Annotated in this window: 167 protein-coding genes (1 of these 167 cut by a window edge); 87 read left to right on the top strand and 80 right to left on the bottom strand. The window is 57.5% G+C overall.

From position 1 onward, the window contains the following. Positions 1 to 944 (top strand): DUF1559 family PulG-like putative transporter (locus tag DSM3645_RS01585; RefSeq protein ID WP_002650230.1); only part of this gene is annotated, 944 nt, incomplete at its 5' end. Positions 945 to 1,059: 115 nt separating this feature from the next. Further along, the gene (locus DSM3645_RS01580) at positions 1,060 to 1,527 is read left to right on the top strand and encodes a carboxypeptidase-like regulatory domain-containing protein (RefSeq protein WP_002650229.1); all 468 of its coding nucleotides are present in this window, start codon (positions 1,060 to 1,062) and stop codon (positions 1,525 to 1,527) included. A gap of 5 nt (positions 1,528 to 1,532) precedes the next feature. Here DSM3645_RS01580 and DSM3645_RS01575 read toward each other — a convergent pair whose 3' ends face one another. Continuing rightward, positions 1,533 to 2,651: a sialidase family protein gene (locus DSM3645_RS01575; protein ID WP_002650228.1), complete on the bottom strand. Its 1,119-nt coding sequence runs from the start codon at positions 2,649 to 2,651 to the stop codon at positions 1,533 to 1,535. Between the two features lie 263 nt (positions 2,652 to 2,914). On the opposite strand from DSM3645_RS01575, the gene DSM3645_RS01570 reads away from it, so the two are divergent. The 11 genes from DSM3645_RS01570 (at position 2,915) to DSM3645_RS01520 (ending at position 15,993) form a co-directional block, all read left to right on the top strand. Next, positions 2,915 to 3,589, top strand: coding sequence for an ABC transporter ATP-binding protein (locus DSM3645_RS01570; protein ID WP_002650227.1), 675 nt, complete (start codon positions 2,915 to 2,917; stop codon positions 3,587 to 3,589). Beyond that, the gene (locus DSM3645_RS01565; protein WP_002650226.1) at positions 3,586 to 5,028 is read left to right on the top strand and encodes an ABC transporter permease; all 1,443 of its coding nucleotides are present in this window, start codon (positions 3,586 to 3,588) and stop codon (positions 5,026 to 5,028) included. The genes DSM3645_RS01570 and DSM3645_RS01565 overlap by 4 nt, the downstream gene beginning before the upstream one ends. 28 nt (positions 5,029 to 5,056) lie before the next feature. Continuing rightward, positions 5,057 to 6,625, top strand: coding sequence for a hypothetical protein (locus tag DSM3645_RS01560; RefSeq protein WP_002650225.1), 1,569 nt, complete (start codon positions 5,057 to 5,059; stop codon positions 6,623 to 6,625). 94 nt (positions 6,626 to 6,719) lie between these two features. Next, positions 6,720 to 7,400, top strand: coding sequence for a DUF3299 domain-containing protein (locus DSM3645_RS27495; RefSeq protein WP_002650224.1), 681 nt, complete (start codon positions 6,720 to 6,722; stop codon positions 7,398 to 7,400). Positions 7,401 to 7,444: 44 nt separating this feature from the next. Next, the gene (locus DSM3645_RS27490) at positions 7,445 to 8,179 is read left to right on the top strand and encodes a DUF3299 domain-containing protein (RefSeq protein ID WP_002650223.1); all 735 of its coding nucleotides are present in this window, start codon (positions 7,445 to 7,447) and stop codon (positions 8,177 to 8,179) included. Positions 8,180 to 8,431: 252 nt separating this feature from the next. Further along, a complete protein-coding gene (locus DSM3645_RS01545; protein ID WP_002650222.1) occupies positions 8,432 to 9,718 on the top strand; it encodes an MFS transporter in 1,287 nt (428 codons plus the stop codon). A 55-nt stretch (positions 9,719 to 9,773) separates the two neighbouring features. Beyond that, the gene (gene eboE / locus DSM3645_RS01540) at positions 9,774 to 10,931 is read left to right on the top strand and encodes a metabolite traffic protein EboE (protein WP_002650221.1); all 1,158 of its coding nucleotides are present in this window, start codon (positions 9,774 to 9,776) and stop codon (positions 10,929 to 10,931) included. A 76-nt stretch (positions 10,932 to 11,007) separates the two neighbouring features. After that, the gene (locus tag DSM3645_RS01535; protein WP_002650220.1) at positions 11,008 to 11,772 is read left to right on the top strand and encodes a carboxylesterase family protein; all 765 of its coding nucleotides are present in this window, start codon (positions 11,008 to 11,010) and stop codon (positions 11,770 to 11,772) included. A gap of 194 nt (positions 11,773 to 11,966) precedes the next feature. Next, the gene (locus DSM3645_RS01530) at positions 11,967 to 12,740 is read left to right on the top strand and encodes a DUF4013 domain-containing protein (RefSeq protein WP_002650219.1); all 774 of its coding nucleotides are present in this window, start codon (positions 11,967 to 11,969) and stop codon (positions 12,738 to 12,740) included. Between the two features lie 82 nt (positions 12,741 to 12,822). Then, entirely contained in the window at positions 12,823 to 13,848 is a 1,026-nt protein-coding gene (gene floA, locus DSM3645_RS01525) for a flotillin-like protein FloA (RefSeq protein ID WP_002650218.1), read from the top strand. A 123-nt stretch (positions 13,849 to 13,971) separates the two neighbouring features. After that, positions 13,972 to 15,993: an alpha/beta hydrolase gene (locus DSM3645_RS01520; protein WP_002650217.1), complete on the top strand. Its 2,022-nt coding sequence runs from the start codon at positions 13,972 to 13,974 to the stop codon at positions 15,991 to 15,993. Between the two features lie 149 nt (positions 15,994 to 16,142). Here the strand turns inward: DSM3645_RS01520 and DSM3645_RS01515 are convergent, their stop codons facing one another. Continuing rightward, positions 16,143 to 17,324: a M20/M25/M40 family metallo-hydrolase gene (locus DSM3645_RS01515; RefSeq protein WP_040351521.1), complete on the bottom strand. Its 1,182-nt coding sequence runs from the start codon at positions 17,322 to 17,324 to the stop codon at positions 16,143 to 16,145. Between the two features lie 117 nt (positions 17,325 to 17,441). Between DSM3645_RS01515 and DSM3645_RS01510 the strand changes: the two genes are divergently transcribed. The 8 genes from DSM3645_RS01510 (at position 17,442) to DSM3645_RS29140 (ending at position 23,120) form a co-directional block, all read left to right on the top strand. After that, on the top strand, positions 17,442 to 17,888 hold the full coding sequence (locus DSM3645_RS01510; RefSeq protein ID WP_002650215.1) for a hypothetical protein: 447 nt from the start codon (positions 17,442 to 17,444) through the stop codon (positions 17,886 to 17,888). A gap of 128 nt (positions 17,889 to 18,016) precedes the next feature. Then, positions 18,017 to 18,856, top strand: coding sequence for an MBL fold metallo-hydrolase (locus tag DSM3645_RS01505; protein ID WP_002650214.1), 840 nt, complete (start codon positions 18,017 to 18,019; stop codon positions 18,854 to 18,856). Next, positions 18,853 to 20,007 (top strand): radical SAM family heme chaperone HemW, encoded by a 1,155-nt coding sequence (hemW, locus tag DSM3645_RS01500; RefSeq protein WP_002650213.1) that lies wholly within the window; start codon positions 18,853 to 18,855, stop codon positions 20,005 to 20,007. Before DSM3645_RS01505 ends, hemW begins: the two co-directional genes overlap by 4 nt. A gap of 203 nt (positions 20,008 to 20,210) precedes the next feature. Beyond that, positions 20,211 to 20,822 (top strand): DUF6677 family protein, encoded by a 612-nt coding sequence (locus tag DSM3645_RS01495; protein ID WP_002650212.1) that lies wholly within the window; start codon positions 20,211 to 20,213, stop codon positions 20,820 to 20,822. Positions 20,823 to 20,843: 21 nt separating this feature from the next. Next, positions 20,844 to 21,065: a hypothetical protein gene (locus tag DSM3645_RS01490; RefSeq protein ID WP_002650211.1), complete on the top strand. Its 222-nt coding sequence runs from the start codon at positions 20,844 to 20,846 to the stop codon at positions 21,063 to 21,065. 413 nt (positions 21,066 to 21,478) lie between these two features. Further along, positions 21,479 to 21,871, top strand: a complete 393-nt coding sequence (locus DSM3645_RS30785; protein WP_002650210.1) for an IS110 family transposase — start codon at positions 21,479 to 21,481, stop codon at positions 21,869 to 21,871. Between the two features lie 72 nt (positions 21,872 to 21,943). Next, positions 21,944 to 22,432: an IS110 family transposase gene (locus DSM3645_RS30780; RefSeq protein WP_050769277.1), complete on the top strand. Its 489-nt coding sequence runs from the start codon at positions 21,944 to 21,946 to the stop codon at positions 22,430 to 22,432. Positions 22,433 to 22,571: 139 nt separating this feature from the next. Continuing rightward, on the top strand, positions 22,572 to 23,120 hold the full coding sequence (locus DSM3645_RS29140) for an REP-associated tyrosine transposase (protein WP_002650207.1): 549 nt from the start codon (positions 22,572 to 22,574) through the stop codon (positions 23,118 to 23,120). Between the two features lie 563 nt (positions 23,121 to 23,683). On the opposite strand, the gene DSM3645_RS01475 is transcribed toward DSM3645_RS29140, so the two are convergent. After that, entirely contained in the window at positions 23,684 to 28,075 is a 4,392-nt protein-coding gene (locus DSM3645_RS01475) for a carboxypeptidase-like regulatory domain-containing protein (protein ID WP_002650205.1), read from the bottom strand. A gap of 17 nt (positions 28,076 to 28,092) precedes the next feature. After that, positions 28,093 to 32,973 carry a hypothetical protein gene (locus tag DSM3645_RS01470; protein ID WP_081444675.1) on the bottom strand — a complete coding sequence of 1,627 codons (4,881 nt, stop codon included), beginning with the start codon at positions 32,971 to 32,973 and terminating at the stop codon, positions 28,093 to 28,095. Between the two features lie 317 nt (positions 32,974 to 33,290). Here DSM3645_RS01470 and DSM3645_RS01465 point away from each other — a divergent pair, with 317 nt between their 5' ends. The 9 genes from DSM3645_RS01465 to DSM3645_RS01425 all read left to right on the top strand — a co-directional run bounded on the left by DSM3645_RS01465 (position 33,291) and on the right by DSM3645_RS01425 (position 40,563). Continuing rightward, positions 33,291 to 34,997, top strand: coding sequence for a type VI secretion system Vgr family protein (locus DSM3645_RS01465; protein ID WP_002650202.1), 1,707 nt, complete (start codon positions 33,291 to 33,293; stop codon positions 34,995 to 34,997). 30 nt (positions 34,998 to 35,027) lie between these two features. Continuing rightward, positions 35,028 to 36,368, top strand: a complete 1,341-nt coding sequence (locus DSM3645_RS30350) for a hypothetical protein (RefSeq protein WP_002650201.1) — start codon at positions 35,028 to 35,030, stop codon at positions 36,366 to 36,368. A 167-nt stretch (positions 36,369 to 36,535) separates the two neighbouring features. Continuing rightward, complete coding sequence (locus DSM3645_RS01455; RefSeq protein WP_002650200.1) at positions 36,536 to 37,108, top strand: hypothetical protein; 573 nt, start codon at positions 36,536 to 36,538, stop codon at positions 37,106 to 37,108. Between the two features lie 14 nt (positions 37,109 to 37,122). After that, positions 37,123 to 37,812 carry a DUF6931 family protein gene (locus DSM3645_RS01450; RefSeq protein ID WP_002650199.1) on the top strand — a complete coding sequence of 230 codons (690 nt, stop codon included), beginning with the start codon at positions 37,123 to 37,125 and terminating at the stop codon, positions 37,810 to 37,812. After that, entirely contained in the window at positions 37,809 to 38,390 is a 582-nt protein-coding gene (locus tag DSM3645_RS01445; RefSeq protein ID WP_002650198.1) for a DUF6931 family protein, read from the top strand. Before DSM3645_RS01450 ends, DSM3645_RS01445 begins: the two co-directional genes overlap by 4 nt. A 7-nt stretch (positions 38,391 to 38,397) precedes the next feature. After that, on the top strand, positions 38,398 to 38,910 hold the full coding sequence (locus DSM3645_RS01440) for a hypothetical protein (protein WP_002650197.1): 513 nt from the start codon (positions 38,398 to 38,400) through the stop codon (positions 38,908 to 38,910). A 4-nt stretch (positions 38,911 to 38,914) separates the two neighbouring features. Further along, complete coding sequence (locus DSM3645_RS01435; RefSeq protein ID WP_002650196.1) at positions 38,915 to 39,208, top strand: PAAR domain-containing protein; 294 nt, start codon at positions 38,915 to 38,917, stop codon at positions 39,206 to 39,208. Between the two features lie 72 nt (positions 39,209 to 39,280). Beyond that, on the top strand, positions 39,281 to 40,075 hold the full coding sequence (locus DSM3645_RS01430; RefSeq protein WP_002650195.1) for a thymidylate synthase: 795 nt from the start codon (positions 39,281 to 39,283) through the stop codon (positions 40,073 to 40,075). Then, complete coding sequence (locus DSM3645_RS01425) at positions 40,072 to 40,563, top strand: dihydrofolate reductase (RefSeq protein ID WP_002650194.1); 492 nt, start codon at positions 40,072 to 40,074, stop codon at positions 40,561 to 40,563. Before DSM3645_RS01430 ends, DSM3645_RS01425 begins: the two co-directional genes overlap by 4 nt. 9 nt (positions 40,564 to 40,572) lie before the next feature. Here the strand turns inward: DSM3645_RS01425 and DSM3645_RS01420 are convergent, their stop codons facing one another. Both DSM3645_RS01420 and DSM3645_RS01415 read right to left on the bottom strand, forming a co-directional pair. Next, entirely contained in the window at positions 40,573 to 41,175 is a 603-nt protein-coding gene (locus DSM3645_RS01420; protein ID WP_002650193.1) for a TPR end-of-group domain-containing protein, read from the bottom strand. A gap of 287 nt (positions 41,176 to 41,462) precedes the next feature. Continuing rightward, positions 41,463 to 42,371 (bottom strand): HDOD domain-containing protein, encoded by a 909-nt coding sequence (locus DSM3645_RS01415; RefSeq protein ID WP_002650192.1) that lies wholly within the window; start codon positions 42,369 to 42,371, stop codon positions 41,463 to 41,465. Between the two features lie 385 nt (positions 42,372 to 42,756). Here DSM3645_RS01415 and DSM3645_RS01405 point away from each other — a divergent pair, with 385 nt between their 5' ends. Further along, entirely contained in the window at positions 42,757 to 43,125 is a 369-nt protein-coding gene (locus tag DSM3645_RS01405) for a hypothetical protein (RefSeq protein ID WP_131282096.1), read from the top strand. A gap of 5 nt (positions 43,126 to 43,130) precedes the next feature. Here the strand turns inward: DSM3645_RS01405 and DSM3645_RS01400 are convergent, their stop codons facing one another. Then, positions 43,131 to 44,588 (bottom strand): DUF1501 domain-containing protein, encoded by a 1,458-nt coding sequence (locus DSM3645_RS01400; protein WP_040351445.1) that lies wholly within the window; start codon positions 44,586 to 44,588, stop codon positions 43,131 to 43,133. A gap of 54 nt (positions 44,589 to 44,642) precedes the next feature. After that, positions 44,643 to 47,504: a DUF1553 domain-containing protein gene (locus tag DSM3645_RS01395; RefSeq protein WP_002650188.1), complete on the bottom strand. Its 2,862-nt coding sequence runs from the start codon at positions 47,502 to 47,504 to the stop codon at positions 44,643 to 44,645. Between the two features lie 333 nt (positions 47,505 to 47,837). Here DSM3645_RS01395 and uvrA point away from each other — a divergent pair, with 333 nt between their 5' ends. Next, a complete protein-coding gene (gene uvrA, locus DSM3645_RS01390; RefSeq protein ID WP_002650187.1) occupies positions 47,838 to 50,717 on the top strand; it encodes an excinuclease ABC subunit UvrA in 2,880 nt (959 codons plus the stop codon). Positions 50,718 to 50,800: 83 nt separating this feature from the next. Here the strand turns inward: uvrA and DSM3645_RS01385 are convergent, their stop codons facing one another. Then, a complete protein-coding gene (locus tag DSM3645_RS01385) occupies positions 50,801 to 52,417 on the bottom strand; it encodes a Kelch repeat-containing protein (protein WP_002650186.1) in 1,617 nt (538 codons plus the stop codon). Positions 52,418 to 52,829: 412 nt separating this feature from the next. On the opposite strand from DSM3645_RS01385, the gene DSM3645_RS01380 reads away from it, so the two are divergent. Together DSM3645_RS01380 and DSM3645_RS01375 are read left to right on the top strand one after the other, a co-directional pair. Then, a complete protein-coding gene (locus DSM3645_RS01380; RefSeq protein ID WP_002650184.1) occupies positions 52,830 to 53,531 on the top strand; it encodes a DUF3386 family protein in 702 nt (233 codons plus the stop codon). A gap of 93 nt (positions 53,532 to 53,624) precedes the next feature. Next, a complete protein-coding gene (locus DSM3645_RS01375; protein ID WP_002650183.1) occupies positions 53,625 to 54,944 on the top strand; it encodes an outer membrane protein assembly factor BamB family protein in 1,320 nt (439 codons plus the stop codon). 318 nt (positions 54,945 to 55,262) lie between these two features. On the opposite strand, the gene DSM3645_RS01370 is transcribed toward DSM3645_RS01375, so the two are convergent. The 11 genes from DSM3645_RS01370 to DSM3645_RS01310 form a co-directional block, all read right to left on the bottom strand. After that, positions 55,263 to 56,168 (bottom strand): LpxI family protein, encoded by a 906-nt coding sequence (locus DSM3645_RS01370; RefSeq protein WP_002650182.1) that lies wholly within the window; start codon positions 56,166 to 56,168, stop codon positions 55,263 to 55,265. Between the two features lie 22 nt (positions 56,169 to 56,190). Then, the gene (gene lpxD, locus DSM3645_RS01365) at positions 56,191 to 57,237 is read right to left on the bottom strand and encodes a UDP-3-O-(3-hydroxymyristoyl)glucosamine N-acyltransferase (protein WP_002650181.1); all 1,047 of its coding nucleotides are present in this window, start codon (positions 57,235 to 57,237) and stop codon (positions 56,191 to 56,193) included. A 407-nt stretch (positions 57,238 to 57,644) separates the two neighbouring features. Further along, positions 57,645 to 59,135, bottom strand: coding sequence for a cation:proton antiporter (locus DSM3645_RS01360; protein ID WP_002650180.1), 1,491 nt, complete (start codon positions 59,133 to 59,135; stop codon positions 57,645 to 57,647). A gap of 971 nt (positions 59,136 to 60,106) precedes the next feature. Further along, the gene (locus DSM3645_RS01355; protein WP_131282094.1) at positions 60,107 to 60,541 is read right to left on the bottom strand and encodes a hypothetical protein; all 435 of its coding nucleotides are present in this window, start codon (positions 60,539 to 60,541) and stop codon (positions 60,107 to 60,109) included. A 98-nt stretch (positions 60,542 to 60,639) separates the two neighbouring features. Next, positions 60,640 to 61,320: a hypothetical protein gene (locus DSM3645_RS01350; RefSeq protein ID WP_002650178.1), complete on the bottom strand. Its 681-nt coding sequence runs from the start codon at positions 61,318 to 61,320 to the stop codon at positions 60,640 to 60,642. Between the two features lie 117 nt (positions 61,321 to 61,437). Then, complete coding sequence (locus DSM3645_RS01345) at positions 61,438 to 61,881, bottom strand: cyclic-phosphate processing receiver domain-containing protein (RefSeq protein ID WP_131282091.1); 444 nt, start codon at positions 61,879 to 61,881, stop codon at positions 61,438 to 61,440. A 112-nt stretch (positions 61,882 to 61,993) separates the two neighbouring features. Continuing rightward, positions 61,994 to 62,530: an SMI1/KNR4 family protein gene (locus DSM3645_RS01340; protein ID WP_081444673.1), complete on the bottom strand. Its 537-nt coding sequence runs from the start codon at positions 62,528 to 62,530 to the stop codon at positions 61,994 to 61,996. 126 nt (positions 62,531 to 62,656) lie between these two features. Next, positions 62,657 to 63,403 (bottom strand): hypothetical protein, encoded by a 747-nt coding sequence (locus DSM3645_RS01335; protein ID WP_002650174.1) that lies wholly within the window; start codon positions 63,401 to 63,403, stop codon positions 62,657 to 62,659. A gap of 97 nt (positions 63,404 to 63,500) precedes the next feature. After that, positions 63,501 to 64,157 carry a hypothetical protein gene (locus tag DSM3645_RS01330; RefSeq protein ID WP_002650173.1) on the bottom strand — a complete coding sequence of 219 codons (657 nt, stop codon included), beginning with the start codon at positions 64,155 to 64,157 and terminating at the stop codon, positions 63,501 to 63,503. Between the two features lie 105 nt (positions 64,158 to 64,262). Beyond that, a complete protein-coding gene (locus tag DSM3645_RS01325) occupies positions 64,263 to 64,757 on the bottom strand; it encodes a hypothetical protein (RefSeq protein ID WP_002650172.1) in 495 nt (164 codons plus the stop codon). A gap of 1,164 nt (positions 64,758 to 65,921) precedes the next feature. Continuing rightward, positions 65,922 to 67,136 carry an integron integrase gene (locus tag DSM3645_RS01310; RefSeq protein ID WP_202594909.1) on the bottom strand — a complete coding sequence of 405 codons (1,215 nt, stop codon included), beginning with the start codon at positions 67,134 to 67,136 and terminating at the stop codon, positions 65,922 to 65,924. 995 nt (positions 67,137 to 68,131) lie between these two features. On the opposite strand from DSM3645_RS01310, the gene DSM3645_RS01300 reads away from it, so the two are divergent. Continuing rightward, a complete protein-coding gene (locus DSM3645_RS01300) occupies positions 68,132 to 69,916 on the top strand; it encodes a GntP family permease (RefSeq protein WP_002650166.1) in 1,785 nt (594 codons plus the stop codon). 90 nt (positions 69,917 to 70,006) lie between these two features. Here the strand turns inward: DSM3645_RS01300 and DSM3645_RS01295 are convergent, their stop codons facing one another. The 6 genes from DSM3645_RS01295 to DSM3645_RS27475 form a co-directional block, all read right to left on the bottom strand. Continuing rightward, a complete protein-coding gene (locus tag DSM3645_RS01295; protein ID WP_002650165.1) occupies positions 70,007 to 70,993 on the bottom strand; it encodes an exonuclease/endonuclease/phosphatase family protein in 987 nt (328 codons plus the stop codon). A gap of 128 nt (positions 70,994 to 71,121) precedes the next feature. Then, on the bottom strand, positions 71,122 to 71,988 hold the full coding sequence (locus tag DSM3645_RS01290) for an ABC transporter ATP-binding protein (protein ID WP_002650164.1): 867 nt from the start codon (positions 71,986 to 71,988) through the stop codon (positions 71,122 to 71,124). Continuing rightward, positions 71,981 to 73,741 (bottom strand): ABC transporter permease, encoded by a 1,761-nt coding sequence (locus DSM3645_RS01285; protein WP_002650163.1) that lies wholly within the window; start codon positions 73,739 to 73,741, stop codon positions 71,981 to 71,983. Before DSM3645_RS01285 ends, DSM3645_RS01290 begins: the two co-directional genes overlap by 8 nt. A gap of 10 nt (positions 73,742 to 73,751) precedes the next feature. Further along, complete coding sequence (gene lysS / locus DSM3645_RS01280) at positions 73,752 to 75,311, bottom strand: lysine--tRNA ligase (RefSeq protein WP_390070738.1); 1,560 nt, start codon at positions 75,309 to 75,311, stop codon at positions 73,752 to 73,754. A gap of 745 nt (positions 75,312 to 76,056) precedes the next feature. Further along, entirely contained in the window at positions 76,057 to 76,917 is an 861-nt protein-coding gene (locus DSM3645_RS01275; RefSeq protein WP_002650161.1) for an AraC family transcriptional regulator, read from the bottom strand. 73 nt (positions 76,918 to 76,990) lie between these two features. Continuing rightward, positions 76,991 to 78,676, bottom strand: a complete 1,686-nt coding sequence (locus DSM3645_RS27475) for a DUF3239 domain-containing protein (protein WP_002650160.1) — start codon at positions 78,674 to 78,676, stop codon at positions 76,991 to 76,993. A 183-nt stretch (positions 78,677 to 78,859) separates the two neighbouring features. Here DSM3645_RS27475 and DSM3645_RS01265 point away from each other — a divergent pair, with 183 nt between their 5' ends. The 5 genes from DSM3645_RS01265 to queC all read left to right on the top strand — a co-directional run bounded on the left by DSM3645_RS01265 (position 78,860) and on the right by queC (position 84,859). After that, positions 78,860 to 79,573, top strand: coding sequence for a DUF1003 domain-containing protein (locus DSM3645_RS01265; RefSeq protein WP_002650159.1), 714 nt, complete (start codon positions 78,860 to 78,862; stop codon positions 79,571 to 79,573). A 33-nt stretch (positions 79,574 to 79,606) separates the two neighbouring features. After that, a complete protein-coding gene (gene mprF, locus DSM3645_RS01260; protein WP_002650158.1) occupies positions 79,607 to 82,168 on the top strand; it encodes a bifunctional lysylphosphatidylglycerol flippase/synthetase MprF in 2,562 nt (853 codons plus the stop codon). A gap of 214 nt (positions 82,169 to 82,382) precedes the next feature. After that, positions 82,383 to 82,871, top strand: a complete 489-nt coding sequence (gene ilvN / locus DSM3645_RS01255) for an acetolactate synthase small subunit (RefSeq protein WP_002650157.1) — start codon at positions 82,383 to 82,385, stop codon at positions 82,869 to 82,871. A gap of 118 nt (positions 82,872 to 82,989) precedes the next feature. Then, the gene (gene ilvC, locus DSM3645_RS01250) at positions 82,990 to 83,994 is read left to right on the top strand and encodes a ketol-acid reductoisomerase (RefSeq protein WP_002650156.1); all 1,005 of its coding nucleotides are present in this window, start codon (positions 82,990 to 82,992) and stop codon (positions 83,992 to 83,994) included. Positions 83,995 to 84,199: 205 nt separating this feature from the next. Next, a complete protein-coding gene (gene queC / locus DSM3645_RS01245; protein ID WP_002650155.1) occupies positions 84,200 to 84,859 on the top strand; it encodes a 7-cyano-7-deazaguanine synthase QueC in 660 nt (219 codons plus the stop codon). Between the two features lie 336 nt (positions 84,860 to 85,195). Here queC and DSM3645_RS01235 read toward each other — a convergent pair whose 3' ends face one another. The 3 genes from DSM3645_RS01235 to DSM3645_RS01225 all read right to left on the bottom strand — a co-directional run bounded on the left by DSM3645_RS01235 (position 85,196) and on the right by DSM3645_RS01225 (position 89,445). Then, complete coding sequence (locus DSM3645_RS01235) at positions 85,196 to 87,517, bottom strand: alkaline phosphatase D family protein (protein ID WP_002650153.1); 2,322 nt, start codon at positions 87,515 to 87,517, stop codon at positions 85,196 to 85,198. A 208-nt stretch (positions 87,518 to 87,725) separates the two neighbouring features. Continuing rightward, complete coding sequence (gene gap, locus DSM3645_RS01230) at positions 87,726 to 88,745, bottom strand: type I glyceraldehyde-3-phosphate dehydrogenase (protein ID WP_040351441.1); 1,020 nt, start codon at positions 88,743 to 88,745, stop codon at positions 87,726 to 87,728. A 406-nt stretch (positions 88,746 to 89,151) separates the two neighbouring features. Then, positions 89,152 to 89,445, bottom strand: a complete 294-nt coding sequence (locus tag DSM3645_RS01225; RefSeq protein ID WP_002650151.1) for a hypothetical protein — start codon at positions 89,443 to 89,445, stop codon at positions 89,152 to 89,154. 275 nt (positions 89,446 to 89,720) lie between these two features. Here DSM3645_RS01225 and DSM3645_RS01220 point away from each other — a divergent pair, with 275 nt between their 5' ends. The 4 genes from DSM3645_RS01220 to DSM3645_RS01205 all read left to right on the top strand — a co-directional run bounded on the left by DSM3645_RS01220 (position 89,721) and on the right by DSM3645_RS01205 (position 92,616). Beyond that, complete coding sequence (locus tag DSM3645_RS01220) at positions 89,721 to 90,179, top strand: hypothetical protein (RefSeq protein WP_002650150.1); 459 nt, start codon at positions 89,721 to 89,723, stop codon at positions 90,177 to 90,179. Positions 90,180 to 90,257: 78 nt separating this feature from the next. Then, the gene (gene bufB / locus DSM3645_RS01215) at positions 90,258 to 91,175 is read left to right on the top strand and encodes an MNIO family bufferin maturase (RefSeq protein ID WP_002650149.1); all 918 of its coding nucleotides are present in this window, start codon (positions 90,258 to 90,260) and stop codon (positions 91,173 to 91,175) included. Continuing rightward, positions 91,172 to 92,044: an HvfC/BufC N-terminal domain-containing protein gene (locus tag DSM3645_RS01210; protein WP_002650148.1), complete on the top strand. Its 873-nt coding sequence runs from the start codon at positions 91,172 to 91,174 to the stop codon at positions 92,042 to 92,044. The genes bufB and DSM3645_RS01210 overlap by 4 nt, the downstream gene beginning before the upstream one ends. Before the next feature lie 137 nt (positions 92,045 to 92,181). After that, positions 92,182 to 92,616, top strand: a complete 435-nt coding sequence (locus tag DSM3645_RS01205; RefSeq protein ID WP_002650147.1) for a peptidylprolyl isomerase — start codon at positions 92,182 to 92,184, stop codon at positions 92,614 to 92,616. Positions 92,617 to 92,703: 87 nt separating this feature from the next. Here DSM3645_RS01205 and DSM3645_RS01200 read toward each other — a convergent pair whose 3' ends face one another. Beyond that, positions 92,704 to 93,594 carry a hypothetical protein gene (locus tag DSM3645_RS01200; protein ID WP_131282087.1) on the bottom strand — a complete coding sequence of 297 codons (891 nt, stop codon included), beginning with the start codon at positions 93,592 to 93,594 and terminating at the stop codon, positions 92,704 to 92,706. A gap of 302 nt (positions 93,595 to 93,896) precedes the next feature. Between DSM3645_RS01200 and DSM3645_RS01195 the strand changes: the two genes are divergently transcribed. The 6 genes from DSM3645_RS01195 to DSM3645_RS01175 all read left to right on the top strand — a co-directional run bounded on the left by DSM3645_RS01195 (position 93,897) and on the right by DSM3645_RS01175 (position 104,810). Continuing rightward, a complete protein-coding gene (locus tag DSM3645_RS01195; protein WP_002650145.1) occupies positions 93,897 to 97,457 on the top strand; it encodes a hypothetical protein in 3,561 nt (1,186 codons plus the stop codon). Positions 97,458 to 98,384: 927 nt separating this feature from the next. Then, a complete protein-coding gene (locus DSM3645_RS30125) occupies positions 98,385 to 98,675 on the top strand; it encodes a hypothetical protein (RefSeq protein WP_131282084.1) in 291 nt (96 codons plus the stop codon). A 65-nt stretch (positions 98,676 to 98,740) separates the two neighbouring features. After that, a complete protein-coding gene (locus tag DSM3645_RS01190; RefSeq protein WP_002650144.1) occupies positions 98,741 to 99,676 on the top strand; it encodes a DUF1559 domain-containing protein in 936 nt (311 codons plus the stop codon). 162 nt (positions 99,677 to 99,838) lie between these two features. After that, a complete protein-coding gene (locus tag DSM3645_RS01185; protein ID WP_002650143.1) occupies positions 99,839 to 103,837 on the top strand; it encodes a cobaltochelatase subunit CobN in 3,999 nt (1,332 codons plus the stop codon). A gap of 297 nt (positions 103,838 to 104,134) precedes the next feature. Beyond that, on the top strand, positions 104,135 to 104,473 hold the full coding sequence (locus DSM3645_RS30580; protein ID WP_002650142.1) for a MotA/TolQ/ExbB proton channel family protein: 339 nt from the start codon (positions 104,135 to 104,137) through the stop codon (positions 104,471 to 104,473). After that, a complete protein-coding gene (locus DSM3645_RS01175) occupies positions 104,466 to 104,810 on the top strand; it encodes a DUF2149 domain-containing protein (RefSeq protein ID WP_002650141.1) in 345 nt (114 codons plus the stop codon). Before DSM3645_RS30580 ends, DSM3645_RS01175 begins: the two co-directional genes overlap by 8 nt. Before the next feature lie 53 nt (positions 104,811 to 104,863). On the opposite strand, the gene DSM3645_RS01170 is transcribed toward DSM3645_RS01175, so the two are convergent. The 3 genes from DSM3645_RS01170 to DSM3645_RS01160 form a co-directional block, all read right to left on the bottom strand. Further along, positions 104,864 to 105,700 carry a class I SAM-dependent methyltransferase gene (locus DSM3645_RS01170; RefSeq protein ID WP_002650140.1) on the bottom strand — a complete coding sequence of 279 codons (837 nt, stop codon included), beginning with the start codon at positions 105,698 to 105,700 and terminating at the stop codon, positions 104,864 to 104,866. Positions 105,701 to 105,716: 16 nt separating this feature from the next. After that, positions 105,717 to 106,229, bottom strand: a complete 513-nt coding sequence (locus DSM3645_RS31090) for a hypothetical protein (RefSeq protein ID WP_002650139.1) — start codon at positions 106,227 to 106,229, stop codon at positions 105,717 to 105,719. 82 nt (positions 106,230 to 106,311) lie between these two features. Further along, positions 106,312 to 107,871: a sigma-70 family RNA polymerase sigma factor gene (locus DSM3645_RS01160; RefSeq protein WP_002650138.1), complete on the bottom strand. Its 1,560-nt coding sequence runs from the start codon at positions 107,869 to 107,871 to the stop codon at positions 106,312 to 106,314. Positions 107,872 to 109,062: 1,191 nt separating this feature from the next. Between DSM3645_RS01160 and DSM3645_RS01155 the strand changes: the two genes are divergently transcribed. Beyond that, positions 109,063 to 109,857, top strand: a complete 795-nt coding sequence (locus DSM3645_RS01155) for an SDR family NAD(P)-dependent oxidoreductase (RefSeq protein ID WP_002650137.1) — start codon at positions 109,063 to 109,065, stop codon at positions 109,855 to 109,857. Positions 109,858 to 109,978: 121 nt separating this feature from the next. Next, positions 109,979 to 110,524: a hypothetical protein gene (locus DSM3645_RS01150; protein WP_002650136.1), complete on the top strand. Its 546-nt coding sequence runs from the start codon at positions 109,979 to 109,981 to the stop codon at positions 110,522 to 110,524. Between the two features lie 3 nt (positions 110,525 to 110,527). Here the strand turns inward: DSM3645_RS01150 and DSM3645_RS01145 are convergent, their stop codons facing one another. Continuing rightward, on the bottom strand, positions 110,528 to 111,811 hold the full coding sequence (locus tag DSM3645_RS01145; RefSeq protein ID WP_002650135.1) for a hypothetical protein: 1,284 nt from the start codon (positions 111,809 to 111,811) through the stop codon (positions 110,528 to 110,530). Positions 111,812 to 112,168: 357 nt separating this feature from the next. Then, positions 112,169 to 113,299 (bottom strand): DNA-processing protein DprA, encoded by a 1,131-nt coding sequence (gene dprA, locus DSM3645_RS01140; RefSeq protein ID WP_116344350.1) that lies wholly within the window; start codon positions 113,297 to 113,299, stop codon positions 112,169 to 112,171. Between the two features lie 226 nt (positions 113,300 to 113,525). Between dprA and DSM3645_RS01135 the strand changes: the two genes are divergently transcribed. Further along, positions 113,526 to 116,738: a PDZ domain-containing protein gene (locus tag DSM3645_RS01135; RefSeq protein WP_002650133.1), complete on the top strand. Its 3,213-nt coding sequence runs from the start codon at positions 113,526 to 113,528 to the stop codon at positions 116,736 to 116,738. Between the two features lie 10 nt (positions 116,739 to 116,748). Here the strand turns inward: DSM3645_RS01135 and DSM3645_RS01130 are convergent, their stop codons facing one another. Then, the gene (locus DSM3645_RS01130) at positions 116,749 to 117,921 is read right to left on the bottom strand and encodes a hypothetical protein (protein WP_002650132.1); all 1,173 of its coding nucleotides are present in this window, start codon (positions 117,919 to 117,921) and stop codon (positions 116,749 to 116,751) included. 270 nt (positions 117,922 to 118,191) lie between these two features. Between DSM3645_RS01130 and DSM3645_RS01125 the strand changes: the two genes are divergently transcribed. Beyond that, positions 118,192 to 118,872, top strand: a complete 681-nt coding sequence (locus DSM3645_RS01125) for a zinc metallopeptidase (protein WP_002650131.1) — start codon at positions 118,192 to 118,194, stop codon at positions 118,870 to 118,872. Positions 118,873 to 118,934: 62 nt separating this feature from the next. On the opposite strand, the gene DSM3645_RS01120 is transcribed toward DSM3645_RS01125, so the two are convergent. The 6 genes from DSM3645_RS01120 to DSM3645_RS01095 form a co-directional block, all read right to left on the bottom strand. Continuing rightward, positions 118,935 to 119,369 (bottom strand): hypothetical protein, encoded by a 435-nt coding sequence (locus DSM3645_RS01120; RefSeq protein ID WP_002650130.1) that lies wholly within the window; start codon positions 119,367 to 119,369, stop codon positions 118,935 to 118,937. Positions 119,370 to 119,483: 114 nt separating this feature from the next. Continuing rightward, positions 119,484 to 120,455 (bottom strand): DUF1559 domain-containing protein, encoded by a 972-nt coding sequence (locus DSM3645_RS01115; protein ID WP_002650129.1) that lies wholly within the window; start codon positions 120,453 to 120,455, stop codon positions 119,484 to 119,486. Positions 120,456 to 120,905: 450 nt separating this feature from the next. Continuing rightward, positions 120,906 to 121,340: a hypothetical protein gene (locus tag DSM3645_RS01110; protein ID WP_002650127.1), complete on the bottom strand. Its 435-nt coding sequence runs from the start codon at positions 121,338 to 121,340 to the stop codon at positions 120,906 to 120,908. 102 nt (positions 121,341 to 121,442) lie between these two features. Next, positions 121,443 to 122,417 (bottom strand): DUF1559 domain-containing protein, encoded by a 975-nt coding sequence (locus DSM3645_RS01105; protein WP_002650126.1) that lies wholly within the window; start codon positions 122,415 to 122,417, stop codon positions 121,443 to 121,445. 420 nt (positions 122,418 to 122,837) lie between these two features. After that, on the bottom strand, positions 122,838 to 123,251 hold the full coding sequence (locus DSM3645_RS27470) for a hypothetical protein (protein ID WP_050769274.1): 414 nt from the start codon (positions 123,249 to 123,251) through the stop codon (positions 122,838 to 122,840). 35 nt (positions 123,252 to 123,286) lie between these two features. Then, on the bottom strand, positions 123,287 to 124,183 hold the full coding sequence (locus DSM3645_RS01095; protein ID WP_002650124.1) for a DUF1559 domain-containing protein: 897 nt from the start codon (positions 124,181 to 124,183) through the stop codon (positions 123,287 to 123,289). A 490-nt stretch (positions 124,184 to 124,673) separates the two neighbouring features. Here DSM3645_RS01095 and DSM3645_RS01090 point away from each other — a divergent pair, with 490 nt between their 5' ends. Together DSM3645_RS01090 and DSM3645_RS01085 are read left to right on the top strand one after the other, a co-directional pair. Further along, positions 124,674 to 125,087, top strand: a complete 414-nt coding sequence (locus tag DSM3645_RS01090; protein ID WP_002650123.1) for a hypothetical protein — start codon at positions 124,674 to 124,676, stop codon at positions 125,085 to 125,087. A gap of 65 nt (positions 125,088 to 125,152) precedes the next feature. After that, on the top strand, positions 125,153 to 125,566 hold the full coding sequence (locus DSM3645_RS01085) for a hypothetical protein (RefSeq protein WP_040351438.1): 414 nt from the start codon (positions 125,153 to 125,155) through the stop codon (positions 125,564 to 125,566). 43 nt (positions 125,567 to 125,609) lie between these two features. Here the strand turns inward: DSM3645_RS01085 and DSM3645_RS01080 are convergent, their stop codons facing one another. Beyond that, the gene (locus DSM3645_RS01080; protein ID WP_002650121.1) at positions 125,610 to 125,876 is read right to left on the bottom strand and encodes a hypothetical protein; all 267 of its coding nucleotides are present in this window, start codon (positions 125,874 to 125,876) and stop codon (positions 125,610 to 125,612) included. A gap of 89 nt (positions 125,877 to 125,965) precedes the next feature. Here DSM3645_RS01080 and bshB1 point away from each other — a divergent pair, with 89 nt between their 5' ends. From bshB1 to DSM3645_RS01035, 9 genes are all read left to right on the top strand, one after another. Beyond that, the gene (bshB1, locus tag DSM3645_RS01075) at positions 125,966 to 126,658 is read left to right on the top strand and encodes a bacillithiol biosynthesis deacetylase BshB1 (protein WP_002650120.1); all 693 of its coding nucleotides are present in this window, start codon (positions 125,966 to 125,968) and stop codon (positions 126,656 to 126,658) included. 211 nt (positions 126,659 to 126,869) lie between these two features. Next, a complete protein-coding gene (locus tag DSM3645_RS01070; protein ID WP_002650119.1) occupies positions 126,870 to 127,814 on the top strand; it encodes a hypothetical protein in 945 nt (314 codons plus the stop codon). Positions 127,815 to 127,860: 46 nt separating this feature from the next. Then, positions 127,861 to 128,160: a hypothetical protein gene (locus DSM3645_RS30775; RefSeq protein ID WP_002650118.1), complete on the top strand. Its 300-nt coding sequence runs from the start codon at positions 127,861 to 127,863 to the stop codon at positions 128,158 to 128,160. Between the two features lie 19 nt (positions 128,161 to 128,179). Beyond that, on the top strand, positions 128,180 to 129,082 hold the full coding sequence (gene xerC / locus DSM3645_RS01060) for a tyrosine recombinase XerC (RefSeq protein WP_002650117.1): 903 nt from the start codon (positions 128,180 to 128,182) through the stop codon (positions 129,080 to 129,082). A gap of 599 nt (positions 129,083 to 129,681) precedes the next feature. After that, positions 129,682 to 130,452, top strand: coding sequence for a hypothetical protein (locus DSM3645_RS01055; protein ID WP_002650115.1), 771 nt, complete (start codon positions 129,682 to 129,684; stop codon positions 130,450 to 130,452). 50 nt (positions 130,453 to 130,502) lie between these two features. Continuing rightward, positions 130,503 to 131,144 (top strand): hypothetical protein, encoded by a 642-nt coding sequence (locus DSM3645_RS01050; protein WP_002650114.1) that lies wholly within the window; start codon positions 130,503 to 130,505, stop codon positions 131,142 to 131,144. 69 nt (positions 131,145 to 131,213) lie between these two features. Then, positions 131,214 to 133,034 carry a protein kinase domain-containing protein gene (locus tag DSM3645_RS01045; protein WP_002650113.1) on the top strand — a complete coding sequence of 607 codons (1,821 nt, stop codon included), beginning with the start codon at positions 131,214 to 131,216 and terminating at the stop codon, positions 133,032 to 133,034. 1,006 nt (positions 133,035 to 134,040) lie between these two features. Continuing rightward, positions 134,041 to 134,361, top strand: coding sequence for a hypothetical protein (locus tag DSM3645_RS01040; protein ID WP_040351437.1), 321 nt, complete (start codon positions 134,041 to 134,043; stop codon positions 134,359 to 134,361). Between the two features lie 164 nt (positions 134,362 to 134,525). Further along, positions 134,526 to 135,170: an ester cyclase gene (locus DSM3645_RS01035; RefSeq protein WP_237564730.1), complete on the top strand. Its 645-nt coding sequence runs from the start codon at positions 134,526 to 134,528 to the stop codon at positions 135,168 to 135,170. An 89-nt stretch (positions 135,171 to 135,259) separates the two neighbouring features. Here DSM3645_RS01035 and DSM3645_RS01030 read toward each other — a convergent pair whose 3' ends face one another. Beyond that, positions 135,260 to 136,453 (bottom strand): hypothetical protein, encoded by a 1,194-nt coding sequence (locus DSM3645_RS01030; RefSeq protein WP_002650110.1) that lies wholly within the window; start codon positions 136,451 to 136,453, stop codon positions 135,260 to 135,262. A gap of 126 nt (positions 136,454 to 136,579) precedes the next feature. Continuing rightward, on the bottom strand, positions 136,580 to 137,518 hold the full coding sequence (locus DSM3645_RS01025) for a M28 family metallopeptidase (protein WP_002650109.1): 939 nt from the start codon (positions 137,516 to 137,518) through the stop codon (positions 136,580 to 136,582). Between the two features lie 183 nt (positions 137,519 to 137,701). On the opposite strand from DSM3645_RS01025, the gene DSM3645_RS01020 reads away from it, so the two are divergent. Beyond that, positions 137,702 to 138,943, top strand: coding sequence for a hypothetical protein (locus tag DSM3645_RS01020; protein WP_002650108.1), 1,242 nt, complete (start codon positions 137,702 to 137,704; stop codon positions 138,941 to 138,943). Here DSM3645_RS01020 and DSM3645_RS01015 read toward each other — a convergent pair. The 4 genes from DSM3645_RS01015 to DSM3645_RS01000 form a co-directional block, all read right to left on the bottom strand. Next, positions 138,940 to 140,568 (bottom strand): arylsulfatase, encoded by a 1,629-nt coding sequence (locus DSM3645_RS01015; RefSeq protein ID WP_002650107.1) that lies wholly within the window; start codon positions 140,566 to 140,568, stop codon positions 138,940 to 138,942. The two genes, DSM3645_RS01020 and DSM3645_RS01015, sit on opposite strands and share 4 nt — an antisense overlap. A gap of 213 nt (positions 140,569 to 140,781) precedes the next feature. After that, on the bottom strand, positions 140,782 to 142,146 hold the full coding sequence (locus tag DSM3645_RS01010; protein WP_131282079.1) for a hypothetical protein: 1,365 nt from the start codon (positions 142,144 to 142,146) through the stop codon (positions 140,782 to 140,784). 64 nt (positions 142,147 to 142,210) lie between these two features. Continuing rightward, positions 142,211 to 142,777, bottom strand: coding sequence for a sugar phosphate isomerase/epimerase family protein (locus tag DSM3645_RS01005; protein WP_002650105.1), 567 nt, complete (start codon positions 142,775 to 142,777; stop codon positions 142,211 to 142,213). A 130-nt stretch (positions 142,778 to 142,907) separates the two neighbouring features. Next, positions 142,908 to 143,216 (bottom strand): Dabb family protein, encoded by a 309-nt coding sequence (locus DSM3645_RS01000; protein WP_002650104.1) that lies wholly within the window; start codon positions 143,214 to 143,216, stop codon positions 142,908 to 142,910. 358 nt (positions 143,217 to 143,574) lie between these two features. Here DSM3645_RS01000 and DSM3645_RS00995 point away from each other — a divergent pair, with 358 nt between their 5' ends. Then, complete coding sequence (locus tag DSM3645_RS00995; RefSeq protein ID WP_002650103.1) at positions 143,575 to 144,858, top strand: hypothetical protein; 1,284 nt, start codon at positions 143,575 to 143,577, stop codon at positions 144,856 to 144,858. Positions 144,859 to 144,924: 66 nt separating this feature from the next. Here DSM3645_RS00995 and DSM3645_RS00990 read toward each other — a convergent pair whose 3' ends face one another. Together DSM3645_RS00990 and DSM3645_RS00985 are read right to left on the bottom strand one after the other, a co-directional pair. Then, a complete protein-coding gene (locus DSM3645_RS00990; protein ID WP_002650102.1) occupies positions 144,925 to 146,415 on the bottom strand; it encodes a DUF1501 domain-containing protein in 1,491 nt (496 codons plus the stop codon). Positions 146,416 to 146,441: 26 nt separating this feature from the next. Beyond that, positions 146,442 to 148,874: a PSD1 and planctomycete cytochrome C domain-containing protein gene (locus DSM3645_RS00985; protein ID WP_002650101.1), complete on the bottom strand. Its 2,433-nt coding sequence runs from the start codon at positions 148,872 to 148,874 to the stop codon at positions 146,442 to 146,444. A gap of 399 nt (positions 148,875 to 149,273) precedes the next feature. On the opposite strand from DSM3645_RS00985, the gene DSM3645_RS00980 reads away from it, so the two are divergent. The 5 genes from DSM3645_RS00980 (at position 149,274) to DSM3645_RS00960 (ending at position 154,544) form a co-directional block, all read left to right on the top strand. After that, entirely contained in the window at positions 149,274 to 150,281 is a 1,008-nt protein-coding gene (locus tag DSM3645_RS00980) for a DUF1559 domain-containing protein (RefSeq protein ID WP_002650100.1), read from the top strand. Between the two features lie 193 nt (positions 150,282 to 150,474). Continuing rightward, the gene (locus tag DSM3645_RS00975) at positions 150,475 to 151,527 is read left to right on the top strand and encodes an alpha/beta hydrolase family protein (RefSeq protein WP_002650099.1); all 1,053 of its coding nucleotides are present in this window, start codon (positions 150,475 to 150,477) and stop codon (positions 151,525 to 151,527) included. A 174-nt stretch (positions 151,528 to 151,701) separates the two neighbouring features. Further along, positions 151,702 to 152,148 (top strand): carboxypeptidase-like regulatory domain-containing protein, encoded by a 447-nt coding sequence (locus DSM3645_RS00970; protein WP_002650098.1) that lies wholly within the window; start codon positions 151,702 to 151,704, stop codon positions 152,146 to 152,148. A gap of 167 nt (positions 152,149 to 152,315) precedes the next feature. Then, positions 152,316 to 152,921, top strand: a complete 606-nt coding sequence (locus DSM3645_RS00965) for a sigma-70 family RNA polymerase sigma factor (RefSeq protein ID WP_002650097.1) — start codon at positions 152,316 to 152,318, stop codon at positions 152,919 to 152,921. Between the two features lie 48 nt (positions 152,922 to 152,969). Further along, the gene (locus DSM3645_RS00960) at positions 152,970 to 154,544 is read left to right on the top strand and encodes a hypothetical protein (RefSeq protein WP_002650096.1); all 1,575 of its coding nucleotides are present in this window, start codon (positions 152,970 to 152,972) and stop codon (positions 154,542 to 154,544) included. 50 nt (positions 154,545 to 154,594) lie between these two features. Here DSM3645_RS00960 and DSM3645_RS00955 read toward each other — a convergent pair whose 3' ends face one another. Next, a complete protein-coding gene (locus tag DSM3645_RS00955; protein WP_002650095.1) occupies positions 154,595 to 156,727 on the bottom strand; it encodes an arylsulfatase in 2,133 nt (710 codons plus the stop codon). 501 nt (positions 156,728 to 157,228) lie between these two features. Here DSM3645_RS00955 and DSM3645_RS00950 point away from each other — a divergent pair. Together DSM3645_RS00950 and DSM3645_RS00945 are read left to right on the top strand one after the other, a co-directional pair. Next, entirely contained in the window at positions 157,229 to 158,299 is a 1,071-nt protein-coding gene (locus DSM3645_RS00950) for a DUF1559 domain-containing protein (RefSeq protein WP_002650094.1), read from the top strand. A gap of 112 nt (positions 158,300 to 158,411) precedes the next feature. Continuing rightward, complete coding sequence (locus DSM3645_RS00945; RefSeq protein ID WP_002650093.1) at positions 158,412 to 158,864, top strand: hypothetical protein; 453 nt, start codon at positions 158,412 to 158,414, stop codon at positions 158,862 to 158,864. A gap of 59 nt (positions 158,865 to 158,923) precedes the next feature. Here the strand turns inward: DSM3645_RS00945 and DSM3645_RS00940 are convergent, their stop codons facing one another. The 3 genes from DSM3645_RS00940 to DSM3645_RS00930 all read right to left on the bottom strand — a co-directional run bounded on the left by DSM3645_RS00940 (position 158,924) and on the right by DSM3645_RS00930 (position 162,400). After that, the gene (locus DSM3645_RS00940; RefSeq protein WP_002650092.1) at positions 158,924 to 159,961 is read right to left on the bottom strand and encodes a zinc-dependent alcohol dehydrogenase; all 1,038 of its coding nucleotides are present in this window, start codon (positions 159,959 to 159,961) and stop codon (positions 158,924 to 158,926) included. A gap of 125 nt (positions 159,962 to 160,086) precedes the next feature. Next, entirely contained in the window at positions 160,087 to 160,728 is a 642-nt protein-coding gene (locus tag DSM3645_RS00935) for a hypothetical protein (protein ID WP_002650091.1), read from the bottom strand. 121 nt (positions 160,729 to 160,849) lie between these two features. Further along, positions 160,850 to 162,400 carry a dicarboxylate/amino acid:cation symporter gene (locus tag DSM3645_RS00930; RefSeq protein WP_116344343.1) on the bottom strand — a complete coding sequence of 517 codons (1,551 nt, stop codon included), beginning with the start codon at positions 162,398 to 162,400 and terminating at the stop codon, positions 160,850 to 160,852. 227 nt (positions 162,401 to 162,627) lie between these two features. On the opposite strand from DSM3645_RS00930, the gene DSM3645_RS00925 reads away from it, so the two are divergent. Continuing rightward, on the top strand, positions 162,628 to 162,852 hold the full coding sequence (locus tag DSM3645_RS00925; protein ID WP_002650089.1) for a hypothetical protein: 225 nt from the start codon (positions 162,628 to 162,630) through the stop codon (positions 162,850 to 162,852). Between the two features lie 162 nt (positions 162,853 to 163,014). Here the strand turns inward: DSM3645_RS00925 and DSM3645_RS00920 are convergent, their stop codons facing one another. Beyond that, entirely contained in the window at positions 163,015 to 164,538 is a 1,524-nt protein-coding gene (locus DSM3645_RS00920) for a serine/threonine-protein kinase (RefSeq protein WP_002650088.1), read from the bottom strand. 247 nt (positions 164,539 to 164,785) lie between these two features. Continuing rightward, complete coding sequence (locus DSM3645_RS00915; protein WP_002650087.1) at positions 164,786 to 165,076, bottom strand: hypothetical protein; 291 nt, start codon at positions 165,074 to 165,076, stop codon at positions 164,786 to 164,788. Positions 165,077 to 165,361: 285 nt separating this feature from the next. On the opposite strand from DSM3645_RS00915, the gene DSM3645_RS00910 reads away from it, so the two are divergent. From DSM3645_RS00910 to DSM3645_RS00895, 4 genes are all read left to right on the top strand, one after another. Next, positions 165,362 to 168,049 carry a hypothetical protein gene (locus tag DSM3645_RS00910; RefSeq protein ID WP_002650086.1) on the top strand — a complete coding sequence of 896 codons (2,688 nt, stop codon included), beginning with the start codon at positions 165,362 to 165,364 and terminating at the stop codon, positions 168,047 to 168,049. Positions 168,050 to 168,130: 81 nt separating this feature from the next. Next, positions 168,131 to 168,763: a hypothetical protein gene (locus DSM3645_RS00905; RefSeq protein ID WP_002650085.1), complete on the top strand. Its 633-nt coding sequence runs from the start codon at positions 168,131 to 168,133 to the stop codon at positions 168,761 to 168,763. A 4-nt stretch (positions 168,764 to 168,767) separates the two neighbouring features. Beyond that, a complete protein-coding gene (locus DSM3645_RS00900; RefSeq protein ID WP_002650084.1) occupies positions 168,768 to 170,147 on the top strand; it encodes a glycerate kinase type-2 family protein in 1,380 nt (459 codons plus the stop codon). Between the two features lie 7 nt (positions 170,148 to 170,154). Further along, on the top strand, positions 170,155 to 170,712 hold the full coding sequence (locus tag DSM3645_RS00895; protein ID WP_002650083.1) for a hypothetical protein: 558 nt from the start codon (positions 170,155 to 170,157) through the stop codon (positions 170,710 to 170,712). Here the strand turns inward: DSM3645_RS00895 and DSM3645_RS00890 are convergent. Continuing rightward, complete coding sequence (locus DSM3645_RS00890; RefSeq protein ID WP_002650082.1) at positions 170,709 to 171,974, bottom strand: beta-ketoacyl-[acyl-carrier-protein] synthase family protein; 1,266 nt, start codon at positions 171,972 to 171,974, stop codon at positions 170,709 to 170,711. The two genes, DSM3645_RS00895 and DSM3645_RS00890, sit on opposite strands and share 4 nt — an antisense overlap. A gap of 352 nt (positions 171,975 to 172,326) precedes the next feature. Here DSM3645_RS00890 and DSM3645_RS00885 point away from each other — a divergent pair, with 352 nt between their 5' ends. After that, entirely contained in the window at positions 172,327 to 173,439 is a 1,113-nt protein-coding gene (locus tag DSM3645_RS00885) for a fatty acid desaturase family protein (protein ID WP_002650081.1), read from the top strand. Between the two features lie 9 nt (positions 173,440 to 173,448). Here the strand turns inward: DSM3645_RS00885 and DSM3645_RS00880 are convergent, their stop codons facing one another. The 3 genes from DSM3645_RS00880 to bioD all read right to left on the bottom strand — a co-directional run bounded on the left by DSM3645_RS00880 (position 173,449) and on the right by bioD (position 176,410). Next, positions 173,449 to 174,333 (bottom strand): response regulator, encoded by an 885-nt coding sequence (locus tag DSM3645_RS00880; RefSeq protein ID WP_002650080.1) that lies wholly within the window; start codon positions 174,331 to 174,333, stop codon positions 173,449 to 173,451. Positions 174,334 to 174,445: 112 nt separating this feature from the next. Further along, positions 174,446 to 175,375 carry a DNA-methyltransferase gene (locus DSM3645_RS00875; RefSeq protein ID WP_002650079.1) on the bottom strand — a complete coding sequence of 310 codons (930 nt, stop codon included), beginning with the start codon at positions 175,373 to 175,375 and terminating at the stop codon, positions 174,446 to 174,448. A gap of 336 nt (positions 175,376 to 175,711) precedes the next feature. Next, positions 175,712 to 176,410 (bottom strand): dethiobiotin synthase, encoded by a 699-nt coding sequence (gene bioD, locus DSM3645_RS00870; protein ID WP_002650078.1) that lies wholly within the window; start codon positions 176,408 to 176,410, stop codon positions 175,712 to 175,714. Between the two features lie 79 nt (positions 176,411 to 176,489). On the opposite strand from bioD, the gene DSM3645_RS00865 reads away from it, so the two are divergent. Beyond that, the gene (locus tag DSM3645_RS00865) at positions 176,490 to 177,275 is read left to right on the top strand and encodes a class I SAM-dependent methyltransferase (protein ID WP_002650077.1); all 786 of its coding nucleotides are present in this window, start codon (positions 176,490 to 176,492) and stop codon (positions 177,273 to 177,275) included. A gap of 22 nt (positions 177,276 to 177,297) precedes the next feature. On the opposite strand, the gene DSM3645_RS00860 is transcribed toward DSM3645_RS00865, so the two are convergent. Then, positions 177,298 to 178,404 carry a cis-3-hydroxy-L-proline dehydratase gene (locus DSM3645_RS00860; RefSeq protein WP_002650076.1) on the bottom strand — a complete coding sequence of 369 codons (1,107 nt, stop codon included), beginning with the start codon at positions 178,402 to 178,404 and terminating at the stop codon, positions 177,298 to 177,300. Between the two features lie 213 nt (positions 178,405 to 178,617). Between DSM3645_RS00860 and DSM3645_RS00855 the strand changes: the two genes are divergently transcribed. Then, a complete protein-coding gene (locus DSM3645_RS00855) occupies positions 178,618 to 179,376 on the top strand; it encodes an SIR2 family NAD-dependent protein deacylase (protein ID WP_002650075.1) in 759 nt (252 codons plus the stop codon). 17 nt (positions 179,377 to 179,393) lie between these two features. Here DSM3645_RS00855 and DSM3645_RS00850 read toward each other — a convergent pair whose 3' ends face one another. From DSM3645_RS00850 to lepB (DSM3645_RS00830), 5 genes are all read right to left on the bottom strand, one after another. After that, a complete protein-coding gene (locus DSM3645_RS00850) occupies positions 179,394 to 179,801 on the bottom strand; it encodes a DUF5362 domain-containing protein (protein WP_002650074.1) in 408 nt (135 codons plus the stop codon). Positions 179,802 to 179,934: 133 nt separating this feature from the next. Then, positions 179,935 to 180,330, bottom strand: a complete 396-nt coding sequence (locus tag DSM3645_RS00845; RefSeq protein WP_002650072.1) for a DUF5362 family protein — start codon at positions 180,328 to 180,330, stop codon at positions 179,935 to 179,937. 74 nt (positions 180,331 to 180,404) lie between these two features. After that, a complete protein-coding gene (gene lptB, locus DSM3645_RS00840) occupies positions 180,405 to 181,160 on the bottom strand; it encodes an LPS export ABC transporter ATP-binding protein (RefSeq protein ID WP_237564729.1) in 756 nt (251 codons plus the stop codon). A 45-nt stretch (positions 181,161 to 181,205) separates the two neighbouring features. Beyond that, complete coding sequence (gene lepB, locus DSM3645_RS31680; protein ID WP_002650070.1) at positions 181,206 to 182,966, bottom strand: signal peptidase I; 1,761 nt, start codon at positions 182,964 to 182,966, stop codon at positions 181,206 to 181,208. Between the two features lie 79 nt (positions 182,967 to 183,045). Next, a complete protein-coding gene (gene lepB / locus DSM3645_RS00830; protein WP_002650069.1) occupies positions 183,046 to 184,197 on the bottom strand; it encodes a signal peptidase I in 1,152 nt (383 codons plus the stop codon). Positions 184,198 to 184,785: 588 nt separating this feature from the next. Between lepB (DSM3645_RS00830) and DSM3645_RS00825 the strand changes: the two genes are divergently transcribed. Continuing rightward, positions 184,786 to 185,205 (top strand): dual specificity protein phosphatase family protein, encoded by a 420-nt coding sequence (locus tag DSM3645_RS00825; RefSeq protein ID WP_002650068.1) that lies wholly within the window; start codon positions 184,786 to 184,788, stop codon positions 185,203 to 185,205. Between the two features lie 121 nt (positions 185,206 to 185,326). On the opposite strand, the gene fba is transcribed toward DSM3645_RS00825, so the two are convergent. Beyond that, positions 185,327 to 186,343, bottom strand: coding sequence for a class II fructose-bisphosphate aldolase (gene fba / locus DSM3645_RS00820; protein WP_002650067.1), 1,017 nt, complete (start codon positions 186,341 to 186,343; stop codon positions 185,327 to 185,329). Positions 186,344 to 186,492: 149 nt separating this feature from the next. Beyond that, the gene (locus tag DSM3645_RS00815; protein ID WP_002650066.1) at positions 186,493 to 187,410 is read right to left on the bottom strand and encodes a hypothetical protein; all 918 of its coding nucleotides are present in this window, start codon (positions 187,408 to 187,410) and stop codon (positions 186,493 to 186,495) included. 371 nt (positions 187,411 to 187,781) lie between these two features. Between DSM3645_RS00815 and DSM3645_RS00810 the strand changes: the two genes are divergently transcribed. Together DSM3645_RS00810 and DSM3645_RS00805 are read left to right on the top strand one after the other, a co-directional pair. After that, on the top strand, positions 187,782 to 188,813 hold the full coding sequence (locus DSM3645_RS00810; protein WP_002650064.1) for a lipid-binding SYLF domain-containing protein: 1,032 nt from the start codon (positions 187,782 to 187,784) through the stop codon (positions 188,811 to 188,813). 125 nt (positions 188,814 to 188,938) lie between these two features. Then, positions 188,939 to 190,915 (top strand): PAS domain-containing protein, encoded by a 1,977-nt coding sequence (locus DSM3645_RS00805; protein ID WP_002650063.1) that lies wholly within the window; start codon positions 188,939 to 188,941, stop codon positions 190,913 to 190,915. Here the strand turns inward: DSM3645_RS00805 and DSM3645_RS29795 are convergent. Continuing rightward, positions 190,912 to 191,436, bottom strand: a complete 525-nt coding sequence (locus DSM3645_RS29795; RefSeq protein ID WP_002650062.1) for a hypothetical protein — start codon at positions 191,434 to 191,436, stop codon at positions 190,912 to 190,914. The two genes, DSM3645_RS00805 and DSM3645_RS29795, sit on opposite strands and share 4 nt — an antisense overlap. A gap of 201 nt (positions 191,437 to 191,637) precedes the next feature. Here DSM3645_RS29795 and DSM3645_RS27455 point away from each other — a divergent pair, with 201 nt between their 5' ends. Continuing rightward, positions 191,638 to 192,351: a basic secretory protein-like protein gene (locus tag DSM3645_RS27455; protein WP_161603266.1), complete on the top strand. Its 714-nt coding sequence runs from the start codon at positions 191,638 to 191,640 to the stop codon at positions 192,349 to 192,351. 107 nt (positions 192,352 to 192,458) lie between these two features. On the opposite strand, the gene DSM3645_RS00790 is transcribed toward DSM3645_RS27455, so the two are convergent. From DSM3645_RS00790 to DSM3645_RS00750, 8 genes are all read right to left on the bottom strand, one after another. After that, positions 192,459 to 193,784, bottom strand: coding sequence for a PhoPQ-activated pathogenicity-related family protein (locus tag DSM3645_RS00790; RefSeq protein WP_002650060.1), 1,326 nt, complete (start codon positions 193,782 to 193,784; stop codon positions 192,459 to 192,461). A gap of 48 nt (positions 193,785 to 193,832) precedes the next feature. Further along, complete coding sequence (locus DSM3645_RS27450; RefSeq protein ID WP_002650059.1) at positions 193,833 to 194,285, bottom strand: hypothetical protein; 453 nt, start codon at positions 194,283 to 194,285, stop codon at positions 193,833 to 193,835. A 60-nt stretch (positions 194,286 to 194,345) separates the two neighbouring features. Continuing rightward, on the bottom strand, positions 194,346 to 195,350 hold the full coding sequence (locus tag DSM3645_RS00780) for a DUF1559 domain-containing protein (protein WP_040351487.1): 1,005 nt from the start codon (positions 195,348 to 195,350) through the stop codon (positions 194,346 to 194,348). A gap of 1,095 nt (positions 195,351 to 196,445) precedes the next feature. After that, entirely contained in the window at positions 196,446 to 196,865 is a 420-nt protein-coding gene (locus tag DSM3645_RS00775; protein WP_002650056.1) for a DoxX family protein, read from the bottom strand. Between the two features lie 437 nt (positions 196,866 to 197,302). Further along, positions 197,303 to 197,716: a hypothetical protein gene (locus tag DSM3645_RS27445; RefSeq protein ID WP_002650054.1), complete on the bottom strand. Its 414-nt coding sequence runs from the start codon at positions 197,714 to 197,716 to the stop codon at positions 197,303 to 197,305. A gap of 55 nt (positions 197,717 to 197,771) precedes the next feature. Continuing rightward, positions 197,772 to 198,686: a DUF1559 domain-containing protein gene (locus DSM3645_RS00760; RefSeq protein WP_002650053.1), complete on the bottom strand. Its 915-nt coding sequence runs from the start codon at positions 198,684 to 198,686 to the stop codon at positions 197,772 to 197,774. Positions 198,687 to 199,189: 503 nt separating this feature from the next. Further along, entirely contained in the window at positions 199,190 to 200,443 is a 1,254-nt protein-coding gene (locus DSM3645_RS00755) for a serine hydroxymethyltransferase (RefSeq protein ID WP_002650052.1), read from the bottom strand. Between the two features lie 220 nt (positions 200,444 to 200,663). Then, positions 200,664 to 202,031, bottom strand: a complete 1,368-nt coding sequence (locus DSM3645_RS00750) for an arylsulfatase B (protein WP_002650051.1) — start codon at positions 202,029 to 202,031, stop codon at positions 200,664 to 200,666. 375 nt (positions 202,032 to 202,406) lie between these two features. Here DSM3645_RS00750 and DSM3645_RS00745 point away from each other — a divergent pair, with 375 nt between their 5' ends. Further along, on the top strand, positions 202,407 to 203,372 hold the full coding sequence (locus DSM3645_RS00745) for a c-type cytochrome domain-containing protein (RefSeq protein ID WP_002650050.1): 966 nt from the start codon (positions 202,407 to 202,409) through the stop codon (positions 203,370 to 203,372). An 88-nt stretch (positions 203,373 to 203,460) separates the two neighbouring features. On the opposite strand, the gene DSM3645_RS00740 is transcribed toward DSM3645_RS00745, so the two are convergent. Beyond that, positions 203,461 to 204,369 carry a DNA-methyltransferase gene (locus tag DSM3645_RS00740; RefSeq protein WP_002650049.1) on the bottom strand — a complete coding sequence of 303 codons (909 nt, stop codon included), beginning with the start codon at positions 204,367 to 204,369 and terminating at the stop codon, positions 203,461 to 203,463. 5 nt (positions 204,370 to 204,374) lie between these two features. Next, positions 204,375 to 204,376, bottom strand: a 2-nt sliver of a protein-coding gene (argS, locus tag DSM3645_RS00735) for an arginine--tRNA ligase (protein ID WP_002650048.1). The gene runs 1,963 nt beyond the window's last position; just 2 of its 1,965 coding nucleotides fall inside the window; its start codon lies beyond the right edge, outside the window — the gene reads right to left on this strand; only part of the stop codon is in view: it crosses the right edge, with 2 bases visible at positions 204,375 to 204,376.

The raw sequence follows: 204,376 nt of genomic DNA, 5'->3' as shown, positions 1-204,376 counted from the left end.
TGGGGCTAGCGACCCACAATTTTCACGATACGTTCGGAAAATTCCCGGGGGGATCGCATCAAGACGCATTTCGCGATTTCACCCGGACCAACCCGGATGAGTATCACCACGATGATCGTGGTCGCTGGAGCTATATCACGGTATTGTTGCCGTATCTTGAGCAACAAGCGATGCACGATCAGTTTGTCAGCACCCATGTGGGGGCGGAATTCCCCTGGAACGGCACGACGTTGTTGCGAACGTCCATTCAAACGTTGCTCTGTCCTTCCGATGGAAATTCGGCGACCAACGCCGGCGAAATGGGGCGTAACAGCTACCACGTCAATCGCGGCGATTATTGGAACCCCTGGGATTGGTGGGAATGCCGCGGCGTCTTTGGCAATCAATATCGCGTTACGAAAAAGTTCAGCAGTTTGACCGATGGATCAAGCAATACGCTGTTTCTGACAGAAATGAAGATCGGCGTCATCGGCAGCCAAAAAATTGGCCAAGGGGTCGCCAATAGCGTGGGTTACAGCAATGGAGACGCTCCTAGCATTTGCTCGGCTCGGCGCGGCCCGAACGGCACTTTGACCGGCGGCGTCTACTCGCGCGGAGACAACGAGTTGCCAGGCTGGCGTTGGGCTGACGCGCACACCGTGTTTACGCAATGGCACGTCGTGCTTCCGCCAAACTCCCCTTCTTGCTCGAACGACTCTGGAGGAACAATGGATAACGAGTTGATGACGGCCAGTAGCTATCATCCCGGCGGGGTCAACGTCGTATTTGGCGATGGATCGGTCAAGTTCATGCCCGATACGATCGACGCCGGCGATCCTAGCCTTCGCGTCGCCGACACGGCAAACCCGCCGAGCGAACCGCAGCGATATACGGGTCCGTCTCTCTACGGCGTTTGGGGCTCCTTAGGGACTGCCAGCGGCGGCGAAGTGACGACTCTCCCGTAGTTTAGCGCCGCTCCTGCGGGGGTGGAAGGTCCATGCAACGCCTCGACGGCTCTGGGGAAGTCGAGGCGAAATCGGTTTTATCTGTTTCGAATCATGTAAGGTGGAGTTTGACGCAATGGCTGCGATTCCCAGGTTTTACCAAGGTATCAGTTTGGCGGTTGTCGCCGCGCTCATGGGTTGCACGGGCAATGCAAACGTACTCCAAACCGAGTACGTGGAAGGGGTTGTGACGCTGGACGGAGTTCCCGTCGAAGGCGCGACCGTCGAGTTTGTTCCGACGGTCGAAGAACAAGGGGCGACCGCCAACGGCTATACCGATTCGAGCGGGATCTATCATTTGACCGTCCTGGCGCCTGGCGACGGAAAAGAGGCCGAATTCGCGAGCGGCACCCTTCCTGGCGAATATCAGATCGCGGTCCGAAAAGCGGTCACCGGACCGACGCCGGCGAGTAGTTCTCGCCAAGTGGCCGCCAAAAAGACCTATCTCGTGCCGAAAAAGTACGACAATCCGCGCAATTCGGGGCTCACCGCAACGGTAGAAGCCGGGAGCAACACGATTCCGCTCGAACTGCAGTCCAAATAGTCGTCCTATTGCGGCCAGGCGCCGTCGACGATCGGTTTGGCCGTCAGCTTGGTCGGATCCACCGTCACGTGGCGAATCTTCTTTCGCCGCCAGGTGTAGGTGATGTGGACCAGACCGTCCGGCGTTTGAATCACGGCCGGATACGAAAACTCGCCGGCGCTCTTTTCAAGCACGAGCGCCGCCTCCCATGTTCGCCCATCTTGGCTGACCGCGACGTTGAGCATATTGCGCCCGCTGGGGAAAGGTCCGCTGCGATGGGTGTGGTTGTAGACCAATAGGGCCCGACCATCGGCCAGCATCACGGCGTCGGTTCCGCTGTTCGGATTGGGCAAGCCGGTCGAAACGAGCGGCGTCCAGGTGATTCCCTGGTCGTCGCTCCAGGTCGACCAAACGTTGCCGTTATTGTTACGATCGCGCGCCAAAATCTGCCAACGGCCGTTGGGATAGACCAGCACGCTCGGCTGAATCGCGCCGATCTTGGTTCCATCATTCAGCGGGCCGACGCGGGTCCACGCGCGGCCTTGATCGGACGTTATTTCCAAGTGCAAACGCCAGCCGTGGTTTTCGCTGCTCGAGGGACAGACCAATCGCCCGTCATGCTCGATCGCTTTGTTTTTGACGGGGCCATCGATTCCTTCCGGCAGCCGCTGGGGCTCGCTCCAAGTTACGCCGCTATCGTCGGAAGTCATTAGCATTCCCCACCAGGTGCTGGGGGTGGGCCCGCATTTATAGAACAGCATCAGCGGGCCCTCTTGCGCTTGATGCAGCACCGGGTTCCAGCAAGGATGGCGATGCTCTTTTCCCGTGGGTGAAACGTACTGCACTCCATTGGCGACTTCGACCGGCGTGATCCACTTGCCGTCTACTTGGCGATTGAAATAGATGCCGACATCCTTGGCGCCTTCGCGCGTGCCGCCAAACCAAGCGGCGACAAAACCAGCCGGAGTATGGGCGATTGTCGAAGCATGACAACTATCGTGCGGAGCGCCGTCAGTGAGATACTCCACCGAAACGACCCCCGGCTGTGAGGTGAGCATATCGGTCGCAACCGTCTCGCTGTCTGATTCAGCACTCGCGAGCGAAGCGATCAGCAGCAACAAGAGCGGGAATCCGTAGCGTTTCATGAGGAGGGTCCGGCGGGGACTGGCAGGGCGGAAAGTTGGCGACATGAGCGAGTTTAACGTGTTGCTACAACCGCTGCGAACCTTTTTGCTAGCGATCCCGTAGTTAAGTTTCTACAAACGATTTGCAAAAAGTAGGCCCGCAGCCCTGGACGATCGGGGCTGACTGAACTTCAATAAACGGTTTCCCGGTTCGGTCGAAAATGCTCTCCTAGGGCGATCGACCATTCCCCTTCCCTTGCTCTAACGTTAGACAGACAAGCAACATGCTGCTGCTGGAAAACGTCAAAAAGTCGTACATTGAGCCCAACGGCCAACCGCTTCCGATCCTTGAAATCCCCCGATTTGAGCTATCTGACGCCGAGCAGATGATTCTGATCGGGCGCAGTGGGTGCGGAAAAACGACCCTGCTGCATGTCATCTCAGGGATCAGTCATGCTGACTCTGGCAGCGTGCAGATTGACGGCATCGATCTCCGCCGCTTGTCTGAGCAAGGCCGGGATCGTTTGCGAGCCGAGAAGATTGGCTACGTCTTTCAAACGTTCAACTTGCTGCCGGCCTTTACGGCGCTGGAGAACGTTTTGCTGGGGATGGCCTTCTCGGGCCGCGGAACCGATCGCGGCCGCGCGATCCAACTGCTGGAACGCGTTGGGCTGGCCGAACGCATGAGTCACAAGCCGAAGACGATGTCGGTCGGCGAACAGCAACGCGTCGCCGTCGCGCGAGCGTTGGCGAATCGACCGCGACTACTGTTGGCGGACGAACCGACCGCCAATGTTGATCCGGGCAATCAGCAATCGATCATCGATTTGATTCGCCAAACCTGCAACGAAGAAAAGATTGCTTTGATGATGGTGACGCATTCGCTGGAAGTAGCCGGTCAGTTTGACCGGGTCGAACGTTTGGACGAGATCAATCAATTGAGCAAGGTGACGTCATGACGCGGTGGGCGATTGCATGGCGCAGCGTCACCCAACGGGCGCTCGCATCTAGTTTGACGGCCTTGTCGATGGCGATGGGGGTCGCGTTGGTGACTGCGGTCTTGTTGACCTACGGCATGGTCTCTGACTCGTTCATGGGCAATTCAAACCTGGGATATGGTTTGATCGCCGGAGCCAAAGGAGGCAAGCTGCAGCTGGTCCTCAATACGACTTACTACTTGAGCGAGCCGGTCGAGAACATCCCCTACACGTTCTATCAAGAGTTCCTTTCCGCCGATCAGCAGAAAAAAGAACTGGAGCTAATGCCCGAGAGCACGCTCAGCGAGCTGAAGGATGGCAAGTACGCGGGCAATACGGACTTCGCGATTCCCGTCTGTCTGGGTGACTACTTCAAACGCTTTCGCGTGATCGGAACGCTCCCCAAATTTTTCGAGCTGTTCCGCGATCAATACAACGCCGAAGAGCCGCGCTATCACTTCGCCCAGGGGCGCAACTTCAAAACCTGGGACCAAGAGCATGGCTACTACGAAGCGGTTGTCGGCTCGATTGTCGCGAAGGAAACCGGATTGAAGCTGGGGGATAAGATCGCCGCAGCGCACGGTTCGGACGAAGGACACGCGCATGACGAGTCTCCGTTCATCGTGGTCGGCATTCTGGAACCCTCAGGCACGCCGAACGATCGGGGGGTCTTCATCAACATGGAAGGCTTCTATTTGATGGAGGGGCACGCCAAACCGGTCGACGACGAGGCGCCGGATTCTTCGCCAGAAACCAAAAAAGAGGCCTCCCTCCGCCGTTCTCCGCTGCCGATTGACCAGCGCGAAGTGACGGCGGTGCTGATTCGGACCAATGACCCATTTTCGCCAATTTTTATTCGCAACGCCGTCAACGAGGGAAATGTCGCCCAAGTGGTGCTGCCGGTCTTAGAAATCTCGAATCTGTTTGAATTGATCGTCTCACCGATCCAGACGCTGCTGCTGGTCATCACCGTGATGATCTGCATTGTTTCTGGAATCTCAATCCTGGTAAGCATTTACAACTCCATGAACGACCGCAAACATGAGATTGCGGTGATGCGTGCGTTGGGCGCGAGTCGCGGCACGGTGATGATGGTTATTTTGCTGGAATCGGTCATTTTGTCGGTCGGCGGCGGCCTGATCGGCTGGTTCGTCGGCCACGCGATGATGGCTTCGGCCAGTCCTATGATTGAAGCGAAAACCGGGGTCTCGATCGGCTTTTTTGACCTAGCGCCCCTGCCGATGACGTTTGAATTGTGGATGGGACCCGCCATAATAAATGTGTTGCCTTCCTATCTGCGGGAGTTGCTCAGCCTAGAGCTGCTGATCATTCCCGGCTTGATCCTATTGGCGGTGCTGGTCGGTTTCATACCGGCGTATACTGCTTATAAAACCGATGTGGCCGAGTCGCTCGGCGACTGATCCTTCCCTCCCTGCCTGCGAGAAGTCGATGCGCTCTCTTCTAACCTGGCTTTTGATTTTGACGGTGTTGGCCACGGCTCCGCTGTCGACGGCGTCTGCTTGTCCGTTTTGTGCGGCCGTTTCGCAAACGTTCTCGGAAGAAATCGAGTCGATGGACGTGGCGCTGATCGCCAAGCTCGAGAAGGTTCCGGCGACGACCCCCGATCCAAGTATCGGCGGCGTCAAAGCGAACTTTATCATTACCCAGGTGATCAAAGGGAAAGAGCATTTGAACGACGCCAAGAGCGTCGAAACGCTTTATTACGGCGAAGGTCGCGAAGGACGCAAGTTTCTGATTATGGGCTCGGACCCGACCAATCTGATGTGGTCGACGCCGACGCTGCTCGAAGATTCGACCGTTGACTATATTCTCGGTTCGATCAAGCAGCCGAAAGACGACTATCACCGCCTGATCTACTTCCAGAAGTATCTGGAAGGAAAAGACGACATGGCGTCGCGCGACGCTTATGACGAGTTCGCCAAAGCGCCCTACGATTGGTTGCACTCGCTGAAGCCTGATATGAATCACGATCAATTGATCGAGTGGCTGAAGAACGACGACCTGCAGGCGAATCATCGCCGGCTCTACTTCACCATGCTGGGCGTCTGCGGCAGCAAAGCCGATCTGCCGTTTTTAGAAACGATGCTCAAGAGCGATGATCGCAAACAAAAAGCGGGACTCGACGCGCTGATCGGTTGCTATTTGACCCTCGGCGGCGCTGATGGGATGCCGCTGATCGAGAAGTTGTTTCTGGAAGACAAAGAAGCGGAATACGCCGACACCTACGCGGCGATCATGGCGATTCGCTTTCACGGAACCGAGACCGACATCATTCCGCGTGAGCGTCTGCTGCAAGGGTTGCATTTGATGCTGGATCGCCCGTCGCTGGCCGACCTGGTGATCGTCGACCTTGCGCGTTGGGAAGACTGGTCGGTGATCGATCGACTGTCGACGTTGTTTAAAGAAGCGAATGACGATTCGAGCTGGGTGCGCGTTCCGGTGATTCGCTACTTGATGGCCTGTCCGAAACCGGAAGCCAAAGAAGCGCTGGCCGAACTGGAGAAAGTCGATCCCGAAGCGATGAAGCGGGCCCAAACCTTCTTCCCGTTCCGCAACTCCGGAGTCACGCCGTCACGCGACGCTGAACAAGCGATCGCGATGGCGGACCAAAAAGTCGGCGTGCAGTTGGTTTCGGCGGAAGCGACGCAGGAGCTGACAGCCGATACGGAAACGACCGAAGTCGAAGTCGGCGTCGACGAAGCTCCCCTCAGCGAAGACCAAGACGCGGCCGTAGAAAACATGAACGAAGCGCCGGTCATTGCGACCGACGAAGCGAAAGAACCGTTGACCGAACCTGCGGCCGCAGCATCGGCTGCGGAACGTTTTGCGACCCGCGGCGATCGCTTGTTGGCCGATGCAATACAGAACCCGCAAGCGGTGGAAGCCCCGTCGGCAAATCGACTCGTTCTGGTAGCGACGCCGCTGGTTGTCGGTTTGCTGCTGGCCTTGGGGATGTGGCTGATCTTGCGAAGTCCTTATCAAGCGCCCAGTGCGTAACGCACAAATCCAATCGGTAGCGAATCGTCAGCGAAGACGATTCTTGGCTCGACGCACGACGCATCCGACTTTTCGAACTTATCCTGAACGACTCATGACTGCGACCTTGGATTCACCCCCAGCTCAAACTCCTGATGGACAGCCCGATTACGATCGTTATCGATCGCTGAGCGGATTGGCGGTTGGTTCGCTGATTGTCGGCTTTTTGAGCTTGTTGTCGATCTTTTCCGTCTCGCTCTTACCGTTGGCGGTAGTCGGCGTTGGCTTTGGCTTGTTCACCATTCGAACTGTCGATCGAAACCGTGATCTGGTGACAGGGCGCAAAGTTGCGATCACCGGGACGGTGCTCAGTGCGCTGGCGCTGGTGCTGAGCCCGAGCCGCTATTACTACGAAGAATACGTGAATATCCCCGAAGGCTACGAAGTGATGGCGTTCGGCTCGCTTCAGCCGGACCTGGGCAACACGGCGGTTGTGCCCGAAAAAGCGTGGAAATATGACGGCAAGCGCGTGTTGATCAACGGCTACGTCTACCCGCATGATCAAAAAGAAGGTCTGAACCGCTTTGTCTTGGTTCCCGACTTTGATACTTGTTGTTTCGGCGGCCAACCGAAGCTGACCGATATGATCGAAGTTCGCCTGCGTGATCCGCTGCGAGTGAATTGGTCTTACAATCGGCGTAAGATTGGGGGTACGCTGACGATCAACAAGCATTTGCACCAGATGAAAGACCTGACCGGGGTCTATTACGAAATCGACGCCGACTACGTAAAGTAAACGCTTTACGCTTGCCGCGACTCTTTCCTCCCAAGCACACGCCTATGTGGATTCGCTGTTCAGCTGTCGCGATATTTTCCAGCTTCGCGATTCTGGTGTTCTACGCCGCCTGTACTCCGGCGACGCCGGAGGGGACTCCCTACTCGTCCAACATGACCGGCCTCGACGGCGTTCTATCGCCCGAGGAAACGCCGACCGCCGCGACCGGAGAGACACCTCCGACAGACGAGCCGAAGCCGAACGAACCGAAGCCGGATGCTGCGCCGCAGGTCGATACGGCGCAGACGGCAGAGACCAAAGACGCGATGCCGGCGGCCAATCCAGACGAACAAACAACGACGCCGACGACCACCGCAGCGACCAAGCCGAGCAAAGCGCTGGCTCCCGACAAAACCTTGCCCCGCAAGCCAGGCGTGCAAGATCTGACGTTTGACGACATCGCGTTTGAGATGGAAAAGGGAGAGCCCTTTACGCGGTCGATGTTGCCTGAGCGGATCGAAGAGTTGGGGAACCAGAAAATTCGGATTCGCGGCTATATCTTGCCTAGTTTTGAATCGCGCGGCATCAAGCAGTTTGTGCTGGTCCGCGATAACATGGAGTGCTGTTTTGGCCCAGGCGCGGCGCTTTACGACTGCATCTTAGTCGAGATGACAGGCCCCGGCGTCGACTTCACCGTACGACCGATTACCGTCGAAGGCGTCTTCGAGGTGAAGGAATACAAAGGGGGCGACGGCAAACACTTGGCGATCTATCGCATGGACGGAGAATCAGCGAAGTAACGCAGCCGCTTTCTCTTCGTAGCCCGAATCGCCGATTATGAGGATGCGCTATTTGCTTGAAGAGAAGGATAGAACACGGTCAGAAACGAGAGCGTAGCGACTCACTCTCATTCGTATTTTATGGGAGATGCTCTTCAGCCGGACCTTCTTCCTGCTCTTCCAGCTTTGCTTTCCTGCCGTGTTCCATTCTTGTTTTCCAGAAATAGCGCAACCTCAAACCTGGCGCATCGAGCTACGAAGAGAAACGACCGCATGCTCGCTGCCGACTCAGTCACCTCCGCCGACCGCCGCCGTGCGATCTCGGCTGCGAGCGCCAACGCTGGCGTCTGGGCGTTTGGTAACGGCGTCATCAGCACGTCGGTAGTCACCTATTTGGCGCTGGAACTTGGCGCAAGCAGCGCGCTGATCGCGTGGATCATCGCGGCGCCGCAACTTGCCGGCGTGCTGCGTTGGTTTGGACCTCGGATTCTGGCCAGCTTCCGCGGCCATCGGCTGCCTTGCTTGCTTTTCTATTTCGCATCGGTCGTATTGCTGCTGCTATTGCCGACGACGGCTTATCCCGGCGTGCTCCCCAGCAAATCGCTCAGCCTGGTGGCGCTGGTGCTCTGTTGGTGTCTCTATCACTTGTGCGAATATCTCGGCACGATCTGTCTGTGGAGCTGGTTTGCTCGGCTCATTCCAGGGCGATTTTATGGACGTTTCTCAGGCCGGCGCGAGTTGTGGCTCAACATCGGCCGACTGGTCGGTTTTGTCACGGTCAGCGCGCTCGATATTTGGTATCGCCAGCAATACGTAGCGGCGCCCCGGCTACCGTTGCTGTTGATCTTGGCGGCCGGCGGAGCGCTGTTGCTGGGCGCGGCGTTGATTCCGTTGCTGGGGATGAGCGATGTTCCGGCCCGTTTTGGAGATCGGAAACCTTTGCCGGCGGGGGAAGCGCTGCTGCATAGTCGACCGCTGCGGCGCTTGTTAATTTACGGCGTTTGCTTTTCGGCGGCCAACGGGGTCTCCAGCGCGCTTGGCTGGAGCTACGTTCATAAGGCGCTGGGGTTGTCGCTTGCGCTGGTGCTGGGGAGCCAGGCGCTGATGCGTCTGGGACAACCGATCCTAGCGCCTTGGTGCGGCCGGATCGTCGATCGGGTTGGTTGCCGCGGGCTGATGATCGCATGTCAGTTGACGGTGGCGCTGGCTCCGCTCCTATATTTGGGAGGCGCATGGGGGTATGTCGCTAGCTATGTGGCGTTGATCGCCTATGTCGGCACGAACGTGGCGCTGGCGGCGATGATGCTGCGGATCGCCGGGCCCAAACAGGCTTCGGCCAACATCAGCGTCTATTTCGGCCTGACCGGCGTGGTTTACGCCGTTTCGGTCTTGATTGATGGGGCGCTGGCCGACAGGTTGATCCCCGCCGCGATTCGGGGCGATGCCGCCGCGTACTTTCCCTATTTTCTCACCGCGTGGATTTTACGCTCAGCGGCGGCGATTCCGCTGCTGTTTTTGCTTGAACCGCCAATCGAGGCGGAGACTCGCAGCAATCGGTGATCCCTGTTACGATCAAGCGGTTTGACGATGCACTTGCCCCCCCTCGGAGAACCGGATGTCGCTGCCTGACTGGATCGGATATTGCACCAATGTTCATGCTGGCGCCAATCTTGCCGAGACCGAAGCGAACCTAGTCAAGCATGCGGTGCGTGTGCGCGAATTGATTTCTCCGCGCGAACCAATGGGGGTAGGACTGTGGCTGTCGGCGGTGACGGCCAAAGAGTTGCGTGACGAAGATCGGCTGGCGCGATTTCGCGGTTTTCTCAACGACAACAAGTTGATGCCGTACACGTTGAACGGATTTCCGTATGGCAACTTCCATCAAGCCGTCGTCAAGCACGCCGTCTACGAACCAACCTGGATGGATCCGCTCCGTCTGCAGTACACGCTTGATCTGGCGAACGTACTAAACCAGTTGTTACCGCCAGGCGAAGAGGGAAGCATCTCGACGTTGCCGATCGCCTGGGGCAATCCGCCGCTTAGCGAAGCAGCGTATGCGGCCGCCGTGGCGAACTTTGTCACGCTGTCCGCTGCATTGGCCAAACTTGAGCAAACGACTGGTCGTTTGATCTACGTTTGCATCGAACCAGAGCCGGGCTGCGCGATCGATACGACCGCCGACATGATCGACTTTTTTCAGAATCGATTGTTCCCTGCTGGCGACGCCGCGCAGCTGGCGCGCCATATCCGCGTCTGTCATGACGTTTGTCACGCGGCGGTGATGTGCGAAGACCAATCCGCCGTCCTGTCACAGTACGCAGCAGCGGGGATCAGCGTCGGGAAAGTGCAAATCTCTTCGGCGATCGAAGTCGATTTTGATTCGCTGTCCGACGAAGACCGACAAGCGGCGCTGCAGCGCTTAGAGCAATTCGCCGAAGATCGCTATCTGCATCAAACGATGGTGCTGTCTCCCGGCGAAGAGCGAAAACTGTACGACGACCTCCCTGCCCTGTTGAATTCGGTCAATGGAGAGCCCGGCGGGGTCTGGCGCATCCATTTTCATATGCCGATCTACTTGGACGCGTTTGGTCCGCTCCGCACGACCCAGGGACAGATTCTGGACTTGCTGCGTCAACGCGAACTGTTGGCTCCGATCAAGCATTTTGAAGTCGAGACCTACGCTTGGACGGTGCTGCCGCCCGAATTGCGTCAGGAAGAACTCGCCGCCGGTATCGCGACCGAGATTGACTGGCTCAAGCAGCAGTTGCGCTAACGTGCGCTAGATTGCAATTGGCGTTAGCCGCTATTAGGCTGTAAGCGAATTCATTCGTTTATGTCGGAGAATCGCCGTGCTTAAATCGTTCGCCTCGATCTGTTTGATGTTTCTTGGGAGTTTCGCCCTGATGGCCGCCGATCAGCCTACTGCCGACAGTCCGGCGCCCGGCAAGCAAGTCGCGCAAGAACTAGCAGTGAAGATCGAAGGCCAAGAGCCCGAGAAATTGGGCTATTGGCTCTATCTCCCGACCGACTACAAGGCCGACGGCGAATCAAAACCGCTGCTCCTCTTTTTGCATGGCGCCGGCGAACGCGGAACCGATTTGAACCAGGTCAAAAAGCATGGCCCGCCCAAATTAGTTCCCGCCAAGGAACTGCCGTTCATCGTCGTTTCGCCGCAGTGCAGCCCCGGAGTTTGGTGGAACGCGAGCGAAAAACTAGAGGCGCTGACCCAACTGCTGAACACCGTCGAAAAAGAATACAACGTTGATCCGACGCGGATCTATTGCACCGGTTTGAGCATGGGCGGCTTTGGAACCTGGTCGCTGGTCGCGAAGCACCCGCACAAGTTCGCCGCAGCGCTGCCGATCTGCGGCGGGGGCGATCCGATGCAAGCCGCGGCGCTGACCTCGACTCCGCTCTGGGTTTTTCATGGCGATAAAGATGGAGCCGTGCCGCTCAAACGCAGCGAAGAAATGGTCGCAGCCGTCAAAGAGGCCGGCGGCGACGTCAAGCTTACGATTTATCCCGGCGTTGGGCATGACAGTTGGACGGCGACCTACGACAATCCAGAAGTCTTCACCTGGCTACTGTCGCATCAGTTGCAGCAGGCCGACTAAGAAACCGTCACACACTAGCCCGCAGCGCAAGCGAGGGAATGCGTTCAGCGATCCCAACTCGGATGGAAGTGGCCCGCCGCATTCCATCGGCTTGCGCCTCTGGCTAATGTTGGATCGCTTCGAAAATCGCAATCTCCACACCTACAAGCAGCCGAAATACAAGATCATCGCATCACTAGATTTGGGGAAACGAGATGTCAAACGATCCGTCGAATCCTTTTCAGTCGCCCAGCGGGGATTCTTATCAAGATTCCTCTAAGACGCCGAACTTGCCGATTCCATCGCGGGATTCGATTGACTATATGTCCGCCTACACCAAATTTTTTGAACATCCAGAATGGGTGAACGGCTTACTACTCTCCTCCTTGGCGACGATAATTCCCATTATCGGCGGTCTCATCCTCGCAGGCTATGAATACGACAATGTCGCCAGAACGTTGACGGGCCGAGGTGAAAGACCGTATTCGCCGTTTACGTTTGACCGGTTTGGCGAATACATAATGCGATCACTCTGGGTGTTCTTGTATGGGCTCTGTTGCTCGATCGTGATCATTCCGATCTTCATCGTGTGCATGATCATCATGGGCGTACTATCGAGTCTGGGGGACGGTGCGTTGGGCGTCATCGGCGGCATTCTTGGTTTCGTTCTTTATGTTGGCACAATCCTGCTGCTCAACTTCGCGATGATTCCTGGAACTTTGCGTGTGGCGCTAACGAACGACATCGCCCAGGGATTTGACTTTGGTTATATCACCGACTTCGTTCGCAAAATGTGGATCGAACAGATTTTAGTGGTGCTTTTCCTGACATTCAGCTCGATAATTGTCTTGAATATCGGGTTGTTAATTTGCTGCATCGGTGTCATTCCCGCGATGGTCATCGCCTGGTTCGCTATGTCGCAATTGATGATGCAGCTCTATCAAGTGTATGTCTCCCGCGGCGGTAAGACGTTTGACATCACCCCGTAAATCTGCTGGCTGGGCATGTCGCCGTGCGGTATCATGCTCGTTGTAGGATCGCTGTCAAAATGGTTCGCCGAGGTTGAGATTTATGCCGAACGTCGCGTCGTGGATGCTGTTGGCCCGGGAAGGCGACAGCGGCTTTATGCTGTACGTCTTGCTCGGGGGGATGTTCGCCCTTTTCGGCTTCGTCTTCTTGATCGTCTTGTTGGCGTACGGGCCGCTGTGGTTCCAAGCCTATATGTCGCAAGCCGGCGTCTCGCTGTTCGAGTTGATCGGCATGAGCTTTCGCCAGGTCAACAGCCGCGTGATCGTCAAAGCGAAGATCATGGCATCGCAATCGGGACTGAGCATCGATCGCAAAGATGGCATCAGCACCAAGCGGCTTGAAGCTCATTATCTGGCCGGCGGCAACGTCATGGCCGTCATGCATGCGATCATCGCCGCGCAGCGCGCGCAAATCGCGCTCGACTTTGATCGCGCGGCGGCGATCGATCTGGCCGGACGCGACGTGGTCGAAGCGGTTCGGACCAGCGTTTCGCCCAAGGTGATCGACTGTCCCGATCCGCGCCGCAGCGGCAAATCAACGCTCAGCGCGATCGCCAAGAACGGCATCGAACTGCGTGTCCGCGCGAAAGTCACCGTCCGGACCGCGCTCGAGCAATTGATCGGCGGCGCCACCGAAGAAACGGTCATCGCCCGCGTGGGCGAGTGCATCATTTCGGCGATCGGCTCCAGCGCCACGCATACGCTGGTGTTGGAGAACCCAGACCTGATCACCCGCGCGGTGCTCGATCGCAATCTGGACGCGCAGACCGCGTATGCGATTGTCTCGATCGACATCGCCGATATCGACGTGGGCGAGAACATCGGCGCCCGTTTGCAAAACGATCAGGCCGAAGCCGATACGCGCGTCGCTCGCGCCAAGGCCGAACAGCGCCGCGCCGAAGCGGTCGCCACCGAACAAGAGAACAAAGCGAAGGTCGTGCTGAATCGAGCGAAACTCGTGCTGGCCGAAGCCGAAGTTCCCAAATCGATGGCCCACGCGTTCCGCTCGGGAAGTCTGCACGCCCAAGGAAACGGGCAAACGCCGGGCGCAACGAAGCCGCCTGAATAGCGCGTCGGCAGGATTTCGCCGATCGTACAGAGTTGACTTGCGGCGAAAAACCGACCAGGATAGAAGTTCACCCCCCATCCCCAACCTCCCGCCTTCCTCCACTCGCCTCGCTGGAAAATCGTTATGAGCCGTAATTGTTTGGCTTTGTCCTTTGCGCTTGCGCTGGTTGCAAGTTTTTCTTACGGTCTCCTGCAATCCGCGCATGCCGAACCGGGCGACGCCGATTTGCGAGAGTACTTTCAGGCCGAGACCACGGCGCTGACCAATCAGCCGATTGCGAGCGTTACCTCGCTGGAAGAATGGAAAATTAAACGACCTGGATATCACGATCTATTAAAGGAGATGCTCGGTCTGCAGCCCTGGCCAGAAAAGACCGATCTGCAAGTGACCACGACCGGCACGCTAGAGAAGGAAGGAGTCGTCGTTGAGAAGATTCACTTCCAGTCGCGTCCCGGTTTGTATGTGACCGGCAATCTTTACCGTCCGGCCGAAGCGAAAGGCCGCTTGCCGGCGGTCCTGTATGTTTGCGGACATGGTCGTGTGGTCGAAGACGGCGTGAGCTTGGGGAACAAGACTTACTATCAGCACCATGGAGCCTGGTTCGCGCGACATGGTTTCGTGTGCCTGATGATCGACACGCTACAGCTGGGTGAGATTCAAGGGCTTCATCACGGCACGCATAACCTGGACATGTGGTGGTGGATCAATCGCGGTTACACGCCGGCCGGCGTCGAAGCTTGGAACTGCGTCCGCGCCATCGATCTGCTGCAAGCTCGCGACGATGTCGATGGCGAAAAGATCGGCGTCACCGGCCGCAGCGGCGGCGGCGCCTATAGTTGGTACATCGCGGCGCTCGACGATCGGATCAAAGCGGCGGTTCCGGTCGCGGGAATCACCGATCTGCAAAATCATATCGTCGACGACTGCATCAACGGCCATTGCGACTGCATGTTTTGGGTGAACACGCCGCGGTTTGATTTCTCGCTGTTGCCGTCGCTGATCGCGCCGCGAGCGCTGATGATCGCCAACACCGACAGCGACCCAATCTTCCCGCTGGATGGAGTAACGCGCACCTTCTTCGCCGCCCGAAATATTTACAACTTGTATGGCGCCGAAAAGAATCTCGGCTACTGCATCGTCTCAGGCGGACATGCCGACACGCAACCGCTCCGCGTCCCGGCGTTCCATTGGCTAAGCAACCATCTCAAAGGAAGCTCGCCGCTGATCGAAGACGCCGCGACGCCGCTGTTCGAGCGGAGCGAGCTGAAAGTCTTCGCCGAACTGCCGGCCGATCAGATCAACACCAAAATTCAAGAGACGTTCGTCCCGGTCGCGGCGCCAGCCGAAGCGCCCGCTTCCGAAGCCGCGTGGAAATCGCAAGCTGCCGAATTGCGAAAAACCTTGCTAGAAAAATCGTTCGGCGGATGGCCGACAACGGACGCCGCGCCGAAGTTGACCAAGGTTGCGTCCGGCAAGCTGGGCGAAACCACGATCATGACCTACGATCTGGAGACGCAGCCCGGCGTTACCTTGCCGCTGATCGTGATCGACAACGGCGGCGATTCGACCACCCTGCAATTGGCCGACCAGTCGATGTGGAGCGCCCTCGAAGAACTAACGTCCGCCGTCAAAACGGGCGAAGCGCCCCAAAGCGACGCGGCGAAACAGCTGCTCGCGCTGCCCGGTCGCCAGGTGATTTTGGTCCAACGCGGAGTTGGTCCGACGCAATGGAGCCAAGATCAAAAGCTGGACAGGCACATCCGCCGTCGCTTTCTGCAACTGGGACAAACGGTCGATGGAATGCGAGTTTGGGACGCGCGCTGTGCGATCCAAGCCTGCAAGCAGCTGGCCCCCGGCAAACTGACGATCTCCGCCGACGGCGTTGACGCGGCGGTCGCCGTTTATGCGACCATTTTTGAACCCGGCGTCGACCGCATCGTCGCGACCCACCTGCCGGCCGATCATCGGCAAGGTCCGATCTTCCTCAACGTTCGCCGCTTTATGAACGTTCCGGAAGCTGTCGCGCTGGCCGCAGAAACTGCCGCGATCGAAGTCGACGCCGAAAGCGCCCCCGCGGTCGCCTACGCCCAAGCCGTCAGCAAGCAACTGAAATGGCCGGCCAAGCAAGTGACCCTGCAAAAGTAACGCGACGGTCGGCCTGGATAGCTCCGCTATCTGGGCCGACGAAGTCGGTAGGAAACAACGGGACGCGGTCGGACTTTCTGCCCGGCATCGCTGCACTGTTTGATATGGCGAAATGTCCCCGAACTGCCAACCGGGAAAATCGCGCAGCTTCAAGTTCCGACCGCGATGTTCAGGCCGATATCGCAGGCCTGGTAGAACGACTCCAGGTGAAGTTGTTCGGTCGCCATATGTTGATTCCGTTGGCCGCAGCCAAAGGTGACGGCTGGCACGCCGTGTCGGAAGAGCCAGTTCGCGTCGAGCCCGCCGTTGGCGATGCTCAGCTCAGATTCCAGGCCGAGCGTCGCCAGCGTTTGCTGCGCGACCTGTACCGACGGTTCGTCTTGGGAGAGCAGGAATGGTTCGTAGTCCAGACGGCCGGTGATCTCGACCGAACCGGAGTTCCCGTCGACGTTTTTTACTTCAGCCGCCGCGTCGCGAAACGCCGCTTCGATCTGGGCGACGATGTCATGCAAGAAGGCGACGTCGTGACTGCGCGCTTCGGCCCGCAGTTGCACCGAATCGCAAACAACGTTCGTCGCAGCGCCGCCGTTGATCACGCCGACGTTGGCGGTTCCCAATTTCTTTTTTTTGGTGATCTTGCCGAGCCAGCCCGATTTGTGCAAGCGTGCGATCGCCAGCGAAGCGATGGTGATGGCGCTGGCGCCGCGCTCGGGGGCGACCCCTGCATGGCTAGCGATTCCGTGCACGTCTAAGAACATGCGGTAGCCGCCGATCGCGCCGATCGTCAGCTTGGTCGGAGAGCCGCCGTCCCAGTTGAACGCGAGCGCCGGCTTTTTCAGCAGCGACGTCTGCAGGTTCTTGGCGCCATGCAGGCCGATTTCTTCTTCGATGGTGAATAGCAGCGTCAGCGGCGGGTGCGGCAGTTTTTTGCGCAAGATCTGGCAAGCGGCGTTTAAGACAACCGCGACGCCGGCGCGATCGTCGGCGCCCAATCCGCGATCGGCTTCCCGCGATTCTAACACGTCCCCCTTGCGGACCGGCGTACAGCCGACGCACAACGGCACCGTATCCATGTGCGCCATCAGCAAACGACGGGGAGCGTCGACCGTGCCGGGAATCGTCACCACCAGATTGCCGACTTCGGCGTCGGCGATGGGGCCCCGCTTGTGCGCTTTGTCGTAACAGAACCAGCTTTTCTCGGCGCCGGCGGCCAGCAGCTCGGCCTCAATAAACTGGGCGACTTGCTGCTCGCGTCCGCTGCCGCCGGGGATGGCCAGCAGTTGTTTCACCAGTTGTAAAGCTTTGGCGCGAGGCGCGGCGATAGTGGCCATCAGCGTGTTCCGATTCAAAGATGCGGCGGTCGACAAACTTCCGCTCGGTATTGTACTTTATGGAAGCGGCGACGGTTGTTTTGGTATTTGTCTTCCATCCAATCCTGGTACGAAGTGATGCGATTTTTTCTCGCGGGAATCATGCAAGGTTCGCACGTCGGCAGTCTGGTGCACCGGCAGGACTATCGTGCGCAACTGAAAGAGATCTTGCTGCGTCATTTTCCGGGCGCCGACATCTACGATCCGTGGGCCGACCATAGCGGGTCGCTCGAGTACGCGGACGATTTGGGCCGCGACGTCTTTTTGAAACACAACGCGATGTGCGGCGAGGTCGACGTGGTGGTCGCCTACATTCCCGAGGCCTCGATGGGGACGGCGATCGAAATCTGGGAGGCGCACCGCGCCGGCAAAGTGGTGCTGATGATCAGTCCGCTCAAGCACAACTGGGCGGTCAAGTTCCTCAGTGACGAGATTTACGCGACCATGGAAGACTTTCTGCGTGAGCTGGAACTGGGTCACGTCGGACGCAAAATCGCCGCCGCCCAGCTCGCAAAACAGAGATAAACTCGGTCAGCGGAGCTGATTTCGGCGCTCGATGCGAACCTGTAAGCGAAAACTGGGTTCTGTTGATCGTCGCCGTAACGCGTTAAACTGAAGAGTTTTCCCGTGATTCCGCAGCCCGGTGCTGTCGCATGCTCGATAACGCTCCCCTCCGCAAACTAGAAGTCAACGACCTGACCATCGAGGGCTACTCGAGGGCGGCGGTGCAGTCGTATTGGCGCATCCCCGAGATGAAGGTCCTGTTCGATCTCGGTTTGCAGCCGTGGGACTTCATGGGCACGCCGACCAGTTTCGTCACGCATGCGCATCTCGATCACGTCGCGGCGCTGCCGGTCTACGTCTCGCGACGGCGGATGATGAAGATGGATCCGCCGACGATCTATCTGCCTGAGACCGCGATTGGTCCGGTGCAGCAAATGCTGTCCGCGTTCCAGCGACTCGATCGCGGCGGAATGCCGTGTGAGCTGATCGGCGTCAAGCCAGGCGACGAGATCGAACTGTCGCGCGAACTGTTGGTGACGGTCGTCCCGACCAAGCATACGATTCCGTCGGTCGGCTACATCGTTTGGCAGCGCCGTCGCAAGTTGAAGCCCGAGTATCAAAATCTGCCCGGCGATCAGATTCGCGACATTCGCCTGTCAGGGGTCGATGTGACCGACGAGCATCGCTTCCCCAAGCTCGCCTATCTGGGCGATAGTCGTCCTGAAGCGATGGACGCGTGTCCTGCTTTCTACGAAGCGGAAACGCTGATCATGGAAATGACCTTTTTGGCGCCCGATCATCGCCGCGAGAAGATTCATAAGATGGGACATATCCATCTTGATGACGTGGTCGACCGCCGCGATCGTTTCCAAAACAAAACGATCATCGCCGGGCACTTCAGCGTGCGCTACAACGATCGCCAGATCAAAAACTATGTGGAAGAGAAGCTCGCCGATATGCTCGACGGGCGACTTCATCTGTGGCTGTGAACCGCAAACTAATATCACCGGTCGATTCGAAGACGCCTCGCAGCGTTTACGTGCATGTGCCGTTCTGTTTGCGGCGCTGCGGCTATTGCAACTTCACGCTGGTCGCCGGACGCGATGACCTGATCGACAGCTATCTGCAAGCGATTGAGCGGGAGATGCGGCAGCTCGAACAGCCGCACGAGGTTGACACTATTTTCTACGGCGGCGGAACGCCGACCCATCTGCCGACGCCGCAGCTCGAAAAACTGCTGCAACTGACGGCCGAACGTTTTCCGCCGGCAGCCGACTACGAGTGGAGCGTCGAAGCGAACCCGGCCGACCTGAGCGACGAGAAGCTAGATCTGTTGGCCGCCGCCGGAGTCAACCGAATCAGTCTCGGCGTGCAGTCGTTTCGTGACGCCAAATTGCAGCTGCTAGAGCGAGATCACCTTGGCGCCGACGCGCAAAGCGCGGCGCAACGCGTGCGGCCGAAGTTCGCCCAACTAGCGATCGATCTCATCTTCGCCGCTCCCGGCGAATCGGTCCCCCAGTGGCGCGACGACGTGCGGCAAGCGATTGAGCTGGGCGCCGATCATGTTTCGACCTATGGATTGACCTTTGAAAAAGGGACGACTTTTTGGAATCGTCTGCTGCATGACGATTTGCAAGAAGTCGATGAAGAGACGCAGCGCGACCAATATCTCAGCGGGATCGAAATGCTGACCACCGCCGGGCTACAGCATTACGAAGTGTCGAACTTCGCGCGGCCCCACCGCCGCTGCGCGCATAACGAAAACTATTGGCTCGGCGGCGGGTACTTCGCTTTCGGCCCCGGCGCCGCTCGCTACGTTGCCGGTCGGCGCGAGACGAATCATCGCAGCACGACGCGGTACATCCAGCGGATGCTCGCCGGCGAGTCGCCGGTCGCCGAGTGGGAAGAACTGACCCCGGAAGAAACGGCCCGCGAGCGGCTGATCTTCGGCCTGCGCCGCTTAGAAGGAATCGATCCAGCCGACTTCGCCGCGGCGACAGGTTTTACGATCGATCAGTTGGCCGGCGAAACGCTGGACCGATTCGAGCGTCAGGGAGCAATTTTACGTCGCGATGATCGAATTTGTCTCAGCCGCGCGGGACTCCTTGTCAGCGATGCGATCTGGCCGGACTTGTTGTAATTCTATCGGCTGTAACACATTGCTATTTCGGAAGTTGCGGCAGATTCTTCTCGAAACCGCCGAGGTTCGGCAAACGGACGCTCGAATGCGAAGGTAAGCAGTGAAAGAGAATCTTAGGTCCGCCTGTTTGCCCTATCTTCAGCCGTCAATTTGGCTAAGATTGTGGGATTGCTCCCCGTTGTCTTCCCCCCATTGGATTAGAAATGGCTGACCAGTCGTCGACTACCGGCGAAGACCGCTTCGCTCCGGTCCAAGTCGATTTGAAGAACCCCGAGCTCGCATTTCTGTTGGCGTGGCTGTTGCCGGGGGCGGGTCATATCTACCAAGGCCGGACGGGCAAAGGGATTTTGTTCATGGTCTGCATCTTGTTCACCTTCTTCGTCGGACTATCGATGGGAGGGGGACGAGTCGTCTATGCACGCTGGGACATCAGCGAAAAACGTCTCCCCTATTTGTGCCAAATCGGCGTCGGGTTGCCGGCCGCGCCGGCGTTGTATCAGGCCTATCGCGTTAAAAATCGAGAACCGGCTCTGCAACTGTTCGGCGTCCCGTTGATGGCGCCGCCGATCAACGACCACGAACTGGGTCAGCTCCATCGCGAATATGGCTTTCGCTTTGAAATGGGGACGCTCTACACGATGATCGCCGGTCTGTTGAACGTGCTGGTCATCTTTGACGCCTACGCCGGCCCGGTCTTTGTCATTCCGGAAAAAGAAAAACGGCGCCGCCAGCGCGACAACAAAGAAGATCCGCCCACATCCGAGGATGAGACGGCCAGCGATACGACCGAAGCGACCACAACTGCCGACAGCTAACTACGTGTGCGGATATCGACCATGTTCTCGCTCTTCACCACGATGACCTTCTTCGCAGCCCTCCCGGCGACGCGCTTGCTGTACGCAGTGCCGTTGATCGTGGTCGTCAGTCTGGTCTACGCCGCAACCCGTCACGAACGCTGGGCGCCGATCTTAGAACATGCCTGGGACACGGCCCTCTGGATCGTCGGCTTCATGGCCGTCGTCTTTGTCATCTTGCTGGCGGTCACTTGGTGGTTTTAAGGCAATCGTAAGCGCGTAGCATCGTAGGGTGGGTGGAGCAAGCGATTTCCGCCCCCCAATCTCAAACAACATGGCCGCTTGCGCAACCCACCAATGCGGTCCGATGGCGCGACGATTCCGGTGGGTTACGCAAACCGGTCACGCCGATTGGTGGTGGTGAAAACAAACGCGGTTTTTGCTGCACCCACCCTTGTATCTTGAATCTAGCTGCAGGTGAGATAGAAAAAGGCTTTGTTCCGTCTTGCGAGCGTAGCGAGCGAGACGGAACAAAGCGGCGGGCGGCAGATCGTCCCACCCTTGGTCGTAAGACCGTAGCGTAGCTGGGTCGCCGTCCGCTTTTTCGTGCTGAAACCCGAACAGTCGCCAGAGCGGCGCAGTAACGCCAGCTCGTATCACAAGGCTGGGCCTCGCACATGTCTGATACTAACAAAATTTGCGTGGGTGTCGACGTTTCGAAATCCAAATGGGACGTCGCCATCACGGGAAGCCGTCAAACTTACACCTTCGAAGCCAATGCGGTCGGCCAGCAACAACTGCTGGATCTGCTCCAGCCGCTTGACGTTGAGATCATCTGTCTCGAAGCGACCGGCTGCTACCATCATGACCTGGTGAAGCTGCTGCAGTGCAGCGGTTATCCGGTCGCCGTCGTCAATCCGCGGCTGCCGCGCGATTTCGCGCGCTCCATGAACCGACTTGCCAAAACCGACAAGATCGACGCTCAGATTCTGGCGCTATTCGCTCAACGTTACGAGCCGCGGCCAATGCCAGAAACCTCGCAAATACTCGAGAATCTGACGGCTTTATAGACTCGACGCTGTCAACTGATCAACATGCGGACGCAGGAGAAGAATCGTCTCGAATCGACTCGCGAGCCGAACATGCGCCGCTCTGTCGAGTCGCACTTGGCTTACATCAATGCTGAAATCGAACAGCTGCAGCAGCAAATGGAACAGTTGATCAACTCGGATCCGCAGTTGCAACAAACAACGGCGCTGCTCGCCTCGACGCCTGGCATCGGCGTGCTAACCGCGTGCCGACTGGCGATCGAACTGCCAGAGCTTGGCCACGTGAATCGCAAGGAGGCGGCGCGGCTGGCCGGTCTCGCTCCGATCAACCGCGACAGCGGCGTTTTCCGTGGCAAACGCACCACCGGCGGAGGGCGATCGCACGTGCGAAACGCGCTCTACATGCCAACGCTGGTAGCGACAAGACGGAACCCAAAGATCAAAGCGTTTTACGACCGCCTGGTCGCCGAAGGCAAACCCAAAATGGTCGCCCTGGTCGCCTGCATGCGGAAGCTGCTTACTATCCTCAATCTCATGGCCAAAGAGGGAAAAGCATGGAATGAGAAATTGAAAACGGCTTGACGATCAAGACAGTCGCTACACGACTTGTTTGGTTTGTAGGAACCCTAGCAGTATAGTAGGGTGGGTGCAGCAAGCCGCGATCGATCGAATCAATTTCAATCGACGTCACCGGTTTGCGTAACCCACCAATCACGTCGCCATGAGCAATTACCGAAGATCACGAATCGGCCACGTTTTCTTCTTCACGGTGGTCACCGACAAGCGTCAGCCGATTCTAACCACCGATCTCGCTCGTCATGGTTTGCGGGAAGCGATTCACGACGTTCGAATCGAACTACCATTTGAGGTGACCGCCTTCGTCTTGCTCCCCGACCATCTCCACACCGTCTGGACTCTCCCGCAGGGAGATCATGATTATTCCACGCGTTGGAAAAAAATCAAAACTCGCTTCACCAAGCAATGGCGCCGTACAGGCGGTACAAGCCAGCCCCGCTCCCAAAGTCGCGTCGACAAGGGAGAACTTGGCGTTTGGCAACGAAGATTTTTTGAGCACACCTGCCGCGATGAGGATGATGTTCGTCGCTGCATAGACTACATCCATGTGAACCCGCTCAAGCATGGGTTAGTGGAGCGGGTGATGGACTGGCCTTGGTCGTCGTTTCATCGATACGTACGGGAAGGGAAATACGATCGCAATTGGGGAAGTGCAAACGTATGGTATGGGGATGAGTTTCGTGATTTTGAATGAATGGTGAAATCGGTGGGTTGCGCAAGCCGGCGATATCGTTTGAAATTGGTTGCCGGGAATCGGCTTTCTGCACCCACCCTACCAGACTTGCGCGGCCTGTTCCGTCTGCGTTTTGTCGATTGACAAAGCGCACGGATGCGTGGTCGATTCGGGGTTGGCGAAATCTTGGGGTGTTTCGCTGAGGCGCATTCGGCGCTTCGACGAGCGGGAGCTTGGCGAACTGGGACGTCGGCGTCCATGCAGCGCGCCGGTCGTTGGCACATCCCCGATCTACTGACGGTCCCTCTTGGCTCGACTTCCAAACTACCCAACTTAACCCTCCAAGCAGGCGTGAGAAGATCGACGAAAAAAATGGAGCGCGGTCCGGTCCAACCTACTGGACTCGGCCCCCAAACCGCGCAGCTTATCACTGAGGCAAGCTGGCGAAGATCGACGAAAAAAATAGGAGCGGTCCTGTCCAGTCCAACCTTTTGGACTCGGCCTCCAGGCTGCGCAGCTTAACGCTCAGGCAAGCTGGAGGAGATCGACGAAAAAAAAGAGAGCGGTCCGGTCCAACCTTCGACTTATTGCAGCGTCAGGTTCAGGTCGACCGTCGAAGTTTGATCGGGCTTGCCGACGGCGGTTGCTTTGGCGTTGCGCGCGGCGGCGGCTTTGACGACCGAGAGTTGATAGGCGCCGGGCTTCAATTGTCCGAAGACATATTCGCCGCTGGGGCTGGTTTCGCTGGTCTTGATCGGCTTGCCATCGGCTCCGGCCAACGTGACCGTCAAACCTGGTTGGGGGCGGCCGGCTTCCAGCACGGTTCCGCGGATGGTGGCCATCGGCGGCGGTAGTTGTTCGAGGACATGCACGGCCGTGGTTTTGAAGGCTTGAATGCCGACGCCGTTGGTCGCAACGACGGTCACAAAGTTGCGGCCGAGATCGTTCAGCGTCAGTTGACCAGCGAAGTTATCGTCAGCGCCTAAGATCATCGGCACAAGCTTGGCGTCTTTGGGCACGGCGTTGTCAAACGGCTCGCCGATAAACATTTGCATTTGGGCGACGCCGGTCTCCCCGTCAAACGCGGTGGCGGCGAACGAAGCTGGCTTTTTGATCTGGGCCAATGTGGGTGAAGTGGTGAAACGCAAACTGCGCGGCGCCGAGTCGTCGACGACGATCGGTTGCCAGGCTTGGTCGATCACATTGCCATCGGCGTCCAACATTTGCAATTGCACGCGCCGCCGTCCGACGATGCCGGTGGTGTCCAATTGCACGTTCCAATCATTCAGCCGAGCGGTCCACTGCAGCGCCCCATGCGGATCGATCGGTGAGAAGCCGATGGTCGACTGCTGTGCGGTGGGACAAGTGGCCGTTCGTTCAGCGAGAAAACCGCCGCTGTTCGGGATTCCTAGCTGACAGACGAGCGACGCGCCTTGCGGCGCGCTTTCGGCGATCAGCCCGGCGGTCAATGTATCGCCGGTTCGCAACATCGCCGGCGCCGTCAGCCGGATCACTGGTTGGTTGTTCGCTTGGGGACTGGAGAGCCCTGAGCTGGTCGGCACGATGCCGTCAAAACGAAACGCTTGGGAAAAGCCGTCGACGGAGATGCGCCATTGGCCGCTTTGACTAGCGGTTGGCGAGAGCAGCAAGTCGGCCGAAAGCTGCACTTGTTCGTCGCCGCTGGCCAGCGTGCTGCTCAAGACGCCGCCGACAACGTTGACCAGGCTCGGAAATTCCTGTGACGTGATTTCCAGCTGTGCGCTCGAGGGAGGTCCGCTGGGGAAGTTGGTCGCCGCAAGCGTCGCCGTGATGCGAGCTCCGCCGGGACGATATTCGCAACGTGCGTCAGTAACCTGGACGTAGCTGCGGGGAGTCAATACGCGCAAGGGGAGTTCCTGCTGCAGCAGCGAGTTTCCGTTGGCGGCGTCGGTCGCTTGAATGGTGATCTTGCCGGAGACGCTTGGCAACGGAGCTGGCGCCGCAATCGGTTTGCCGGCGATGATGACGGGCGCAACGCCGCGCGGGGGGATGTCGAGCTTTTGTTGATAGGTTTGGCCGGCGTCGATCTGCAGTTGAACGCTGAGCGACTTGTCGGTGACGTTGCGGAGGAACCAGTACTGACTTTGTCGACCGGCGATCGGGCGGAGATCGATCTCGGTCAGCGCGGATTGAGGGCCATCCAAGGTGGAAGCGACCAGCAGCTCCAGCTCATGATCAAACATCGGCGGCAGCGAAATCGGTCGATAGACGGTTCCCCACGGCATCTTGAAAGTCATCATTACTCCTTGCACGGCGGCAAGTTGCGAAGGGGTCGCTTCCGGCGTCGCTTTCACCATAATCGTGGCGGAGCGATCCGGGATTTCGGCGTCGATGGTCGCCGTCAAAACGCTTGAAGGAGAAATGACGTTGATTCGCGGCGTCTTGTCGTGCGCGTCGGCCGTCATCACGCGATAGTCGACTTCGATCGACGTGCGGCCGTTGCGGGAAAGAACTTGGCCGATGCTATTGGAGAGTTGAAACGCGGGACAGCTGGCGACGAGCGCCAATCGCCGCTCGACGCTATCGAAAATTCCATCGCTTTGCCCGATACGCATCAATTTCATTTGCTTGAGCCGATAGTCGGCTTGCATCTGAAAGAGCGCTTGCCAGCGGGGAATGGCCGTCGTTTTCTCTCCCATTTCCGGCTGATCGACGCTTTGCGACATTGCGTCGGCAGGCTTTTGCTTGTAATAAAATCCGTGCAGATAGCAGGCCAATTGCGAATTGACATTCGCGTGCGCCTCTAAATCAACTTCGCGATACGAGAGCGGCGTCGCGCTTAATGCGGAAGAAGTCAGTGTGAACGACGCTTTGTGCAATGCGGCGCATAGTTTGGCGCGTTGCTCCACGGCGACCCAAGGAGTTCGCAGCAAGACATCGGCGTGACGGTACGTGCTGAGGCTCGGCTGCGAGCTGGTCAGCTCGGCGATCCATTGGCTGATCTGCGTGTCGGTAGGAGTTTGCGAGAGTTCGTCCAAGGTCTTGCCGAGTTGCACCGAGATTTCGACTCCTTGATCGATCATCGCCGTGCGGTCTTGACTTTTGGAGAAGGGAGCTTGGGATCCTTTCAACGAGTAACTCGTCATCAAAACGTCAATTTGACCCATCGCCGAGCGAACTTTTACCGACGAATCCGGATTGAAGACCGCTTCTTCGGCCAGCAGCCAACTAAGTCGATACCCGCGCCGCGCAACATCGTAGGCCGTCGCGATGCGGGCCGACAGTTGATCCAGACGATCCAACTGGGGCTGCGCCGTGTTGAGTTGTTGCGTATTCCAAGTCGGCGGCAAATAGCCGGGGGACTTCAGCCCGACTTTGGCGGCTTGCAAGTATTGATCGGAGGAGGACATCTGACTCAGAATCCACGGCAACGGCTCTAGCCGCGCCGAGATTTGCTGCTGTTGCGAAATGCAATGGTAAAAGCGAAGCGCGTTGGGATCGTTCGGTTTTAAACGGGAGAGCCAGAGCCAGTACGCTTCTTCGATTTGCCGCGGATGAGGTTCCCACAGCTGCAACAAGTCGGACGCGGCCGAGAATTTTGCGGGCTGAAAAACTTCGAGTTGCTGTAATTGATCATCAATCGCCAGAGCGACTTGCATGCGAGTCGCCGCTTTTAACTTCGCTTGCAACTCGGTTTGCATTTTTTTCATCGCGGCGATTCGCTGCGCATCGGGGAGGGAGACCAGATCATCGAGCGATGCGAAATAGTTGGCGACTTCGGAGGCGACCTCTTTGGGCGCTTGTTGTCCCTCTTGGCGATAGTCCGACAAGGAAACGTTCGGAAACGAATCGCGCACGGCTGCGAATTCGGCAAGTCGCTTGTTCAACAAGTGATTGGCGAGTTGGAAGTCGCGCTGGGTGCGATCCGAGTCGTCACCAAGTCGCCATTCTCGTTCGGACTGCAGCAAGACGCGATCGAGCTGATCGAAAGCGATCGGCGTGAAGCGTTCTTTGCCCGCTTGCAGCTGCGAATTGCGCGTTTTCCAGGCGGCGGTAAGCCATTCGGGATATTTGCGCTGCGTGTCGACAAGGTCGGTCGTCGCGTGTGAATTGACGCTCGACAGCTCCCAATCGCGATCTGTCTTTCCGGTCATGTACGGCGCTTGCAAGATGCCGCTGGTCGCCAGGCTCAGCTCGATCGTGCGAGCGCGCACATACTCGGCCAGTTCGCTGGCGATGATTCGGCCGTCGGCGTAACTTCCCCAACCGTCCGCCGCTCCTTGCAGACCAGTTTCGACAAAGTAGCCGAAGAGGGAGCGGCCCAGCGATTCATTCAATTGCGGCATCTGATCCGATCCGCAGCTGAACAGTACGGCCAAATGAGGATCATCCAGTTGCTCGATAATATTGGCCGCCGCCGTTTGCACGCCGGTCGCTTGATTGTCGGATAATGCAAAGGGAGCGATATCAAACAGCAGCAGTTTTCGCTGAGCGGGACAATCTCGCAGCGCCGACATCAGTTGCGCCAGCGAAGCGCCGCCTTCCGAGAGATTCCAGTCCGAGGGAACCAGGTCGACGTCGCCATCTTCCTGCAAGGTGGCGTAGCTCGAGAGATAGACGATGACCGTATCGTCCTTCGCCGCTTTTCGCAAATTGAGAAAACGTTCGATCAGTTGACCCCGATGCAAGACGCCGCGGGACGCTTTGCCTCCATCGGAGAAGTAACCGGAGGCGATCATCGCTCGCAGGTCGGCGTCGTGCGCCGTCCGATCTTGCACGTCCAACTGACCAAAACGAGTGACGATGCAACTGACGAACTGCGTCCGCGGTTGGGCGCGAAACCAGGCGAGCGTTCCGGCGAAGCCGCCGATCAGCGCCAGCGCAAGCACCAACGCGATCACGGTGCGGTACGAAAAACGTCCGCTGGGCGTGGTCGCTTCGGATCGCGAACGGAGGTCAAATTGTCGCCACAAAGGAGACTCAGGCGATTGATTCATGCGTCATTTTGCCTTGACTAGTTTTTGTCGCCGGTAAGTCGCAGCGCCGGACGGGGAGCAAAGTCGCGAGTCGCGGGGGTCGCGAGTTCGTTAAATTGAACGTATTGGCCGCGCAGTTCGGAGTGTCGCTTGAAGTCTTTCAGCGCCACGACTCGCAAGCCGGCCACGATGTCATCAATGTTCCCGTCGGGAACTGGCCAGAAGTACGAAGTCGCGGCGCCGATATCTCGAAACGCTTTGATCTCGACGCCTGCCGGCTTGTATCCAATCGGTTCGCACCAGACGATTTCGCCGGGGGCGGCTTGGGTGCGAATCACCAAGCGACGGACGAGCGCCTGTTTGCCATCGGCGCCGACGCACTGAGTTTGCTCGACGTTGACGCTCAGGATTTGGAGTTGCCCGGCGTCGGTTTCGACGTTCTGGTTTTGAATCGCTTCTAAGCTGGCGTAGTCATTGGGAGAACGCAGAATGACGCCCAGATTGTCGCCTTCGGCGCTCCACCAGGCGCTGACGGTTGGCGCCGCCACATTGCCGGTGATCGGCCAATCCGTCGCCGCAATACTGTAGGTCGCCATCGGAAATCCATCTTGACGCGTCACGCTGGAAGCGGCGTCATTGCCGTCAGGACGTCCCACGCTAAACCAGACCCGGGCCGGTTTGATTACTGACAACTCGCCCAGTTGCATGCTCTGTTGTTGCAGGCCCATGGTGAGTTCGAGGTTGTCGCCGTTAATGCGATTTTGCAGCAGCGCCGACTTCCAACCAGAGGAAGTCATCGTCGGCCGATCCGGAAAACGTTGGGCCAAGTAGTCGGCCGTTTCCAGCGAAAGTTGATCGCTTTGCGAAGTGAGTTGCAACAACATCAGGTCGCCGCGCTGCAGGAAGATCGTCGGCGCCAGCGCCGGATCGACCGGCGTTTCGATCGCCAAACGTCCCGGCTTGAGCATCGGCGTCAGCCAGATTTGCCCGCCGCCGATATCGCCGATGGGATGTTCCGGACCTGGTTTGCGTTGTCGCGGATCGGCGGTCACAAAGGTCAACCGTCGACTCAGGACGTTGGCCAGGTGCGCCTCGAGCGCTTCGACGCGATCGATCAGATAGAAACCGCCGGGAGGATAAAGTTGTTCGACCAGTTCAAATTGCTTTTGGGCCAGCGCGGCTTCAGCGCTGACCACTTTGAAGCCGACGACTTGAATCGAGATTCCGCTGCCGTCAAAGATGTCGAACAGCGCCTCGGCGACGCTACGTCCGCGCGGATTGACCGTCGAATCGTTGACGAAGCGGTTGTCGGCGCCGTCCGTGATGACCAGCATCGTCTTGGGGCCGTTGACGCCGGTCAGGTCACCCTTGGCCGAGATCATCGCCCGCAAAATCGGCGACTCGTTCCAAGGCTCGACTTGCGGATAGGTGATCGCTTTGACCAACTGTTGGTATTGCGACTTGTCTTTGGAATTCCAGATAATCGGCGCTACCAGACGTTGAATCGTCCGCTCCGCTTCGACGACCGTCTTTTGAGATCCCATTGCCTGACCAAACGTCCAAACGCTCACCTGCGTTCCGTCGGGGATCGTCTCCAGCAATCGATCGAGTGCGCGAACGGCTTCCGCATATTTCGTTTGCGGACCGAAAGGCTGACCAGCCGCGGCGCCCATGCTGCCGGAAGCATCCAGCACGATCGAGATCGCCGCGTCGCCCGAGCCGTACTGCTGATGCAGTTCAGGCGAAGCGACAATCGCCAGATTGGCGGCGTCTGGCGCCGGATTGCTGACCAAATGATTGGAAGGTCGGCGGTGAATCACCACTTTGGTGTCGGCCTTCGAGAGATGCCCGCGAAAGAAGACGGCTCCATCGACGCGCGCATCGATCTCGGCGGCGTCCTTCTCAAGCGTCTTGCTATTGAGATCGGCTTCGACCAACACGTCAATGCTGCGGGTTTTGCCGCCGGTCCATTCGATGCCTCGTCTGGCGTCATCATCCACCGCCAAATGCAACAGGCCGTTGGTGGAGAATCCAAAGCGGGGGATACCGTGGGGCGGGTTCTCTCCGGCGATGTTCAAATCAAAGTGATACGACTCGGTCGATTCCGTCGTCCAGTTTCTCAGCGGAATCGACGTGATCGCAAAGTCGCCCGGTTTTTGCCAGGGCGCCGCTTCCTGGGTCGTTTTCTGCGGATGCAGCGCGAAGCGAACGGCGTCGGCGGTCAACAGTCGAGCGGCGCGTAGGTAGTAGGGAACCTGGCCTTGATCATCCCAATGTTCATTCCAGGCGCGTTGGGCGAACTGCAGCGCCGCTGCGGCCAATGTCGCTTGGCGAGCATCACGAGCGTCGTCGTCGACGGCCAGCACGACGCTAGGAATGATGCGCGACTGCGAAGCGATTCGATCGATCATCACCAGATCCATGTCGTCGCGATCGATGTTGGTGTTCAGCTGGATCAGCTCGCGCCATTTTTGAGCGTAGTCGTCGCCGATCTGGGCGATCGTCTCGCGCCACAGTTGTTCGACGCCAAAGACTTCCAGCCGATGGCTGGTCATCAGATAAGCGTCATCACGCGAGCCGCTCAGTTGGTCGTACCAGGCGTCGCCAAATTTCGCGAGCGCCAGATGTCCGGCGCGAGCTGCATCGATCTTGGCGAACTTCTCTTGCTGCTCGATCGACGGCGCCGGTTGTTGGCCGCGAGAAATCTCGGCGCCGGTCGCGTCGATGCAGGCGATCAACAACTTGCGGCGCGACTCGGCGTCAGCCGCCGGCAACAACATGGCGCGGCTCAAACGTCGCAGCGACTCGCTGGGGTCTGCGACAAAGGCGGCGCTCTGCTCTTGTTCGTTCTGCTTTTTCAATTCCAAACGCTGTTGCTCGACTTTGGTCGTCAAAGCGGCGAGCGCCGACAACATTTCCGGCGTCGCCGAAGTCGCCGCCGCTGCGCTGTTTAACTGGTTATCCAACGCATGGGCCGACTGCCACAGCTGCGTTACTTGAATCTCCAATCCCTCGCCGCCCGATTCAGGCGGAGTCGCGATCGTCCAATGGTTGTAGAAAGGCAGTTCCGCCAAAGCGGAGTTGCGAGCTTCGGTCGCACGGTTCAAAATGGCGACGTCATTCATGATCGACGCGTAGGCCTTGGAGGCCGAATTGATTTGCGCGACCGCTTTCAAGCGAGCCGCCGAGTCGATAAACAAGTAGTCCTGGCCGATACGGCGTTCTAAATCTGCGGCGCCAACGCGTGACGCGAATGCTGCGCTCCAGGTCGCCGCGGCGGAAGCGGCTTGTTCGGCCAGCAGGTTCGTCTTGATGGCGCTGCCGATCACTTCGGCGTCCGCCGGCGATAATGACTTCATGTCAATTTGTTGGCAGAGCAGTTCGACGAAGACCAGTTCGGTCGGTCCCGTCTCGTTGGCCTGACCAATCGAGCGAATCACTTGCCAGTTTTTCGCCAATTGATGAATCGGATCTTCGGCGGCGCGAAGCAACAGTTCGCGACGCAATGCGTCAGAGAACGCCGCTTCGGAAACGCCGTCGGCGATCTGTTGTTGCGCCGCTGTATCGTAGGTCGCGCGAACATCTTGCGGCGCCGTCGACGTTAAGAGCGTCGCCGCCGAAGTAACGGCAGCCGGCGTCGGTTGAAACCAACCGGCGGCGGTTCGCCATGACAGGGACAAGTCCTGTGATTGCAAAGGCATACGTCGCCGACTCGCAAACGCGGAGGCCAACTCCGAGGCCGAACTTCGTAATCGCGACGCGTTGGCGATGTCGCCGGCGATCAGCAACGACTCCATCCGTAACAACGTCTCTTGATAGCGTCGCCAGGCATGCGGCGAATATCGCAGCACCGATGGTTGCGCTTGAGACAACGTCTGTTGCTGTTGCCAGAACTCGTTCATCCATTCCCATTGGCTCGAAGCGATGGGAGTGGGGCTTTTCGACGGCTCGTAGCCGGGACGCAATACGCCCAGATCAAATTCGTCGGCGCGCTTCTTTCCGTCGTCGCCGGTCGGAAGCATTAAAACGCTTTGTCGACGGTTGTGATTGGCGGCGGCGAATTGCATCAATTCGTCGTCGACATAACGGAACAATTCGGCGGCGTCGATCCGGCCGTCATCGTCGTCGTCAATGATCGCGCCGCGCAGCCCTTCAATGACATAATGACCTAGCGCAGTGCGGCGCTGTTGGAAAAAGTTCCAAGCTTGCTGATCGACGTCGGCGGCGACTACGACCGAGAGGTTCGGCACTTTACGAATCTCTTCATCCATGTCGCGTAACGACGCAGAGAAGCTGTTCGTCAACAAACCCAATTGGGGAGCGACGATAGTGCGACAGCTGTCGATGATCAGCAGCTTGTTGGTTTGTGTAGGCAGTTTTTGCAGGTCGGCGATGATGTCGACAATGTTGATCGTTTCGGGACGCTTGGTCAGATCGACTTTTTCTGGCAACAGCGCGGGCCCTTTGTCACCGACAAAACCATGCCCGGTCAGCATCAGCACCACGTTGTTTTCTTCCACCCCTTCTAGGCTGGGACGCCAGCCAATTTGCATGCGCTGCGGCCCGTCGCCGCTACGCAGCAGACGATGTCCCCAATAGCGCTGCGTCTGGGCGTCGTTCGAAACGCTCTGCAGGTCGACCAAGACATTCCAGCCGAGCGCATTTTCCGGCACGGAAAGATTGGTCTCGTATCCGGCGCCTGCCAGGATGAAACGGGTCGGCCGCGGCGGGCGCAACCAACTACTCGCCCACAAGATGACCAGCACGAATCCGCAAAGCAGCGCGATCGCGAGCGGCAATTGCAGTCGCTTCCACTGGTGGCGGCGCGGCGCATCGAGGGCCTGCCAACGCTGTTGTTCGCCCTGTTCTCCGCGGGATGGAGAATTGGAATTCGCTTGGGTATTGCGGCTTCGAGTCATGACGTTGCCGTTTCGCCTCAGTGGATGTTGCAGAAATAAACCATGCAACTCTACATCAACGTTTTCGAGGGGCAAACGACTTCCCGCATTCTTCTCGTAGAAGTTTAAATTGCCGTCATTCGCCGCAATCAAAAGAATCGTTGCAGTCGCAACGGCAGCTACAGTCGCTGCAGCGATCGCGGTTGTCGTATTCGTCGCAGTCTACGCAGGCCGCGAGGTTATTCGTCGCGTTTTCTCCACGTGCGGCGAACATAGCGGGGTCGAAATGCCGAAGCAGAAGACGTGCTAGCAATTGGTTCTTGTTGGGGAATGAGCTCGTGGATCTCGCAGATCTGTTTGACGCATCGAATCGCCCGCTTCGTGTGGAAACCCCGTTGGGGCCGCAAACGCTGGCGATCTCCGCCTTTCATGGCCGGGAGTCGGTCAGTGCGCTCTATGAGTTTCAACTGACATTGTTGGGCGACCCCAACGGCGACATCGATTTTTCCAAGATTCTGGGCAAAGCCGCCGTGGTTTCGTTGGAAGATCCCTTTGGTTTGGGACCGCGTTACTTTCACGGCATCATTACGACGTTTGCCGAAGTGAGTCGCGACGATCAGTTTACGCAGTACGAAGCGACGCTCGCTCCCAAGCATTGGTTGATGGGGCTGACGCGCAACTGCCGGATCTTCCAACGGATGACGGTCCCCGAAGTTCTGCAGGAAGTCTTTACCGGCTACGACGTCGACTTCAATTTGAAATCGAAATATCCCTACCGCGACTATCTGGTGCAGTACGAAGAATCGGATCTCGACTTTGTGCTTCGTTTGATGGAAGAAGAAGGAATTTATTTCCACTTCCAACACGAAAAAGAGAAACACAAGCTGTTCATGTGCGATCAGACAATCAGTCAGATCGCGATCGACGGCATTAGCGCGTTGATCTACGAATCGGTCATCGGCGGCGTCCGCCCCGAGAATCGCATCTATTGGTGGCGCCGCGAACAACAGATCACCTCGAAAAAAGTAGCGCTGCGTGACATCGCCTTTCAAATGACGGGCCAAGATCTCGACGCTTCGGCTGATATCGTGAAGAAGGTCAAATGCGGCACAGCCGAACATGATCTGCATGCGGTCAGCGACTTGCCCGATCCGCAGCGCGAGGTCTACATCTACCCGTCAGGCTACGCCGGTTGGTTTGATGACGTCAACGGCGGCGGCGGCGATCAAAGTGACGAACTTGGCAAAACGCAGGATGCGGGGACGGTTTCGGCCAAGATCGATGCGCAGCGAATTGCGACGACCGCGGTGCGCTGCCAAGGCAAAAGCGACATTCCGCGACTGACGCCGGGCTATTTGTTCTCGCTGATGCGTCACGCCAACGGCGATGACGATTATCAATTGCTAGAAATCGAGCATGACGCCAAGGTCGACGTCAACTATCGCTCGCATGACTCGTCGCTGGGAACCGACCTGCAATACGAAAACCGCTTCGTCTGCCAACCGAAAGCAGTGCAATTTCGCCCGCAGCTGACCGTCCCGAAGCCAAAGATTTACGGCATGCAATCGGCCCGCGTCGTGGGCCCTGAGAAGGAAGAAATCTTTGTCGACAAATATGGTCGCGTGAAGGTCAAGTTTCCGTGGGATCGCAGCGACATTGAGAACGAAGCCGCGTCGTGCTGGATTCGCGTCGGCCAGGTCTGGGCCGGCCCGCGGTGGGGCGCCTTCTTTTGGCCCCGGATCGGTCACGAGGTGATCGTCGCGTTTGAAGAGGGAGATCCCGATCGCCCGATCATCGTCGGCAGCGTCTACAACTCGACGAACATGCCGCCGTTAGAGTTGCCGCTTAACAATCAGTTGGGAGGCCTGAAATCGTGCATCTTCCAGGGCGATCCCCTGAACAATTTCAACGCGATTATGTTTCACGACGTCCCCGACCAGCAGTACGTGCACGTCCACTCCGAACGGCAAGCGGTCGACAATACCGAGAGCTATCGCTACACCTACACGCCCTCCAAGACCTACAAGCTCAACGGGTCTTTGTAACCGTACTGACTACTTTAGAAAGAGATTGCAATGTCTGAACCTACATGGCTCAAAGACGTGCTAACCGTGGTCGGTGGCGGCGCAGGCGAATTCGGTTGCACCATCGGGACGGATGATTCCGGCAAATATGGTCAAACGGCGGATCTCTTCGTCGGAAGCCGTCAAACTACGGTCGTGGATCCGACGTTTTTTCTGAACAAGCTGGGCTCTAGCCTTATCGGCGTTTTGATCAACGGCGAGTTAGGACAGAGCGATATCTATATGGGGCAGAAGTCGGGAGCCAACTATGGCGGCCCCTGTGCGGAATTCACACGCGCCAACGAAATCAAAACAACGGCGCGACCGCTCTTCATTCGGCCGCCGGTTTGGATGTCGGAAGTCGAAGAACGTGCAATCGAAGCAGCCAACGAAGAGGCGCCGCCGACCGCCGATGCGGTAGAAAGCGCTGTGCGAATCCTCAGCGTCGCCGTGGTGGCGGTCAACATGCTGTATCAACTAGGGGTGCATTTCGGATATCCCAAATACAAAGGTACGGAAGACGAAGGCGACGATTCGAGCAGCGAAAGCTCCAGCAGCGAGGGCTCCAGCAGTGAGGGCTCCAGCAGTGAGGGTTCCAGCAGTGAGGGTTCCAGCGGCGAGAGTTCCAGCAGCGAGAGTTCCAGCAGCGAGGGAGATAAAGATCGAGTGCCGCACATTTTGGTGGATGTAGGCGCGGGAATCTCGCAGTTGCTTTACGGAATCATTATGACGCTGGAGAAAAAAAACGCCTTGGCCAATGCCGCCGAGTCAGCAACTCGCAATGCCGCCGAGACCACAACGCGACTCGTGGATCCGTCGACGATCCCCACTGGCTGGGGAATCCTGATTATGGCGAACGGCTCCCAAGAATTGTTGCGAGTTACCGATTTCACCAGCAAAGCGGCGATGAATATAGCGGAAATGGACGGCGATGATGATGATGATGACGATCATTTGCCAGAAGATGGCGACGCGGAAAGCCATTTCGAGCCTGATGATGGCGATGATGATGTAGATGGGGAGGACAAACCGGAAGACAAGCCGGAAGACAAACCGGAGGACAAGCCGGAAGACAAACCGGAAGACAAACCGGAAGACAAACCGGAAGACAAACCGGAAGACAAACCGGAAGACAAACCGGAGGACAAACCGGAGGACAAACCGGAGGACAAATCGGAAGACAAGTCGAAGGACAAGTCGAAGGACAAGTCGGAAGACAAGTCGAAGGACAAGTCGAAAGCTGATAAGCGAGCTCAGAAAGCCGATCAGAAAGGTGCGAGGAAAGAATATCAGCAACGAATGAAGAATTCTACGAATAGGCGAGGCGGGGGAGGCGGCAAGCGCGGCCGCTGAGAAGGTAGCTGAAAATAACACGAAGACTACCCGCCCGAACTTGCCGTTCCGTAACGACGCTTGATGCTGAATTTAGCAATGCTCGACTTTGCCTGCCGCTGGCGTCAAAGTGAAGTCAGCGACGAAGACACATTTTTTTCACGCCGCATGATAAGAAGGTTTGATACATGAACCGCAATGAAACGCTCTGGGGGACTCATACCGTTTGCGCCTACGGCGGCATTTTCCTCGAATCACGGGGATACGGACTTGACCTGGTTGCGTCAGGCACAGAGGGAACTGTGACCATCAATGGTTCGATCAACGTGCAAATGGTGAGCGGTACCGGCGTGATCGCGGTGGCCAGTTCAGAAGATTCGAACACGATCTGCATTTCCGCCGGTGAGGAGGGGATGATCAAACAGGTTGTCGGTTCTCCGATGGTCGGTGCGATGATCTCGATGGAGCCCGAACTAATCACCATCAGCGTCGGCGCCGAAGGGGAAGGATCGAGCATTTCGATGACGCCGGAGTCGATCACCTTTAAGGTGGCTGACGTGACGTTTTCGATGACGCCGGAGGGGATCAATGAAGTGGTCGATGATACGACACGTTCCAATACGCCGGCCGGGCATGTGCTGGAAGCGGCGGATGGCTCTTTCGAGGTGACGCCGGCCGCGATTTCGTTGGAAGCGCCGACGATTGAGATCACAGGCGACGGGATGATCACCATGGAAGGCGCGATCGTCAACGTCAACTAATAAAGCGACTTGCCATGAAAACCAGACCCTTTGCCAAACATGATTGTTGTCACGGCTCGCATGCCCAGCGTGCGGCGGCGCCGTTGCCGGCTGCTGCGCCCCTGTCGCCGCTGCGAGGGGACGCCAGCGCCGTAGAAATTTGCCAGCGATACAAGTTGCAGCTGTCGTATGACGCGCGCCGACTCCTGACGCCGACCCTGGCGCCGATGATCTTTTTTGATCGATTGTTAACCGTTGAGCTGGATGCTGATGCACGTCGGTTTTTGGCCGCCGCATTACCGCTGCGGCGATCACTGTGGTGGGCCGTGTTAACGATTCATGACGCTTTGGGCGACGATAAATCGGGCGATTCTTTCCGTCTTGCACCTGTAGTGCAGTGGATTGCGCGGCCGAGTGAGCCGGGGCTGTTGGCGATTCGCAGCCTCGATAAAAAAGTGAAACGAGGTTCGCTGTGGGGTTGCCTTTATCAGGCAGTCTATTCGGCCGCAGGTCGAGCGACGCCGCCTGATCGCTTGCTGGCTGCCGCTCCGCCGGAGATGCCGCGACGGCTCATCGGCGGCCTGGTTGCGATGGCGGCAGGCCATGCTCCCACACGCGGTTATCGCGCGCGAGTTCGACAATACTTATTGCTGGGACAAACCTTGGCGCAGGGCCAAGCTCCATGGACCTGCCGAAACGTATCTCCCGCAAAGGAAACGCGATGAGCAATCAAGAAGCGGCCGCTCCAGCCGCCTTTTGCGATTTGTCAGAGCCTGCACAAGCGTTGCTGAAACAAGAGCCGCAGGGGCCCCGTTTTTTCAAGTCGCTGATGGACGGCGAGTTGTACGACGATGCGCTGCAGTTTGCTGCAGCTTGCCTGGCGGGCCCCGATCGCATCTGGTGGGGTGTCCTTTGCGTTTGGGAATCACTTCGCCCGGTCGCACATCCGGACGACGAAGAATTGCTGGAAAGGATTGTCACTTACCTCCAAAAGCCGCAAGACGAATTACGCTGGCAGATCCGCCGGCAGTCGCATACTCGCGGAATTAGTCCGACCCTAAAGATGCTGGCCGAGGCGCTGTTTCACTCTGGCGACAGCATCACGCCGCCTGACGGACCGCAGTTGAAGCCGAACCCCTGCGTGCCGGTCGCGTTGGTTTCAACCGCCGCAAAATCGGCCGCAACCATTTGCCGGATGCAGCGCGGGATAGATATGCGGCCAGAATTTCTGCGCTTGGCGATGGAAGTCAGCCAAGGAAAACAATCGCTTCACGTCGAACCTGCCGAAGCTTTAACCAAATAGGGACCCCATGAGCCTGCTCGATCAATTTCCTGCTGCGCTTGATAAGATGGATGGCTTTTTGTCTCAAGCGACGGCCATAAACAACACGCTGACCGATGCGAAACAACGCGAGCTGTACGGCCAAGCGCTGGCGTTGGCGAAAAAAGCTCGGCTGGAGATGGAGACGGCGGTTCCCGCCGCCGCGAAGGCGATTGAAGAAACCAAGCAAAATGCGATCGCCGGCATGACGAAGTCCCGTGCAGGTCTACCGGCGCTGAAGCAGCGGAGCCAAGAGCTGAAGCAGACTGCGACCACTGCCGCCGCCAAAGTGAAGCAAATGCAAGCCAACATGAAAAAGCTTCCGGCCAAACCGAGCGTGAAAGGGATCAAAATGCCGCCGGCCTGGGGCGATCAATTGAAGGACGAGCTGCTCAACAAGTTTGGCAATTTGCCGTCGGCTCCGGTGTCGGCTCCGCGTGACGCCGCGATCTGGGCAGATTGGCAATGGAATAGCGACCGCAATCCCATGGGCGAGGGCTAATCGGATGGGGCAACCGGCCGCGTGCATTACCTACTTGCAAGTCTGTCCGATGGTGACGGTGATTGTGCCGCATGTCGGGGGACCGATTATTGGTCCCGGCGCCGTCACCGTGCTAGTGGGCGAAATGCCGGCCGCGCAGGTTACCAACATGTGTACCTGCGTCGGGCCGCCGTCGACGATTGTGCTTGGTTCAGCGACCGTGCTTTTGGAAGAAATGCCGGCCGCGCGGATGGGGGACGAAACCGATCACGGCGGCGTGATCTCGCTGGGTTTGCCGACCGTTTTGATCGGCGAATAGCGGCCCCCCGCGCGGCGATCCGCAGCGGTCCGCTACTTGCGAAAACCGCGCTTCTCCGGTATCAAGACCTGCATGCGACAATATCTCGATCTCATGCAGCGTATTTTGGACGAAGGGGTCCGCAAGGAAGACCGGACCGGCACCGGTACGCTTAGTATCTTTGGCCATCAGATGCGGTTTCGTCTGGCCGACGGGTTTCCGGCCGTCACGACCAAAAAACTGCATCTGCGGTCGATCATCCACGAGCTGCTCTGGTTTCTGCAGGGAGCGACGAACGTCGCCTACCTGCGCGAGAATAAAGTCTCGATCTGGGATGAGTGGGCCGATGAAGCAGGCGAGCTGGGCCCGGTCTACGGCTATCAGTGGCGATCATGGCCCACGCCGGACGGCGGACATATCGATCAGATCACCAATCTGATCGAACAGATCAAGACCAATCCCGATTCGCGTCGCCTGATCGTCTCGGCGTGGAATGTAGCCGACGTGCCGCGGATGAAGTTGCCGCCGTGCCATTTGCTGTTTCAGTTCTATGTGGCCGAGGGGAAGCTGTCTTGCCAGCTGTATCAGCGCAGCGCGGATGTCTTTTTGGGGGTTCCGTTCAATATCGCGTCGTATGCGTTGTTGACGATGATGGTCGCTCAAGTGACCGGGCTGGAGCCAGGCGACTTTGTCCATACGTTTGGCGACGCGCATCTCTACACGAACCACATGGATCAGACGCAACTGCAGCTATCGCGCGAACCGCGTCCGTTGCCGACCATGCGGATCAACCCCGCGGTGACCGATCTGCTGAAGTTTCGCTTTGAAGACTTCGAACTGATCAACTATGATCCTCATCCGCATATCTCGGCGCCGGTGGCGGTATGACCGTTTCTTTGATCGTCGCGGCGTCACAGAACAACGTCATCGGCCGCGACGGCGATATGCCGTGGCGGTTGTCGGCCGATCTGCAGCGCTTCAAAAAGTTGACGATGGGACACTCGATCGTCATGGGGCGCAAGACGTACGAATCGATCGGACGTCTGCTGCCGGGCCGACAGACGGTGATTGTGACGCGGCAAGCCGACTATGCTGTCGAAGGCGCCGTGATCGCAGCGAACGTAGCGGAGGCGCTGCAGACGCCGTCGACAAGCGGCGAAATCTTTGTGGTCGGCGGCGGAGAGATCTATGCCCAAGCGATCGATCTGGCCGATCAGATCTACTTGACTCGCGTCCAGGCGATGATCGAGGACGGGGACGCTTTTTTTCCGGCGCTCGATCAGGACAAGTGGGACCGCATCGAGACGCGCGAATTTCCAGCGGATGAAAAGAACGACTACCCGACCACGTTTGAGATCTGGCGCCGTTTAGATTGAGATTGCGATTCAGGCGATCAAATTCATCAGCCCGACGAACTCTGGATCGTAGCGGATCGCATCAAAGTCGGACTCCGCATCGACCAGCTCTCGAAAGCTGGCGTTGATCTCGCAGGCCTGCGCCAAATACTCCATCGAGAGCCGCAGGTTCTTGGCCAGAGCCCAATAGCAGGCCAAGTTGTAGTGAATGATCGGCTGGGCAGGATCGTTGCACATCGCTTCTTCCAGCGCCTCAATCGCCAGATCTAAGCGGCCCACTCGCTTGTACGACCAGCCGAGCGCCAGCCATACATGGATATCGGTCGGATCGTCGTCACAGACGTGGCGCAGGCAATCGATCGCCTTTTGATGTTCGTCCAGCGTGCGGTAGGTCTGACCGCGCAGATAGAGCGTGTCGTTGGACGCTCCGTCGATCTCATCAATTTCGTCCAACAGCGCGATCGCGCGCAGAGCGAGCGTCCGTTTGGCGTCGATCGAAGCCGGCAAGTGCGACGATGCCGAAAGGATCAAATCAAGATAGCCTTCCACTTCGCGAATGCGTCGCAGTCGACGCGTTTCCAGCAGGCTGTTCATATCGGGACGTCCCAGGTTGATATTGGATGGCAATCCCATTGTTCGCGGAGCGAGCGCGATGTTCCAGCGCCGTTTTCCAAAAAATTTTATCCCAGAGAGAAATCAAAACCATATCTTCCCGCCGCAGGAACGTCTAAAAGAGAGAACATCGGTTGGAATTTGCAACTTACGTTCGGTTGGCCGATTTTGCGATTCTTTCTGTCGGTCGAATGTCTTGCGCTTCGCTAGCACTTTAGGCGGAAGATTTCATAAAAAAACGCCGCGGACGAATATCGTCCGCAGCGCTTTATTCACTGGGTAGATGTTTGCATTAAACGCGTGCGAGCTTAGGCCTGCGACGGTTCTTTCGGTGACGCGTGGAATGAATCGACCAACGTTTGGGTCGGGGTCGTCAATTTCAAAACCGGTGCAAATTCTTCAAATTCGACGTCGATTTGCGCAAGCAACTCTTCGACGCTGGGACCGGAGCCCCGCAGTTGTTCGTAATATCCGACGAAAGTGTCCCGTTCGGGCCAGGCTTCGTCATTGGACGCCGGCAACAAAGCGGACAAAGCGACGGACACCTTGCCGGGCTCATTGGGTTCGTTGACCAGCTGTTCGATATCGGCGTGCGACTCAATCAGCACGGCGAATTCTTCCGGCAAGCTCCAACCACGAGCGATCACGCCGCCCGCTTCGGCATGGTCCCAGCCGAATTTTTCGCGTTCAAGCTGCGACAGTCGATTTTCGCCGTTGGCTCGACTGACCAATAAGTCCGCGTATTTTTCGGGCAACTCTTTGGCCAACAGCGGCACGGCCATATCTTGCAGCAGCGCGGCGGCGAAGAGATCTTCGGAATCTTTCAGACCCAAATTCTTGCCCATCGCTCGAGCGAATAACCCGCGACGCAGCGAATCTTGCCAGAGATTCTTTAGATCAAACGGCCCACTTTTTGGGTTGGGCATCAGGCTGAAGACGGCGCTCCAAAGAGCGAAGTTTTTGATCGTGCGAATGCCGACCAAGGTGATCGCCAGCTTTACGCTGGAGATCTCACGGGAAAAACCGAAGTACGACGAATTGACGAATCGTAATACTTGTCCCGTGAGACCAGGATCCGATTCGATCGGGACCGAGAACTCGGCGGGTCCGTTTTCCGGATCTTGCGAAAGTTCTAACAAGCGGATCGCGCTTTGCGGCAAGGCCGGAAGTTGGGCTCCCGCCAATAAATCTTTGAGCTGTTTCGATGAGTCTGTCATGGCTTTTTTTAACTCTACCCCGGTGCTGAAAATCCAAACCCAAGCCGCCGGAACGACGCGAATGAGAGTTCCACCCCGAAACGTAGGTCACTTGATGCAGAGACGCAAACCACCGAACTTCGATTGCAAAAGATTCGTAGGGTTCGACAACCAGGCGAAAACGGCCGCGGCGCGTTATAATCGGAACCTGGAGCGTTGCTTTCAGGAAACGCGCATGTTTCCCAAAGGCAACCGCGCCGTGCAGCACGGATGCGAGAAATTTTGCTAAGACGTTGTGCGCCTGGAGGTTAGCGCCAGCCTCATGCATTTGGGCACGGAGATTGCCTTTTCAGTGATCTCGATGTCAGCCCGTTCGCACCCAGTCTGCCTCTCGCGGAAAGCCGCCGTGTTACGAACTCTATTATTTGTCGCAACCTTGCCGGTACTCTTCTGGCTGGCGACATGCGCCGTTATTCCAAACGCCCATTATTCTAACGCCGAGTCGACCGCAGAATTGGCCGAGCCCATCCAGTGGCGTCACACCGTCGATGGTTGGGCGCCGATCGAAGAGCTGCAAATTGAAGAACCGCCGATGGTGGACCAGCCGCCGATTCATCCGTTAACGCTCTTGCCGCTGGTTGTCGCTGTCGCGCTGTCAGCGCTGTTGGCGTTTGAGCCGGAAGCGGATCTGCCGACGGTCGAAGCGGCTGTACCGGTCGCCGCGGATTCTGAAGCGGCGGTGGAGATCGACTTGGCCAACTCGACCAAAGCGTAGCCTGGCTACGCCAAGATGCCGCGCACCAATTCACCGTGCACGTCGGTCAAGCGGAAGTCGCGTCCGGCGAATGGATAGGTCAATTTCAAATGATCCATCCCCATCAGGTGCAAAATCGTCGCTTGCAAATCATGGACGTGCACCTTGTTCTCTGTAATGCGAAAACCGAGTTCATCGGTCGCTCCGTAGGACAGCCCCGGTTTGATTCCGCCGCCGGCCATCATCAGCGTAAAGCAATCGGGATAGTGATCGCGACCGAGATTCTGACCGCCGGCGGTACGGCCTTCGCGGAACGGGGTGCGGCCAAATTCTCCTCCGCAAATCACCAGCGTATCTTCGAGCATGCCGCGTTGTTTCAGATCCTGGATTAGCGCCGTGACCGGTCCGTCGATTCGCTTCGCTTTGGTGCGCAATCCGTCTCCTAGCGATTCGCTGGCGTTGGTGCCGTGGAAGTCCCAGCCCCAGTCAAACAGCTGCACGTAGCGAACGCCCTGCTCGACCAGCCGTCGCGCCAGCAAGCAGTTGGACGCAAAGCTGCCGTCTCCCGGCTGGGCGCCATACTTGGTCAGCGTATCGGCCGTTTCCTGAGAGATGTCCATCGTCTCCGGCGCCGATGCTTGCATCCGATAAGCCAGCTCGTACTGGGCGATGCGCGTCTCTGTTTCTGGGTCGCCGATCACGCTGGCCTGAGCTTGATTCAAATCGCGAATCGCGTCGAGCGACATCCGCCGCACGTCGCGCGGCATCCCTTTGGGGTTCGAGAGATACAAGACCGGATCCCCTTGCGAGCGACACTGCACCCCTTGAAAGACCGAGGGCAAAAAGCCGCTTCCCCAGGCGCTCTTGCCAGAGCTGGGATTGGACCCGCCGGAATTGAGCACGACGAAGCCCGGCAGGTTTTGATTCTCGGAACCGAGCCCATACGTGACCCACGATCCCATCGAAGGACGCCCCAGTCGCGGCGAACCGGTATAGAGGAGCAGTTCGGCCGGAGCATGATTGAATTGATCGGTGTTCATCGACTTGATGAAACAGATATCGTCGACCACATTTTCAAAATCAATCAGCGCGTCTGACAGCCACGCGCCAGACTCGCCGCACTGACGAAACTTGTGCGGAGTGCCAAGCAGCGTCGGCGTGCCTTTGGTGAAGGCGAACTCTTTGCCGGCGAGAAACTCAGCCGGACAATCGGCGCCGGTCCGTTTCACCAGTTCCGGCTTGTAGTCAAACAGATCAAGATTCGGCGGCGAACCCGCCAAATGTAGATAGATGACCGCTTTCGCCTTCGGAGCGTATTGGGCCTTGCGCGGCGACATCGGCTGTGATGGATCGATCGAGATCTCGTCGGCCGGCGACTCGCCTGACAGCAGCGAACCGAGCGCCATCCCGCCGACGCCCAATTGCATCGCACTGAGGAAGTGACGCCGCGTAATCGATTGCAATTGTTCGTGTCGTGGGTTCATCGCAAGTTTCGCCGTGAAAGAGTTCAAGAGACAGCAGCACCGTCCGTGGGTCGACTAACGCGACAAAAACTCGTCCAGATTCATCAGCACGTTTCCGATCAAAGTCCACGCGGCCAATTCGGCGGCGTCGGCATCTTGCGGCAGCGGGCCAATGGGTTCGGTCGCGATTGTTTTCGCTTGTTCTGGTTGCTCACGATATTGGGCCGTCGCTGCTTCCAGCAACTGCACCAAGCGGGTCGTTTCGGCCGGCGTCGGTTGGCGACTTAGGCAAAGCCGAAAGCCGTAGGCGACTCGGTCTTCATTCGCCGATCCACCATCAGCGACGATCCTGCGAGCCAAAGCTTGCGCCGCTTCCACATAGACCGGGTCGTTCAACGTCACGAGCGCCTGAAGCGGCGTGTTCGTCGCGATGCGGCGAATCGTGCAAACTTCGCGGCTCGTCGCGTCAAAGGCCATCATCGAGGGATACGGCGTCGTCCGTCGCCATTTGGTGTAAAGACCGCGACGATACCGATCTTCGCCGGTGCTCGGTTCCCAGTCGGTCGATCCGCCGAACGCCGCACGCATCCCCATCTTCGGTTGCACCGGTCGCACCGACGGGCCATTCATCTTGCGGCTCAACAGTCCGCTGGCGGCCAGCGCCGAGTCGCGCACCATTTCGGCCGACAGCCGAAATCGCGGACCGCGGCTGACCAGTCGATTCGCCGGATCGATCGCCAGCTTCTCCGGCGTTGCGATCGCCGCCTGACGATAGGCGGCCGACTCGACCATCAATTTGATCGTCCGCTTGATGTCCCAGCCATGTTCCATCAGGTCGACCGCTAGATAGTCAAGCAGCGGTTGATTGACCGGCAGTTCTCCTTGCGAACCAAAGTCTTCGCTCGTTTCGACCAACCCCACGCCAAACAGTTGTTCCCACAGCCGATTGACGGCCACGCGAGCCGTCAGCGGATTCTCTCGAGCGACAATCCAGCGCGCAGCGCCCAGGCGATCGGCTTTCGCGTCGGCCGGCAAAGGATGAAACTCGCCCAACACGCCGGGCTCCACTTTGTCGCCGCGTACTTGGTAACTGCCGCGGATTTGAATAAAGGTCTCGCGCTGTTTGTCGGCGGCAAGCTCTTGCATAATCGGCGTTTTTGTCGGACGCACCGCGGCAAGTTGTTTTTCCAGCTTTTCGATTTCTTGCAGCTTGGCGGTGATTTCGGGACGCTCTGTCGCGGCGAATTTGGCCATCGCTTGCTTGGCGGCGTCGTCCAGTTCTTCGCCGGTCTTGGGGATCGCGAACTCGACGAAGGATGCGAAAGGAGCGTCGCTTTGATGGCCCCAGATCGGCTGCCGTTTCTCGTCGAGCAGGATCACGTGATACGGAGCGAGCCGAGTAAAGAGATCGCCATCGGTGCGATTCCAGAGCACGACCTGCTCCAGCGCGATCGCTTCTTGCAAATCAAGCTCCCACCAGGGATCGTTTCGCCGCTCGGTATGGGTCGTGCTTTTGGCGTTGAAATAGTCTCCGTCGGTGATGCCGTCGATCGCCAAATTGGCCGCACCTTCGTAGGCGACGCCGGCTTGGGTCGCAGCGCCGCGTGGGGCGATATTTTCACCACCGGCGATCACTTGCACTTCGGCCAAAGACAAGATCTTCCCTTCGCCGAGATTCTCGATACGCACGTATCGCGCCGTCAGCGGGCCGGTGGGAATCGTCGGAGGCGCGGGAGTCGATTCCTGCAGCGTTTTCAGCGCTTGCTGCGCCGCTTTCAAGCGTTGGGCCAGCGACTCCTTTTTGGCGGTCTGCTGCGCCGTCCAAGACTCATGATTCGGCGATTCATCGCCGCGATCAGCGTCGGCCGATTGATTGAAGATCGCGAAAAAGCGGAAGTACTCTTCATGCGAGATTGGATCGTATTTGTGCGTATGGCACTGGGCGCATTCCATCGTCAGCCCCATCCAGGCCTGCAGCGTGGTGTTGACCCGATCGACGATCGCCGCGTTGCGGAACTCCTCGTCGTTAGTTCCCCCTTCGCTGTTGGTCATCGTGTTGCGATGGAACGCGGTCGCGATCAACTGGTCTTCGGTCGGGTTTGGCAGCATGTCGCCGGCAAGCTGATCGATGGTGAATTGATCGAACGGCTGGTTGGCGTTCAGCGATTGAATGACCCAGTCGCGATACTTCCAGATATTCCGCTCTGGGTCCTGGGCGTAACCGGCCGAGTCTGCGTAGCGCGCGATATCGAGCCAGGGTCGCGCCCAACGCTCTCCATAAGCGGGATCGGCCAACAACCGGTCGACCACTTTCTCGTAGGCGTCGGGATCGGCGTCCGCGACGAACGCGTCGATTTCTTCCAAGGTCGGCGGCAAACCGATCAGCGCCAGCGAAACGCGCCGCAACAATGTCGCGCGATCGGCTTCGACGGCCGGCGTCAAGTTTTGCTGGTGCAGCTTTTGCAAGACGAAGCGGTCGAGCGGATTTTTGGCCCATTCGACGCTCGGCGGTGTGGGAGGTTCGTTTTGGACCGGCGGTTCAAACGACCAATGACGTTGGTACTCGGCGCCCTCGGCGATCCAGCGGCGGAACAGATCGACTTCCGCCGGGGTAAGTTGCTTGCCCGACTCAGGAGGCGGCATGCGAACGAAGTCGTCGCCCGTTAAGCGGGCCAGCAGTTCGCTGTCGTCGGGTTTGCCAGGGACAACCGCAATCGAGCCGCTGTCCAACTCGGCTACGGCTCCGTCTCGCTGATCCAAACGGAGACCCGCTTCACGCGACTCGGGATCGGGGCCGTGGCAATGAAAGCAATTGCCCGACAGCAGAGGACGGATATCGCGGTTGAAGTCGATCGGTTCTTTCGCTCGGCCGACGCCTGCTAGAAGCAGGAGAACGGGAAGCGCCATCATCCCACAAAAACGATCAAATCGCGGCATTCCAATGCACCAGAAAATGAGCAGGCGGGCCTAAGGTAGGAGAGCAACTTGGTGAGGAACTCCATTGTCCCCAATGTTAGCCGCATTCACAACCGAAATTGAAGCCTCTTTTCAGCGAATTTGCGCGAGCCGGAAAGAGCCGAACTGAATTCAGCAAAGAAACGCCAAAGTTGGTCGACGCATTTGTCTCGTGCAGCGATTGCCCCCTCTGTGGGACTGCTTTTCGGTCGCCGCTGATTGTAGGATCGGCCTCGCCGTGTTAGGCTGAAAAGATTCGTAACCGCACTTTAATCGCCGTTAGGGCGGTTCTCGCCTCTCTTCTCGAAAGCTGACGTGGTGCATCGCGAGGAAAATACGCTTCCAGAAACGCCCAGTGATTTCATCCGAATTCGCGGGGCCCGCGTTCATAACCTGAAAAACGTTGATCTCGATATTCCTCGAAATCAGCTCATCGTTTTCACAGGCCCCAGCGGCAGCGGCAAAAGCTCGCTCGCGCTCGATACGCTGTTTGCCGAAGGGCAACGGCAATATATCGAGAGTCTCTCGGTCTATGCGCGACAGTTTCTGGATCAGATGGAACGCCCTGACGTCGATCTGATCGAAGGCCTGCAGCCGACCATCTGCATCGATCAACGCGCCGGTAGTCAAAATCCGCGCAGCACCGTCGCTACGGTGACCGAGATCTACGACTATTTGCGTCTGCTGATGGCGCGACTGGGACAGCCGCACTGTTGGAAGTGCGACGTGCCGATCTCGCAGCAAACGCCGGAACAAATCCAAGATCGCTTATTGTCGCTCCCCGAGCAGACGAAGCTGATGATCTTGGCCCCGATGGTGCGCGGTCGCAAAGGGGCCCATCGCGAAGAGATCGATAAGATCCGCAAAAGCGGCCTGCTGGGAGCTCGCGTCGATGAAGAGGTCTTTGAAATCGACCAGATCCCGGAACTGAATCCGAAGAAGGCGCATTCGATTGACGCCGTCGTCGATCGCATCATCGTGCGCGAAGGCTTACGCGCTCGGATGGGCGAATCGGTCATGATGGCGCTGAAGCTGGGCGAAGGCCGCATGCTGGCCTGCTATCTCGATGACAAAGCGATCGACGCCAAGCATCCGAAGGGAACCTGGCGCGACGAGGTCTACAATACGGAGCTCGCTTGTCCCAATTGCGGCCTCAGCTTTATCGACATCGAGCCGCGCACGTTCAGCTTCAACAGCCCCTACGGCGCGTGTCCGGTTTGCGAAGGTTTGGGCTCGAAAGAAGAGTTCGATATCGAACTGGTCGCGCCGGACATGACTCAGTCGCTGGAGACGGAAGCGATTGTCGTCTGGAAAGCGCTGACCGCCGCGACGCAAAAGAAGCATCACGCGGCCGCCGTCGAATTTCTGCAGAAACACAAGATCGAACCTGCCGCGCCGCTGGCCGAGATTCCGGAAAAGACGCTCCGTCAGCTCTTTCACGGCGACGACAAAAAATTTCTCGGCATCCTGGTGATGCTCGAAAAAGAGTTTGTCACCACCACGCGCAAGGCGCGGCTCGATCAACTGGCCGCCTATCGGGCCGAAGTGATTTGCAGCGCCTGCAAAGGCTCGCGGCTCCGTATGGAAGCGACCGCCGTATTGATCGGCGACAAAGCGGTGCACGAGATCACCGCGATGAACGTCGCCGAGGCCCGCGAGTTTTTTCAACAGCTCGAATTTCCCGAGTACGAGCTGCCGGTGGCCGAGCCGATCGTCCGCGAGATCATCAAGCGGCTCGAGTTTCTCGAGAAAGTTGGCGCCGAGTATCTCACCCTCAATCGCGCCGCCGATACGCTGAGCGGCGGCGAATTGCAACGCGTCCGCCTGGCGACCGGCATTGGATCGGGATTGGTCGGCGTATGTTACATCTTGGATGAACCTTCGATCGGGCTGCATCCCCGCGACAACGAGCGGCTGATCAGTTCGCTGACCGATCTGCGCGATCAAGGCAACTCGGTTCTGGTGGTCGAACATGACGAAGCGATGATGCGCATGGCCGATCGCGTGATCGACATCGGCCCCGGCGCCGGCGGCGACGGAGGTCGCGTCATGGCCGATGGGACGCCGGCCGATGTAGAAGCGAACGAGGAGTCGATCACTGGGCGTTATCTCTCTGGCAAAAGCCGGATCGAACTTCCCGAGAAGCGCCGCCGCATCGCCAAGACGCGTTCGATCACCATCGAAGGAGTGACGACCAACAACCTGAAAGACGTCTCAGTGCTGGTGCCGCTGGGCGCCTTTGTGTGCGTGACCGGCGTCAGCGGATCAGGCAAGAGCTCGCTGATCAACGAAACCTTCGCGCCGGCGCTGCTGAAGCGCTTGAACACGCCGACCGCCAAACCGGGACCGCACAAAAGCTTGCGCGGCGCGAGCAACGTCGACAAGGTGATCCCGATCGATCAATCGCCGATCGGGCGCACTCCGCGCAGCAATCCGGCGACCTATACCGGCGTCTTTGACGAGATTCGCAAGGTCTACGCCGGCACGCGTCAAGCGAAGCAATATGGCTACAAAGCGAGCCGTTTCAGCTTCAACGTGCAAGGAGGACGCTGCGAAGCGTGTCAGGGACAAGGGCTGCAGAAGATCGAGATGAACTTTCTGCCCGACTTGTTTGTGACTTGCGCCACGTGCCGCGGCGCTCGTTTTAATCGCCAGACGCTACGTGTGCGGTACAAAGATAAATCGATCGCCGAAGTCCTCGACATGGCGATCCGCGACGCGGTCAGCTTCTTCGAAAACATCCCGATGATTCATCGGACGCTCGCGAGTCTCGACGACGTGGGGCTCGGCTATTTGTCACTGGGTCAGCCGTCGACGACCCTTAGCGGCGGCGAAGCGCAGCGGATCAAGTTGGCGACCGAACTGGCGCGGGTCGATACCGGCTCGACCCTCTACTTGCTGGACGAACCGACGACCGGTCTCCACTTTGAAGACATTCGTCGTTTGCTCGACGTGTTGAATCGCCTGGTCGACAAGGGCAACACGGTTGTCGTGATCGAGCACAACTTAGACGTCATCAAGTGTGCGGACTGGATCATTGACCTGGGCCCCGAAGGGGGTTCCGGCGGCGGACGCATTATCGCCGCAGGCTCGCCAGAAGATGTCGCGGCCGTCGCCGCCAGCTACACGGGACAGTTTCTCAAACCGCTGCTCAACGGCCGTGTTGCGCTGGCTGAAAGCGAATCGCCATCCTAGAGCATGGCGCCAAGAACCGCATAAAAAAACGCGAGCCCGATCAGGCTCGCGTTTCGCATTTCTTGGCGTTTGTGGGGACTGAATTACTTCAGGTTCACCACATCCACTTCGCTGAACTTACCCACGCTCATGCTGGCGCCGCCGACGAAGATGAGTTGATCGTCGCTAATCGGCAGCATCCGATGGAAGAAGCGCTCGTTGGTCAAGCCGCCGACCGTCTCCCACGACTTGCCGTCAGCGGCCAGGCGAACCAACCGACCGCTCATCGTGCTGGCGTACAGCTTGCCGTCGACGGGAAAGGCCGACGTGCCGAAGCCGTCCATGCCGCCGCCGGGCAGTGAAGGTCCTTCGCTCCAGGTTTTGGTCTGCGGATCATAGACGTCGACGCGCGTCGTCGGTCCGCCTTCTTCTTGCATGCCGCCGATCGCGTAAAGCTTGCCATTTTGCACGCCGACCGACAACGCACGGCGTTGGAACGGCGGTTCCGCGAGTGCGGTCCATTCGGCGTTTTCCTGGCTCAGATCGAGCGAATAGGCCGTTTTGTGCCAAGTCGAGTCGTTGTCCTCGCCGTTCAGCGCCCAGCCGCCGATCACATAGATCGTATTGCCCAGGACCGCGGCGTCGAACGAAGAACGGGGCTCCGGCAGTTTCGGCAGATCGGACCACTCTCCCGTTTTCAGATCGAAGACGGCGGCGTCGGCTTGCGAAACCAGATTGCGACCTTCTTCGTCTTTCTTGTTCATCGCCGTGAAGCCCCCCAAGCGATACAGCTTGTCGCCGTTGGCGACCATCGCCAGACCTTGCAGTTTCGGGCCTTCGGCGACCGTTTCCCACTTGGCTTCTTTCTTCAACGACAAACGCTGCAGCGAGCCGTTTTGCGCTTCGTAGTAGTAATGATGCGCGTCGCCGGTGTGACCGCCGTAGACGTACAGGCTATCGCCGACAACCGCGGCGCCAAAGCTGGTGACCGCTTCGGGCAGATCGGAGAAGGCGCTGACGGACTCGTTGAGTTTAGGCACGACAGGCAACGTTAACGTGGTGTAGTGACGGACCGTATCATACTTGTCGTCGCCCGACTGGCCCGCCTTCTTTTCGATGTAGCGAACGCGAACCGCGTAGACGCCGGCTTTGCCGATGGCGAACTTCGCGACTCCTTGAGCGTCGGTCTCGGCTTCGACTTTTCCTTCCGGACCTTCAACAACCACCTGGGCGGCGGCGGCCGGTTTGCCGGCGAACGTCGCGGTGACGACCGCTTGATCATCCTGGATCGAAGGAACGACGTCGAGCGAAACGTGCTTCGAAGCGTCGAGCTTCCAGGCCGATTTGCCCAGCGTCGGACCGGTCTTGGCATTGTACTGCAGCAGAAACTTTTCGCCGCCGCGATCCATCACGCCCAGCGAGCGGGTCAAAACATAGAGCGAATCGCCGCGCCCTTTCAGCTCGGCGGAGGTCAGCTCGTCATTGGCCAGCGTGAACTTGATCTCTTGCGGCTCTTTGTCGTCGGTCAGACGAAACGCGACGGCATCGGCGACCCGCTTCAAGATCGCCGGCTCATCGGCGTAGGGACCTTCCGAGAAATAGAGATTCAGCTGTTTCGGGCTCTCGCTTTCGACCAACCACAAAAAGTGGGCGCGAGCCGGCGCGACGATCGCCAAGATCAGTAGCGACGCGGTCAGCGCGCTCGTCAGTTTACGCAACATGCAAGGTTTCCTTCGCCAAAAAGGTGTGGGCACGGCGACTAATCCTTATTGGATCAGATCGTAGAATGCAGGGGGAACAGATCGTTGTGAGAAAGAGCGGCCGGGCTGGCGAGAATATATGCTGGCGAGGGCTTATTGAGATCAAATCTCACTCGTCTAGCTTATCAGCTCCCCTGGCGGCGTCAATTGGCTCGATTAAGAAATCAACCCTGAATGGGGTGGTTTTTGAGAGGAATTGAGCGAAATCTGCAACTTCTTGCCGCGGCCGCTTGCTCACTGCGGTTGCCCCAGATAGCCTATCGAGAATCGATCTCACTTTTTCTGCGTTAGCCAGCCCGCCAGCCGAAACCCTCGCCAGCCACGCTTTGACGCCGCGTCTTACCTGCGCGTTTTTCCTGGAAAGGGTCTTCTGATGATTGGCCGTATTAGCTGTTTACTGCTTCTGTTCGCCGCTCCGCTGGCTGCGGCCGAAACGACCGCCACCGAAACTTCCGCCGCTCAAATGCTGGCCGCAGCGCGGGACTCCCGGATTATCTGGAACGGGATTCCCGGCTTCACCGCCGACCTGGTCGTCTCGCTGGATGGAAAGAGAGAGCAAGGCGCGATCGACGTCGCCGCCGATGGCGAAACGAAGATCACCGGCATTTCGCTGACCGAAGATCGCGTCGTCGGCCGAGCGCTCGATTCGCTGATCGCGCATCGTTTTCGGGACGAAACGAACGAATTAACGGAAGAAGCGACTTTTGATCTCAAAGATCCCGGCACCGCGCTCGGTCAGCTGATCTCGCAAAGCGGCGGCGCGATGGCCAGTCAGTCGCGGGTCAAAGACGGCGTGATTCACGAGGTGATTCGCCGCTCTCCCAGCGGATCTTTCACCATCACCGTGGTGAGCGTCTATCGCAATCCAGAAGGTAAGTATCTGCCGCAGGTCTTCACCATCAGCAACTGGGACGCCGACGGTAATCTCACCGCCAGCGGCACGGTTGAGAATCGTTGGAAACGGGTCGGCGATTGGGATTTGCCGGTCAGTCACACCGCGATTCGGACCTCCGATAGCGGAGAACGCAAAGTCGTGCGTGTCGAATTTAACAATCTGCAGCTGAAAACAAAGTAAACTGAATCGTCTGTTGGCTTTCTCCCCAGGCATTTCAAACGTGACGGCGGGCTCCCCCTAAAATCGATTTTCCTTCTATCTGCGAGAGACGATATGCACGCGGCATCTTGCCTGATCCTGCTGACGGCGCTGGCGGCCGGCAGCGACAATTGGCCCGCTTTCCAAGGCGCCGGCGTCCAACCTCCAGCGGCCGAGGCGTTGCCGCTGAAGTGGTCGCCCGAGAGCAACATTGCCTGGACGAGCGACTTGCCCGGGTATGGACAATCGAGTCCGATCGTCTGGAACGGCAAGGTCTACATCACGTCGATCGATGGTCCCAACAAAGAGACGAACATCGTCACCTGCTGGAATCTGGCCGATGGCGCAGCCCTGTGGCGCAAAGACTTCAAGTCATCGTTGCCGATCAAAAGCAGCACCTATGTCAGCCGCGCCGCGCCGACGCCGACGGTCGATCAGCTGGGCGTTTACGCTTTTTTTGAAAGCGGCGACATCATCGCGCTCTCGCACGACGGCGAACAGCTGTGGAGCAAATCGCTGATCGCCGAGTATGGCGAGATGAAATCGAACCACGGGCTCGGCGCTTCTCCCGCTCTGACCGACAACGCAGTCGTGTTGCTAGTCGAAAACGACGGGCCTTCCTACCTGGTCGCGCTCGACAAGAAGACCGGCGAAGCGATTTGGAAAACCGATCGCGAGAGCAAAATCAGCTGGAGTTCGCCCCGCGTTATCAAGACGCCTGGCGGCCCGCAGATTGTTATCAGCAGCAGCGGCACGGTCGATGGATACGACGTCGATAGCGGCAAGCAACTTTGGTCGATCGGCGATCTCGGCGGCAACACCACCAACACGCCGATGCCGTACGGCGACGGGTTGTTTTTGGTGGGCGCATCGGCCGGTCGCGGCGAAGAGAGCGGCGGCGGCGCAAAACGCTCGAACATGGCGGTTCGCGTGCGTGAGTCGGACGCCGGTCCCACGGCCGAAGTCCTGTGGCGCAATGAGAAAGCGTCGTCATCATTCAGCACGCCGATCGTTCACCAAGGGGTCGCTTACTGGGTCAACAAAAGCGGCGTCGTCTTTGGCGTCGATGCCGAGTCGGGCGAAACGCTGTTTACCGAACGTCTGGGACAATCGTGCTGGGCGACTTCGCTAGGCGTCGGCGATCGCGTTTACTTCTTTGGCAAAGAGGGTTTGACGACCGTCGTCAAAGCAGGCCCCAAGTGGGAAGTGCTGGCCGAGAATACGCTGTGGGATGAAGAAGCCGCAGCGCCGGCTCCAGAAGCGGCCGAAGGAGCAGAAGGCGAACGTCGCGGCCCTCCCTCGATGTCGTCAGGCCCCGTGCTCTACGGCTACGCCGCCGTCCCCGGCAAGTTGTTGATCCGCACCGGCCCAAAGCTCTACTGCATCACGCCGTAAGGAGATGTTCTTCGTAGCCCAAAGCGCAAGTTTTGAAGTTGCGCTATTTGACATAAACAACGTTCGGTTAGCCCGGATAGCTCCGCTATCTGGGCCGACGAAGTCGGCAAGATGCAGCGGGCCATAGCTGGCCTTACTGCGGTGGTCACTCCACCGTTTGAAATGGCGAAAATACCACGTACAACCGACGGGGAACAAATTCCTCCGACGGCTGCGCCGCCCCGATAGCGGAGCTATCGCGGCCAACCAGGCAAATAGCGCAACGGCATACGAAGAGAAAATCGCCGCAAACAGTTGGGCGGCAAGAGCAAGATCCTTTTAAGCTGCGGCGGTTTCGTCGTCGCTCAGGACTTCGCCCAATCGATCTCCGGTAGCGGCCAGGATGGTGATGCCCAGCTTGTTGGCCAGCGCGATCACCGCGGGCTCGTCGACAATGATCGTCTTGTCGGCTTCGATCACCAGCGTGACGGCGCCCGACTCGGCCATCGTTTCGATCGTGCCGACGCCGATGGTCGGCACGTCGAACCGCATGTCTTGCTGCGGCTTGGCGACTTTGACGATGGTGAACCCGCCGGAGCGACAAAGCTGCCCGGCGCGGCGAATGCACTCGTCGGTCCCTTCGACCGCTTCGAGCGCCAGCGCCATTTGCGCTTTGATCGCGACGCTTTGGCCGGTGTCGAACAGGCCGATCGCTTTGGCCAGATCCCAGCCGTATTGAACGTCGCTGAGCTGTTTTTTGCTGAGCGGTTTGCCGGCGAGTTGTCCAAACTTTACCAGCAGGTCAGGAGCATAGTCGGTCGCAGGCACAAACTCGATTCCTTTATTTGAAAACGCGCGGCAGATGCCGCTCAGGATGGTGTCGTCTTTGCGATCTTTCTTGCCCAAAATAAAGGGAGCGATAACGCGGGCGCCGTACCAATCGGGGAAATGATTCCAGAGCGCGCCGCGGTCCAAGATCCGCACTTTGTGAACCTTGCCGACCATCGTCGCGGTCGTCACCTGGTGACGATGAAAGAAGCGGACGCACTTGCCGATTTGTCCGAGCCCGACCCACTCGTGCGTAGCGGAGATTTCGGCCAGGATCGGATCGGCGTGCCCTTTGATCAACAGCGCATGCACGGCGTAGCCGTGGCGCTGCAGCGCGGTGGCCATTTCAATTGGCAATTGACCCCAGCCGGCCAGCAGGCCGAACGGCGGTAGGTGGTCTGTTGCGTCTGAATTCATCGCATCCGTGCCCTCGAAGACGTTAAGCCGTTTTTCTCAGCTCGTCTTCCTTCTCTAATTCGGCGACACGCGCGAGCAGCGCCTTGATTTGCTTTCGCATCTCGGGCAACTTGCTAAGCAGCGCAACTTCCAGCTTTTTGTCCTTCGCCGGGATCGCCGGCGAACCGATGACGTTGAGTCCGGCGCCGATATCGGAGGCGACGCCGGCTTTGGCGCCGATAATCGCTCCATCGGCGATGTGGACATGATCTCGCACGCCGACCTGACCCGCCATCACGACGTAATCGCCGGTGGTGCTGCTGCCGGCGACGCCGACCTGCGAGCAGATCAAATTGTGACGACCAATCCGGCAGTTGTGGGCGATCATCACTTGATTGTCGATCTTGGTCCCGTCGCCGATCACCGTCGGGCCATAGGTGCCGCGGTCAATCGTCGTCGCGGCGCCGATCTCGACAAAATCGCCGATCACCACGTTCCCCAGTTGCGAGGAGAGCAAATGCTTGCCGCTCGCAGAGTCATAGCCAAATCCAAAGGCGCCCAGCACGCACGAAGCATGCAAGATGCAGTTGGCGCCGACAATGGTGTTCTCGTACAAGACGACGCCGGGAAACAGAAAAGTACCGGCGCCGATCACGCTGCCGGCGCCGATCTGCGCGCCGCTTTGAATGACGACCCCGGACTGAATGCTGACCCCTTCGCCGATCACGACCAACGGTCCGATCGACGCGTCAGCAGCGATCACCGCGCTGTCGGCGACGACGGCCGAGGGATGCACGCCGGGTTTGTGTTGGGCAAGGTTGGGACGAAATTGCGCGACGATCTTGGCGAACGCGTCATGCACGTTCGCGACCACGATCACCGGCATGTCGGCCGGCGCGAATTCGCCAGACGCGAGGACGGCGGCGGCGCTGCAGCGCGCCAGATCTTTCGCCAGTTTAGGATGATCGGCCAGGGTGATTTCGCCTGGCTGGGAGTCGCGAATAATCGACGCGCCGCTGATTTCTAACTGTGCGTCGCCGTGCAGCGTCCCTTCGACCAGAGATGCCAGTTGGCCGAGTGTGACACCCATTGCGTTGCTTTCTTTCGCGAGAGCTGTGAAGCCAAAGTTGATAGCAGGGTAATGTAACGGATCAAGCCCCAAACTTCCAAGCCCGATCGACGGTGCGTGCTAGCAGCTGCCCAGTGAAGTAGGGGGCCTCAAGACGCACGCAGCCCTGCCAAACCAGGCTGCCAAATAACCAACCGTAGCGACGCAATCGCTGTGATCCCTTGTGTCGCCACGCGGGATAGGTTGGCAGCTGATGGAGCAAGTTCCAGGTGCGTCTTGACGCACCTTACTCAACTTCTGCGGGACGTTTAGCGGGGCAACGTCTTTCAGCTGTTCGTCAGGGAAGGCGAACTCTACCGAGATACGCCTGGCCAGATGCAGGGCTGGCCGTACTTCGGCTTCCATTTAGACGCGTTCGTTATCAGTCGTTAGTGGGCATCTACTTTGGCTTGCCCCGCGAGACCCAGTCGGCGCAGCATCGGTCCCATGGTCAACCCGCCGACGAGGATCGAGAAGGCGACGACGACGTAGGTCATGGTCAGGATGAGTTCGCCGACGTTGTCGTACTGAGATTGCTGGGCGTGGATCTCTTCCTGGAGCGATAGCGCGAGCGCCACACTGATCCCGCCGCGCAGGCCGCCCCAGGTCATGACCTTGATCGAGTGCGGCGTGAATTCTCGGTTGGTCACCTTCTTCAAGGCGGTCACCACGGCGCCGACGGACAGGAACCGCGCCAGCAGCGCAGCCGGGATCGCCAGGGCCCCGGCCAGCAGATACTGCACCTTGAACGAGAGCACCAAGACCTCCAGCCCGATCAGCACAAACAGCACCGCGTTCAGCAGTTCGTCCACCAATTCCCAGAACGTGTCCAGGTGCTCGCGCGTTCTGTCGGACATCGCCAGCGTTCGGCCATGGTTTCCCAGGATCAACCCCGCGACCACCATTGCCAATGGCCCAGACAGGTGCAGCTTCATCGCGAGGGCATACCCGCCGGTCACCACTGCCAGCGAAAGCAAAATCTCCGTCGCGTAGTGATCAATGGATCGCAACAGAAAGAACGCGACCAGCCCCAGCACAAAGCCCAGGGCAAGCCCGCCGCCGGCTTCGAGGGCGAAGAGCTTGGCGACATCCATTGCTGTCGTCTCTGTCTTCTCGATGTGTTCTTGAACATCGTGCGTATGTTCGCGTTCGAGCCGTGCCGCATCCATTGTTGCGTCAAGCATGACGGTGGGTGGATCGCCATCGACGTTGGGTCGTTTGCCGGAATCTTCTTCGTTTAGTTCAACGACGCGATTGAACTCCTCTTTCTTCTCGAAGTCTTCATGCGACTCGCCATGCTCACCCAGCCCCGCGATCCCCATGAGTGCGATAAACACGACCACGCCCACGCCATCGTTAAACAGCGACTCGCCTGCGATCTTGGTCTCCAGCGGCTTGGGTGCGCCAAGGCTCTTGACGATCCCCAAAACCGCGATCGGGTCGGTTGGCGCGACGATTGAGCCAAAGATCAGGCAGTAAATGAAGCGGATCTCGATGCCGAGCCAGCCGGTGATGACGTAGGTGAGCCCGCCGACGATGAACGTCGTGGCGAGGACGCCGATGGTCGCGAGCAGAGCGATGGCCGGAGCTTGTTTTTTGAGGTCGTTGAGGTTGACATGCAACGCCCCGGCAAAGAGCAGGTAGCCGAGCATGCCCTGCATCAGCGTCTGGTCGAAGTCGATCGAGCCGATGAGCGTCGCGGCTGCGGAGAGCGCGCCCGCCTCCGGTACGATCCAATCAATCAGCAGCAGGACGACTGCGTGCACCATGGCTAGCAGCATCAGGCCTACCGTCGTCGGCAGCTTGAGCAGTTTGTGGTTGATGAACGCGAAGGCCGCTGCGAGGGCCACGAGGATGCCGGCGATATTGAAGAAGCTCATGGCCACCTTTATACCGTACTTCGCCCGAGGAATAAAAGGCAGAACACTTTCTGAACGCTTGCCGATACGTCGAACGCGGTCACGCTTCGCGCCGGGGTAGTCAAGCGATCAGAAGGTTGGAGATGGAGCTCGCCGTGGCGTTGGTTGCGGAAACCAGAACCGGAGCCGAAGCTAATATCGCCGTGGCCGACACCGCGTCTGCCGAACGGGATCGAGCGAACGATCCGTCGTCTCCACCGGAACTGGATGCAGTACGACGCTGCACCCAGCATGGGTGTCCGTTGAGGGATGAAGGCTGGGTTGAATCGATCTCGCGACGCGTCAATCTGGAGACCACCATGCGGCCGCGACTCCAAGGTCCCAGCCGAAGAGAAGTCCCAGCCGTTGAGGGCAATCACGAAGGCGAATCAGCGTCCTTATCGAAAGCTCGTGCTACGCCTGCCAGGCTTCAGAGGTGTTTTGATATTAACGCACCCTACGAAACGATTCGAAGTCAAGGCTCGCATCGGTGTTTCGGGCCGCTGCAACTTGGGGGCAAATCGAATGTTTGCTCAGGACATGCGATCCTAAGCAGCGAACGACTAGGTTAACCCGCGTGTGCCGCGGGCGACACGTGGTGAATGCTACCACGGGGACCAGCGGGTTGGGAATGGCTTTTAGGTGCGCGAATGGTGACGCCCGCGGTGCGGAAGGGGAAGCGGACGATGGAGTGCGGCACAGCGGAGACGGTAGTGGTGGGCGCTGCGACCGGCGCGGAGGGCCTGGCTTCGCCACCACACAACCGACGTGTCCTGAGCCACAACCGGAACGGCGCGGCTCAGAGGCGATGAACAGCGGGCGTGGCGTGCAAACGCTCGGAATGGCGCCGCTGGCCTAATGCTCCAATTCATCCGCCGGGGCCGCCGCAACGAGGTGGCGACGCGCGAAACAAGAATGCGGCCCGCGCGTGCAATTCATGGCTCGGCGCGATTTCATGCACGCCCAAATTCTATACTGCGAACGATCTGTTCGCACGTGGCCAATTCCTGCCCAGCATCTTGCCTTTCGCACGTGTAGGTGATGAACGCAAAGTTCCGACCATCCGACACTTGCCATACGCGGAGAAAGTCTTCGTCCCATGCGAACGATCCGGCAGCCAGCACCGGCGGACCCGACTCGGAGACGAGCGCCGTCGCTTTGCCAAGACGCTTCTTCTGGCCAAACTCCTTGACCATATCGAGCAGCTCAGCCGGCGACGGGTCCGGGACGCGACCGGCTGTGTAAAGAGCGAGAGAAAACTGGAGAGCGCCCACTCCATCCTCATGAGCGAGCGTGTACAGCGGATCTTCGGCCTCCACCTCTTCGGTGAAGTCGCTCCAGCCATCAGGCGCCTCCACTGTGAACGTGTCAAAATCCACAAGCGGCATCCCAATTCTCCCTCGCCTAACGCCCACATTCACCGGGTTGCCGCCAGCGACGTTGATTTCAGATTCGGCCCGGACGGCAACTCCGGTGCATTGTCTTGTCATCTGCTCTTTTTTGCGAACCACTTATCAACTTTGTCAATGAATGACGACACAGTCGATTCATCCGGGAACTCGCGATTACCTTCGTACTCGTACCAGTAACCGTATGGCTGGCCGACGGTCATATATCGGGAAGTCAGACACGGACCATATACGAGACCGGCATCAGGATTTGAATAGTACTTGTTGTTGACCGCATCCGGCGCTCGGTTTACGAGACCCTTGACGTAATGAAGACGTGTGAGTTCTCCGGAAGTCTCGCATTGGAGCTCAAAGTAGTCTTTGAATCCGCCGCCAGATCGACTTGCGCAGAAACCAATCGTATACGTCGATGATTCAATCTGGGCAAATACCCGATGCGGGAATAGTTCGGCAATCTGTTTGTTGAGCTCCCCCATCGTGTGATAACTGAGGACGCGGAGAGCTCTGTCGTCGTATGGCGATTTCAGCAATCGATCAAAAGCACGTTCGATTCGTTCGTTAGCGGAGCTTGCGAATTCCTTGAGGTATCCGTCCGTTTGGTTGCTGAGCCACATCGTCTGGTGCATGGCGCCCAAGAGGTCAATCTGCGCATCGACGCTTTCAGGGGCTGCTACGTAACGGGTAAGCGACACATGGAGGCACTGCTCCAGGCAATCCGCGTCATACTTCTTTAGATGCTTCACCGCCCGTTTCGACACGGCAATTCCTTAGCAGATAACGGCGGCGGTAACGGGGCCGCCGCCAAGAAACTATGATTTCAAAACCCGCGTCATCGGCGGCTCCCGTTCACCGCTTGGTTATCCGATATTCTGCGGTCACATCTCGATAGAGTCGCTACTGTCTGTTCCGCGCTCGATCATCTCCAGAGCAACAGGATACCAGTACGATTCAATCCAATCATCTCCAATTGGTGCAATTCGATCAACAGTCCATCCGGCGTCGCGCATCGAAAACATCATTGAGTCAGCGGCATGGGCGTTTGTTGAATGTATTAGTGCAGGACATTTTGCCAACCGTGTAATCAGGAATGCAGAAACGTCGCGGCCATCACCGGGATCTGGATCATCCGGTGAGTCAGTGAATAAGTCGTGATCGAGACAGATCAAGTCAGGCGTGTCGTTTAAAGACCAGTATTCAGTTTTGAAGTCAGGTGCAGTTCGCGCAATCTTCAGGACTGCGTTTGGGTGATGGCGGGCAACAATCGCTCTGAATCGACGGATGCGATCATGGTCATCTTCGAGCATCAAAAGCAGTTTCATCGTCGCGCCAGTTGTGATGCTTCATGATCGGGTAACGTTGGCCGTCACCGGGCCGGAAGGAAAAAGCAGCCATCGACGAAACGGCATCTCCCGGCTCCGGTGCACGGGATAGTTACCCGTCGTCGTCGGGCGGTTCGTATTCGTTGACGAGACGCCAAGCAGCCAATGAAAACGAGGGAGCATACGTTTCTATCAATCCGGCGTATTCGTGCAGATAGACATAAACGGGACCGTTCAAATCGGCAGCGTCAATGAGCAGTTGATCGCCGTCAGCATACATCCAGTAATTTGCAAAGACAATGTGTTTGTGTCCGCGTTTGTGTTGATCGGAAACCCACAGACGTTCGGTGACGTACACACCGTTTGCATCCAGTCCACCAATCTCACAACCATCATCAATTTTGACGTAACGAGCAATCTTCAGGAATTGCCGATACTCGGTAGGAAGTGAAATTCCAAGTTCTCCTTCGAGTGCGACAAGCTCGTCCGCAGTCGCTCCGGTCGCAGATACACATGAGAAGTCGGAGAAGCCCTGGTATCCGTTTCGGGAAACAAGCAAGCGCGCGGTGTCGAGTACAGAGGTGAATCGATCCTCGCACGACATTGCGTTTGCGGAGGTAAAATCAAAGGCAGGAAGTACTTGCTTCATAGAGTCAGTTCAGTCGGCGAACGGTACCCGTCACCGGGCCGGGAAGGTTGATTGTCCATTTGTGAAACCGTGCAAACCCGGCTCCGGTGCACGAGATGGTTCGCCACAATCGAGATCTCGAACGTTCTAGTCGCATTGATTCTCGACGCCGATAGTACGGCAACGACTGCAATAAGTCACAATCAGCTGCGGATTGAAGTCGCCAAACAGATTCATGGACGGTGATTTCTCGTAGAGCACGAGGGGAAGAGTCGCAGTGCCGAAAAATCCACGGTGACAGTTATTGTCGAGCGACGGGCATCTGAACGAAGCATTCTGTCCGAATGGTTCAACCCATTCGAGTCGAAGCATTTTCGATTTAGGTGTGTTTTCCGACCAAGGGATAATCATATAGTCGCTCCAATCATCCCCCCATCGCTTGTCAGCGATCTCAATGGCACGCCGCATCTCAGCACGAGACAGCCCGTCGAGGGAGAAGACGCCGGCCCAGGCCATCGCATCTTCCGCTTTTCTCGGATTGAATGGCGCCCTACTGCCGAAAAGCGGTTGGTGGGTGGCCAATCTGGATTCCGAGTAGTCATAGGTTTCGCCCGATCCAAGAATCGTTACTGTCGAATCTGCGGTAACGCGGTATGCGAAGTGCTCAAAGTCTGGGTCTCGCATCCGATAGAGGATCGGAAGCACTGCGGGCAAGCCCTTTGTCCGCGGGAAGGCAATTTTAGTGTCGATCGTGAAGACAAGGTCGTATGGCGAGTCATGTACTTGGCGTTGCTCCGTTTCAGAGTAGTACGCACCGGTGATGACGTCACCGTCGCCATTCACGGATGCCGTTGTGATTCGCTTTCTTTTATGATCAAACAGTGCAAGCGTCATGCAGTTTCGGTCGGATAACGTCTAAAATCACCCGGTCGCGACGAGAGATTCTTCATTGTCAAAACGCCCGACTTCGCGACTCGGGTGCATTTTTTTGTTATCCGACGTTCTGCTCCAACTGGAAGTGGAACACATCAAACGGCTTGGAGAGTAATGATTGGTCTTCCACCCAATCACGAAAGTATATTTCTTCCGCTTCATCGAAAATGGTGAACCCACATCCGGCAAGCTCCGGATGAATTCCGAGCACCTCAGCAGTGGTTTGTACGATCCCGTTTGCGTTGTGTCTTGTGTCCCAAACAGATCGAAGTGTACTGGGGCCGTCGGGATGCAGTGCGTATGCGGCCCATTTGCCTTCGACTCCACGAAATGAGGCAGCCTCTTCATCTGAATTGAATGGGTAGAACGGGAAATTGCCCGTTCCAAATTTGTCGATGAGTTCGCCAGCATGTCGCAGGTACAGGTGAACGCAAGCGCTATCGGACATATGAATCGCTAAAGTCGGCGCAACGGTGGACAATTTGTGTATGAGCCTATCAAGTGCCGCGGCATCACCGTCCTCGGTCCCACTGCAAGTGTCGCCTACGAAAATCCATCTGTCCGATGGCCCAACGACTACACTTCGATTCGCATCGTTCTCGGGAACGGGCTGCCCAGAAACGAAGTCCGGAAGCTGGGCGATGATGTGCGCACGCGTTCTTGCGGGGGCGTCCGAATCCGCGAACACATGAATGCTGGTGTAGTCGTAGCCCATTGGCAGTTCGAGTTAGTCGGATAACGGTACGCGTCACCGGGGACGGGCGAAAGACTTGCAAGCAGACGAAAAAACGCACCACCCGTCCTCCTGTGCACGCGCTGGTTATGTGGTGTTATCGCGTTCCATGTCAAGGAGTTTCTCGCGTCTCATTTCTCTTTCGATTTCGATTCGATCCCGTTCTAGGTATGTTTCTCGGCGCATCTTCACGTAGTACGTCATAAACATGCTCATTAGCGACATAACCACCCCCATTCCAATCATCGAGTATTGGATTGGGTTTTGGCGGATCGTATCCAGAAGGGGGTACATTATACCTGCGAGTGTGAGCAGAATGCCGATCACGAGGTAAAGTCGAGTAACCAACTCCGTCATCTGCAGTCTAGGCGCCCGTTCGTTGTGAAATCGAAGGCGCATTGAACGCTTAACTTCTTCAATGTCAGAAGCGGTAACCTCAATTACGTCATCGCCCGGAAGGAATTTCCGTTCTCTAATCTCGTCCTCGATTTGTCGCTGAATGAGATCGTTCAACTCAGCAAGACGCTCCTTCCCTGACTCAGTGTATTCGATCTTTTTAGCATTTGATTTGTAGTCTGTCATGCTTCCTTCCCCTTAGTCAGCCTGATTACAACAAGCAGGACAGCTGCCGATATGCCTAAGCCAAAAGTAATAATCCCCCATTGTTCGTCAAGGTGGCCGCCACCAACTCCAGCAGCAGCAGTCGAAAGATATTCGGAGACATGTGCCGCAATTAGCCATTTACTTGGCGCCATCCGCGAATCAGCAGTCGTTAGGGATTGCGCTGATGCCCTAACGTGATCGTGGGTCACCTCAACGGGTAGCCCGTCTGCTTTGTCAACGTTCCCATATTGAAGAGACCGTTCTAGGAGGTGGTCGGTGTAATCATGGACCGTCGACGAGAACTGCTGTTTTCCCGAAAGTGTAAAGCCCTTCGCGTCAAGGACGTCTTGATCCAGGTTGATCAAAGGAGGATCGGGCGGAGGATTGCTTGTTGCCATTTAGGTTCCAAATGGTGTGGTATTCAATGCCACATAACGGTGACGATCAGCCGGTGGCGACGGTTGATCATCCACTTCAAAACGCCCGACTTCGCCACTCGGTTGCATCGTTTGGTTCGCCGCTCACTGTGGTCGTCAGGGATCGCATGAGATGTCAAGTCTGTCGGCAGTAATACAGAGCTCACCTCCCTCAAGCAGAACACACAATTCTATCGCGTCGTTGACTGCGTGCAGCTCCTCGTAAAGCCATACGTCACCAACGCATTCATCCACGCCCTTCGCCGAACGAATGCCATCGAATTTTAGAGTTACGGTCCCAGTCTGGCCCCAAGGATTGTTGCTGGCGTCGACGGAAACGATGATCTGGCCTGAGCCTGCCGCAACGACGTGCGTGATCACACCGCATGTAGTGTAGTGTCTGCAAGGCGTGCAAAACCATCTTGTAATCGCGGCTTTAGTTCATCCAGGGCGGAACGGTATTCAGTCACATTCTGTTCCCACAATGCGATCGCGCGGTCAGCGTTTGGGTCCCCTGGTCCGGTCTGCATGGCGTCGAATAGTTGCTGTGTGAAATATCGCATGTTTATTAGGTCGGCGAACTTGTTTATAGGATGATCAGCGTATCACCTGTAGGCTGCAACTTTGTCAGCCTAACGCGCGGGACGCCAATCGTTGCAAGGCTCTTCATACTCGGTGGTTGCATCTTTTTCAAGACTTTTGCTGCGTGATAGGATGTTTCATCATATCACTCACCGTGACCACGAGTCAGACCGTCAGCCGGGCTGCGGACACCACGTCCGCCTCGGTTCAAGACGTGTGTGTAGATCATTGTCGTGCGAACGTCTTTGTGACCAAGCAGTTCCTGAACAGTACGAATGTCGTAACCATCGGCCAGCAGGTGGGTAGCGAAGGAATGGCGAAAAGTGTGACTGGTGACTCGCTTCGTGAGACCGGCCTGTTTCACCGCTGCCTTCAGTGACCGCGAGAACAGTGATTCGTCGATGTGGTGTCGGCCTTGCTCCCTGGTCCGGGAGTTTCGCCAGCGGCGTTCCTGCGGGAACACGAATTGCCAGCACCACTCCTGATTCGCATTCGGATATTTGCGGGCCAACGCATGCGGCAGCTCGGCGCGACCGTAACCGTCAGCCACATCCTGCTCGTGAACCAACTTGACTCGCTGGAGATGTTCCTGCAGGGAGTGGACGACTGCTCGGGGCATCGTGGTGACGCGGTCTTTATCCCCTTTGCCCTCGCGAATGGTGATTTCGCTGCGCTCGAAGTCCAGGTCTTTGACCCGCATTCGGAGCGCTTCGAGCAATCGCAGGCCACCGCCATAAAGAAGCATCGCGATCAGCCACTTGTCACTGGTCAGATGCACCATGACGCGCGAAACTTCGTCGACCGTCAGCACCACTGGCAGTCGCTTCGGCCGACGGGCGCGAACAACCCCTTCAATCCGGTCGAGCGGTTGCTCCAACACATGCTCGTAGAGAAACAGAATGGCCGAGAGTGCTTGATTCTGCGTGGACGCCGCGACGTGCTCCTTGACGGCCAGATGGGTGAGAAAGCGGTTGAGGTCACTCTCAGCAAGATTGCGGGGATGTTGATGCTGATGGAAATCGATGTACCTGCGAATCGAGTGGAGGTAGGCAGCTTCCGTGCGGAGGCTGTAGCGGCGCACGCGCAGAACTTCGATGATGCGGTCGTACAATCGGGGCGTGGGCTTGTCGGGAAACAAGCCCAAAGGCGAGCGGCGTTGCTGGATGGTTGCGGCCATGGCCTTCATCTCGACAGAAAACCGGAGATCCACCCCCGCATTAGAGCGGCCTTGCGACGCGAAATCAATCAATTGGAAGGAGTGAGGATCATCAATGCCGCAGGACCAATCCTTGCCATTCTCGCAATGAGTTGAGCCCTTGAGCTTTATGCCTACGCAGGACGAACCGACCTTGGTCACCATCGGGCATCCCGCTTTGCGCGCCGTGAGCCGATCGGCCCCTAGAGGCGCAGCGATGCATAGGTCCCTACTTCACTTTTGCGAAGGCGTCTCCACGCAGCTGACGGGGACTTCCCGTGGTGCAGTAAAGTCTTGTTTTAGAATTGCAGTTTACGGAGGAGTTCGTTATACTTTATTCACATCTTTTCAAGCGCAGAGCAACCCGCTTCCATCGGCGGAAACGCCGTGCTGTGGTTTGAATCGCCAACTTCGGGAGAGGTTGGCGGCGTTGTTTGCTGCGCGCACTTGGGAAGCGGATCGCGCGGCGTTTGGGGGAACGATGGGGCTAACTCAAAAAACAGGTGCAGTCCGGTCCAACGTTGGGGGAATGTCGAATGCGGTGATCGTTGGACTCCAAAAAATTCGCAGCGGTCCAGTCCAGTCCCATCTTTCAAACGAGAAAACGCGGTGGTCCAGTCCTGTCCAACCTTTCGTACGAGAAAACGCGGCGATCCAGTCCTGTCCAACCTTGCGGACGAGAAAACGCGGCGGTCCAGTCCTGTCCAACCTTGCGGACGAGAAAACGCGGCGGTCCAGTCCTGTCCAACCTTGCGGACGAGAAAACACGGCGATCCAGTCCTGTCCAACCTTTCGCACGAGAAAACGCGGCGGTCCAGTCCTGTCCAACCTTTCGGACGGGAAAACGCGGCGGTCCAGTCCTGTCCAACCTTTCGGACGGGAAAACGCGGCGGTCCAGTCCTGTCCAACCTTTCGGACGGGAAAACAGGGGTGGATCGGAAGCAGTCGTACGGCATCGCTAACCACGTGGAAGTTGGTGTCACGTCTTGAAGAAGGTTTTCAATGCTACGAGCTTCGCTCTAAGGCAATTCTCGCCCGATTTAGCTCCCTATTTCCCAGCTTAACTCTTGATATTCGGGCCTCGTTGTGGCATTCTCATACTTCCCCGCGCAATAGAAAATTACCCCACTTCTCTGAAATAGCCGCTAGAGACGCCTCCCATGACGCCTGACGAAGTGAATTACGCCCTGCTCTGTTTGGGTGTCGGCATGGCCACGGTGTTGGGTCTGATTATCGTCCTGCGGGCCAACGCGTTTATCGCGATGTTGGTCGCCGCGATGGTGGTCAGCTTGATGGCCGACGGCAGCGTGCAAGACAAGTTCAGTCGCGTCGCTTCCGCTTTTGGCGGCATGGCCGGAGGCGTCGGCATCGTGATCGCGCTGGCCGCGATCATCGGCAAGTGCATGTTGGATAGCGGCGCCGCCGATCGGGTTGTGCGCTGGATGATGAGTATCTGCGGCGAAGAGCGCGCTCCGGCGGCGCTGATGGGCAGCGGTTTTATTTTGGCGGTGCCGGTCTTTTTTGACACCGTCTTTTACCTGCTTGTGCCGTTGGCCCGCTCGTTGTTCCGCCGCACCAAGAAAAACTATCTGCTCTACGTGATGGCGATCGCTACCGGCGGCGCAATCACGCATACGTTGGTTCCACCAACTCCTGGTCCATTGGTGGTCGCCGACCAACTGGGCGTTGATAAGGGAACGATGATCTTGATCGGCGCCTGCGTCGCACTGCCGGGCGCGATCGCCGGGTTGTTGTTCTCGATGCTGATGAACCGTTGGATGCCGCTGCCGATGCGGCCGATCAGCGCCGAGCCGGAACCGGAAGAATTGCCTGACCGTCAACTGCCGAGTCTCTTCGTCTCGCTGCTGCCGGTTTTATTGCCGGTGTTGTTGATCTCGACCAATACCGTGCTGACGACGATCGCCGACGGCCAACGCGCCGCCCAGCTCAAAGCGGAGGAGATCGACTGGCCGGCGTTCCGCGCTCAAGTTCGCACCGAGAGTCAGGCCGACGCCGATTCGCTAGGCAAGCGGATGGTCGCGACGATTAACGAAAGCGAGTTCCAGCAAGAGCGTCGCGCCGAGATCGCCGATCTGCTGCTGCGCGACGCTCCCCTTTCGACCGACGATCAACAGGCGCTGGTCGAGGGACTCAATCAATTTGTGCTGACGCACAAACCGCTGGCGGTTGACTTGCCGGGGGCGCTGCCGCCGGCCGTCGTCAAGAAAGTGAACGGCGACAATACGCGGATGAAGCCGGTCGACGCCGAGCGGATGAATCGCCAGGTATTGGAATCGATCTACGGCGACGACCTGGTCCAACCGCATGTCTGGAACACCGATGCGCGGGTCGCCGCCAATTGGTCGGCGGCTTTCGGCGATGCGAATTTCGCTCTGTTGTTATCGGCGATCGTCGCGATGGCGACGCTGGCCGCGTCACGCAACCTATCGCTGAAAGAGCTGGCTCAATCGGTTGAAGTGGCGCTGATGAGCGGCGGCGTGATTATCTTGATTACCTGCGCCGGCGGCGCGTTTGGCGCGATGCTGGGCGTCGCCAACGTTGGCCCGGCGATTCGCGAGATGTTTAGCGTCGGCGACGGCGGCGGCAGCGCGATCATGATTTTGCTGCTCGGCTTCTCGATCGCGTCGCTGCTGAAGATCGCCCAAGGTTCCAGCACCGTCGCGATGATCACCGGCGCGGCGATGTTGGGCGGATTGGCGACGCCGGAGACGCTCGGCTGTAATCCGGTTTATCTGGCCACCGCGATCGGCAGTGGATCGCTGATGGGATCGTGGATGAACGACAGCGGGTTCTGGGTCTTCGCCAAAATGAGCGGACTGACCGAAGTGGAAGCGCTGAAGTCGTGGACGCTGCTGCTGTTGGTCTTAGGCGGCGTCAGCTTCTTAGCGACCTTGATCTTGGCGACGCTGATGCCGCTGGTGTAGTCGCGAAGTCGTAGGGTCCGCTGCGCGGACCATCGGAAGTGCAGTAGGTTTCCAACGGCAAGGATGGTCCGCACTGCGGACCCTACGCGATTAACGGACGGGCGCGGCGGAACCAGAGGCGATCGCGGATGGGCCCGCTTCGTAGGCGGAAAATTCGCCCCAGACCGGTAAGTGATCAGAGACGTCCATCGCTTGATCTCGCGTCAGTCTAAACTCTTTTTCGGTGTCATAGACCTCGGCGACTCCGGTGAACTCGCGGGTATCGGCGGCGATAAAGACCAGGTTATCGTAGCTCGATTTGCGAAGCGTGTTGGTCGCTTCGTCCGAGACCGTCCAAGTGATGCCGGGAACTTTTCCCAATGCGCCTAGCTTCTTGTAGCTGACGTTCAGGTCGCCGAGCAAAATGACATCGTCTTCCGGACCGCTGTAACGAACCAGTTGATAGACTTCGCCCAGCGCGTCGAGCTCTTCATCCGTTTCATCCGGATCGGTATGAATGTTGATCAAGGTAAAGCGAAAGGGAACGCGCGAGCGATCGGCGCCGATCGCGTGAAACGAAGCGACCAACGGTTCGCGGTGGAGCAAGTCGCTGGGATCGTTGATCGTAAAGACCGAATCGGGTTCGACCGCGATTCGATTTTTATCGTACAAAAAGACGTACTGTTCTTTGCTGCTAGAGCGCCCCAGGCGCGGGCCGACGATCGAGTCATAGTTGCGGCCGGTGCTGTTGATCATTTGCAGAAAGCGGGGAATGACATCCTGCTCGCTGCTGCGCAGCTCTTGGATGGCGACCACATCAAACTTACGAACGATCTCGGTCAGCACTTGCATCACTTCCGGCTTGTTCATCTTCGACTGACCGAAGACTTGAATATTGAACGAAGCGATGCGGATCTTATCGCCGGTCGGCGCCGCGGTGGCGCCGCCGGTTGTCGTTCCGGAGGCGGGCGCTTGCGCCTGCTGGTTTTGTTGCTGAGCAATCTCAGCGGCGACTTTTTCGAGTTGCTCGACGTTGCAGCCCGTAGCGCAGGCCAAACCGAAGATAAATGCCAAGAACGAGAGAATGGCGGCCCGCATCGCAGCCTCCTTGCTGTGCAGAGAGCGAAAATGAATCAAGAGCGCGCGGAGGGTATCAAACGAGCGGCGCCAGCAGCCAGATCAATCGCCCGATTTTGGCGGATTTGTCGCGAGAGTTAACAATCGCATTACTGCTTTTCGACGCGTCCGCCGGTCAGACGAATGATGTCGTGTCCTTGCGCGGCGATCGAGCTGTCATGGGTGACCATGACGATCGTCAGATTTTGCTCACGATTGAGCCGCTTCAAGATCTCCATGATCTCGCCGCCGGTTTTCTCATCCAGATTGCCGGTCGGCTCATCGGCCAGCAAGATGCGCGGCTGCGCGATCAGGGCGCGTGCGATGGCCGTGCGTTGCATTTCGCCGCCAGACAGTTCGCGCGGCTTGTGCGTCGTGCGGTGACTCAGGCCGACCATCTCTAGCAGTTCTTCGGCCCGCTTGCGAAACTGTTTGCGCGCCGACCAATACCGCCACATGCCGTGGGAGATCATGATCGGCGTCAACACGTTCTCCAGCGTCGAGAGTTCTGGCAGCAGATGATAGAACTGAAAGATCATGCCGAACGCGCGGCTGCGCAACGAGTCGCGCTGGCGCGAACTAAGCCGGTCGATCCGCGTGTTGGCGAAGTGGATTTCGCCGTCATCCGGCGTGTCGAGCGTTCCCATCAGGTGCAACAGCGTACTTTTGCCGCTGCCGCTTTGCCCGATGATCGAGGTGATTTTGCCTTCTTCGGCGGCGAAATCGACGCCGCGCAGCACCGGAATGGTCAGCCGACCCTTGCGGTAGCTTTTGTGGAGGGCGCGCGTTTCGAGCAACGGTTTCTTCTTCTTTTCGCTCGGCGTCGGTTTCGCGACGGCGGCGGGCTGGGCGAATTTGGCCGTGTTGATGTGGGGGCCTGTCAGTTCTTTACGGCGGGCTTCGTGATCGGGAAGCACGCTTTCACGCTGCAGACGGATTTCGAGTGCGGACATGCCTTGCGATTCTGCGTTACTCATAGCGAAGTGCCTCTACGGGATGAAGTCGCGCGGCTCGCATCGCCGGCAAAACGCTCGCCAAAACGGCGATCAACATCGCGCCGGCGACAACCCAGGCAATGCTCCACGGTTCGACGATGGTCGGAATCTCGCGGAAGTAATAGACCGTCGGATCGAATACTTCGCGCCCCGTGATCCATTCGATCACCGATGCGATGGCGTTGATGTTGACGACAAACAACAGTCCCAACACCATGCCGACGCCGGAACCGACAATTCCCAACGAAAGCCCATAAGCGACGAAGATGCTCATGATGCCGCCGCCCGACGCGCCCAGCGATTTCAAAATGCCGATGTCTTTGGTCTTCTCGACGACGATCATGTAGAACGTCGCTAAAATGCCGAAGCCGGCGACGCCGATGATCAAAAACAGCAGGATGTTGAGGATCGTCTTTTCCATCTCGACAGCCGAGAGGAGCGGACCTTGCAGATCGCGCCACGACTGAATTCGATAAGGACTGGTCGCCGGCGGAAATGCGGCGCGCAGTTTATCGGTCGCTTCTCGCAGGTTGACGCCCTCTTTCAACTTGATTTGGATCGACGAGATCGCCGTCCCATGTTCGGGATGAATCATGCCGCGCAGACGTTGCAGCTGATCCAACGGCATGAAGGCGAACGCGGCGTCGTATTCGCTCATCTTGCTTTCGTAAAAGTCGGTGACGGTGAACGTCGCGTTCATCGCCTTCGGCGGATTTTCGGCGGTCGGAAAGGTAAGCTTGACGTCATCGCCTGGCAGGACCATGAAGTAGTCCTTCACTTCGCCGGTCGTTTGGTCACGATCTCGAACGCTGCCGATCGCGATGCCCAGGATCAAGCCGGTCGCTTGATGCTGCAGCGGATCGTAGGTCGATTCGGCCGGCAAACCGCGACGCGACGAGAAAGGGTCGGAGCCCTTTTTGTTCGGATCGTACAGTTCGGCGTTGGCCATCTTGTTCAGTTCTTCGGGACGCGTTCCCGGCAGCGGCGGCGCGCCTGGATCGGTCGCGAACGGAGGCAAGATCGCTTTTTCGGCGACTTCTTCTTCGTGATCGACCAGTGCGATCGGCGCCGGTTGGGTGATCCGTTTTTGGCGGAGCAGATCTTGGTCGGGCCAGCGGCCGGTTTCTTCAAACTCGCGGAACTGCGAAAGCTGCATTTCGAGCTCGCGCTCGTACATCACTTTCCCGCGGCGATGTCCCCAGCCGGCGTCTCGCAGGGGAGAACCTTCGTCTCCTTCGTAGCCCGATTCTTTCAGGTCGAAATCGACATGCTCGCGATTGGCCGGGTGCTTGAGATATTGGGTAAAGTCGCTGACTTTGGCGTACGACTCGGGATCGATGCCGACCAGCGTTACGTGACGCGGCATCCATTGATCCCGGATTTTCATGCTGAGCATCGCCGGAACATGCACCGTGACGGTGACGTCCTGAATGTCGTCGCCGGCGACTTCTTTGACTTTGGCGAGTTCATCTTCCCAATGATAGAAGCCGTTCAGACTGTGGCTTTCCATGACGATATCGGAAAGGATGCCATGCAGGCGCGAGTGCATCTCGTGCGCAAAGCCTGACATGACCGAGTTGACGACGATCATGGTCGCCACGCCGAGCGTGACGCTAATGATCGAAGCGAGCGCAATATAGCGCGTTCGCAGATAGCGCAGGCAGAGTATCAGCTTGTACATCGCCAGTCCTTCGGCTTTCTCGACGGCGGCGGCTTCCATGCCGACGCGGATCAATCGGCAAGCTCTATTCGTGCGACGCTTCGTGCCGCAGGAGGGGGAATAGAATGATCTCGCGGATCGTTTGCGTATTAGTAAGTAACATGACTAACCGGTCAATCCCAATTCCTAAACCGCCGGCCGGAGGCATGCCGTTGCGCAGCGCGCGGATAAAGTCGTGATCCATCTTGGCCATCGAGTCTTCATCCGCTTGTCCGTCTAGCTGCGTCCGGAACAGCTTGTCTTGCAGGTCGGGATCGTTCAGCTCGGTATAGGCGTTCGCGACTTCCATCCCGTTGATAAACAGCTCGAAACGCTCGGCGACCGCCGGATTGTCGGTCTTGCGCTTCGTCAACGGACAGATGCTAGCAGGGTAGTCCATCACAAAGATCGGCCCCTTCAACTGGTCTTCGACCTTCTCCTCGAAGATTTCGTTGCGGATGACGTCAGGATGTTTTCCCTCGGTTTCCAAACCAAGATTGATCGCATACCGCTTCACTGCGGCGTCGTCGGTCGGATCGACCCCGGTATTCTCTTGGAACAACTCGGCGTAGGTGCGACGCTCGAACGGCGGCGCAAAGTTGACCATCGTCTCGCCATACGGCAGTTCAAAGCTGGCGCCGATAGCGTTGATAGCGCCGGAAATGACCGCTTCGGTCAGATCCATCATCGAGCGGTAGTCGCCGTAGGCCTGATAGACCTCGAGCATGGTGAACTCAGGATTATGCTTGGGGCTGATCCCTTCGTTGCGGTAGACGCGCCCCAGCTCAAACACGCGCTCCATGCCGCCCACCAGCAGTCGCTTCAGATGCAGCTCGAGCGCGATCCGCATGTAGAGCTCCATGCCGAGCGCGTTGTGGTGCGTGATAAACGGGCGAGCCGCGGCGCCCCCGGCGATCGCGTGCAGCGTCGGGCCTTCGATCTCGATAAAGTTTTGATCCGCCAGGGTTTTGCGGATTGATTTGACGATCTCGGTTCGCTTGACGAAGCGTTCAATCGCTCCGTCGGTGTGCGCCAGGTCGAGATAACGCATCCGCTGACGCAGTTCTGGATCGGTCAGACCCTTGTGCTTTTCAGGCGGCGGATCGAGGGTCTTGGTCAGAAAGTGGAGCTGCTCGACAAAGATCGTCAATTCGCCGGTTTTGGTTTTGCGCAGCTCGCCGTCGACCCCGATGATATCGGCCAGGTCGAGACACTGGGCGATTTGCCAGTTTCGCTCGCCGACCTGATTTTGTCCGATAAAGATCTGAATTCGCCCGGTTCGATCACGCAAATCGGCGAAAACCAGCTTGCCGGTCGGCCGCATCAGCACGATGCGCCCGGCGATGCGAACCTTGGGACCCGCGAAGGAAGTGATTTCCTTGCCCCCTTGGGTTTCGGTCGTTTCGACGATTTCGGCCTCGCGTGCGCGGACATCGGCGATCGCCATTTGGTCATCGAAACGTTGACCCCAGGGATCGATTCCGAGCTCGACCAGCTGTTGCATCTTTTGGCGACGCGCGGCTTCCAACGCCGACAGGTTCGCTTCGTCTTCGGAGACCGTCCAAGGGCGATCCTTGGCGGTCAACATCTTGCCGACAACCCGCATCAGCAGCTCTTTGAAGTCGTCCTGCGGTTCGTACATCTCGACGCGATTCGGTTTTAAACCGCTCGGCAGTCGGAGCAAATCGTACATTTCGCCGGCCAGATCTTCCCGATTGCCGTTGTGGTCATTTCGCATAAACCACACGCACTGGTGCAGTTGCGTCTGCTCGGCGCTCTCCAGCACGATGTCCAGCTCGTGCTGCGCCGTCTCTTTGGTGTAGGGGTTCAGGGACGCTTCGTTGTCGGATCCCAGACCGATCGTCAGCGCAAGCGTTTCTTTGGCTTTTTCCAACAAATCCTTCGACGGAACGGCGCCGGGATGGCCGTGATCGTCGGTGTCAAAGCAATGATCGATGATTTCAAAGGTGACGCCAAACTGCGGTTTGACGACCGTTTTGTTGAACTCTTTGAAGAACTTCCGCACTTCGCGGCATTCCTTGACCGTGTCATTCGACCAAAGCAGGAAGACGTGGTGCTTGGAGGGGCGTTTGGCGGGTGCGGCCATGAAAATTGCCTCAGTTGTGGGGCGAAAATTGCCGCGGAGCATGTCCGAGGCGCTATGGTGAAGAATGTAACCTCAAGAACCCCAACATTTTCCAGAGATTTGGAGGCGGGTCAATGCGGGTGAAGGGGAGGAACGTCAGCGGGCTAGCGTTCCACCGCACTGCAAGTTTTGGGCGCGATGCTCTTGCCGCGAAGATGCGGTAAGAACATCTGCCGAGAATTGTTGCGATACTGACGGGCTCCCTCTACTCCGCCAACGGCACGCAAATATCGGTTAGCCACTGATCTGGCGGCAGTTGGCTGGCGTCGTTCACATAGATTTCGTACGCCGGGAAGTCGCCGGGTTCGTGACCGCTGTCGGGAAGCCAGACCGAGAAGAACCAGCGGTAGGCTTCGTGCAGCGTGTCGTAGTGACCTTGGTGACGGAGCACCGCGCATTTGCCGCTGGGGATGGTTTGCACTTGGATCTCGCCGGTTGGTTGAAACTGGTCATCGACGGTGACGCCGACATCGGCCCGCTGTTTCTCTGGGGCGGTGACGTCGGGATCGTCGTGATAGACGCCGACGCACGCGGTGCAGTCGGTCATCAAGTTGTTTTCGGCGGCGAACTGGAGGATGCGGCCAAACGCCGGATTGAGATTCTCGAAGTCATACTTGCCGACGACGCGGATGTAGGCCAGTCGGCGCGAGGGTTGGGTTTCGAGACGAACGTGGGCGGCGGTGTAGTTGACGGTCGACATGAGCGTTTCCTTGATGGATGCAGGCGGATGCTCCAGCGACTGATAGTCGCTGGGGGTGACGCCAAACGTCCGCACGAAGGCGCGGGTAAACGCTTCGTGCGATCCATATCCAGCGTCGAGCGCAATATCCAGCACCGAGCGACGACGATATCGCAGCGACTGGGCAGCACGCTCCATGCGCAACCGGCGGACGTAGTCATCCGCGCTTTCGCCCACAATCCCGCGAAAGATTCGATGAAAATGGCAAGGCGAATAATCAGCCGCCGCCGCCAAATGCTCGAGCGACAGATCTTCATCCAGGTGATGCTGGATCAAGAGCTGGACGCGGAGAATCTTCGCTTCGTATCGCTGGCGTGTCGCGTTCATACGATCGAATTCTAGTCGCCGGAAAAAGTCGTATCTTGATCGTTCTTGCGAAATCGAAAATCGACGGCACCAGCTAGACGTCGACGTCGTAGTTGCCCGGCGTCAAGGGACGCGGAACCTGCTTTACGCCCGCTTGCAGTTGACGCCAGGCGTTTTGGGAAACCTGAGACATCGCATGCCGAATCGCGGCTGGATCGCCGGTCCCGTACTGAATCGGCAGCGGCTCGAAATCGCCCCAGCGTTTGGGGCCCTCGCGCTCTTCGCCCGAGAAATCGGTCGTATAAAAAGCGGCTGCGACGACCTTCTGCCCCAGCTTGACCGGCACGCCGTCGATCTCGCGCAGGTAGTGCGGCATGATCTTGATCACCATTTGCGGATCGCCAGACCCCGTCGCGTTGACGTCGGTCAACACGGCGAGCAGCGGCGGATCGAGAGAAACAACGACCGCCGCGCAGGTATCGCCGTCCATAAAATGATAGCGAAGGGCGCGAGGTCGCAGCGCGGCGGGAACCAGCAACAGCGCCGCGGGAACCAAGAATCCCCAATGCAGCAGACCGCCGAGCGCTAGAAATAGCAGGAGCGGAATCAGCCACCACAGATATTCAATCGGACGATACGCGTAGTAGCGAAACAAACTCATTCGCACGCCGGCCGGATGCGAAGCGGCCGCGCCATCAGGGTGTTTGCCAGACAACGCGAGCGTCGAGCACGAAACATAGACGGGTTGGCCGCATTTTCGACAAGGGATCGTTTGCCCCGCCTGCTTGGTTTCGACAGCATAGGTCTCTCCGCACGAGCAACGGACGATGATCCCTTGGTGCGCCGCGCGAAGTTGTCCCGACGCTTCCAGCTGATAAAAACTGGGACGCTGCATGTCGATCAATTCGACGGTGCTAAAGCTATCCATCAGCCGATCGGTCGCTTCGTCATACCCTTGTTTCAGCTTGAATTCCATTTCCTCCAGATGGAGCGGCAGCATGTAGAGAAAATGAACCGTGTGGCCGTCATGCTCCATTTCCCAGGCTGCTTCGGCAAACATGATCGGCGGAACGAACATCCAGCACCCCATCGGCGTGCTGGGGTCAAACTCTTCCGGTGGATTGCCGCCGGGGATCGTGTGCGACACGGTGAAGAAGGTCTCGTAGTCGTGCGGAAAGCGGGCCAAGATTTTCATCCAGCGAAGCGGCCAATAGTTCGCTTCCTCTTTGAACGCTTGTTCCGAAAGGGGCCAATTGGCCGGTAGGCATAGAATCAGTTCGGCGTAGGCCAAATCTTCGGCGCCGGGCGGCGTCGTCATGGGACGCTCGGCCATGCCAGAGGTGATCAGCGTGTGGTACGGACGATCTTGCGTCGGCTTGACGTAGAAGATGTCGACATGCACCGTCTCTGAAATGATCTCGTGGAAAACGGATTCGACCGCGCCGATATGCTTTTCGACATGCCGGCTGACCGCTTCGATCAGATCATCGTCGCCGGTCGCGATCTCAAACCCTTGCTTCACCTTGTGCGAATGATTGTACAGCGTACTGCCGCCGCTCGAATTGCCGGCGAGTTGCGCCTCGCCTTGTTCGGGAACGGTGATCGCGGCGCCGCAAGCTTTGCACGTGGTTTTGCGGCCGACGTGCTTGTCGTCCACCTTGAAGCGTTTGCTGCAGACCGGGCAAGCAAATTCGATCGGCATCGAGAGAACTCCGCGCGCAGTAGAAAAGAGATCGCGAGTTGGATCCGAAAGCAGTTCGCCGCCGGGTCGTTTGATCATACCCCCTGCTCTGCGGCGATGCAAAAAATTCAGACGACTTGCGTCAACCGACGAATGGTTGCAGCGGAGCACGGCGTATGGTCTGCTTCGACAACGTCTTCTATCTAGTCGTCTAGACGCCAAATGACGGCGGCGATCGCCCGTCGTGAGCGGCGCATTTTCGAGAGAGCCTGAGAGGTTCATATGGCGAAACGTAAAGTCGAAATTCGTTGCGATATCTGCGGCAAGTCGTTCTCGACCGACGCCGTTCTGCCGGCCGATTTGATCCGTGCGCCGGTGGCTCATTTGATCGAGCAAGCGTGTCCGACGTGGAACGATGCGAGCCACATCTGCATTGCCGATTTGAATCGGTTTCGGGCCGACTATGTCCAACAATCGCTCGAGACCGAGCGCGGCGAACTGTCGGTCTTAGAAGACCAGGTCGTCGAGAGTCTGCGGCAGCACGAGATTTTGGCGGAAAACCCCGACGAAGAATTTGAAGAGAAAAAGTCGCTCGGGCAGCGACTCGCGGATCGCGTCGCTAGTTTCGGCGGCAGTTGGACCTTTATCCTGCTGTTCGGCGCGGTGCTGGTCGTCTGGATCGCGTTGAACTCGATCGCGCTGCTCACGAAGCCGTTTGATCCCTTTCCATTCATTTTGCTGAATCTGGTGCTATCTTGTCTTGCAGCGATTCAGGCGCCGGTCATCATGATGAGTCAGAATCGCCAAGAGGCGAAAGATCGTCTGCGAGCCGAGCATGACTATCGCGTGAATCTGAAAGCGGAACTCGAGATCCGCCATCTGCACTCGAAACTCGACTTGCTGCTCACCCATCAATGGCAACGGTTGTTGGAGATTCAGCAGTTGCAAACCGATCTCTTAGAAGAGATCGCTAGTCGTGGGTCTGGGCGATCATAGCGACACGTCGCGCCGAAAGTTGGAACAACGGGAATGAAACGTCTGCTTTCACGATTAACGCCGTTAGCGGCGGTTTTGATTTTTTGCGGCGCCGCTTGGCTGTTGGCGCATGAGCTGCGAAATTACCATTGGCGCGACGTTCGGCAAGGCCTGAACGCAATCCCGCCGTTGAAGATTGCGCTAAGCGCGGCGCTAATGATTCTCAACTATGCGGTCCTGATCGGCTACGATCTGTTGGCGCTGAAAGCGATCGGCCGTCAGTTGCCGCTGCCGCGGGTCGCATTCGCTTCGTTTACCGGCTTCGCCGCCAGCTACAATTTTGGCGCGACGTTGGGAGGAGTCCCGGTTCGCTATCGGTCGTATTCGGTGCTGGGGCTTTCCTCGGTCGAGATTTTGCAGCTGACGCTGATGCTTGGGGGAACCTTTTGGATCGGCGTGTTCGCGGCCGGAGGGTTGGCGTTTGTCTTCGATCCGTTCGAGATTCCTCCTGACTTGCAGTTGCCGTTCAAAACGGTCGATGGACTCGGTTGGGCGCTGCTGGCGATCGCGGCTAGCTACCTGCTGATGACCTACTTTTGGAAGAAGCCCTTTCAAGTCGCCGGCCAAGAGATTCGCTTGCCGGGGCCTGGGATCGCAGCGGCGCAGCTGGGCGTCGCCGTGGCCGATATCGTGATTGCGGCCGGCTGCTTGTACGTGCTGCTGCCGGCAGACATTGACATGAGCTATCCGCAGTTTTTAGGGGTCTTCTTGTTGGCTTCGATCGCCGTCGTGTTAACGCACGTGCCGGGCGGGATCGGCGTCTTTGAGCTGGTGATACTGACGCTGACCGCGTCGACCGCCAAAGATGATGTCGTGGCGGCGCTGTTGGTTTTTCGCGTGATCTATTATCTGCTGCCGTTGTTCGCTGCGATCGTGTTGTTGGGCGGCCAAGAGTATCGCGCCCATCGCCAGCATGTTGATCCCATGGCGCTGCAAGCCGTGCGAATCGCCGCCGCCGTGTTGCCGACCCTGCTGGCGTTCGCCGCATTTCTAGCTGGCGTAGTCATGTTGCTCTCGGGCAACACGCCGCTCGTGGGGGCGCGCATCACCGAGCTGAAGCATTATCTGCCGCTGCCATTTTTGGAAGCGTCTCACTTCTTAGGCAGCGTGGCCGGCGCCGCGCTGTTGCTGACGGCGCGGGGACTGCAGCTGAAATTGGACTCGGCCTGGTGGGCAGCGACCCTGCTGCTGGCCGCCGGCATCGTCACTTCGCTGCTCAAAGGCTTCGACTACGAAGCGGCGATTTTATTGTCGCTCGTGCTGGCCGCGTTGCTCGCGAGCCGCGGCCGATTCTACCGCAAGGGATCGTTGGTGCAGGAGCGGTTCACGCCGGGGTGGATCGGCATGTTGGCGCTGGCGATCATCAGCGCCCTCTGGCTCGGCTTTTTCAGCTATCGCCATGTCGACTACCAAAACGACCTGTGGTGGGATTTCGCGTTCCACGGCGATGCTCCCCGCTTTCTTCGCGCCAGCGTCGGCATCGCGGCGGTCCTGTTGATCTTCACCGTCTGGAGACTTCTAGCTCGAGCGCCAGGTCCGCGCACGCAGCCGCCGACGCCGGCGGAGATGGAAGCCGTTTATGCGATCGTCGCCCAAGCGCCGCGCGTCACGTCAACCCTGGCGCTGTTGGGGGACAAACGCTTCTTGTTTAGCGAGGACCGCACTGCGTTTATCATGTACGCGGTCGAGAAACGATCGTGGATCGCGATGGGAGATCCGGTGGGGCCGGTCGAGCAATGGCCCGAGTTGATCTGGAAGTATCGTGAACTGTGCGATCACTACAACGGTTGGCCTGTCTTCTATCAGGTTGCGCCAGAGAATCTCTCGATCTATCTCGATCAAGGACTGACGTTGTTGAAACTGGGCGAAGATGGCCGCGTGCCGGTTCGCGACTATTCGATCGCCGGCAATCACTACAAAAATCTGCGCTCGACTCGTAACAAGCTGCAGAAGTCAGGCTACACGTTTGAAATCATCCCTCGCGATCAGACGGCCGACCTGATGCCGCGACTGCGCGAGATCTCTGACGGCTGGCTCGCCGAGAAGCATGCGGCCGAAAAAGGCTTTTCGCTGGCCTACTTTGACGAAGCCTATTTGCGCCATTTCGACATCGCCGTGATTCGCAGCCAAGAGACCATCGTCGCATTCGCCAACATCTTGGCGAATCAACCCAAAGAAGAAGCGTCGATTGACCTGATGCGGTACGACTCGTCGGTCCCTGGGCTGATGGACTTTTTGTTCATCGAGCTGTTGCTCTGGGCGAAGGAGGAGGGATTCGAGTGGTTCAACTTTGGCATGGCGCCGCTGTCAGGAATCGAAGATCGCCATTTGGCGCCGCTGTGGAACAAAGTGGCCGGCCTGGTCTATCGCCACGGCGATCACTTTTACAGCTTTGAAGGGTTACGAGCCTACAAGTCGAAGTTCAAGCCGGTCTGGGCGCCCCGCTATTTGGCGTCGCCCGGCGGTTGGGCGCTGCCGCAAGTGCTGGCCGACGTGACGCGCTTGATTGGGCGACATCGACCGACGAATGATCCTCAGGGAGAAGATTGGGGATGATGGCTCGTAGGGGGCTAAGTTTGGCGATCTGCGAAGGCTGCCTTTAAGGCGGTATTCGTCAACCTTAAATCCTCATGAAATCTAACTTTACGTCCGCGTTAAGTTCTGGCGTTCTTGGGTGAACCTAGGGGACTTTTGGGGGTCTCGTCTACTTGTTCCCGCTTACTGCGGCAGCTATCATGCGGGTTTATTCTGACTCTACTGGGAGAAACTGATGCGACACGTCCTTTCGGCGGTCGTCCAGAACGTGCCCGGGGTGCTTGCGCACATCTCGGGGATGCTGGCTTCGCGTGGCTACAATATCGATTCGCTTGCGGTTGGGGAAACTGACGTACCCAACCTGTCGCGGATGACCTTTGTAGTCGTAGGCGATGATCAGGTGCTCGAACAGGTACGCAAGCAGCTCGAAAAGATCGTCACGGTCGTGCGCGTGCTGGACGTCAGTTCGCAAGACTTTGTCGAACGCGACTTGATGTTGATCAAGGTATCGACCGCCGGCGGCAAACGCAGCGAGATCCGCGAGCTGGCCGACATCTTCCGTGGTCGCATTGTCGACGTCGGCGCCGAAGAAGTCGTGATCGAAATGTCTGGAACCGAAAACAAGATCATCGCGTTTATCGAAAGCGTACGACCGTTCGGCATTATCGAACTGGTTCGCACCGGCCGAATCGCGATTGTTCGTAGCGGTTGCAACCTCGAATAAACCATTTGCCGAGATGCACCGCGCGTCTTGGCTGTTCTTTTGCATGCTCGCAGGGTTCCGGCCTACGGGTCGCTCTGCTTTCCGTATACCCGTTTTGTTGCGTAACAGGAATTTTTCAATGCCCGCCAAGATTTACTACGACAATGATGCCGACCTTTCCGTCTTGAAGGATAAGACGATCGCTATTTTGGGTTATGGGTCGCAAGGACACGCCCAAGCTCAGAACCTGCGCGATAGCGGCTGCAATGTCGTAATCGGGCAACGTCCTGGCAGCGCCAACTACGATCTGGCCAAAGAGCACGGCTTCGAGCCGATGTCGATCGAAGAGGCCGTGAAAAAGGCCCAGGTCATCAACATCCTGCTTCCCGACGAAGTCCAAGGCGACATCTACAAAGCCCACATCCGCGACAACCTGAAGCCAGGCGACGTGCTGATGTGCTCGCACGGCTTCAACATCCACTTCGGCCAGATCGATCCCCCTAAGGGCATCGACGCGTTGCTGGTCGCGCCGAAAGGCCCGGGCCACTTGGTTCGTAGCGAATACGTCGCCGGCGGCGGCGTTCCGTCGTTGATCGCATTGGGCGAAGGCGCCAGCGAAGAAACCCGCAAGATCGGTCTGGCTTACGCCAAAGGAATCGGCGGCACCCGCGGCGGCGTGATCGAAACCACCTTCGCCGAAGAGACCGAAACCGACTTGTTCGGCGAACAGGTCGTGCTGTGCGGCGGCGTTAGCGAACTGGTCAAAGCCGGTTTCGAGACGCTGGTCGAAGCAGGCTACCAAGAAGAGATGGCCTACTTCGAGTGCATGCACGAACTGAAGCTGATCGTCGACCTCCTCTATCAAGGCGGTCTGAACTACATGCGGTACAGCATCTCGAACACCGCTGAGTTCGGCGACTATTCGACCGGCCCGCGGATCATCACCGCCGAAACCAAAGCCGAAATGAAGCGCGTGTTGACCGAAATCCAAGACGGCACCTTCGCCCGCGATTGGATCCTCGAAAACCGCGCCGGCGCCCCCCGCTTCAAAGCGATCCGCCGCCGCGAACAGGGTCATCAGGTCGAACAGGTCGGCAAGCGTCTCCGCAAGCTGATGACCTGGATCGACTCGAAAGAAGTTTAATGCCTGGCTGGGGCGGTTGAATGACCGCTCGAGCAGTGCAGAAGATATAAAGCGCGGCCGTCCCGTTGGGGCGGCCGCGTTTTTTGTTGAAACATCATCGAGTAGGGTCCGCTGTGCGGACCAAGGAAGCTTCAGGCAACTCGCTGCCTTGTAGTATACTGCGAGTCGGCATTCTCGCTTCATTACGCATCGGCAGATTCAACCTATGTCCAAAGTCGTCGCCGTCGTTTCCGGAGGGATGGACTCGGCCACCCTGCTCTATCACCTGATCGACGCTGGTCATGACGTGCGCGCGATCTCGATTAACTATGGTCAGCGGCATGTGAAGGAGCTCGACTACGCGCGTCAGCTGTGTGACAAAGTCGGCGTGCCGCAGATCGTCGCCGATCTCTCGGCGATCAATCCGTTGTTTGGAGCTAACAGCCTAAGCGGCCGCGAGATCGAGATCCCCGAAGGGCACTACGCCGAAGAGAACATGAAGCTGACGGTGGTCCCTAACCGCAACATGATCTTGCTGTCGGTTTCGATCGCCTGGGCGATTAGTCAAGAATGTGTCGCCGTCGCCTATGGCGCTCATAGCGGAGACCACGCAATCTATCCCGACTGCCGCCCCGAGTTCGCCGCGGCGATGGACCAAGCGGCCAAGCTGTGCGACTGGAGCGCCGTCGAACTCTGGCGCCCCTTCGTCGACATTGATAAAGGAGACATCGCCCAGCGCGGCAGCGAACTAGGCGTGCCGTACGAGCTGACCTGGACTTGCTACAAAGGCCTGGCAGAACACTGTGGCAAATGCGGCGCCTGCGTCGAGCGAAAAGAAGCGTTCGCCAAACACGGGCTAGTCGATCCGACCGCCTACATGGCGTAGGGTCCGCTATTGCGGACCAAATGCGTTTAACAATTCCCCATAGCGCCGCGGGCAAAGATCGATCCGAGCACTTTGTCGATTGACATAGCGCACAGATACGTGGTCGATTCGCCATTAGCGAACAGCAGCGCGGGCTTCTCGCCCAGCCAGATCGCTCTGTTGGCATCACTGGCCGGTTGGCACGATCTTTGAAAAATTGCGCAGCGGTCCGGTCCCATCGTCATTGGGGCATTCGGGTTTGATTCGACATTTGAGCTTCGGAATTCGTCATCAACCCCGCGGTCCACTTGCCGCTGGGGCATCGAGCCACCAACAAAGGTGACTGCGAGCAGCGCTTTACCCAATCACGTTTTGTCCGCCGTTTTCCTGCTGCTGGATCGTGATCGGCCAGCCGGGGAATTGGTTTTCCGCTTTGCCGTCAGTCGCGTCGACCAGAAACTTGAACGACTCGAGCTTGTAGGTCTTCGCGGTGGTGTCGATGGTGACGATGCCGAAGCCGCTTCCTTTTTGGTGAGCGCGCTCGTAACGGTTCCGTTTTGTGGCGACCTCTGGATTGCCGACGGCGTAGACGTACGCTTTGTTGCCGAAGCCGTCGATAAACTCGCCGGTGTTCGGCAGGCCATGTTTGGGACGGTTCTGGTGCGGCATGCCAAGTTCGTCAGGGCGCCACCACCGGGGATAGCCGACGGCGATGGCCGGCGTGCAAAACGACCAACAGCTGTCGCGTTGTTTCTCGACGCCGTACTGCACCAAGGTCGTCAGGTGTTGATCGCCGTTGATATGCAGCGGCATCCCTTTGCGGATGATGTCGACGGTCCGATTGCGGGCCGTTTGCGGCCAGCTGCCGCAGTCGAGATCGGCCTTCAAATAGCCGTCGTATCCGCCGTGATGCGTCGCAACGCCGGCAAATACCGTTTGACTGAGCAGGACCTTCAATCCGTGACCGCGCCAATCATCGACCCATTGTTTCAGGAATTCTTCTTGCCGCTCGCCCAACAAGATCAGTCCCGCTTTGTCGAGGATCGACGTGTCGAAATCAGGATCGGGCACATGGTCCGCGCGACCGCTGCCGGTTTCGACGTGATCGGGCCCGCTCTTCCACTGGCGATCGGCGACCACGGCGAAGCTGACGTCGCCGTAGACGACATCGCCGTAGTAAACGCTGATATCCTGCAAGCAGGGAGTCGGATCAAACGGGTCGGGATGATGAGCGACGTTGGTCTTGTGAACAACGTTGACCATACGCGCTGGCTCACGATAACCGCCGGCCGACGACGTATCGCCGTTGATCATCGGCGCGCCCCCTTCGCCCCAAATGTTGCCTTGGAAGACGTCATGGTCATCCGGCAAACAGAGGGTTGGGCGATCGCGCATCGCTGCGCGGAACGACCAGCCGTGTTGATAGAACTTGCGCAAGTAGTTGAGGATCGCCGGTTCAGCCGGCTCGCGGATGATGCCGTAGCCGCCATGGTTTTCGTAAAGCTGATCGCCCGAGAAGTAAAGGATATCGGGATCAAGCGCCAGCAGGTTGTTGCAGACCGGTTCGTAAGGAAACGCGTAATCGTTCTGGCAGGTCAAAGCGCCGACACGCAGCGGTCGACCGACCGGATTCGCCTTCACGGTACCGGTCCACTCCGACTCGCTTTCGCCGCCGTCGCGGAGCGCTTCGCGATAGACCAGCTTGAACGGGGTCGCCGTTTTTTCATCCCAATTCGGAATCCGAAACGTCGCAACCCAGGCATCTTTATCCAAAATGGACCTGCCTAACGAAGTCCACTCTCCTTCTTTTTCGACAAGTAACTCGACTTCCTGGTTGTCGTTCACGCCCAGCGGCCCGGTGAGGGCGCTCAACTTGAGGACAAAGCCTGCGCTGGAGCGCGAGTCGCTCAGCGAGTACATCGACCAGAGGATCGGGCCGAATTTGTGCTCGACCGTTTCGGTCAGCGCGTCGCCGCTGACCTCCCAGTTCCAGAAGCGATAGCGAGCGCCGCGTTTGTTGCCGATCGCTTTGTTGAAGTTGTTCACCAGAGCGACATTGCCCAGAACCGAATTGGCGGGGACCGTCTTGGTGAGCGTCGCCAACGGTTTATTCGAATCAGGCTTCGCCGCCGTGAGGGTCAGTTGATATCCCTGCGCGCTTGGCGCGCCCGAGAGGGCCAAGGTGATGTCTTGGTCGCCCTGCTTTTCGCCCAGCGGTTTTCGCGCATTTCCCAGGACCAGTTCGCCGGCGGCGACGCCGGCGTCGATTCCGTTTTTGGCGAAGCAGTTACTGCGATGTTCGTTGATGTCGCTGCGGACTCCGATCCGAAAACCGGCGCCGCCGTCAGAGTTTTTGACTTCGACCTGACGCAGCTTGACCGACATCTGAAACGCCGCTTGGGCGTTGGTCAGCTGGTGGGTCAGCAGATGGACATTGCGATCGCCGCCGGTGGTTTGACATTCGGCGGCGCCATCGACGATGCGCCAATCCTCCATCGGGTTGGCCCAATATTCTGCTCCCAACCAGACGCGATCATGGCGATTTTCCAACCGACTGACCGACTTCGGCTCTTCGGCTGCGACTGCATCTTTCGCATGGACATCCGAGTTTTGCAGGCTAATCAAAGCGGCGCCGGCCGACATGGCTTGGATCGCGACGCGTCGAGTTGTTTTCGCCATCTGAGTAGGTCTCCCGATTCCGCCTGGGTGGAAGGATAAATGATCCGCCACCGGGGTACTGTGTCTGGGGGCAGGTCTTGCGATCCGCAGTTAGGGGGACCGGCTTGCTTTAGTCACCACCTTAATTTGAACGGGCGCATAAAAAAACCCTCGCCGTGGATTGCGGCGAGGGTCTTCGTAGCTCTTTAAGGCCGGTAATTCAGGAGAATTACATATTGCCCAGCTTGGAGACCAGGTCGGCGGTGCGAGCCGAGTAGCCGGCTTCGTTGTCGTACCACGAGACGATCTTGACCAGCGAACCGTCGATGACTTCGGTCTGCGGAGCGGCGAAGATCGAGCTGTGCGGATCACCGATGATGTCCGACGATACGATCGGGTCTTCGGTGTAGCACAGGATGCCCTTCATCGGGCCATCAGCGGCCGCTTTCATTGCGGCGTTGATTTCTTCCTTGGTGACCGACTTGTCGAGGTTAGCGACCAGGTCGACGACGCTGCCGGTCGGAACCGGAACACGCATCGAGATACCGGTCAGCTTGCCTTTGAGGGCCGGAATCACCAGACCGACCGCTTTGGCGGCGCCGGTCGAGGTCGGAATGATGTTGAGGGCCGCGGCGCGAGCACGGTAAGGATCGGCGTGCGGCAGGTCCAGCACTTGCTGATCGTTCGTGTAAGCGTGAATCGTGGTCATCAAACCATTCTTCAGGCCGAACGAGTCATTCAGGATTTTGGCGACCGGAGCCAAGCAGTTGGTCGTGCAGCTGGCGTTCGACACGGTTTTCATGTCGGCGGTCAGTTCGTGGTCATTCACGCCCAACACGCAGGTCAAGTCAGGAGCGTCTTTGGCCGGAGCGCTTAGCACGACCTTTTTGGCGCCGGCGTCCAAGTGCGAGTCATAGCCCGCTTTGGCGTCGGTCTTGCGCGAGGTGAAAACGCCGGTGCTTTCGACGACGACGTCGACGCCCATGTCGCCCCACGGCAGCGCGGCCGGGTTACGCTCTTCAAACACGCGAATCTTGACGCCGTTGACGGTCAAGCCTTCGGAATCGTATTCGACGGTGCCTGGGAAGCGGCGATGCGTGCTGTCGTATTTCAGCAAGTTCGCCAGCATCTTGTTGTCGGTCAGGTCGTTGATCGCGACCACTTCGAACTCTTTGCCGCGAGCGATGAGATTACGAAAGGTCAAACGACCGATGCGTCCAAAACCATTGATTGCAACACGAACTGCCACTGTCATTTCTCCTTGAACAAGCGCCGCGGTCTGGGGTGCAACGACCACGTGCGACGCGAACTCGTCTAGTGATGTATCAACTCAAGCGGACGTTCGATCGCCGCTTGCGAAAGCTCTGTCATGCGAAACGCTGTCAGCGGGTCCGTCGCTTCATTTGATCCGTTGCTGGCTTCGTCGATCGTGTACGAAACCGGTTGTAGAAGAAGGCGATTATACTGCCCTTAAAACCGCATCACAACGGGCGTAAGGGACAGCCGCAGCAATGGTCCGAAAGGTGGGGCAACTGCCGGTTGCGGGCAACTGTCAACTGGCAAGCGGCAGTTATCGGCGTTCTATCTCACGCACCTAGTTGCAGAGAGAGCAGGAATGCCGGAATAAACCGAACTTCACGAAGAAAAATTCATTTTTAATCATGACGCCCCAGCAGATGCCGCAGCCCGCGGAAGATCATCAGCGAGAACCCGCTGCCGAGTCCGCCCGAGACGATGCCGATCAGGCTGCCGACTAGAATGCCTTGATAGGGGTCTTCGGCGATCAGCAGGCCGTAAACCGCGCCCATGGCGAGGAACGCGGCGACAATAATTCCCTGCAGAAGGTTATCTTTCCAGCGAAAATTCGGTCCGAAGAAGAGATCGGTAAAGAGGTTGTAGACGAACCTGAGCGTCGATCCTCGCGGCGATTGTTGTCGTGTTGGGTTCATCCAATCGGCCCGAAATCAGCGCCGGTTGGCCCGGCGGAGCAAGGAAATCTGTACGATCAACATTAGAAGAAAGTTAGGTTCGTTTTGGCAGTCAAACTGCCGCTCGCGGCGACGGATTCCGGCGATCTTAACCAAAAATTTGTATGTTCATCCACAGTCCCCTCGCGATGACGCTTGCTAGACTTCCAGCAACACCGCCGTTAGGGTGAGTCTCTTGGATTGCCTTCGATCGACGGTTCGTCCTCTTTTTCTAAATCCCATCAGGACCCTTTGACATGACTACAAACGACAAGCGCCACCTTGATCGCCGTGACTTCAACCGTCTTTCCGCCGCCGCGCTGGGCGGAATGTTGGGCGGCGCCGCGCTCGGTTGTGGCGAAACCAAGACCGACGTCGCCGCGTCTGGCGAGCAACCCGCTGGCGAAGATACGAAAGCAGACTGGCACCTCTGCCGCGGGTTGAATGAGTGCAAAGGAAAAGGGAAAGGAGGCGACAACGAGTGCGCCGGCGCCGGAGCCTGTGCGACGTTGGAACCCCATGCCTGCGGCGGCAAAAACGAATGCAAAGGGCAAGGAGGCTGCCACAACAAGGTCGGCACGAACGAGTGCAAAGGCGAAGGGGGCTGTGCGATTCCGTTGATGGAAGGCGCATGGGACGGCGCTCGCGAGAAGTTTGAGGCCCACATGAAAGAAGAAGGCAAAGAGGTCAAACCGGCCCCGGAACCGAAAGCGTAGTTCCCCGTTCTTCCCTGTTGAACATTTTCCGGCGCCGCAGATTGCTGCGCCGGTCTTCGCATCCCGAGAGAGAACGCCATGACCGCGGCGCGGCTCGGCCATCAAAACCTGGGGCTCGGCGTCGGCTTGCGCTCGGTCCACTTCGGCCACATTTTGCAGCATTGGCCGGCGGTCGATTGGTTCGAGATCATCTCAGAGAACTACATCGACACGCAGGGGCGCCCGCGCTATGTGCTGGATCAAATCGCCGAGCGTTACCCGCTCGTCATGCACGGCGTATCGCTTTCGATCGGCAGCACGGATCCGCTTGACTTTGAGTATCTCGCCAAGTTGAAACGTCTGGCCGGCGAGATCGACGCGCGGTGGATCTCGGACCATCTTTGTTGGACCGGCGTCGCCGGTCGCAATTCGCACGACCTGCTGCCGATTCCTTACAACGAAGAGTCGCTGGCGCATGTCGTCGCACGGATCAAAACGGTGCAGGAATTCCTCGAGCGTCCCTTGGTGCTGGAAGACCCTAGTTCGTACGTCACCTTCGCCGCGTCGACGATGACCGAATGGGAGTTTCTCTCAGCGATGGCCAACGAGGCCGATTGCGGACTGCTGTTGGACGTGAACAACGTCTATGTATCCGGCGTCAATCATGATTTTGATCCGGCCGAATATGTGCGCGGCGTGCCGCACGAGCGGATCGTGCAGTTTCATCTGGCCGGTCACACCAACATGGGCGACTACTGCATCGACACGCACGACGCCGCCGTGATTGACCCGGTTTGGCGGCTTTATCAACTTGCGCATGAGTTGACCGGCGGCGCGTCAACGCTATTAGAGTGGGACGCCAACATTCCTCCCTTCGATGTGATGCATGCCGAAGTGCTCAAGGCGCGCGGCCATATCACCGCGCAAGGGGGAGAGTCGCCCGAGCCGATCACCACGAAAAGCGCAGACGCTCCTGCGCCCCATCCGCTTCACTTTGTGACGCCGGAGATCGAATGAGCGACCCGCACCCGCTAATGACGCTGCAGCGCTGGATGCAAAGCGTGATCACCAACCCGCGCGGTATCTCGGCCGGAATTGATAACGCCGCGGCGCGCCAGTGGATTGATGTCGCGAGTGACGACGTCGAACAAGTAATCGGCCGCAGCCAAAAGCGCACGAGCATCGAACGCCTGCAGGTATACGGCAACGCCTACTTCGCCCGATTGGTCGAGTGCATGCGCGAGCAATTTCCGGCGCTGTGCGAAACGTTAGGTCAGGAACTGTTTGACGGATTCGCGCTCGACTATTTGGACAAGCGCCCATCGACCAGCTACACGTTGTCTCGTTTGGCCGATCGATTTGTCCCCCATCTGGAAACAACCCGACCGGCGGCCGAAAGCGCTGCGCCAGGCTGGGCCGACTTTCTGATCGATCTCGCTTCATTCGAATGGAGCGTGGCGCAAACGTTTGATGCCCCCGGTACCGAGCAATCGGGCGTCATCACGCCGGACGATCTGGCGCAAGTTTCGCCGGACGATTGGCCGCAGACGAGACTGATCGCGGCGCCTTGTCTTCGTTTGCATGCCTATCGCTTTCCGGTGAACGCCTACTTTAGCGACTTTCGAGCGGGCCGGCCGCTGAGCATTCCGCCAGCGGCGGCAACCTGGTTGGCCCTTTCTCGGCGCGAGTATATCGTGCGGCGCATCCCGCTCGATGAGAGTGAATTCTTGCTTCTGCAATCGCTCCTCGCCGGTCAGAGCGTCGGCGCAGCGATCGAAGCGGCGGCCGAACAATCGGCCGATTTCGATGCGTTTGCCCGCAATCTGCCCCACTGGTTTCAGCGATTCGCCGGGGAAGGTTTTTTCACCAAATTGGTTAAGCCGTAGAAGCAGAACAGGCCGTGACTGCCGATCGAGTGCTCATCCGTTGATTCGTGCGACCGGTTACGCAGCAATCGTTATGGGGCTAAAATAGGGGATTCTGATATTGCCCCACCGTGTATTTAGCGCAAAGAGGAGACGCGATGAAAGTCGCTTCCATCGAGACCGACAAAGGTACGATCAAAGTTCAGTTGCACGACGACAAGGCGCCGAAAACGGTCGCCAACTTCGAGAAGCTCGCCGCCGACGGGTTCTACGATGGGCTGAAATTCCATCGCGTGATCAACGACTTCATGGTCCAAACAGGTTGCCCCAACGGCACCGGCACCGGCGGTCCCGGCTACAAGTTTGAAGATGAATTTCATCCCGACTTGAAGCATGACGGTCCCGGCGTGTTGTCGATGGCCAACTCGGGCCCGAACACGAACGGCTCGCAGTTTTTCATCACCCATACGAAGACCGACTGGCTCGATGGCAAGCACGCCGTCTTCGGTAAAGTGACCGAAGGCCAAGACGTGGTCGACGCGATCAAGCAGGGTGACAAGATGATCAAGGTCACGGTTGAGGAAGCCCAATAAGGCTTGCTCCCGTCGTCAGAGTCGTTGCGCGATGCGCCAATTTCAGCTTGCCGCTGAAAGAAGTCATCGCGCTGCGGCGCTCGACTTCTAACGATACGGTTTCCACTCAGGAGCCGTCGCGGTGCGCGCGGCCGGAGTCGCCGCTTCTGGCGAATCGGCAGGCGGCGTCAGGTCGACGACCGACGGCACATTGATTCGCGGTGCGTGCGTCATCCGCGGCTGCAGGTCTTGCATCGCAGGCGTCCAGCGAGACGAGATTGTCGCCGGCAATTGAACGCGAATCTCTTTCTTCTGTTCCAGTTTACGTCCGTCCGGAGTTTCGTAACGGACAAACAAAACCAGCGTTTCGTGTTCGGGATACCCGGCGGTCCAAGGCAACTGCAAATGGATCCCCTTCCCCAACAGCGAGCGTTTCATCTTGGCTTGCGCATCGATAGAGTCAAAGTCCCATCGCGCGACATAGGCATCTTTTCCTTCGCGCGCCGGATCCAGCACGACGACCGACAGCTGGCCCGTTTCATCGACATATTGGCCGTTTCGATTGCGCGGTTCGATGACGACCATCACCCCTTCATCGCCGGGCTTCTTGTCAAAGTCATAGCCGCCGCTCAAGCGTGGATTGATTTGAATCGCCGTAACATGGCGATCGATGACCTCGGCCTCATCGGCGTCAAGCGCCATCCCCAGGTCGATGGTGGGAGCTTGAAGTGCGGGCGAGCGCGTCACCGGTCGTAGCCCGGTCGCCATCAGCAACTCCGGCGTGTCGGGCAAGTCGCTTCTCGATTGGAAGTCGTCGTTCAAATCAGGGAGACCGAGACGCTTGCGGAGCGTTTCATTTTCGCGCCGGATTGAATTGATCTGCGAATCTTTCTCTTCAACCACATCCTGCAACGAATAGACCTTGTCCTCGAGGTAGCGCAAATCGCGCTCCAGCAGGGCGACATTGGGATCGCTGCGACAGCCGGAAAGAACCAGCACGCAGACCATTCCAAGGAGCAGGGTTATCAGGCGAGGTCGAATCACTTGTTTACTGGTTCGCATGGAGAACAATTTGCCGGCAGTGCGCCGACGACCTGGAGGTAAATAAAGCAATTGAAAGCGGCTGTCAAACCCAACCCCGCCAACCGAACGCGGAAACTTGAGCGAAAGCCGGCGGCCGCGAGAAAAAACTTCCTGTGCTAGCAGTTTGGCTTGGTCTGGCGTCTTGGGGGGGATTTCGGTAGAAGTTCCAGCGCCTAGATCCCTTTTTATTGATAGCTACCTATCGCAGGACGCAAGTCATGGCGCTGAACCGAAAATCGCGCGAACAAGACTACGATGACGATTACGATCGTTCCCAGAAACCAAAGCGCAAAAGATCCCGCAAAAGTAGCGGCGGAAGCTGGCGCTGGTTGCTGCTAGTCATTGCGCTGGCCGGGCTCTATCTAGCGCCCAGCATCATCGCGATGACTCCGCTGTTAGGAATCGCCGTTTCTAGCGCCGCCGGTGGGATTAACGGCAAAGCGACCGTTGGCGGCGCTTCGCTCGGTTGGATGTCTCCGACCATCGTACGTGACGTCACGCTCGCCGATGTCGAGGGAAATGTTGTCGCAACGGTCGAAGAACTGAAGCTCAGCAAATCGTTCCTCAGTCTAATCTGGAGTCAAAACGATCTAGGCACGATCGAAATCATGCGGCCCAGCGCCGAACTTGTCGTTTCGCCGGGGAGCAGCAATCTGGAAGCGATCCTCTTTCCGCCGGCCGAGTATGAGACCTCGCACGATGTCGCCGTCGCCGACGCCGCGACCACATCCCTGATTCCAAAAATGGATCTGACGGTTCGTGAAGGATCGATTCGAATCCGCGAAACGACCTCCAGCGACACATGGTCGTTGGATGATTGCGCTGTCGATTTCGCTACCACGACGACTGCCGAAGGGGGCGTCGCGCAAAACTTCACGTTGCAGACGGCCGTGAAACAAGGAGAACAAACCGGGCGACTGCAAGCACAAGGAACCTTGGCCGGCGGCGAAGCGACGGTCGATGTGATCGCCGAAAGCGTGCCGCTTGGTTTAGCCCAAGCGCTGGCGACCCGGTTTGAAACCGAATTGCGCACGCAAGGCAAACTCGACGGCAAACTGCGACTGGCGCAATCGAGCGAGGGAAATTCGGTCTCCGGCGATATGCAAGCGATCATCGGCGGCGTGTTCTGGCCGGCGGTGCTGGGCCCCGAACAAGTCGGCGGCGGACAGATCGCATTTCGCGGCAAGATGCTGCATGGCGCGGGACGCCTGCGGGCCGAGCAGGTCGCCGTGATGACCGACTTTGGCGCCAACTTTGTCGCCGACGGCGACGTGCCGATCTCGCAACTGACCGACTTCACCGCGGCGCCGATCGCCGCCAGCAATCAGGCCTGGCGCTTAGGCGGAACCATCGACCTCGAAAAAATGGGCGCCCGCTTTCCGCAACTGATGCGACTGCGTGAAGACGCCGTGATTCAAACCGGACAAGCGGTCTTCAAGCTTGCGCACGATCCGCAGCAACCGGGACTGATTTCGGCGACCGGCAATGTCAGTGATGTCGGTGCGCTCGTGTCGGGTCAACAAGTGACCTGGCCCGATCCGCTCGCGGTCAACTTGACGCTGGTGCAAGGTCCGGCCGGGTTGCAACTGCAGCGGGCCGAAGCGACCGCTAGTTTTTTACAAGCGGATGGAACGGGAGACGCCAGCGGCGCCCAGATTCATGCGACCGTCGATCTGGCGAAATTATCGGCCGAATTGGCGCAGTTTGTGGACCTGGGCGTGGATCTTTCTGGCGTTGCCGACGGATTGGTGCAAATCAATCGGCAAAGCGCCAACAGCGCCAGTTTGGCCGGCTCGTTTCGCGGCGCCAACATGCGGGCCACTCGCGACGGCGTCGACATTTGGAATGACAACGCCGCCGAAATCAAATTCAATTCGACGATTCGCGATAACTCGGTGATTGAAGCGGGATCCTTAAGCTGGATCGCCGGCAACGATCTGCTGGTGCTCGAGCTGGCGGCGCCGATCATGATCGGCGGAGTCGAGCCGAAACAGCTGAAGTTGCAGCTCAACGGCTCGTTGGCTCACTGGCAAGGTCGCCTGGCGGGGCTCATGAATCTCGGCGACTGGCGACTCGATGGAACGACGGCCGCCGCGGCCAACGTCACTTTGACGCCGCAACAGATTGCGATCTCCGGCATTCGCGCTTCGCTTAGCAATCTAGCAATTAGCTCGCCGACGCTGAACTTCTATGAACCGAACGTCGAACTCGATGGCGACTTGGCGTATGGCTTGGAAGATGGTCGCATCTTGGCGCCCAACTTTACATTAGTGGGCACCACGATTTCGGCCCGCGGCAAGCAAGTGAACTACTTGCCGGCGACCGATACTCGCAAAGGTTCGGCCGTCGGCAGCATCGCCTATCGGCTTGATTTGAATCGGACGATGCAGTGGAAACGCTGGGCGTCGCAGCCGGCGTTTCGTCCGTCGGGAGAATTGGCCGGTAGTTTGAACTTTCAGCAAATCGCCGATGGCGTCACCGCCCGAATCGTCGGCGAGATCAAGAACTTCCAGTTGGGCGCTTTATCGCGGGCAGCGACCCCACAGATGCAGCAGGTAAGTACGCGGACCGATGTCACCGCAGGATCGCAGTACGACGTTGTCTGGCGCGAGCCGAGCGTCGCGTTTGAGTTGAACTGCGCCATCGACGCAACCGACACGGCGATCATCGAGAAAATGCAATTGAAGACGACTGCCGTCCAAGTCGCCGCGGCCGGGAACATTCAAGCTTGGTCAACTGCGCCGGTCGCCCACTTGCAAGGCGACGCCAACTACGACTGGGATCAACTCGCGCCGGTGATCGCGGCGTTTGCTGGACAAGAGGTCAAGTTGACCGGCAAGCAGCAATCGCCGTTCCAGATCTCAGGCCCTTTGACTACGCCAGATTCGCAGTCGACCGGCGCCTTCGCATGGCTTTCGCCGCAACTGTCGGCCGCCGGTTCGATTGGTTGGCGGCAAGCGATGTTGTACGGCGTGCCGATTGGCGCCGCCAACGTGAAAGCGAATCTTAACCAGGGCATTGTCTCGTTTGATCCCTTGCGATTTGACATCAGCGGCGGAAAGCTGAACGCCCAACCGCGGATGACGCTGCTCTCGAACCCGCCGCTGTTGCAACTACCGAAAAGCCGAATCGTCGATAATCTGGCGATCACGCCGCAGATGTGCCAAGGCTGGATGAAATTCGCCGCGCCGTTGTTGGCGGATTCGACCCGCGCAGAAGGACGCTTCTCGCTTGACGTACAGCAAGGCGATTTCCCTCTCTTCAACCCGATGGGTGGTGAAGCGTCCGGAACGTTGACCATCCATGGCGCCGAAGTCCGTCCTGGTCCATTGGCCTACCAATACGTCGTCATCGCCAAGCAGATTCAAGCGCTCGCCAAGAAGCAGATTCCCGGCGCTATCAATCCGAACGAGACGGTGCTGATGCGCATGCCGGAGCAGCAAGTGCCGATACAAATGACCGGCGGACGCGTCTATCACCAAAACCTGACGATGCAGATCGACTCAGTGCAAATCGTCAGCAAAGGCTCGGTCGGCGTCGACCATACGATTGAGATGATTGCGACGATCCCAGTACAAGAGTCATGGATTCAAAGCAATCCGACATTGGCCGGACTGCGCGGCAAAAACCTGGACGTGCCGATCGGCGGAACGCTGGAAAGCCCGAAGCTGGACGCCAGAGCGATCGAAAACATCGCCGGCCAGGCGATCGGCGGCGCCGCCCAAGGGCTGATCGAAAAGGGAATCAACAAAGGGCTGAACGAGTTGTTCAATCGATAATTCTAATGTCGAATGAATCATGAAGTCCAAATGACCGGACAACTGGAAAACAGTAAATCGGAGTGGACTGGACTCCGCGCATTTTTTCTGGGCGTACCTTCATCCGACACTTCGACCCCTGCCCCCCCTGTTGTGCGCCGGACAAACGGGCATTCGAAAAATGGAATTCCCGAGCGCCGCGTTTGTTCGGAACTTTGCCCAATCTACCCGGTTGCGAATATGGGCGAACCTCTGTTGCCGGACCAGACAACAGGAAATTGGAGTGGACTGGACCGCACGCATTTTTTTTTGAAGCCGGGATCCCCCCTCAGCATACCCGTGGACTGGACAATCGCAGAACACTTTTCTCTTCACCACCAAACCGGATAGCAGCCAAACGGACGTCGTCTATTCCATTAGCGTACAAGCATTCTGTTGCGCCCGTTATTCCAAATCCCGCGTTTCCGGCAGACCCCCAATCACTCTCCCTATCGAGGAAGCTGCCAGAGGTTGTAAATGCGGAATCGCTGCAATTGTTGTAAAAAAGTCGCAATAGATTGTAACGAAGTATCAAGGATGTTGAAAGGCATAAAGTGGCGTGCAATGGAGTTCACCATGTGCCGCTCTACGTCCTGAACCCACTAATGACTTCGTTGGATGTAAATCCCTGAAACAACCTAATCGGCGCTCCGGTACGTGAGCGAGTTTCGCGATTTCAGTCTCTCAAGATCCTTGCTGCTTGCGAAGTGAAAGCTGCAGGCGTCGGTTTATTCAACAGTCGTGTCGATAGCGGCGACATTTGCGATCGGTCGTCTGAGTAACAGCCCCGGTAGATTCGGTGGTTTAAGTCGAAGTATCCAATGGCCCAGAATGTGCTAGGTAAACTCCTTCTTGAAGAACAGGAAAGTCAAATCGTGGAGGCGACTCATCCGAGTGTGACTCCGTAGCATGAACGAGGACGGTCAGATCGTGATGCGTTTGGATAAATTTTCGGCGAATGTTTTTCTCATCATGGCTTGTGGTGCATTACTCGGTCATGTGGGCTGCGATGGAAGCAGTTCACCTTATCCTGTTCCTCAAGTGACAACCCCGTTGAATCGAGCGGGAACCTGCGAGGCCTGCGGGAGACGTATCGAAAACGTCGCCGAGAATCAATTGATTACTTACCACGGCAATGGCTTCATCGTGTGTGATGAGAAGTGCGCAGCGAAAGTGAGAGCTACGGCGGGACGGCGATAGTAGACGCATCGCGGCGCATATGTTTGACGATATCTAACGAGACTGTTGAGAAGGGCAAGCGAGAAATGCGAAAGAACTACGGATTTACGTTGGTCGAACTATTGGTGGTGATTGCGATCATCGGCGTTCTCATTGGGCTTTTGTTGCCGGCCGTGCAGCAAGCGCGGGAGGCGGCTCGGCGGATGTCATGCACGAATAACTTGAAGCAAATTGGCATCGCGCTGCATACTTATCACGACACCCATGGCGCATTTCCGCCTGCGCATTATGAATCGGGCACAGATGGCCCATCCTATCGCCATCAATTCGGCTTTCTTGTTTTTCTGCTCCCCTTTGTTGAGCAAAACAATATTTATCAATTGGTCGACTATTCCTTGATCGATCTCGACACGAATGCGAATGTGAATACCGCTTTCCAGGCTGCCGGCGGAATTGACGTCGCGAGCTATATTTGCCCTAGCGATCCGGTTGGTCGAAATTCGGACGAATGGGCGCCAACCAACTATTTAGGAAACCAAGGCATTACGTGCGAATGTCGCGAACGCGAATGCACCGGCTTGTTCGGGCACAATACGTTTTTTGGACTGCGAGATACAACGGACGGCACATCGAACACGATCGCAGTTGGTGAAACGCTCAAGGGTGATAACGATGCCGGCAGTCTCCGCGATAATTATATCTTTGAACGAAATGTGACTGACGCCAACGATATTGACGGTTGCCAAGCGACTGCGCCGATCAAATCGGATCGCGCCACACTATGGTTGGGCGGTCCGCCGGAGTTCAACATGTTCGCGACGATTCGTTCTCCTAATGACAAGCGTTTTGACTGCAAGGGTCCCAACAACGGCTGTAACGATTTCTCTGCTCGCAGCGCACATCCCGGCGGGGCCAATCTGACGTTTGCAGATGGTTCGGTCCGCTTCATCGCCGACACGACCGATTCGACAGCCTACCAGGCGATGGGCACAAGAGCCGCCGGGGATATTATCAGCAATTAAGTTCCCGTTGAATATGCTCGCTTAGTCCAATCGAACTTTCGTTCCCAGAGCGTTCAGCAAGTGAAAAACTCGGTAGTGATTACTGCGCGGATCGTGATCTGCATCGTTTCAGCGATAGCTTGGCAAATGTCATCCTCTGCGGCTTATGCTCAAGAGGGAGAGATGGAAGTAACTCAAAAGCGGTTAGCGTTCGTGGGCCTGCACGGAGGCGTCTTTGAGGCGATGCAACCGTTTGCGGCGCCGCTTGGACTGACGTGCGACTATGTCACCGACGAAGCGATCGCCGCTGAAGAAGTTGATTTTGGCGAGTATGACGTCATCTTCCTTCAGCATACGCGTGATGAAAACCGCGCTCAGTACCAGCGGTTGTTAAAAGCTGCCAAGGAGGTAAATCCACAACTTCGCGTCTTTTCGTTATCGGGAATTGCCGAGAAGGATCTTCCCGAACTCGCCAAGTCGGGAATGGTGGAGAGTGACCCCGATCTCAGTCGCTATTATGGATCGACTCCAGAGAATCTGCGGCGAATGCTGATCTATATCTCGACGACTTATCTCGGCAAATCCGGGGCGGTGATCGCACCGGAGGAAGCCGATACGATGGCCGGGCTTTATCATCCGGACCATGATGGAATGTTTTCCAATACCGGCGAGTATCTTCGTTGGGCTCGAGAAAGCGGACGCGACGTTGAAAACTTGCCGAGATTTATTGTTGCCGTTCATGGGACTCATCTGGCGTTCCAACAACCGGCCGTCGTCGCCGCGATCATTCGCGAGCTAGAGCTCCAAGGCGGAATTGCGGTTGCAATGGTGGACTTTGGGAAAGACTACGAACGGAATGTTCGCGAGTTTAAACCGAATGCGTTTATTCATACCTGCCATAGCCGCGAAGCGGTGGATTGGCGCAAGGAGATCGGAGTTCCCCACTTGCATTCGATCTTTATGCGCCAGCAACCGATTGCGGATTGGCAAGTTTCGCTGGAGGGCCTTTCTTCTAGCGAAATGGCGTTTCATATCGTTGGGCAAGAGGTCCTTGGCGCGATCGAACCTCAGGTCGCCGCTGGCACGGAGTACGGCGGCGGCGGTCATGAAGCGTTTTTACCCATCCCTGACCGAGTTCGTCATTTGGCGGCCAGAGCAATTGCCTGGGCGAAATTAGGGGTTCAGTCCGAGAAGGATAAGAAAGTCGCGATCATCTATTACGATCGGGAAATGGGGAAAGCGGAATTGATGCGCGGCAGCGCCACCGGCATGTTTATGAATGCGCCGCGGAGCATGGTCAGAATCTTACATCGATTGCGTGACGAGGGATATCGGCTAAACCGCGTTCCGGCGAATGAGGATGAGTTGATCGCTTTGATGCAAGATCGCGGTCGTCAAATCGGCATTTGGGCGCCCGGCGTTTTAGATCGTCTCGCTCGTAGTGGAAACGCCGTGCTGGTTCCGTTGGAGCAATATCAGACGTGGTTAGAAGAACGAGTGCCGGCGGATCTTCAACAACAGATCGTGGAGAAATGGGGGCCAGCGCCGGGCCGTTTTCTCGTTTGGGAGAATGGAGATCAAAAGTATATTGTGATTCCTCGGATCGATCTGGGAAATGTAATTCTCCTCCCGCAGCCGCTGCGCGGCGAAGCCCACGATACTTCGCTGATCCACGACGTTCGCGTTCCGCCGCCGCACAACTATCTAGCGACTTATTTTTGGCTCGAGAAAGAATTTGGCGCCGACGCAATGATCCATTTCGGTACGCATGGAACGGAGTTTTTGCTTCCCGGTAAGCCGACGGGCCTGTCGGGGCATGATTGGCCCGATATCGCAATGGGCGATACGCCGAACATTAATCCTTGGATTATCAACAATCTCGGGGAGTCTTCACCTGTAAGGCGTCGCGCGTATGCATTGCTAATTGATCATCTTGTCCCTCCGTCGGTCGCCGCCGAGTTGTCGGACGAGATGTTGAACTTGCATAACGACATCGACAAATGGATCACTCTCGAAGAAGGCGCCCTGAAAGAGAAATTTCGAGAAGCAGTGACTCGGCAATACTTGGCGCTTCACCTAGACCAGGATTTGCAGCAGAGTCCCGCAGATGGAAAACTGTTGGCGCCCGAACAAATTCAAAAGCTGCTTGCCTATTTGCATGAGATTCATACGGAAACGACGCCGATCAGTCTGCACGTCTTTGGAGAGCCCCCGACGAATGACTTGTTGATTCCCTGGCTGGCGACATGCTTGCGCAGTCGCTTTCTTGAAACCCTGGGCGAAGTGATCGAAGTTCCGCCGGGCGAAGCGCTGACCGATGGTGATCGAAAAAAGTACCTTCGCGCCAGAGGAGAAGAAATATTGAAGCTAATTGTCGAGCAAGATTTCTCTCCGCTCGACGCGACGCTCGCTGTTGGCGGCGGTGTTCCAAACGACGAATTAAGCGATGAATTGACGGAACAATTTGAGTTGGCGCTTCGTCTGCGTGACGGTTTTGCTCAGACGACGATGGAACTTGATCAACTCGTGAACGCGCTCGACGGAAAATATATTCCACCGGGACCTGGCGCTAGTCCTGATCGTAACTCGGCTGTCTTGCCAACCGGGCGAAATATGTACGTGATGAATCCGGAAGAAGTGCCGACTCGTCCCTCTTGGGAGTTGGGCAAGCAATTGATCGACGACTTCTTGCAGCAACAACGAGATCAGACGGGACGTTATCCCGAGAAGATTGGTTTCACGCTAAATTCTTTTGCGACGTTTCAAGACTATGGCGTCATGGAATCGCAAATCATGTACTTGATCGGCGTCCGTCCGGTCTGGGATGCGCAAAACTTAGTCGTCGATGTCGAATTGATCCCGGCTGCCGAACTGGGGCGCCCGCGGATTGACGTGTTTATCGCGAGTCAAAGCTATTATCGTGATATGTTGCCGACCCGGTTACGTTTGATCGACAAAGCGATTCGGATGGTCGCAGAGCTGAAAGAAGCAAGCAATTTTCTCCATGCAAACAGCCTGCGCGTGGCCGAGGAGTTGCAGGCGAAGGGAGAGACCCCTCAGCGAGCCGAGGTGCTCTCGAAGGCGCGCATTTTCGGATATCCGCAAGGACAAATGGGAAGCGCGGGCTACTACTATCTTGTTGAGCGCTCTGGCGAATGGGATAGCCGCGAAGAATTGATGGAAACCTATCTTTCACATGCACGGCATGTCTATACCGACGAGATGTGGGGCGAAACTGCTCCGGAGGTTTACAACCGACAGATCCAGGGGACCGAGATCGTCATGCGCAGTTGGTCCGATCGGACTCGGAGCCCGCTTTCCAACAAATATGTTTGGTATCACGGGGGTAGTTTGTGTCTAGCCGTCAAACACTTGACGGGTAAAGAGCCGCAGTTCATCTTGACCGATGTGCGTGATCCAGATCAGGCCCGCATGATTTCGGCGGAAGACGCGCTGCGGCGCGATTTCCGCGTTCGTCTCTTCAATCGCAAATGGATTGAAGGGATGATGAAAGAAGGTTATGCCGGCGCCGATCAAGTTTCGGTCCATGTCTCAAATGCAATGGGATGGACCATCATGCGTCCCGGCAGCGTCTCGGACGAGAATTGGGAGGAAATTGTCAACGTCTACATGCGTGACACCAAAAATTTAGCAATTCGCGAATGGTTTGAGGCGGAAAATCCATTCGCTTTTCAGGATATGACCGAAGTGCTGCTGGAAACCATTCGAAAAGGATATTGGAATCCAGACGACGCCACGAAACGAGAAATCGCGCAAGCTTACGCTGAGTCGGTTGCATTGCATGGCGAGGGAGGCGGCTTGCGTGGAGGCGGAAATCACAAGCTGGAAGATTTCGTGCGACTGTTGCTTCAGCCAGGCGCCTCGCAGCCAATGGCTGAGTTATTGGCCGCTTATGAAAGTCGCATCACCGAGTCGACGGTGATCGCTGAAGCCGATGACGCCGCTTCTTCTTCGATGGCTTCACCACGGCCAACCGAAGTCGCTCAGGCGGATAAGCCGTCCGAACAAGTGGAAGGGGCTAAGCTGGAGCCGCAAGCCGAAGAAGTTGTCGACACTCCCAATGACGCTCCTTTTCCTTGGTTAGCCGTTCTGACGCCGCTCGTCTGTCTGATTCTGTTAGGCGCGGGCTATATGATTCGCCGGGGGGCGCCGAGAGAGTAAATGGACGTAATCACAAGCATACTATATCTCGCATCGAGCGCCCTATTGTATCCGGTGATTATTGGATTGCTTGTGCTCGGAGGGACGGCGTTGTTAGAAATCGGGGGCCTGCTTCGCGAGCTGGGTGAGCGCCGAGCCAATGTCAGATCTTGGCGTAATTTCCAAAAGCTGCAAACAGAATCTCTCACGGAGGATCCAGCCTTAACAGGTAGGAATTTTCTCAGCTCCGGCGACTATACGGGACTGCTACGCATTTTCGCACGATGCATCGAAGCTTCAGCGGGAAGTTCTCTGACTTTGGAAAAAGGCCTCACTGATATCGAACTCGAAGCGGCGAGCCGAATCTCGCGGCTAAACTTGTTCGCCCGCATTTCACCTATGTTGGGATTGGCGGGCACGCTGATTCCGTTGGGCCCCGCGCTGCTGGGAATTTCGCACGGCGACCTCGAATCGCTGGCGCAAAATTTGGTCGTGGCGTTTAGTACGACGGTGTTGGGATTGTTCGCAGGCGGAGTTTTCTTCGCAATCGGCGCGATTCGTCGGCAAGTGTACGCCCAGGATATTGCAAACGCCGAGTTCGTATTTCAGTGCCTGACGCAAACGCGAGAAAGCGAACAGGATCCCGCCTATGTCTAAGAAATTGGGCGGTCGGCGAGTTGGCCGACATCGCAAGTTGTTGACCGGGGGCGAAGAAGATCCCCTGGATGGAGTCGCCAACTTGTTTGACGTGGCAATGGTCTTCGCCGTGGCGATGCTTTTAGCGGTTATCGCAAGGTTGCCGTTTGCAGCGTCGACCAGCGGCGCCAACAGTGCTAGCCAGACCAGCAATTCGAAGATGGATTCGATTGAAAATCAGGATGCGAAGCTAGAGCGTTTTGAAATTTCGGATCAGATGCTCGGCGGAGAAGGAGAACGGCTTGGCGCGGCCTACCGGCTCCCTTCGGGCGAAGTTATCTGTGTGCCGGATCGCTAGATTCTTTGAGGTCCCTTTCGGACCCACCCGAATACTGGGCGGTTCACAGTCGACTAGCTGCCCGGCAACCAGAGCGAGCCGCGGCTCTCTTGCTGGGCCGTTTGTCCCACGCGGCGAGCTTTGATCCGCACGTACGGAGCAACATAGCGACAGCGGTCGGCGAAGGAATCGGCTTCGGCTTCTTCTTTGGCGTGCAGCGGTTCGATCAGGTCTTCGATCACGAACCCGGTGCGGCACAAGAGACCGATCAGATCTTCCCAGCGATGCAGGTACTCGAGCGTCCCTTCTTCGCGATGGCGACTGCCGGCGACCGGCGGGAGCGGGCCGCGGCGATAGTAGGGCTCGATCAATTCATAGCCGCCGGGGCTGCGGCGAATGTCGGTTTGCAGACTGGTCGGCGTTTTGTGTTGGCTGATGTAGAGCCCGCCGTTACCTAGCAGCCGCGCTATTTCGGCATAAACCGGACGGAGGTCGGGGACGTAGCAAGTGCTGACCGGATGGATGATCACGTCGAAGTCGGCCGTGCCGAGCATCGAGAGGTCGTCCATCGACGCTTCGACGGTCGTTAGCGCCAATCGCCGCTCGGCGGCGACCTGACGATCGAGCTCGAGCTGAGCGGGGCTGATGTCGACCACCGTTACTACGGCGCCTGCGGCGGCGTACAGCGGACCTTGTCGACCACCGCCGGCGCCCAGACACAGGATGCGCTGACCGACGACGCTGCCGCCGAGCCAACCCCAGCGATCGACCAGCGCTAGCGGATCGCGAAAGTCTTCATCATTCGCGGGTCGCGCAAAGCGATCGCGCTGTTTTACTTTGCGATCCCAAGCGGCTCGATTGTGGTCGAGCGCACTGGAAGACGAGTCATGGGGCGCTTCGTCATTCGACAAAGGGGATTTCCTTGCGTTACCAACGAAAGTCGCACTGACGGCAGCGGACTTCGATTTGCAGAATGTCGAGACCACGCGGGCGATCAGCGCCGCAGCGTGGACAGATGAAACCAAAATAAGCCCGCGCGGCCGATCGGCCAAGCTCCCAATAGAGCAAAGCGCAGAGCAGCGTGTTAACCCCGGCATAGGCGGCGGGCCAAATGTGACCCATCGCCAGAGAGCCTAAAAAGAAGAGTGCCGACGAGACGGTGGCGAAGGCCAGGTAGTAACGAGCCGACGCCCAGACGGCGCGGCCGCCAAACCACAGTCCCACCGCCAAAATCAGCGGCAGATAAGGAAAGAGCATGACGACCTGGGTGCGATCGTGCGCGTTGACGGCCAGGGCGACGGCGACGCAGAGCTGAAAGAGCGTGAGCAGCGCAGAGAAGAGATAAACGAGTGCGACCGACGGCGGAGTCGCTGGGTCGGCTTCGGATGAGCCGCTGTCATCCGGCGAGCGGAATGGATTGGGGGACTCGCCGATCGACATACGCACATTCCATAAAAAAAGCCGACGTCGCCAGAAGCGGCCGTCGGCTTATCGATTGTTATTTCGCGCTAAGCGGGAAAGCTTAGTCGAGGAAACCGACCAGCTCTTGGCTGCGGCTTGGTTGCTGCAGTTTACGAACCGCTTTCGCTTCGATCTGGCGGATACGTTCGCGGGTCACTTTGAAAATGTGTCCCACTTCTTCCAGCGTATAGCTGTAACCATCGCCGAGACCGTAACGGAGCTTGATGATCTCCCGTTCACGATAGCTGAGGGTCTTCAGCACGCGGCTGATGCGCGTCCGCAGCATCTCTTGAGCGGCGCCGATCGCCGGGCTTTCGGCTTCGCCATCGGGCAGCAAATCGCCAAACTGGCTATCTTCGCTGTTGCCGACCGGACGATCCAACGAGATCGGATAGCGGCTCATGGCCAACACGCGACGCGCCTCTTCGACGGTCGTGCCGGCGCGACGGGCCGTTTCTTCCAAAGTAGGTTCGCGTCCCTTTTCCTGCAGCAGTTGGCGAGCGACGTTGCGAACGCGCGACATCGTTTCGACCATGTGGACAGGAATCCGAATCGTGCGGCTTTGGTCGGCCACGGCGCGAGTGATCGCCTGACGAATCCACCAAGTCGCGTACGTGCAGAACTTGAAACCGCGACGGTATTCAAACTTGTCGACGGCTCGCATCAGACCGGCGTTGCCTTCTTGGATCAGGTCCAGGAAGCTGAGGCCGCGGTTGCGATACTTCTTGGCGATCGAGACGACCAGGCGCAGGTTGCCTTCCGACAGCTCGCGTTTGGCTTGCTGGTATTCGGAGTAGATCACCTTCAATTGGTTGACGCGACGACGCAGGCTGGTCGGCGTTTCCTGGGTAGCGACCAGGATGTTGCGATACTCGGCGATCCAGTCGGCTCGTTCCGACTCGTGCCCTTTCGCCTTCTTGTGCTCGTCGATGCGAACCTTCAGCTCATCAATCCGCTTCGAGAAGTCTTCGAGCGTACCGATCTTCGATTCGATGCGTTGCGTACGCAAACCGAGTTCTTCGACCAGCTTGACCGAGCGACGACGACGACGACCGAGACGAACCCAAGCTTCGGCGCGTTGGCTTTCGCTCCGCGATTTGCTGGTGGCGATCCGGTAATCGCGATAGTTGCGTTTCAGCAGCGTATCGAGCGTTTTCAGATTGTGGGGCAAACGGCCGAGGATCTGCTCTTTCTCCAAGCGATCGGTCACCGAGACCTGCACGGTGCGATCGAACGGCAGTTCGCCATCCTGAACGCGACGCAAGACTTTGATCGCGTCTTGAATGACGTAATCGCATTCCAGCAGCATGCCGCGGAACTTGGCGCGAGTCAGCTCGATCTTGCGAGCCAGAAAGATTTCTTCCTGACGGGTCAACAGCGGAATTTCGCCCATCTGCGTCAGGTACATGCGAACCGGGTCATCCGACCAAGTCTCGCCGTCATCGCCGAGAAATTCGTCGGACGAATCATCGACGCTGTTGTCATTGTCAGAATCGACATCGACCAAAGGGGTGTCGTCGCTATCCCCATCTAACACTTCGACCGAAGCGTCAAAATCTCGGGGGCTGCGAACGCGTGCGTCATCGTCTTCAAAATCATCAATCAGGGCGTCGTACAACATTGCACTCCTTCACTCGCCAAAACGTGAGTTGGGATTTTCTTAGTCGAGGAAGCGTCCAAAAAGCATCAATCGTCATTCCACCCAATTTGATCGCTTCCGACGCCGAGGTAACGCGACAAGGCGTTGCGTGCGGATGTTGCGATCCACCTACTGATGAGGCGGCGAAAAGGATCAATTTATCTCAGTGCTTCTCTCGTTGAGTTTCGCGGCGGCTTGGCATCAAACCAAGCAAGTCTACCACCGAACTAGTAACGCATCGCCGTCCGTGGACATTTGGTAAGAGATTAGACATAAACGCGTTACGACCTCGATCCATTTGCCGTAACCACGCCGCTTCCCCAAGACGCCGTATTTTTCCTACGTGCTACGTCCGCCAACTCTTGAGTCTTGCGACGGCATCCTGCCGATCCAATTTGACATGAGAACTTGAACTGCTTGTTCAACTTCGCAAATGCCCAATCAGACTTTGCCTAATCATCCCAAACTTGCCATTCATTGGTTTTGTTCAAAAACCCGCTTGAACGACAAGCTTGTTCCGCTGTTTTCTGCTTCACTGACATCCCCAATACGCAACGCGGATACTAAGGAATCGGTTATGCCGTCTATTCTAATCAAACGTATTGTTCGGTTTCCATGAGTTTTCCTTGCGTCGAACGCGCATTGTCCACCTAATTATGGGGTGATTGACAACGAAAGACAATTCTGCTGCCAATTTGGACCGAATGCGACGACTTAGGAAGACGCAATAAACTGCAGTGAACCGAAAGCGAATCAGCAATTCCCTCCGCTTACCTATTTAACGACCCTTGGTATTCCATCTTCGGATTTGAGCGTCTTCCTCAATCCATCGCCGCAGCGGTAAGATGTCGCTAAGGGAGCGAAATGGGAACTGGTTTGCGCTGGCCTACTTCTTCTGTTCAATTTCGCAGTCTCTAAATTTTAACTAGGGGGACCGCTCGGTCTAGAGTTTAGTTTGGAATTCCTGTTGCGGCAGGTCGCGAATTTTACTTCCGCGAAAATTACCCAGGTTTCCTAGGCGTAGCGGATTCTCATCCAGGCGACAATCGGCAACATTACGGTTGATATTTCGCGCCATCTGCCCCGTTACGTCCCGCTAGTTGTTTGCCGCAATCGAGCTCGATAGCATAAACGCCCCCTTCTTTTTTTCTCGACATTCGGGAGTTGCTACGGATGAACTCGCTCAATCTTGCTGGAAAAGCGGCTCTTGTTACGGGAGCCAGTATCGGAATCGGCCGCGCCGCCGCGATCGCACTCGCCAAACGCGGCGCCCGCATCGCCGTCAATTATCGCTCTCAGCCAGAAAAAGCGGCCGAAGTCGTCGAGACAATTGAGCAACTCGGCGGCCAGGCGATCGCCATCCAGGGGGATGTTTCGGATCTCGAATCGGTGCAGCAGATGGTGGAACAGACCGTCGCGCGGTTCGGCAGTCTCGATGTGGCCGTCAGCAACGCCGCCTATAGCGATCGGCAGCGGTATTTCGAGGCCGACCTCGACGGGTTTCGCCGGACGATCGATGTCACCATGTGGGGCGCTTTTCATCTGCTGCATGCGGCGACTGAGCAAATGCTTAAGCAGGGAAACGGGGGAGCGATCACCTTTGTCAGCTCGCCCCACGCATTCATTCCAGCTCCCCGAGCGATGGCTTATAACATGTCCAAAGCGGCGGTCGATCACATGGCCAAAACAGCTGCGATCGAAGTCGCCGAGTTCGGCATTCGGGTGAACATTTGTCAGCCCGGTTGGACCGATACTCCCGGCGAGCGAAAATTTGCGTCGGAAGAGACGTTAGAAACCGGCGGCTCCAAAATTCCGCTCGGCAGACTGGGTACGCCGGAAGAGATGGGTGAAGCGATCGCCTATCTGTGCGATCCGGCCAATAGTTACATGACCGGGGCCACATTGTTGATCGACGGCGGGATCAGTCTCCCCTGGTGGGGAAATCGCGGTTCTGCGGCGCCGGGGTAAAGAATCAGCGAAAAACGGGAATCCCGCCGTTTGAGCGACGCACGGCCGTAGTTTTCGATTTAAGATAGTAGTTTGCACGCATCGCCTTTGATTCCATCTAATCGCTAGCCTGTCCGTATCTATGCTGAAATATCTGCTTACGACCGATGAAGGTGAGCAAGTTGTCGTCAACTCGACCCAAGCCGGGGAACTGATTCAAACCCCGAGCGGCCGGACGGTCGAAGTACCGCCGCTCCGCGAACTACGGTCGTTACCACTGTACGAAGCCGATTCGAGGAGCCGTCCTTTGGCCGGCGCCGGCGAATGGAACCGCGCCGCAGGACTCCTCTTCGCCGTCGGGTTTGTCGTGATGCTGTTAGGTTTTGGCATGGGCGGCTACATCATGATGAGATTGCCGGAAGCGGCCATCGTCGAGCCGTTTCCCGAGGAACAGGTCGCGTCCGAATTTCAGAAGTTGCCGGCGGAACAGTTGGTCCAGATGTGGGGAGAATTCTCCGAGCAGGGCTACCTTGAAAAGATCCGCGACTTCCGCACGCGCAATGAAGTGATCAATCTCATTCGCAGCAATCGAATCAACTTTGCGCTGGCCTGCTTTGGCGTTGGCTTGGTCGGTATGGCCATCGTCGCCGGCGCCGCCGTGTTGGGCGGCAAACGTAAGCGCGGATAACGGTTACTTCTCGAACAGACGTCGCCATTCGACGTCGGGCAGCGGACGCCAGCGACCGACGACTTTCGTCCGTTCTTGCGCTCGACGCGGTTGCAGTGAGGCCAGATCCAACGTCAGGCGGATCTCGTTCCACCAACCGCCGCCGCGCAGTACATACGCATCCTGCGATTCTCCCAAGCGCCAGTTCCTCCACTGATCCAGTCCGGGATAAACGTCCAAGATGCGGGCCATGGTCGGATCGTCTTTGCTGATCGATCGCAAGTTGCGACAAACGCGGCAGACGCCGCCGCGCAGCGCACGCGGCGAAACTTGTTGTCCGCAACTGGTGCAGCTTTGCAACTCGGTCGTCAGCAATCGATCGCCGCTGGCCGGACAAGTCGCGAATTGATCGTTGCAGCCCCGTTTTCCGCTGACGACCGAAGTTTCGAGTTCGGACTCGAGCACGCGCCGCCCGGTCAGTTCGCAAGTTGCGATTGACTCGACCGGAGCGATCACCCCGTTGTCGGTGGCGGCCAGATGATAGCCGATACGCTCGGTCGCATCGCAATGGAACCGAGGAGGCGAAATGTCTCCCGAGACGTAGTGCCGCGCCCAGCCCTCAAACGGCAAGCTGGTCGTTGCATCTCCGATGAAGATGTCGATCTTGCCGATTGCGTATTTGCACCAGACGATCGACGCCAGTTTCCGATCGCCCCCCTGCGCCTCTTGGACGCGATCGTGCGATTGCTCGAGCAAGATCTGCACGCTTGCCCGAGCGTCACGCGTGTAAGCCAAGTGCGGCGTCAAATGTTTCAGCCCGAAAGCGACCACTTCGTGGTTGCTTAGCTCCTCTCCGGTGCGCCAAAAAAATTGGTGTCTCACCGGCGACCCATCGGCAGGAATCGTCGTGATGCGCAGGAGTGGGCGTTCTTCGAGACGACAGCCGCCCAATTGACACTTTCCCTCTTCGATCACGTACGGAGCGAATAGCGCTTCGGCCAAGGCGGGAACGCCAGCGGGTTCGTCGCAGGGGGCCGATTGCGGGGCCGGTTCTAACAGTTCGAGTCGGCGGAGAATGTCTTGCCAGAGCGAACCGGCGGGACTGATGACAACCGCGCCATGATCGGCTTCTTCTCCCGGCAAGCCGATCCGAAAACGAAACTCGGCCGGCGGCCATTCGGCCTGGGGATTGGTCGCGCTGGCCAAAAAGAATCCATCCCCCTGATCGACGACGACAACGCCTAATTGAGCAAGCGACCAAGCGACGAAGGTCGCGAAGTCCTCTTGGATCGCGGCGGAGTCGTTCATAGCGGGAGCAAGTCAGGGGCAAATCAAAAGTGGGAAATATCACTTCTTTCATCGGTTGCTCGCTGCAGCAAACGTGTGGCGAACTGCCAGCGAGCCGCGGCCCGTTCAAATCGAACTTGCGTGATCGGCATAGTCGTTAAAACCCGGGGCATCGCTGGGGCGCCCGCCGCTTGCCAGCGGTAGAAATTCGCATTCCTGCCGAAGAGTTGGGTTGCGAGTGACAGCTAGTTGGCGCCCCCGAGGGCTACATTGGGGGGCATGAGCAAAAAACACCCCGAACAGTACATCTTTCTCATCACGATCAGCGACTCGCCCCAGCCGCTCGATTTACCGCCGCCAGAGTCACAGTCGAGCCGATCAGACGGCCCGCTGGACGCTGACTCCGCTCAGTCGCCGGACAAGCCGCCGCATCTCGAGGACGCAGATCGTGGATAGGACATTTTGGATCGGCAGACCGCTGCGACTGACCACCGAGTCCATATCGGTCGGCTGACCGTCGGCCAGCGCTTGCATGATCGCGGTCTCCATTTCGTTCAGTTGCAGCTCGATCGGAGCATGAATCGTTTTGCCATCTTCGGTTTTCGCCGGTCGCGTCAGGGGGCCCAGCTCTTCTAGCACGTCATCGATCGATTCCACGAGCTTGGCGCCATCTTTGAGCAACCGATGGCAACCGCGAGCATTCGCGTTGTCGATGCGCCCCGGGATGGCGAAGACCTCGCGCCCTTGCTCCATGGCGCAGCGGGCCGAGATAAGTGCGCCGCTGCGCGTCGCCGCTTCGACCACGATCACGCCGAGACTCATGCCGGTGATCAAACGATTGCGCTGCGGAAAGGCGCCGCTCAGCGGTTTGGCCAGCGGCGGCGATTCGCTCAGCAGCGCGCCTTGCTCGGCGACTTCGTCCGCCAAGGTTTCATGTTCCGGTGGGTAGATGCTCCGTAGACCGCTGGCGAGAAACGCGATCGTGCGCCCGCCGGCGCGCAGCGCTCCGCGGTGGGCGGCGGCGTCAATGCCGCGCGCGAGTCCGCTGACCACGGTAAAGCCGGCTTTCGCCAACTCGTAGCCAAACCGCTCGGCTTGCGCCAGACCATAGCTTGATGCGTGTCGCGTTCCGACGATCGCGACCGACATCGCATCCGCCGGAGAAATGTCGCCGCGCAAAAACAAGATGCTCGGCGGGTCGGGGATCTCGGTCAGCAAGTGAGGATAGCGAGCGTCCTCTAGCGCCATGATGTCGACGTCAAAATCGACGCATAGCGAGATCTCGCGATCGATGTCGATCTCGCCGGCCGTGGTGATTTTTTGGCTGAGCTTGGGCCCGACGCCGGAGACCCGTTCTAGTTCGCTGCGCGTCGCGGCGAGCACCCCTGCATGCGTGCCGAATCGCTCCAGCAGCACCTGAGAAGTGCGCGGCCCCACGCCCGAGACGAGCGCCAGCCGCAACTTGGCGCGAAATGCGGGATCTTCAAACTGGTCTGGGAGAAGACTCATCGGCGCGACTTGCTCCGTCCGGTTGGGGGATTTTCGACGGCCATTGTAGCGGGGGCGGCCCAGCGACGCCAGAATTTCGGCGTGACAGGGCAAAACGCCGTTTTCTCGGCCAAGCGCGTCGTAACCAATTGCGGGCAGCGCTCATACGATATTGATAAACTGGTGCTGCGGCATCCAGAGAACTCGCTTCTCCCCTTCCCTGATCCCCTCGAGCCCAATCGCGCTTATGACGTTTTTGATTCGTTTCACGTTCTCGGTTCTATTGGCTCTCGCAGGGGCAAGTTTTCTGTCGGCCGCCGATGAGCCTGCGAAGCGCTATCTGGCCCAGATGGAGAATGGGGACCGGTTGGCCGACGATCAAATCCGCAACTGGTACTCAAACAACGCGCTGCCGCAACTTGCTGGTCGAAATCTGATCGACGGCGACAATTCGATGCGGTGGTTGCTGGATCGCTCACTGCAGCCCAGCGAAACGCCTAGCGCCTATATCGAACTGGTGAGCGGCGATCGTTTGCCCGGCGATGTAACGCGCTATGTTCCGACCAGCGCCGTTCAAGGTACGGTCGTGCCGTCTCACTTTGAAGTGCAGCCGACGATCGATATTCGCCGCCCCGGTGACGAGCGGATTGATTATTCGGTTCGCGTGCTCGATCGCTTCGTCAAAAAGATCGTCTGGAAACGGGGAAGTCCCGTCGATCGGTACGAGCCGTCGACGATCTACTATCGCGATGGCCGCAAGGTCCGTTTTCGCGCGATTCGACTGGTCGACGGCGACGCTCATCTGCTGTTGGCCAACGGACGCCGAGTCGCTCGCTTTGACGAGCTGGCCGAACTCCACCTGCCGGAGTCAGACAGCTGGGACGTTTATCTCGACGAACTCGGCATGCTGCTGCCGGACGGTTTCAGCGAGCAGCGCACTTCACGGTTGTTGCAATGGGAATCGATCGACGGTCTGGTGGCGACCACGTCGCTCCAGCGGTTCGACGCCGACTCGCAAGGAGACAACAACCAAGGCGATCGCTGGGTCCACGCAATGCAACCGGCATGGTCGCTAGATGTGCTGTGGATTCCCAACGCGCGCAGCTATTTGCGCCGCACCTTTGCCCCCGATCGTCCGCCGCTGGTCCGTTTCGCCCACAGCGAAGATCGCAGCGGCGCGTACTTCTCCGAAAATGGGTGGCCGGCGCGCAACAATCGCAGCGTCGTCGGCGGCCCGCTCCGCACCGGCGACGAACTGTTTGGCTGGGGACTGGGCGTTTTGGCGGCCAGCAAAATCAGCGTGCCGCTGTCGCCGCTGGTCCGCGGTTTTCAAACGCGAATCGGCTTAGACTATGCGGCGCGCGACGGCGGCTGCGTGCAGGCACGCATCTTTTTGGATGACGAACAGCTGTTTGAGAGCCCATTGATTGTCGGCTCGAAAGAGGTGATCGACAGCGGCAAGCTCACCTGGTCGGCTGATAAGCAGGCGAAACAGCTCCACATGGAAGTCGATCCCGCGCACGAGAAACGCCCTGACGGCGCCGATCCGTTTGATATTCGCGACTTGACCAATTGGCTAGAGCCGCAATTTCAGCTTGATCGCGATTTGCTGGAAAAGGAAGTGCGGCTGCGGGCGATTCAGCAAATCACGGCCTGGGACGGTTGGGCTGTTGCGCCGCAGCCGGAAGGGGAGATTCGGATCGTCAACTTGCGTCGGGATGTCGATCGCGAGCCGATCGAGTGGCGCTTAGCGGCGCTTGCGATCAACAAGCCGTTCGAACTGCGACGCACGCTGGAGCTGTCTGCGGACGATCGCTGGCTGACGATCACGACCGATCGTTGGGGGAAATTTGGCGATGCGCCCCGCTTGGAAGTGTTGCTCGATGGCGCCAGCGCGTTTACCGGCGAACTGCCCGAGAGCCAGCGACATGAGTCGGGTCAAACGCCGCGATACGTGGCGCTCGGCGGACGAAGCGGGCCGGTTGAAGTGGTCATTCGTCAGTTTCCCTGCGACGCTCGCATGCCGATCGATTGGCGCGAAATCGCCGTCGGTCCCGAACGTATGACGTTGATCGCCTTGCTGGAGGATCCAACTGCCGAGGAAGTCGCCGAGATGAAAACGCTCTCCGGCGAAAAAGCGGACGTCGAACTGGTTGATTCTCCCAGCATGATCGGCGCTCCGGCGCTGCGGATCGCGCCCGGCGAATTTGTCGAAGTGGCCAAGTTCGATCCGCCGCTGGTGATCACCGAGCGATCAGCGCTGGGCGAATTGCGGTTTCTCCGTTTCGCCTATCGCAAAGAAGGGGGCGGACAGATCGAGATCCGTCTGTTGCATGAGGGAGACGACGAAACGCCGGCCATTTATCGTTTGGGTAAAGGCGCGAAAAAAGAACCTGGCTACGTCGTGTTGGAGGGGAGCGAACTGAAGGAAGAGTGGAAGATCGGTTTCGCCGATCCGTTCGCCAATTTTGGGGAGATCCAGGTCACCGGGATCGCACTGCGCGTCGTCGACGGCGGACCTTGCTTGTTTGACCACTTCTATCTGGGGCGCCGGCATTCAGACTATGAGCTGATCGTCGCGCCGAGTCCCGAACGCAACAACTGGGAGAACTGGAGCGATCGCCGTGAGCAAAACTTGCCGCAGGCGCTCGCGGCGTCGGTCACCATCGACTACGGCGACAATCAACAGGGACGCGGCTTTATCATCCACGAGCGCGAAGGGTGGGTGATCGCGCCGGGGCATCAAGTCTTTCCCCCTCAACGCGACGTCAAAATCACCACCGCTGATGGGCGAACGTATGCGGGCAAAACGTTTGGCGTCGATCGTGAGCATGATCTGGGACTGCTGCAGATCACGGACAAACCGCCGCAGGAGGATCGTTGGCCCTGGATTGATGTGACCCATCGCGAAAACTACGAGCGTCAGCAGATCTTGCTGGCGGTCGGCGTTGACGCACAACAAAAGCCGGCGGCCGAAGTCGTACGCAAAGAAGGAGACTTCTTTGGCGCGATTTGGACCACGCCTCCCAGCTTTCCGTTTACGGTCGGGCAAGGAGCGATTGAGATCGAACAGCGGCTGGGCGGGCTGTGCGTCGCAATGCTGAACGGCGGATCGCCGGTGATCGTCAATCCCTATCCGGTTCGGAAGCAGATGGAGCGATTGAAACGGAACGAGGTCTTCGGCGACTGGCTAATCGGCGCCGGTCCTCAGTTGGGGATGACCATCCGGCAGGCCGACAAGGGAGTTGAAGTGACGGACGTGCGAGCCGGCGGACCAGCGGCCGAGATCGGTTTTCGCGTCGGCGATCTGCTCACCAAAGTGAACGGCCGCGACGTGCGTAGTCGCGGCGACGTGTTGGCCGCCGTCGCGTCGCTCAATCCCGGCGATGACGTCGAGGTCGAGTATCGCCGCGTCGCCGACCGCAGCACAAAACGCTTGCGAATGGGGCGACGGGATTAGTCGATTCGGCTTACTGGGCGGCGACTTCCGCTTCGTCGCTATCATCGGAGGTTAAATCGAACTTGTACTCACGCGGTCCAAAAGCGCGTTGTCGATAAAGGACCAAGCCGTGAGCCGCGTGATAAAGGGCTCCGCATTCTAGCGGCGCTCCTTCGGTTTGCTCGAAGACCTTGCACATGTGCTGCGCCGCTCGGGCGACCCATGGTTCTCGCAGTTGATCCTCGGTCAAAGAGAGCGAGAGAAACTCCAGCGTGTGTCCCGTGGTGCCGATATCTTCAGCCAAATCGGGCGAACTTCCCGGGCGACCAAAGTAGTTGCTGCTGAGCGAACCGTTCGGATTTTGGTAGTCCCGCGCTTTGGTGATCGCTTCCTGAATCCGCTCATCGGCGGCGACCCACTCCGGCGTCATCTCGCCGTTTTGCGCCGTATGGCGATTGAGCGCCATCGAGAGACCGATCAGGCGATGCGTACCACCGCAGGCGCCGCTGCCGAAACCTTGGTCGACTTCGGATTGAACCAGAGCGGGAATGCTCCAAGTTTTGCCGGTCGAGTCGACCCATGACGCCGTGGTCGGCAAGTAGGCGGTCAGTGCGATCAACGTCCAACTGTATTCACGATCAAAATTGCGCGACAAGTCGAGCTGCACCTGACCAATGAAATCGGACATCGTGTATTCGTGGCCGTCAAACAGTATCGGCGTCTCCGGCGCAAGGTCGCACTGTGACAAAATCGCGAGCCATTGGTCGTTGTGTCCTTGTCCTGTTTTCGAGCCTTGCTCTAACAGGGCTCGCAGCCCGACGCGCTTTTGTCCATCGGCGCCAACGAATGGGAGCGGCGAACCGCGCTCCATCGTCCAGCCGGTCATTTTGCCTCCCTGTAAAAGATGGTCGACGGCCGAAACGAATTTTCCTTCGTGCTCGACCGGATAGACATCTTGGTAGGCGAGCGCCCCATGCAAAATTTGCCAAGCGGCGTGGTCCTTGGTATTCAGTTTTCGCTGCGACAGGGTGTAGTCGAGAACCGCGTCGATTCGATCGCGCAGCTTATCCATGTCAATGTCGGCCGCCGCAGTCGGCAGCGGTTGTCCGGCAGGCGGAGCCAGTGACGGGCGACAGCTAGTACCCGCCAAAAGAAGCGCCAAAACCAAAATCAGGCAAAATCCGGAATATCGGACCGAAGGCATAGAAGCGACTCAATCGTAGAAGGTCTGAACGAAAACCCCGACGTTTCGTTATAGCATGCGCGGTTGAGAGAAACTAGCGAATGCGTAATTTAGGCAATTTGACGATTGTGGAACGTGACTTGCTCATAACGGAAGAAAGGAGCTGTTCCTGCCATTTTGCGAGCCTATAATTCCGAGCAGCCCACGGCGAATAGCCTCTGGTCCCACCAACCTCCCAGGCCAGGCGGCTGACATTACTTCCATCCACGATTGAAAGGCGAGCCATACGCCATGTTTTTCTTCAACCCGATGTACTTTCTGTTTATCGCTCCGGCCTTGCTGTTGGCGTTTATCGCCCAGATCTGGCTGAAGTCGACTTACGCGTCGGCGATGAAAAAGCCGGCGCCGTTGTCGGGCGCCGCCGCGGCGCGGCACATCCTCGATTCGGCCGGTCTGCAAGATGTGCGCGTCGAACAGATCCCTGGCCAGCTCTCGGATCATTATGATCCCGGCGCCAAGGTCCTGCGACTGAGCACCGACGTTTATCAATCTCGTTCGCTGGGCGCGGTCGGCATCGCCGCGCACGAAGCGGGACACGCGATTCAAGACGCCAAGCATTACGCGCCGCTGGTGCTGCGCAATCTGGCCGTTCCGACCGCCAGTTTCGGCAGCAGCGCGAGTTGGATCTTGCTGATCATCGGCATGATCTTCAACTTCAAATATTTAATCCTCGGCGGCATCATCCTGTTCGGCTGCGTCGTCGTGTTTCAGCTGATCAACTTGCCGGTCGAATTTGACGCTAGTGCACGGGCCAAGCGAGTCCTGGTCGATCTCAACATTGTGCCGCAAGAAGACATGCACGTGGTCCGCAACATGCTGTACGCCGCCGCGTTGACCTACGTCGCCGCAACGCTGCAAGCCGTATTGACGCTGCTGTACTACATCATGATCTACATGGGCCGCCGCGATTAACCAGCGGCCTGAGCAACAGTCGATATTGAAAAGACCGCAGTCGAAATTGTTCGGCTGCGGTTTTACTTATTCTTGGCCTTGGGCAGATCGAAGTCGAGGCCTTCTTGCGCTTCGTCGATCGTCACCTTAAGCGGCGAGAGATGCTTGAAGCCATATTCAGAAGGGGTCACCTTTTGATAGACGTTTTGCATGGCGCTCTGCTCTAGGTCGGGAAACTCTTTTTGTTGGCCGACTAGTTTGTTGCCGTGGATGACGACGATCTTCTCGCCCGGCGGGACCTGCGCCGTATAGGCGCCATCTTGGATGCTGCCGCCGCCGGCAGGCGTTTCGCCGTCGATCGACACGAAGGAAATCGCGCCTTTGGTGACCGGTTCGCCGGCGACGGTGATCGTGCCGCTGACGGGAACTTCAAACGTGGTTCGACCTCCGCCGCAGCCGATGCTTACGACGGTGGCGCAGAAGAGCGCCAAACATGGGAGCGAGCACCAATGGATCATAGGAATTCACCAAACGTAAAGATAGAAGAATGAATTGCGAACGCGCAAACGCGCCGACGAGCGATATCGGCGACGCGTTCAAAGGTCGGCGAAGTAGATGGCCGTCGCGCAAGCTTACGGAAGTTGCTGAGGCTCACCGCCGCGGCTGGAAACCGCCGCTTGCCAGATCGTTTCGGAAATCGTTTCCGAGACGAAGCGAGCCGAACCATCGCACATCGCGACGATCACGCCGCCGGGGTGTCGGCTGCGGGCCGCAACTTGAACGCTTTGATTATGGGTCGGACCGGTCCCCACTTCGTAGCACGGAATCGTCCGATAGTCAGGGTTGCTGGAATCCTCGGACGAATCTTTACAGGCCGCGCAGTGATCGGGGCTCGATGAGTTCGGCGTCAAAATCGACATGAACGCCGGTGAGCCGTCGTCATTCAAAATGTCGCCGCGCGTATCGCTCAACCCGCCAGGCGCCGCAATAATCAATTCTGAATAGAGCGCCGTATTCGAGAGTCCGTCGACGATGTGGTTCAGCTTATAGATGTGGTGAATGCCAAAGGGGGCGCCGGTATAGACCGCTTGATCCGCTGCGGGTTGATGCAAGTGGGTGTTTCCCATGTTGGCGACATAGTTGCCCAAAACTCGCCAGTTCGAGTCGGTTTGATCTTGCATCGCGCCGACCTGATCCGAAGGGCAATAATAGGCCGAGACCGGTACGCGGCATTTGCCAATATTGTCGGCGGAATAGAAAGGGTCGCTCAGCGTGTAGCCGTCGTACAGCGCCGTTTGTTCGATATAAGGCCAAAGCTGCTGCATCCAGGTGATGCGTCCGTACGTGCCGCCATCCTCTAGCTTGTCGGTCCATTCAATCCCGCCCAACGGCAACCACCCTTGGCGCGCATCGGCGTGCATGTGCGTCGCCAGCGTTAGTTGCTTTAGATTGTTGGTGCATTGCATCCGTCGCGCCGCTTCGCGCGCTTGTTGCACGGCAGGCAGCAAGAGCGCGATCAAGACGCCGATAATCGCGATCACGACCAACAGTTCAACCAGAGTAAAACCGCGTCGAGCACGACGCGTCAACAAAAAATGAATCATGACATTCCCTTAAATACGATGCGACAACAGGAAGAAATAGAATTGAATAAGCAGCGCACATTTTGAGTCGAATGAGGCAAACTGCTGCGCATGGGGAGGGTAGTGACAAACTAACTTTGGCGAATAGCAGGGTCAATCCAAAATTGAATTGGTTGCGGTTAAATACACTTGATAGGAGCGCTGAAGCGCTCGGCAGCGAGCTCCAATAGCGCCGAATTGCAGCCTATGGAAGACATCCACATGCAGCCTATTCGCTTAGGTGGGATTAGGCATTGTTAGAGGGTCGCAAAAAAAGCCGCTCAAATTGAGCAGGGTTTCGCGTGGGTTGTTTTTTTGAAAAAAATTTCGCCAGCGTGCTCGAATTGCTGCGATTCGAACGGAAGAAGACCGCTTCAGGAATCATCCTTCCGCGGTCTTCTAGTTGTTGGAATGAAAGTCGCAAACGCGAGTTTAGCGTCGCGCTTTTACCTTCTTCAAAAGCTCAAAGTCGAGATCGTCCTGTGCTCCGCTAATGGAAGCGGTCAACGGCGTCAGTTCAAACGCGTTGTATTCGGGCGGCGTCACCTTTTCGTACTTATCGCGCGTCGGACTGTCGGGCGTATCGTACAACTTTTCTTTACCGACGAGCTTGTTGCCGAGCACCAGCACCTTCTTTTCGCCGGGCGCGACAAATGCGACGTAGGTTCCGTCTTTGATATTACCGCCGCCGGTTGGGGTTGCGCCATCAGCGGAGACGAACGAAACGGAGCCGATTTCGATCGGTTGTCCGTCAATCGTCACTTTGCCGCTAACTTTCACTTCGTTGGACTTTGTGCCGCTGCTGCATCCGATCGAAAGCAGCGACACGGCGGCGACGAGAGTTGTCGCAAGAATAGGAATTTGCATGATATTGCCTCGCAAATAGACAAGGGAGTTTACCGCCGGCCCAGGGACGCTAAACCATAAAGGTCAGCGCCGCGCCGAGACCAGCGAACGCAAGGTGAGGGACTACGGAAGCTGAACCACTTCGCCGCCGCGTCCGGATAACACGCCTTGCCATACCGATTGCGAGATCGTCTCACCGACAAAGCGAACCGAGCCGTCGCACATGCTGACGATCACGCCGCCTGGATGACGGCTCCGCGCGGCGATTTGCATCTCGGAGTTGTCGGCGGCGATCGTACAGGGAATCGAGCGGTAGTCGTTGTGATTGACGTCCATCGCCGACGCTTTGCATTGGCGACATTGGTCTGGGCTCGATGAATTGGGTGTCAAGATCGACATGAAACCGGGGCTTCCTTCATCGTTGAGAATGTCCCCACGATTGTCATTCACCGCATTGGCCGATGCGATGATGATCTCTGAGAAACAGGCGGTGTTGGAAGTGCCGTCAATTATCTGACTCATACGATAGGTATGTCGAACGCCGAATGGCGAACCGTTGAAGATCGCCTGATCGGCCCCATTTTGATGCAAGTGGGTGTTGCCCATGTTGCCGACATAGTTTCCCATTGCGCGCCAGTAGGTGGGATCGGCCGTGGGGCCTTGAACGGCGCCGACCTGATCCGACGGACAGTAGTAAGCGTTGACGGGAACGCGCAGTTGATCGATGTTCGGCGTCGCGTAGAACGGCTGATTGAGATCGTAGTTGTCATACAACGCGGTCTGCTCGATGAAGGGCCAGAGCAAAACGTGCCAGGTGATTCGAGAGTAAGAGTTGCCGTTCTCCACTTTGGTCGGATTGTTGGCGCCATTCATCGCACCCAACGGAAACCAGTCTGGATAAGTATCCAGATGCATGTGGGTCGCCAACGTTAGTTGCTTCATGTTATTGGTGCACTGGGCGCGCCGCGCCGCTTCGCGGGCTTGTTGAACCGCCGGCAGTAACAAAGCGATCAACACGCCGATGATTGCGATCACGACGAGCAACTCGACCAGCGTAAAGCCACGCCGGGATACAGAAGTTGAAGAGATTCGAGACATAAAAGGACTCCCGATAGAGCGAAAGATGATGAGAACACTGGTCGACAAGTCGACGGCAGATATAGCGAAAAGCCGTGCATTTTTCAGAATAATGAAGGCCGCGGTTGCCGCAAATGCCCTAAATGGCGGTTAGTGACGCGTATGCGTTCGTTCGCCTAGCCGCTTGTTCTCAAAACGCAAGATCGAATCAAGGGCGCCCGACAAAAATCGAGAGATTTAGGCGCCACCATAGGGCCAGTGAATGTGATCAGCACGCAATTGGACAGTGCTTTTTTGCGTCAGAAATGCTTGTTGCCGCAGTGATCGTCGCGAAAGCTTTCGAAATCTTTTTTCGGGATTTCGAAATAAAAAAGGGTCCTTTGGCAGGACCCTGGCTTCTTCTTGGTTATGCAATCGAGCGCGAAACGCCTCCGACAGCGGCTACTTCACGACCTCGGTCATTTCGATATGGAGTTCGACATCATCGCCTTGCGGGAAATCGAACTTCTTGAGGTAGTTCTTCCCTTTGGTCAGCGGCGCGCCTTGCGGGGCATAGCCATTGGTTACTTTGCCGTCGAACGCTTCGATCGTCACGAGATGCGGGCCGCCGATAAAACCAAGTCCATCTGCGGCGGTGTCAAACTTGCCGTCCTTGATTTGGGCGTACGACGGAGCGCCCGAGTTCCCCTGCGATGCGTCAGGCTCGAAGAAGATCGCGCCAGCGGGGACTGGCGTTCCGTGATATGTCACCGTGCCGGTAATGCGATGTCGCGAGACTTCTTCGTGCTGGCAACCGCTAAACAGCAGGCTCGCGAACAAAGTTGCGGCTAGTAGAGAATACGATTTCTGCATCATCTAGTCTTTCATCCGATCTGCAGCTTTCCGGCTGCCTAGTTGACGGAACCGACTTCACCCCCGGCGCGACTTGCGATCCCGCGATAGATCGTCATGTCGATCGTTTGGGGAAGAAAGCGGACCGATCCATCCATCATGCTGAAGTTGGCGCCGCCTGGGTGTTCGCTGCCGTAGCCGGTATTGAAGGAGAGGGACGCGCCGTTTTTCCCGTAATTGATCGGCTGGGAATGAGTCTTGGTGTCTAGCAACGCGACGTTGGTCGCATTGTATTGAAGCGAACCGCGCGTCCAGGCACGATTGTTGGCGTATTTTCCAAAAGAGATTTCGCCAAAGCCTAACGTATTGCTGGTTCCATCCTGGATGTCTCGAAACGAAGAGCAGTTGCGAGCGTAGAAAATGCCTTCTTTGGAAATGGCCCCAAAGGTGCTCGCGTCTTGTTGATAGGCGACGCCGGACAGCGTGTTGGTCCCAATCGGTCCGGCATTGCCGTAGTAATGCGTCGTGTACGTATCTTCTTCGTCCCCGCCTGCGGCCGGAAATTTTGACTGCTCAAAGGTGCCGCTGGGGCATAAGAAACCATCGATCCGGTTCTTGGCCAAATCGAAATTGGCCTGGTAGCTCGTTCCGTATTCGATTTGGTCGTACAGATTCTGCTGCTCAATGAAAGGAAGCAGCCGGCAGAGCACCCCTATACGGCCGCTATCCGACGCCGCGGCCATCGGAAAGTTTTGATTGACATCGTGGTAGTTATGCAGCGCTAGCGTCAATTGCTTCAGGTTGTTGGTGCATTGCATCCGTCGAGCGGCTTCGCGAGCTTGCTGCACCGCCGGCAACAACAGCGCGATTAAAACGCCGATGATCGCGATCACGACCAGCAATTCGACCAGCGTAAAACCAGACTTTTTGAAGGGGAACGTGCTGTACCGGCGCATAAATACTATCCCGTAAGAGAGTAAAGAATCGCAATGAGCAGAAAATAAGGAGGACGCGCAGTTCAACATCCTCTCTTTAAAGCTATTAGCTGGCTAGGTGAAAAACAATGATTTTGTCAAATTTGCGGCTCCCATGAAGTCAGAAAAGACGCCTAACGAGGCGGGAATTTGCCCTGACTTGTTGCAATGAACAGGGCTCCGTTAGGCCGCGATTGGGGTGTGCGGAACGTTGTAGATGGTTTCGCCGGTTTTTTTCGCTTATCTTGAATGCGAATAATTGAATAGGTAGCCAGCCGTGGTTTAGGTTAACGGAAGGGAGTAGCGGGAAAAGCGAATCCGCGAAAACGTCGATCTCATATGGGAGTTGCGACCATCGATGGGGAGGATTTTTGGCAAGTGATATGCCTGCAGGGGAACCATGAATTTGCTAGTTTCGCGCAGGCACGCTAACAGGAAACGCGTTCGCGCCTTAGGGGAAGGAATCAGGTTGATGGAAAACGAAGACTTCATCGAATACATGGGCGACTATATTTCTGTCGTCACGACAGGTTCTGATTCCTACGCGCGTTCCATGACGCTGTGGAAGAAGATCATCGCCGCGTGTCAGAAGTACAACTGCAACAACATCTTGGGGCAGTCGCAGACGCAAGGTGAATTGTCAACAATGGACAGTTTCAAGCACATCGAAGTCTTTCAAGAGGCCGGCGTCACTTGGAAGCATCGAGTTGCGTGGGTTGCGTCCGACCCGGAGAAATTTGAGCAGTTGAAGTTTGTCGAGACGGTTCTGAGGAATCGCTCTTTGGTGAACGGCGGTCTTTTCCGGACGGTGGAAGAGGCGCGTAATTGGTTGCGCGGAGATGTGACGGCCAAAGCCGGCGCCAGCAAAGCGACCGAATCCAACTAGCGCTTTGTTGGATTACTGAATCCGGTCGCGCTCGGCCAATGACGCCGGAACAGAAGGAACGAGGGATGAAAGAAGAAAGCGTCATCGAGTTTTCCGGAGACCATATCTATGTCGTCGGACATGGCTTTTTTAGCCACGAACAGTCTCTAAATCTGTGGCGGCGGATCGTAGCCGCTTGCCAGCAGCATGACTGCTACAACATCTTGGGCAAAGCGGAGACCCGACAAGAACTTTCGACCATGGACAGTTTCAAGCATATCAAGATCTTCGAGCAGTCCGGCATTTCCTGGAAACATCGCATCGCTTGGTTCGCCGAAGACCCCGGTCAATTTGAGAGACTCAAGTTCATCGAGACGGTGCTGCGAAATCGGGCTTTGCTCAACGGCCATCTCTTCAGAAATAAAGAAGACGCGCGAAGCTGGCTGTTGGAAGATGGCGCCGCCCCATCGAACTCTAACCAAGCGTCCGAATCGACTTAGTAGGCTATTGCGAACGGCAAACCAGTTGCGAGAGTGGGTCCGCTTACTTGTAGCCGAGACGTTTTTCGATGTCGCGCGAGCGGCTGCTCAAGCCGGTTCCACTGTCGCCGCCGCCGTCTCCGCGGAATGCTTTGGAGAATCCAGAGACCTCTTCCGTCACCGAATCCATCGAGGTTCGCCCCTCGGATTCGTCGGCAGATTCCGATTCCATCGCTTCGACGGTCGATTTTTGGCGCCAAGGCCGCCAGGTCTGGCATCCAACGAGGAAGTTGGCGGACAGCAGCAACAAGAGTAAGGTCGTACGGTTCATAATTTTTGGTTCAGCATCGAGTGAGCCGGGATCAAGGGGCCGAGTCTGTCAAAACAAACCCCCCGACGCTAGAGCAACTTGGAAGAGAAATGCAGCTTGACGTACTAGTCATCGCCCCCCATCCCGACGACGCCGAACTCGGCATGGCCGGAGCGATTTTGAAGTTCAAAGCCGAAGGTTTGCGCGTCGGCGTTCTTGATCTCACCAGCGGAGAGCCAACTCCATTTGGATCACTGGAAAAGCGCGCCGCCGAAACGGCTGCGGCTACTGAGATTCTGGGGCTCGACTGGCGCGAGAATCTCGGCCTGCCCAATCGCAGTCTCGAACCGACGCTAGCAGCTCGTGAGCAACTTGCGACCGTCTTCCGCCGCGTGCGGCCCCGGTGGTTGTTCGCCCCCTATTGGGAAGACGCGCATCCCGATCACCTGGCCGCGACGCAATTGGTCGATGCGGCTCGGTTTTGGTCCAAATTGTCAAAAACCGAAATGCCTGGCGCGCCGTTTCATCCCGAGCGGATCTACAACTATTACTGCGTCCATTTGAAGATGGCGATCCAGCCGGCGTTCGTCCTCGACATTAGCGACCATTGGGAAGAGAAAGCGGCGTCGATCGCGTGCTATCACAGCCAGTTTGTCGAAGGTCGCTCACAGGCGTCCCCTACCTTTCTCGAAAAACTCCGCGACGAAGCTTCGTACTGGGGCAAAGTGATCGGTACAAAGTACGGCGAGCCGTTTACCAGCCGCGAACCAATCGGACTCGCTAGCATGCAGTCGCTCGTCTAACGCAACTTTCTTTCGCAATTCCAGCGAACCGACTAAAGCGATTGCGTTGACTTTGCCGATTGCTGACCAATGACAAGATCGCTTGCGCATTAGCGCCGGTGATCGTCGCGCAGGGGGGCACACCTGCAAGCGACCACAAATTCCAATGCGTTGGCTCTGGCTGATATGGCTAGCTGGCTTCCTTTGCACGGGGTGCACTGCATTTCCCGATGTGAAGCACCAGCCGCAATATCACAATCCATTTCCGCAGCTCAGCAAAGTCGCGATTATTCCTTTCAATAATCAGAGCGACGCTCCCACGCTGAACGCCGACGAAGTAACGATCGCCTATTACGGTCAGTTGCAGCGGATCCGTGGTTTCGAAATCGTTCCTGTCGGCGTGGTAATTCGTGCGATGGAAGCGACCGGTATCCGCGGTCGCGACGCGACCGAGATTCGCAAGCTGGGCGAAACGCTCGGCGTCGATGTCGTTGTCGTCGGTTCGATCACCGACTTTACCCCTTACTATCCCAAGCGGATGACGCTGGCGATCAACTGGTACGCCGTCAATCCTGGCTTCCACGCGATCCCGCCGGGCTATGGTCTTCCCTGGGGCACGGCCGACGAAGAATACATTCCTGAATCGCACGTGTGGGAAGCGGAATTCGCGCTCGCTAAAGAACAACTCCTAACGCAAACTCCGGATCCGCATGCAACTGCTCCGCCTGCGACAGCACCGCAGGCTGCGAGCGATCCATTGGCTGAACAGCTGAACGACGCGCCGCTCCCGCAGGTCAACGGCAGTGCTAGCATCGGCGACGCGCCAGCCGATAGCGGCGTACCGCCAGAGCAGCCGCAGTTGCCGGCAGGTTGGCCCGATCCGCGCGGGTTTGTTCCGCCGCCGCCCAGCCTGCAGCGGCCGCCGCTGCTTCCTTACGATGGCCCAATCATCTCGCAGATTCGCAGCTATGACGAAAACGACAGTGACCTCACCGCATTGGCAGAAGCCCACTATGACTTTATTGACGATGCCCGTCTCGGCGGGTGGCAAGGCTATTTGGATCGTAGCGAAGATTTCATTCGATTCTGTTGCTACACGCATATTACCGAGATGCTCTCCCTTCGTGGCGGCGCCGGAAAATCGAAAGTGGCGTTGAGGTGGCACGAAAGCCGATAACGCTTATTGCCAACTGTTCCCGCCGCGTCTGGAAAGAGAGCCGCACGTGACTGAAGAGATTAACGTACTAGCACTGGTCAAAGGCGCAGAGCGCTATGTCTTCATGTTTAACGACAGTCGTCGCGCCGAAACATTGCGCACGCTCGGTCGTTATGCATCGAACCCGGAACTTAGTTTTTCCTGGTACGATGCAGCAGTGCTGAGCCAAAAAATTCGGGCTCAGGCTCCAACCGAAGAAAAAAGCGCGACTGCTAGCTCGGCTGTCAAGCCGCGCTTTGAGTTTCCGGCTAACGGAGCGATCGACATTAGCAGCGTCGATCACCTCGACTTCGACGAATTCGAATAAGGAACCTGCGGCCGTGGAAATGCGAGCCGCCGCCGACCGCTTTCTTCGCTACCTCCGGGTCGAACGCAACGCGTCCGATCTGACAATCAAGAGCTATGGCGAAGACCTGGAAGCGCTGGTCGACTATCTCGAAGAACTGTACGCCGCTCCGGCGAGCACCGGAGAGGTCTCGACCCTCGACCTGCGAGGGTACGTCGCCGCCGTTTCTGACGCCGGCTACGCCGAGACCACCGTCTCGCGCCGCTTGGCGTCGATGCGTTCGTTCTTTCGCTTCGCCCAGCGCGAAGAACTGATCGACCGCAGCCCGGCCAAACCGCTCCGCAATCCGCGCCGCAAGCGAAAGCTGCCTCACTTTCTGACCGGCGACGAAATCAGCAAGCTCCTCTCCGCTCCGCCGGCCAACACGTCCGCCGGTCTCCGCGATCGCGCCATCTTCGAGACCACCTACAGCGCCGGCCTCCGCGTCAGTGAACTGGTCGGGCTGAACGACAGCGACATCGACGCCGAACAAGGCTTGATCCGCATTCGTGGTAAAGGAAAACGAGAACGCTTGGGCCCGCTTGGCAGCTATGCGATCAAGGCGCTTCACGATTGGCTCAGCCAGCGCACGCTCAGCGCTCGCGCCGCCGCTGCGAAGGAAAAGCCGGTCTTCACCAACAAGTTTGGCAATCGCTTGACCACGCGCAGCGTCGGCCGCATGTTAGAAAAATACATCGCGATCGCCGGCCTCGACACGCGCACGTCTCCCCACACGCTGCGACACAGTTTCGCAACCCATCTGCTCGACGCCGGCGCCGACATTCGTAGCGTCCAAGAACTACTCGGCCACAAGAGCCTGGTCACCACCCAGATCTACACGCACGTCAGCACCACGCGGCTCAAAGAAGCCTACGAAAAAGCGCACCCCCGAGCACAACGATAGGACTGGACCGGACCGCTTCGTTTTTTTGTCCGCGGGATTGGACCGGACCGGACTGCATCGTTTTTTTTTGCCTGTCGTATCGGTCTAGACCATTCAGCCACCTTGGCCGTCCTCTGCTCTCAGAAACGAGATCGCGACGTGCGCACCCTCCGCGTTTGGCAAGATTGCCGTCGAGCGATCGTTTTCTGCGCGCAACTCCCAGCCCCGCGATCCACTTTCGACTCGCCATCCACTGCCGAAGCCGACGGTCCAAACCGCCGCCCCCACCGATGACCCGCTCTGCGCATGGGAATGTGTGAGGATAGTCTAAGAAAATACTATGGATTTATCAATCCCAAAATGGGCCGCGGCCAGCCCTCGTAGGTTGCGTCTTGACGCTACAGAACCTGACGAATCGACGCCGCCGGTCGGCTCGACTTGGTCTCGGGCTTTCTGGGGCCTGACTGGCCGGCCAAATAGAGGGATTATCGCGTCTCGATCGAACTCGGCGATTGCGTCAGGCATAACTGGGGCCTAATTCGCCTAGCGCAGGTATGGCCTCTCTTGGCTCGGTACAATTGAGGGCTCCCGACTATTTATCCCACCAGAGGAACGGTTTCATGATGGATAGGGCGCCAGCGAAGCGACTGGAATTCGAGGAATTCTGGCTCCTGGATGAAGAGGAGCGAAGGGATCGATATGGCGTTCTTTACACCGAGAAGGCGCAAAAAGTAATCGTCACCAATTATGCAAAACAACGGTTGCTGTTTCGAAATTACCGTTGCTGGTCGAAATGCGAAAAAGCCGGATTCAGCCCGCCTGATTTCGTACCCTACATTGATCTGAATGTGGACCGGTGCAGGAGTAACCTGAAAGCGAGGAAGTTTGCCGAGCACGAACTTTGGATCATTCTTTCGGTCGCAGGCTTCGACGCCGCCCAAGAGATGTCGCAAGCGCCGTCCGCGCTGGAGCACTTGGATATCGTTTCGCTGAGGGTCGAGGACATTTGGCAAAAGCAGGTGATCGCCGGTTCACCAAGCTCGGCCATTCGCACGCCTGTCGAGCATCATTCTCGACCGCATGCCGCCCTGATGACCGTACTGTTCCAGGATCCTAACCGCCGAAAGGATTGGATCAACCTTGTCGTAAACTACGCCTATTCTCTGGAAACCGCCGATCGCTCGCCGCCGTTGGTGAAGGTGATGACCGAGTTATACGCCGATGCAGCCAAGATGGTCGCAGCAGACTCGGATGCAGTCGCCGCGCTGGAGGACTGGTCGCCGGAGCGTGGCGGGATGGCCGTTGCTCTGGGGCGTTTCGCCCAAGCATGGAATCCATATCAACTTCAGTGGTATTTCTCCTGCGAGGCCATTCATGAATTGGAATGGTAGTCCAACGCTTGCGTCCACTTCTTTGCTCGATAACAGGATCGGATGAATCGATGACTAACAGCGATATTTCTCGACAACAGGCGATCGAAAAACGGGACGCGCCCAAGCGGCGAGCCCCACCCTTCAGCGTGTTTATGTCGCCAGAGCAACTGCGTGAATTTGATCGGAAAATGAAAGCGGGGTTTTGTCCGTTTCCTGAGCGACTCCCGCGAAAGGAGCCGCAGCCGCAAGAGCCGACGCCGATGGACGTCGTCGATCTCATCCAGCAATGGCTTGGTGAAACGCTGGATGAAGGAATGTCTCTGAGCAATCGAGACTATGCAGATCAAGCGGCGCGTGAATTGCTAAATCTCCCCTGTTCGAGCGCCGAACTTCGGTCGTTCTTTCTGGCTTATGCGCAAGCGTTTGAAATGATGCTCTGCATTCGCGTTCAGATTTCTGCGGAGTCTCGCTTAACTGGCGAGCCAGATCGCATGTCGTTGGGAATGGCCTCGTCCTATCCCGAATGGATGACTGAACGACTCCGTCGACTCTCGATCATGACAGATACGCAGCCCGATTGTGCACAGATCTTTCGGCTCTATGAATTCGCCGGCTCCACAGCGGAAGAAATTGCGGAGCTGGTCAATTTGCCGCTGAATGAAGTGGAGGATCATCTCGCTAATGGCCAGTTTGACGTCAAATCTGGTTAACGACTCCAGGAACGTCCCCTCTTCTGCTCCTAGCAAAGACGCCTGCTCGCAATTTTGGAATAACGCAAAATGGTGGATGATTCGAAACGCATCGAGATTCGCGCTCGCGTGAACTTATTGCTTGACTTGCATGCCGCTAATAAGACGACGATCGAGACTCAACTTCAAGCGATCTATTTCGACCAGGAATTGGAATACGCGCAGAAATATCTGAAGATTCGACTCGAATCCGTAGAGCGTTCTCAGAGCGACGGATCAGACGCCGAAGTTGCTGAGAGCGATCGTCCTGAAACGCGAGAGAATTCCGGGGACCAGCAGCCGGATCTAGCGGACGATGCGGGGGACGCATGGACGGTAGTCGATCGGGAAAATGCGATTCACAATGTGCAGCCGTTGCATCTGCGGCGCGGACAAAATCGCTTTTTTAAAGGAACATCGAAAGATGCGAAAATCACGATGTTCGTTAAGTACTTGCGCAAGACCGATAGCATCACGCAGGCCCAGCAGGTAGCGGAAGTCCTCAACGAGTATCGCCGTTTTAATGTATTTCGAGATCCCAATGTCGTCATGGTCTATGACGCGGGCATCGTAAGAAACAAGCTCGACGAAGAATTTCCCTTTGTCGCGATGGAGTACATCGAGGGAGTCAACCTGCTGGAATGGATGGAAGAGCGAATTAGCCAGAGACTTCGACCCTCGCAGAGAGAAGCGGCGGAAGTGGTTCAGGTGGTCGCCGCCACGCTGCAACGAATGCTCGATGCGCCGAAGCAGTGGATCAAAAGCGGCTATGGCGATTCGGCGAAAGGGGAGTTGATGCACTTGGATCTGAAGCCGGACAATATCATGATCGTCCGCCAGGCCGACGATTCGGTTCGCGAGGCGAGTCAGCGGACATTGAAGTTGGTTGATTTCGGTTCTGCTGGAGTCGCCGAGTCGGCCACGGGGATCGGCGCAGAGGGATACCAAGCGCCGGAAAGGATGATTAACAAAGCGAACCGCGAAGCGCCGAACCCCCATTGGGACATCTATTCTTTGGGCGGCATTCTCTATTATCTCGTCACCGGCAAGACTCCAGTTTCGCCCTACGATCAATCGTGGTGGAACAAATGGTCGCAGGAAATCGAGCTCGGCGATGACGACCTCACGCTGATCTGTAAGAAATGTCTCGCCTATGACCCGGCAAAACGCTATGTCAGTCCGGGGCAATTAGCGGAAGATTTGCATGCGTGGATTACCGATCTTCCACTGCCGCATGTTCGAAAGAACGACTATACGTGGTGGGGAAAGGAAACGCTGCTGTTCAAACGCTGCGCTGCGCGAGATACGATGAGCGATCAGTTTCGCTTGTTGTCGCAAACGTCTTGGGTTTTAGCGTGTCTTACGGGGATCGGCGCGCTGGGTTATCTATTTCTCATTGCGTTTCACAACACCCCTGGGAGCGCTTTTGAAATCGTGGGCAATTGGGTCACCCTTCTGTTCTTCCCTGTTGTCGCATTATTCGCTTATTTCTCCAGGTTCCGAGAAAGCGCGCGGCCCATTTTGCTGCCGGTGATCGCCTACGTGTTGGCCATTACCCTGATTGCGAAGGTATTTGCTCCCAGGGATTCAACCGGAGTCATTACCGCGGAGGCAATCCCTCAGATTACCGCCTATTTTGTGCTATTTAACGGCGTCGTTAACGTGTTTTATGCAAACCTCGCGAAGTTCCCTTGGTGGGCTAAATGCGTTCCATGGGGGCTGATCCTGCTCTCGGCGCTCTTTCATGTTTATTCCGAAAACAGCATGCTCCGACAAGTATCCCCGGCGTTTCACTGGGGAGGACAAGCGGTGACATGCATCATGTTCGCCATTTTCGCCAGTCAGTTGGCCGCCGAGGGTGAAAACAGGTGAAAGTTGACGATGTCATGAATGTCACGAACGAAATCAACAGCTAACGTGGACGGTTGGCTTTCACGCCGACGGAAGCCAACACGAATGCTCTTTTGACGACTGCCTGCGAACTTCCCCTGTTCTTCGCCTGACCGCTTGTCTGGCTCGGTCGAAATGAACTGCGGTTCGACTTCTTTCTACGTCATGAGCCGATGAAAACAGACCGGCTAATTGCGGGTTCCAGATCTCGCATGCGTCTTTTGAAGTTTCGCAATTTTGATCCAGCTGGACACTAGCCCGCTGCGCCAGCAAGGGAATGCGGTTCGCTACTTCCATCCGCGCTGGTATCACCTAACGGATTTCCGCGCAGGCGCAGCGGGCTAGTGTTACGGTGTTCGATTTGATTCCTACCATTTTTCATCCGTGACTTTGCCGCGTTCAAATCTTATCTTCGCCCGAATTGCGCAGCTTCAAGACATGCGCCTAGCGCAGGGACCCGATAGGTCCGTCTAGTACATTGATCCGAAGTCGCCGTTACCAGCGCTGAGCGACGAGGTTCATCCTGTATCCCGAAGGGAGCCAGCCATGTGGTTCTACGGTCGACGATCGCAAGTGGAGCAGGCATAGGGGCCTGCGATTCAGGAGAAGAAATCACCCAGACCCAGCTTGCTGACGCGGCGCACGGTGATCCGTTCGAGCGTTGGGGGTCGCATCCCACACGCCGACGATCAGGAAGCCCTGACGCGAGAGCGTTTAACGCGAAGACGCTTACTTTTTAGTTGTAGGAAAACGAGTCATGAAATCCCTCAGACAGCCCTATCATCCGCCAAATGCAAATCGGTCAATTTTCGCAATGGAGGGCCAATAGATGAATGTTCGTGAACCATTGAAGGAGGGTGAGCATGGAGAGAGTTCGGGCGCCGGCGTCCACAATCCCTTCTCATCACCCCAGGAAAAGAGGCATTTAAACAGGGTTAAGCGATCGCTTGCACTTCAGATCTGGCGGCGCACTCTGCGGAGCTTGATTGTGACGGCGTTCATTTCGACGTTGTCGCATGGGGCGGGGCTCTATGTCGTCCGCAATCTCGAGGAAATTTGGTTCTACCTGTTAGCGTGTTCGCTGTGCGCATCGCTTAGCGTTTTCCTCGTCTGCATTTTTCGCGTCTTAATTGGCGCTCAGCAAGCGGCGTTAATGGATTCCTGGGGCGGAGCGTCGCAGGGAACTAGCGAAGTAGTTCAGCCGCGAGTCGACCGGTTGGATCTTCCTACCCAAAAAGAAGCCGAAACGCTTTCGGTAGATATCCCGAAAGACCAAGTTTTAAACGCCGTGCGTCAGCCGCGAATCTGAGCCTGAGCGCCAAGTCGCGCCGTCCGCAGGACGACGGACGAAACAGATGCCAGACGGCGTCACCCCTTATCGACGGATTGATCCAAAGCGATGAACGCGAGTTTGTCGTCCTTCCCACCCAACACCGGGACTGCCGCATGTTTTCAGCGAACAAGGAAATTACGTTGCGAAGAAGCATCCATGTGGACGGCGCACGCTTGAAGTCGATTCGTCTGCAGTTGGGATTAACGCAAGAGACCGTCGCGACGGCGACAGGCTACACGGACAGGTTAGTTCGCAAACTCGAAAACGGCGGTCCCGTTAATTGTCAAACCCTCAACGACTTCATTACTTACTATAAAATGATACTCTCCCGCGTGGGGACGCCGGCTTTAGAGCGTGACATTTGCTTTCAGACGTTGAGCGTGCAACCAGACTCCGATCGAGAAGCGATCGTGAGGAAATGGTTTGAACAGGCGTACAACCAGAGAAGCCTCGATTGCGTCAACGAAGTGTTTCATCCTGATGTTCTTCTGATCGCCGAAGGCCAGATGTTGCAGGGGAGTGAGGAAATTACAAAGCGGGTCGCCGCCGTCTTAGCGGGATTTGATCCGCTCCACCTTGAAGTCGAAAGCGTGTTCTCTCAGGAGAATATCGTGATCACGTACTGGCGCGCGACGAAAACGCATGCAGGCCCATTCCTTGGTATCCAACCGACTGGACGCACCGTCAGCATCCGCGGAAACTCCATGGCGAAGTTCCAAGGGGACAAAATTATCGAGGTCCGCGACCACTGGGATGTCCAAGACTTGCTCGCCAAGCTGACGTAAGCCGGGGCCGATCTTGCGTGGGGATGGATCATGCGCCGGCGGAACATTGGTGGTTGAGAGCGACGGCGCCTGCTAGGGAACGCTGCCGCCTACTTCGTCTTCCCCGCAGCAACCACAAAGCGGAGCTTGTAGTCGTCACTGGTTCCCAGCTTCTTGTCAGGGCCTAGCAGCGTCATGTCGACTTTGTAGCCGTTGATCGTCCAGCTGGCGGCGACCGGGCCTTTGGACCAGCGGCCTTGCACTCTTTTGGACTCGGCGATGTGGGCGGGGAGGCCGAGGATGGATTTGCGAATCGTGTCGGTCAAGCCATTTTCCATCGCGGCGGTTTGGCGCTTGAACAATTCGGGCCAAGCGGCGGGATAGCGAGCCGTTAGGTTGGGGAAGGCCGGCAAGGAGCGTTCGGTCGGCGCTGTTTTGGAGACGGTTGGTTGGACCGCATTGAAGTCAAAGTCGGGCGCTTGGAGAGAAGCTTCTAGCGCCTTCAAGCGGGCCTGCTCTTGTCGAAATGGGATGATGACGTTGTAGGCCAGCGCTAGTGCGCCCGCCGCACCCAGCAATCCCATCACGACGACCATCGCCACGGTCGACGCGTTGCTCCCTTTGTTTTTTGCATTGCGGAGCGTTGCCCTGCGCCGCGGACGCGAAGCGGGCGCCGTTTGCGCCAGCGGAACCGACTGCGCCAACGGTGGATAGTGAGGGGGAGATGTCGGCGCGTTTGCGGCGTACGAATAAGGGGGCGGCGGAGGCGCGTAGCCGCCGGGGGGCGGTTGATAATTAGGGGGATAGCTTGGCGGTCCGTACTGAGGCGGAGCGTATGACGGCGGATAATAGCCGGGCTGCGGCGGAGCGAGCGGTGCTGGACCGGGCATGTAATGCGGGGGCGCCGGATAGCCGTTGCCCGGCATGGGATACGCCGGGGGACCGATCGGCGGATAAGGGGTCGAGGGCATGGGGAACGGAGTTGCAGCCTGGTTTGCCGAGGGCGATTCTAGCGCAGGAGGAGTAGGCGGAGAGGGAGCCGCCGGCGTTTGCGACGTATCCAAAAACTGATACGTTCCGGTGTCGCCGTTCACATCGAGATCGGCGGAATCCTCGTCGTCGTTCCAGGCCCATTTCGCGGCGATTTGCGTGGGAGGATGAACCTCGACATCAGCGGTCAGTTGACTAGGGACGCGGATTTTCTCTCGGCAGCGGCGACATAGGACGCGCTGCCCGGCGAGTTTCGGATCCCAGCGACAAGGACGCTGGCATTTTGGACACGAAAAATACTGCTTTGTAGTCACCTCATGCCCCTCTATAAGACTTCCCGAGTCTAGACCCAGTGTAGGGGGAATTCAATGCGAAATGAGGAAAACTTCGCTAGGCGCAATCGTGGATTACTACGCGAAAATAAGCAGGAGGTTATCGCCTTAAATCGAGATGCCCGGAGGATTTGCATCGATAATGGTTGATGCGTTTCGCCGTTTCAGCAGCCGTTTGACGGCGGCGGCGACTCCGAGGGTCACCTCGGTCATGCGGTCATAGTCGAGCGTATCCGGCGTGTCGGTCGGCTGGTGGTAGTGCGGATTTCGCAAAAAGCTGGTGTCGGTCAGCATCAATGCTGGGTAGTTTTGATCCCAGAACGAGCTATTGTCGCTGCGGCGGATTTCGTGGACGCGCTCGGGCAGGTTGAGCGACCAGAGCGGGAGTTGCGAGCCTTGTTTGAAACCGCGACGGAAGATCCAGTTCAAGCTCCACGAGCGAAGGTTGCCGACCGCCGCGAGGAAGTTGCCGGTGGTGGGAAAGAGGGGATGAAAGATTTTGGGGATCGTCTCGGGGATCTGCTGCGAGTGGGGATCGTCCCGAAAGTAGCCGACCATCTCGAGACAAAGCATGCCGACGATCTGCTCGTCTTGCTTTCGCGCTTCCCGCGCATGATGCTGGCTGCCCATCGCGCCCAGGTTGAAATAAGGCGCCTCTTCACAAGCGAACGCGACGCAGCGCAACGTTCGTTGGCCGACGTGCCCTTGCAACAGCCGCGCGACTTCTAGCATGACCGCGACGGCCGATGCGTTGTCATCGGCGCCGGGAGTGGAAGGAGTCGAGTCGTAGTGAGCGCCGAGGAGGATGATTTGCTCGGGGCGTTTCGAGCCGCGGGTTTCGACGATCAGGTTGGTCGCTTGACCTTCGAGCGCGTCGTACGACTGCTGTCGCACTTCGTATCCGCTGGCCGTCCATTGTTGCGTGATATAGCCGATCGTCGCTTCGATCGCCGCCGGGTGATGCAGCGTGCGAACGCCGATCAGCCCGGCGAGACAATCGACGTGCTTTACCAGATGTTCGCGAATCTCCGTAGAATCGATCGTCATGTAGTTTCCTGTTGCGGCGCGAGAAAATCAGTCGCAGGCAAAACATTATCCGTCTAGTGAACAACCGCGGCGACTACTTTCCCATTTTTTTGTCTCGTTGACTCCGGATTGACGCGTCATAGAAACAAGGTGGTCGGCCGCCGAGTAAGTTGCTTATCTGAACCCTCTTTCTGAGAGAATGCGATGCTCCGATACCAAAATGCGCTGCTGTTGGCCACATGTCTGCTGCCGTTGTTCGCTGCGCGAGCGTCTGTCGCCGCAGCTCCGAGCGCCGAAAAGATCTTAACCGGGGGACAACTTTCGACCGAGAAAGCGGCGCTCAAAAAATATATCGAAAAAAATCAGGTCGATGATCGCGAGCGCTTTGGCTGGGGAGTCGTGCAGTTTGTGAGTGCGGTCGAGAACATGTCGCAGTCCTTTTATGACTGCGGCGTACGCGATCATCGCGAGCAACTTCCCTTTTTGCGAATTGTCAGCGCTGAGAATCCCGATCCCCAAGCGACCAGTTATCAGGATGTTCGCAACATCTTGCAGCGTTTTATCGACGATTTGAAACAGGCCGAGCAGACGTTGGCGAAGGTGAGCGATCCTGCAGTGAAACTGCCGCTCCCGTTGTTTCAAATTCAGTTGGACTTGAACGGCGACGGCGAAACGACAGAGCAGGAAACGTTGGGCGCAGTCGCGGCTCAGTTGCGGTTGGCGCAAACTCCCGCCGCGAAAGAGGCGAAGTCCGAACCGATCGTCGTCGCGTTCGACTACGCCGATTGTCTTTGGTTGCGTGGCTATTGCCATCTGTTATGCGGGATCGCCGAAACCTATCTGGCGTACGACATGGAAGAAATGCACCGGCGGGTCGGCTATCTCTTTTTTGAAAAGATCGATTCGCCGCACGCTTATCTCGCCGATGCGAAACACCTGTTTGGGCTCGGCGGCGATGTCGACGTTGTGGATGTGATCGCCTTCATCCATCTGATCAATTTTCGGGTGAAGGACGCGGACCGCATGCAGGCGGCCCACGCCCACTTCTTGCAGGTGATCGCGCTGAGTCGCCGCACGTGGGATGCGATCCAAACGGAAGAAGATAATGATCGGGAATGGATCCCAGGGACGAAACAGGATTCGGCCGTTTCGACCATGAAGATGACGCCGAAGATGCTGAAAGGTTGGCGGCGATTTCTGGACGAGTTCGAAGCGATCCTGCAGGGAGAAAAGCTCGTCTCTCATCCGCGGATCACGGATGGCCGCGCGATCAACGTCAAAAAGGTCTTCTTCGAGCCGCGCGAGTTTGATCTGGTGATGTGGATTCACGGCAGCAACGCGACGCCGTTTTTGGAGAAGGGCCCGACGACCGAAGCGAGGTTCTGGAACCGCTTGAACGAAACCTATGGCGGCGAGTTCTATAACTTCGCCATCTGGTTTAACTAGGGCGCTTGCCGTTTCGGATAAACGCCGACGCGTTTCGCCCAGGCGTTCCACTGCTGCGAAAGTTCGCGCACCTTCTCGGGATGTTCGACCGCCAGATTCTGCGTCTCGGTCCGATCGTCGGCGATGTTGTACAGCTCCCACTTGGCCGGTTGCACGCCGCGCGGCGCAGCGACGCCGCGGCCGACCAATTTCCAATCACCGGCGCGGATCGACGCATTGTTTTCATGCTCGATACAGATCGGCTGCTGCCGATCGAGCGGCTCTCCCTGCATGGTCGGGCGGAGCGAAACGCCGTCGAGCGGCGGGATCGCGTTTTCTGCGTACTTCGCCGGATAGGTCGCTCCGGCGACATCCAGGATGGTGGGCATCACATCGATTAACTGGGCAGGCTCGGCGCACCAAGCGTCGCGAGCGGCGATCTTGCCGGGCCAACGCATAAAAAAGGGAGTCGCCGTTCCCCCTTCGTGGTTGAAGTGTTTGTAGAGTCGAAACGGCGTATTACTGGCGTTGGCCCAAGCTTCGCCGTAGCCGTGGAAGTATTGCCGATTCCGCTGTTCGGGATCGAGGAAGTGGGCGCCTCCTAGCACGCCTCCTTCTTGGCAACCGCCGTTGTCAGAGAGGAAGAGGATTAGCGTGTCGTCTTCGATCCCCGATTCTTTGAGGTGCTTCATCAGTCGTCCGATGTTTTGATCAACGCGATCGATCATTGCGGCGTAAACCGCCATCTTCAGATCCATTTCATCTTGTTGGGCGGCGTCCAACTCGTCCCACGCCGGAATCTTGGGCGTGCGCGGCGAAAGCTGGCGATCGGCGGCGATCAGTCCCAGATTTTTCTGCCGCTCCAAACGCTGCTCGCGCAGCTTGTCCCAGCCTATTTTGTACTTGCCGCGATACTTGGCGATGTCTTCCTCAAACGCTTGCAGCGGCCAGTGCGGCGCGGTGTACGCCAGATAAAGGAACATGGGACGCTGTTGCCCGGCCTGCTCTTCTTTCAAGAAGCGAATCGCGTAGTCGGTGAATGCGTCGGTCGTATAAAACGGTTGGTCGGTCGTGCTTTCCGGTTCGGCGATCTGTTGGTTGCCGAGCGTCATCTTCCGATCGCCGTCAGGAAAAAAGTAGAGAGTCGCCCCGGAAAGGCAGCCGAAGTATTTCTCGAACCCGCGCTGCAGCGGCCAGCGACTTTTGTCATTTTCGCCCAAGTGCCATTTGCCGGACATCAGCGTTGCGTAGCCCTGCTGTTGCAGCGCTTCGGCGATCGTGACGCAATTGCGGTTGAGATAACCTTGATAGGTGGGCGGTTTGCCGGAGCCGTAGTTCGCCTCGCCTGGCGATTCGGTCATGTGGCCGATGCCGGTCTGATGCGGATAGAGCCCGGTCATCAAGGTCGCCCGAGTCGGGCAACAACGACCGTTGTTATAAAACTGCGAGAACCGCACGCCGCTATGGGCCAGCGCGTCGATGTTGGGGGTCGCGATCTCGCCGCCGTGATAGCCGAGATCCGAAAATCCCATGTCGTCTACCATGATCAAGATGATATTGGGACGATCGCTGGGGTCGGCGCCAAACAACGGGGCGAAGCTGGCCGCCCACGTCGCCAGCATGAGCAGCGCTATTTTGCGTCGCATCGGACGTGGGAACGTTGGTCGGTCGCTGGACCTTCCCGAAGTTCGCGTGGAAGGGGCCAGGGATTGGATCATGTGGAATTCCCATTTCTAGATAGCGGTAAGAAACCGAATGCGGTTTCTCGGCTTAGTTTGTTCTCTCCGTTAACCTCCGTCAATTCCTGGCGCACCGATTCATTTCGACGTTGAATCGTCGCTGATGTCACAAGCCGTCGATCATTTCTGGACGTCAACATTTCGACGCTTCTTAAGCCGGCCATATTTATTTTCGCCGATCAACCAAACTTGAGTGTCTCCCCGGTCCTGAATTGCTTCTGCCGGAATAACCACTTTGCCATTTTTTCGATCTTCTGCCGTCACGAACACATAGTGTCTGCCGGACATGTTTTGGTTGCTCCAAAAATGGATGGCGGCGATCTCTAAGTTGGTGGAGGAAAAATGAAGTTCGAAAGGCTTGCCAACGAGAATCTCTTCGTCAGGCAATTTAAAATCGAGATCGCACACCGAAAACTCGCAAGCTTGACTTTGCGAGCCATCTTTCAGTTCGCAGTAGGCGGTGTAGTCGCCGCAGGTAGAGAAGGTGCGTTCTAGGACGCCTAGGCCGGGATCCTCGATCTTCTCAATCACCCTATTGTCGCGCTGGATGACGAGCGAGGTTACTCCCTTGGCGTCTCTGTCCATGATGTTGAACTTGACGACTTGGTCCTTCTCGTAGGGAACCCAATCGCCGAGATCCAACAGCAACACGCGATTGATCTGCGGAGACGCCGAGTCTGCTTCGAAATTGGGGAAGCGAAAAGACGCGGCGCTGTTCTCGCCGTGCCAAGCGTCCAAGTCAGTGATGCGGTACAGCTTGTTGTTTCGGGAAGCGAGATGCGTATTGAATTTCTCGGCGCTTCGATTGGTGTTTTTCGTGGTCTGCGGCCAGCTTTCCTCGACGCGAACATGCGTGACTTGGTCAGAACTGTTCGTGGTGACTTCGGTAATGATCGCGATGTGAGACCCGCCGCCGACCGACTTCGGCGGAGTGTAGATGAAGTCTCCCACTTGCGTCGCCGCCGCCGATTGTGGTTCGACCAGGGTGACGCCGCTGCGCGACTCCGGCCCGTTCAGACGGCTGACATAGGGAAATCCGCATTGCAATGCGTAGCTCGTATAGGTCGAGCAGACCTTGCCATAGTAGCACTCCGCATTGCTTACCTTCCCTTTTAGGTTCGCCGTGTAGAGCACGCTTTGCGGATTCTGAACGGCCGCCAAGAAGGTCTTGAGATAGATATCAAAACCGATGTCCCGTCCGACCGACTTCACGCTGGAATACGGAACTCCGGTGTACTGCTTGCCTGGTTGAAAGTAACCGCCTCGGGTCGGCATGCCTGCTGCAACCGGCGTCCACTCTACTCGCGACATGATCCGAGCGTTGTGGACTGCCTGTTGGCGCCAGGAGGTTGAATCTTCGCGCTTTGCGTTTTCCGGATTCGTCTCTCCCCAAGCAGGCAAGCACAAAATGCCTGTCAGCAGCGCAGCTAGGAACGGGGGGAAGAATCGGCAGCTCTGGGCTGGCGTAAATATGCGTCGGATCATCGGCGACTCCTGATCGTGAAAGCTTCGGTGTCAACGAGAACAATGACCTGTTGGGCGCTCGGCGCTACATGCGATAAGTGCAGGCGATCTGTTCGAGAAATGCGACCGATTTGGCATGGGTCTGAATCGATTCGTTGGGATCGCGTTCCCATTCGATGCTGAAATAGGGCCGCTGAATGTCGAGTCGCTCGATCTCCGCCAGAATCCAGGCGATCCGTCCTGCTCCCTGGCCCCAAACAACGTCTTTCGCACGGGGGACGCCGAATTGATCCAAGTCCTTCAGATGAAACGTCTTTACCCGCGGCACAATCTTCTGAAGCATTTCGACCGGGTCGAGTCCAGAGCGGCGCCAATGTCCCGTGTCGCAGCAAAATCCCATTCGTTCGGAACGGCTTTGCATTGCGGCGAATTCAAACATCGCCTTCGCCGAGTCTGGGTTCTCCAATTTGCTGTAGATGCCGATGATTTTGACGCCCAGGTCCGCAGCTTTCTTCTTCCAATCCTTCTGCAACGTTGCCGAAAGACCGGCCGTCGGTTGCGCATCTGGATGGTCGGGACTCAGTTTTTGCCACGCGAACAACTCCAGGTAGGGAAGTCCCGTCGCTGCGGTCTTCTCTAAGGCTTCGTACACGCTGACGCTCCGAAATGAATAAGATGCATACCCGACGCGCCAGCCGAGTGCCGCTGCACTTTGCTGGAAAAATCTGCGTCTAGTCACGGATTGCATGCGGTTTCATCTCCGGTTTGGATTTGCGGAATCGTTAGGTACGGTTTCTCGCTTCCAGCGGTTGAAAATCGGCTTCTTGGAAATCCTCGACATGTGTGAGCCAATAGTTCTTCACGAACGCTTCGTGCAGCGGGTGGGAACTATAGTGATCGTATTCCGCTTGACTCGCAAACTTCATCGTGATTCCGAATGCGTGCGCGCATTTCGGGCTGACCTGACGGCGGATGGCGAACTCTCGCACCCCTTGGATGTTCGCCAGTTCGCTGGCGACCTGCAAAAAATCGTTGGCGACCTCCGGCTTCAAATTCGGTTTCAGACGAAACGTGACGGTATGTTCAATCACGGGATTTCCCTTGGCATGTTCTTAGGCGGAGTGTTGAAATAGATTCCTTGTCGCAGCGATTCTGGGCAAAACGACCAGGCCTGTTGCGACAAGCGGGCGAAGGGGCTTTTCGCGCTCCTTTGCGGCGATATTAGGATCTCGCTACGAAACGTGAACGACGGTATGTCAACAGTGTACCAACACTGATAGGGGCCGCAAGAAAAATCGGGCGGGCGACGCAGCCTTTTGCCGCGGCGGGATTCAAAGTAGCTCGCATCTTGTTTAGTATGGCAAACTGCCGCATCCGCCCTCCTGCCCTTTCTGGTGAGAGAAAGTCTATCTCTCCATTCCTGCCGATCCCTGAGAAAAAGCGAGTCGCATGAGCATTTCTATTTCCCGTCGCCGAGCACTGCAACTCATCGGAACCGCCGCATCGCTTTCCTGTGCCGGTCGATCTATCGCTGCGCCAGCGAAAGAGAAGCTGCCGCCGGTTCGGGCCATTACAAAAGGGCCGCTGCATCATTGGTTTGGCTATTACGACAAGCAAGAGTTTGATCCGACAAATCGGTATGTCTTATCAAACGAAGTTGCGTTTGAGCACCGTACTCCCACTGCGGACGATGTGATTCGTGTCGGCATGATTGATACGCAACAGAATGACAAGTGGACTCGTCTAGGCGATAGCCGCGCTTGGGGCTGGCAGCAAGGTTGCATGCTGCAGTGGCGCCCGAATTCCGCTTCGGAAGTTGTCTGGAATGATCGCGAAGGGGACCAACACGTCTGTCGGATTTTGGATATCCACACGCGCGAACTGCGAACCTTGCCGCGGCCGATTTACGCGCTTAGCGGCGACGGCAAATGGGCGATCACAGCCGATTTTTCGCGGATCCAACGGATGCGGCCAGGCTATGGGTACGTTGGCTTGCAGGACCCCTGTGCTCAGCAGCGTGCGCCGGAAGACTCCGGCATCTGGAAAATGAATATGGACACGGGAGAATCCCAGCTCATTTTCTCTTTGGCCGATGCGGCGAGTATCGATTACCAGGGCAAATCGCTCCGCGACAAGTGGAACTATTTCAATCACTTGCTCGTCAGTCCCGATAGCTCGCGTCTGATCGTCTTGCATCGCTGGCGAGACAGCACCGGAGACGGTCCTGATGCAGAGCCCACAGGGCGTTTCACAACACGGATGTTTACCGTGGGGATGGATGGTAGCGAGCGGTACATTCTGGACCCCTCCGGCAACACGTCCCATTTCGTGTGGCGTGACAACAACCACATTTGCGCCTGGACGCAACCGGAAGACAAGCCGGCTGCATTCTATCTCTTTCGGGACCAAACCCCAGAACTGCAAGTGGTTGGCGAAGGCGTGATGACCGTGAACGGGCACAACACTTACCTGCCCAATACCGACAACGAATGGATACTCAATGACACCTACCCGAGCAAAAAAACGCGCGAGCAGAATCCGTACTTGTACCACGTGCCGTCGGGCCGTCGCGTATGGCTCGGCCATTTCCACTCGCCGCCGCAGTACACAGGCGAATGGCGCTGCGACACGCATCCGCGCAGTAGCAACGATGGTCGGTCCGTTGTCATCGACTCTCCCCACACCGGCAGCCGTCAACTGCATCTAATCGATGTGAGTGAGATCGTGGGCTAACGGCGACGCCCGATCGGCGTGCTGGCCAGAAGTTCGCAGTTCATCTTTTGGCGGCTGCGAGCTTGGTTAGGTAAGGATTTCTTGGACGACTCGACCGGCGACATCGGTTAAACGGAAATCACGCCCCTGCACGCGATGGGTCAGGCGCGTGTGATCGAGTCCAAAGAGATGCAGCACGGTTGCGTGCAGGTCATGTACGTGAACAGGGTTCTGCTGAACGCTCCAGCCGATTTCATCCGATTCGCCAAAGACGCAGCCCGGCTTGATTCCGCCGCCGGCCATGAGAATGGTGAAAGCGCCAGGATGGTGGTCGCGTCCCGTCACTTTTTTGTAGCCGGGACGATTTTCGCCCAACGGAGTTCGGCCAAACTCAGACCCAATGATCACCAACGTATCCTCGAGCAAGCCGCGCTGTTTGAGATCTTTAATCAGCGCCGCAATCGGTTGATCGGCCATCTCGCAGTTGTGGGCCAATTCGGGATCCAGTCGTGAGTGATGATCCCACGAAGAATGAATGACGTTGACGGTGCGGACTCCGCGTTCGATCATCCGCCGCGCGAGCAGGCAGTTGTAGGCGAAGGCGCGAAACAATCCTTTGCCGCCGCGATTGCTGTTGATTTTCGGTTCTTTCCGATCAAAGCCATACATGTCGAGCGTCGCTTGCGTTTCTCCCGACAAGTCGGTCAGCTCAGGCGTGGATGACTGCAGTCGAAACGCAAGTTCGTACGCTTTGATCCGACTAGCGAGTTCGGAGTCGCCGGTATCCGCGGTTCGTAGTCGATTGAGATCGTTGATAAAGTCGACCGACGACTTCTGCAAATGCGGCGTTATTCCGGCTGGATTCCGAATGTTGTTGACGGTCTCGCCTTCGTTTCCAAATAAAACGCCGGAGTAGGAGGAGGGGAGAAATCCGCTTGACCAGCTGGCCGAACCGCCGGGGATGCCGCGGCCGGTGGTGACCAGCGAAACATAAGCCGGGAGATCCCGCGATTCGCTCCCCAGTCCATAACAGAGCCATGAACCCATGCTGGGTCGCCCAGCGATGGCCGATCCGCAATTCATCAGCAGTTGAGCCGGCACATGATTGAACTGATCCGAATGGACCGAGCGAATCATGCATAAGTCATCCGCGCAGGTCGCCAGATGCGGCAGCAAATCGGAAAAATCCATGCCGCACTCGCCATGCTTCGCGAACTTTCGCGGTGTGCCCATGATCCGTGCGGTTTCTTTTTGGAGAAACGCAAATTGCATATTCTTGAGTAACGACTCGGGCAACGCTTGGCCATCGAGCCGGTTCAATGTGGGCTTGGGATCGTAGAGGTCCATCTGACTGGGACCTCCCTCGAGATAAATATAGATGCAATGTTTGGCGCGCGCTGCGAAGTGCGGCTGTTTCGCAGCGAGCGGATCCGCATCGAACTGCGGCGCCGGATCCTGGGCGATCCCTTCGGCTTTCAACAGGTCGGCCATCGTCACGGCGCCGACTCCCCACAGCGATTGGAAGAGAAAGTTGCGCCGGGAAAGCTGACAAGCGGATTGAAGTCGACTGAGGTCCATGGGTTCCGATCGGGGCTGAGGAGAGTTTATTCACGCGTGATGAATTCATCCAGGTTCATCAAGCTGCGTACGAAGAGTACGCGGGCGGCTTGCTGCTGCAGACTCAGTTCCGGGACCGGCTTGAGCACGATGGCTTGAAGATCCGCCGTCTTGGATTTCTCCAGCGAATGCAACAGATCGGCGTGAAACGCTTGGGCCAATCTCATTTCTTCCTGGGAAGGAGCACGCGACAGCGTGCGATGAAAGGCGAGCTCGATCCAAGCGTCTCCCTCGACGAGTTCTGGCTGAGAAACCAGGTTTCCTAATTGCTGAGCACACTCGAAAAAGACGGGATCGTTGAGCAGCGCTAAGGATTGCAACGGAGAGTTCGAGAACTCTCGGGAGGGACAGGACGAAGTGGAGTCGGGACTGTCAAACGTCGTCAACATCGGAAAGGGAGTGGCGCGGCGAAAGAGAATGTAAAGTCCGCGGCGGTATTTCTCGTCACCTTTGCTGACATCCCAACCCTGATTGCGACTGATCGATGTTAGTCGTTTGTTCATCGGCGGTCGAATGCTGGGGCCGCCGATCTCTGGATTGAGCTGTCCAGCCGACGAGAGGGCGAGATCACGAATGATTTCCCCTTCGAGTCGACAGCGAAATTGCCTGCCGAGCAACAGATTTTCCGGATCGCGTTGTTGAAGTTCAGCCGTCATGCGCGAGCTTTGTCGATAAGTCGCGGAGAGGGCGATTGTCTTGATCAACGCTTTACGGCTCCAGCCGTTCTTCACCAACTCACTTGCCAACCAGTCCAGCAGTTCTGGATGGGTGGGAGGATCGCCGGCGACGCCCAAGTTTTCTTCGGTGCGGAACAAGCCTTCTTGAAATAGGTGTTGCCAGAGATGATTCGCGGCCGTTCGCGAAGTCAGCGGATGATTGGGTTGGACCAGCCAACGGGCCAAGTCGAGTCGATCAGCGACTTCCTGACGCTTTTCTAGCGGGGGCAAAAACTGCGGCGTCGCCGGATAGACCTGCTGAGTCGGTTGCCTGAAATCTCCGCGGTAGTGGATGTGCGTTTTGCGTTGCTTGCGCGATTCTTGCATCCCCTGAGCGACGATCTCTACCGGTTCCGGTCGTTGATGGCTCAGTGATTCGTATTCGGTTAACAGTTTGTTGGTATCGGTTTGCAAATCGGCCAACCAATGTTCGAGCGCTTCTTTTTCACTCTCCGTCCGACGACTGGTCGGCTTGTCGAGGGTGACCAGAAATTGGTCGAGCAAAGCGCTTTGGGCGGGACCGAGCAGCTCTTCCTGGCGACGGATGCGGTTGACGAGTTTTTGCAGCTGCTGTTCCCGTTTTTCAATCTCCTTCGGCGATTCCGACTTTCCGTCGCGATAACCGAGCACCAGCTTCTTGGACTCCAAGTTATTGAAGAACGCGTAGAGCTGATAGAACTCTTGATGCGTGATCGGATCAAACTTGTGCGTATGACATTCTGCACAGCCAACCGTTAGGCCCAGCCAGATGGCGCCAACCGTGCTGAGTCGATCGACGGTCTGAATTACGCGATCCGCTTCTTTGTCGACGCCTGCTTCCGTATTCTTCATCGCGTTGCTGTGGAAACCGGTCGCGATTTGCTGCGACATCGTCGCATCCTCGAGCAAGTCCCCGGCGATTTGCTCGATCGTGAATTCGTCGTACGGCATGTCATTGTTGATGGCCGCGATCACCCAATCGCGATAGCGCCAAGCGTCGGGTCGCAGTTCGTCTCCCAAATAACCGTTGCTGTCTGCGTATCGCGCCAGGTCCAACCAATGACGACCCCAGCGCTCGCCAAAGTGCTCGGATGCCAGCAACTCGTCCACAATGCGTTCGTAGGCCTGATCACTGGGGTCTGAGACAAAGCGCTGAACGTCTGCGAAGGAAGGAGGAAGGCCTACCAAATCGAGATGCAGTCGCCGGATCAACGTTTGCGGCGAAGCCGGCGGACTAGGCGACATGCCGGCGGACTGCAGGCGGGCGAGGACGAAATGATCGATCTCGTTACGCGACCAAGCGTCGCCGCTAACCCGCGGAGGCGTCGCGCGCTGAACGGGTTGGAACGACCAATGTTCGGCATAGGGCGCGCCATCCTCGACCCAGCGCTTCAAGATTTCCTTCTCTTGGGCGGTCAAAGATTTTCCGGTCTCCGGCGGCGGCATCTGCGAAAACTCGTCGCTGGTGAAGAGCCGCTGGATCAGTTCACTCTCGTCGGCAGACCCGGGGACGATCGCGGCGACGCCGCTATCGAGTTCACGAATTGCATCCTGGCGAACATCGAGACGAAGGCCGGCTTCACGAACTTCTGTATCGGGACCATGACACGCAAAACAATGCGCCGAGAGAATCGGCAGAACCTCCTGAGCAAAATCAGGCGGTTCCGCCGCGGCCGCGCAAACCGGCAGCGACAGAATCAGCAGCAAAGCAATTCGAAATACCATGGGCATTGTTATTTCAGCATTACTTGGGGTAGGGCACGGATCAGAGTGGCCTTCGCCGTCGCAAAGGCAAATTAGGCAGGTTACTCACTAGTCGTTCCTGCCCAGCGATTGTTCATGGCGCAATCTTCCAAGAACTTTATCACGACCCATTCGAATGGGCCGGTAGTCGCCATTCTAAGGCAGGGAAAGATTTGTCGGATAGAACATCAGCCAATTCCGTTGTGTAAATCTAAACCCGACTAATTTTGCAAAAAAAGAACGAGTTCTTGTTTTCTTCCATGAACTCGCAAATTTATCGACGACCAATGAACAGATAGGGTGTTGATTCAATCTCACCCACCGGCGTTGATCTAACGCTCTTTTCATTCACCTATTCGGTTCTTTTCTCGAGGAATACGCATGTCTCGCAGCAAATCTAGGGGCCAATCCGGATTTACTCTGGTCGAACTGCTCGTTGTCATCGCAATTATCGGCGTCCTGATCGCACTGCTCCTACCGGCGGTCCAGCAAGCGCGCGAAGCCGCTAGACGCATGTCTTGTCAAAACAATCTCAAGCAGATCGGACTGGGATTGCACAACTACCATGACACCTACAAATCGTTCCCAATTGGTTCGCGACATTCCTCTGGGAGCTTGGCGGACCCCGGCTTTGGCGTATCTTGGTGGTTAGGAATGCTCCCCTTCATCGAGCAAGGTAATCTCTCCGATCAATTGACAGTTGTCGGTAACCATCCCGGCAGCCTATCGAGCGGCGGCGGCGGTGCTTATGACGGGCATTCCGTCAACGGACCCATTGTGAACGATAGGGAAATCACCGCGATGATCTGTCCGTCCAGTCCTTTGCAGGCGGTCCGAAGTTCTGGTTACTCGTACACGATCACTTGTCCCCAGTACACGGGCATCTCCGGCGCGGCCAATGACATGCTCGGATTCTCGGCGAATTCTGCAACCCGCGAATGGGTCGGATACCAAAGCGGCGTCGCATCGATCGGCGGGATGCTGACTCCTCTCAAAGCAGTGAAAATGCGCGACGCGACGGATGGGTTGTCCAATACGATCATCGTAGGAGAGCAATCTGATTTTGTGGCGGACACAAGCGGCAATAAAACGGCCACGATTAACAACCATCAGGGATTCATGTGCGGTATTAATAAGACCGCCTTTGGATTCAGCGAAAGAACTTTCAACACCACAACGATCATGTATCCGATCAACGGTTCCACGCTTGCGCTAACCGGCGTCAAAAACAATGACGGCCTGAACAACGGAATTTTCTCGGCCCATCCCGGAGGAGCTCAAGTTGCAGTCAGCGATGGCTCCGTTCGCTTTCTCAGCGAAAACCTCAATCTCACGACGCTCAAGTTGCTCGCTACTCGTGATGATGGGGAAGTGTTAGGCAGTTTTTAATGCTCACAAACTTAGTGCTGTTTCAAGGGGGGCGAATGATCGCCCCCCTTGCTGACACGCTTTCCACGTATCATTCGCTCGATGATACTCTGCGATTCCCCACCCCTTTTCCGCCTTTGATAACTCAAAATTGACTGGTGCTTTTATGCTATTTGGCGCTGCTCACCCGCGCAGACGACACGATCGTTTTGTGATGTGTCTGCTCCTGTTTCTGGCCAGTGGGTGCGGCGTCAGCATCGCGCCCAATGCCGTAATGACCATGCCAGAGATATCAGAGGACCCGACGCCGGAGGAACTGCCGCGATCCGCCGACAACTTATATGTGGAAGCCAAATTTGTCAGTTCGTTTGACGGCACGTCGCAACCGTTGCGATATGCGTTGCCCATAACGCAGAAACAGGGCGCTCGACCTGTGCTGATTTTTCTGCACTCTTGGAGCAGCGACTATCGGCTTCACAAACAAGCCTGGCTGGACGAAACGCTGAAGCAGGATTGGATATTTGTCGAACCCAATTTTCGTGGTCCCAACAACGATCCGCTCGCCTGCGGTTCGCCTGCCGCGCGCGCAGACATTTTGGACAGCGTTGATTTTGCGATTGAAAAACTTGACGCTGATCCGCAGCGCATTTATTTGGCCGGCGCTTCCGGGGGCGGTCACATGGCGATGCTCATGGCCTCGCGCCATCCTGAGCGGTTTTCGGCCGTTTCGGCTTGGGTGGGCATTAGTGATCTGCGCCAGTGGTATGAAGATCACTGCGAAAAGGGGCAACCAAAACGATACGCGCAAATGATCGCCAAAAGCTGCGGCGGATCGCCGGGCGACAGCGCTGAAGTGGATGCGGAATATTTAGAAAGATCCCCCATCCACTGGATCACGCAACTCGGCGACTTGCCGCTCGACATCGCCGCCGGAGTACATGACGGGCAGACGGGCGCGGTTCCCTTTCAACACTCGGTGCGCCTGTTCAACAAGCTTGCCGCGAGCCGAAACGCAGAGCTAGTCAGTGAAGACGAAATGCAACAACTTTGGGATCATTCCGAGCTCGACGTTCCTCAGCCGCAGGACACGCTCGTCGATTCCGACTATGGACGAGACATCAAAATGCGACGACACGCGGGCCCCGCGCGCCTGACGATTTTTGAGGGTGGTCATGAAGGACTCGCCCAAGCTGCTTGCGGTTGGTTAGAGCAATTTGAGAGAGCGACGCAGCCATCCTTTGTTGCGGTTCGATCGGCTGCAGAGTGATCTTCATCCGGACAGATGAATGCAATTATTAGGGTCGAGTCTCTTGGGAAAGTTTCTGTTGAGCATGCCCTGGCGCTTTGGCGTTGACGACTGGCGCTCCCGCTCAACAGCCCGGCAACTCGCCAGAGAGACTCTAGATAATTATTCCTTCCTTTGAATACTGGATACGATCCCATGTATGCGAGTCGCTTTGTTTATCTCTTATTGTTAGCGGGCGCAACCGTTTTCGGATTGGGCGGATGCGGTCACAAGTCCAATCTTCCCGGAGAAACCGGCGTTGTTCGCGGTCGCGTCGTCTATGGATCGGGGACGATTCCTGAAGGTTCTTCGATCGTGATGCTGCATGTGAAAACGGGGATTCCGGCGACTGGGCTAACCGACTCGGCGGGAAAGTTCGCCATGGAAATGAGAAATGGTCCCGATATTCTTGTCGGCGACTATGTCGTTAACATCAAACCGCCCGGCGACATCGGAGACGAAGTGTTAATGATCTCACCAGCGACGGTACCGGCCGAATGGAACAAAGTTCCTCAAAAATATTGGAACGTGAAGACGAGCGACGAGACGTTCGTGGTCGATCCAGGCGACAACTTTTACGAATTCACGCTGACGGACAAGTAACGAGCGACGATCCATGTCCTTAGTTCCACAGAGAAAATGAACGGGGACGCTCTGGTTGTTGATCCGTTTTGAAATAGTATTGTTGGTGCAAGCGGCGAATTACAATACGGAAACAAAACACGCTGATTGTTGATCTTCTTGCGTCAGAAGCCCTCGAAAGGGAGATCATGTCAGAGTTGCACTCGTCTTTTGGCGCCAAGGTGTCGGGATTGAACCGAGAAGTCGACGAATTCGAAGATGATCTAGATGCTCGTGATACAGAAATGCGACTGGAGTTTGAGCAACTGCTGCAAGCCAATCGCGACAAAATCATGCTTTACCTGACGGCGCTGGTCAACAACATCGCCGATGCCGAGGATCTTTGCCAACGTATCAGCATCGTGATGTGGAAAAAATTTGTCGACTATGATCACTCGCGCAGTTTTCTTTCCTGGGCCTGCGGAGTCGCTCGACTGGAAGCCTACAATTTTCGCCGAGCAAGAGCGGCGGATCGCCTGGTGGCGCGGACCGATCTGCAGCAGCTCCTCGCGATTTCGCTAGAGAATTTTGACCAAGACGCAGCCGACCAGCGACTAGCGGCGCTGCGAAAGTGTTTGCAATCGCTGCCAGAGTTGGAGCAATCTTTCCTGCGGCAGATTTATTGGGAAGGACGTTCCTTTGACTCGATTGCTGACGAACTCGGTTGTTCGACCAGAACCTTTTATAACCGCATGTACTTGCTCCGTCGCCGACTCTCGAAGTGCGTTTCACGACGTTTGCGAACCGATTCATAGTATTGTCGCCGATTGGCGTTGGCGAAATTTTCTAGAAGAGAGCCCCTTATGAGCCATCCTGATCTCCATCGAATTTTGCCGCTTGTGGAAGCGAGCCTGGCGGGTCGATTGACGCCGCAGCAAAAAGAAGACTTGGAGAATGCGCTCGCGGAATCAGAAGAACTCCGCATCGCCTATCTCCAGGCGATAAGCATGCACTTGGATCTCGACCAATTGAGTCGAACCGATGAGGATGTGCCCACGACGAAAAAAGCCGCAACCGCACTGTCAGCACCAGCGTCGACAAGCGGGAAACGCACGTTCGTCGCAGCGAGTCTGGCGGCCTGTTTGGTAGTTGGTTTGTTCGGAGTTTACTTTCTCGCCAGCAACGCCAAAAAATCGCCCGACTCGGCTCCGCTCGTGCAAAACGAGGACGCGTCCCCGGTGATCGTTGAGGTCGCCAGCGCCGTCATCTTTGGCGAAGGGGGAGCGCCCAGTCCGGGGCAACGCATCTCTATTGGCCGCAAGTACATTCTGACGCAAGGCTATTTAGCAATCCGCTTTCATTCCGGCGCTCGCGCCGTACTCCAGGCTCCCTCGGTCTTTTCTGCGATGGGAGAAGAGAGCCTGCTGGTTCGCTCTGGTCAATGCTCCGTATTCGCACCGCCTGGCGCCGAAGGCTTTCAATTGCTGAGTCCCTCGGCGGAAATCGTTGACTTGGGCACTCGGTTTGTCGTCAACGTGGCCGAAACCGGCGAAACCCAACTCTCCGTCGTCGAAGGGGAAGCGACCATGTCGGCCCTTGAAAATTCGGAAACGAAGCCGATCATGCATCTTCGCGTGGGGGACGCCGCCCAGGTCGATCCGGGGTCTTCGCCTCGTCGATTGACGGCTCCCAGCGGATCGCTCTCCTATCGAGAGAAGCTGCCGGATCGCGTTGTGAGCTACGAAGCGACGATGATCGATTCATTGGCGAACGAACTGCTTAGCATCACGATTCAACGCGACGGCGTGATCGGCGTCTATGGCCGCGAAGATCTGGTGCGAGCCGGCGTTGTTGAGTTTTCGGGTGGGATCGACGCGGCGACTTTTTGCACGCGGATGGGAGATTCCCTTCCTGAAGGGAAGGATCGACTTTCGCTGCTCGACGGCGACTATAGTCTGGTGACCGGTATCATCAATCCTGGAAGCAGCGAAACGCAGCCCGTTTGCATGGCGGTTGAATTTGAGGAACCGATTGTCAATGCTCCCGGACCAGATATTGTTCTCTTTGATCTTCAGTTGCTCGTGCTTGATCCCGACGGCGACAAGGTCCACCTGCGTTCAGGGGATGACCGTGTGTTACGTCCTGAACTGGTGATCGAAAAGTTTGATATCGGGCTCAACTCACCTTCGGCGCTCGATCTATTACCGCATTGCACCTATCGCTCTTTGGAAGTGACGACGTCGGTAGGCGATCTCGTCAACAAGCAATTCATGCATGGACGGCAGGTCAATATTGATTCGCGCGCTCTGGCGGTGGGCGTCGATTTGAGCAGCCTGGGATATCAAGAGGGAGAATCGTTAACGCGGCTCGAGTTTTTGCATCCGACCAACGGAGTGGATCCGGTTTTGATTGTCGGCTTGCGTTCCCAGAATCGATAGAGTCACGTTTCCGGAAATCAATTTCGTCGCAAAGCCGTGACGCTTGTCAGTCATTCCGCAGCTTTGGCTTCTCGCTTATTCGTCGGCACGCGAATCTTGAAGTCGTTAATCTCGCCCTGAAATGGATTGGGCGATTCGTAATCACCGGCGGCCGTTTGGGCATCGTAGCCGATCGACAGTTCGTCTTTGGGCTGCACCGGAATCAAGCCGGGAGAGTCGATCTCGAGCACCGCTTCCTGGTTCACTTGCAGTCGCATCTTCTGCGCGTTGAGTTCGGCTCGCAGACGCAGCTTACCGGCGCGCGGCTGCTTTGCGATCAAGCGAGTGACCTTGCCGTTGATCCGCACGTCAAAAGCAGGGAGTCCGCCGACAAAGTGAAGCGCGTAACCTTGCTCGCGGCCGCCTTGCGCGGCGACGACGCCGACGGGGGCTGGAGAGACGACGGTTGCTTCCATCACCCAACTTTGATCCGCGAGCGGAAAATTGGGATCGATGTCGAAATCGTACGCCGCCTGATTCTCTTTCGCCGGATCGTGGTGCACGCCGACCTGCCAGGCCCACGCGTTCCATTGGGCGATCATTGTTTTCAAGCGATCCGGATGTTCGGCCGCCAGGTTGTTCGTTTCGCAGCGATCTTCGGCCAGATTGTAAAGTTCCCATTCGATTTTCTCGGGCATACGCTTGGACCAGACGATTTTCCAATCGCCGTCACGCAAAGCGTGCGCCCCTTGATGGTCAAAGCCGATCGATCGCGCCGGCAACGCATCGCCGCGCATCGCCGGCAGCAAGCTGGTTCCGGAGAGCGGCGTGATGGCGCGATCGCTGTAGGTTTGCGGATAGGCCGCACCGGTCGCTTCCAACAAAGTTGGCATCACGTCCATCACATGGCCCGGCTGACGGATCCAAGCGTCCGGCGTGCCGATACCGGCGGGCCAATGGGCGATCAGCGGCATGCTGATTCCCCCTTCGTGCGTAAAGTGTTTGTACATCCGAAACGGCGTGTTTCCCAGATTCGCCCAGCCGCTGCCGTACGACTGATGCGTACCGCGCTGGCCTGTCGCTCGCAAATCGTCGCCGGTGCGCAGCGTGGTCGTACCGACGCGCGAGACGCCGTCAAAGCCAAACGGTCCCCATTCGTAACAGGCGCCGTTGTCGCTGAGAAACAAGATCAGCGTGTTGTCGAGATCGCCGGTCGCTTGCAAGTGATCGACGATCCGGCCAACGCCAAAATCGACTCCTTCGACCATCGCGGCGAAGACCGCCATGCGGCGTGCCAGATCGCGTTGTCGCGGTTGATCCAACGAATCCCAAGCGGGGTTCTCCTGCCCCGAGTATCCATTGGCGATGTCGTCGCGATCGACCGGCACAAGCGAGCGGGGAGTCAATTTCCAATGCTCGCCGTCGATCAGACCCAGTTGGCGCATCCGCTCAAAGCGCTCTTCCCGCAGCTTGTCCCAACCGCGCAAGTAAGTCGCTTCGTATTTGTCGACGCGTTCCGCCGGCGCTTGAACCGGAAAGTGGGGCGAAGAGTGCCCCAGGAACAAGAACCACGGCTTGTCGCTCTGCTGACCTTGGCGGATGAACTCCAGCGCATAGTCGTTGAAGACATCGGTTGCGTAGTAGTCCTGTTGCGGCGGATCAATTTCTTTCTCGCGCCCTGCCGGCAAGCGGATGTAGTACTCGGCGTCGTATTGATCGTGCGAATGGTCCCGGGCGTAGCCATAGAACTCGTCAAAGCCGCGGCGGATCGGGCCGGTCTCGGGGTGCATGTGCCATTTGCCGACGTAGTAGCAACCATACCCGGCCGGCTTCAGCACTTCGGCTAGCGTCACGCACTGCTCGTTAAGTCGGCCCAGGTAACCAGGTCCACGATCCGGACTCGGGCGATCGGTCGTAAAGTCGCCGATGCCGGCTTGCGTCGGATAGAGCCCCGTCATCAGCGACGCACGACTGGGACAGCAACGAGCCGAGTTATAAACCTGCGTAAATCGGGCGCCGCGCTTAGCCAGCGCATCAATGTTGGGCGTCGGAATTTCGCCCCCATAGCAGCCGAGATCGGAGTAACCCAAGTCGTCCGCCAAGATGACCAGAATGTTCGGCTTCTTCCCTGGGGCGGCGTGGATCGCGGTTGGGGCGATCCCGGTCGAGAGAAAACAAAGAGCCAGCAGGATATGTCGTTGCACGACGGGGCCTCAGATTAGACAAAGAGTCTTTTTCATCGTAACCAAGGCCGCGCGTGTTATCGACCGGCGCTGATTGCCTGCTCTACGCGACGAAAGAATCTATTCTCAAAGTCGCCTGCAAATATTTCGCGGGTGACCGAAGGTTGCGTGAAGTTCTCGCGAAGACGTGGACGGCAATTCTCCGCCGATGGCGACGATCGGAGGCATTTCAAACCGGATACGGCTCTTGATGCTTGCTACCCATCGGAACTGTTCGGCGCCTTAAGATCCCTTGGCGATGATTAACGAGCATTAGAAACACTTTAGACGCAAGCAAAAAAAGAAATCCCGGAGGAATAAAAAACCGGCCATTTCTCCCGGCGCACCTCCTCTTGCATTCCGCTGCTCCGGGGGGATTTTTCTTTACCGCGATCTGACGAAACTTGCAGTAGCTCGGATCGGAACCCGAATTTCCTACCCCCATATCCTGCAAGAGACACGCCCGTGGTTGCGAGAACATCGATGAAAAAGAAAAGCGGCTTTACCTTGGTCGAACTGTTGGTGGTCATTGCGATCATCGGCGTCTTGATCGCACTACTGCTTCCTGCCGTCCAGCAAGCCCGTGAAGCGGCTCGGCGGATGAGTTGCACCAATCAGCTCAAGCAAGTCGGCTTGGCGCTGCACAACTATCACGACACCTACGGAGCGCTGCCGGCTCGCGCTGGCGGTACGCTCACCAACTATAGCCGCTTGAGTCCTTGGATTGGTCTGCTGCCGTTCTTAGAGCAAAGCGCGCTGTACGGTCAAATTTCGTCCCCCTATACGAACGCGTCAGGCAACAGCTTCCCCGCGTTTGGATCGAAACCTTGGGATGGTAACTATACTCCTTGGTCCGCTCAAGTTCCGGGGCTGCTATGCCCGTCGGATGGTGCAGATCCTGTCTGGGAAAATATGGGAAGCTCGAACTACGTCTTCTCGATCGGCGACTGCGTGCGAAAAACCGAAAATCAAAATTCGACCAACAACTGGACCATCGCCGATACCCGCGGAATCTTCGCCCAGCATCACTATTGCGGCTTCCAATCGATTACCGATGGCTTAAGCAACACGGTGATGATCGGCGAACGTGCGATGGGCGTGAAAGATAGTCGCAAGATTATCGGCGGCATCGCGGTGTTCGGAACTCCGTGGATCGGCGGCGGCGAAGATGAAGTCACGCCGAGCGTCTGCGGAGCTCTCCGCGGCGCGGGCGGCGAATATCCGACCGGAACGCCGATCAATTCGTCGGCCATGGGGGGACATCGTTGGGTCGATGGATGCGTGTCGATGCAAGGCTTCTGCACGATCTTGCCTCCGAACGCGCCGAGCTGCTTCCGCACCGAGTCGGACCGGAAGGAAGGCATTTACACCGCTTCCAGCCATCATCCCGGCGGAGCGAGCGCTTGCTTCGCCGATGGTTCGGTCTCGTTCATTCCTGAAACGATCGATACCGGCGACCTTTCGCAATCGCCCACCGTGGGCGGCCCATCGCCGTACGGCGTCTGGGGTTCGATGGGGTCGAAATCCGGCGGCGAAGTCTTCGAGCGTCCTTAATTCGCGACGGACAAACCCAACCGAGATCGGCCTGGCGAGAGAGTTATTCCTCCGGGCCGATTTTCCCTCACCGCGTTCACGCCCAGAATCCCTACTTCATGGAATTCCAGAGATGATTTCGCTCTCACGCGTCGCGCTGCTATTGGGCGCACTACTGTTATCAGGCTGCTCCGGAACAACGCTGCTGGAAGGCGCCGCGAAAACCATCGTGACGATCACCTTAGACGGCGCACCCGTCGATGGCGCCGTGGTGGTATTTATGCCGGAAAGCGGCGGGCGATCCGCCTCCGGAATCTCCAATCCCCAGGGAAATGCTGAGATGGGAACCTTGGAGAGCGGCGACGGCGTCTTCCCTGGGAAATACAAGATCACGATTTTCAAATCGATTGACGATCCCAGCTTTGTCGTCAAAAACGCCTCGGCCGAAAGCCCCGGTGCGCCCGATTCACCACCCCAGATTTACCTGGTCCCCAAGAAGTACATCTCACCTCGAACTTCTAGGCTCAACGCCACCGTGCACGCCGACCAGGTGAACGAGGTAACGCTTGAGCTGACCAGTTCGTAAGAAACGAAAGTGAAGAGCGCGGCGCATCGCACCGCGCTTTCTTTGACAGTGCAGCCGAACTAGAGCGTGGGATCGACGATCACTTTCATCGCGCCCGGCTCACCCTGGTAAAGTCGAGCAAACCATTCTGGCGCTTGGTCGAGCGATATCTTGGCGGTGATCAGCGGATCGACCTTGATCAACCCGCGCTGCAGCAAATCAATGCAGGCCGGATACTCGCCGTTCGACGCGCAGCTTCCATAGACCGTCAGCTCTCGACTGACGATCGCTTGCAGCGGCATCTCTACCTGGGGCGAAACGTTGCCGACCAGCGTGACGGATCCCCCTTTGCGCGTGCTGTCGATCGCGGTTTGAATAGTGCGCGTTGCGCCAACGACTTCAATCGCGACATCGGCGCCGCGACCGCCGGTCCGCTTTTTGACTTCGGCGGCGACATCCACGGCGTCCGCTTTCAGGCCGACATCGGCGCCTAGCTTTTTCGCGAGTTCCAAACGGCCTTCGTCTAGATCGATCGCAATCACTTGCGCGGCCCCGGCCAGGCGAATCGCCTGGACGACCAGCAGTCCGATCATGCCGCTGCCGACGACGATCGCGGTGTCTCCCAAAACCAGCGGAGCGCGATTGGCCGCGTGGACCGCCACCGAGACCGCTTCGATCATCGCCGCATGCTCATACGGAAAATCGGCCGGCAGGCGATAACAAATGTGCTGCGGCACCGAGACGAACTCGGCGAAGGCGCCATGCCGGCGATACTCGCCGCACGAGACTCCTAGCACCATCCGATTGTCGCACAGGTTGATATGCCCTTGGCGGCAATAGAAACAGACGCCGCAGGAGACCGTCGAGTCGAACGTCACAGGATCACCGACCTGATAGTCGGTCACGGCCGAACCTACTTTCGCCACGACGCCGGCCGCTTCGTGTCCCATGACCAGAGGCGGAATGCGCCGGCCGGTGCTGCCGTCGTAGCCGTGAATGTCACTGCCGCAGATGCCGCAAGCTTTGACTTGGATCAGCAGATCATCGGCGCCGATCTCCGGCTCGGCAAATTCGACCACGTCCAACTGCTTGTATTCCGACAGCAACATCGCTTTCATGTTCTACTTCACCTAAAAAATGAGACGGTTTGGCTAGACTCATCGTATGCGGCCCGTCGCAGATCGCAATGAGAGGGCCCTAGATTGTCTCGCTCATCAGGCAAAAAGAAGTCACGACGCAGGCCCTAGTGGGGGATTTTGGCGTCGGTAGATTCGACAGCCCGGGCGAATCGGTATTCGCTCCAGAGACCACGGCGAAAGACCTCGGCGTTTTGCTGCGCCTCTTCGAACAGTTTCTCGAGGTCATACGGCCGGGCTTTGCATTCGGGCCGGTAGATCGATAGCCCTTTGTAAACCAAGTCGATGTTTTGCGATGTGCGCGCCCAACCGACGCGCTGGGCCGGCTTGAGCCCTTCCCACATGCTTTCGCGGTCGATCAAGTAGGTCGCGCGGTCTTCCAGGTAAACCGCTGGAGGCTTCCCCTCTAACTGGCAGATTGCGAGCCGGACGAGAAAGTCATTTCCTTCTAACCGATCGACGACGCGCTGTTTCAACTGGTCCCGCTTCTTGCTCCACGTAGGACTATCAGCGACGGGCCATTCGTGAAAAGGAGCAACGGAAGCTAGTCGGACACGCGCGGTTTTGTCACCAAAGCGAATCCGAATATCATCGAGATCCGCCACGCTGGCGACGGTAATCAGGCGTTCTGCTTGAACGCCAAGCAGGTCGCGGATTTTGACTTCCTTTTCCTTCGGTTGGGCCCCAGCCGGATTCGAAATAGAAATAGCGCTAGCAACGGCGAGCGTCGCCCATAGCAGACGGTGCATGATTGGTCTTTAGTGGTGGAGAAGAGCGCGAAAAGGAGGAGATCGTCACGCCTGCCGGCGCGCGGAGATCAGGAGAGGAGCGAATAAGAGACGAGTGGAGAAGAGAAAAGTGTGCTCGCCATTATGCGCGGGAGACGACCAGATTATCAACTACCGCGGCGCCAATCGAATCGCCGAACACATTCACCGTGGTCCGCAAACGATCCAAGAACCAGTCGATCGCCAAGATGATACCCACACCTTCGGTTGGTAGTCCAACCGCCTGCAGGACAATTACCATCGTAAATAGCCCCGCTTCAGGCACGCCTGCCGCTCCAACGGCGGCGAGCGAAGCCGTTAGGAAGATAACTAATAACTCGCCGACGCCGAGTTGAATACCTAGGCTTTGGGCAATAAAAATTACGGCGATTGCTTCGTAGAGCGCCGTCCCATCCATGTTGATCGTCGCGCCCAGCGGCAAAACGAAGCCGGCCGCTTTCGGCGAAACGCCGTTGTTTTCTTCCACGCATTCAATCGTGATCGGCAGCGTGGCCGAACTGCTGGCCGTGCTAACGGCGGTCAACAGCGCTCGCGCCATCCCCAGCGCGTACTTGATCGGATTTTTGTTGCCGAAGTACCAGACGATCACCATCAGCACGACGGCGTGCAAGAGCAAGCCGATTGTCACCGCCGCGACATACCAGCCGATGCGCTGCATCTGTTCGCCGAAACCGGCGGCGCCGCCGTTCTTGGCGATATTCGATGCGACAAGTCCGAAGATGCCGACCGGCGCAATCATCATCACGAGATGGACCATCTTCATGACCGCTTCGTTCGCCGCTTTGAAGAAGCGAATCACGATCTCTCCCTCTTCGCCGATCGTGGTGAGCGCCGAGCCAAAGATAATCGCAAAGACAATCAGCGCCAGCACGTTGGTCGAAGTCGCCGCTTGAAAGATGTTCGCCGGAAACATGCCGCTGCCGGGATCGCCCGGTTTGCCGCGCACGACTTCCAACAGTTTTTCGACCGGCGTCCCCCGCTCCTTGGCAGAGACCGATTCGCTTTGATAAGCGAACGTATCATCCGATTTCGTGCCGGGCTGGATCACCAATACGAGGATCAAGCCGATCAAGACGGCGATCGTGGTCGTGATGAAGTAGTAGGTGATCGCATAAACGCCGACGCGTCCGACCTTGCGAATGTCGCCCAGCGACGTGATCCCGGTGATCATGCTGGTGATCACCAGCGGAATGACCAGCAATTTCAAGATCTGCAAAAAGACGTCGCCGCAGAACTCGGTCAGCATCCAGATCGTCTCGGGGACATACAGTTGCCCGGCGGCTCGCTGTTTCTCGGTATCGTCGGCGATCGTCTGGACTTCTTGCAGCCGCGCATCAACCTTGACCGCTTGGGCGGCCAACCGGGCCGCTTCTTTCTCAAACTTCGCTTTGGCCTGGGGATCGTCCGTCGCCGCGGCGGCGTCGGTCTCGCGCTGCGAGAACTCTTCCTTTTGCGCCAATGTTTTTTGCAGGGTTTCGACCGCTTTCGTCGGACCATGGGCGGCTCGCCACATCGTCTCGCCGTAGAACAACCCCAGCAGGGCGCCCGCAAAGATACCAACCAGAATCAAAATGAGCCCGGTGAAACTTCCGCTGGACGGTTGCTTCGGTTGTTGTTGTTCTTCTGCGGTCATCGCGTACCCCATGTTTACCGTTGTTCGATCGCCGCCGTCGCTGATAAAAGATAGCGAAGAAGCTAAAGAGAAACTACACGTCTACCGAGACGTTGGGTTATAGCGGTCGGGATAGTTGGTAAATTGGGAGAAGGTCTGCTGCGAGGTGAAAAAGCCTCACAGCGCGTTTTTTGTGTGCTAATTTATCTTCAAGTCACGATGCATTCTTGCTATGGAGGTAACGCCCAATGAATTTTCGAAAACTGCAACTTCCGTTGTTGGCCGTTCTCGCGATGGCCTTTTGCTTGGTCAGCGCCGGTGAAAGCTCGGCCGCATGGTTTGACATGGTCACCACGACCGAGGCGCAACGCGAAGCGATTCGCTCGCAGCCGCTGTTGGTTCGTCCGAATCGTCCTGGCCATTTCTATGGCAACACGGTTCGTCGCGTCCATCACTTCCGTCACGGACGTTGATCGCTTGCTACGCACCGAAAAAAAAGGATGACCTTTTAGGCCATCCTTTTTGCATTTCTTGAGAGATCGGCGTAGACGTGCTGGGCTTCGCAGTCAGTTGATTTTCTGCTTCGATCGGCCCAGTCTCAACATCGGAGCCGATCCGAGAAAATCAACAGGCCGTTAGGAGGTTTCCACTTCTTCTTCGGCAGGCTCTTTCAAGAGCTCGCGAACCAGCATGCGCAGCTGCCGCACTTTGATCGGCATTAGCATGACGGCCCGATGCTCGCCCAACTTGGCGTCATTCTTCCAAGAGGCCTGGCGTTCTTTAAGCAGCAAGATCGCCGGAATATTGGCGGTATGCGGATCGTTGGCAAATTGATTGAACGCTTCGAGTCCAGCCGAGCCGAGATCGACGGTGCTAAACAAGCAAAGGTCGGCGGCTCGCGCTCCCTCTTCGGCGAAGCGGGCCATGGCCCGTTCGGGATTGCTGATCACGAGCACGCGGTAACCATACGCTTTCAAGCGATCGCGCAGGACGTCCTGCATCTCCAGGTTTTGCTCGACGACCATCACCGTCTTGTTCATTCCTTCCATGAACTTCGCGACGGGGCCTCCGCCCCCTTCCGCTTCGAGCTTGGCGCGAATCTCGCCGGCGGCGCCATCATCTCCCAGTTCGAGACGACGTGCGGCCAGTTTTAGGTCGTTCAGCATGACCGCGGCGGACTGATATCGCTTGTCGGGGTTCAACTCCATCGCTTTCATCGCAACCGCGGCGACCGAACGCGGCAGGTCGGGCGCGATGCGGGCGATCGGCTCATAATTGGTATAGCGCGTCGCGGCTAGACGCTTTTGCCGATCGCGCGTTTCATACAGCGGAGCGTGCCCGGTCAGCATTTGGTAATAGATTGCGCCGGCGAAGTAGATATCGCTGCGATGATCATCGCGCGGAGCATTGGTCGCCATTTCGAGACCAGCGTAGTCCACCGTCCGTGGATTCGCCGCGGCGCCGTCGTCCTGAACTTGTTCGGCGAACGCCGCCAGACCGAAGTCGACCAACTTGGCGCGCCCGCGACTTGAGATCAGTACGTTGGAGAGCTTCAAGTCGCGATGGGTCAAACCGCGTTCCGACGCGTAGGCCAAGCCGCTGCAGATGTCGATCATCAGCTTGGTCGCATCGGTCGGGCTGAACTTTCCGCGAATGCGGAGCAGATCGCGCAGGTTCTGGCCTTCGATAAATTCGATGATCAGAAAGTAGTTTGTCCCCTGTTGGTACAGGTTGCTTTCTGAGTGAACTTCGTAAATCGGACAGATATTTGGGTGCCGCAGCGCTTTGCCGAGCTCCCCTTCCTGCATGAACTGGCCCGAACGCTTGGGATCTTCGCAAAACCGTCGGCGCAAGACTTTGGCTGCGACGACTTTCCCGGTGTCTTTGTGCACTGTTCGATAAACCCGGGCGAATGTCCCGGTGCCGATCATGTACAGCACTTTGTAGTTGCCGTAGAAATAGCCGTTCTTCAGACCCTTTAGCAAGCGTTCGACTTGATAATTGGTCAAAATCTCACGGCGCAACAGTACATTCTGGAATTCACCCAGAGAAACTTCGCGCGTACCTAGTTGGCCCCAAATCGCCTCCAATTGGGAGGGTTCGATCAGACCAAAATCCAGGACACGCTGCGCGAATTCTTCCGCAGACAGGTCGGCCATAGCGCATTAAGGCACAGAAAGCGCCTTTTTCCTCTTCTCGCGTGACAAGTATAATATCGTATGAAAAGTGCCCGTTCCGGCTCACCCACTCTAATGGAGGAAAGACGTCGAAGCAAACGACTGTTCCGAATCGCTACTTCTGCAGGCAGGCTGGCTAACCTTATGTTACCACGCTCTCCGAAAGTTCCGCGACAAAAAAACTCGGCGCGGGGCCGAGTTCCAATAAATCAAAGAAGTCTGATCGGTATTAATCGTCACTTGATCCCGATTTATACTGATCTCTTTCGCGGCGGGTCGCTTCGAGGTCGAACATCAGATATTTCATGTCGAGCCGTAGCTGGCTGAGCGCCTCTTGGACGAGCGTATAAATTCGACGTCGGCGTCGGCTATTGTCGATCACTTTGTTCATGATCGGTTCTAGCTTCATCCGGACATCCCCCGGCATTTGGGCGATGGCGATCGCCAGTTCGACCAAGTCTTTCGGCAATTCGTCTTGAGCGGTTTCTTCGTGGCGATCAGTTTTCGGTGCTTGGCTCATGGTGAGTCTTCCTTCAAGTCTGGCGGCGACTAGCGGCTGTGGGTTTCGTCAGGGATTATAAGCACCAAGCGTGCCAGGACCGCCGTGAAAACGCCACGTCGACTTCTAAGTTGTTGTTGCATAACGACTTAGAAAAATGGCCGATTTGCGGTCCTCAGACAACACGTTGCTAAATTACCACGCGATTGATCTGGTGATCGGGCGCAAATCCAGGTACAAGCTCACTTTATGCGCGACATCATCGATGTTGCATTTTGGCCACACTTTTTCGATCCGTGCTGTTGCATGCGTTATTCGTTGTTGCTTGGAGTCATCGTCGGCGCTATTTCGGCCTTTACGGCCGCTGCGCAGGCGTCGTACCAAGAGGACTTCGAGGGAGCGCAGACCAGCTTCCAATTGCTCGACGTCGATATCGACTTTCGCGTCGTGCGTCACGAGCGGACGCAAAAGGTCGTCCGCAGCGGTCGCGGAGCCGAAACGATCGCGTTTGAAGCCACTGCCGGCAGCAAGTTGATGTTTGGCGCCGCCGTTCCGCATAGCAGCGTGATTGCGGACCTGAAGCCGACGATCTGGCTCAAAGGGGAACGCGCCGGCGCGCAAATGGTGGTGCGAATCGTCTTTCCTCGATTCACTGACGCCAACGGCGTACCCGCGACGATGTTCCTCGGCGGTTCGACCTACCAACAAGCAGGTCGCTGGCAACAACTGACGCTGGGAGATCTGAAGGCGGAAGTCGAACGACGAACCGCCGCGCTACGTGCCCAATATGGACCGACCTTCGATCCGCGCGAAGCGTATATCGATGTGGTCGGCGTCAACTTTTACGCCGGCCCCGGTTTTACCGAGTACGCATTCGACGATTTGGAGCTAACCGGCCAACTCGCGCCGCAGGGAGAAAAGTCGACGGTCAACGTCAGTCTGCGAGCGACCGCGCCGCGGGCCGAGGAAATCGGAACGCCGCAACGTTCCGTCGTCACGCGTGACGGCAATATGCTGCTGGTCGACAAGCAACCGCTTGCGCATCGCGTGATTGATTACCACGGAGAGCCGCTGGCGCTGTTGCGTCAACTTGGCTTCAATGCGATCCGACTCTCGACAAAGCCGGACGAAGGATTGCAGTACGACTTGCAGCGCAACGGCATGACCTTCATTGCTCCTCCTCCCCGACAAGGCGCCGTCGACAGCGCGTATGTACGTCTCTTGGCTTGGCAAATTCCGACCTCCAAGCGAGCCGAAGACTTTCCCGATTTCGCGCTGACCGCCGATGACGTACGCCGCGCCGATGCTCGTGATAATCGTCCGATTCTCGCGGCGCCTACCACCGCGCTCTACGAGCATAGTCGCTTTGCCGACATCATTTTGCACGACGTGCCGATGATCGGCAGCTCGGCGTTGCCGGCCGATCTGCCGCAGAAGATTGAAAAACGCAGTCTCTTCTGTTCGCAGTCCGCCGCGCACTGGAGCACCATCGAAACCGAGTTTCCCGAAGAAACTCGTCGTCAACTGGAAGCGTTGTCTTCGCTGCCGCAGCTATCCGCCGCGATCGAAGCCGATCAGTTGCAGCAACAACTCTTTTTGTCCGCTTGCGGCGGAGCGCGGGGGTTCGTCTTTTCGAGCCAATCGTCACTCGCCGACGAGCGACCCGTCAACGAATATCGTCGCGCCGCGCTTGAGTTGGCCAACCGCCGTTTAGCGCTGGTCGAGCCCTGGATCGCCGCCGCCGATCAATTGAGGCCGATCTCGACCATCTATCCAAACATTCAAGCGACGCTGTTATCTACGCCAACGGCCAAGCTGCTGATTGTCGTCCGTTCCACGGCAGGCGATCAGTTTACGGTAGCGCCCACCCCCGAACGACCGGTTGCGATTCAGGTCCCCGGCGTGCCGACCGATAGCGAACCTTGGCTTTTGCACAACTCAGATCTTCAGCCGGTGCGACACTCGCGCCAAGATGGCGGCATACGTCTGGTCCTGGACGATCGGGCACGCGTCTCGTTGATTGTGCTGACGCAAGATCCGATCGTGCTGCGCGACATGCGGCGGCGAATTGAAGAGAACGGGCGCCGGATTACCGAACTGCAGTATGAGATCGCCCAGCAGACTATCGCGCTGGCGCGTGACGTGACCGCTCAACTGCGGGGCGGAGATCAAGTCGCAACAGCTCAAATTGCTTTGGCTTGGGGCGATTTGCGCCAGGCTGAACGAGGCCTGGAAGTTGGCGGCGTCGCCCTGGCCGAATCGAAAATCGCCGCCGCGATGGGCAACTTGCAACAAGTGCAGCGGCTACAGTGGGAACGAACCATTGCGCAATACTTTTCACCGGTGACCAACCCGCTGACGATCTCGTATGACTTATTGCCGCTCGCTTTGCAGATACAGTCACGGCTTGCGATCATGGAGCCTTCGGCAAACCGGCTCGCCGGCGGCGACATGGAAGATCTCGGCTTTCTCCTTTCGACCGGCTGGCGGCAAACGCAGCGACCGTCGCCGGGGATCAATCTGCAATGCGAATTGACCAGCAGCGAAGTGAAAGGGGGCAACTACGCGCTTCGTCTCGGCGTTCTGGCCGAAAATAATCTGGCGCAAGTGCTGGCCGACGCGCCCCCGCTGAAGATCGACTCGGCCGTTGTGGACGTACAGCCGGGCCAACTGCTGCTGATTCGCGGCTGGGTCAAGGTTCGCTCCGAAATCGCGCCTGGACGCAACGCGCTGACCATCTATGATTCGCTGGGCGGCAAGCGAATGGGCCTGCAAATGGCGGCCGATGACCAGTGGCAAGAATTTTCGCTGATTCGGGCCGCCAACGAAGCCGGCACGATTCATCTGACTTTCGAGATGACCGGTCTGGCCGAAGCGACAATCGACGAGGTCACCATCGAATTGTACGAACAACGCCGCCGTCAACCGCGAGCAACTCCGCAGATCGACGCCGAAGCGCCGCTCGACGACGACTGGCTGCAAGAGCGGCGCTAGTTTGCACTCGGCGCTGGGGAAGCTACGATACGGTTACTTTCTTCCCTCCGATTCCCGCCACCTGATGCGTCCTATCGCCCGATGCCGGTACTCTTTTTGCAAGTTGAACCCGAAACGACCGCTTCGTGGTTCGACTATGTTCCTAATCCCATCCTGCTCGGATTGTTGGTCGGAATCGCGCTGCTGAGCTACGCCGCGCTACGCTGGTTGCGCCCGCAGCCGGCTCCGCCGCCTGACAAAAGCTTGACCCGTATCGATATCGATCGGGGAGTCACGCAGGGCCCGCGGACGCTGATCGGTCCGCGCGTCGAAGTCTATCATGTGCCGGTTCGCATTATCGCGGTGGTGATCGCACCCTCGGGTCGCAATCGCGCGATCCCTGACGAGGATCAACTCCGCAATGTCATGGAAGCGTTCTCCCCCGGCATGATGCAGATCGTCCGTTCTCATCGGCCCGATTTTTTTCGCTGGCCCGGTCAACTGAGCGCCAGCGGCTTCGCTCAAAGCTTTTTTGTGGAAGCGGCGTTGCCAGGTGAAAAAGGCGCCGGAACGCCTTGGTGCGCTATCGCCGGACGTTTTGAGTCGGCCGCTCAACAATATTTGATCGGGTTGGTTTGTTGCGCGGATGAAGAGAACTCGCTCAGCCACATTCAAGTCGATCGCCCCCAGCAATGGCTCGACATCTTTCGCATTCGCGAAGCCGGAGCGAAGTAATCGGATGAAGCGAACCGCCGCACAGCTGCAAACCGATCTGCTTGCGATTTGGCGAGCCGGCGTCGACGCCGTCAACAGCGAGCGACTGCTGCGCGACAACGTCGAGCTGATCGGCGACTATCTCAGATTGGCCGATATCGAACTTGATCTGAGCGCCATCGATCGCATCTTGGTGGTCGGCGCCGGTAAGGCCGGCGCCGGAATGGCGGCCGGATTAGAGCTGGCGCTCGGCGAAGATCTAATGCAAGCCAAACGACTGCGCGGCTTGCTAAGCGTCCCCGCAGATTGCGTCCGGCCTTTGTCGCGGATCGAACTGCGCGGCGGGCGACCAGCCGCCGTCAATTCGCCGACCGCCGCCGGCGTGCAGATCACCAGCGAGATCCTGGATCGCGTCAGCAATCTGCGAGAACGCGATCTCTGCATCGCTTTGATTTCTGGCGGAGGATCGGCGCTGTTGACCGCGCCGGTCGCGGGGATCACCCTGGCCGACAAACAAGCGATCACGCAATACCTCAGCAGCGCCGGCGCCGATATCGTGCAGCTGAATACGGTGCGCAAGCAATTAAGCCGTGTCAAAGGGAACGGGCTCGCCGTCGCTTGCAATGCAGGGCAGCTCGTCTCGTTGATTATCTCGGATGTGCTGGGCGATCCGCTCGACATCATCGCGTCGGGCCCGACCATTCCCAATCCGTCGACCGCGGCGGATGCACTGCAAGTGTTGCAGGACTTCGGCGCGAGCGACTTGCCGCAGTTTGCTTCGATCGTTGCAGTACTCAAGAGCCAACAACCGGCCGCGCCGCAGCCCACCTGCGTCGTTCACAACTTTGTGATCGGCAATAACGCCGTCGCGGTCGACGCCGCCGGCATCGAAGCCGAGCGCCGCGGCTATTCGCACGCGATGACCTCGGCACGTCAAAGCGAAGGCCAGGCCGAAGCAGTCGGGCGCCATCTGGCCGAAATGGCGCTGCGGATGCGTGACGCCAAAGGACCTGACTGCTTGATCACCGGCGGCGAGCCGGTCGTTCAGCTGGCGGCCGAAGCCGAGCGCGGTCTGGGAGGGCGAAATCAACAACTGACGCTCGCCGCCTATCAGCGACTATGCGAGGCTTCTCCCGCTCAGCCGATGGACGGAATCGCGATCCTCAGCGGCGGAACCGACGGAGAAGATGGTCCGACCGACGCCGCTGGAGCCTGGATCGACGCCGCCGGCGCAAAGCAGGCCAATAATCGACAACTCGCGGCGAATGACTATTTGCGGCGCAATGACGCCTATCATTTTTTTGAGCCGCTGGATCGTCTGTTAAAAACGGGGCCGACCCACACCAACGTTTGCGATCTGCGCGTGGCGGTGGTCGATCGCATCGAAACCGAATCTCGCACGTAAGACATCGATGTCGGAATCGTTCAAAATCATCGTGATGTGCATCGCCGCGGCGATCTTGTACGGCGTTTGCCATGACATGATCACGACGCGAATTTGCCTTGAATATTTCACGGTCTTCCATCCGCCGGTGTGGGGCGGTGCGACGGACCCAACTATCTTGGCGCTGACTTGGGGCGTCAAAGCGACCTGGTGGGTCGGTTTGATTCTGTCGATCCCCGCCGTCATGTTGGCGAGACTGGGACCTGGCCCCCAACTAGCGGCTCGCGATTTGATCCGACCGATTGGCTATCTGTTGCTGGTGATGGCGATCGGATCCCTCGTCGCCGGGCTGACCGCGTGGTTATTGGGAAGTGCCGGCGCGATTCGCCCTGGTCCCGATTTCGCCCGCCTGATGCGGCGAGAAGCGCAGCTAGGATTTTTGATCGACATGTGGGCCCATTTGGCCGCTTATGCGTTCGGCTTCTTCGGCGGAATGGCGGTTTGCATCTGGATCTGGTGGCGGCGGCGGTTATTGCAAGGTCGTGAAAAGATCGCCGTGCGAGAATCGGCGGCGCCGCAAGCTTAAGCGCGCTTCAAAGCGACCGCGGTGACTTGACCGGTGCGGTTTTGCGCCAGGCAAACGACCGATTTCAGCGATCCCGATTTCGCTTCGCCGGCGACGACGTTGATCGGGCAAGCCGGGTCGGGCGTTTCATAATTGAGAGTGGGTGGAATCAGCGATTCATGCAGCATCATGGTCGCGGTGACCAGATCCAGCGCTCCACAACCGGCGCCGATATGGCCGGTCATGCTTTTGGGCGCGGTGACCGGAACGTCCCCCAGCGTCGCCGCGATCGCGGCCGCTTCGTAGGTGTCGTCTTTCCGCATACTGACCCCATGGGCGACGACGGCGCTAACATCCGCCGCGGAAAGTTGGGCGTCGGCGAGAGCCGCCGTAATGCTGTTGGCGACCGCAGACTTTGCGAACGGATCTCCCTTTCCGGCGGCCGCGTATCGATTTGCGTCGCCGGCGACGATCGCCAGGATCTCGGCTCCTCGGGCCTCGGCTGATGCGCGGCTCTCCAAAACCAGCGCGGCCGCTCCTTCTCCATGGACCGAGCCGTCACGATCGATGTCGAAAGGACGAGATGCTTTGGTGGGCTCAATCATGCGACGCGAAAGCAATTCGTCTCCACGGAACATCAACGCGTTGATCGCGACTCGTGATCCAGTGCCGCCGACGATCATCGTATCGACGTGACCTCGACGAATTTGCGCAACCCCTTCCGACAAGGCGACATGCGACGAAATCGAGTCGCTGCAAATTGTGTTGTTGTGGCCGCGACCGTCGTAATAAATGCCAACATGACAAGCCGGCATGTTGGGCAGATACTTGAGCATCCAAAGCGGATTGATCTCGGAGGTAAACGCATCCCCCCAGTTCTCGAACCGGAATTCTCCGTCGCGTAGACAGCGCGAATAGGCCGAAATCATGTCGTCGTAGTTCGAGAAGAACATCTCGCTGCCGTAGACAACGCCCAAGCGATCCGGGTCGACGCTTCCCGGCTCGAGCCCGGCTTGTTCCATCGCCATGGCGGCGGCCGAAAATCCGGTTTGGATTTCGCGGCACATGACTTTCAGGCTTTTGCGTGGTTTTACGTAGCGTTTGGGGTCAAAATCGCGGATCTCGCCCCCAAAATTGGCTGGGAAACCGGGAGCGGAGAACTGAACCAAGGGAGCAATGCCGCTCTGGCCGTGCACCAGCGCGTTCCAGAATTGGGGCGCGCCGATACCCGTGGGGGCGACGACGCCAAGTCCGGTGATTACTACTTCGACAGGTTCAGCCATGAGGGTCCGAAAAGCCCGGTTTTCAAAAATAAGAAGCGTCTTAGGTAGTTAAATCGGGATGAGAGCGCGAAAAATGACGCCCCTTGGGGAATCTAATGATTGTCGTCGTTGTAGTAAATGCGCAAAGGCCCGCTGCTTTACTTAGCTACCTGAATTCCCATAATAGCTGTTATTCTTACACAAAATATGCTGACTTTGTGGGTCGCGGGAAGTTTGGTGGCCGGCTCCATAGCATCTGCCGTTAATTATGAATAGTTTTCGCCGAACTACTCAACCCTGCGTAGGATTGGGTTTCTAAGGAGGGATTGGGATTACTCGCATTTGATTTTGCTGCACTGAGGGAAATTGACCGATGAGTCTCGCCGATACGCGCACCGCCGTTTCCCACCAACCAGCCGCTGCTCGCCCCGACGTCTCACTGGCCAGCGCCAGACGGATCGTCCACGATCTATTCAAGCCGAATCCGGTCATTTATTGGACCGACTTTCTGGTTACGTTCGCCATCGGCGTCACCGCTTTCCAGGGGGTGAAGCCATCGCCGCTATTCTCGCTCCAGCAAATCGGGCTCTTCATCGTGAGCTGCTTGATGTTCTATCGCTTGGCGATGTTCATCCACGAGCTCGTTCATATTCGTAGCGGTTCGTTCACTTATTTTCGGATCGCTTGGAACCTGATGGTCGGCATTCCGTTTTTGATGCCCTCATTCGTTTATTACCCGCACATGGACCATCATCGCCGCAAGCATTACGGCACCGACAAAGATGGCGAATACCTGGCGCTGGGACAAAACGGGCGCTGGCAGATGATCGCGTTTGTCCTCGGCAGTTTTGTCGTTCCGATCGTGACCGTGTTTCGTTACTTGATCCTCACGCCGCTGACTTGGGTCAGTCCGTCGTTGCGCCGCTTGGTGATGCGACATGCGTCGTCGTTGGTGATGGATCCGACTTACATCCGTCCGCTGCCCACCGCTCAAGCGATGCGGATCATTCGGATTCAAGAGGTCGCCTGTTTCTTGTGGTGCTTGGCGATTGCGATCAGCGTTTGCACGGTCGGCAAGTATCCGTTCCCCTTTCTGATTCAATGCTATCTGACCGGCGCGACGATCTTGACGATCAACGCAATCCGCACGTTGGGGGCGCATCGTTTTGACAATGAGGAAGGGGAGATGACGTTTGTCGAACAATTGCTCGACTCGGTCAATTATCCCAGCCGTCCTTGGATCACCACTTGGTGGGGTCCGATCGGCACGCGTTTTCATGCGTTGCATCACCTGTTCCCCTCGATGCCGTATCACAACATGCCGGCGGCGCATCGTCGTCTGATGGAAGAACTGCCGGCCGACTCGCCGTATCGTCAAACGAACCGAGTCACGCTGATCTCGGGGATCCTCGACCTTTGGCGGCGCTCGCGCGACTACGAACGACAGCAAGCGGCCGTGCGCCGCGCCGCTCGTCAGACCGCCTAGTCGTTGTCGTTACGAGTATGCAGGCGAGATCTTCACCAACGTGACTTCGTTCCCCGACTCGTTAAAGATCACTTCGTCGACAAACGTACGAATCAACACCAGGCCGCGTTTGTCGGATTGGGTCAGCCGGGAAGGATCTTCCTGAACGTCGGGTAGTTGCCCCAGATCGAAGCCGTTCCCTTCGTCGCGAATCAAAAAGCGCGCCTGATCGGGCGCCAAATTGGCGCGGATGTGAACGCGACGTTGATTGTAAGGCGCCTCCTCGCGACGAACTGCCGCCGCTTCGTCGGGATGCTCGAGATGGCTCGACGAGATTTCGAGATTGCCGTGATAGATCGCGTTGCGGATCGCTTCGGCGATCGCTTTGCCCAGACGAATCGATCCATGCTGATCGACAATTCCCATCTCGATCGTCGACTGCTGCAACTTGGAGACGAGCGGCGCGACCAGACGAACGTCGTTTTCAATCTCGTAGCGCAGTTCTTCGTACTGCAGGCAATGGGATAAACGTTGTTGCGGGCGTTCTCGATCCGAGATTTGCAGCACGCTTTCGACCGAATGGGCCAACTCTCGTGCGAGCGTATCCTTGGAGACATAGTCGGCTGCGCCCAGCAAAAGCGCTTGCAACGCGATGTCTTCACTGCCGAAGCCGGTGATCAAAATCGCCGGCACCGTTGGATACAGCTCGCGCATTTGGGTGACCAACTGCATCCCGTCCATCTCGGGCATTTGTAGATCTGTAATGACCGCTAGCGGCAGTTTCGCTTCGATCTGCTCCAACGCATCGAGCCCGTTGGATGCGTACTCGACCTGGTAATTGGTTTGGCTCTCGAGCAAGCCGCCGACCAGTTTACGATCGACCGCCGCGTCGTCGACGACGAGCAGATGGCTCATAGGATCTATCTCGGGCTGAAATCAAAATTCGAAGCAGAACTTTGATTATGGATCTGAGCGACGCGCTGCGAACAGCGGTCGCGTCAAATCTTCACGAGACGTTCACGCAGCATTATTTTTTGGTCGCGCCCTTCTTCTTCGTCGTTCGCTTCACCCCTTGCGGCTTTACATCCTTCACATGCCGCCCATTGGCGGTGCTGGGCGCGCTCATCGAAGGTTCCGGCGAACCGGTCAGCGGATCGCCAGATTGGACTTCGTCGATCCGGGCCTGAGCCGCAGCGGCGTATTCCGGCGACATCTCAAAACCTAGGTGCCGCCGCCCTAGCTTCTTCGCGACGACCAAAGTCGAGCCGCTGCCGGCAAACGGATCGAGCACCGTTTCGCCCTCGCTGCTCGAAACCTTGATGATCCGGCCGAGCAATTGTTCCGGCATCTGGCATCCGTGAAAGCCGGCTCGCTCTTTGAACGTGCCGGCGACGCGCGGAAAATGCCAGGTATCTTCTTCGGCTTGAAAGCTTTCGGGGATGTCTTGTGGACGAAGCACCCAGGTATCGTCCGGCAGTCGCCCTTTGGGATTGGCGCGACGATCGCCGTAAACCAACATTCGCGCCGAAGGAACGCGCACCGACATGTCGTTAAAGGTGAAGTTCTCGGGGTCCTTCACAAAGTAAAAGAGATGCGTGTGACTGCGCGTGAACTTCGCTTTGCAATGCATCCCAAACGTGTAGTACCAGACGACCCAGTTGCGGCAATGCATGCCGAGATCGCGCGTCGCTAACACTTTCAACTCGGCGGCGAAATCATCGCCGATCGCCAGCCAGAACGAGCCATCCGATTTCAGGACGCGGGCCACTTGCTCCATCCAAGCGCGGCTCCACTCCAGGTATTCATCGGCCGAACGACGATCGTCGTAGACGTCGTACTTGAAGCCGATATTGAACGGGGGATCGGCGAACACCAAATCAACCGACCCATCCGGCAGTTTGCTCATTCCCTGAATGCAGTCTACGTTTTTCAGCTTATCGAGCGCGACCTTCTTCAAGGCTTCGGCCCTCCTGGCGAGTAGGCGACGGATATTTCGTACGCACTATCATAACCGGCGCGCCGATTCGCGCCAGCCTGCCGCTAGGGGGCGCGATGGTGAATTCGGCAAGATCGACCACCGAGATAGCGGCTTACCGCGCCGCCGTTTTTGAAGTTGCGTTTTTTCAATCAATCGGACATTAGCCCGTTGCGCAGCGCTCTAGTGTTACGATTATTGGTTGATTCTGAACCTGTTTGCCCGTGCTTCACCGTGTTCTATTCTTCTTGAATCGCCAAATAGCGCAACTGCAAAACCTGGGCTTTGGGCTATGGAGCACAATCTCCACGCATGACTTTAGTCGGTCTGCGCCAGTTCTAACCAATCGATCGCGGATGACAACTCCGCCGCCGCGTACGGCACGTGCGCCAGCAGCGGCGGCGTGCAGCGCTGTTTTAATTCGGCATAATTACTGTCGCGGCTCACGTCTTCCGTCGCTGAATTCAGATCGTTGAGGATCACGCCGGCGATCTCCATGCCGCCGCGAAACACCGACGCGGTGATCAGCGTTTGCAACGTCTCGTTGATCACCCCCAAGCGATTCGCCGCCACCACGATCAGCGGATAGCCGAGATCGATCGCCAGGTCGGCGACATACTGCTCGTCCGAAAACGGCGACATCAGTCCTCCGGCGCCTTCGACTAACAGCAGGTCACAGCGCCCGGTCCACGCTTCGGCGCCGCTGCGTAGCAGATCGGCGTCCAGCTCTTTGCCTTCGGCGCGGGCCGCCAAATGGGGCGCCAGCGGCGCGGCGAACTTTTGCGGGCAGACCTCTTCCAGCGTACCGGGGCGGCCCGCCGCTTCCCACAACTGCACCGCATCTTCGGCGACTAATTGGCCATCGATCCGGCGACATCCGCTCGCGGCCGGTTTGTAGACGCCGAGCCGAATCCCGGCGGCGACGATTTGCCGCGCGATCAAGGCCGTGACGTACGTCTTGCCGACTTCCGTATTGTTGCCGGTGATAAAAAGCCCCAGCGGCGGTTTGTTGGTCATGAAAGTTAGCGTAGCAAGCTGGGGGGAGCTCGGCGACGCCCCCTGATCGAAATGGGAATGGACCGTTTATAATCGCCCCATGGCCAGCAAACAAAAACCTCGATGGCAGCTTCCTCCCGGCGTGACGCGGGGGACGATGGATTACGTCGAATCGCCGGCGATAGCGGACGATTACGACGAGTATTTCGCGTTCAGCGATCTGTTTCAGTTTGACGAAGCCGTCATCGCCGAGTCGATTCCGCCGACAGGCTTGGTCGCCGATCTGGGCTGCGGCACCGCTCGAGCGTTGGTTCCTCTGGTCCGCCGCGGCAACCGCGGGTTGGCGGTCGACCTGTCAGCCGAGATGTTGCGCGTGGTGGCCGAAAAGGCGCAGATCGACGACCTCGACATCACCTGCGTGCAGGCGAACCTGGTTGACTTGAGTGCGATTGAGACCAACTCGGTGGATCACGCGATCTGCTTGTTCAGCACACTGGGAATGATTCACGGCGCGGAGAATCGCGCCAGGTTTCTCGAGCACACGCGACGAGTTTTAAAGCCAGGCGGCAAGTTCGTCGTCCACGTGCACAACTTCTGGTTCAACCTGTTCGAGCCGAGCGGTTTCAGCTGGGTGGCGCTCCACCTGTTTCGCGCCCATATATTGAAATGGCACGAACGTGGCGACAAATACTATGAATACCGGAACGTGCCCAACTTCTTTTTGCACGTCTTCAGCCGCGGCGAACTGTTGAAAGCGCTCCGCGCCGCCGGCTTCGAGATCGATCGTGTCTTGCCGCTCGCGACGAATCGGCAAAATCGCTTGCGAGCAAGTTGGCTGCTCGGCGGATTCCGCGCCAGCGGATGGATCGTCGTGTGCTCGGCGTAAACGTCCTCTTCTGGGGGTTCGATTACTTGCCGTAGGTGGCGACTGGTTTTCCCAGCACGTCCAGCTTTGGTTTCACGCCGAGGCCTGGTTCGCGGGCTGCGGCCAGGCGGCCGTTGTCGCGCTGCGGCGCGCCGTCGGCGATGCTTTTGGTGACGTAGCTGTTGAAGTCGGTCGACGAAAAGAGATAGTCGGTCGGCGTGCTATGCGCCAGGTGTGCGATCGCCGCGGTGACGATATCTCCGCCCCAGCTATCTTCAATCGTCATTGCTAGACCGAGCGAAGCGCACAGGTCGCGGGCCTGTCGCGCCTTGGTGAGCCCCCCCAGTTTGCTGATCTTTAGATTGACGACATCGGCGGCGCGATCGGCGGCGCAGCGTACGATCATGTCGACGCTATCGATCACTTCGTCCAAGATAAACGGCAGTGTCGTCCGCTCGCGAATCGCGCGACAATCTTCGTAACTAGGGCAAGGCTGCTCGATATAGACGTCGACGTCACGCACCGCGTTGACCACGCGCAGCGCTTCATGTTTCAGCCAGCCGGTGTTGGCGTCGGCGATCAACTTGTCGCCAGGCTCCAGCATTTCGGCCGCTTCAAAAATTCGCAAAATATCTTCGTTCGGATCGCCGCCGACTTTCAACTGAAAACGTCGGTACCCTTCGCCGCGGTACATCGCGACGCTCTCGGCCATCTCGGCCGCCGGTCGCTGTGAGATCGCGCGGTACAGCGTAAAGTCTTCGCCGTAGCGGCCTCCGAGCAGCGTGCAAATCGGCAGGCCGGCCGCTTGTCCAAAGATGTCCCAGCAAGCGACGTCGAGCGCTGATTTGACATACGGATGCCCTTTCAGCAGATAGTCCATCTTGCGATTCAGCTTCCCCAATTCGGTCGGATCATCGCCGATCAGCGCGGGGGCGATTTCGGCGACGCCGGTTCGCACGCCGGCGGCGTACGCCGGCAAATAGACAGGGCCCAGCGGGCAGACCTCTCCATGGCCGAAGATGCCGGAGTCGGTTTCGATTCGCACCACCGTGCTGTCGAAGACCGAAACGCTTTTCCCCTCGCTCCACGCATAGTTGCCTTCTCGCAGCGGCAAGTCAACCTGGTAAACGGCGATCGATGTGATCTTCATGATGCGGCTCGATGCGATAAGGATAAGGAGAGGAATCGTCCTCTCGATTATAGCACCGCCTGACGCCGATGGGATGGAAGTTTCGATCTTGTACGCAATCGGTGTCAGGGCGATCCACGAACCCAGTTGCTGCGGCGGATGTCGAACAAACGGTAGAATAGTTAGGCAAGTCGCCGATCGATCTCCAATGCCGCAGCAAAGCGAGTCGAAGTTATGAGTCAAGCGGAAGATATCTCACTGGTCGCCCGATGGTTGGCCGAGTCGGAATCGACGGTTCTGTTTACCGGCGCCGGCATCAGCACCGAGAGCGGCATTCCCGATTTTCGCTCTCCCGGCGGCGTCTGGACCAAGTATCGGACGATCTATTTCGACGAGTTCCGCCAATCCGCAGAAGCACGCCGCGAGTATTGGCGGCAAAAGTCGGAAGCGCACGTCGAGTTCTCCGCCGCGGCGCCCAATGCGGGCCATCAGATCTTGGCCGCTTGGGAAGCGCACGGCGTGGCCCGCGGATTGATCACGCAAAATATCGATGGACTGCACCAGATCGCCGGTAGTCGCCAGGTGCTCGAGTTGCATGGAACGGCTCGTGAAGCGACCTGCTTGGATTGTGCGGCTCGCTTTGAGATCGATCCGTTGGTGGTCCAGTTTCGTGAGACCGGCGAAGTTCCTCCTTGTCCCAACTGTGAGACAGGGCGTTTGAAACACGCGACGGTTTCGTTTGGTCAGATGTTGCCGACCGACGTGTTGGAGACGGCTTACGATTGGTGCAGCGACGCCGACTTGATCTTGGCGATCGGCTCGTCCTTGGTGGTGACTCCGGCGGCCGACTTGCCGGTCGCTGTTCGGCGTCGCGGCGGCCGCGTTGTGATCCTTAATCGCGACGAGACCGGGCTCGACCAGATCGCCGACGCCAAGCTGAGCGGCGGCATTGGCGCAACGCTAGTCGCGATTGACGCGGCGCTCAGCCGCTGATTCTACGATCGGTTGACCTAATTCAGGACGCTCAAGATCACAAAGACGATAAGCACCAGAAAATAAAGTGCATAGACCGCCATGATAACTACCTGAAAGATCGCCACGATCTTGATCGACTTCGCCAACTTTTCGATCGCCTCTTTCATCAGACGCGTATCTTGCAATCGTTGAGCTTCGGCAATCCGGTTGGCGTGTTGCCAGAGGAGAACTCCTGACCAGATCGGCAGCCAGGCAATGACGATGCCGATGATCGACAAGATGAACATGGCGCCGAATAGGATCAGCGAAGCGGCTAAGACTTTTGACCAAACGGCGACCTCCCTCAGCGGTTGCAATAGGCCGAGTACGCCTAGCGCACCGACTCCGGTTGCGGAAGACGATTCGTCGGATGAAAGGGGGGATGCAAACGGATTCTCAGGCATAGCGGCGAACTTCCAAGGCAAAAGATGAAATCGCATTCAGGGCGACGATTGGATATCGTGACCGAAACCGTGATCGATCGCAACTGAATTCGCAAATGAGAACGGAGCATCGACCGCTGAATCTGACAGCCTGTTAAGCGCTCAGCCAACAGGCGACGCAAACCGCCGCTATCGCGATCACGGTCAACGTCTTGAGTACGAGGTCGCCGATGCGGACGAGCCGATCGATTTCAGCCAACAAGGTTTGCGTGCAGATCGCATCCTTCGCTTGAAACGCGTCATCAAACTGCTGCGTCAACTTGCGAATTTGCAGTCCCAGGCGAATCGGCGCCCAGCCGATCACCAGGCCGACGATCGAAACGCAGTAGATTCCGCCGAGTAGAATCAGCAGGATCGCGATGAGATTCGCTTTGCTGATCAAACGAACCAATGGCCGGATATGTCGGAAGTGCTCGTGCGATTCTTCGTCGATCGAACAAGGCTCCGGCGCAGTGGGCGAGGATAAATCCGCGGAGCGATTTGGTTGCATATTGCGTTTAACTATCGCGCGCTGGACCAGCCGGCGCGCTCTCCGGCAATCTTGAAATTTCAAGCTGCAATATTCTAGGCGGCAGCCCCAGAGCGGTCGAACGCTCGATGCAGATTTCCAAAGTAGTACTCGATCGCATCGGGATGTTTTACGACTTCGTCTGGGCGTCCTTCACAGAGAATCTTGCCGCGATGCACGACGTAGCAGCGATCGATAATCTCCAGCGTCTTCTCTGCTTGATGGTCGGTAATCAGGATCGAAATCCCCCACTGACGCAGCTCTTTGATGATCATCTGAATGCTGTCGACCGTGACCGGATCGATCCCGGTAAATGGTTCGTCGAGCATGATGATCTCTGGATCCGAGACCAGGCAACGCGCGATCTCGAGACGTCGGCGTTCGCCGCCCGAGAGGGAAGCGGCCCTCGATTTGCGAATGTGCGTGATATCAAACCGGGTCAACAAGTCCTCGCATCGTTTGCGGCGCGTCTTGCCGTCCATCCCCAAAAGCTCCATCACGCCCAGCAGGTTTTGCTCGACAGTTAGTTTGCGGAAGACGCTGGAATCTTGAGCCAGATATCCCATGCCGCCGTCACGGCAGCGCTTGAACATCGGCCAGTCAGTGACGTTCTTGCCGTTGAGATAGACCTTCCCCTTGTTCGGTTCGATCATGCCGCAGGTCATGCGAAAACTGGTCGTCTTGCCGGCGCCGTTTGAGCCGAGCAGGCCGACGATTTCTCCGCGACGGACGTCAAAGGTGACTCCGTCGACCACTTTGCGTTTGCCGTAGACTTTTTCGAGGTCGTTGGCCGAGAGTATGAGCTCTTCCATGGTCTCGCTGCGCATCCGTGCGACGTCGAGAAGCGATCGAGTACGTTACTCGATAAACTTCATGCGACGAAAGTTGGGGAAGTAAGGAACTGGGTTGTGCGTCGAATGGGGCCAGTACACGAACAGCGCTTTGCCGATCAGCAAATCGCCGGGTACGTATTGCTCACCGATTGGCCATAGTCGCCCATCAAAGCTGGCGGCGCTGTTGTCGCCCATCGGAAAATATTGATCGTCTTCCATCGTGAAGCTGACCTGCGCCCGCATATCAAAGATGTCGGTCGTACTCCATTGGCTGGGACTACGCATGATCTCAAGGATCATGTTTTCGGACGGCCGCTCATTGGCCGTATGATAGTCCAGAATTGTCTCAGGGCGACCGCGGCGGGTTTGCGTCGAATCGGCGATGTAGTAGACGTCGCGCTTGATCCGCAAGCTTTTGGCCGATAAGACGGCGCCGCGCGATCCAAGGCCGACCGGCAGCAAATCACCGGGATCCTCTTCGCTCCAAAACGGATTCAATGTTCGCGGCGAAACGAACGTCGCCGGCGCCGAGAAGGTGGTCAGGCTCTCATCGACCCAAAGTCGCAGCTCGTCGTCGCAATTGGCAAAGCGAACCGAATGTTGTCCGGGGCCGCGCACCGCCGTCGCCGCAGTGATCGGCTTTCCGTCCGCCGCGTCAAACGTGATCTTTTCACCGACGATCGATAGCGTCGCTTCGCCGGTCGCCACGTCAAACGTACAACGGAATTTATGGCGGCCTTCGACCAATTCCAGGATGACCTCGCCGGAATTTGACGTGATGTCCAAATCGGCTTCCAGCGCCAAGTCTCCAACCCAATGCATCCCATAATCGCGAGCCGGCAACCCCGTCGTTCCCGCGTAGGAGGCCGCGTTGTAAACGTTGAAATCGGTGATCAGACTGCTGTCGTCGTCCCGCGCCCGCTGGGCGTTGACCTTCTGGCCATGTTTGGCCGAATTCCAATCGGACGAGCCGGGGAAGATGTTCCGATACCGCAGCCAATCGATCTCGCCGCCGCTGGGCGTACACACGTACGTATATTCTTCGCTCGTCGTTCGCCAAGCAGTATTGCTCAGCGGATAGGGCTCAAACCGATCAGGAAAACCGGCTTGTTCCAAGTCAGGATTCGGATAGTCCGAGTCATAGACGGTTTGCAGCAGCGTCAGTTGTTTACGCGGCGGCTTGCGCGCGATCTTGCCGACCTCGTCCGCGGGATCGTCCGAGACGTAGATGTCGCCGTGCCAGATGTGAACGGTTTCGCCCGGCAATCCGATCAACCGCTTGATGTAGTTGACGTTCGGCTCTTGCGGCTGCTTGAAGACGATCACGTCCCAGCGCTTCGGAGCGAAGAACTCGTAAGCGAATTTGCTGACCAAGATTCGATCGCCGGGATATGACGGCAGATCTTCGATGTTTTGAACGGTGTGGTAGAGCGGATCAATCGTGCCGATCAACGAGCGGCCTTCGATCACTTGCCCGGTCTGCGAGTTCACTTCGTCGCTTGCGCCGACGTGGTACTCGTAGTTGGTCTCGGGATCGAGCACATCTTTGTGCCGGCCGAACAACGTGGGCGCCATCGAACCGGTGGGAATGACGAAGGCTTCGGCCTCAAACGCGCGAAATAGCAGCGCTAAGACGATCGCGATCGCGACCGATTCGATGAACTCTCGGCTGATCGCAAAGTTGTCGGCCGTCGCCGACTTCTTCGCAGCAGCCGGCTTCTTCGGCGTCGGCATATATTCCGGAGCATCGGGAATCGCGGATTTCGTACGGTTCTTGCGGGCCATGCACGTTCTCAATCAGACAGAGCGCCCGGTTCAGGCGCCAAAAGCGAAACTATACCGGATTTACCGATCTGAAGAAACTTTAGTCCGGCTTGCTAGCGGGGTCCATCCGACGAGCGTTTTTCGCCGCAATCACGCCGAAATGCCGCGAATCGCGCGACGCTGGGACGTTATCCCCTAAAACGAAGTACGCGTCAGTGGGGATTTTGGTTTCAGGAAAATCAGCGTATCGAATGTCGCGGAAAATTTTTAAGGACTCTATTTTTCCTTTACCGGGATGGATACGCAGCGGTAAGGCGGTGCAATTTCCCGGTTGCAGCTGGTAAGGAACGGTCACGCCGCCTCCTCGATCTCCCGTTCCCAGTTGCAGGAGTTGATCACAGACGCAGGCATGCACCACCGCCGATTCTTGCCGCGGCAGGTCGTTGGAGTCTGCAGATTGCGAGACACGAAGCGGTTGAATTTCGTCACCTTTGAGATAGCAAATCGTCCTGCCGCCCGGCGGATCGTCGCGCAGTAAAAAATCGTTCTGCTCAAAACCAAAGACCACCTCCATCGGTCCATCTGGCGTCCTTACGAAGGTGCAAATCAATTCGTTGAGCGGATGCAGCTTGCCGGGCAAGCCCTGATTGTAGGGATAGTCATCCAACGGCGGCGCGGCGCCTGTGATCTGGATCCCCTGGCTATGAACTTGGTGGTGATACTGAATCCAGCCATCTGCGGTGATGGAAATGCGCGGATCGCTGGCCAGATTGTCGGCGACCTGGTAAACAGGAATCATTACCCGCGACAGTTCTTTCCAGCGCTTTTGATAGCGCTCGCCGTCGATCCACAAATCTCCGTCGCGGCACGCGATCGTTTCGCCCGGCAGTCCCACAACCCGTTTGACGACGCGCTGCAGCGGGTCGTCAGGATCTGGAAACATGACCAGATCAAAGCGTTCGATCTCGCCGGTGATTGTCTCCAACGCATCGCCGGCGCGGATATCGTCTGTTTTCACCGGCGCGATCGCGCCGCAATCGTCGCAAGTTGCCGTCGGAACCGGTCCGCGGGTCGCATCGATCGGAAAGTCGTGCCCACACGTAGGACAAGTCACATTGTAATGCGGCCCCAACAGCGCCGGAGCCATCGACGGTCCGGCCACACGATAAACCGGCGCCCGCGCAAAAAACGCATAGCCGCCGGCCAGGGACGCGAGCATCAAGATGCCGGTGAGTACGAGCAGACGTTTCATAAAACCGAGTTATGGGTGCGGACAAATTTCACTTTAGCCCGAGGCGCAAGCCGAGGGAATGTGGTTGGACCGGACCGGACAAGGTTGGACCGGACCGGACAAGGTTGGACCGGACCGGACAAGGTTGGACCGGACCGGACAAGGTTGGACCGGACTGGACAAGGTTGGACCGGACTGGACAAGGTTGGACCGGACCGGACAAGGTTGGACCGGACTGGACAAGGTTGGACCGGACTGGACAAGGTTGGACCGGACCGGACAAGGTTGGACCGGACAGGACAAGGTTGGACCGGACAGGACAAGGTTGTCCCACTGTCCCAAGGGGCGAAAGTCGTTGCATGTCGGATTCCCTACCTCAAAGATCGAGTTTGGATGGGACGTTGAAGGAGGACGAATATCGGCCTGTAGTTTTGTTGGGGGCTGTAAAAATAGTCTCCCAGCGCGCAGCATGAGACCAAATCGCGATCGCGACTTGGTGGTTCATCTTCCTCGAATAGTCGATCCGAATTGCGTGCGCTTTGTAAAGGGACAATTCTTTCCGACCTGCACAGGGCGGGCTCTTTTGTTACTTGAAATAATAGATCGTTTATGCAAGAACTTCTGCCCAAGCAATTTTGGATCGCCAACGTTGTCGAAGCCCGCGATCTGCGCCGCGTGCATGACTTGGGGGTCGCGGCGATTTGCGATCTGGCGATCGAGGAACCGCCGATTGCCTTGACGCGCGATTTGATCTATTGCCGCATCCCAATTTTGGACGGCGGTGAGAACAGCAGTGCGACGCTTCGCCTGGCGGTTGCGACCGTGGTTCGACTATTGCGTGACGAGTCGCCGACGCTTCTGTTTTGCAGCGCCGGGATGAGTCGCTCTCCGGCGGTCGCCGCGATTGCGCTGGCGATGGTTCACGCTCGCGAGCCGGATGAAGTGCTCGGGGAATTGGCGGAGCGGATGCCGTTGCAGGTTTCGCCCCATCTGTGGCGCGATTTACAGGCGGTGCATGCGGCTTGGTGATTTTGACCGCATTCCGTCGCTTGCGCAGTGGGATAGTGTCGCTTCGAACGCAAAACGCCCTGATCAAGAGATCAGGGCGTTTCTCAGTTTTACAACTGTGGGTCATGCATTGTCGCGGCGCCTAGATCAGCTTGGCGTCACGCATTTTGGCGGCCATGCCGGCTTGACCGAAGGCGGTCATGCGGTCGACGCAAACTTGCTTCATCGCCGCGCGAGCCGGCTTCATGTAAGCGCGGGGATCGAACTCCGAGGGGCTTTCCATCAGGACCTTGCGGATGGCGCCGGTGATCGCCATGCGGTTGTCGGTGTCGACGTTGATCTTGCGTACGCCGCTCTTGATGCCGCGTTGGATTTCTTCGACCGGCACGCCGAAGGTTTGCTTCATCTTGCCGCCGTACTGGTTGATGATGTCCTGCAGCTCTTGCGGAACCGACGAGCTGCCGTGCATCACCAAGTGGGTGTTCGGCAACTTCTTGTGGATCGCTTCGATGCGGTCCATCGCCAGGACTTCGCCGGTCGGCTTCGAGGTGAACTTGTAAGCGCCATGGCTCGTGCCGATCGCGACGGCCAATGCGTCGACGCCGGTCGCTTTGACAAATTCAAACGCTTCGTCCGGGTCGGTCAGCAGCTGATCGTGCGATAGTTCGCCGACGGCGCCGTGACCATCTTCGGCTTCGCCGGTGCCGCTTTCGAGCGAACCCAAGCAACCGAGTTCCCCTTCGACGCCGACGTTTTTGGCGTGCGCCATTTCGACCACCTTCTTGGTGACGGCGACGTTGTAGTCGAAGTCAGCCGGGGTCTTGCCATCTTCTTTCAGCGAACCGTCCATCATCACCGAGGTGAAGCCGTTCTCGATGGCGCTCATGCAGGTCTCAGGGCTGTTGCCGTGGTCCTGGTGCATGACGATCGGAATCTGCGGATAGAGTTCGGAAGCCGCGATCATCAAGTGACGCAGATAGTTGTCTTGCGAGTAAGCGCGAGCGCCACGCGACGCTTGGACGATCACAGGGCTGTCGGTTTCCGCGGCGGCCTCCATGATCGACTGAATTTGCTCCATGTTGTTGACGTTAAAAGCGGCGACGCCGTAGTTGTTTTCGGCGGCATGGTCGAGCAGAACGCGGAGCGTAATCAGCGGCATGAAATTCTCCTCAGCAGAACAGTAAGGACGCGAATAAGGATGCGGTAGAAGCGAAATCACCGCTGGTTTGCGCCCTGCGGTAAATTGTTTCGGTTTAGCAAGCGATCGATTATCAAACCGTAGAAGCGTTTCGGTCAATCCCCCGGAACTTAATCGAACGACACGGAGCCATAGGTTTCCGTAGATTCTGCCTTAATGGGCGAAATCTCCCCGGGCTCTGCAGCTTTTTCTATTTCCGCGGCAAAAAGATTGCCGGTCTGGCTCGCCGCTAGGCGAATCAGCATTACCTGGCGACGTCCATCCGCGCGAGAGAAGAAGGCTTTTCCGGCCCCTTTCAGCTCGTCGGTGGCCCCCAAAATTAATGTCTCGCCGGGAGACATGATCGCTTTCATCGTGAGGTCCGAGAGGGCCTCAGAGCGGGGGCGATGGGCGATCTCAAAGATGCCGTCCCGAGGGGACGAAAAGTCGCGCTGCGGTTGGCCGTGCTGAATCTCAGGAGTCAGTTCGACCAGCACTCGGCCATCCCCTTGCGGATAGGTGAGGATGGCGAAACGACATTGGGCTTGGTAGTAAGTTTCGCCGGTGACCGCGTCTCCTTGTTTGACGAAACAGGTCAGCTCGGGCATCACGTCCGACGCGATCAGTTCGCCCCGCTTTCCTTTGCGGAAACGGCGCTGTTCGGCGATCGGCATTTCGCCATCTTTGACCAGGACCGACGTTTGCCCATTCAGGCCGGACTTGCCGGATCCGGTTTCGAGCAGATCGCGAATCTGTTGCGGCAAGTGATAGTTGATCAAGCCGACGCGGATTCCGTTCTCGTAGAGATGGTGACGCGTCGAGGTCGGCATAAACTGCTCATCGACTTCGAGCCACATCTGGGCGATCGCATCTTGCTGCATGTTGGGAATGCGCACCTTGGTCGTTTCCAGCACCACGGTGTCATCGGCGATGTTCGACTGCGGCAACGTCGAAGGCTCGGTGGTCGTCTCGCTTTGCCAAAGCGCGCAACCGCAAGCGCCCAGCGCGAGCAGTACGACGATCGACAATCGAGGGACGAACAGCGACATCCTCTAAACAATCCATGAAGACAAGGTTGCTAGCTGCAATGGGGACGAGTCCGTCGCACGACCGAGATTTCGGCAGCGACAACGAATCTGGGGGAGAGTACGTCGTCAGGCGGAACGGGGTCAACAGCAACCGCGGCGAAAACATCAAGAGTGGGGGATGTGAGATGCGATTGCGAGCGATCACCGGCGCCTAGTAGTCGAATTCGCTTTGTCGCCAATCGTCTTGGCCAGTCGCATCGCGCCACCGATCGGTCCGTTCTGCGGCGCTAGCTGCTAGCAAAGATTTCTCTGTTTTGCCAGCAACCCATCCCGGGTAAATTGCCGTACTAACAGACGGACTTACCGGGGCGCGCCCACCAAGGAGGAATCGCATGCACTACTTAAAACTGACCACGGCGGCCATTTGCATGGCCGTGCTGTTTGGCGCCGCTCCGGCCCACGCGCAAACCATCGAATCGCAAACCGTCGTCCAAGCGACCGGCGTACTGAATGAGATCATGCAGATCCCGGCGAAGGGAATTCCGCACAGCATGCTCGCCGACGCCCAAGGCTTGGTGATCATTCCGAACATGATCAAAGGGGGTTTTGTCGTCGGCGTACGTCATGGCAACGGCGTCGCTATGGTTCGGGACGCGGCGACCGGCGGCTGGACCGCTCCGCAGTTTGTCAGCATGACCGGCGGCAGCGTCGGTTGGCAGGTCGGCGTGCAATCGACCGACGTGATTTTGGTCTTCCGCACGCAAAAGAGCGTGCAAGGTTTGCTGCAAGGAAAATTTACGCTAGGAGTCGATGCGGCCGCAGCCGCAGGCCCGGTCGGTCGACAAGCTTCAGCCGGCACCGATCTTGAACTGAAGTCCGAAATCTATTCGTACAACCGCAGCCGCGGACTGTTTATCGGCGCGTCGCTCGACGGCAGCGCATTGCAGATGAACAACGCCGCGACCCGAGCCTACTACGCCGCAGGCGTTCCGCCGGAAGCGAACGAACTGGTCGCGACGGTTTTGAAATACTCGGCGCCGCAGACGGTCGTCGCACCGGGGATGGTTGTCGAGCAGCAGCCGACAGCGGCTACCGAAACGCTGGGCCAGGCCTCGGCGCATTTGAATCAGTTGCAGGCCGAGACCGCCGCGGCGTCGCAGCGATTGGGAGCGGTGCTGGATGAAAATTGGCGACGCTATTTGGGGTTGCCGCCTGAGGTTTATACTCCAGGGCGTCAACCTTCGCCGCAAGCGCTGGAGGCTTCGCTCGAAAATTTCCGTCGCGTGATGGCCAACCCGCAATACGCGCAACTGTCGCAGCGTGCTGATTTCCGCGCTCTGGTCGCGGTGCTAGAGCAATATGCGGCGGCCCTTTCGCAGCCGGTGGTTGATAACGCGTTGCAATTGCCGCCTCCGCCGATGTAATCGTTGCGACAAGCCGTCAATTCGCGGAGATCCGTATCCACCCAGACGGCGGACATCGGACAATTTGGGGCTAAGATAGAGAGAACCCTCATCTATTTGTGCACCTCGCAAAGTTGAATAACTCCGTGGATTCTCCGTCCCCCAGTCAGCAGATCGCCCAGTTGGAGCAACGACTACGCGAAAGTGAGTCGCAGTGCGCCCAACTGCAGCAAGAGAATAACGATTTGACCGCCCAGCTTTCTTCGCTGCGCGGTCTCGCGGAAAACCTTCCCTGCTTCTTGTTCCAAACGCTCAACAAGATCGATGGAACCGACTTCTCGATGACGTACGTGGGAAGTGGGATTCATCGCTTCGGCTATTCGCCGCAAGAGATCTACGATCGTCCAGAGCTGATGATCGAGATGATCCATCCGGATGATCGCGGGGCCTACTTTGCGTTGGTCGACGATTGTCTGAATGACGCCAGCTTGCCGTTCCAGATTGATATGCGGCTTGTTTCGCCGTCGGGCGACATCCGCTGGGGACGCGTTCGGTCGAGCGCTGTCCGCGTTTCGGGAGAATACCTGCAGTACAACGGCGTTTGTATTGATATCACCGAAGAAAAGCTGACGGCAGCGCGGTTGTCCGAGTCAGAATCGCAACTGAAGCTGGCGCTGACTCCGCGCGATTTCGGCGCATTCATTTGGGATTTGACCACGGATCTGGTCACGCTCAATAGTTCGATGTTCCCGGCGTTTGGTCGTCCTACCGATTCCGAGGTGATTCACGTCCGCGAATTCTTCACCGCCGTTCACCCGGACGATCGGCAGCGAGTTCGAGAAGTGCTGGAGCGCGTGATCGCTTCGGAGAATGCTTTCGAGGATGAGTTTCGCGTTGTTTGGCCGGACGGATCGATCCACTACCTCTCGGATCGGGCGGTCGTGCAACGCGACGCTACGGGCCGCGCGGTCTTGATGTGCGGAGTTTGCTGGGACGTCACCCCCTTAGAACAAGCGCGCGGCGAACTCGAAAACAAAGTGGTCGAAAAAAGCGTGGAGCTAGAAGCAATCTCCGCGCGCTGGCAAGCGATTAGCGATTGCTCGCCTGATTTTATCATGACGCTGGATCGCGACGGCGTGACCCGCTACATCAACCGAACTGCGCCCGGTGTCACGGTCGAAGACGTTCTGGGACGGCCGATGATGGATTTCGCAACTCCTGAGGACGCGGCAGCGATCACCGAGCACATGCGGGCGACGCTGGAAAATGGCGAAATGCGCAGTTGGGAAACGAAGTTTCCACACGGCGACGGGGTTCTTGATCTGCTCGTGCGTTGCAGCCCGCTGGTCATCGATGGCGAAATTCAAGGCGCCGTGATCGCATCGACGGATGTTTCCGAACTACGAAAAATGCAGCGACGTCAGGCGCATGACGAACAGTTGTTGCGAGAACTATGGCAACTGCAGGAAAAAGAACGTCAACTGACGGCGCTCGAAATTCATGACGGTTTCGTGCAGTATGTCGTCGGCGCTCAATTCGCGTTTGACGCGGTCCGCTATCGGCTGCAGGACGAGCAACACCCGGCGCTGGAGGATCAGGTCAAAGGGTTGGAGATGCTGCGTTCGGCGATTGTCGAAGCCCGGCGTACGATCAGTCGCCTACGACCGCTGGTGATCGACGATGACGGTCTGGTCGAATCGCTGCGTTATTTGGCCGCCGAAGAATCGGACCGCTATGGATTTGACGCTGCGATCGAGTGTGAAGGAGAGTACGAAGATCTAGATCCGCTGTTGATGGGTGCGATGTTTCGCATCGTCCAAGAGGGCGTTTCCAACGTTCGTCGCCATAGCGGCGTTGCGGAGGCGCATGTGAAAGTCAAACGCGAGGGAGATCGCATCGCGATCGAGATTCAAGACAACGGGAAAGGTTTCGACTTGTCCAAGGTCTCCAACGAACGATTTGGCGTTCGCGGCATTGTCGAGCGAGCGCGGCTCTTTGGCGGTTCGGCCGCGATTGACAGCGCACCCGGCAAAGGAACTCGGATCCAGGTCAAGTTGCCGACGTTAGCGCGGCAAACCGAACTGCACGCGCTGTTACAAACGATGGCGCCTAATCTCGATTAGTGGTTCGCCATCGGCGGACGAATCGGACCAGGACCGCGGCCAAACGGCATTCGCGGCGTGGTCTGCATCTTGAGCGGTTGTTGGCTGGCGGCGCGCGACTCAAGCTCGGTCCTCAGGCCTTCGCCGTGTGGTTCTATCTGGTTGCCAAACGCGTACGGAACGCGATAGCCGATCCCGCTGGGATAGGCGAATGGAACGCCGTAGCCGATTCCGCCGTATCCCAAGCCGCCCATGTCGAGCCCTCCGTAACCGAAGCCATATCCGCCGCCGTAGTAACCAAATCCTGGCCCATTGCCAAAATCGCCACCCCAAAAGTCAAGCGCCGGCATCGGCGCGTTGTACGGAGCGATCACTTCCGGCGTCTTGCCGCGGCGCTGCTTATCGGACTGCCCGGCCATCATGAACGAGTAGAAATTGTCGTCGCTCTTCGTATCGTCCCCGTCTTGGGCGAAAATTTCTTGCGGTGCGGCAAACGCGATCACTGCGCAAAAAATCGCAATGCGGCTGTGAGTTGCGGACATGATAATCGTCTCAGTTGGAGAAAAACGACGTTGGTCGAGAGAGATTTTCCCTCTGCAGAAACGTAGCTCACAAAATGCGCCCAGGTTGGGTCGAAACGATTTTTTCCGTTCTCCACTCCTTTGCCTGTCGTGACTGCCGGTCTTGGCTATGATCAAACGATGCGAAGCGCCGTCATTCCTGAGACCAAGGAGAAGAATCTCGTGAAATTGCAATTTGCCTGCCTGGCCTTGTTGCTGCCATTCTGTCTTGCGACGACGGGTCGCGCGGCGGACGATCTGGCCTCGAAATGGTATCCCGCGACGGCCGTTGCTCCAGAGACTCCCGAGTTCGTCCTGGTCACCGACGAAGTCGCCGCGGACGAATCAGCGAAAGCATGGGGCGAGCAAGCCAAGCAGCTTTGTGATCAATGGTTCCCCCTCATCTGTCACCTCCTGCATACCGAAGACTGGACGCCGCCCCAACGCGTCGAACTGGTCCTGAAAAAAGAACAAGACGCCCCCGGCGTGACGATCGGGTCGAACATCTACATCAGCGCGGCGTGGATCAAATCGCATCCGGAAGATTTTGGGATGGTGATTCACGAGCTGACCCATGTCGTGCAAAGCTATCCTCACTCGCGCGGCAAACCAGGCTGGCTGGTCGAGGGAATCGCCGACTACGTGCGCTATTGGAAGTACGAGGCCGAGCGTCCGCGCTATCCGCTCAATCGAAATCGAGCCAAGTACACCGACGGCTACAATAACACAGCCGCCTTCTTAGCGTTCCTCACTTGGAAATACGATCGCCGCATCGTACCGAAACTAGATGCAGCGCTGCGCACGCGTCGCTACAACGACAAGATGTTTGAAACGCTGACCGGCAAAAACCTGGACGATCTGTGGGCCGACTTCCTGGCCAACAATCCAATGGCGTAGTGAGGCAATGACGAATGTCGAAGCTCTAATGTCGAATGAGCAAGGTCCCGCGACGGACCAGCTTGTTTGGGCATTCACGAGACATTCGTCCCCTTTTTCCCTGCCGATTATTGTCGGCGGATCTGCGTCGTCAGTGAATAGACATGGCCCTGCATCTGGTAGCGGGCCTCGGCGTACATCGCGACGAAGCCTTCCTGCGGCGCGTCGACCGTTGCGACGTACGCTCCATCGGCGGCGACAATCGGCGTGCTTGTCCACTTGGCGGGGCGAAAGTCGCCGCTGCCCGAAGTCGCTGACCAAAGCCGAACTTCCTTTGGCGCTACATCGCTGCGTACGGTCAGCGTGATCTTTTCTTCTGCTTGGGCATACTGCCATTGCAGGTTGGGAAGCGGCTTATCGGCGGCGACATGCTTGACGAACGCGACCAAAGTCGTCAACGCGGTCTCCAGTCCCCCTTCTAGTCCATGTCCCCCGTTGGGAATGTAGAGGAGATGTTTCTGTCCCGGCAGATCATCCCAATAGATGTTCAACGCATCGACCACCCAGTAGGGATCGTTCGTGCCGTTGATGATCAATTTGGGCAACGACAATTGGGCGCGGTAGGTGTATGGGTCGACCCAGCGCCACAGGGGAACGTCTGGTTCTTCTTGCATGACGCGGACCAGCCCTTTGCTGGTGTAGTCCTTGATCTGCTCGCTAAATTTGCCCCAGGTCGCAATTTGATGCTTCATCTGCGCTTGGAAATTGAGGGTGTCAATCACAATTGGTGCGATCCCGGCGACGCGCTCGTCAGCGACGGCGGTTAGCCAGGTGGTCCAACCTCGTTTGGAAGCGCCTGCGACGACAAACTTATCGACGTCAGCGTCCCATTGTTGTTGGGCGACCAACTGAATGACGTCCATCGCACGAACGGCGCTTTTCACCATCGGAAACAACAGCGGCCAAGTCGCATCGCGCGAGTCGAGATAACGCAAAAACGTTTCCGTAATTAGATCGTCTTCAGTCCGATCTCCCAGCAGCGGTTGATTCGGAACCTGCAGCAAGTAGCCGACGCAAACTCCGCCGGCGTTGGCCATGCGAGCGCCGGCGATCATGTCGCCGGTGCGAAGTTTGCCGCCGGTCTTCCCGCCGGTGATAAACAACAGACTATGCTCGGGATGCTTGTTTTCTTGCGGCTCGAAAATCGCCAGCCGATGCGTCCAGGTGATCCCTTGCCAGGTCTGGGAGGTCAACTCGACTTCATGCAGTCGCCCCATGTTAAGCGGCAAGTCGGTTGTTTTTTCCAACTTCCAGGCGAAACTCTCGTCTGCTTGAGCGACGTAATCTTGCAATGCCGTCGGCGGCGCAGCGACCTTCTCGGCCCGCAAGCCGCAGGGACTGGCCCCAACAACAAACAACGCGCCAAGGGCGAGAATATGAGAAAATCGGATCATGGGTGCAATGCTGGGGTGAAACCGTAAAGAGTGGGAGCGTCGAGCGACTTACTTGGTCGTCAACTTGATCTCCCCAAGATCAACAGGTTCTTGATCGGCGGTGAGGGTTAACTTGACAGGCGATTTCTCAGGCTTGTTATAGCGATTTTTCAGACGATCGGGGCCCGAAAATCCGACCGACATCTGATTCAATTTGCCCCAATAAAACGTCAACGCATAACTGCCAGGGGGAGCGCCGTCACCCTCCACGTACGTGGACAAGGCAAACCGGCCGTCTTCGCTAGTCAACGCTTGCGTCACCGAGGGATGCTCCAGATCGTCATCTCCCACTGACTGACACTCGATCACAATCGGGCTTCCCGGCGGTTGTCCATCGACAGTTACAGTACCTGCAACTTGGACCGTTGGTTTCGCAAAATATTCGTGCTCTTTTTTGCCGCAACCAAACGACCAGAGCGCTGTCGTCATCAACGACAGCGCGAGTAGATCCTTGCAGTTCATCCAAACATTCCCAGATACGATTGGCGATACGAAAACTCCACGTCCTGTTTCTCGTGATGACTAAAAATCGCCGGGGACTTCTCCCCCCGCAGCAGTCATCAGCGCCGCGAACGTAAAGCCCTCGATCGTGGAGGGAATGAATCGGACAGAGCCGTCGCACATCAAGAAGTTGGCGCCGCCGGGATGAAACGAAAAGAAACCGACGCCGCGCCCATTGCTGCAGTTGATAATGCATGCGCCGCCGTTGGTTCCGAGCGATCCGTCATACAACGAGCCTTGCGGCCAATGATCGCCATGCAAAGCGTCGCCCCAACCGCCTCCTTGGGTGCCGCCGTAGGTGGTCGTCAAAGTAGCGTCGATTTTTCGCAGCTTATAAACCGAAGGCCCTCCCAGGCGTTCACCGACCATGAAGGTGTTGGAAGTTCCGTCGACAACGTCCGCCACGCGTGGGCACGAAGTGCGCCCCCCAGGAACCGTTTCCCAGAGCACTCCGCTCCGACTCGGCGGCGGGTTAGCCCCGTACGCCAATGAAGCATAAGCGCCGCGGATACCGGCCGTGGCGCTATAATCTCCGCGTGCGGCGGTCCAGGTCAATTCGACCGGGGGAAGGCCGGTTTCCAAAGCATCTTCGGGAACGTTGTAGTCACTTAAAACCTCGGCTGCGGCCGAGGGACACATGAATGCGTTGAGCGGAGTCTGGATCACTTCCAGATTGCCGGTCACCGCAGCGGCATTGAAGCCGGCGGCGGCGGCCTCGTTAAACGCCGGAGCGCGCGGGTCATACTTGTCGTTCAGAGCCGCTTGTTCGAGATAAGGCAACAGTTGGAGCGACCAGCCTTGTATGTTCAGGTCGGCCGAGATGTTCCAGCCAAATGGAAAACAGCCGAGCGTCGAGTGGTAGTTATGAAACGCCAACCCTAGCTGTTTCAGGTTGTTGGTGCATTGCATCCGCCGAGCCGCTTCGCGGGCTTGCTGCACCGCAGGCAATAACAACGCAATCAACACGCCGATGATGGCAATGACCACTAGCAACTCCACCAACGTAAAACCGTTACGTCGGTGCATGGAAGCGCTCGCGCGATGAAATATCATGACGCCGTTCCTTGAACAAGATGTCGAGAGAAGAAAAGAAGAATGAGAAGAGACGCAATGCGTCAAACAATTTAAAAATTGCGACGCAAGTGCGGATGTCATTGGAGAAAATTGATCTGACTGAGTCAAACCTAATCCGGAAATTTCTTCAATCCATAGCGCAATGAAGCGGAGCGAATGTCACGTACGTGCGCAATGTCCTATCGGAAAGCGCCGCGAAAAGACTTCGTGAATTTTTCCAGCAAAACGGCGGATCCAGAAATCGCCGGTCCCGCTGGAAGCGTAGGCTTTAAGATTACGGTTCTTTGTTCGTGTTCGAGCGGTCGTGAACCGTCAATAGCGCAACTCCATAGAGCGCAAAAAAACAGGACGTGCGACAAGCTAAGTTCGTCGCACGTCCCGATTGAAACCAGATCAGATCAAAAAAGGATCTAATGTGGCAGTGGGCGCCTACCGGCAACCCGCCGGCAGCCGTTAGGCGTCACCACCTCTTCGGCTAATACAGACAGATTCCACTGAACCACCTCCTTTCCACTAAAGCCACCCCAGTCTTTGCCGATTAAGCCAGTTAGACGACATCGAGCTGGGCTCTAGTAAAATTGCGTCGCGTCAACGCAATCCGATACTACAACTTTGCGCCACTCATTTGAGTTCTGCAAGAGCAATTCTCACAGCGGCAACCAACTAGACAACCCAGCTTGGGACGGGTTCGCGCCGCTGGCAAGTAATTTCGGCGATCGTAACTTATGGCCGGAAAAGGAGTTTGGTCGCAATAGGATACAGCCCCAAGATTTCGCCGACGAGAACGAATTTCTCACGACGGATATTCGGTCCCGATCGCGAGACGAAAGCGTACTGGAACGAGATCTACCGATTTTGCCCGCAAGACGCTTCTCTGGATCGATGAAGTTCGAGAGTTGCTAGGACTGCATCCGCAAAAGTTGACGCTGAACCTGCCGATCGAAAACGCGCTGGAGTAAGTGGATGAGACTCGAGCCGTCTCCAGCGGCGATTTTCAGGTAGAAGTAAAGACGAGACGGAAATCGAGCCGACGACCGACAATGCTCCTTAACTCAACCGAAACGGAATCATCTTCCACAGCCGTTGATCGCGGAGATAGATCCCCAGCCAAGCCAAGATCGGCAGCAGAATCTGCACCGTCATATCTTCGTCCTTCAGCCAGTGCGTGCAGATCGCTCCGCCCATGTAGCCGGTCAGCAGGATCGCCCCCAAGATCGCCGTCGGCGGAATCAGATACAGCACCGCACAGGTCGTCAGCAAGATCCCCAGCGGCAGCAGCTTGTCGACAGGGAAACCAGACTTTTCCATTTCGGCGACGACCTCTGGATCCATCTCGCCGCCCAGGGCCATCGACAACTTCATCACGCCGGCGGCTAGAAAGGCCAAGCCTGCCAGAATGGTGATCACGCGCCCGATCCACACCGCGATCATGTTGGGTTGGTGGGCGACGATTTCTGATTCGCTCATCGGTATGTCTTTACGTGTTACTGGTGACGTTGGCTGGGGGAGATATCGCAGTATAACGAGCGAGGAAACCGCGGGGCAATCAACGTCCTGATCTTAGCGAGCATTTCTTAGAAGTCGCACAGTCTTGAAATTGCGTTTTATCGAATCATTCGACCAGGAGAGCGGTTTCCTGCGAGCTGCCCCATTGATTTTCCAACGATAAAACGACTAGGTCTCCGCGTTCTTCTCAGCCGCACGGCGTTAGCCGCGGTTTCTTGTCTCCAACTCTTCCGTCGACAACAATGCTTTCCTGTCAGAAACCGCGGCTAACGCCGTGCGGCTGATTTTGAGGGAGAAGCCGGAGCGAAAGGCGGCCAAGAAAAGAAGCTGGCGGCCCCGCCCAACAAAAAGAGCCCCATCATGGGGCTCTTCGTACAGCATTCGATCGCGGCGATCGCTTATTGGAGATCGAACGCTAACCCTGCGTTGGCTTGCGGGAGCAGTTCCACTTTGATCTGGCTGAGTTCGTTATATTTGCCGGGGATTGAAGCGATTTCGGCAACCTGGCCGCTGCCGTCATCCATCGTCATCATGCGTCCGGTTTTCCAAGATCCGTAGATCTCGATCTTCTTCACTCCGGCAGTCGATTTGCCGTCGAATTTGCCGGCGATAATTTCACAAGCGCAAGTCGGCCCGCTTCCGATTTCTTTCGTATCGGGAATAAAACTGATTCGCCCTTTTTCTAACGGCTTCCCCTGATAGGTGACCATCCCCGAAACAGGATAGGTGACCGGCCCGCTTTGCACCTGGCAGCCGACAACCATCAGTACGACGCCTAGCATCGCTGTGATTCGATAAATAACCCAAGCCATGTTTACTTCCACTCCCGTTTTCGCGAAATGATGACGAACCCACTCTCTCGTTGCGTTAGATCTCTCCTAACACTTCGCCATCGTTGCGAGAGCCGAAGCGGTTCCAGGTGGTTAGATCAATTGTCTCGGTAACAAACCCGACCGACGCGTCAGCCCTCCCTACCAGCACGCCGCCAGGATGATAACTTCGGGAGCCCATGCGACACCACTCGGTCGTTGCGACTCCGGGAGCACGCGGCGGGTAGTCGACAATCGTGGCCGAATTGGCCGTGTCAGGCGAGTCCGAGTTGGGCGTATCGCGCAGCGCCAAAGTGACGTTGGCGTTGTTCCAGCCGGTCATGTAGTAAGCGCCCCGGCGATCGATGTCGTCCGGCACCAGGATGATCTCGCCTAGCATCGCCACGTTGCTCGTACCGTCTACGACGTCTGCGATCCGAATTCGGGATTCGACAAAGAACATCCCGTCAGCCTTTCGATCGTTATCGGCGTTCTTTAAGCTATGCGAACCATGAGAGACGACATAGTTGCCATGAAATCCGCGCAACGGACCTACCTTGGGATTCGCTGGATCGGATGGACACATGAAGCCGTTGACGATCGTCTGGCGCTGGGTAAATTCCCAAGGCAATCTGCCCGCTTGGATATCGGTTTGGACCGAATCAAACAACGCAGTCTGCTCGACGAACGGCAAGAGTGATTGAAACCAACTGTAACGGAGCAAGTTCTCCGCCGTGCCAGATTGATTGAGTCCCATGTAGTACCCCGGTGGAAAGCGGCCGTTGGTATCGTGATAGTTGTGCAACGCCAATCCGATCTGCTTCAGGTTGTTGCCGCACTGCATCTTGCGAGCGGCCTCGCGGGCTTGTTGCACCGCCGGCAAGAGCAAAGCAATCAAGACGCCGATGATCGCGATGACCACCAGCAATTCGACCAAGGTAAACCCCGAGCGTCGTCGCGCGAACGAAATCATGTCGTTCCTCTCCAGCGAAAGGTGAGAATGAGAGATAAGCAGGAAGAGCTTGCGATGAAGGATGTCGCGTTTTTATGGAGAATTTTTATCCAAAAAAATCATAGCAAAAGCTTGGCGCCAGGGATATGAAAGTCTTGATGATTCCCACCGAGACCGCAAATCCGCATGAATAGACAAGAACGTACCCTTGTTTCGGGAAAAACGTGCGTTTAAGTCGTTCAACGACCGGTACGTTCTTTCTGACGCGATGAAAGTGTCGCGGCCACCACCGATTTATTTATCGATACGGCTCTTGTTCGACCCTAATGGCAAGCAGGATTTCGCAAAATGCGCAAGAAAATGAGGCATCTTAGGGGGAATGGTGAGAAACGGCGAAGACGGCTTTTGCGATTGCTTCGCGCAGCAGGCTACGAAGATTAAGGGAGTCGCCGGTCTGTCTCTCCATAAAAAAGAGCCCCTTCACGGGGCTCTGCTCATTCGCTGCGTTTCGTTGGAAGAGAGCCCTAGCTCATCTCAACCGGCGCCGCCGGAACGGCGAAATTCTTGCACAGTTCCAGCACTTCGGTTCGGATCGCGACGTGCGTCTTTTGATCTTCGGGGGCTTTCAACGCCTGCAGGATCCACTCGCCGACCTGCTTCATTTCGGCTTCTTTCATGCCGCGGGTCGTCAGCGCGGGCGAGCCGATGCGGATGCCGCTGGGGTCCATCGGTTTCCGTTCGTCGAACGGGATCATGTTCTTGTTGACCGTGATGCCGCAGTGATCGAGAACCGCTTCGGCGATCGCGCCGGTCGTACCGACCGACGTGACGTCCATCAACATCAAGTGGTTCTCGGTGCCGCCGGTCATCAGGCGAACTCCGCCGGCCATCAACGTGTCGGCCAACGTCTTGGCGTTCGCGACCACCTGCTTGGCGTACTCCTTGAACGACGGCTGCAGCGCTTCGCCAAAACAGATCGCTTTGGCGGCGACGATGTGCATCAGCGGACCACCTTGCGTGCCGGGGAAGACGTTGCGATTGATGAGCTTCGCGTGCTCCTCTTTGCAGAGGATCAAACCGCTGCGCGGGCCGCGGAGCGTCTTGTGCGTCGTGGTGGTGACAAAATCGGCGTACGGCACTGGGCTGTTGTGCATGCCGCCTGCGACCAGACCGGCGTAGTGGGCCATGTCGACAAACAGCTTGGCGCCGACTTCGGCGGCGATCTCGGCGAACTTCTCGTGCGGGATCTCACGCGGATAGGCGCTGGCGCCGGCGACGATCAGTTTCGGCTTGTGCTCGCGAGCCAGTTTGACGATCTGATCGAAGTCGAGCCGCTGCGTTTCGCGATCGACCCCGTAGCTGACAAAGTTGTAGAGCTGCCCCGAGACGTTCAGCTTCATGCCGTGCGTCAGGTGTCCGCCGTGCGCCAGGTCCAAGCCCAGGATCGTATCGCCGGGATTGACCGCGGTCAGATAGACGGCGAAGTTGGCCTGCGATCCGGCGTGCGGCTGCACATTGGCATGCTCGGCGCCAAACAGTTCTTTGGCGCGGTCGATCGCGATTTGCTCGACGACGTCGACATACTCGCAGCCGCCATAGTAACGCCGACCGGGGTAACCTTCGGCGTATTTGTTAGTCAGCACCGATCCGGCCGCTTGTTGAATCGCGGCGCTGGTGTAGTTTTCTGACGCGATTAACTCGAGCCCGTCCGCCTGACGGCGCTGCTCATGAGCGATCGCTTCCCAAACCGACGGGTCATTTTGCTTAATGAAATTCATGGCGTTCCGAAGTTAGCGGGGCGAAGCAGAATAGTCGCGACCGGCCTGAGCGTCCTAGCGGGCGGCCGAAGAATCCATCATTGTCGGGGGGCCAGGCCGATGCGTCAATCGCCCGGCAGGCGGGCATTGCGGGACAGTCAATGCGAAAGTCGAGGGGAACAGACGGGATAGAGCCGGGCACAATGTCTAATGACGGCGTGTGACGCTACGAGTGGTTACTTCAGGGGTGGGCTCTTTCGCCCCAGATCGCCGGCGCTTGATAATCTTTCGGCTGCGGACCGGCGTTTTTGGCAGGGGCCGCTTCCGATGCGAGTTGGTCAAAGCGGTTTCGTAGCTTCCGCAGCATTTTGGCATTGGTGGTCGCCCGATTCTGTTGCTCGGCCAGGTCGTCGCTCAGATTGAACAGCTCGACCTTTTCTCTTGGCTTGCCGATGTTGTGGACGACCAGCTTCCAATCACCAACGCGGATCGCGCCTTCGGTCGGCGTGATGTTGCAGACGATCACGTCGTGCGGCGAAGGTTCGCCTGTAGTGATCGATGGCCAGATGTTGCGACCATCGAGCGGCTTGGCTTGTTGCAGCGAACCGCCGGCCAGCTCAATCAAAGTCGGATACCAGTCGACGATATGCAGCGGCGCTTCGACTTTCGAGCCGGGGGCGATCCTCCCTTTCCAAGATGCGAACGCACAGACGCGGACGCCTCCTTCGTACAGCGTATGCTTGCCGCCGCGCAGCGGTCCGTTATCGGTCAGCTTGCCGGGCTCTGGTCCGCCGTTGTCGCTGGAGAAAATGAAGAGCGTGTTATCGAGCATCTCTTGCCGCTGGATCTCGTCAACGATCTGGCCAACCGCTTCATCCAAAGCGGCGACCATGCCGGCGTAGGCCTGACGCCGTTTTTTCATGTCGCCGTAGGGGGCCGCGTAGCTTTCCGGCACTTGCAGCGGTGAGTGCACCGCGTTGAACGGCACGTACAAAAAGAGAGGCTTCTTTTTGTCACGATCTTGAATCACACGCACCGCTTCTTGAGCGATCAGGTGGGTCGCATAACCTTCGTCTCGATTGACGTGATCGTCTTTGTGCCAATCGTGCCCGCCGTCGCGGTCATGGGTGAAGTAGTCAAGCGCCCCGTTGTAGTGTCCATATTGATGATCGAAGCCGCGCGCCATCGGCAGATAGGCGGGGGAGACATGACCCAAGTGCCATTTGCCGACGATCGCCGTTTCGTAGCCTGCGTCTTGCAGCGCCTCGGCCAAGGTCCTCTCATCCAGCGGCAATCCGTAGTCGGCCCAAGGGCGAACGACTCCCACCTGCAATCCGTACCGCATTGGATAGCGTCCAGTCAGCAGCGCCGATCGTGTGGGCGAACAAACCGGCTGCACGTAAAATTGCTCGAGCTTGGCGCCGGAGTTGGCCAATGCGTCTAACTGCGGCGTCTTAATCGGGCTGCCGCGCCAGCTGACATCGGCGCCGCCAAGATCATCGGCCAGAAGAAAAACGATATTCGGCCGGGGAGCATCGGTCGCGAAGGTGGTCGCGACCGAAGCGAGAGTCAGTGCGATGGTGAGAATCAGAGAACGAATAGCAGGCATGGCGATCTACGCAGGGGGTAGAATGAGAGAGAAAGTAATAGCTGCAATCTAACAGGCTCGTAGATTGGATGCTGCGCGGCGAATCTCCAGCAAGCTCGGCCTGCGAATCGCTCGCCGCTATCGGGTAACTTCCCCGCATTGTGAGCCGAGATGCACCGACTTGAGTAAGTGATTTATGCAAAAAATGACCAAGCTCAATCGGACTATGGTTCGTTCTGCGCCCGTAAGCGAATTTAACGAGCAAAGTCTACAAAAGCTGTTTCAATTCGAAACGAGATGGGCTAAGTTAGAAGTCGCCTACCCTACCGACGCAACTTCAAACGCTCCCCCCCTACCTTGTTCGTTGCGTCAGCCATTTGAATTCCAGGAAGCGATATGCACTTTCGTATACTGCTTGGCGTCCTGCTTAGCCAACTCATTTCGGCCGCCGCTTGCGCCCAAACGATTGTGGACTTTGGTCGCGACGTCCAACCGATCTTGGAATCTCAATGTCTCAAATGCCATGGTCCCGAGAAGGCCAAAAATGACTTTCGGGTGGATGATGCGCTCTCGATGAGCTTTTATGTCGAGCCGGGCGATTTGGAGTCGAGTTCGCTGTGGACCGATTACTTGGCGACCGAGGATACTTCGATGATGATGCCGCCTCCCGCGCATGAGGGCGATGGCGGATTACCGACCGCCGATCTGGCGATCATGAAGCTGTGGATCGAGGAAGGTGCGAATTACGAATGGGTCGAGTCCACCGCAGCGCCGGGCTCTGCAGCCCAAGCGCCTGAGGAAGCGCCGCCGCTGAGCATGGCGGCCAAAATCTGGTTGTTCCAAGGATTGTTTCATCCAGCTTCGACTCATTTTCCGATTGCGCTGCTATCCATTTCGATGGCCTTTCTCGCTTTATCCTTTTTCGCAGGCAAGCCGCTAGAATCGGCGGCGTTCCATTGTTTGTGGGTCGGTGCGCTTACCGCAATTCCGGCCTGCCTGATGGGCTGGGCCTACGCGACCGATCAAGGCTACGTCGATCCCTTTTCGCTAGATCCATCCAGCGGAATCGATCGGCACCGCTGGCTGGGAATCGGCGTAACCCTGTTTTCTCTTGCACTTGTGCCTATCGCTCACTCGGCCATCAAAAAAGAGAGCTTCCGTCGCAAGCTCGTGTGGTTTGCGGGTTGTTGCGTCCTGGCCGTGGGCGCCTCCTTCGTCGGTTTCCAAGGGGGCGAGCTCACCTACGGCGAAGGACACTACGCGAAGGAATACGAGCGACTATTTCTCGCCGATCAGCCTCCAGTCGAAACGGAGCCTGTGCACGCGGTAGACGCAACGCAGCCGGTCGCTAAGCAAGACTAACCGCCTAACGGCTTGGCTGGCGATATGGAGTTCGCATTGCTGCGATCGAGCAGCCCGTCCACAAAATCCTCGGTCGAAGCTTGCGGCACTAGGTAAACAGCACCCGCTCGACATCCTGCTCAAGCCGTTTGCGGGCCATCTCGCAGTACTCCGCCGACTGATCTACACCCAGATAATGCCGGCCTAACTTGCGCGCTACCACGCCGACGGTTCCGCTGCCCATAAAGGGATCGAGCGCGACGCCTTCTGCGGGGCAAGTCGCCAGCAAGCAAGTCTCGACCAGCTTCTCGGGGAAGACGGCGAAATGGGCTTCGCGGAATTTCGAGAGCGAGATCGACCAGACCGTGCGCTTGTTGCGTCCTTGCGGATGGAACGCCTGATCCCAGCGAGCGTCATGTAGGTTTGAGGAGCCCCCGTTCTTACCCGCTTCCGGCGTGCCGCCGCGCTGATGAAAATGGCGACGGCCTCCCTTCATGCGGCTGTTCTCGCTAAAGGTGACATGCGGCTCGCGGATCGCGTCGGCGTCGTAATAGTAGTCTTTGCTCTTGCTAAAGAAGAAGACGTACTCGTGATCGGTGGTCGGTCGCGTCTTGACACTCGACGGCATCGCGTTCGGCTTTTGCCAGATCACGTCGCTGCGTAAGATCCAGCCGGCGTCCTTCATGGCGAGCGCAAAGCGCCACGGCATGCCGAGCAGTTCGCCGCTGACATACTTGTCACCCAGCACGACCCAGATCGAACCGGTCGGCTTGAGCGTGCGGCGTACTTGGGCGAACAGCGCCACCAGACGGTCGATATACTCGGCCGGAGTTTTCTCCAAGCCGATTTGATCTTCCCCTTGATAGTCACGCTGCTGAAAGTAAGGGGGACTCGTGACGACGACATCAATGAACTCGTCCGGCCAGTCGGCCAGCACCACCGTCGCGTCGCCGCTATGGATCGTGTCCAGCGGCGGCGGAGAGAGTTTCCCTCGTTTCGGCGAGTCCTTTCGCGGCATGCGGCTC

This window comes from Blastopirellula marina DSM 3645 (assembly GCF_000153105.1).
GTDB lineage: Bacteria > Planctomycetota > Planctomycetia > Pirellulales > Pirellulaceae > Blastopirellula > Blastopirellula marina.
The sequence above is the reverse complement of the archived record's forward strand: the minus strand, read 5'-3'. Positions and strand labels throughout refer to the sequence as shown.

Coding starts and splice junctions, on each gene's coding strand:
- DSM3645_RS01580 (WP_002650229.1), top strand. CDS start 1,060: ATGGCTGCGATTCCCAGGTTTTACCAAGGTATCAGTTTGGCGGTTGTC.
- DSM3645_RS01575 (WP_002650228.1), bottom strand. CDS start 2,651: ATGAAACGCTACGGATTCCCGCTCTTGTTGCTGCTGATCGCTTCGCTC.
- DSM3645_RS01570 (WP_002650227.1), top strand. CDS start 2,915: ATGCTGCTGCTGGAAAACGTCAAAAAGTCGTACATTGAGCCCAACGGC.
- DSM3645_RS01565 (WP_002650226.1), top strand. CDS start 3,586: ATGACGCGGTGGGCGATTGCATGGCGCAGCGTCACCCAACGGGCGCTC.
- DSM3645_RS01560 (WP_002650225.1), top strand. CDS start 5,057: ATGCGCTCTCTTCTAACCTGGCTTTTGATTTTGACGGTGTTGGCCACG.
- DSM3645_RS27495 (WP_002650224.1), top strand. CDS start 6,720: ATGACTGCGACCTTGGATTCACCCCCAGCTCAAACTCCTGATGGACAG.
- DSM3645_RS27490 (WP_002650223.1), top strand. CDS start 7,445: ATGTGGATTCGCTGTTCAGCTGTCGCGATATTTTCCAGCTTCGCGATT.
- DSM3645_RS01545 (WP_002650222.1), top strand. CDS start 8,432: ATGCTCGCTGCCGACTCAGTCACCTCCGCCGACCGCCGCCGTGCGATC.
- eboE (WP_002650221.1), top strand. CDS start 9,774: ATGTCGCTGCCTGACTGGATCGGATATTGCACCAATGTTCATGCTGGC.
- DSM3645_RS01530 (WP_002650219.1), top strand. CDS start 11,967: ATGTCAAACGATCCGTCGAATCCTTTTCAGTCGCCCAGCGGGGATTCT.
- floA (WP_002650218.1), top strand. CDS start 12,823: ATGCCGAACGTCGCGTCGTGGATGCTGTTGGCCCGGGAAGGCGACAGC.
- DSM3645_RS01520 (WP_002650217.1), top strand. CDS start 13,972: ATGAGCCGTAATTGTTTGGCTTTGTCCTTTGCGCTTGCGCTGGTTGCA.
- DSM3645_RS01515 (WP_040351521.1), bottom strand. CDS start 17,324: ATGGCCACTATCGCCGCGCCTCGCGCCAAAGCTTTACAACTGGTGAAA.
- DSM3645_RS01510 (WP_002650215.1), top strand. CDS start 17,442: ATGCGATTTTTTCTCGCGGGAATCATGCAAGGTTCGCACGTCGGCAGT.
- DSM3645_RS01505 (WP_002650214.1), top strand. CDS start 18,017: ATGCTCGATAACGCTCCCCTCCGCAAACTAGAAGTCAACGACCTGACC.
- DSM3645_RS01495 (WP_002650212.1), top strand. CDS start 20,211: ATGGCTGACCAGTCGTCGACTACCGGCGAAGACCGCTTCGCTCCGGTC.
- DSM3645_RS01490 (WP_002650211.1), top strand. CDS start 20,844: ATGTTCTCGCTCTTCACCACGATGACCTTCTTCGCAGCCCTCCCGGCG.
- DSM3645_RS30785 (WP_002650210.1), top strand. CDS start 21,479: ATGTCTGATACTAACAAAATTTGCGTGGGTGTCGACGTTTCGAAATCC.
- DSM3645_RS30780 (WP_050769277.1), top strand. CDS start 21,944: ATGCGCCGCTCTGTCGAGTCGCACTTGGCTTACATCAATGCTGAAATC.
- DSM3645_RS29140 (WP_002650207.1), top strand. CDS start 22,572: ATGAGCAATTACCGAAGATCACGAATCGGCCACGTTTTCTTCTTCACG.
- DSM3645_RS01475 (WP_002650205.1), bottom strand. CDS start 28,075: ATGAATCAATCGCCTGAGTCTCCTTTGTGGCGACAATTTGACCTCCGT.
- DSM3645_RS01470 (WP_081444675.1), bottom strand. CDS start 32,973: ATGACTCGAAGCCGCAATACCCAAGCGAATTCCAATTCTCCATCCCGC.
- DSM3645_RS30350 (WP_002650201.1), top strand. CDS start 35,028: ATGTCTGAACCTACATGGCTCAAAGACGTGCTAACCGTGGTCGGTGGC.
- DSM3645_RS01455 (WP_002650200.1), top strand. CDS start 36,536: ATGAACCGCAATGAAACGCTCTGGGGGACTCATACCGTTTGCGCCTAC.
- DSM3645_RS01450 (WP_002650199.1), top strand. CDS start 37,123: ATGAAAACCAGACCCTTTGCCAAACATGATTGTTGTCACGGCTCGCAT.
- DSM3645_RS01445 (WP_002650198.1), top strand. CDS start 37,809: ATGAGCAATCAAGAAGCGGCCGCTCCAGCCGCCTTTTGCGATTTGTCA.
- DSM3645_RS01440 (WP_002650197.1), top strand. CDS start 38,398: ATGAGCCTGCTCGATCAATTTCCTGCTGCGCTTGATAAGATGGATGGC.
- DSM3645_RS01435 (WP_002650196.1), top strand. CDS start 38,915: ATGGGGCAACCGGCCGCGTGCATTACCTACTTGCAAGTCTGTCCGATG.
- DSM3645_RS01430 (WP_002650195.1), top strand. CDS start 39,281: ATGCGACAATATCTCGATCTCATGCAGCGTATTTTGGACGAAGGGGTC.
- DSM3645_RS01425 (WP_002650194.1), top strand. CDS start 40,072: ATGACCGTTTCTTTGATCGTCGCGGCGTCACAGAACAACGTCATCGGC.
- DSM3645_RS01420 (WP_002650193.1), bottom strand. CDS start 41,175: ATGGGATTGCCATCCAATATCAACCTGGGACGTCCCGATATGAACAGC.
- DSM3645_RS01415 (WP_002650192.1), bottom strand. CDS start 42,371: ATGACAGACTCATCGAAACAGCTCAAAGATTTATTGGCGGGAGCCCAA.
- DSM3645_RS01400 (WP_040351445.1), bottom strand. CDS start 44,588: ATGAACCCACGACACGAACAATTGCAATCGATTACGCGGCGTCACTTC.
- DSM3645_RS01395 (WP_002650188.1), bottom strand. CDS start 47,504: ATGCCGCGATTTGATCGTTTTTGTGGGATGATGGCGCTTCCCGTTCTC.
- DSM3645_RS01385 (WP_002650186.1), bottom strand. CDS start 52,417: ATGTTGCGTAAACTGACGAGCGCGCTGACCGCGTCGCTACTGATCTTG.
- DSM3645_RS01380 (WP_002650184.1), top strand. CDS start 52,830: ATGATTGGCCGTATTAGCTGTTTACTGCTTCTGTTCGCCGCTCCGCTG.
- DSM3645_RS01375 (WP_002650183.1), top strand. CDS start 53,625: ATGCACGCGGCATCTTGCCTGATCCTGCTGACGGCGCTGGCGGCCGGC.
- DSM3645_RS01370 (WP_002650182.1), bottom strand. CDS start 56,168: ATGAATTCAGACGCAACAGACCACCTACCGCCGTTCGGCCTGCTGGCC.
- lpxD (WP_002650181.1), bottom strand. CDS start 57,237: ATGGGTGTCACACTCGGCCAACTGGCATCTCTGGTCGAAGGGACGCTG.
- DSM3645_RS01360 (WP_002650180.1), bottom strand. CDS start 59,135: ATGAGCTTCTTCAATATCGCCGGCATCCTCGTGGCCCTCGCAGCGGCC.
- DSM3645_RS01355 (WP_131282094.1), bottom strand. CDS start 60,541: ATGCCGCTTGTGGATTTTGACACGTTCACAGTGGAGGCGCCTGATGGC.
- DSM3645_RS01345 (WP_131282091.1), bottom strand. CDS start 61,881: ATGAAACTGCTTTTGATGCTCGAAGATGACCATGATCGCATCCGTCGA.
- DSM3645_RS01340 (WP_081444673.1), bottom strand. CDS start 62,530: ATGAAGCAAGTACTTCCTGCCTTTGATTTTACCTCCGCAAACGCAATG.
- DSM3645_RS01335 (WP_002650174.1), bottom strand. CDS start 63,403: ATGACGCTTGCACTGTTTGATCATAAAAGAAAGCGAATCACAACGGCA.
- DSM3645_RS01330 (WP_002650173.1), bottom strand. CDS start 64,157: ATGGGCTACGACTACACCAGCATTCATGTGTTCGCGGATTCGGACGCC.
- DSM3645_RS01325 (WP_002650172.1), bottom strand. CDS start 64,757: ATGACAGACTACAAATCAAATGCTAAAAAGATCGAATACACTGAGTCA.
- DSM3645_RS01310 (WP_202594909.1), bottom strand. CDS start 67,136: ATGGTGACCAAGGTCGGTTCGTCCTGCGTAGGCATAAAGCTCAAGGGC.
- DSM3645_RS01300 (WP_002650166.1), top strand. CDS start 68,132: ATGACGCCTGACGAAGTGAATTACGCCCTGCTCTGTTTGGGTGTCGGC.
- DSM3645_RS01295 (WP_002650165.1), bottom strand. CDS start 70,993: ATGCGGGCCGCCATTCTCTCGTTCTTGGCATTTATCTTCGGTTTGGCC.
- DSM3645_RS01290 (WP_002650164.1), bottom strand. CDS start 71,988: ATGAGTAACGCAGAATCGCAAGGCATGTCCGCACTCGAAATCCGTCTG.
- lysS (WP_390070738.1), bottom strand. CDS start 75,311: ATGCGGGTTGTCGGCAAGATGTTGACCGCCAAGGATCGCCCTTGGACG.
- DSM3645_RS01275 (WP_002650161.1), bottom strand. CDS start 76,917: ATGAACGCGACACGCCAGCGATACGAAGCGAAGATTCTCCGCGTCCAG.
- DSM3645_RS27475 (WP_002650160.1), bottom strand. CDS start 78,676: ATGATCAAACGACCCGGCGGCGAACTGCTTTCGGATCCAACTCGCGAT.
- DSM3645_RS01265 (WP_002650159.1), top strand. CDS start 78,860: ATGGCGAAACGTAAAGTCGAAATTCGTTGCGATATCTGCGGCAAGTCG.
- mprF (WP_002650158.1), top strand. CDS start 79,607: ATGAAACGTCTGCTTTCACGATTAACGCCGTTAGCGGCGGTTTTGATT.
- ilvN (WP_002650157.1), top strand. CDS start 82,383: ATGCGACACGTCCTTTCGGCGGTCGTCCAGAACGTGCCCGGGGTGCTT.
- ilvC (WP_002650156.1), top strand. CDS start 82,990: ATGCCCGCCAAGATTTACTACGACAATGATGCCGACCTTTCCGTCTTG.
- queC (WP_002650155.1), top strand. CDS start 84,200: ATGTCCAAAGTCGTCGCCGTCGTTTCCGGAGGGATGGACTCGGCCACC.
- DSM3645_RS01235 (WP_002650153.1), bottom strand. CDS start 87,517: ATGGCGAAAACAACTCGACGCGTCGCGATCCAAGCCATGTCGGCCGGC.
- DSM3645_RS01225 (WP_002650151.1), bottom strand. CDS start 89,445: ATGAACCCAACACGACAACAATCGCCGCGAGGATCGACGCTCAGGTTC.
- DSM3645_RS01220 (WP_002650150.1), top strand. CDS start 89,721: ATGACTACAAACGACAAGCGCCACCTTGATCGCCGTGACTTCAACCGT.
- bufB (WP_002650149.1), top strand. CDS start 90,258: ATGACCGCGGCGCGGCTCGGCCATCAAAACCTGGGGCTCGGCGTCGGC.
- DSM3645_RS01210 (WP_002650148.1), top strand. CDS start 91,172: ATGAGCGACCCGCACCCGCTAATGACGCTGCAGCGCTGGATGCAAAGC.
- DSM3645_RS01205 (WP_002650147.1), top strand. CDS start 92,182: ATGAAAGTCGCTTCCATCGAGACCGACAAAGGTACGATCAAAGTTCAG.
- DSM3645_RS01195 (WP_002650145.1), top strand. CDS start 93,897: ATGGCGCTGAACCGAAAATCGCGCGAACAAGACTACGATGACGATTAC.
- DSM3645_RS30125 (WP_131282084.1), top strand. CDS start 98,385: ATGAACGAGGACGGTCAGATCGTGATGCGTTTGGATAAATTTTCGGCG.
- DSM3645_RS01190 (WP_002650144.1), top strand. CDS start 98,741: ATGCGAAAGAACTACGGATTTACGTTGGTCGAACTATTGGTGGTGATT.
- DSM3645_RS01185 (WP_002650143.1), top strand. CDS start 99,839: ATGGAAGTAACTCAAAAGCGGTTAGCGTTCGTGGGCCTGCACGGAGGC.
- DSM3645_RS01175 (WP_002650141.1), top strand. CDS start 104,466: ATGTCTAAGAAATTGGGCGGTCGGCGAGTTGGCCGACATCGCAAGTTG.
- DSM3645_RS31090 (WP_002650139.1), bottom strand. CDS start 106,229: ATGTCGATCGGCGAGTCCCCCAATCCATTCCGCTCGCCGGATGACAGC.
- DSM3645_RS01160 (WP_002650138.1), bottom strand. CDS start 107,871: ATGTTGTACGACGCCCTGATTGATGATTTTGAAGACGATGACGCACGC.
- DSM3645_RS01155 (WP_002650137.1), top strand. CDS start 109,063: ATGAACTCGCTCAATCTTGCTGGAAAAGCGGCTCTTGTTACGGGAGCC.
- DSM3645_RS01150 (WP_002650136.1), top strand. CDS start 109,979: ATGCTGAAATATCTGCTTACGACCGATGAAGGTGAGCAAGTTGTCGTC.
- DSM3645_RS01145 (WP_002650135.1), bottom strand. CDS start 111,811: ATGAACGACTCCGCCGCGATCCAAGAGGACTTCGCGACCTTCGTCGCT.
- dprA (WP_116344350.1), bottom strand. CDS start 113,299: ATGAGTCTTCTCCCAGACCAGTTTGAAGATCCCGCATTTCGCGCCAAG.
- DSM3645_RS01135 (WP_002650133.1), top strand. CDS start 113,526: ATGACGTTTTTGATTCGTTTCACGTTCTCGGTTCTATTGGCTCTCGCA.
- DSM3645_RS01130 (WP_002650132.1), bottom strand. CDS start 117,921: ATGCCTTCGGTCCGATATTCCGGATTTTGCCTGATTTTGGTTTTGGCG.
- DSM3645_RS01125 (WP_002650131.1), top strand. CDS start 118,192: ATGTTTTTCTTCAACCCGATGTACTTTCTGTTTATCGCTCCGGCCTTG.
- DSM3645_RS01120 (WP_002650130.1), bottom strand. CDS start 119,369: ATGATCCATTGGTGCTCGCTCCCATGTTTGGCGCTCTTCTGCGCCACC.
- DSM3645_RS01115 (WP_002650129.1), bottom strand. CDS start 120,455: ATGATTCATTTTTTGTTGACGCGTCGTGCTCGACGCGGTTTTACTCTG.
- DSM3645_RS01110 (WP_002650127.1), bottom strand. CDS start 121,340: ATGCAAATTCCTATTCTTGCGACAACTCTCGTCGCCGCCGTGTCGCTG.
- DSM3645_RS01105 (WP_002650126.1), bottom strand. CDS start 122,417: ATGTCTCGAATCTCTTCAACTTCTGTATCCCGGCGTGGCTTTACGCTG.
- DSM3645_RS27470 (WP_050769274.1), bottom strand. CDS start 123,251: ATGATGCAGAAATCGTATTCTCTACTAGCCGCAACTTTGTTCGCGAGC.
- DSM3645_RS01095 (WP_002650124.1), bottom strand. CDS start 124,183: ATGCGCCGGTACAGCACGTTCCCCTTCAAAAAGTCTGGTTTTACGCTG.
- DSM3645_RS01090 (WP_002650123.1), top strand. CDS start 124,674: ATGGAAAACGAAGACTTCATCGAATACATGGGCGACTATATTTCTGTC.
- DSM3645_RS01085 (WP_040351438.1), top strand. CDS start 125,153: ATGAAAGAAGAAAGCGTCATCGAGTTTTCCGGAGACCATATCTATGTC.
- DSM3645_RS01080 (WP_002650121.1), bottom strand. CDS start 125,876: ATGAACCGTACGACCTTACTCTTGTTGCTGCTGTCCGCCAACTTCCTC.
- bshB1 (WP_002650120.1), top strand. CDS start 125,966: ATGCAGCTTGACGTACTAGTCATCGCCCCCCATCCCGACGACGCCGAA.
- xerC (WP_002650117.1), top strand. CDS start 128,180: ATGCGAGCCGCCGCCGACCGCTTTCTTCGCTACCTCCGGGTCGAACGC.
- DSM3645_RS01055 (WP_002650115.1), top strand. CDS start 129,682: ATGATGGATAGGGCGCCAGCGAAGCGACTGGAATTCGAGGAATTCTGG.
- DSM3645_RS01050 (WP_002650114.1), top strand. CDS start 130,503: ATGACTAACAGCGATATTTCTCGACAACAGGCGATCGAAAAACGGGAC.
- DSM3645_RS01045 (WP_002650113.1), top strand. CDS start 131,214: ATGGTGGATGATTCGAAACGCATCGAGATTCGCGCTCGCGTGAACTTA.
- DSM3645_RS01025 (WP_002650109.1), bottom strand. CDS start 137,518: ATGACGATCGATTCTACGGAGATTCGCGAACATCTGGTAAAGCACGTC.
- DSM3645_RS01020 (WP_002650108.1), top strand. CDS start 137,702: ATGCTCCGATACCAAAATGCGCTGCTGTTGGCCACATGTCTGCTGCCG.
- DSM3645_RS01015 (WP_002650107.1), bottom strand. CDS start 140,568: ATGCGACGCAAAATAGCGCTGCTCATGCTGGCGACGTGGGCGGCCAGC.
- DSM3645_RS01010 (WP_131282079.1), bottom strand. CDS start 142,146: ATGATCCGACGCATATTTACGCCAGCCCAGAGCTGCCGATTCTTCCCC.
- DSM3645_RS00995 (WP_002650103.1), top strand. CDS start 143,575: ATGAGCATTTCTATTTCCCGTCGCCGAGCACTGCAACTCATCGGAACC.
- DSM3645_RS00990 (WP_002650102.1), bottom strand. CDS start 146,415: ATGGACCTCAGTCGACTTCAATCCGCTTGTCAGCTTTCCCGGCGCAAC.
- DSM3645_RS00985 (WP_002650101.1), bottom strand. CDS start 148,874: ATGGTATTTCGAATTGCTTTGCTGCTGATTCTGTCGCTGCCGGTTTGC.
- DSM3645_RS00980 (WP_002650100.1), top strand. CDS start 149,274: ATGTCTCGCAGCAAATCTAGGGGCCAATCCGGATTTACTCTGGTCGAA.
- DSM3645_RS00975 (WP_002650099.1), top strand. CDS start 150,475: ATGTGTCTGCTCCTGTTTCTGGCCAGTGGGTGCGGCGTCAGCATCGCG.
- DSM3645_RS00970 (WP_002650098.1), top strand. CDS start 151,702: ATGTATGCGAGTCGCTTTGTTTATCTCTTATTGTTAGCGGGCGCAACC.
- DSM3645_RS00965 (WP_002650097.1), top strand. CDS start 152,316: ATGTCAGAGTTGCACTCGTCTTTTGGCGCCAAGGTGTCGGGATTGAAC.
- DSM3645_RS00960 (WP_002650096.1), top strand. CDS start 152,970: ATGAGCCATCCTGATCTCCATCGAATTTTGCCGCTTGTGGAAGCGAGC.
- DSM3645_RS00950 (WP_002650094.1), top strand. CDS start 157,229: ATGAAAAAGAAAAGCGGCTTTACCTTGGTCGAACTGTTGGTGGTCATT.
- DSM3645_RS00945 (WP_002650093.1), top strand. CDS start 158,412: ATGATTTCGCTCTCACGCGTCGCGCTGCTATTGGGCGCACTACTGTTA.
- DSM3645_RS00940 (WP_002650092.1), bottom strand. CDS start 159,961: ATGAAAGCGATGTTGCTGTCGGAATACAAGCAGTTGGACGTGGTCGAA.
- DSM3645_RS00935 (WP_002650091.1), bottom strand. CDS start 160,728: ATGCACCGTCTGCTATGGGCGACGCTCGCCGTTGCTAGCGCTATTTCT.
- DSM3645_RS00930 (WP_116344343.1), bottom strand. CDS start 162,400: ATGACCGCAGAAGAACAACAACAACCGAAGCAACCGTCCAGCGGAAGT.
- DSM3645_RS00925 (WP_002650089.1), top strand. CDS start 162,628: ATGAATTTTCGAAAACTGCAACTTCCGTTGTTGGCCGTTCTCGCGATG.
- DSM3645_RS00920 (WP_002650088.1), bottom strand. CDS start 164,538: ATGGCCGACCTGTCTGCGGAAGAATTCGCGCAGCGTGTCCTGGATTTT.
- DSM3645_RS00915 (WP_002650087.1), bottom strand. CDS start 165,076: ATGAGCCAAGCACCGAAAACTGATCGCCACGAAGAAACCGCTCAAGAC.
- DSM3645_RS00910 (WP_002650086.1), top strand. CDS start 165,362: ATGCGTTATTCGTTGTTGCTTGGAGTCATCGTCGGCGCTATTTCGGCC.
- DSM3645_RS00905 (WP_002650085.1), top strand. CDS start 168,131: ATGCCGGTACTCTTTTTGCAAGTTGAACCCGAAACGACCGCTTCGTGG.
- DSM3645_RS00900 (WP_002650084.1), top strand. CDS start 168,768: ATGAAGCGAACCGCCGCACAGCTGCAAACCGATCTGCTTGCGATTTGG.
- DSM3645_RS00895 (WP_002650083.1), top strand. CDS start 170,155: ATGTCGGAATCGTTCAAAATCATCGTGATGTGCATCGCCGCGGCGATC.
- DSM3645_RS00890 (WP_002650082.1), bottom strand. CDS start 171,974: ATGGCTGAACCTGTCGAAGTAGTAATCACCGGACTTGGCGTCGTCGCC.
- DSM3645_RS00885 (WP_002650081.1), top strand. CDS start 172,327: ATGAGTCTCGCCGATACGCGCACCGCCGTTTCCCACCAACCAGCCGCT.
- DSM3645_RS00880 (WP_002650080.1), bottom strand. CDS start 174,333: ATGAGCCATCTGCTCGTCGTCGACGACGCGGCGGTCGATCGTAAACTG.
- bioD (WP_002650078.1), bottom strand. CDS start 176,410: ATGACCAACAAACCGCCGCTGGGGCTTTTTATCACCGGCAACAATACG.
- DSM3645_RS00865 (WP_002650077.1), top strand. CDS start 176,490: ATGGCCAGCAAACAAAAACCTCGATGGCAGCTTCCTCCCGGCGTGACG.
- DSM3645_RS00860 (WP_002650076.1), bottom strand. CDS start 178,404: ATGAAGATCACATCGATCGCCGTTTACCAGGTTGACTTGCCGCTGCGA.
- DSM3645_RS00855 (WP_002650075.1), top strand. CDS start 178,618: ATGAGTCAAGCGGAAGATATCTCACTGGTCGCCCGATGGTTGGCCGAG.
- DSM3645_RS00850 (WP_002650074.1), bottom strand. CDS start 179,801: ATGCCTGAGAATCCGTTTGCATCCCCCCTTTCATCCGACGAATCGTCT.
- DSM3645_RS00845 (WP_002650072.1), bottom strand. CDS start 180,330: ATGCAACCAAATCGCTCCGCGGATTTATCCTCGCCCACTGCGCCGGAG.
- lptB (WP_237564729.1), bottom strand. CDS start 181,160: ATGGAAGAGCTCATACTCTCGGCCAACGACCTCGAAAAAGTCTACGGC.
- lepB (WP_002650070.1), bottom strand. CDS start 182,966: ATGGCCCGCAAGAACCGTACGAAATCCGCGATTCCCGATGCTCCGGAA.
- lepB (WP_002650069.1), bottom strand. CDS start 184,197: ATGAAACGTCTGCTCGTACTCACCGGCATCTTGATGCTCGCGTCCCTG.
- DSM3645_RS00825 (WP_002650068.1), top strand. CDS start 184,786: ATGCAAGAACTTCTGCCCAAGCAATTTTGGATCGCCAACGTTGTCGAA.
- fba (WP_002650067.1), bottom strand. CDS start 186,343: ATGCCGCTGATTACGCTCCGCGTTCTGCTCGACCATGCCGCCGAAAAC.
- DSM3645_RS00815 (WP_002650066.1), bottom strand. CDS start 187,410: ATGTCGCTGTTCGTCCCTCGATTGTCGATCGTCGTACTGCTCGCGCTG.
- DSM3645_RS00810 (WP_002650064.1), top strand. CDS start 187,782: ATGCACTACTTAAAACTGACCACGGCGGCCATTTGCATGGCCGTGCTG.
- DSM3645_RS29795 (WP_002650062.1), bottom strand. CDS start 191,436: ATGTCCGCAACTCACAGCCGCATTGCGATTTTTTGCGCAGTGATCGCG.
- DSM3645_RS00790 (WP_002650060.1), bottom strand. CDS start 193,784: ATGATCCGATTTTCTCATATTCTCGCCCTTGGCGCGTTGTTTGTTGTT.
- DSM3645_RS27450 (WP_002650059.1), bottom strand. CDS start 194,285: ATGAACTGCAAGGATCTACTCGCGCTGTCGTTGATGACGACAGCGCTC.
- DSM3645_RS00780 (WP_040351487.1), bottom strand. CDS start 195,350: ATGCACCGACGTAACGGTTTTACGTTGGTGGAGTTGCTAGTGGTCATT.
- DSM3645_RS00775 (WP_002650056.1), bottom strand. CDS start 196,865: ATGAGCGAATCAGAAATCGTCGCCCACCAACCCAACATGATCGCGGTG.
- DSM3645_RS27445 (WP_002650054.1), bottom strand. CDS start 197,716: ATGGCTTGGGTTATTTATCGAATCACAGCGATGCTAGGCGTCGTACTG.
- DSM3645_RS00760 (WP_002650053.1), bottom strand. CDS start 198,686: ATGATTTCGTTCGCGCGACGACGCTCGGGGTTTACCTTGGTCGAATTG.
- DSM3645_RS00755 (WP_002650052.1), bottom strand. CDS start 200,443: ATGAATTTCATTAAGCAAAATGACCCGTCGGTTTGGGAAGCGATCGCT.
- DSM3645_RS00750 (WP_002650051.1), bottom strand. CDS start 202,031: ATGCCTGCTATTCGTTCTCTGATTCTCACCATCGCACTGACTCTCGCT.
- DSM3645_RS00745 (WP_002650050.1), top strand. CDS start 202,407: ATGCACTTTCGTATACTGCTTGGCGTCCTGCTTAGCCAACTCATTTCG.
- DSM3645_RS00740 (WP_002650049.1), bottom strand. CDS start 204,369: ATGCCGCGAAAGGACTCGCCGAAACGAGGGAAACTCTCTCCGCCGCCG.